The 230686-nt window shown below is 45.0% G+C and carries 197 protein-coding genes, 5 pseudogenes and 1 riboswitch (2 of these 203 cut by a window edge); of the genes and pseudogenes, 50 read left to right on the forward strand and 152 right to left on the reverse strand.

The window, feature by feature from the left end:
* From T3H97_RS18210 to T3H97_RS18220, 3 genes are all read right to left on the reverse strand, one after another.
* On the reverse strand, positions 1–972 hold the 5' portion of the coding sequence (locus T3H97_RS18210) for a sensor domain-containing diguanylate cyclase (RefSeq protein WP_328800483.1). The gene continues 12 nt to the left of window position 1, outside the view; 972 of the gene's 984 nt are visible here — the first part of the coding sequence; its start codon is at positions 970–972; its stop codon lies beyond the left edge, outside the window.
* A gap of 24 nt (positions 973–996) precedes the next feature.
* Positions 997–1803 (reverse strand): alpha/beta fold hydrolase, encoded by an 807-nt coding sequence (locus T3H97_RS18215; protein WP_328800485.1) that lies wholly within the window; start codon positions 1801–1803, stop codon positions 997–999.
* Positions 1804–1986: 183 nt separating this feature from the next.
* Entirely contained in the window at positions 1987–2541 is a 555-nt protein-coding gene (locus T3H97_RS18220; RefSeq protein WP_103049485.1) for a TetR/AcrR family transcriptional regulator C-terminal domain-containing protein, read from the reverse strand.
* Between the two features lie 195 nt (positions 2542–2736).
* Between T3H97_RS18220 and T3H97_RS18225 the strand changes: the two genes are divergently transcribed.
* Complete coding sequence (locus T3H97_RS18225) at positions 2737–3231, forward strand: nuclear transport factor 2 family protein (protein WP_328800486.1); 495 nt, start codon at positions 2737–2739, stop codon at positions 3229–3231.
* 88 nt (positions 3232–3319) lie between these two features.
* Here the strand turns inward: T3H97_RS18225 and T3H97_RS18230 are convergent, their stop codons facing one another.
* The 23 genes from T3H97_RS18230 to T3H97_RS18340 all read right to left on the reverse strand — a co-directional run bounded on the left by T3H97_RS18230 (position 3320) and on the right by T3H97_RS18340 (position 28667).
* Positions 3320–4159, reverse strand: coding sequence for a methyl-accepting chemotaxis protein (locus T3H97_RS18230; RefSeq protein ID WP_230486191.1), 840 nt, complete (start codon positions 4157–4159; stop codon positions 3320–3322).
* Between the two features lie 274 nt (positions 4160–4433).
* Positions 4434–5891 (reverse strand): glycoside hydrolase family 1 protein, encoded by a 1458-nt coding sequence (locus T3H97_RS18235; protein WP_103049483.1) that lies wholly within the window; start codon positions 5889–5891, stop codon positions 4434–4436.
* Between the two features lie 30 nt (positions 5892–5921).
* Complete coding sequence (locus T3H97_RS18240; protein WP_103049482.1) at positions 5922–7835, reverse strand: beta-glucoside-specific PTS transporter subunit IIABC; 1914 nt, start codon at positions 7833–7835, stop codon at positions 5922–5924.
* A gap of 107 nt (positions 7836–7942) precedes the next feature.
* A complete protein-coding gene (gene licT, locus T3H97_RS18245) occupies positions 7943–8776 on the reverse strand; it encodes a BglG family transcription antiterminator LicT (RefSeq protein ID WP_190297707.1) in 834 nt (277 codons plus the stop codon).
* A 585-nt stretch (positions 8777–9361) separates the two neighbouring features.
* The gene (moaA, locus tag T3H97_RS18250) at positions 9362–10378 is read right to left on the reverse strand and encodes a GTP 3',8-cyclase MoaA (protein ID WP_328800487.1); all 1017 of its coding nucleotides are present in this window, start codon (positions 10376–10378) and stop codon (positions 9362–9364) included.
* 37 nt (positions 10379–10415) lie between these two features.
* A complete protein-coding gene (locus T3H97_RS18255; protein ID WP_029515506.1) occupies positions 10416–10649 on the reverse strand; it encodes a MoaD/ThiS family protein in 234 nt (77 codons plus the stop codon).
* Complete coding sequence (locus tag T3H97_RS18260) at positions 10642–11085, reverse strand: molybdenum cofactor biosynthesis protein MoaE (RefSeq protein WP_165149745.1); 444 nt, start codon at positions 11083–11085, stop codon at positions 10642–10644. Before T3H97_RS18260 ends, T3H97_RS18255 begins: the two co-directional genes overlap by 8 nt.
* Positions 11086–11170: 85 nt before the next feature.
* Positions 11171–12190 carry a ThiF family adenylyltransferase gene (locus T3H97_RS18265; protein ID WP_328800488.1) on the reverse strand — a complete coding sequence of 340 codons (1020 nt, stop codon included), beginning with the start codon at positions 12188–12190 and terminating at the stop codon, positions 11171–11173.
* A complete protein-coding gene (locus T3H97_RS18270) occupies positions 12183–13337 on the reverse strand; it encodes a nitrate/nitrite transporter (RefSeq protein WP_328800489.1) in 1155 nt (384 codons plus the stop codon). The genes T3H97_RS18265 and T3H97_RS18270 overlap by 8 nt, the downstream gene beginning before the upstream one ends.
* Positions 13338–13503: 166 nt before the next feature.
* Positions 13504–14034, reverse strand: a complete 531-nt coding sequence (locus T3H97_RS18275) for a hemerythrin domain-containing protein (RefSeq protein ID WP_185156299.1) — start codon at positions 14032–14034, stop codon at positions 13504–13506.
* A gap of 22 nt (positions 14035–14056) precedes the next feature.
* Positions 14057–14704, reverse strand: a complete 648-nt coding sequence (locus T3H97_RS18280) for a response regulator transcription factor (RefSeq protein ID WP_023989699.1) — start codon at positions 14702–14704, stop codon at positions 14057–14059.
* Positions 14705–14711: 7 nt separating this feature from the next.
* A complete protein-coding gene (locus T3H97_RS18285; RefSeq protein ID WP_039274412.1) occupies positions 14712–15776 on the reverse strand; it encodes a PAS domain-containing sensor histidine kinase in 1065 nt (354 codons plus the stop codon).
* Positions 15777–16229, reverse strand: a complete 453-nt coding sequence (locus T3H97_RS18290; RefSeq protein ID WP_029515512.1) for a GAF domain-containing protein — start codon at positions 16227–16229, stop codon at positions 15777–15779.
* A gap of 45 nt (positions 16230–16274) precedes the next feature.
* Complete coding sequence (narI, locus tag T3H97_RS18295; protein ID WP_081330765.1) at positions 16275–16958, reverse strand: respiratory nitrate reductase subunit gamma; 684 nt, start codon at positions 16956–16958, stop codon at positions 16275–16277.
* Positions 16958–17524, reverse strand: coding sequence for a nitrate reductase molybdenum cofactor assembly chaperone (gene narJ, locus T3H97_RS18300; protein ID WP_328800490.1), 567 nt, complete (start codon positions 17522–17524; stop codon positions 16958–16960). Before narJ ends, narI begins: the two co-directional genes overlap by 1 nt.
* Positions 17517–19094: a nitrate reductase subunit beta gene (gene narH, locus T3H97_RS18305; RefSeq protein ID WP_250270652.1), complete on the reverse strand. Its 1578-nt coding sequence runs from the start codon at positions 19092–19094 to the stop codon at positions 17517–17519. The genes narJ and narH overlap by 8 nt, the downstream gene beginning before the upstream one ends.
* A complete protein-coding gene (locus tag T3H97_RS18310) occupies positions 19084–22758 on the reverse strand; it encodes a nitrate reductase subunit alpha (RefSeq protein WP_328800492.1) in 3675 nt (1224 codons plus the stop codon). The genes narH and T3H97_RS18310 overlap by 11 nt, the downstream gene beginning before the upstream one ends.
* A 198-nt stretch (positions 22759–22956) precedes the next feature.
* The gene (gene modB, locus T3H97_RS18315) at positions 22957–23634 is read right to left on the reverse strand and encodes a molybdate ABC transporter permease subunit (RefSeq protein ID WP_028542273.1); all 678 of its coding nucleotides are present in this window, start codon (positions 23632–23634) and stop codon (positions 22957–22959) included.
* The gene (modA, locus tag T3H97_RS18320; protein WP_328800493.1) at positions 23631–24485 is read right to left on the reverse strand and encodes a molybdate ABC transporter substrate-binding protein; all 855 of its coding nucleotides are present in this window, start codon (positions 24483–24485) and stop codon (positions 23631–23633) included. Before modA ends, modB begins: the two co-directional genes overlap by 4 nt.
* A 29-nt stretch (positions 24486–24514) precedes the next feature.
* The gene (ric, locus tag T3H97_RS18325) at positions 24515–25234 is read right to left on the reverse strand and encodes an iron-sulfur cluster repair di-iron protein (protein WP_328800494.1); all 720 of its coding nucleotides are present in this window, start codon (positions 25232–25234) and stop codon (positions 24515–24517) included.
* A gap of 109 nt (positions 25235–25343) precedes the next feature.
* The gene (gene hemG, locus T3H97_RS18330; protein ID WP_328800495.1) at positions 25344–26765 is read right to left on the reverse strand and encodes a protoporphyrinogen oxidase; all 1422 of its coding nucleotides are present in this window, start codon (positions 26763–26765) and stop codon (positions 25344–25346) included.
* Positions 26749–27864: a TIGR04053 family radical SAM/SPASM domain-containing protein gene (locus tag T3H97_RS18335; protein WP_328800496.1), complete on the reverse strand. Its 1116-nt coding sequence runs from the start codon at positions 27862–27864 to the stop codon at positions 26749–26751. Before T3H97_RS18335 ends, hemG begins: the two co-directional genes overlap by 17 nt.
* A gap of 14 nt (positions 27865–27878) precedes the next feature.
* Positions 27879–28667: a YwiC-like family protein gene (locus T3H97_RS18340; RefSeq protein ID WP_328800497.1), complete on the reverse strand. Its 789-nt coding sequence runs from the start codon at positions 28665–28667 to the stop codon at positions 27879–27881.
* Positions 28668–28836: 169 nt separating this feature from the next.
* On the opposite strand from T3H97_RS18340, the gene T3H97_RS18345 reads away from it, so the two are divergent.
* Entirely contained in the window at positions 28837–29259 is a 423-nt protein-coding gene (locus T3H97_RS18345; protein ID WP_029515522.1) for a hemerythrin domain-containing protein, read from the forward strand.
* A 28-nt stretch (positions 29260–29287) separates the two neighbouring features.
* Here the strand turns inward: T3H97_RS18345 and T3H97_RS18350 are convergent, their stop codons facing one another.
* From T3H97_RS18350 to T3H97_RS18375, 6 genes are all read right to left on the reverse strand, one after another.
* Complete coding sequence (locus T3H97_RS18350) at positions 29288–30085, reverse strand: hypothetical protein (RefSeq protein WP_103049469.1); 798 nt, start codon at positions 30083–30085, stop codon at positions 29288–29290.
* Between the two features lie 78 nt (positions 30086–30163).
* Complete coding sequence (locus tag T3H97_RS18355; RefSeq protein ID WP_328800498.1) at positions 30164–30631, reverse strand: hypothetical protein; 468 nt, start codon at positions 30629–30631, stop codon at positions 30164–30166.
* Between the two features lie 52 nt (positions 30632–30683).
* Entirely contained in the window at positions 30684–30854 is a 171-nt protein-coding gene (locus tag T3H97_RS18360) for a DUF6097 family protein (RefSeq protein WP_258012561.1), read from the reverse strand.
* Complete coding sequence (locus tag T3H97_RS18365) at positions 30832–30978, reverse strand: DUF6097 family protein (protein WP_223821930.1); 147 nt, start codon at positions 30976–30978, stop codon at positions 30832–30834. The genes T3H97_RS18360 and T3H97_RS18365 overlap by 23 nt, the downstream gene beginning before the upstream one ends.
* Positions 30979–31078: 100 nt before the next feature.
* A complete protein-coding gene (locus tag T3H97_RS18370) occupies positions 31079–31780 on the reverse strand; it encodes a DUF1963 domain-containing protein (protein WP_103049467.1) in 702 nt (233 codons plus the stop codon).
* Positions 31781–31800: 20 nt separating this feature from the next.
* A complete protein-coding gene (locus tag T3H97_RS18375) occupies positions 31801–32727 on the reverse strand; it encodes a cell division protein ZipA C-terminal FtsZ-binding domain-containing protein (RefSeq protein WP_328800499.1) in 927 nt (308 codons plus the stop codon).
* A 160-nt stretch (positions 32728–32887) separates the two neighbouring features.
* On the opposite strand from T3H97_RS18375, the gene T3H97_RS18380 reads away from it, so the two are divergent.
* The 4 genes from T3H97_RS18380 (at position 32888) to T3H97_RS18395 (ending at position 36338) form a co-directional block, all read left to right on the forward strand.
* Positions 32888–33634 (forward strand): MORN repeat-containing protein, encoded by a 747-nt coding sequence (locus T3H97_RS18380; protein WP_103049687.1) that lies wholly within the window; start codon positions 32888–32890, stop codon positions 33632–33634.
* A 270-nt stretch (positions 33635–33904) separates the two neighbouring features.
* A complete protein-coding gene (locus T3H97_RS18385) occupies positions 33905–34990 on the forward strand; it encodes a WXG100 family type VII secretion target (RefSeq protein ID WP_076295523.1) in 1086 nt (361 codons plus the stop codon).
* Positions 34991–35023: 33 nt separating this feature from the next.
* Positions 35024–35860: a hypothetical protein gene (locus T3H97_RS18390; protein WP_272638649.1), complete on the forward strand. Its 837-nt coding sequence runs from the start codon at positions 35024–35026 to the stop codon at positions 35858–35860.
* The gene (locus T3H97_RS18395) at positions 35853–36338 is read left to right on the forward strand and encodes a DUF5381 family protein (protein ID WP_103049464.1); all 486 of its coding nucleotides are present in this window, start codon (positions 35853–35855) and stop codon (positions 36336–36338) included. The genes T3H97_RS18390 and T3H97_RS18395 overlap by 8 nt, the downstream gene beginning before the upstream one ends.
* A gap of 18 nt (positions 36339–36356) precedes the next feature.
* Here the strand turns inward: T3H97_RS18395 and T3H97_RS18400 are convergent, their stop codons facing one another.
* The 3 genes from T3H97_RS18400 to T3H97_RS18410 all read right to left on the reverse strand — a co-directional run bounded on the left by T3H97_RS18400 (position 36357) and on the right by T3H97_RS18410 (position 39194).
* Positions 36357–37067 carry a 5'-methylthioadenosine/adenosylhomocysteine nucleosidase gene (locus T3H97_RS18400; RefSeq protein ID WP_328800500.1) on the reverse strand — a complete coding sequence of 237 codons (711 nt, stop codon included), beginning with the start codon at positions 37065–37067 and terminating at the stop codon, positions 36357–36359.
* Positions 37068–37109: 42 nt separating this feature from the next.
* Complete coding sequence (locus T3H97_RS18405) at positions 37110–38285, reverse strand: aminotransferase class I/II-fold pyridoxal phosphate-dependent enzyme (RefSeq protein WP_328800501.1); 1176 nt, start codon at positions 38283–38285, stop codon at positions 37110–37112.
* Between the two features lie 69 nt (positions 38286–38354).
* A complete protein-coding gene (locus T3H97_RS18410; RefSeq protein WP_328800502.1) occupies positions 38355–39194 on the reverse strand; it encodes a MetQ/NlpA family ABC transporter substrate-binding protein in 840 nt (279 codons plus the stop codon).
* 291 nt (positions 39195–39485) lie between these two features.
* On the opposite strand from T3H97_RS18410, the gene T3H97_RS18415 reads away from it, so the two are divergent.
* Positions 39486–40043: a YdhK family protein gene (locus tag T3H97_RS18415; protein WP_071642167.1), complete on the forward strand. Its 558-nt coding sequence runs from the start codon at positions 39486–39488 to the stop codon at positions 40041–40043.
* An 87-nt stretch (positions 40044–40130) separates the two neighbouring features.
* Here the strand turns inward: T3H97_RS18415 and T3H97_RS18420 are convergent, their stop codons facing one another.
* From T3H97_RS18420 to T3H97_RS18445, 7 genes and pseudogenes are all read right to left on the reverse strand, one after another.
* Positions 40131–40745, reverse strand: a complete 615-nt coding sequence (locus T3H97_RS18420; RefSeq protein WP_442955650.1) for a vWA domain-containing protein — start codon at positions 40743–40745, stop codon at positions 40131–40133.
* A 60-nt stretch (positions 40746–40805) separates the two neighbouring features.
* Positions 40806–41075: pseudogene (locus tag T3H97_RS26460) on the reverse strand (copper amine oxidase N-terminal domain-containing protein); the annotation flags it as partial.
* Positions 41076–41096: 21 nt separating this feature from the next.
* The gene (locus T3H97_RS18425; protein WP_328800504.1) at positions 41097–42014 is read right to left on the reverse strand and encodes a hypothetical protein; all 918 of its coding nucleotides are present in this window, start codon (positions 42012–42014) and stop codon (positions 41097–41099) included.
* A 165-nt stretch (positions 42015–42179) separates the two neighbouring features.
* Positions 42180–42467, reverse strand: coding sequence for an antitoxin Xre/MbcA/ParS toxin-binding domain-containing protein (locus T3H97_RS18430; RefSeq protein WP_025718120.1), 288 nt, complete (start codon positions 42465–42467; stop codon positions 42180–42182).
* Between the two features lie 13 nt (positions 42468–42480).
* Positions 42481–42966, reverse strand: coding sequence for a methylated-DNA--[protein]-cysteine S-methyltransferase (locus tag T3H97_RS18435; RefSeq protein WP_328800505.1), 486 nt, complete (start codon positions 42964–42966; stop codon positions 42481–42483).
* A 25-nt stretch (positions 42967–42991) separates the two neighbouring features.
* Positions 42992–43552: a bifunctional transcriptional activator/DNA repair enzyme AdaA gene (locus T3H97_RS18440; RefSeq protein ID WP_328800506.1), complete on the reverse strand. Its 561-nt coding sequence runs from the start codon at positions 43550–43552 to the stop codon at positions 42992–42994.
* Between the two features lie 42 nt (positions 43553–43594).
* Complete coding sequence (locus T3H97_RS18445) at positions 43595–44377, reverse strand: isocitrate lyase/PEP mutase family protein (protein ID WP_328800507.1); 783 nt, start codon at positions 44375–44377, stop codon at positions 43595–43597.
* Positions 44378–44643: 266 nt separating this feature from the next.
* Between T3H97_RS18445 and T3H97_RS18450 the strand changes: the two genes are divergently transcribed.
* A complete protein-coding gene (locus T3H97_RS18450) occupies positions 44644–45648 on the forward strand; it encodes a chitosanase (RefSeq protein ID WP_328800508.1) in 1005 nt (334 codons plus the stop codon).
* 226 nt (positions 45649–45874) lie between these two features.
* Here the strand turns inward: T3H97_RS18450 and T3H97_RS18455 are convergent, their stop codons facing one another.
* Positions 45875–46246 carry a hypothetical protein gene (locus T3H97_RS18455; RefSeq protein ID WP_328800509.1) on the reverse strand — a complete coding sequence of 124 codons (372 nt, stop codon included), beginning with the start codon at positions 46244–46246 and terminating at the stop codon, positions 45875–45877.
* Between the two features lie 437 nt (positions 46247–46683).
* On the opposite strand from T3H97_RS18455, the gene T3H97_RS18460 reads away from it, so the two are divergent.
* Entirely contained in the window at positions 46684–47493 is an 810-nt protein-coding gene (locus tag T3H97_RS18460; RefSeq protein ID WP_328800510.1) for a GNAT family N-acetyltransferase, read from the forward strand.
* Positions 47494–47593: 100 nt separating this feature from the next.
* Here the strand turns inward: T3H97_RS18460 and T3H97_RS18465 are convergent, their stop codons facing one another.
* The 4 genes from T3H97_RS18465 to T3H97_RS18480 all read right to left on the reverse strand — a co-directional run bounded on the left by T3H97_RS18465 (position 47594) and on the right by T3H97_RS18480 (position 50395).
* Positions 47594–48766, reverse strand: a complete 1173-nt coding sequence (locus T3H97_RS18465) for an MFS transporter (protein ID WP_028542251.1) — start codon at positions 48764–48766, stop codon at positions 47594–47596.
* Positions 48767–48837: 71 nt separating this feature from the next.
* Positions 48838–49116 carry an ArsR/SmtB family transcription factor gene (locus T3H97_RS18470; RefSeq protein ID WP_272638666.1) on the reverse strand — a complete coding sequence of 93 codons (279 nt, stop codon included), beginning with the start codon at positions 49114–49116 and terminating at the stop codon, positions 48838–48840.
* 223 nt (positions 49117–49339) lie between these two features.
* Complete coding sequence (locus T3H97_RS18475; RefSeq protein WP_328800511.1) at positions 49340–50077, reverse strand: SDR family oxidoreductase; 738 nt, start codon at positions 50075–50077, stop codon at positions 49340–49342.
* A gap of 39 nt (positions 50078–50116) precedes the next feature.
* Complete coding sequence (locus T3H97_RS18480) at positions 50117–50395, reverse strand: Atu4866 domain-containing protein (RefSeq protein ID WP_328800512.1); 279 nt, start codon at positions 50393–50395, stop codon at positions 50117–50119.
* A 199-nt stretch (positions 50396–50594) separates the two neighbouring features.
* Between T3H97_RS18480 and T3H97_RS18485 the strand changes: the two genes are divergently transcribed.
* A complete protein-coding gene (locus T3H97_RS18485; protein WP_328802846.1) occupies positions 50595–51524 on the forward strand; it encodes an AraC family transcriptional regulator in 930 nt (309 codons plus the stop codon).
* A gap of 160 nt (positions 51525–51684) precedes the next feature.
* On the opposite strand, the gene T3H97_RS18490 is transcribed toward T3H97_RS18485, so the two are convergent.
* Positions 51685–52335: a hypothetical protein gene (locus tag T3H97_RS18490; protein WP_328800513.1), complete on the reverse strand. Its 651-nt coding sequence runs from the start codon at positions 52333–52335 to the stop codon at positions 51685–51687.
* 65 nt (positions 52336–52400) lie between these two features.
* A complete protein-coding gene (locus tag T3H97_RS18495; protein ID WP_103049452.1) occupies positions 52401–53438 on the reverse strand; it encodes a LacI family DNA-binding transcriptional regulator in 1038 nt (345 codons plus the stop codon).
* A 340-nt stretch (positions 53439–53778) separates the two neighbouring features.
* On the opposite strand from T3H97_RS18495, the gene T3H97_RS18500 reads away from it, so the two are divergent.
* Positions 53779–54831, forward strand: coding sequence for a 2,3-butanediol dehydrogenase (locus tag T3H97_RS18500; RefSeq protein WP_028542246.1), 1053 nt, complete (start codon positions 53779–53781; stop codon positions 54829–54831).
* 115 nt (positions 54832–54946) lie between these two features.
* On the opposite strand, the gene T3H97_RS18505 is transcribed toward T3H97_RS18500, so the two are convergent.
* Entirely contained in the window at positions 54947–56941 is a 1995-nt protein-coding gene (locus tag T3H97_RS18505) for an AraC family transcriptional regulator (protein WP_328800514.1), read from the reverse strand.
* A gap of 184 nt (positions 56942–57125) precedes the next feature.
* Between T3H97_RS18505 and T3H97_RS18510 the strand changes: the two genes are divergently transcribed.
* The 3 genes from T3H97_RS18510 to T3H97_RS18520 all read left to right on the forward strand — a co-directional run bounded on the left by T3H97_RS18510 (position 57126) and on the right by T3H97_RS18520 (position 61230).
* Positions 57126–58430, forward strand: coding sequence for a VWA domain-containing protein (locus T3H97_RS18510; protein ID WP_328800515.1), 1305 nt, complete (start codon positions 57126–57128; stop codon positions 58428–58430).
* Positions 58431–58724: 294 nt separating this feature from the next.
* On the forward strand, positions 58725–60068 hold the full coding sequence (locus T3H97_RS18515) for an amino acid permease (RefSeq protein WP_328800516.1): 1344 nt from the start codon (positions 58725–58727) through the stop codon (positions 60066–60068).
* Positions 60069–60075: 7 nt separating this feature from the next.
* Positions 60076–61230 (forward strand): VanZ family protein, encoded by a 1155-nt coding sequence (locus tag T3H97_RS18520; protein WP_328800517.1) that lies wholly within the window; start codon positions 60076–60078, stop codon positions 61228–61230.
* A gap of 136 nt (positions 61231–61366) precedes the next feature.
* On the opposite strand, the gene T3H97_RS18525 is transcribed toward T3H97_RS18520, so the two are convergent.
* From T3H97_RS18525 to T3H97_RS18555, 7 genes are all read right to left on the reverse strand, one after another.
* Complete coding sequence (locus tag T3H97_RS18525) at positions 61367–62020, reverse strand: nitroreductase family protein (protein WP_250239844.1); 654 nt, start codon at positions 62018–62020, stop codon at positions 61367–61369.
* 51 nt (positions 62021–62071) lie between these two features.
* Positions 62072–62464 carry a MarR family winged helix-turn-helix transcriptional regulator gene (locus T3H97_RS18530; protein ID WP_328802847.1) on the reverse strand — a complete coding sequence of 131 codons (393 nt, stop codon included), beginning with the start codon at positions 62462–62464 and terminating at the stop codon, positions 62072–62074.
* Positions 62465–62745: 281 nt separating this feature from the next.
* A complete protein-coding gene (gene gdhA / locus T3H97_RS18535; protein ID WP_328800518.1) occupies positions 62746–64122 on the reverse strand; it encodes an NADP-specific glutamate dehydrogenase in 1377 nt (458 codons plus the stop codon).
* Positions 64123–64502: 380 nt separating this feature from the next.
* Positions 64503–65894 carry a threonine synthase gene (thrC, locus tag T3H97_RS18540; RefSeq protein ID WP_328800519.1) on the reverse strand — a complete coding sequence of 464 codons (1392 nt, stop codon included), beginning with the start codon at positions 65892–65894 and terminating at the stop codon, positions 64503–64505.
* 215 nt (positions 65895–66109) lie between these two features.
* A complete protein-coding gene (locus tag T3H97_RS18545; protein ID WP_328800520.1) occupies positions 66110–67453 on the reverse strand; it encodes a TldD/PmbA family protein in 1344 nt (447 codons plus the stop codon).
* A gap of 3 nt (positions 67454–67456) precedes the next feature.
* Positions 67457–68851, reverse strand: coding sequence for a TldD/PmbA family protein (locus tag T3H97_RS18550; RefSeq protein ID WP_328800521.1), 1395 nt, complete (start codon positions 68849–68851; stop codon positions 67457–67459).
* A 412-nt stretch (positions 68852–69263) separates the two neighbouring features.
* Positions 69264–69530 carry a hypothetical protein gene (locus tag T3H97_RS18555; RefSeq protein WP_328800522.1) on the reverse strand — a complete coding sequence of 89 codons (267 nt, stop codon included), beginning with the start codon at positions 69528–69530 and terminating at the stop codon, positions 69264–69266.
* A gap of 108 nt (positions 69531–69638) precedes the next feature.
* Here T3H97_RS18555 and T3H97_RS18560 point away from each other — a divergent pair, with 108 nt between their 5' ends.
* Entirely contained in the window at positions 69639–69866 is a 228-nt protein-coding gene (locus tag T3H97_RS18560; protein WP_328800523.1) for a helix-turn-helix domain-containing protein, read from the forward strand.
* Positions 69867–70122: 256 nt separating this feature from the next.
* On the opposite strand, the gene T3H97_RS18565 is transcribed toward T3H97_RS18560, so the two are convergent.
* Both T3H97_RS18565 and T3H97_RS18570 read right to left on the reverse strand, forming a co-directional pair.
* Entirely contained in the window at positions 70123–70893 is a 771-nt protein-coding gene (locus T3H97_RS18565) for an ImmA/IrrE family metallo-endopeptidase (protein WP_328800524.1), read from the reverse strand.
* Positions 70890–71762: a restriction endonuclease subunit S gene (locus tag T3H97_RS18570; RefSeq protein ID WP_328800525.1), complete on the reverse strand. Its 873-nt coding sequence runs from the start codon at positions 71760–71762 to the stop codon at positions 70890–70892. Before T3H97_RS18570 ends, T3H97_RS18565 begins: the two co-directional genes overlap by 4 nt.
* Before the next feature lie 161 nt (positions 71763–71923).
* On the opposite strand from T3H97_RS18570, the pseudogene T3H97_RS18575 reads away from it, so the two are divergent.
* Together T3H97_RS18575 and T3H97_RS18580 are read left to right on the forward strand one after the other, a co-directional pair.
* Positions 71924–72686, forward strand: a pseudogene (locus T3H97_RS18575) (IS5 family transposase).
* Between the two features lie 72 nt (positions 72687–72758).
* Entirely contained in the window at positions 72759–73004 is a 246-nt protein-coding gene (locus T3H97_RS18580) for a nucleoside triphosphate pyrophosphohydrolase (RefSeq protein ID WP_081112477.1), read from the forward strand.
* Between the two features lie 184 nt (positions 73005–73188).
* Here the strand turns inward: T3H97_RS18580 and T3H97_RS18585 are convergent, their stop codons facing one another.
* From T3H97_RS18585 to T3H97_RS18605, 5 genes are all read right to left on the reverse strand, one after another.
* Complete coding sequence (locus T3H97_RS18585; RefSeq protein ID WP_328800526.1) at positions 73189–74805, reverse strand: type I restriction-modification system subunit M; 1617 nt, start codon at positions 74803–74805, stop codon at positions 73189–73191.
* 18 nt (positions 74806–74823) lie between these two features.
* On the reverse strand, positions 74824–76065 hold the full coding sequence (locus tag T3H97_RS18590; RefSeq protein ID WP_328800527.1) for a restriction endonuclease subunit S: 1242 nt from the start codon (positions 76063–76065) through the stop codon (positions 74824–74826).
* Between the two features lie 42 nt (positions 76066–76107).
* Positions 76108–79164: a type I restriction endonuclease subunit R gene (locus T3H97_RS18595; RefSeq protein ID WP_328800528.1), complete on the reverse strand. Its 3057-nt coding sequence runs from the start codon at positions 79162–79164 to the stop codon at positions 76108–76110.
* 4 nt (positions 79165–79168) lie between these two features.
* On the reverse strand, positions 79169–79747 hold the full coding sequence (locus tag T3H97_RS18600; protein ID WP_061830820.1) for a restriction endonuclease subunit S: 579 nt from the start codon (positions 79745–79747) through the stop codon (positions 79169–79171).
* A 334-nt stretch (positions 79748–80081) separates the two neighbouring features.
* Positions 80082–80651, reverse strand: a complete 570-nt coding sequence (locus tag T3H97_RS18605; protein ID WP_328800529.1) for a GNAT family N-acetyltransferase — start codon at positions 80649–80651, stop codon at positions 80082–80084.
* A 423-nt stretch (positions 80652–81074) separates the two neighbouring features.
* Here T3H97_RS18605 and T3H97_RS18610 point away from each other — a divergent pair, with 423 nt between their 5' ends.
* From T3H97_RS18610 to T3H97_RS18625, 4 genes are all read left to right on the forward strand, one after another.
* Positions 81075–84176 (forward strand): deaminase domain-containing protein, encoded by a 3102-nt coding sequence (locus T3H97_RS18610; RefSeq protein WP_328800530.1) that lies wholly within the window; start codon positions 81075–81077, stop codon positions 84174–84176.
* Between the two features lie 20 nt (positions 84177–84196).
* Positions 84197–84895 carry an Imm3 family immunity protein gene (locus T3H97_RS18615; protein WP_328800531.1) on the forward strand — a complete coding sequence of 233 codons (699 nt, stop codon included), beginning with the start codon at positions 84197–84199 and terminating at the stop codon, positions 84893–84895.
* Between the two features lie 193 nt (positions 84896–85088).
* Complete coding sequence (locus T3H97_RS18620) at positions 85089–85370, forward strand: hypothetical protein (protein WP_328800532.1); 282 nt, start codon at positions 85089–85091, stop codon at positions 85368–85370.
* A 190-nt stretch (positions 85371–85560) separates the two neighbouring features.
* Positions 85561–85920, forward strand: coding sequence for a putative zinc-binding protein (locus T3H97_RS18625; RefSeq protein ID WP_013311396.1), 360 nt, complete (start codon positions 85561–85563; stop codon positions 85918–85920).
* Positions 85921–86115: 195 nt separating this feature from the next.
* Here the strand turns inward: T3H97_RS18625 and T3H97_RS18630 are convergent, their stop codons facing one another.
* The gene (locus tag T3H97_RS18630) at positions 86116–86280 is read right to left on the reverse strand and encodes a hypothetical protein (RefSeq protein ID WP_328800533.1); all 165 of its coding nucleotides are present in this window, start codon (positions 86278–86280) and stop codon (positions 86116–86118) included.
* 221 nt (positions 86281–86501) lie between these two features.
* Here T3H97_RS18630 and T3H97_RS18635 point away from each other — a divergent pair, with 221 nt between their 5' ends.
* Both T3H97_RS18635 and T3H97_RS18640 read left to right on the forward strand, forming a co-directional pair.
* Positions 86502–87929 carry a pyridoxal phosphate-dependent decarboxylase family protein gene (locus tag T3H97_RS18635; RefSeq protein ID WP_328800534.1) on the forward strand — a complete coding sequence of 476 codons (1428 nt, stop codon included), beginning with the start codon at positions 86502–86504 and terminating at the stop codon, positions 87927–87929.
* 520 nt (positions 87930–88449) lie between these two features.
* Entirely contained in the window at positions 88450–89319 is an 870-nt protein-coding gene (locus tag T3H97_RS18640; RefSeq protein WP_328800536.1) for a copper amine oxidase N-terminal domain-containing protein, read from the forward strand.
* A 354-nt stretch (positions 89320–89673) separates the two neighbouring features.
* Here T3H97_RS18640 and T3H97_RS18645 read toward each other — a convergent pair whose 3' ends face one another.
* From T3H97_RS18645 to T3H97_RS18660, 4 genes are all read right to left on the reverse strand, one after another.
* Complete coding sequence (locus T3H97_RS18645) at positions 89674–89799, reverse strand: stalk domain-containing protein (RefSeq protein WP_420538181.1); 126 nt, start codon at positions 89797–89799, stop codon at positions 89674–89676.
* Between the two features lie 105 nt (positions 89800–89904).
* Positions 89905–90429 carry a VOC family protein gene (locus T3H97_RS18650; RefSeq protein ID WP_328800537.1) on the reverse strand — a complete coding sequence of 175 codons (525 nt, stop codon included), beginning with the start codon at positions 90427–90429 and terminating at the stop codon, positions 89905–89907.
* 51 nt (positions 90430–90480) lie between these two features.
* A complete protein-coding gene (locus tag T3H97_RS18655) occupies positions 90481–91107 on the reverse strand; it encodes a type 1 glutamine amidotransferase family protein (RefSeq protein WP_328800538.1) in 627 nt (208 codons plus the stop codon).
* Between the two features lie 113 nt (positions 91108–91220).
* Positions 91221–92183 (reverse strand): helix-turn-helix transcriptional regulator, encoded by a 963-nt coding sequence (locus T3H97_RS18660; RefSeq protein WP_220030016.1) that lies wholly within the window; start codon positions 92181–92183, stop codon positions 91221–91223.
* Positions 92184–92584: 401 nt separating this feature from the next.
* Here T3H97_RS18660 and T3H97_RS18665 point away from each other — a divergent pair, with 401 nt between their 5' ends.
* Positions 92585–95911 (forward strand): contractile injection system protein, VgrG/Pvc8 family, encoded by a 3327-nt coding sequence (locus T3H97_RS18665; RefSeq protein WP_328800539.1) that lies wholly within the window; start codon positions 92585–92587, stop codon positions 95909–95911.
* A 23-nt stretch (positions 95912–95934) separates the two neighbouring features.
* The gene (cdiI, locus tag T3H97_RS18670; RefSeq protein WP_076157516.1) at positions 95935–96321 is read left to right on the forward strand and encodes a ribonuclease toxin immunity protein CdiI; all 387 of its coding nucleotides are present in this window, start codon (positions 95935–95937) and stop codon (positions 96319–96321) included.
* Between the two features lie 466 nt (positions 96322–96787).
* Here cdiI and T3H97_RS18675 read toward each other — a convergent pair whose 3' ends face one another.
* The 10 genes from T3H97_RS18675 to T3H97_RS18720 all read right to left on the reverse strand — a co-directional run bounded on the left by T3H97_RS18675 (position 96788) and on the right by T3H97_RS18720 (position 107802).
* Positions 96788–97669, reverse strand: a complete 882-nt coding sequence (locus T3H97_RS18675) for a carbohydrate ABC transporter permease (protein WP_013311404.1) — start codon at positions 97667–97669, stop codon at positions 96788–96790.
* 55 nt (positions 97670–97724) lie between these two features.
* Positions 97725–98606 carry a carbohydrate ABC transporter permease gene (locus tag T3H97_RS18680; RefSeq protein ID WP_039273005.1) on the reverse strand — a complete coding sequence of 294 codons (882 nt, stop codon included), beginning with the start codon at positions 98604–98606 and terminating at the stop codon, positions 97725–97727.
* 26 nt (positions 98607–98632) lie between these two features.
* Positions 98633–99976 (reverse strand): extracellular solute-binding protein, encoded by a 1344-nt coding sequence (locus T3H97_RS18685; RefSeq protein WP_328800540.1) that lies wholly within the window; start codon positions 99974–99976, stop codon positions 98633–98635.
* Positions 99977–100107: 131 nt separating this feature from the next.
* Positions 100108–100908 (reverse strand): response regulator, encoded by an 801-nt coding sequence (locus tag T3H97_RS18690; RefSeq protein WP_328800541.1) that lies wholly within the window; start codon positions 100906–100908, stop codon positions 100108–100110.
* 2 nt (positions 100909–100910) lie between these two features.
* Positions 100911–102671, reverse strand: coding sequence for a cache domain-containing sensor histidine kinase (locus T3H97_RS18695; RefSeq protein ID WP_328800542.1), 1761 nt, complete (start codon positions 102669–102671; stop codon positions 100911–100913).
* A 297-nt stretch (positions 102672–102968) separates the two neighbouring features.
* Complete coding sequence (locus tag T3H97_RS18700; protein ID WP_328800543.1) at positions 102969–103961, reverse strand: Gfo/Idh/MocA family protein; 993 nt, start codon at positions 103959–103961, stop codon at positions 102969–102971.
* A gap of 169 nt (positions 103962–104130) precedes the next feature.
* The gene (locus tag T3H97_RS18705; RefSeq protein ID WP_013311410.1) at positions 104131–104574 is read right to left on the reverse strand and encodes a HEAT repeat domain-containing protein; all 444 of its coding nucleotides are present in this window, start codon (positions 104572–104574) and stop codon (positions 104131–104133) included.
* A 217-nt stretch (positions 104575–104791) separates the two neighbouring features.
* Complete coding sequence (locus tag T3H97_RS18710; protein ID WP_328800544.1) at positions 104792–105133, reverse strand: cupin domain-containing protein; 342 nt, start codon at positions 105131–105133, stop codon at positions 104792–104794.
* Positions 105134–105207: 74 nt separating this feature from the next.
* Positions 105208–106452, reverse strand: a complete 1245-nt coding sequence (locus T3H97_RS18715) for a PTS ascorbate transporter subunit IIC (RefSeq protein WP_223821938.1) — start codon at positions 106450–106452, stop codon at positions 105208–105210.
* A gap of 327 nt (positions 106453–106779) precedes the next feature.
* The gene (locus T3H97_RS18720; RefSeq protein WP_025723255.1) at positions 106780–107802 is read right to left on the reverse strand and encodes a substrate-binding domain-containing protein; all 1023 of its coding nucleotides are present in this window, start codon (positions 107800–107802) and stop codon (positions 106780–106782) included.
* A 338-nt stretch (positions 107803–108140) separates the two neighbouring features.
* Here T3H97_RS18720 and T3H97_RS18725 point away from each other — a divergent pair, with 338 nt between their 5' ends.
* Positions 108141–109334 carry a glycoside hydrolase family 5 protein gene (locus tag T3H97_RS18725; protein ID WP_328800545.1) on the forward strand — a complete coding sequence of 398 codons (1194 nt, stop codon included), beginning with the start codon at positions 108141–108143 and terminating at the stop codon, positions 109332–109334.
* 223 nt (positions 109335–109557) lie between these two features.
* The gene (locus tag T3H97_RS18730) at positions 109558–109887 is read left to right on the forward strand and encodes a hypothetical protein (RefSeq protein WP_328800546.1); all 330 of its coding nucleotides are present in this window, start codon (positions 109558–109560) and stop codon (positions 109885–109887) included.
* A gap of 146 nt (positions 109888–110033) precedes the next feature.
* On the opposite strand, the gene T3H97_RS18735 is transcribed toward T3H97_RS18730, so the two are convergent.
* From T3H97_RS18735 to T3H97_RS18750, 4 genes are all read right to left on the reverse strand, one after another.
* A complete protein-coding gene (locus tag T3H97_RS18735) occupies positions 110034–110615 on the reverse strand; it encodes an NAD(P)H-dependent oxidoreductase (protein WP_328800547.1) in 582 nt (193 codons plus the stop codon).
* A 74-nt stretch (positions 110616–110689) separates the two neighbouring features.
* On the reverse strand, positions 110690–111274 hold the full coding sequence (locus T3H97_RS18740; RefSeq protein WP_250270588.1) for a TetR/AcrR family transcriptional regulator: 585 nt from the start codon (positions 111272–111274) through the stop codon (positions 110690–110692).
* A gap of 193 nt (positions 111275–111467) precedes the next feature.
* Positions 111468–112430, reverse strand: coding sequence for an IS4 family transposase (locus T3H97_RS18745; protein ID WP_328800548.1), 963 nt, complete (start codon positions 112428–112430; stop codon positions 111468–111470).
* A gap of 35 nt (positions 112431–112465) precedes the next feature.
* Positions 112466–112606, reverse strand: a complete 141-nt coding sequence (locus T3H97_RS18750; protein WP_328800549.1) for a hypothetical protein — start codon at positions 112604–112606, stop codon at positions 112466–112468.
* 146 nt (positions 112607–112752) lie between these two features.
* Here T3H97_RS18750 and T3H97_RS18755 point away from each other — a divergent pair.
* Positions 112753–113624 (forward strand): annotated as a pseudogene (locus tag T3H97_RS18755) (LysR family transcriptional regulator).
* Positions 113625–114061: 437 nt separating this feature from the next.
* Here T3H97_RS18755 and T3H97_RS18760 read toward each other — a convergent pair.
* A complete protein-coding gene (locus tag T3H97_RS18760; protein WP_328800550.1) occupies positions 114062–115036 on the reverse strand; it encodes an NADP-dependent oxidoreductase in 975 nt (324 codons plus the stop codon).
* 256 nt (positions 115037–115292) lie between these two features.
* Between T3H97_RS18760 and T3H97_RS18765 the strand changes: the two genes are divergently transcribed.
* Both T3H97_RS18765 and T3H97_RS18770 read left to right on the forward strand, forming a co-directional pair.
* On the forward strand, positions 115293–115862 hold the full coding sequence (locus T3H97_RS18765) for a TetR/AcrR family transcriptional regulator (RefSeq protein ID WP_328800551.1): 570 nt from the start codon (positions 115293–115295) through the stop codon (positions 115860–115862).
* Positions 115863–116438: 576 nt separating this feature from the next.
* A pseudogene (locus T3H97_RS18770) lies at positions 116439–116534 on the forward strand (phage tail protein); the annotation flags it as partial.
* A gap of 203 nt (positions 116535–116737) precedes the next feature.
* Here the strand turns inward: T3H97_RS18770 and T3H97_RS18775 are convergent.
* Positions 116738–117271, reverse strand: a complete 534-nt coding sequence (locus T3H97_RS18775) for a TetR/AcrR family transcriptional regulator (RefSeq protein WP_025716458.1) — start codon at positions 117269–117271, stop codon at positions 116738–116740.
* A gap of 117 nt (positions 117272–117388) precedes the next feature.
* Here T3H97_RS18775 and T3H97_RS18780 point away from each other — a divergent pair, with 117 nt between their 5' ends.
* Positions 117389–118435, forward strand: coding sequence for an SDR family oxidoreductase (locus T3H97_RS18780; RefSeq protein ID WP_103049404.1), 1047 nt, complete (start codon positions 117389–117391; stop codon positions 118433–118435).
* 1468 nt (positions 118436–119903) lie between these two features.
* Here the strand turns inward: T3H97_RS18780 and T3H97_RS18785 are convergent.
* Positions 119904–120947 carry a zinc-binding alcohol dehydrogenase family protein gene (locus T3H97_RS18785; protein ID WP_328800552.1) on the reverse strand — a complete coding sequence of 348 codons (1044 nt, stop codon included), beginning with the start codon at positions 120945–120947 and terminating at the stop codon, positions 119904–119906.
* A gap of 126 nt (positions 120948–121073) precedes the next feature.
* Here T3H97_RS18785 and T3H97_RS18790 point away from each other — a divergent pair, with 126 nt between their 5' ends.
* Positions 121074–121451, forward strand: a complete 378-nt coding sequence (locus tag T3H97_RS18790) for a winged helix-turn-helix transcriptional regulator (RefSeq protein WP_226002244.1) — start codon at positions 121074–121076, stop codon at positions 121449–121451.
* A 381-nt stretch (positions 121452–121832) separates the two neighbouring features.
* Positions 121833–122300: pseudogene (locus T3H97_RS18795) on the forward strand (hypothetical protein); the annotation flags it as partial.
* 337 nt (positions 122301–122637) lie between these two features.
* Here the strand turns inward: T3H97_RS18795 and T3H97_RS18800 are convergent.
* Positions 122638–123288 (reverse strand): DUF4183 domain-containing protein, encoded by a 651-nt coding sequence (locus tag T3H97_RS18800; RefSeq protein WP_328800553.1) that lies wholly within the window; start codon positions 123286–123288, stop codon positions 122638–122640.
* Between the two features lie 447 nt (positions 123289–123735).
* Here T3H97_RS18800 and T3H97_RS18805 point away from each other — a divergent pair, with 447 nt between their 5' ends.
* On the forward strand, positions 123736–124149 hold the full coding sequence (locus T3H97_RS18805; protein WP_013311418.1) for a DUF4183 domain-containing protein: 414 nt from the start codon (positions 123736–123738) through the stop codon (positions 124147–124149).
* A 160-nt stretch (positions 124150–124309) separates the two neighbouring features.
* Here the strand turns inward: T3H97_RS18805 and T3H97_RS18810 are convergent, their stop codons facing one another.
* On the reverse strand, positions 124310–125047 hold the full coding sequence (locus tag T3H97_RS18810; protein ID WP_328800554.1) for a cyclase family protein: 738 nt from the start codon (positions 125045–125047) through the stop codon (positions 124310–124312).
* A 379-nt stretch (positions 125048–125426) separates the two neighbouring features.
* Between T3H97_RS18810 and T3H97_RS18815 the strand changes: the two genes are divergently transcribed.
* Positions 125427–126710, forward strand: coding sequence for a pectate lyase family protein (locus tag T3H97_RS18815; protein WP_328800555.1), 1284 nt, complete (start codon positions 125427–125429; stop codon positions 126708–126710).
* Between the two features lie 147 nt (positions 126711–126857).
* Here the strand turns inward: T3H97_RS18815 and T3H97_RS18820 are convergent, their stop codons facing one another.
* The 5 genes from T3H97_RS18820 to T3H97_RS18840 form a co-directional block, all read right to left on the reverse strand.
* Entirely contained in the window at positions 126858–127925 is a 1068-nt protein-coding gene (locus T3H97_RS18820) for an ABC transporter ATP-binding protein (RefSeq protein WP_013311421.1), read from the reverse strand.
* Between the two features lie 214 nt (positions 127926–128139).
* A complete protein-coding gene (locus tag T3H97_RS18825) occupies positions 128140–129519 on the reverse strand; it encodes a sensor histidine kinase (RefSeq protein ID WP_328800556.1) in 1380 nt (459 codons plus the stop codon).
* A gap of 2 nt (positions 129520–129521) precedes the next feature.
* Positions 129522–130232, reverse strand: a complete 711-nt coding sequence (locus T3H97_RS18830) for a response regulator transcription factor (RefSeq protein ID WP_023989808.1) — start codon at positions 130230–130232, stop codon at positions 129522–129524.
* A 168-nt stretch (positions 130233–130400) separates the two neighbouring features.
* Complete coding sequence (locus T3H97_RS18835) at positions 130401–130919, reverse strand: hypothetical protein (RefSeq protein ID WP_328800557.1); 519 nt, start codon at positions 130917–130919, stop codon at positions 130401–130403.
* Positions 130920–131077: 158 nt separating this feature from the next.
* Entirely contained in the window at positions 131078–137308 is a 6231-nt protein-coding gene (locus T3H97_RS18840; protein WP_328800558.1) for a WIAG-tail domain, read from the reverse strand.
* A gap of 189 nt (positions 137309–137497) precedes the next feature.
* Between T3H97_RS18840 and fabV the strand changes: the two genes are divergently transcribed.
* Positions 137498–138685: an enoyl-ACP reductase FabV gene (fabV, locus tag T3H97_RS18845; RefSeq protein ID WP_328800559.1), complete on the forward strand. Its 1188-nt coding sequence runs from the start codon at positions 137498–137500 to the stop codon at positions 138683–138685.
* 295 nt (positions 138686–138980) lie between these two features.
* Complete coding sequence (locus T3H97_RS18850) at positions 138981–139133, forward strand: DUF1540 domain-containing protein (protein WP_013311427.1); 153 nt, start codon at positions 138981–138983, stop codon at positions 139131–139133.
* A 189-nt stretch (positions 139134–139322) separates the two neighbouring features.
* On the opposite strand, the gene T3H97_RS18855 is transcribed toward T3H97_RS18850, so the two are convergent.
* The 4 genes from T3H97_RS18855 to T3H97_RS18870 form a co-directional block, all read right to left on the reverse strand.
* Positions 139323–140279, reverse strand: coding sequence for a DUF5643 domain-containing protein (locus T3H97_RS18855; RefSeq protein WP_328800560.1), 957 nt, complete (start codon positions 140277–140279; stop codon positions 139323–139325).
* A 41-nt stretch (positions 140280–140320) separates the two neighbouring features.
* Positions 140321–141523, reverse strand: coding sequence for a DUF4179 domain-containing protein (locus T3H97_RS18860; protein WP_328800561.1), 1203 nt, complete (start codon positions 141521–141523; stop codon positions 140321–140323).
* Complete coding sequence (locus T3H97_RS18865) at positions 141498–142382, reverse strand: RNA polymerase sigma factor (RefSeq protein ID WP_328800562.1); 885 nt, start codon at positions 142380–142382, stop codon at positions 141498–141500. Before T3H97_RS18865 ends, T3H97_RS18860 begins: the two co-directional genes overlap by 26 nt.
* Positions 142383–142475: 93 nt before the next feature.
* Positions 142476–142847 carry a DUF4190 domain-containing protein gene (locus T3H97_RS18870; protein WP_025720792.1) on the reverse strand — a complete coding sequence of 124 codons (372 nt, stop codon included), beginning with the start codon at positions 142845–142847 and terminating at the stop codon, positions 142476–142478.
* 223 nt (positions 142848–143070) lie between these two features.
* Between T3H97_RS18870 and T3H97_RS18875 the strand changes: the two genes are divergently transcribed.
* The gene (locus tag T3H97_RS18875) at positions 143071–143658 is read left to right on the forward strand and encodes a hypothetical protein (RefSeq protein ID WP_025720794.1); all 588 of its coding nucleotides are present in this window, start codon (positions 143071–143073) and stop codon (positions 143656–143658) included.
* A gap of 8 nt (positions 143659–143666) precedes the next feature.
* Here T3H97_RS18875 and T3H97_RS18880 read toward each other — a convergent pair whose 3' ends face one another.
* From T3H97_RS18880 to T3H97_RS18900, 5 genes are all read right to left on the reverse strand, one after another.
* Positions 143667–144017: a prenylated flavin chaperone LpdD gene (locus T3H97_RS18880; RefSeq protein ID WP_025720797.1), complete on the reverse strand. Its 351-nt coding sequence runs from the start codon at positions 144015–144017 to the stop codon at positions 143667–143669.
* A gap of 179 nt (positions 144018–144196) precedes the next feature.
* Positions 144197–149710, reverse strand: a complete 5514-nt coding sequence (locus tag T3H97_RS18885) for a S8 family serine peptidase (protein ID WP_328800563.1) — start codon at positions 149708–149710, stop codon at positions 144197–144199.
* Between the two features lie 567 nt (positions 149711–150277).
* The gene (locus T3H97_RS18890) at positions 150278–151903 is read right to left on the reverse strand and encodes a S8 family serine peptidase (protein WP_328802848.1); all 1626 of its coding nucleotides are present in this window, start codon (positions 151901–151903) and stop codon (positions 150278–150280) included.
* Between the two features lie 506 nt (positions 151904–152409).
* Complete coding sequence (locus tag T3H97_RS18895) at positions 152410–154191, reverse strand: SulP family inorganic anion transporter (RefSeq protein ID WP_328800564.1); 1782 nt, start codon at positions 154189–154191, stop codon at positions 152410–152412.
* A gap of 29 nt (positions 154192–154220) precedes the next feature.
* Positions 154221–154550, reverse strand: a complete 330-nt coding sequence (locus T3H97_RS18900) for an ArsR/SmtB family transcription factor (protein WP_013311437.1) — start codon at positions 154548–154550, stop codon at positions 154221–154223.
* Between the two features lie 544 nt (positions 154551–155094).
* On the opposite strand from T3H97_RS18900, the gene T3H97_RS18905 reads away from it, so the two are divergent.
* From T3H97_RS18905 to T3H97_RS18915, 3 genes are all read left to right on the forward strand, one after another.
* On the forward strand, positions 155095–156552 hold the full coding sequence (locus tag T3H97_RS18905; RefSeq protein ID WP_250239968.1) for an RtcB family protein: 1458 nt from the start codon (positions 155095–155097) through the stop codon (positions 156550–156552).
* Position 156553: 1 nt separating this feature from the next.
* Entirely contained in the window at positions 156554–157834 is a 1281-nt protein-coding gene (locus T3H97_RS18910) for an ATP-binding protein (RefSeq protein WP_328800565.1), read from the forward strand.
* A gap of 262 nt (positions 157835–158096) precedes the next feature.
* Positions 158097–159251 carry an MFS transporter gene (locus T3H97_RS18915; protein ID WP_328800566.1) on the forward strand — a complete coding sequence of 385 codons (1155 nt, stop codon included), beginning with the start codon at positions 158097–158099 and terminating at the stop codon, positions 159249–159251.
* Between the two features lie 120 nt (positions 159252–159371).
* Here T3H97_RS18915 and T3H97_RS18920 read toward each other — a convergent pair whose 3' ends face one another.
* From T3H97_RS18920 to T3H97_RS18930, 3 genes are all read right to left on the reverse strand, one after another.
* The gene (locus tag T3H97_RS18920) at positions 159372–160124 is read right to left on the reverse strand and encodes an amino acid ABC transporter ATP-binding protein (RefSeq protein WP_311079347.1); all 753 of its coding nucleotides are present in this window, start codon (positions 160122–160124) and stop codon (positions 159372–159374) included.
* Positions 160125–160138: 14 nt separating this feature from the next.
* Positions 160139–160807: an amino acid ABC transporter permease gene (locus tag T3H97_RS18925; RefSeq protein ID WP_165178660.1), complete on the reverse strand. Its 669-nt coding sequence runs from the start codon at positions 160805–160807 to the stop codon at positions 160139–160141.
* A gap of 73 nt (positions 160808–160880) precedes the next feature.
* Positions 160881–161732 carry an amino acid ABC transporter substrate-binding protein gene (locus T3H97_RS18930; RefSeq protein ID WP_328800567.1) on the reverse strand — a complete coding sequence of 284 codons (852 nt, stop codon included), beginning with the start codon at positions 161730–161732 and terminating at the stop codon, positions 160881–160883.
* A 279-nt stretch (positions 161733–162011) separates the two neighbouring features.
* On the opposite strand from T3H97_RS18930, the gene T3H97_RS18935 reads away from it, so the two are divergent.
* Positions 162012–163313 (forward strand): MFS transporter, encoded by a 1302-nt coding sequence (locus tag T3H97_RS18935; RefSeq protein ID WP_328800568.1) that lies wholly within the window; start codon positions 162012–162014, stop codon positions 163311–163313.
* A gap of 128 nt (positions 163314–163441) precedes the next feature.
* On the opposite strand, the gene T3H97_RS18940 is transcribed toward T3H97_RS18935, so the two are convergent.
* Positions 163442–163699 carry a GlsB/YeaQ/YmgE family stress response membrane protein gene (locus tag T3H97_RS18940; RefSeq protein WP_025686368.1) on the reverse strand — a complete coding sequence of 86 codons (258 nt, stop codon included), beginning with the start codon at positions 163697–163699 and terminating at the stop codon, positions 163442–163444.
* Between the two features lie 296 nt (positions 163700–163995).
* Here T3H97_RS18940 and T3H97_RS18945 point away from each other — a divergent pair, with 296 nt between their 5' ends.
* Entirely contained in the window at positions 163996–164259 is a 264-nt protein-coding gene (locus tag T3H97_RS18945; protein WP_013311446.1) for a YkgJ family cysteine cluster protein, read from the forward strand.
* 36 nt (positions 164260–164295) lie between these two features.
* A complete protein-coding gene (locus T3H97_RS18950) occupies positions 164296–165246 on the forward strand; it encodes an acetylxylan esterase (protein ID WP_328800569.1) in 951 nt (316 codons plus the stop codon).
* A gap of 129 nt (positions 165247–165375) precedes the next feature.
* Here T3H97_RS18950 and T3H97_RS18955 read toward each other — a convergent pair whose 3' ends face one another.
* Positions 165376–165699 (reverse strand): DUF3817 domain-containing protein, encoded by a 324-nt coding sequence (locus T3H97_RS18955; protein ID WP_025723814.1) that lies wholly within the window; start codon positions 165697–165699, stop codon positions 165376–165378.
* Between the two features lie 152 nt (positions 165700–165851).
* Here T3H97_RS18955 and T3H97_RS18960 point away from each other — a divergent pair, with 152 nt between their 5' ends.
* A complete protein-coding gene (locus tag T3H97_RS18960) occupies positions 165852–166856 on the forward strand; it encodes an LLM class flavin-dependent oxidoreductase (RefSeq protein WP_328800570.1) in 1005 nt (334 codons plus the stop codon).
* Between the two features lie 321 nt (positions 166857–167177).
* Here T3H97_RS18960 and T3H97_RS18965 read toward each other — a convergent pair whose 3' ends face one another.
* The 4 genes from T3H97_RS18965 to T3H97_RS18980 form a co-directional block, all read right to left on the reverse strand.
* On the reverse strand, positions 167178–168791 hold the full coding sequence (locus T3H97_RS18965) for a cellulase family glycosylhydrolase (RefSeq protein WP_328800571.1): 1614 nt from the start codon (positions 168789–168791) through the stop codon (positions 167178–167180).
* Between the two features lie 406 nt (positions 168792–169197).
* Positions 169198–169449, reverse strand: coding sequence for a hypothetical protein (locus T3H97_RS18970; protein ID WP_025723818.1), 252 nt, complete (start codon positions 169447–169449; stop codon positions 169198–169200).
* Between the two features lie 223 nt (positions 169450–169672).
* Complete coding sequence (dhaK, locus tag T3H97_RS18975; protein WP_328800572.1) at positions 169673–171433, reverse strand: dihydroxyacetone kinase subunit DhaK; 1761 nt, start codon at positions 171431–171433, stop codon at positions 169673–169675.
* Between the two features lies 1 nt (position 171434).
* Positions 171435–172568, reverse strand: coding sequence for a glycerol dehydrogenase (locus T3H97_RS18980; protein WP_328800573.1), 1134 nt, complete (start codon positions 172566–172568; stop codon positions 171435–171437).
* 189 nt (positions 172569–172757) lie between these two features.
* Here T3H97_RS18980 and T3H97_RS18985 point away from each other — a divergent pair, with 189 nt between their 5' ends.
* The gene (locus T3H97_RS18985) at positions 172758–173789 is read left to right on the forward strand and encodes a PocR ligand-binding domain-containing protein (protein WP_328800574.1); all 1032 of its coding nucleotides are present in this window, start codon (positions 172758–172760) and stop codon (positions 173787–173789) included.
* Positions 173790–173961: 172 nt separating this feature from the next.
* Here T3H97_RS18985 and T3H97_RS18990 read toward each other — a convergent pair whose 3' ends face one another.
* From T3H97_RS18990 to T3H97_RS19095, 22 genes are all read right to left on the reverse strand, one after another.
* Positions 173962–174894, reverse strand: a complete 933-nt coding sequence (locus T3H97_RS18990; RefSeq protein ID WP_328802849.1) for a DUF2167 domain-containing protein — start codon at positions 174892–174894, stop codon at positions 173962–173964.
* A gap of 763 nt (positions 174895–175657) precedes the next feature.
* The gene (locus tag T3H97_RS18995; RefSeq protein ID WP_051718019.1) at positions 175658–176278 is read right to left on the reverse strand and encodes a suppressor of fused domain protein; all 621 of its coding nucleotides are present in this window, start codon (positions 176276–176278) and stop codon (positions 175658–175660) included.
* 56 nt (positions 176279–176334) lie between these two features.
* Positions 176335–176823 (reverse strand): hypothetical protein, encoded by a 489-nt coding sequence (locus tag T3H97_RS19000; RefSeq protein ID WP_029515665.1) that lies wholly within the window; start codon positions 176821–176823, stop codon positions 176335–176337.
* Between the two features lie 10 nt (positions 176824–176833).
* On the reverse strand, positions 176834–179560 hold the full coding sequence (locus T3H97_RS19005) for a hypothetical protein (RefSeq protein WP_328800575.1): 2727 nt from the start codon (positions 179558–179560) through the stop codon (positions 176834–176836).
* Positions 179561–179581: 21 nt separating this feature from the next.
* Positions 179582–179974, reverse strand: coding sequence for a DUF4280 domain-containing protein (locus T3H97_RS19010; protein ID WP_023989844.1), 393 nt, complete (start codon positions 179972–179974; stop codon positions 179582–179584).
* A gap of 15 nt (positions 179975–179989) precedes the next feature.
* Positions 179990–180514, reverse strand: a complete 525-nt coding sequence (locus T3H97_RS19015; protein WP_328800576.1) for a hypothetical protein — start codon at positions 180512–180514, stop codon at positions 179990–179992.
* A complete protein-coding gene (locus tag T3H97_RS19020; RefSeq protein WP_328800577.1) occupies positions 180496–181143 on the reverse strand; it encodes a hypothetical protein in 648 nt (215 codons plus the stop codon). The genes T3H97_RS19015 and T3H97_RS19020 overlap by 19 nt, the downstream gene beginning before the upstream one ends.
* Positions 181140–182552 (reverse strand): phage tail protein, encoded by a 1413-nt coding sequence (locus T3H97_RS19025; protein ID WP_328800578.1) that lies wholly within the window; start codon positions 182550–182552, stop codon positions 181140–181142. The genes T3H97_RS19020 and T3H97_RS19025 overlap by 4 nt, the downstream gene beginning before the upstream one ends.
* Positions 182549–183148, reverse strand: a complete 600-nt coding sequence (locus tag T3H97_RS19030; protein WP_328800579.1) for a hypothetical protein — start codon at positions 183146–183148, stop codon at positions 182549–182551. The genes T3H97_RS19025 and T3H97_RS19030 overlap by 4 nt, the downstream gene beginning before the upstream one ends.
* Before the next feature lie 25 nt (positions 183149–183173).
* Entirely contained in the window at positions 183174–183950 is a 777-nt protein-coding gene (locus T3H97_RS19035; RefSeq protein WP_328800580.1) for a DNA and RNA helicase, read from the reverse strand.
* Between the two features lie 18 nt (positions 183951–183968).
* Complete coding sequence (locus tag T3H97_RS19040; RefSeq protein ID WP_175405292.1) at positions 183969–184121, reverse strand: hypothetical protein; 153 nt, start codon at positions 184119–184121, stop codon at positions 183969–183971.
* A 60-nt stretch (positions 184122–184181) separates the two neighbouring features.
* Entirely contained in the window at positions 184182–184694 is a 513-nt protein-coding gene (locus T3H97_RS19045) for an RDD family protein (RefSeq protein ID WP_328802850.1), read from the reverse strand.
* Positions 184695–184756: 62 nt separating this feature from the next.
* Positions 184757–187408, reverse strand: a complete 2652-nt coding sequence (locus T3H97_RS19050) for an Hsp70 family protein (RefSeq protein ID WP_328800581.1) — start codon at positions 187406–187408, stop codon at positions 184757–184759.
* A gap of 31 nt (positions 187409–187439) precedes the next feature.
* A complete protein-coding gene (locus tag T3H97_RS19055) occupies positions 187440–188129 on the reverse strand; it encodes an iron-dependent peroxidase (RefSeq protein ID WP_134902813.1) in 690 nt (229 codons plus the stop codon).
* A complete protein-coding gene (locus T3H97_RS19060) occupies positions 188126–189445 on the reverse strand; it encodes a normocyte-binding protein (protein WP_134902812.1) in 1320 nt (439 codons plus the stop codon). The genes T3H97_RS19055 and T3H97_RS19060 overlap by 4 nt, the downstream gene beginning before the upstream one ends.
* 47 nt (positions 189446–189492) lie before the next feature.
* On the reverse strand, positions 189493–191370 hold the full coding sequence (locus tag T3H97_RS19065; protein WP_328800582.1) for a serine/threonine protein phosphatase: 1878 nt from the start codon (positions 191368–191370) through the stop codon (positions 189493–189495).
* A gap of 22 nt (positions 191371–191392) precedes the next feature.
* Positions 191393–192223, reverse strand: coding sequence for a PP2C family protein-serine/threonine phosphatase (locus tag T3H97_RS19070; protein WP_103049359.1), 831 nt, complete (start codon positions 192221–192223; stop codon positions 191393–191395).
* A 35-nt stretch (positions 192224–192258) separates the two neighbouring features.
* Positions 192259–192786, reverse strand: coding sequence for an FHA domain-containing protein (locus tag T3H97_RS19075; protein WP_025720819.1), 528 nt, complete (start codon positions 192784–192786; stop codon positions 192259–192261).
* A 67-nt stretch (positions 192787–192853) separates the two neighbouring features.
* Complete coding sequence (locus T3H97_RS19080; RefSeq protein ID WP_028542469.1) at positions 192854–193402, reverse strand: FHA domain-containing protein; 549 nt, start codon at positions 193400–193402, stop codon at positions 192854–192856.
* Between the two features lie 32 nt (positions 193403–193434).
* Positions 193435–193884, reverse strand: a complete 450-nt coding sequence (locus T3H97_RS19085; protein WP_023989859.1) for a J domain-containing protein — start codon at positions 193882–193884, stop codon at positions 193435–193437.
* Between the two features lie 130 nt (positions 193885–194014).
* On the reverse strand, positions 194015–194440 hold the full coding sequence (locus T3H97_RS19090; RefSeq protein ID WP_025685506.1) for a hypothetical protein: 426 nt from the start codon (positions 194438–194440) through the stop codon (positions 194015–194017).
* Positions 194441–194559: 119 nt separating this feature from the next.
* On the reverse strand, positions 194560–196728 hold the full coding sequence (locus tag T3H97_RS19095; protein WP_023989860.1) for a hypothetical protein: 2169 nt from the start codon (positions 196726–196728) through the stop codon (positions 194560–194562).
* Between the two features lie 638 nt (positions 196729–197366).
* Here T3H97_RS19095 and T3H97_RS19100 point away from each other — a divergent pair.
* The gene (locus T3H97_RS19100) at positions 197367–199454 is read left to right on the forward strand and encodes a vWA domain-containing protein (protein WP_328800583.1); all 2088 of its coding nucleotides are present in this window, start codon (positions 197367–197369) and stop codon (positions 199452–199454) included.
* A gap of 43 nt (positions 199455–199497) precedes the next feature.
* Here the strand turns inward: T3H97_RS19100 and T3H97_RS19105 are convergent, their stop codons facing one another.
* The 15 genes from T3H97_RS19105 to gcvH all read right to left on the reverse strand — a co-directional run bounded on the left by T3H97_RS19105 (position 199498) and on the right by gcvH (position 221128).
* Entirely contained in the window at positions 199498–200409 is a 912-nt protein-coding gene (locus T3H97_RS19105) for a serine/threonine protein kinase (protein ID WP_013311478.1), read from the reverse strand.
* A gap of 177 nt (positions 200410–200586) precedes the next feature.
* Entirely contained in the window at positions 200587–201840 is a 1254-nt protein-coding gene (locus T3H97_RS19110; protein ID WP_328800584.1) for an L-lactate MFS transporter, read from the reverse strand.
* A gap of 190 nt (positions 201841–202030) precedes the next feature.
* The gene (locus T3H97_RS19115) at positions 202031–202795 is read right to left on the reverse strand and encodes a LytR/AlgR family response regulator transcription factor (protein ID WP_013311480.1); all 765 of its coding nucleotides are present in this window, start codon (positions 202793–202795) and stop codon (positions 202031–202033) included.
* On the reverse strand, positions 202792–204453 hold the full coding sequence (locus T3H97_RS19120; RefSeq protein ID WP_176716854.1) for a sensor histidine kinase: 1662 nt from the start codon (positions 204451–204453) through the stop codon (positions 202792–202794). Before T3H97_RS19120 ends, T3H97_RS19115 begins: the two co-directional genes overlap by 4 nt.
* A 49-nt stretch (positions 204454–204502) precedes the next feature.
* Entirely contained in the window at positions 204503–205489 is a 987-nt protein-coding gene (locus T3H97_RS19125) for a S66 family peptidase (RefSeq protein WP_328800585.1), read from the reverse strand.
* A gap of 181 nt (positions 205490–205670) precedes the next feature.
* Positions 205671–207167, reverse strand: coding sequence for a methyl-accepting chemotaxis protein (locus T3H97_RS19130; RefSeq protein WP_328800586.1), 1497 nt, complete (start codon positions 207165–207167; stop codon positions 205671–205673).
* A 237-nt stretch (positions 207168–207404) separates the two neighbouring features.
* Positions 207405–208046 carry a 50S ribosomal protein L25 gene (locus tag T3H97_RS19135; protein WP_250239997.1) on the reverse strand — a complete coding sequence of 214 codons (642 nt, stop codon included), beginning with the start codon at positions 208044–208046 and terminating at the stop codon, positions 207405–207407.
* A gap of 231 nt (positions 208047–208277) precedes the next feature.
* A complete protein-coding gene (pulA, locus tag T3H97_RS19140; protein WP_328800587.1) occupies positions 208278–210812 on the reverse strand; it encodes a type I pullulanase in 2535 nt (844 codons plus the stop codon).
* A gap of 255 nt (positions 210813–211067) precedes the next feature.
* Positions 211068–212723, reverse strand: a complete 1656-nt coding sequence (locus T3H97_RS19145; RefSeq protein ID WP_328800588.1) for an amino acid ABC transporter ATP-binding/permease protein — start codon at positions 212721–212723, stop codon at positions 211068–211070.
* The gene (locus T3H97_RS19150) at positions 212716–214881 is read right to left on the reverse strand and encodes a DUF454 family protein (RefSeq protein WP_328800589.1); all 2166 of its coding nucleotides are present in this window, start codon (positions 214879–214881) and stop codon (positions 212716–212718) included. The genes T3H97_RS19145 and T3H97_RS19150 overlap by 8 nt, the downstream gene beginning before the upstream one ends.
* A 214-nt stretch (positions 214882–215095) precedes the next feature.
* Entirely contained in the window at positions 215096–216241 is a 1146-nt protein-coding gene (locus T3H97_RS19155; protein WP_103049349.1) for a mannitol-1-phosphate 5-dehydrogenase, read from the reverse strand.
* Positions 216238–216672, reverse strand: coding sequence for a PTS mannitol transporter subunit IIA (locus T3H97_RS19160; protein ID WP_103049348.1), 435 nt, complete (start codon positions 216670–216672; stop codon positions 216238–216240). The genes T3H97_RS19155 and T3H97_RS19160 overlap by 4 nt, the downstream gene beginning before the upstream one ends.
* Positions 216669–218747 carry a BglG family transcription antiterminator gene (locus T3H97_RS19165; protein WP_103049347.1) on the reverse strand — a complete coding sequence of 693 codons (2079 nt, stop codon included), beginning with the start codon at positions 218745–218747 and terminating at the stop codon, positions 216669–216671. Before T3H97_RS19165 ends, T3H97_RS19160 begins: the two co-directional genes overlap by 4 nt.
* 81 nt (positions 218748–218828) lie before the next feature.
* Positions 218829–220307, reverse strand: a complete 1479-nt coding sequence (locus T3H97_RS19170) for a PTS mannitol transporter subunit IIBC (protein WP_103049346.1) — start codon at positions 220305–220307, stop codon at positions 218829–218831.
* Between the two features lie 428 nt (positions 220308–220735).
* Complete coding sequence (gcvH, locus tag T3H97_RS19175) at positions 220736–221128, reverse strand: glycine cleavage system protein GcvH (RefSeq protein WP_328800590.1); 393 nt, start codon at positions 221126–221128, stop codon at positions 220736–220738.
* Positions 221129–221522: 394 nt separating this feature from the next.
* Positions 221523–221622: riboswitch (glycine riboswitch) on the forward strand.
* A gap of 176 nt (positions 221623–221798) precedes the next feature.
* Here gcvH and gcvT point away from each other — a divergent pair.
* From gcvT to gcvPB, 3 genes are all read left to right on the forward strand, one after another.
* On the forward strand, positions 221799–222899 hold the full coding sequence (gene gcvT, locus T3H97_RS19180; protein WP_328800591.1) for a glycine cleavage system aminomethyltransferase GcvT: 1101 nt from the start codon (positions 221799–221801) through the stop codon (positions 222897–222899).
* A 126-nt stretch (positions 222900–223025) separates the two neighbouring features.
* A complete protein-coding gene (gene gcvPA, locus T3H97_RS19185; protein WP_328800592.1) occupies positions 223026–224381 on the forward strand; it encodes an aminomethyl-transferring glycine dehydrogenase subunit GcvPA in 1356 nt (451 codons plus the stop codon).
* A complete protein-coding gene (gcvPB, locus tag T3H97_RS19190; protein WP_103049342.1) occupies positions 224378–225874 on the forward strand; it encodes an aminomethyl-transferring glycine dehydrogenase subunit GcvPB in 1497 nt (498 codons plus the stop codon). Before gcvPA ends, gcvPB begins: the two co-directional genes overlap by 4 nt.
* 121 nt (positions 225875–225995) lie before the next feature.
* Here gcvPB and ptsP read toward each other — a convergent pair whose 3' ends face one another.
* The 4 genes from ptsP to glcT all read right to left on the reverse strand — a co-directional run.
* On the reverse strand, positions 225996–227708 hold the full coding sequence (gene ptsP / locus T3H97_RS19195; protein WP_103049341.1) for a phosphoenolpyruvate--protein phosphotransferase: 1713 nt from the start codon (positions 227706–227708) through the stop codon (positions 225996–225998).
* Positions 227701–227976, reverse strand: a complete 276-nt coding sequence (locus T3H97_RS19200; protein WP_013372579.1) for an HPr family phosphocarrier protein — start codon at positions 227974–227976, stop codon at positions 227701–227703. Before T3H97_RS19200 ends, ptsP begins: the two co-directional genes overlap by 8 nt.
* Positions 227977–228086: 110 nt before the next feature.
* The gene (gene ptsG / locus T3H97_RS19205) at positions 228087–230132 is read right to left on the reverse strand and encodes a glucose-specific PTS transporter subunit IIBC (protein WP_103049340.1); all 2046 of its coding nucleotides are present in this window, start codon (positions 230130–230132) and stop codon (positions 228087–228089) included.
* 263 nt (positions 230133–230395) lie between these two features.
* Positions 230396–230686 carry the final stretch of a glucose PTS transporter transcription antiterminator GlcT gene (gene glcT / locus T3H97_RS19210; protein WP_103049339.1) on the reverse strand. 570 nt of this gene lie beyond the right edge of the window, so the window shows 291 of its 861 coding nt (coding positions 571–861); its start codon lies beyond the right edge, outside the window; its stop codon occupies positions 230396–230398.

The raw sequence follows: 230686 nt of genomic DNA on the forward strand, positions 1-230686 counted from the left end.
GAGATTTGCTGAATGAGTGACCCGATTTCTCCCGCCACTTTTGGAAGCATACAGAGCTAAATCCGCTTGATGAACAATCGTTTGTTCCGTATCCTCTTGCGTAACCGTTGCCACACCAATACTCACAGTAATAGCATATTCTCCCCAATCCATCGAGGCCGTCGTGGAGCGGTATCTTTCTGCTGTACGAATGGCTTCTTCTTGATCGTTGCCCGGAAGAATAATTACGAACTCCTCGCCGCCATAGCGTGCGACAATGTCCCTGTCCCGTGACATGGATTGCAGTAATTCTGCCAGATTCGTAAGCACTAGGTCGCCCACTGGATGACCATAAGTATCGTTAATACTTTTGAAACGATCAATATCAATGATAAGCAGCGAAAAAGATATTCCACTCTCACGAAAGGACGCGAGGCTAGCTAGTAATTGATCTTGGAAATACCTTCTATTTTTAAGACCGGTTAACGGGTCCGTTGATGCCATCGTTTCAAGCTGGAGATTAATCCTTTCTAGCTCCTGCTGTTTGATTTCATATTCTTCGTGCAACCGTTCAAGCTTCTGGTTCGCTTCATTCGTAGCCTGATATAATTCCTGAAGCTTGGTTTTGGTCTGTAGAATATCTCTCTCATGTTCAATTCGCTTACGCATCATAAGCACTACACAATCAATAATAGTTTCTCCGTTGCGTTCCTGGCGTACCCCGTTTAGAAGTACAGGCACATCCTGTCGATCACTTGTCCGAAACGAGAAGTACATCTCATCGACATGCCCGTACAACTGAATATAGGGATAAAAATAAGTATGAAAAAATAGCTTGTTGGTAACAGACATTGTGGATTCAATCGGCCGTCCGAGCAATTCATTACGATCATAAAGTAGCATATCCAATAAAGTTTGATTCACCGATTGAATGAAGCCAGAATCCGAGATTGAGAAATATCCACAGGGAGCTTTATCTAATTGAATATCCATTGCATGACTGCCTTTCTTCTGATATTACACACTCGCTAAATACTCTTTAATCAGATCGCTTGTTTCTCCTGGTTGACTTAAGTGAGGATAATGCCCCTTTGCCCTCATCTGTTGAAGCCTGCTGTTTTTAAGATGAGCATGTAAATAATTCCCTACTTCAATCGGAGCAATGCTATCGTCCGAGCACTGGAGAATCAGTGTAGGAACCGAAGCATGCTGGAGATCGACACGGCAATCCGAAAAAAAAGTCACTTCCGCAAATTGTCGTGCAATATGAGGGTCTCTTGAGCAAAAGGTTTTCTCCAACTCTTCGGTTAATTCCTGTCGATCAGGATTCTGCATAACAATGGGTGCCAGGTAACTAGCCCAGCCGATGAAGTTCATTTGCATCATATCAAGCAATTCATCGATGTCACTCTTATCGAAGCCTCCATAATAATAGGGGAGGTCATTCACATAACGAGGAGAGGGACCGAGCATGACGATGCGCTCAAAATATTGAGGGCTGCGGATCGATGCGAGCATTCCGATCATGCTGCTAACGGAGTGTCCGACGAATATGACATTTTTTAATTCTAGCGCTTCCATAATATCTAGCACATCTTGGGCATACCCTTGCAAGTCACTGTATTTTTCTGAATCATAGTACTTAATTTGAGAATCTCCAGAGCCTACGTAATCAAATAAGACGATTTGGTAGTTGTCGATAAAGCTAGGGACGATATAACGCCACATATCCTGATCGCATCCAAAGCCATGAGCAAATACGATCGTTTGGCTACCTGAGCCCAGCACTTTTACATTATTACGTACGAGAATGTCAACGGTCATTATAAATCACCTCTCTGAGGTAGTATCTGTTCTATCGACTGCTTTTCATTATTATATCGGAAAAGATTTGATTATGGATAATGAATCTCATTCAGAAATACATGTACCCCATATTCTTCTAGTTCGGAGTAACTCTGTTCATTTAACTCATTCAAATTCATATCTGTATCCTCTCCGCGGCATTTATTCATCTAAATGAAAATGTTTTTTTATAGGCAAGGGCATCGCAGAGAATATTAATTCGCCTAATTGCTCTGGAGATTCCTTCATGCCATTCTCAAGCCAGTCCTTAGTCACATTCACTCCCCCATAAGCGTTAAATCTTATAGCAAAAAGGATGTCGGGAGGCAACGAAGTCCTATTTGTTTTCTTAAGAATATAATTGGTGTGGCATTCAACCGTATAGTTAAAGATATTATTATAAAAAGACAAGTGCGTATTGTCGTCAAAAGCCTTTTTAAAATAGATGTAATCCTCTTTAATAAACTCAACAATTCTCCCGGCAACACGTCCCCAAGACTCTTTTTCTATATATTGTTCAATAATTTTATCTGCCTTATCACTATATATCCATGAGATTAGGTCGTATTTACTGGAAAAATGATAATAGAACATCTGTCTGCTGACCTGACAATTGTCAGTAATATCCGTTACGGTGATGGACTGGATTGGATGTTTTTTGGCTAAGTCTATCAAAGATTCAGCAAGGAGTTCCTTAGGAGTTGTTTTTCGAATCATGTTAGCCCTCACAAAATTTTATTTTACTTTTGTACACTATGAAGTATTTGTCTACATTTTTAACACTCTTAAAAATCAGTCTATTATTATTTAAGTGCCTATATTTTATACTAATGATGTAAATAGAAGCTGGACAGCCATCTGCCAAATGAAAAGGTGATGGTTCAAAATCTTTTTATAAAGGAGAATAACAGCATGAATCCCAAAAAGATTAAAAATGTAACTATTAATGCTTCATTCAACAGCGAGAATGAAGTTGCTAAAAAGAACATGGATGTCATTATAGACTTTTTTTCTTTATATTTAGGAGATACGGACAAATTTTATTCTTTGTGGGTTAAAGATAATCCGGCTGTAATTACCCCATTTACCACTGATGATGTGGCAGTTTTGCACAATTCTGTTCAAGAAGGCTGGGATGCTGTAAAAGGCTTCTTTAATCCCATTTTTAATGATATGAAAGGGACATTCGAATGGACCATCGATGAGTTTATAGTCGGAGAAAATTCTAACACGATTGTGACAAAAACACGCAGCCATATTGATATCACAGCGAATGGACCATGGGGAGAAAATAAAAAAATAAAATACAACGGGATCTATGTCCAGATCTTTAAATTTGAAAACAATAAAATCAAATCTTTCGAAGAGTATTATGATACTGCACTGTTAAACCAACAATACTCGTAAATATTTACTATTAGAAAAAGTCTCGGCCTGTAATCTACATTTCCATTACGGAATGTACAATTCACAGACCGAGACTTTTTTTCATTCTTTATTCTGCTTCAACATCATCCGTAATTTTTTCTACTAACCCTCTCAAGCCGTGGTTGGTTACATTTAATTGATCAATAATATTCATAAATTCCGTTACAAGCTTGGCTTGCTCTTGGGAGGAAACCGCAATCTGTGTGATTTCTTGTTCCATGTTATAAACCGATTGTCTGACGGCTTGCAAGGACTGCTCAATCCGTCCGGTTGCTTCCTTGGTGCCCGTAGACATTTTCCGGATTTCTGTAGCCACAACCCCAAAACCGGCTCCTGCCTCACCCACTCGGGCTGCTTCAATTGCTGCATTTAATCCAAGCAAGTTCGTCTGCTCTGAAATTTCCTTAATGTAGCCGGCCACCTCAGTCACGTTACCGGAGTCCTCAACCGCCTGTTTAGTATTGCTTAGAATTTCTTCAGCTGTCGCACTAAGCTCCTCCGAATGAGCCGCCACATGCTGAATCCCTTCAACTAGCTTACTTGTAACATCCTCGGCTTGAGTCATCAACTTCTTCAGTTGATCTTGATTATCCATACTATAGGTGATACACATTACGGCCTCGATCTCATTCTGTTCATTCTTAATCGGATGAAAGTAAGAATCAGCAGCAATGCCGAAAACTTCAGCAGCGTAACGCTCTCTGGTCTTTTCACCACCTACTAGCATTTTGAAGTCTCTGTGTACATCAGGAAGAGGATCGCCTGCTTTGAAGTCATAAACTAAGCTTTTACCCGACTGAAAGAACAGAAATTTTTCCCTGTCCATTACGGAAATTGAAACATCTTGTCGTGCAGCTTCTTTGATAAATGGCATGGCGGTCAAAACAGCTTCTACTTGATTCATCATATGTATCCACTTCCTTATATTTTGATATAAGTCCTATCCTCTATTTCGACATTTTCATCCCATGTGTTTAGCGAATTTAAAAATACTATGGATGATGTTGAGTCCCTACCTATAAACATTCTCCGTAGTTTCCTGAAGGGAATCCATTTTTACGGCCGGGATTCATATCCATTTAAGGTATTATTTTCGTTTCATAATGTAAATTCAAGCAGCGCGTACCGATTAAAGTTGGCACGCGCTGACGGTATGACTTTTATGAAACAGGCACTAAGATTTAATTCAACTGCTCTCCATTAGTTTCGATCACATTCTTATACCAATAGAAGCTCTTCTTTCTGGATCTGGCAAGTGTTCCTTTGCCTTCATTATCCTTATCGACATATATAAACCCATAACGCTTTTTCATTTCACCGGTTCCCGCACTTACCAGATCAATACATCCCCAAGGCGTATACCCTATTAGGTCTACTCCATCAGCAATCGCTTCTTTCATTTGCTCAATGTGTTGCTTTAGATAATCAATTCGATAATCATCGTGAATGGAGCCGTCTTCTTCCACTGTATCTACGGCGCCAAGACCATTTTCAACAACCATTAACGGGATTTCATATCGGTTGTAAATGTTATTGAGGGACCATCTCAATCCCTGTGGATCGATCTGCCAATCCCAGGCACTTGCTTTCAAATGAGGATTCTTTAGGCCCATAGATAAATTTCCTCCCACCTTCTCCTGGTTGGGATCGGCACTGACACAAGTAGAGGAATAATAGCTGAAGGTATAGAAATCTACGCAACCTTCCTTTAAGATGTCCTCATCCTCTTCTTGCATTTTGATCTGAATGTTATGATCTCTAAAATAGCGTTTGGCAAATCCCGGATAAGCTCCTCTTACTTGAACATCTGAGCATAAGAAATTACTTAAGTTATCCTTTTGTTGAGCTAGCAGAATATCATCAGGATGGCATGTAAGTGGGTAGGAACACATATAAGCAATCATACAACCGATTTTAAAGTCCTTGTTGATTTCATGACCCAGCTTTACAGCCTTTGCACTGGCAATAAATTGATGATGCAACGCCTGATACAGAACCTGCTCATCCTTCACTGTAGCATGGGCAAGCTCTCCATTCCCCTCCGGCATCATAGCTCCAGCCATGAATGCTCCAAATGACAAGGTTAAAATATTGATTTCATTAAAGGTTAACCAGTATTTCACGACATCTTTGTATCTGTTAAAAAGCACTTCACAATATCTCACATAAAAATCTACGACTCTGCGATCTGACCAACCATTATATTTTTGGGTCAAATGAAACGGTGCTTCATAATGTGAGATTGTAACCAAAGGCTCAATATTATACTTTTTCAATTCTGCGAATACACGATCATAGAACTGCAAGCCTTGCTCATTCGGCTCTGCATCATCTCCGTTAGGAAATATTCTTGACCACGCAATGGACATTCTAAAGACCTTGAATCCCATCTCTGCAAATAAGCGGATATCCTCTTGATAGTGGTGGAAAAAATCAATAGCCTCGTGACTCGGATAGTTCACTCCTTCTTCCAGTATAGGTGTAATTCTTCGGGAAGTCGTATGCGTTCCAGCCGTAATCACATCAGCAGTGCTTAAGCCTTTACCTTCTTCATTATATCCACCTTCAAATTGGTTGGCAGCCGTTGCACCTCCCCATAAAAATCCTTGTGGAAATTCCAATGTAGTTGTATTTTTCATTGTTAATTCCTCCTCAACATTTAATTAAGATTAGACTACGACGGTCAATAAATCCTCTTGATACTCAATCGCCTTCTTCTCTGTTTCAATGACATCCAGGTAATTCGTAGTATTGGCAACGATAACGGGTGTGGTCAAAACATAACCAGCCTCTTTTATAGCTTCCATATCAAACTCCATAAGCAGCTGGCCTTTTTTAACAGCATCTCCCTGTTTTACTTTAGGATAAAAATGTTTGCCTTTTAATTTGACCGTATCTTTGCCTACATGGATGAGGACCTCAACACCGTGATCACTTGTAATTCCAATCGCATGACCTGACGAAAATAATGATGTTAATACACCATCTACAGGTGAAACAACCTTACCTTCAGAAGGTTCAATGGCAATCCCTTTACCCAGAGCACCTGTCGAAAAGGCTTCATCTGTTACTTCAGATAAAGACTTCACTTCACCTTTTAATGGACTCATCACCGTCTCTTGTTTTACTAAAACTTCTCCTCTTGCCGCTCCTGGTGTACTGTCTTCCTTTTTTGTTTCTTTCACTTCGTCATCTTTAAATCCGCCAAAGAACATAAGCAAGAAGCCTAATACAAAGCTTACCAGGATACCGATAACAGCCCCATAAAATCCGTTGTCTATTCCTGCCGGACTGATATAGCTCGGGATAGCGAAAATACCCAATCCACCAATAATGTAACCTTTAGTACCCATCATTCCTATAATACCGCCGCCTACTGCGGATGCTATACAGCTTAAAATAAATGGTTTCTTACGTGGTAATGTAATCCCGTAAATTGCTGGTTCTGTCACACCAAAAATCCCGGAGATGACAGCTGGAATGGAAAGTGATCTCAGTTTTACATTTTTGGTTTTAAACAAAATCGCCAGTACGACGCCCGTCTGAGCAAAGGAAGCTCCCAGCGTAGCCGCAAGAATCGGATCGAATTTAAGCACTGCTAAATTGTTCATAGCGATAGGAACAAGTCCCCAGTGTAATCCAAAGATAACAAACACTTGCCAGAAAGCGCCCATGAGCATACCTTCAATAATCGGACTTAAGTTATACACAAAGAGAGTTCCTGCGCCAAGCAGTTGACCTGCCCAAGTCGAGAGAGGTCCAATCGCAACCAACGCTAAGGGTACAATAACTAACAATGTGAAAAACGGAACCAAAAATGTTCTCACTACGCTAGGGATTACCTTTTTAAAGAAGTTTTCTATTTTTGAGCCTACATAGGTGGATATGATAATCGGAAGAACGGTTGACGCATAACTCATCAGAATGACCGGAATACCTAAGAAGGTGATATATACCGGTGACTCAAATATAGTACCGCTAAATAGAGTGTATAGCGGTTTGCCCGAGGCTGTTATCGTGCTAAATGTTGGGTACACAAGCGATGCACCTATAGCCATACCTATAAAAATGTTGGCATTGAACTTTTTAGCTGACGTATACCCTAGGAAAATAGGAAAGAAGTAAAACAAACAATCACCTAAAGCATTGAGAATTTGATAGGTACCCGATGTAGTGGCCAGCCAGCCCAAAGCTACAAATAAGGCGGTGAAGCCCTTAATCATACCTGTGGCACTTAAGACACCCAGCGTGGGTGTAAATACACCTGAAATGGTATCAATGAATCTATTGAACAAACTCATTTTTTCACCTGATGCTTCTTCTGAATCTCCTGTCTGAAAACCGCCTACAGCAGTAACATCAGCATAAACCTCAGGTACATGGTTACCTATAACAACCTGGTATTGCCCGCCACTCTTTACCACAGTGACAACACCATCCATATTTTTCAAAACCTCTGTATTGGCTTTACTTTCATCTTTTAGTTTGAAACGCAAACGTGTTACACAATGAGTTAGACTATTCACATTTTCTTTGCCGCCGACATTTTTGATAATGTCTTTTGCTAATGTCTCATACTTCATCGTAACTTCCCCTTTAATTGTATTTATAAAAAAAGGCAAAACCAAAATAGATCAAATTCGATCTAGGTTGGTTTCGCCTGCATTACCAGTAACAATCCAAGAGTTATTCAATTTTGTCTTTGGGTCACACGCTGAATATGAATCGTTATATACAGCTTTTCCTCATCTGACAATACCATATCCAAGTATTTCTCAATCTTCAGCATGCAGCCATAGGCCTTTTTGTACTTTGCTTTCACTTGCCTCCACAAAAAATCGTCTTCCAGTTCTACTTTTTCTTTTTTATTTAATCGCTGAAAGAAGAATCTTAAATGTGTAATAAATCGCTCATAACTGATTGAGTGTTCATCTATAGTGGTATTATAAGAGTATTTAATAATATTCAAGATGTCGTGTATTTTTTGAGTTTGCTGAGCAACATCTGCTACCTTGTTGTAGGAGCTGTTTACTTGAGCATTGATTAAATGAAGAGCAATATTACCTGCTTCATCTTCTGACAATCGTTTGCCTGTTTCGTCTTCAATGAACTCCAGTGCTTTTAATCCAACCGCAAATTCTTTGGGATAAAATTTTTTAATCTCCCAAATTAATGGATTTGCATTTTTAAACCCTTCATCAAACATTTTAAATGCATTGTTCATGTGATCCGTAAGCGAAACATATATATAATCGCTCAATTGTGCTTCTAATATGCTTTTTCCATATTCAATGATGTCATAGCATAACGAAACATATTCTGATGGAACATCCTCTAACAATAACTTAAATTTCTCTGAAGCATCTTTATGTTTAAGCACAAAGACCTTTTCAATTAGATGCTCTTCTACTTGTTCGCCTGCACTCTTTTTGAATGCAATACCACGACCCATAACAACAAATTCATCTCTTTTTTGATCTTTGGCTATTATGGCGTTGTTATTAAATATCTTCGTTATGATCATCTAACTGCCCCCCTTATCCCATCAAATTTAAAAAAGGATTTAGTTGCTGGGCGAAATTTCAGATAGGTCACAAGACGGTAATAGCCGATCAAACCTTCGTCGTAAATCAAATTCAAATGTATTGATTTACAATTTCGTGTTATGAAAACGCATTCATAATAAGAGACAAAGCCTTACGTTTTCCCTGAATGATCTTGAGTGCTCACAAACCGATCTGATATTCCGTTCTGAAAATGGATATAGTCGGTTAACCACGTCCCATGACATCATTTTTCGGATGTCGATTCGTTGGTCGACGTCATCATCTTTGTTGTTCAGCACTTGTAAGGCTTTATATCACTCACCTTTCTGCGTTATGGCTGGCCAGATATTCATATCATGCAGGATATCGTAAAGCTTGTATTCTAAAAAGAAAAGGCAAAACCCAACACATGGAAATTGAATTCCATGCCTCGGGTTTTGCCTTTTCAGTAACAATCCCAAGATCATAATAACATCGAATTTAAGTTTTGCCAACAAAAATGTTTGCGCTTTCTTTTTCGGAGCAACCACATCAAATACAACACACTATCATGGTATAAAATGTCAGCCGCCAATGTAGGACATGTTAATCTTTTTTTTGTTGTTGGCTGTCTGCTCCGTACGTTCATCGGAATACCGATCTGTGCGTTGTTCCCATACTGAAGTAATCACATCGAGCAGTTTCTGGTCATTCGCCCCGTTGCGAAGCATCTGGCGTAAATCAAATCCGCCTGAAGCAAACAAACATGTATAAAACTTGCCATCGCACGATAAGCGGGCACGTGTACAAGACGAACAAAACGATTCAGAAACCGAAGTAATAAAACCAATCTGTGCGTCGCTGTCTTTATAACGATAACGCTTTGCCACTTCTCCAAAGTAATCCCGATCCATCGGCTCCAGCTCGTACGCATTCTTAAGCCGTTCAACGATTTCTTTTTTGGTTAGTACCTTTTTGAAACTCCATCCGTTGTCATTACCTACATCCATAAACTCGATAAAGCGAAGGGTTATTCCCTGCTCCTTAAAATAAGCGGCCATAGGCAAAATCTCCGAGTCATTAACGCCTTTTTGAACGACCATATTGACCTTGATTTCAAAGCCGATTTCTCTTGCATATTCGATCTGCTTCAAAATAAAATCAGGCTTAATCCCCCGCCCATTCAACCGCCCAAACAGCTCGGAGTCCAGAGCGTCCAGACTGACATTAAGCCGTCGTAGCCCCGCGTCATAGAGAGGCTTAGCCTGCTGTCCTAGCAGCACACCGTTGGTGGTCAAGCCGATATCTTCCACTCCGTCAATGGACAGGATTTGGGAGACCAGGTCGGGTAGATTCCTGCGCATTAATGGTTCGCCACCCGTGAGTCGGATCTTTTTTACACCCAGGGATACAAAGAGCTTCGTTAGCCGGTGTATCTCTTCAAACAACAGACATTCATTTTGGGGAAGAAAGGCGTAATCGTCACCGAATATTTCTTTGGGCATGCAATAGGAACAGCGGAAATTGCAGCGGTCCGTAACCGATATACGCAGGTCACGAATCGGCCGCTGCAATGTGTCCTTCAGTGGATGAAAATTCATACGCCCCCTCCTTTCTAGTTGTTTAGCATCGTTATTATTAGCCGCCGCTGACTGGGGGAATGAAGGCTGCAATGTCTCCATCCTGTAATACATCCGTAGACAACGCATACTCCTCGTTTATCGCAATTCGCACAGACTCGATCGGCATATCTGGATATTGATCTGTTATCCAATTGGATAAATCGCCTACGGTTTGGCCTGCCAAATCTGCCAATTCTTCTGTTTTTCCCGTTACCTCACGGAGTCCCGCAAAGTAGTACAGCTTAATCATGACTGATCTCCCCCGGCTTTTTCTTTTGATCTCCGACCCACTGCGTTCCGTCTTCCCAAATCTCTCGTTTCCAAATAGGAACTATTTCTTTAATTCGTTCGATCGCGTATTCATTTGCCTCATACGCATCCGAACGGTGAGGTGAAGAAACGGCAATAACAACGGCGATATCACCGATTTGAAGCTCGCCAATGCGGTGCGCGATTGCCACTCGCGTCCCTTCCCATTTCTGTTCGATTTCGCGACCAATCTCTGTGAGTTTTTTTTGGGCCATGGGGACATAGGCCTCATAAGCAAGGTATAAGGTCCGTACGCCTTGAGTCCATTCTCGTACGTGCCCTGTAAAAATAGTCACCGCTCCTGCTTCCGGCCTTAGGACATAATCCGCATAAGCCTGCGGGATAATGGGCTCCGTTACGATTTCAAATACACTCATCTTTTCCACCTTCCAGCCACCGGACAAGCGACTCTCCGGTGACAGACTCTTTTAAATATTTCTGCTTTTTGTATCTACATCTCATTTAACCGAACAGCTGATGATATAGTTTTTGACCGTTGGCAACACTCCGTATACCGTGTATGAGAAGCCTTCCGTTTTTGAATAAAATCATTCGATGCTTAAAAGCATAAAATTCAACGAAATAAGGGGTTCTTTTTACACGATCTGCTATAAGCCTGCCCATTTTCTCTGCATCATCGAGCGTAATCGGACGTTGTGGGTCTGGAAGAACCTGGACCACGTTCCGTCCGCACAGAGCCGCATACGCCGAGCGGCGTGGTGCTGTCAGTGCAGGAAACGTAGGATGTTCTCCACAGGTTGGACAATCTTGGTTACGGATGCGGGAAATCCCTATGTCCATCTGCGTATTCTCCCATAGATCAAACAGATGAACCTTGCGGCGCATCTTATCACGTTTGCCGCTCAGCCACTTCATGGCTTCTGCACATTGGAGGGCAGCTGTCACCTGGACTGCGGGCGAGATGATTCCAGCCGTATCGCAGGTCTGATTGATCGCAGGCAGCGATGGCAGAAGGCAACGTAAACACGCTGACTCGCCCGGCACGAATGGAAAAACGACGCCTATGCTTCCAACACAGGCACCGTAAATCCACGGAATTCCAGCCTTCAGTGCAGCATCGTTGATAAGCAGACGAGTTTCGAAATTGTCCGTAGCATCCATCAGCAATATGCTTTTGTTGGCAAGTTCTTGAACAAGCTCGGCATCCAAGTTATCGAGATATGTGTGCAACTGCACGTCTTCTCGTATGGCTTTCAGCCTTTTTTCGGCTGCCATGACCTTGGGCTGCATTTCCGCAGCGTCCTGCTCCGTGAACAACTGCTGACGTTGCAGATTCGACACCTCTACATAATCCCGGTCAACAAGATGCAGCTCTCCAACGCCCGCTCTTACCAGTGTTTCGGCAATGGCGGAACCCAGTGCCCCGCAACCGATAATGGTGACGACAGCAGCGGATAGATTACGCTGCCCTTCGCCACCAATGGGTCTAAATAAGATCTGTCTGGAATAACGTTCATTCATTAGATTTTGTCCCTTGATAATACAGCCATATGACGAGGATCAGGCTAGCCAGCGCCACTTGGGAGAGGAGCATGAATCCAATGGAATATTGGCCAGTAGCGGCATGAATCGTCGATAACAGGATCGGAGGGAAAAAGCCACCGAGACCGCCCATCATGGATACAATTCCGTTAACTATACCTGCTTGTTTATTAAAGTAAAATGGAACTAGCTTGAAAATGACGCCGTTCCCCACTCCAGCACTTACAGCGATCGCCAAGCAGCCTACTGTATACAGGGTAATCCCTGGTGAAAAAGCCAAAAGAATCGCAGCGACCGTATAAACTGTGAACGTGCCTACCAGCAGGAACAGGGGCTGAAACCGATCCGCCAGCCAGCCACCGATGGGACGGAAGAATGTGGCAATCGCAATAAAGCCTGCTGTACGCATCCCTGCATCCACTTTAGCCAGCTCAAAATTCGATACCAGGAAATTCGGCAAGTACACCGTGAACGCTACAAATGAGCCAAATGTAATAAAATAAAAGAGCGAGAAAAACCAAAGCTTTTCATTTTTGTAAACCCCTTTGATCTGTTCCATAATAGGCGTCTTTACTTTAGCTTCATGACGATCCCCTAAGAAGAAATTCAAAACGATAAAAACAAGCAGCAGAATGAGATACAGCTTCACTGTATGGGCCCAGCCAATTTGTGTAGCCACAATAGGGGCCGAGAAGGTAGTGACGGCTGTTCCCAAATTCCCTATACCATACATTCCATTTACAAACCCATGTTTTTCCTTAGGATAATACTTCGGTAGCGAAGTCACCCCAACCGAGAACACAGCTCCTCCAATCCCAAGGAACAAGCCACCGATAATTAAATCCGTCATCGTAGAAGCTTCACTAATGTAGTAGACGGGAAACAAAAGCAAAATAAAGCTAACGAGAAAAACGATTCTTGCTCCAACGATGTTGGCATAATAACCAAGCGGAATGCGCAGAATCGATCCAAGCACGACCGGAATCGCCGTAACCATGGCCAATTTTCCGGGTGGAATAGCAATATCCTCCGTAATGAACGGCATAAGAGAAGAAATGATAACCCATACCATGAATCCAAGAATCAAGTTCAATGTTTGTAACGGCAACTGCATTTTTCTAATCATTTAACTCACCTTTTCAACGTTTTTTCTGTCGAATTATTAATTTGAATTTTCTGTCCCCATTGTAGCCGCTAGCCCATCCATTCGAATATAGGGGACTCCCCTTTACCTGGCAGGGGACTCCCTGAAAATATAAAAAGCCGCTTCTATAGGAAGCGGCTTGGTCAATTCAAGAGATAAGCGTATTTAATTTGTCACATAACCTGGTTAGATCATTCCGATTGATCTGTTGCTCTGCCATAGGAAAAAGTACAGTTTCTTCTTTTATAAAATGTACAGTCAGCACTTCAAAGGCCTCTCCCGCGTTCTTGGCTGCCTCCTGAATGTCATCAAGCGTGAGCAAACTCAAATCGCCCTCCGTCTGATGAAGAAAATGATCGATATAGCCCTCTATTTCACGGTGCTCCTCCTGTATACCGACGAGCGGTCCCTGCTCAAAACCAATGTAGGTTCCTAGCATAGAAAAGAAGTGTTCTTCTTCCTTTTCGGTATGTTTCTTGAGGGGTACCCTAAAGTCGATAATCTGCATTCTCAGCTTTTCCAGTTGCTTGCGGCCTTCTTCCAAATCTAGTATTCTGTGCTGCTCAAACCACAATACAATGGCATGCCATTCATCCATCAGATATGTTAGATATCGATGCTCATTTTCAAGAATACGCATGGCAGGTTTGGAAAAGCGCAGTTTCTCATTTTCCAGCACGCGGATTTCCTCCATTCATCGGCTAAAAATCCAGCATTTTTTTCTTTAATGCATATTGGACCAGTTCAGGCCGGCTTCTTAAATTCAATTTTTCCATGATCTTCGCTTTGTTCGCTTCCACCGTCTTGACAGAGATGAACAGCTTTTCCGCAACTTCCTTGTTACCGTAACCTTTTGCGACCAGAGGCAGAATCTCCAGTTCCCGCTTGGACAGGATCTCATAAGGATCTTCTGATTGTGACGTTGTATCTTTTTTGATGAACTCACGAACGAGAGAAGTAGCCATTTTAGGATGGATATAAGTCCCACCCCCATGAATGGTTCGTATAGCAAGCAATAGCTCCTCATCTGGAGCATTTTTCAAAACATACCCTGAAGCACCATTCTTTAAAATATGAAAAAGATATTCTTCATCGTCATGCATGGTCAGTATTAGAATTTTAGTATCAGGGTGGTCTTCTTTAATCTTGCCTGTGGCGATCAATCCACTCTCGCCTGGGGGCATGCTGAGGTCCATGATCAGAATATCTGGACGATATTTAGCTACCATTGTATACGCTTCAATGCCGTCTGCAGCCGTTCCAACAACCTCCATATCCGATTGGAAGTTCAAAATCATGGAAAATCCGCTCCGTACAATGGCATGGTCATCCGCTAACACAATTTTGATCACGTCTTTACTCCTCCTCATGTCCAATCGGAATTTTTAAAAATACTTTGGTTCCTTGACCAACATTTGAAAGAACGCCAAAACTTCCACCTACCAGTTCTGCTCTCTCCTGCATGCCATATAAACCAAGTCCCGTTCCAATAGGATTGCTCCCCTTTTCAAAGCCAACCCCATCGTCCTCTACAGTCAAACGAAGCGTATGATCGTGCTCAGACAAAGAAACTTTAACCATATCTACCTGGGCATACTTCAAGGCATTGAGAACAGCCTCCTGGCAGACACGGTAAATGACCGTTTCCTTTTCACTTCCATATCGCTTTTGGGGAAGATCCGACACAAATTCAACGACAAGACCAAAGCTTTGTTCAACCCTCTTAAAGTGGGAACGAAATGCCGCTTCAAGCCCAAAATCATCAAGTGTGGCGGGGCGTAGTTCCACAGACAGGTTGCGGATATCATCCAGCAATCGCGTCATGGATGCTTCAGTCTGCTTCATGTTTTTGATGAGCTGTTCATCATTCGTCATGTATTTTAACACCCGCAGCTCAACAACCGCACTCATCAATTCCTGGGCGACGCTGTCGTGCAGTTCCCTGGAAAGCCGTTTACGCTCATTTTCCTGCGCTTCAATGACATGCTTCATCATTTTGTTTTGATACAATTTTTCCTGCGTCTGAAATTGCGGAGTCAAGTCCCTCAACATCAACACCCTTGTTCCATGTTCAGAATCAATGGTGTGAAAAGAAGCGGCATAGGGGATCATTCCGTTGCTCTTTGTTTCCAGATAAACCTGAAAAGAAGCGAAATCCTTGGATTCTGGCATATTGAAATAACAATCAAGGCAGGTACGGGGCTCCGTTTCGCTTGTATAGCCCCTGCATGTTCCACACAAAGCTTTTTCCTTCCCTTCATAGAGTTGAATGAGGACGTCATCGCTCACAATCTCCTCCGCTGCCGGGTTCATAGCTAGGGTGTTCCCTTGCCCATCAAAAAAGAAAATGGCTTCTGTACTGTTCTCAAACAACTTCACCATTAGCGCATTCAAAGAGCCAGTCCCTACAGATAATGTCAATTACATCACTTCCTTCCCGTTCAACTCTCCAAATCCCCTATGCGCCAAAGCTTCCAAATCACGCATCATGGCTGCGGTCATCAGCAGTTCTTCCCGAAATCCACCAAGCAGTACGCCCGCGACGCGAGCATCATTCCATAGGGGAACAGCCCCGAGACTCTTGAGCTTCTCGGATTGAACGATCGGGTAGTTAAACAGGTTGTCTGCCCCCACATATTGATGAACAGATGGAATGAAAACGGATTTCCCAGTTTTGAACACGACTCCTGCTATGCCCTTTCCGGATTGCAGTACAATTCGCTTAAAGCGATCATTTAAATTACCGGCTGCATTTTTCCATTTAATTACGTATTGATATTCGGCCGGTTCAACAAGAGCAAGCGCCATGAAATCATAACCGAAATGTTCGCGTATTCGCTCAAGCTCCCTTTGATAATCCATCCTATTATTCATCGCTCTCTCCTAATAGAATTAGGAAAGAAGGCAGAGCCCGCTTTCCTAATTCGATTTATGTCTTCTGTAAAGGATATAACTTCTGCGCACATAATTCAACGGAACACTCCACACATGTACAAGCCGGGTAAACGGCCAGAATGCAAAAATCGCAAAGGCCATAAGGATATGAAGCTTGAAGGACATCGGTACGTCTCTCATCAGTGTCGGGTCGACACGGAATATGAATAAACCGCGGAACCAGATTGAGATCGTCTCTCGATAATCGAATTCTGGCTGTACCGCATTCGTTACGAGAGTCGCAAACATCCCCATGCATACAATGGCCAAAAGCAATACGTTTACGATCAAATCAGACGCTGTACTTAAACGGCGCACATTGCGTATTGTAAAACGGCGAGAGGTGAGAATCAACATACCGAGGAACGTCATGGCTCCGAATATACCACCAATATAAACTGCCCCAATATGATACAGATGATCGTTTACACCTAGTGCATGCATCCAGGTTTTTGGTATGCCCAGACCGGATACATGACCCATAATAACCGGGATAATACCCAGGTGGAATAAGAGACTTCCAATCATCAATTGTTTTTTTTCAATAAACTCACTTGATTTCGCTGTCCAATTAAACTGGTCGTTTCTGTAGCGAAAAATATGCCCTACAATAAAGACGACCACACACATATAAGGGAAAATAACCCATAAAAACTGCTCTAGCATCATCATTGCGCAGCTGCCTCCTGTTCTACGCAAGCTTTAATCGTTTCGCGCAGTCCCTTCACCAGATGAAAATACGGGCTTTCCATTTTTTCCAGTGCTTTAAGTAAATGATATGTGCCGTCTTCCAGGATCGCGATTGGCATGCGGAAGTTTTCTGTCGTCTTCGGATCTTGCGACCATTCGGCGGCATACAGAAATTCACACATGAGCGGAAGGTAATCTGGCAGCTCTCCATCAGGCATTTCAAGACCATACATCTCGTATAGCACCTTTAACTTGACCAACATTTGTCCCCGTTCTTTTGCATCTTCGAATTTGAAGTAAGTCATATATAGTGCACAATTTTTCTGGAAATCAAAGGTTTCTGTATACATTTCCTGAATCTCTTCCATACTGAACTCTTGCATAAGGGACCAGTAGGTGTTCGCATACGTATATGCCGGATGGTTTGGATCAAACGATGCTTCCAGAAAAGCCGGATGAAAATCCAGCTTTTCCGGGTACATGAGTTGTTGGGCGAAAAACCCGAATGATGGCTTGCATTCATACAGCTTCGCTACATTAATCACGCCAAATACCCCCGTAGAAGTTTTCTTCATACATTTCTTTGCCAGTTTTCAAAGGCTCTTCCATCCCCATTGAACTTGCCATACTACAGCCGTCACATCCAGAGCCTGAACCTATATTTCCCATGGTATCGCCGTAACCTGCAGATCCTTGAGCCCGATACGGATTCGAATATCCTTCTTTATGCGACGTTGGAATGACGAAACGATCCTCATACTTGGCAATCGCCAGAAGTCGATACATCTGCTCAGTCTGCCGAGGTGTCATGCCAATGCGCTCAAGACGGCTTTCATCAAAAGATTGTCCTGTGGATTGAGCACGCATATAGGAGCGCATCATAGCCATTCTTTGCAAGGATTCCTTCACGGTTTGGGTGTCGCCCGCCGTCAGCATATTGGCAAGATACTGAATAGGGGTACGCATCTCTTCGATAGCTGGAAAGATCATATCGGGATTCTCAATCGAGTCTTTCCCTTCAAAATAATTCATGATCGGACTAAGTGGTGGTACATACCAGACCATAGGTAATGTGCGGTATTCCGGATGAAGCGGGAATGCCAACTTGTGCTCAATGGCAAGCTTGTAGACAGGTGAGTTCTGCGCTGCTTCAATCCAGTCCTCCGAGATACCGTCTTTTCTCGCTTGAGCAATCACCGCCGGATCACTTGGATCCATGAACAGGTCGCACTGCGCTTTATAAAGCTCTTTCTCGTCCTGCGTAGAAGCGGCTTCGAGCACCCGATCCGCGTCATACAGCATAACACCGAGGTAGCGAATTCGTCCTGTACATGTCTCGGAGCAGACTGTCGGCAGGCCTGCTTCCACACGTGGGAAACAGAAGGTACATTTTTCTGCTTTGTTCGTCTGCCAGTTAAAGTACACTTTTTTGTATGGACAGCCCGTCATGCAATACCGCCAGCCGCGACATGCTTCCTGATCCACGAGCACAATTCCGTCCTCGTCCCGTTTGTACATAGCACCTGAAGGACAGGACGCGACACAGCTCGGATTTAAACAATGTTCGCAAAGCCGTGGGAGATAAACCATGAATGACTTCTCAAAGTTAAATTTAATCTCTTCTTCTATTTTCTGAATATTTGGATCAAGCGGACCCGTTACATGCGCACCCGCCAGGTCATCTTCCCAGTTTGGCCCCCACTCCAAATCCATTTTTTCACCCGTTACCGCAGAGTGCGCGCGTGCCACAGGTGAATGCTTCTGTTCACCGGCGTTGGTCAGTTGCTCGTAATTGTAAGTCCAGGGCTCATAATAATCTTTCATTTCCGGCATGTCTGGATTGTAAAAAATCTTACCCAGTGCTATTTTGGACAGCTTGTTGCCTGACTTCAGTTCCAATTTCCCTTTACGGAGCTGCCAGCCGCCTTTATATAATTCCTGGTCTTCCCAGCGCTTCGGATAACCGATACCGGGTTTGGTTTCCACATTGTTAAACCACATATATTCCGCACCTTTGCGGTTCGTCCAGGTTGTTTTACATGTCACGCTGCACGTATGGCAGCCAATACATTTATCCAGGTTCATGACCATGGCAATTTGAGCTTTAATCTTCAAGCCAGTTAACCTCCTTCATTTTACGTACCGCAACGTACACATCACGCTGGTTGCCGATTGGACCATAATAGTTGAATCCATAACTAAGCTGAGCATATCCACCGACCATTTGGGTTGGTTTGAGATGAATTCTTGTTGGTGCGTTATGACTACCGCCGCGTGTATCCGTGATTTCAGAGCCTGGCACTTGAATGTGCTTATCCTGAGCATGGTACATGAACATCGTTCCTCTTGGCATCCGATGGCTGACAACGGCCCGGGCGGTTACGACGCCATTACGGTTGTATACCTCTACCCAGTCATTGTCGGCAAGATCGTGTGCCTCTGCGTCTTCGTTGTTGATCCACACCGTTGGACCTCCGCGAAACAGTGTAAGCATATGCTGGTTATCCTGGTAGGTCGAGTGAATATTCCATTTACCGTGCGGTGTCAGATAGCGAAGCACGAGTGAATCTTGTCCGCCTTTTATTTCCCGATCCCGAGGACCGAACACCATCGGTGGCAACGTCGGTTTGTAGATCGGCAATGATTCTCCAAATTGTTGGAAAATCTCATGATCAATATAGAAATGCTGTCTTCCCGTCAAAGTACGAAACGGAACGAGACGTTCAATATTCGTTGTAAATGGTGAATAGCGGCGTCCTTTCTTGTTCGATCCAGTGAATACTGGTGTCGGTATAACTTCCCGAGGCTGTGCCGTGATACTTTGGAAAGTGATTCTTTCCGCTGCCCGATCAGCCGAGATGTCTTTAAGTTCAACACCGTGAAGCTCTTCTGCCTGCTCATAAGCCTTTTGCGACACCCGTCCATTAGTCGCGGATGAAAGGTGCAGAATTGCATTGGCCACTTGGCGAGCTGTCTGGATTTTTGGCAGTCCGTCTTTAATGGACTCATCGTAATAAACTCCGTTCAACTTTTTCATTTCCTCATATTCTTCTGCTACGGAGAAGCTGACGCCATGCGCACCTGCTTTCCCGGTAGTCAAATTCGGACCGAGTGAGATAAATTTATCGTGAATTTTAGTATAGTCACGTTCGATGATGCTGAAATTCGGCATGGTTTTACCCGGGGTCGCTTCAATCTCACCCTTCGTCCAATCCTTTACAAGGCCCATCGGCTGTGAAATTTCACCCACACTGTCGTGTGCGAGCGGTGCGGTCACAAGATCTTTATATATACCTGGCAGGTACTCTTTCGCCATATCAGAAAAGACTTCGGAAAGCTGGCGGTAAATATCCCAGTCCGCACGGGATTCCCACAGTGGATTAACGGCCGGATTAAACGGGTGTACGAAAGGATGCATATCGGTGGACGACAAATCCGTTTTCTCGTACCAGGTTGCCGCCGGAAGCACGATATCCGCGTATAATGGGGTTGTCGTCATCCGGAAATCAAGTGCAACCATCAGATCAAGTTTTCCTTCCACATCTTCTCTCCAGACGATTTCCTCAGGTTTCTGTTCTTCGTTCGGCCGGGCAAGCAGGGCATCGGATGCTCCGAGTAAATGTTTCATGAAATACTCTTGCCCCTTCGCCGAACTGGAAATCAGATTGGATCGCCAAACAAAGAGTGAACGCGGGAAGTTCTCGGCTGCCCCAGGATCTTCTACAGCGAAGCGTGTCTTACGTGATTTAATCTCTTCCACAGAATGTTTAATGATTTCCTCGTTGGACTTTTTGCCTAATTGCGCTGCCTCTTCGGCGAACAACAGACTATTTTTATTAAACTGTGGATAAGAAGGCAGCCAACCCAGACGCGCTGCGAGCACGTTGTAGTCTGCTGGATGTCTGTAACTGACATCCCCACCAATCGGTGACTTCAAGGTGTCTGTTCCACTTTCTTCGTAACGCCATTGCTCTGTTGCAAAGTAGAAAAACGATGTAGCATTTTGCTGTCGAGCCGCCCCTTGCCAGTCTTTTGCAAAGGCAATCGTTGACCAGCCTTCGATGGGACGGAGCTTTTCTTGACCAACATAATGCGCCCAGCCTCCCCCGTTTACACCTTGGGAAGCCGTCAACACAACAAGATTCAAGATGGACCGATAGATCGTGTCACTATTGAACCAGTGGTTGATGCCCGCACCCATAATAATCATGGAGCGCCCTTTAGTATCGATAGCATTTTGAGCAAATTCCCGAGCAATCTGTACCACAACAGACGCCTTCACACCTGTGATCTTCTCCTGCCAGGCAGGGGTATAATGCGAAGCTTCGTCGTAATAATTCTTGGCGTTATGAGAGCTGTCATTGCGTGCGACACCGTACTGGCTCATCATCAAATCGTACACGGTTGCTACGTAACGTTCCGAGCCATCTGCCAAGCGTACTTTTTTGGCCGGAATTACACGTTTGAACGTTCCATTACCCGCGTTATCAAAGTAAGGGAATACGATTTCTTCCCATTGCTCACCATGACCTTCCACAGTGAGTGCGGGCTCAACCTTTGTTCCGTCTTCCCGCTCCAGAATCAGGTTCCATTTCTTATCCTGCTCCCAGCGCTGTCCCATCGTACCGTTCGGAACCAGCATTTCCCCCGCTGCTTCGTCATATATGACCGGCTTCCAGTCCGCATGCGGCGAGACATCTCCCAGATCACTCGCCCGTAGGAAACGTCCACCTTTCCAAGCTCCCTCGTGCGGATCAAGCAGAATCATAAACGGCATATCTGTATATTGTTTGGCATAGTTAATGAACATCGGTTCTTGGCGCTCTTTGTAGAACTCATCCAAAATAACATGCGTCATAGCCTGGGCTATGGCAGCATCTGTACCCGGATGTGGTGCAAGCCAGTTGTCAGCGAACTTCACATTCTCCGCCAAGTCGGGAGCCACGGATACGACTTTTGTCCCCTTATATCGTACTTCCGTCATAAAATGAGCGTCAGGCGTCCGGGTAAGCGGTACGTTCGATCCCCACATAATCAGGTAACCCGCATTGTACCAATCAGAAGATTCCGGTACATCCGTCTGCTCACCCCAAATTTGAGGAGATGAAGGCGGAAGGTCGGCATACCAGTCATAGAAACTCAACATTTGTCCACCAAGAAGCGAAATGAATCTGGCTCCTGAAGCGTAGCTTATCATTGACATCGCCGGTATTGGCGTAAAGCCCGCGATCCGGTCGGGACCATACTTACGAATGGTATAGATGAGTTGCGCCGAGATCAAACGCAGGACATCGTCCCAAGCGACACGGACATGACCGCCTTTTCCGCGAGCTGCTTTGTAGAGCTTGGCTTTCTCTGGATCTTCCACAATGCTTGCCCATGCTTCCACCGGATTGGCATGTTCCTGGATGGCAGCCTGCCAAAGCCGCAACAGCTTACCGCGCATATAAGGGTATTTCACACGTAATGGACTGTATTCATACCAGGAAAATGTAGCCCCACGCGGGCAACCGCGCGGTTCAAATTCTGGCATATCTACACCGCAGGAAGGATAATCGATCTGTTGATTTTCCCAGGTAATGATGCCGTTTTTTACAAAAACCTTCCAACTACAGGAACCGGTGCAGTTCACTCCGTGAGTCGTCCGAACCACTTTGTCGTGAGACCAACGCTGTCGGTACACGTTTTCCCATTCTCTATTTTTTTCCTCAAGGATTGACCAATTTCCCGAATAGCTTTCGATCGGTTTAAAAAAGTTGAGGTTGTATTTTTTTTTCATCGATGACCAACACTCCTTTTTAGAAAGAATCATCCCAGCGCAAGTTCCAAGGGAAGACTCATTCGCTTACTCTCATTATGTAATTCATTCATCTCTGTTCCCATTAGGGAATGTCCTATAGCGCTACAGGAAATCCCTCGTTCTATCGAAAGATACAAAAAAGCCTCCCTCTGCTAAAGGGAAGCTTGTATGAAGTGATTAATTGTTCTTTTGGCCCGTTAACAGGAGCATGATAAAAGAAATGAGTATGATAGAGCATGTCCACGCCCAGGCCATAGGAAGATGACCGGCATCCACTGCAATATAAATGGCCGTCGGAATCGTTTGTGTTTTACCCGGAATATTTCCGGCAATCATCAGCGTAGCACCAAATTCGCCCAGACCGCGGGCAAAACCGAGTATAAAGGCAGCTTTAAAAGAAGGGAAAATTAAAGGGAAGGTGATATATCGAAAAACCTGCCATTCACTTGCACCCATCGAACGTCCCGCGTTTTCCAAGTCCCGGTCAACAGAAGACAATCCCATTCTCAGCGTCCGATAGACTAGAGGAAAGGCTACTACCACCGCTGCTATAACCCCTGCCCACCACGAGAATATAATAGGTTCTCCAAACCATTGCTCTACAAAACGTCCGAACCCGCTTTTTCGTCCAAGTAATATGAGCAGTAAAAAACCAACAACCGTCGGTGGGAGTACCAAGGGCAGCATAAGCACGGTTTCAACAACCGTTTTCCCTTTAAATAATCCCAACCGAGACATGGACCATGCCACAAGCAAGCCTAATATGATTACCAGAACGCTGGATAATAGTGCAACCTGCAACGATAATCGGATAGGAGGCCAATATTCATTCCAATCTATATCTTGCATGCTCACTTCGGTAGGGTAAATCCATACTTAGCCATGATATTCAGAGATTCTTGCGATTGTAGGTAGGCATAAAAGTCTTCGGCTTCTTGAATGTGCTTTGTAGCTTTGACAATCCCGATTGGATACTCAACAGGTGAATAGGTTGTAGGATCTACCTCAAAGGCGATTTTTGCCTTTTGTGAAGTCAACGCATCTGTTTTATATACAAATCCGACATCAGCATTCCCAGTTTCCACATATTGCAGCACTTGTCTAACGTCTTTCGCTTGAACCAGCTTGCTCTGTAACGTGTCCCAAAGCTTCACTTTCGTCAGCGCTTCCTGTGCATAGTTGCCTGCAGGAACACTTTCAGGGATTCCGATCGCAACTTTCTTCACTTCTTTTTTTGTTAAATCGGTTACACTCGCGATGTTCATTGTCCCGTCTGCAGAGATAACCGCAACCAATTCATTCGTCAGCCACGTTTTTTGTTTTTTCGTATCTATTAACTGCTGATCAACAAGGGACTTCATGTTTTTAGTCGAAGCGGACAGGAACAAATCCGACGGCGCTCCTTGCTCAATTTGTTTTTCCAGCGCACCAGAGCCGCCGAAGTTAAAATTCAATTTGGTGCCTGTATGGGTTGATTCGTATGAATGCTGAATTTCTTTGAGCGCATCCGTTAAACTTGCAGCTGCGGATATGGTCAGCTCAACAGTTTCAGCCTTTTTCGAAGAATCCTGGCTGGAGACCTCGTTGTTCTGGACCGTGCTGCTACCATTTGAAGCTGATTGTTGCCCCGCACCGCACCCTGAAAGTAATAAAATGATGGAAATAACCAAAACGAAAATAGTGCTACTTTTAATTAATTCATGCAATTGGTTCGGCTCCTCATGTTAGTTCATCATCAATTAATCGGTTTCGCTATTAGCTGTGCCTGTTTCGTACGTTCGATCAATGTACAATTTTCAAGAAGAATATGATTAAAAATATCTGCTTCCAGGTCTTCTAACCGCTTCAATACCAGTCGGTGCGTACCACAAGCTTCCTGCATCGGCTTAAAGCCATTTGTGATCAAGCGCATTTCCTTCAGGAATTCCACCACCGTTTGATGCTCGTCTTGTAACTTGGATAAAATTGGATTCAGTTCATCTGCTCGTTCCACTGTTGATTCTTGTAAAAATGCTTCAATCATCGGAAACACTAGGTCCTCCTCATTTTGAATATGTTCCGATAATTCCTGTTTAAGCAAGGTGAACAGTTCATTAACTGGCTTTAGATGCGGATAACGTTCGCCATGAACCCGCGTTAGTTTGGTTACATACGGCGTTAAGGCCGATAGTTCTTCCCGAAGCTTCGTATGATACTCATTTTGAATATAGGCGATTAGTTCTTTTGGTTCGAGTGAAGGAGGTTGCATTTGCTTATGCTGTGCCTGCTTTTCTTCCACTTCATGTATCTGCGTCAGCAGTTCACCAGCGTGGAGGCCTCGATTGGCTGCTGCTTCACGGAGCGATATTTTTCCTCCACAGCAGAAATCAATCCTCAGTTTGCGGAACAAATCTCCCGTTTTGGGTACTGCTTTCACAATGTCCGCCACCCATGTTTCTTCCGTTAACTGGCTCATCTTCCATTCCTCCATCTTACTTCGATTTTATGCTCAACTTTCATTCTACGTCTCCCTTAAACCTGAACCAATCAGGGGGTTCCCTCTTTCACTCGTGGAAAGAGCCTAATTATAAAAAATCAGAAAGCAACTGTTCAGCCGCTTCTTTCCCTTGAGCGATGCAATCTGGAATTCCAACGCCCCCATAGCCGGCACCGCATAGAAAAACACCTGGTAAATCCTGTGCGAAGTCCTGTCTGATCTTCGCCATATGCTCTTTGTGTCCGATCGGATATTGCGGCATCGATCGATCACACCTACTGACTTCAACGAATTCCGGTTCCGCTTCCAGGCCCATTAAATCTTTCAAATCTTTGCGCGCGGCATCCACAAGTTGATCGTCTGTCATCTGAATCCACTCCTGTGCGCCTGCATGTCCGATGTAGGTCCGTAAAAGCGTATATCCTTCAGGAGCAGTATGGCTCCACTTCGTCGAAGACCAAGTACATGCCGTAATCTTTTTGCCTTCTTTGCGGGGGACTAGAAATCCCGTTCCCTCAAAAGCAAAATTAAGATCTGTGTTTTTATAAGCAAGGGCAATATTGGCTACGGAAACATAGTGAATCTTGTGTAACCAGCTAGCGCTTGCAACGCCAGAAAATAATGTAGCCGCTTCAAAAGCTGGAACAGCGCAGATCACCGCATCCGCATCTATTTTTTGTCCATGTTCTAAAATGACCTGATAACCACTTTCTTTCCTTACTTCAACTACACCTTGCCCCATAACAAAACGTACGGTATCCAGCCTTTCCTTTAGCCGCTCCACGATCGTAGATAATCCTAGCCGATAAGAAAGAAACATACTTTTCTTAGCGATATCCGGCAGTTTTTCTTGTACTGCTGGCTTTCTTCCCGCCCCTTTAGACATACCCTTAATCAGACTTCCATGCTTTTGTTCCATTAGTTTAAATTGAGGAAAAGTTGACATAAGGCTCAGAGAATGAGTATCCCCAGCGTAAATTCCAGACAGCAGAGGTTCTGTAATCTGGTCCAGAACTTCTTTGCCGAGACGCCGTTTGATAAAATCACCTAGAGATTCGTCCGCATCACCTTTCTTCGCCGGAATGATTAAATCCAGGGCTGCCCGTGCTTTTCCCAGTGGAGAAATAAGTCCTGTCCGAATGAAAGGAGTCAGCTTTGTTGGGATGCCCAGAATGAAGCCCATCGGCATCGTATGAAGTTTGCCCTTATGCAAAATGCAAGCAGATTTGGCTTTCGGGTTTGTCGATACCAGCTCTGCTTCCAGTCCCAACTCCATGGTCAGATCCAATATTGCCGTCTTTCTGGCCAAGAAAGCATCCGGTCCTTTTTCGATCATAAAATCGTTTTGGCGAACGGTTTGTAGCTTTCCTCCCAGACGTTCACTTTTCTCCACCAGTGTAATCTCCACTTCAAGCTGCCGATCCTCAGCCAGCTTTTTCACATAAAAGGCAGCACTTAAACCACTTATTCCTCCACCGAGAATAACGACTTTTTTAGAACTTTTTTTCATGAAAACACTTTTCCTCTCCAACCCCGGGTATATAAGCGCAATAAGGGTCACTCTCCAAATAGTCTCCTGTTATTGCAAAAGCCCTTGCTCTGGAGCCCCCACAGATGGCCTTGAATTCACAGACTCCACATTTACCTTTAAGTAGGGACTTATCTCTAAGATTCATCATGATCGGAGAGTTGCGATAAATATCTGCCAGGCTATCGTTTCGTACATTCCCGCACATAAGAGGCAGAAAACCGCTTGGGTATACTTCTCCGATATGACTAATAAAAACAAATCCATCTCCATCATTTACGCCTTTAGGAGCACGTCCTAAAACATCTGCCCTCTTTTGTCCGTCTGCTACACTGCTCTCACCTGCTTTGTGCTTTTGCTGCAGTACGACCCTCCGGTAGTGAGGAGCTTCTGTAGCCTTCACACCGTACGGCATCTGTTGCTGTATTTGATACAACCATTTCATTACGGCTTCATGCTCATCAGGAGTAATCATATCTTTCTCCATGCCACGTCCAGTTGGAACAAGGAAAAATAAACTCCATAACACGGCCTGCATTTCCTTTACCCTTTCTGCAATTTGTTCCAGATCATGAATATTGTACCTGGACACCGTAGTGTTCACTTGAATAGGGATGTTCAGTTCCTTTAAATAACCAATTCCTCGCATGGTCGTATCGTAAGAACCCGCCGTACCCCGAAAATGATCGTGAATGTCTGCACATGAACCGTCCAGACTAAACGCCCACCGCGATAACCCCACTTGCTTTGCTTTTTCTACCGCTGCTCTTGTCACTTTAGGAGTGGCACTGGGGGTCATCGAAACCGACAGATTTTTCTCTTCAATTGCATATCGAGCCAGTTCAAACAGATCAGGACGCATCAAAGGATCTCCGCCTGTGAATACAACCAACGGATGATTCATTTCAGCGATTTGATCTATTAGCTTCTTACCTTCTTCTAGTGTCAGCTGGCGAGGATCAGGCTTGTACTGAGCTTCCGCTCTACAGTGAAGGCACTTTAAAGCACAAGCTCGTGTAACCTCCCAGATGACTATAAACGGGTCTGTATGATAATCACGCGGCGTTTTCAAAGATATCATTGATGTCTCTCCTTTTAGAAGTATAAAAACAATACAAAAACATAGAGCATCATTGAAAATCCAATTTCCGCCATGCCAACTTGTTTTGCCTTTAATCCGAGTTTAGGAAGCCATATGGCCCGTATCAAAAAAATCAAAAAAGGAATAATCAGAGGTAACTTTAACCAAGTAGCAAACAACAAAATCACCAAATGATAGATGACGGAAGCATAATGGTAACGTATATTTTTTCTTTCACGAATGATCGTTTTGACATACAAAGCAGTTCCGATAAAGTAAAGCACCAAAAGCAAGAATAGCTCTGTTGCTACTCTCCAATCCTCTCCTCCCCCCATATAAATAACGGGGTATATAAAAGAACAAAAGAGTAGAATTGCAACAATGTCATTGAGTAAAGCACGTTCATTTTTCGTTCTCGCAAAATAAATATTAGCCATAAAAAAGAGCAATAAAAGAACTCCATACCAGATCAAGGCAGGCTCAAACCATACCAGTGAAATTAACAAAGGAAGTAATATCACTCCGTATACAACGGCGGGTTTGCGGTATCTTTCACTGCTGCCTGTTTTGATCCATTGGAGGACAGGAAAACTGAATAAGTAGATAAAAAACCAGCACACAAATAGGGGTACATGAATGAGATCCCCTCGAGAAGCAGCTAAACCGAATAAAAATGGAAGAATGAGCATAGCCCAGGCTCCATGTTGATTGGGTATGTATCTGCTCATCCCCCTCAAACCCTTGATCCTTTTTTCACAATCTTTTTTATGTCTGTTATTTCGGTTAATCGATTCATCATCCATTCCCCCAAGATTGAGTTTTATGTTCTAACTTCATTCTAAGTATTATATGATATTGAACCAATTAGGGAGTTCCCTTTTCCTTAGAGGGGAAAATCCTAACCGGAAAAATAACGCTATTTTCTTATGCTATACTGTACTAAAAAAGGGAACAAAGAAAGGATGAAATGTTATGGGAGGACCTTCTTTACGTCAACTGCATGCTCATCATGCCATTCATCAAGGTGGGCTATCTGGCGCTCTAGATAAGACGAGAGAAGTAGAGGAATTACTCGAAGCAAAAGAATTCCAGGTGGCGCGCCAGGCTGCCGACCACTTGATCGAATATTGGGAAACCCGCATTCTCAGCCATGCTGATGCAGAAGAGGAAGGATTCTATCAGGAAATGGTCGAGAAAAAACCGGAACTGCAGGAGGCTGTCGTCAAACTTACACGAGATCATGATCTGCTCCGAATCATTGTAAAAGAGCTCAAAGCCGGGATTCGTGAAGAAGGGCTTACGCCTGAAGTTCTTCAACAGTTCCACGCACTTCTGGTTGTCAATGCCATTCATAGTCGGGAAGAAGAACGTTTGCTGTTTGAGCAACCGTCATAATCAAGATGTGCATAACGATTCACATTCTCTATAAAAACGTACCAAAGAAATAGTCCAACGCCTCCTGCGAGTATCCGTCATCTCCTTGCCAAGCTGCTACGGAATAAAAATCATGATTGCCGTGCTGTCGTTTACGAGGCGTGTCCTGCGGGACCAGCAGTCCGGCATATCCCCACACCTCCATGACGACATCACGCTCGTTTTTGCTGGATGGAAACACATCCTTCCAGCGCTTTTCCAATTGACGTGCACTGCTTTGAGCATCACAGTTCTGAACAGCTTCGAGCATGTTATGGAGTATAGCTAGATCCTCATCGGAAACCTGAACATCCTCTTCTTGACTGAACAATTCAAGGTCCATCCAGCAATACAGAAGGTGGTTCAGACGAATACCGCCCCATTTGATTCGCTCAAAATTCAGTACATTCAAATCTTCATTGACATATTCCTTATCGGACATCATTTTATTAAAATTACAATCCCCACAGCTACTGTAATTGGGCAGGACGACAGGCCGCTCACCATAGGTGTGCAAAGGAAGTCCTGCGGTTAATGTCCAGCTCGATAAAGCGCTTCGTAAATGAACCTTTTTCGTGGAAAGACTATGCAAAAATGCTGCTGCCACTCGTTCTTTTGTAGCCTTTTGCTGGTGCAGCTCATGCAGCCTGTTTATAATCTCGTTATGTGTAATGGTGATCGGATCGAACATCAACCCCTTACTTTTGGCATATTCAAAATCCTCACCCGAAAAAGATCCCCGCTCCTGCTTCCAGCCGCTAGAGGACCAGAATGTGTTCATCAGTATTTTTTTTGCCTTTTTATCCACAACACATCTCCCTTACTCATCCAACACCCTCACCTCCAACAAAAAGCTCAGGGTTGTAGCGTATTTTATGTAAGATTGCTATTCATCTTTATACTTAAAAGCAATGGCCGTATTTCCTGACCGGGGGTCAAAATAAGAAGAGATTCTCCCCCAATTCAGCTCATATTTCATATAGGGGTAAGGCTTTGTTTGACGATAGCTTGGCTTCACGGACAAATGTTGCTGTAACAAACGATCATGCTCCCTTTGCCGCTTTCTCTCCCCTTCCTCAGACCAATTATCCCACGAAGTTGGAAATTCATCGCCCTGGAGCGAAATCTCCACGACAACTAGGCTTGTATCCTTAAAGCATACAGACACAAAAAAATGCCGACGCAGCAAAGAAACCTGATCGAAATGATACCAGATGTAGTCATTCCCTAGCTTTCTTACAGAATGAAAATATTTCGAATACCAAGTGGTCTCTAACAACTGATCTTCCGTTAAAGATGAGTAGATCGCACGCTCACCATCGACCCGAATGATTCCTGATTCCCAGTCATTCATTGCTGCCACTCCTTCAGCTATTATGCCAATCTCCTACTGTTTCTCTCTGTCCTCATTTGTCCACATGATTGAAAATGGCCTGCCAGGCCCGATCTAGCACGCGCGTATGTAATTGCTTGGCATAAACATTTCTAACGATGGCGAGAACGATCACACCCACGAATACAACACTGAGCAAAGTAATAGAGGGAACCCAATAGTCAAACATGGCATTCGCCAGCACTTGCATTTTCCACCTGCTCTACAGGCAGGTCATGCTTCTGAATAAATGCATGTGCTTTCTTCAATTCGGATTGAATAAATAAACTACTCTGGATAGCAGATCCTAGCTGACCTAAAACATTCATATCTTTTCACTCCATTTTCGATAGCTTCTAAACTACGAGTATATAGGATTGCCATGCTCTACAAAACGATCGGTTCCAGACCGCTCTCTAAATGAGCCTATTAGTAAAAATCAAAGTAACCCCGCCAGACTCCTTCATTCTGATGCTTGGCAAAATAAAAGCTGCCTCCATCTACAATATTCAATTGGGCTTTGGCATCTGAGGCAATCTGAAACACAAATTCATAGCCCTCGCCAAAGTCGATGCCTGGTTGAATAAAGCTGGGATAGCCACCGATTTTGTGAACCGCATATATTTCCTCTACGATGTCCTCAAAATAATCGGGTTCCTCCTCGTCCATCTGGTTGAGAGCATCGTCGTATTCCTCAGGGATATCTTCACCGTCCCAGACCGGATAATCATTCTCTTTAAGTTCGGGGAACAGCGGAAATGCTTTGATTTGCATAAATGCCGGACCAAAATCTTTTTCAACCAAATCCTCTACCGACGTATACTCACGAATACACATATATCCTTCCATGTCCTCATGATCTAGTACATCGGGAGACAGGAAGACCGTCAACAGCTTGACACTGTGCATAGCTTCAGGGACAAAAGGCAAGGCAGGCAAATACAATTGCATGATCGGAGCCATAACATTCCCCTGTACATCAATGGGTTGTTCCTCCGTTGGCAAAGCCACTGTAACTCTACCAATCCAGCTTTGTTCAAGGGAATCCGACGGCCTACGACCCCCTGTATGAAAAATCGTAGCTTTACGTTTTAGAATCGTTCTTAGCTTCTCAATAGAGTTGCTGGACAACGAAATCACTCCTTTCTAATCTAAAATAGAAACAGAACAACATCCTCGCCTGCTTTAAATCCAAACTCTCTTAATCGATCTTCCATCTCTTGAATCTGGCGCAGATAATCTTCCGGCACAGCTGGCAGACCCTGTTCATTCACTAATGTCCCGCCGAGTCTGGTGCGTGCATATTCGGCACTTTTCCACATCGCCTCAAACACAGTTTGCGGCTGCACGGTTCGTACCCCATCCATACTGAAAATCAAATCTGCAAAGCCATCCTCTGCGAGTGTACTCAACCAAAAAAAGCCAGGCTCGGTGCCCGTATGTACGCTAAATAGTTCATCATAGCCGACCGACCCGTGATGGTGTGCATGGAAAATATCCATATCTCCCCACTCCATTCCGAGGCTCAGCATGACATCCCAGATATCCGCTCCACGGTAAGCTTGGCCTTGATCCGCTACTAGCCTAAGCATGACAGCGTGTTCCCTTTCACCTTCCTGATCTGTAAATGCTTTAAGTTTTTCCGCTTTTGCACGTGCACGGGCAGCATCCTCCCGAGGAAGCACATGAATGGTGCCCTTCTCCTGAAAACGAACTGGCAGTGTGTTCATAAAGTCTGCAACTTTGACTTCATCTAAATGAACCTGCATCTCTACATTATCGAATATATCCATACAAATACAGATTTTATCAAAATGGCATTCGCCTGCCGATCTGCGCCCCACACTAGTCCACATCTGTAAATCATGGACATGTCCATACACGATATATCCTTTGAGCAATTGCAAAATATCCTCATCTGACAACGTAAAGCCACTGAATTCCACATCAATCAGCCAATAGATATTAGCATCAGGCTCCACTTGGTGGATTCCTTTTGCGGTCTTCACAGGCTCATGTTCCAACTCCACGGCAAGGATGCTAGATACATCCTCACTCCCATGTTCAGGTAAATTCATGAATCTCTCTCCTAACTAGCTGTTTTCACTTTACAGTTTCCTATAATTCTCAATATATATTAAACTATAAATCACCAAGCACAAAATAGTATAAAAACAGTGCTGGGTTGTTGAACATAACTTTTTAGAATTTCAAAGCTTCGAAAGGGGAGAACTCATGATGCAAAAACTTTGGCAAAAAGGGAAGGCTCTGTCTCTGCCTATTATGGTGTCCGCATCGCTGATATCTGGAGCGCTGTCTGTAAGTACACCTGCGGCGAATGCGGCTGCAACCAAGGAATTGCTTCAGCTATCCGGTCAGACTACTTACTATGGAGAGGTTGAGAATGGGCAGCCCAACGGACGTGGTACGATCAAATGGAGCGAATATAAGCAGTATTCGGGTGATTTTGTGAATGGCAAGCGTTCAGGTACTGGAAAATATATAAATCAGTACACGGATGCAGATGGACAAAATCATAAAATCGTATACAACGGCACATGGAACAATGACACGATGAGCGGCAAGGGTACGCAGACTGAAAAAGTGACGCAAATGGACGGAACCGTACGTTCGAACGAGATTCAAGTAGGTGCTTTTCAGAACAATGGATTACAAAACGGCTATCAAGTGATCCACGCTGTGGCCGATCCAGACTACAGCTTCACTTATAAAAATGGAAAAGAAGTGTTAAATATCTTGCACAGTAATCAAGATCTGGTCCAAAGGTGGCAAAAAGGAGATCTCTTCTCCGTAAATTATAAAAATGGCTCTGTCCAAAAGGAATACTCCATGTTCCCTGAAGAGACTGCTACCAAAGAACGTCAAAGACAAGCGTCTATCAAGTATTTCAAAGGAATTACCGCCAAGGTCACTCCTCACTTGCAGCAGTTTGAAAAGCTGTCCAAGCAGATTCCGCTAAAATAATTAATACGATGCGAAACATGTATTAGCCTCTACGCAAGAAGGCCTCTCTTTCTAATGGAAAGCTCCATTTGAAAAGAGGGCTTTTTTCGTTTCGTTATGAATGACATATAAGAACTTCGGATCATAACACCTCCTACTATTCTCCCTTATGCACCCTCATGAACTCATACAAATGACTTATTTTTCACTTAAATCCCCTCCTTTTTTTGCTAACCCCCACTAGATTCACTAAAATATAAGTAATTATTTTAATCATCCGAGGTGGACATCATGGCTAAAATTATGGTTCCTCCTGAGAAACTAGAAGCGGTTTCCAGGCAGTTCGCACAGGCACGTGAGCTGGGGGCACAAATTTGCGGACAACTGTCACAGCATATTCAGATGTTGGAAAATAGCTGGGCAGGAACAACACAGCAGCGCTTTTATCAGGATTTTCATAAAGCGCGTGGACAAATGGATGCTTTCACTCAAACTGTCGGTTCTGTCAGCACAGAGTTGCGTTCCATTGCAGTAAAATTCAAGGAAACAGATACCCAAGCAGACTCGGGTATTAATAAAGGAGATCACAGCGGACAGATCGGCAACAGTGAGGGGGCAACTTCCGGGAAAAAAGGACCCGATCCAGCAGATATAGCCATTAACAGCATTTCAGAAGCCAATAAATGGCGCGGGCAACTGGGATTTGCCGGAACAGCTATCTATAGCGGTCTGGCTTCCACACTTGTGCTCACCAAAACAGTAGAATTCAAGAAAAGTCTGAAGAATCCCACTCGAGCGGTTATACATAATGCGGCATGGGTGAATGGCAAGGGTAACAATGCGTTTATGCGTAATTTGGGCAAAAGCCTAAACCGCCAATTCGCTAAACCCGGTATTGTGATGAAGGGTTTAAAGGGCTTTGATCGTTTAGCTGGAAAGCTTCAAATGGGTAAGCTCGGCCTCGGATTCAACAAAGCCAACAGCTTTCCTCAGTGGACGCGGAACGTCATCGCTGGGGTGGAAAAAGGCCGTTACGGCATAGCCACCCGCCAAATTCCCGGCATGATTGCCAAAAAACTGTACCCTATTAACGCCACCATGAATATTGTGGGCGAGGGTATCAGTCTGGCTGGAAAATGGAAAAGCGGGAAGCTTACCGGAACGGATGTGGCTGTATCTGCTTCTAACGTAGCGATTAAAACCGCCGCAACTTATGGCGGTGCTGTCGCTTTGGGAGCCGTAGGCGGCGCTATCGGTGGTCCGGTCGGAGCAGCCGTCGGTGCTTACGTCGGCGGTACGGTGGGAAGCTGGGCAGGTGGAAAAGTCGCCAAATTCGCCGAAAAAGGGATACGTTGGGCCAGCAAACTATTTAAATGACATACACCTAACAGATGGAGAAGGAGCCTGACTATGGATAAACAAACGGTAATTTTAACGCTTGAGGAACTAGGCTTTGCCTTGACCGCACTGGGCGCAGAAGATATGGCTTCTGGTCTGCTCCAATCTTATTACGGGGAACTGACCGAAGATCGCTGGGAACTGCTTTTTCATGCCGCAACGCATAGCCTGATATCCAAGGGTTTGATGGAGCAACGGGATGACGGGCAACAACAGCTCGAATTTGATGCGTTCATTGTTGAAATGCTAGCTCATCTGGTACAAAGCCGCCAGATGCTACGTGGCTACAAGGAGCAACAGGACAAGCAAAATACATTAACGATACACCATGGAAATGAACGTTTTCTATATCATTTTTCCAGCCACAATGAACTCCATTTCTTTCGCTGGTCTTCCCGAGAAGACTGGCATCACGACATTGATCAATTGTTCGGCCTGCTTGCTTCGAACTTCAATGCGCACAGCCGATACGTCGATCTGACAGAAGAACAGTGGAATGAGTTAACCTCATCCAACTTCAGCATGCAGCAAATGCCAACGTGGAAGCTTCATGAGTCGGCTCAACAAATGATACAAGACTGGCGAGAGGATTTTGATCGTAATCAGTGTAGCCTAGATAATTTGAGCCAGATGATATACGCGGATACGGATGAAGATGGACCTTCCGTTACAAATCTACTATTTGTTCTTAAAGGAATGAATGATGTGTGGATCGTAAGAAATACAGAACTGGATATGCAGGCCACCCCATGTCTGCGTATTGAAAGTGTAACCGAATCTGACTGGAGAGAACGAATAACTTATTTCATTCAGGAGTTTGTACGCGACGAGGCGGTATTCCGTGGATAAAATTGTATATCGAAGATCTTTGGCATTTTGGAAAGCCATGGGTAGCTTGATGTTTGTGCTGATCTGTCTGTTTTTGCTGCTGCTCATTTTTATCGACGAAGATATCTCAGCTCTACAAATCTTCTTCTTTATTACCTCCGCCATTGTCGGACTTCCTTTTTTCGGCAGCTATCTCGTGGTTTGTTTGAGCAGAATGCTTCGTAAGGATACCTATCTGTTCATCTTTGACGAGCATAGCATTTCCGATGGTATTCGAACTGTCCCATGGTCTGCAATCACTAAAGTCGAATTCGAAGGGGCCTCCATCCGCAAATGGCTGCGCCCTCGCTTTCCCGCCTTTATTTTTCATCTGAATGACCGCAGCACCTGGGAAGTCAGCACCGATTATGTGTTGAACGATATGGAGCTGAACCATGCCGGGAAACAACTTCGAACTCTCATTAGCCAGCATGGCAAGTCGAAGAAAAAACGTTCCTGAATATTGCCATTGAATATATCAAAGCTTGTCTCTATCATATGCAGCTACAAGAGCCACAACCACTGCTGCCGAGTTGGCCGCAGCCAAATCAAGATTGGAGTCAAAAGAATCCGCCGCTTCTACACCGGCAAGATCAGACAAAGAACGGACAGCCAAAAATGGAACACCAAACTGGTACGCAGTCTGAACGACCGCGGCCCCTTCCATGTCCGTCACTTTCGCTTCAGGAAACTGGCTACGGATAAAATGGGCGCGCTCAGCCTGGGAGATAAAAGAGTCTGCCGTCGTAATCAAACCGTTGACGATCTGCCCCTCAATCTTGGTCTCCGCCAGCGCTTCTGTCGCAAAAGCAAGCAGCGCTGGATCGACAGGATAACTTGCCGGCATCTGTGGCACCTGCCCGTAGGTATAGCCGAACGCCGTTCCGTCCACATCACTGTAAGTCAGCTCGGTCGCCACTACGACATCGCCAACATGCAGCGCTGGGTCGAGCCCACCCGCAGACCCGGTATTAATGACAAGCTCCGGGCTAAATCGCTCAATCAACAGCGCCGTAGTCGAGGCTGCGTTCGCTTTGCCAATTCCTGATTGCAGCAGAATAACTTCCTTGCCCTCAAGCTGGCCCGTATAAAAAATCCCGTTCGCAATCTGGGTCATCTTTATCCCTTCGATCTGCGCTTTCAAATCTGCTATTTCTTCCTCCATGGCTCCGATAATCGCTATACTCAAAGTTCTTTTCCCGCTCCCTCCATGAATTTCTTGTATCCCAGCTTATACTTGAAAAATACCCGTTGCTGCGATGCGCTGCACTGCCTCCAGCAGCCTTTCTTCACTGTTCACCAGACTGACCCGCACATGAGAAGCTCCTGCACGACCAAAGCCTTCTCCAGGAGCGACCGCAACATGCGCCTCGTCCAATAAAAAGTCTGCAAAGGAAGCAGATGTATACCCCTCTGGCACCTTGAACCAGGCAAAAAAAGACCCTTGGGGAGCAGCTACATCCCAGCCAATACCACGTAACGCTGCAATGAGAACATCACGGCGCCGCTCATATAACGCCGCGAGCTCCCGTACCGGTTCCTGTGTGCCCAGTAATGCCACAGCTCCCGCATCCTGTACCGCTCCAAAAACAGTGCTGTAGGCATGCGTATGATAATGCTTGAGCGCACCAATGATGGACGAATTTCCCACTGCAAAGCCGAAGCGCCATCCAGCCATGTTATACGTTTTGGAAGCCGTATACGTCTCGACGCCATACTCCTTGCCGCCGGGGATTTGCAGTAAACTAATCGGCTTATGTCCGTCAAATCCAAGAGCCCCGTAAGCAAAATCATTCATAACCGGAAACTGATACTGAGCGGCATAATCCAGCGTCTTTGTCAGAAAATCTGAAGTAGCTACTGCTCCAGTCGGATTGTTCGGATAATTAATCATGAGCAATTTGACCTGCTCTGCAATTTCTTCCGGCACGGTTGTGTAATCAGGCAAGAAACCATGCTTCTCATCAAGCGGAATCGTATGAATATGGGCTCTTGCCAGCGTAGCAGCGGAATAATATTGGGGATATGCCGGATCGGTGGTCAATAACCAATCACCTGGATTCAATAGCGCCTGTGGAATCCCCATTACGCCTATGGCTGAGCCGTTGAATATGGCAATCTCCCGGTCTGGATCCAGCTCCACCTGATACTCCCGTTTATAGAACGCGGCGACAGCCTCCAGCGTGCTTTTTTTTCCATGAAAAGGCGGATAGCCCTGATTGATCGGTTGATCGACCGCTTCCTTCAAAGCGCTAATGATATGCGCCGGTGTCGGCTGATCCGGGTTGCCGGCTGCCAAATTGATTACATCTATTCCCTTACTTTTATACAGATTCACCTTGTCATCCATGGCACTAAAATAGTTGTCAGGCAGAGCCTTGACGAGATCAGAGGATGAAAAAATCACGTTCATCTCCACCTTCTATCCATAAGATACAGGCTGACAACGTCAGCCCGCAGAAGATAATACCCCATTTTATTTGAAATAGCTTGGCAGCTTGTAGCCTTCATAATCAGGATTGGATTGGATATACTTTTGGAATTCATCTGAATGATATCCTTCAATAATGTCTTTGACGAAGGCCTTATCCTTGTTCTTGCTGTCCACAGCGACCACGTTCGTAAACGGATCTGTCATATTTTCAAGCTTTAATGCCGAGGTCAGCTTTATTCCATTCGATACAGCAAAGTTCCCTTGTATAGCCGCAAAATCAACATCCTCCAGTGCACGTGGCCCCTGTGCCGGGTCGGTAGCAACAAATTGCAGATGATGCGGATTAGAGGTGATGTCGTTCACCGAGGTTTGCAATGGATCAATATGGTCCTTTAACGTAATCCAGCCTACTTCCTTCAAAATATTCAGCGCACGCAGCATATTGACTGGCTCGTTGGGCAGGTTGATTTGGGCTCCCTCATTGATTTCGTCAAGGCTGGTATGCTTGCTGGAGTACAATCCCATCGGAGGAGTCGGAACCTGTACAGCACCAATCAGATCAATATTCTCCCGCTTATTCATAGAATCCAGGTAAAGCGAATGCTGAAACACATTAGCATCAATATCCCCCTTAGCCACGGCTACATTGGGCTGAACACCGTCTGTAAACTCTTTATATGTAATCTTATAGCCTTTCTTCTCCAAATATGGAGCCACACCATTCTTAAACTGATCGCTATATGGACCGGGATTAAAGCTGATATGCAGTGTTTTCTTTTCTTCACCCGCAGCGTTGCCCGACGTATTCTTGCTGCCGCAGCCTGAAATAAAAAGCACGACTGCTCCCAGCAGCAATATAAATGAAATCCATGGTTTCTTCATTTTGATGTCTCCCCCTGCTCCTTGATATCATCTACTTTTGGTGAGTTAGAATGTTTACAGTCGCCCAAAATACCAAGTAATTTGATATGTTTTATAGATATTACAATGATTTTTTATTCACTGTCAACAACATTTAATTACGCATCTTCTGCATAACAAATAAGGGATCACAACAGGCGATCCCCTTGAAGGCAAAAATACTTCACAACTTTGTAATATTATTCCGTTTCAATTATACCCCCCAGGGGTATAATTGAATATGAAAATAAAACCCTAAAGGAGCTATTAAATATGAGAATGCAATGGGCTTTGCTCGCTGGTACAGTCATGATTATTTTGAGTGGGTGCGGGAACAGTAACGCGCCGAACCAAGAGCACACGGCAAACAGCAGTCAACAGCACGACACATCGGAGATGAACCATTCCACTTCCAGTGAGCTTCCTGCCGGACTAAAAGAAGCTGAAAATCCAGCCTTCAAAGTTGGTAGCCAAGCGACTATACGAGCTGACCATATGGCAGGCATGAATGGGGCTACTGCCACGATTGTGGGTGCTTATACGACTACTGCTTATACAGTCTCATATACTCCAACCACTGGAGAAGAAAAAGTGAATAATCATAAGTGGGTTATTCATGAAGAGATTAAGGATGCAAGCAGCGAGCCCTATGCACCGGGCACAGAGGTTATCCTTGCAGCAGATCATATGAAGGGGATGGATGGGGCTAAGGCTACCATTGATTCCGCCGAGCCAACGACCGTATATATGGTAGATTATACGCCTACTACAGGAGGAGAGCCTGTCAAAAATCATAAATGGGTAACGGAGAGTGAGCTTTCAGCCCATTAGAACTCTTTTATCACAGGTGGCTTGTGATAACAAAAGGGAGCCTTACATCGGCTCCCTTTATACGGCTTTATTTGAGTTTGGACAAACCTACTTTGCTAAATTCAGCTTGGCCTCCTTGATATCATACATAGTCCCTTCGTTGGTATCTACAAGCTTTTTCATTTGTTTGTTCGCTAGTCCATTTGCAGGCACGATTGCATTAAAAATAACGCCATTTTTCTGTAATTGCTCGTTGATTTCATCCACAGAAAAACGGGCTTTACCCAGAGCGGTATTTTTATCATGAACTGGTGCATCTGTAATGAATATGATTGTTTTGGAATTGGAATTTTTGGGAAATTTACTTATAGCTAACTGAATAGCCTCTAATCCCGATTCTTTTAAATCCCCGCCAGCGGAAGGGTGCAACATATTCAAATTACCTTTTAACTTGTTTTTATCGGTCGTAAACTCCAAAAATTCTAAATCTTTATCTGCCTTCAGATTGATATCCCGAAATGCAACGACAGCAAATTGGGAACCTGCTGGAACGGAATCAACAAAGCCTTTCACCTTCTGTCTCACATAATCCAGCGTCCCTGTCATACTACTCGTAACATCTATAACGAACACAATATCCGTAGATTTAGAGAAGGTAGTGGACATCTTTTTCAGAATCGTTGGATTGGATTGTGATTCGGAATCATTTTCATTTTCCTCCATTAATTGTTCACTTTCACTGGTTGTCAAAACCTGCGGTGGAGCAAGAAAAATCACAACGCTCTGAGCTGCAATATTCCACTTTACCTTCGCACCCAACGCCTCACTTACAAAGCGAATAGGAACCATTACTTTGCCATTAATGAGCCTCGGTGCCGCATTGAGACGCACTAATTTACCGTTGATATAGGCATCTCTGGAACCTACAGTTAACTTGATCGTTGTATTTCCTTTGGTTGCAGTCACGGTCTTGGTAGCTCCATCCCATTTCACTTTCGCCCCAAGCGCCTCAAAAACGGCACGAAATGGCACGAGCATACTTCCGCTAATAGAGGTCGCAGGCTGCTCATATTGTTACAGTTTACCGTCTATAAACACCTCAACCTGCTGAGCCTTGTTATTATTTATGGGAACGAATTGGGGTACAGACGCGGCCGAATTCCCCGACTGATCGATTATTTTGATATAAAAGTAGTATCCACCCGTAGATAAATTCAGGTTACTCAAAGAATAGCTAGACGTTGTTTCCGGATCGAACTGAATCCGTTTAATTAAATGAGCATCCGCATTTTTGACCATAACATATGAAGTGTACGTGGGTTGAATATTTTTCATCTTCAAACGAACTGAAAATGATGTACTTGAAGAGTTGATTGTAAATGTACCCGGAAAATTTTCTCCAGATGGGATAGACAAAGGGATTTCCGGTGACTCATCAACCGCTTGGTCCACTTTAGGCTCCACGACAGGCTGGGTTACTTGCGGTTCAATTACTTTCGGTTCATCCACAGATTGAGCAACCTCGGGTTCACTGGGAGTGGGAATCTCTTTTATATTGGTCTCCACCTCAGGCTGCGTTACTTTCGGCTCCTCCGCAAGTGGAGTTACTGTAGATTCATCGACTGACTGCACAGTCCCTTCCATAGTTGTAGCTTTAGGAAACTCTATATGATTTTCTGATCCTGGATAAGGTGCTGGTCGTGAATCCGCAATCGTAATTGTAGAGTTGGCATAATCGATCGTAAAGTCACCAGGAGGAATTTCAATATAGTTGCTATACAGACGAATTGGCGTATCAGGCTTAATCGTAAACGGGAGATCGAATTTAAACACTCTGTTTACTCCATTACCATCATCAAGGGTAAGCTTAAGCTTATCTCCATCTCTGAATACCGTCGAATTGGCAGCGTGAACACTTTCTGTACACAAAGTGAACAACCCTACGAGTATCGTTAAAAACGAAAGTAGGAACATCATACTTTTGAGCTTCATTCTTATTTCCCCTTTTGCATCTATTCTTGTCGGTAAATCATAGCATAGGGTTAGATGAAGTTCATGCCATCTGATTACAGTTATGGATATGCGAACTCACTTTTTCCATCATTCGCGCTCTGTTCTTCTGTTCGATGTTCATATGTATCTCCTTGGCCCGCTTCTTCAACGTGGCATACGTAATATGGCCGCCTTCAGTGCCTTAGTCCCTTCTTCGCTTTTCAAATAATCCGACGGTGTTTCGTTGCCGAGTGCGGGGACTTTTCGATCCATCCAAGTCAGTAAATACTCCCCCATATCGGGCAGCAGCACAATCTGAATCTCCTTTGGAATTTTACTTTCGGCCACTTTTGCTCTTATAGCCGGATCTACCTGAGCATATCGCTCTTGATAGATCTGAACCATGTTGGTCCAGCTCTCCGGCTTAAACTCTTTCAAATATATGTCTCTCATCTACGAACCCTCCTTAGGGCCTCAGACAACGCTTTTCATGCTGGAGCAACCATTCTTTTCTCCATAGCCCTCCTGCATAGCCCGTTAGTTTCTGATTGGAACCGATAATTCGGTGACATGGAATCACAATGCTCAGCTTATTTTTTCCATTAGCACTGCCTACGGCTCGGATCGCTTTTTCATTTCCAATAGCAAGAGCAATATCTTTATAAGCTGTCGTTTTACCATACCCCACGGACACCAGTGCATTCCATACTTTTTGCTGAAAATCCGTACCTTTAAAGGCATAAGGAAACGTAAACTCAAAGCGCTCACCTTTAAAATACTCGTCAAGCTGGGTAGCGCATTCCGTTAATACTTGGATTGGAACCTCTTCTACAGCCCTCGTTAAGGGCTCATTCCGATTAGAGAACATAATAGAATAGACATCCTCATTTGTGCCCTGTATCTCTATCTCTCCAATCGGCGATACATACTTCAATACGTATAGTTCGCTCATAAAAGGATACAACCTCCTTCCTTTTCTAATCCTTACTCAACTTCCTATACTCACTAGGAGAACAATAGTTCAAGCTGCGAAACGCCTTATAGAAATGGGAGGGACTTTGGAAGCCCGTCTCATAGCAAATCTCAAGATTCGTAAGATTTGTACTTTTAAGAAGATAGGCTGCCTTATCTACTCTTATTTTTTCCAAATACGTACGTGGGGTTTCGGCGGTTTCCTGTTTAAAGATCCGATCCAAGTAAAAGGAGCTTATTCCGATATGATCCGCAATATCCTGCAATACAAGTTTTTCCTTGTAATGATTGACCAAGAAGGTTACCACATTCTGCACAAGTCTGATATACGGCGAATGGTCTGTATGGGGCTGGCATCTTTTGCAAGCACGAAAACCCGCCTTTTCCACTTTGTCCAAATCAAAGTAAAACTCCACATTTATTTTTTTCGGCTTTTTGGATCGACAGGAAGGTCGGCAGTATATGCGGGTTGTTTTCACAGCGGTAAAAAACAACCCGTCATACTTACGATCACACGCTATAATTTTCTCCCACATTTCTTCAAAAGAAAGATTGATGTTAGCCATGATCGAATACTCTGTCCTTTCTATAGTTCATATTCATCTAGTTCAGGATTTTGCAAAATCCTCATATAAATGTGATGTATCTTGAAGCTCTATCAACTGTTCTGCATTCTTTTGCAAAGCAACTATTATCTTATCAGAAAATGCATTTCCAAAGCTAAACCGTTTAACTCCCAACTGCTGAAGCTGGTGGACATTCGTCAGACCCGGCAGGGATAAAACATTAAGCGGAGCATGTATATGAAACACAACTTCTCTGATCTCTTCATCACTCTTTAATCCTGGAACAAAAATTCCGTTCGCACCACTATCCACATACGCTTTGGCCCGCTCTATGGTCTCTGAAAGTGGGGCATCCATCTGCAAATATGTATCCGTTCTTGCGTTTATAAAAAACTCTTGAAACCCACGCGTATCCAATGCTGTTCTTATTTTGGACAACAGGTTGCTGTGCAGGCCCACTTCTCGAAGCCCCTTTTGCGTTTTCAAAGAATCCTCAATATTAATTCCCGCAGCTCCTACATCGGCTACCCTTAAAACATGCTCAACAATCGTTGCCGTATCCTCCCCATATCCTGCTTCAATATCTGCCGACACTGGAATCTGAACATGCTCAGCAATCGTCCGAATAATGCTTACATGCTGGTCAAAATCAATAAGCTCTCCATCTGAGAATCCAAGCGTATTGGCAATTCCCCAGCTCGTCGTACCTATCGCCTTAAAGCCTGCCTTCTCCAGAGCCACCGCAGATAGCATATCCCAGGCGTTCCCTAAAAATAAAAGTTCCTCTGATGTGTGAAGTGCATGAAACTGATGAATTTTGTTCATAAATTTAGCCTCCTGATATGTGATGTAACTCATTTTATCAAGAGGCTATATTTGTTTCGTCCTCATTCTTGCACTTATGGTCTGTAGGAATCTAGGAACAACTAGGTCCACTTATTCACATATAAATCATAATTTTTGAAAAAAACGGTTATTTAAGCTCTATTCAATCCTATGCTTCTTATCTATACTCTTGCTAAATCAATTCGAGTTAGATGCAAATCTACGCTTTTAGTCTTTCACAATTACATTATTATAGGAGGAGTTATATGTATAAAACAAAGTTCCTTATGAGCTTGCTAAGCTTTACTGTAGTCGCTTCTTTCTCTAGCTTGTCCGCCCCTTCACCTAGCAAGGCTTTTGCTGAAGAGAATGGGACTCCGGTGCAGAAAACGATCGATTTAAATGAGGGCTTCGACAATTCAAATGAAGCTAGTATAGAGCCATTATCCCTTACCAGCGAAGAAGCTACTAGCCAAGCAACGGTTACAGCTATTGATCATGATGCTAATTTCTCACCTTCAACACTTCAGTTTCTGAAGGCTAATACAGGACTCGACGGTGAGCAATGGGATAATATTATGAAGCTAGTGAACAAACCAGAGCAAGATTCTTTGAAATGGACTGAATTCTATGGCTATGCTGAAGATATCGGCGATAATCGCGGATACACAATTGGTATCTTTGGAGCAACAACAGGCGGTTCAAATGATACAGGACCCGATGGTCCGGACTTATTCAAAGCTTTTGATGCTGCTAGTGGAGCTAGTAACCCTTCCATTGCAGGTGGATTAACACGTGCTGGTCTGAAGGGGAAAATGAGTGGTTCGATTCTAAAACTCAGCGATAGCGATAGTGTAATCAAGAAGAAGATCAACGCTCTCCAAAACAATGAAGCTTGGAGAGAAGCCATGTGGCGTACGTTCTATGACACCTATATCGAGTATAGTGTACAGCAAGCACAGAAACGCGGATTTAATACTGCTCTGACGATTGGATCATTTGTCGACACAGCACTCAATCAAGGCGCTACTGGTGATTCAGGTAGTCTTGAAGGAATCCTCTCACGTTCAGGCAGTAGTACGAATGAGAAGAGGTTCATGACTAGCTTCTATGCTAAGCGTACATTGGTTGTCGATACCAACGATTATAACCAACCTCCCAATGGTAAGAATCGTGTGAAACAATGGAGTTCTCTCTTAGCTTCTGGTGAAACAGATCTTAAGAACGCAGATGCAGCTGTGATCAAAGCAACGAATTGGGAACTGCAGTAAATACAATATACGTCATGAGGAGGGCATATCGTATGCCCTCCTTTATCTATTTTTCATGAACATTGAGTTGTCGATGACTGCTAACAACGCATTCTCACATACAATTCCTCTCATCATTCGAGTATGTAGGTCGCGTGTACAAATAGAGAGACTGTCCCAGAAGCCCAAAAGTTGCAAGCTCCTGAAACAGTCTTGTAAAATGGTTTATGAAGTCGAAATAAGGCCGTTAGATGATTCGATAGCCCGATGGAAGTCTACCGCTACTGCGGATATTACGGATTTGCTGCAACGTCAGACGTTGATTGGTAGAGATAATAGATTCCACATCATTCCCGCGAATCAGATCATCCAGGTCGGCGATGTTGCGATTGCCTCTAAACACACGGAAGTTACCTCTAAACCGTTTGCCAGTAAAGAGTACAAGTGTAGCATTGCTGCTAGTAGAAAAGAAACGCAGACTTTCGATGCCGTTGAGAATGTTATCGGTATTACGAATGCCTAGGTTTCCTCTGAATACTCTCCTGGAACCCCGAAAATTTTCTTCGTTGTAGACTGTAAGACGTGGATACGTTTGAGATACATATGCTTTGTTGTCCATGTTGTAATTCCTCCTTTCAACTTCATCTTATGCTTCACCATCCGATAGGCGCGGGCCTCGCAGCATCCATCTAAAAATAGTTATGTGATTGAATAGAGCAGATGCAGACTTGAAAAAGGAACATATGTTCTGTATAATCTAGCTAAGCAATTTGGAAAATCTTGAACTAACGGAGATGCGGACATGGACGATAAATTTATTGAGGAACTACGTGAAATTAGCAGAAACGACAAGCGAAGATCCGAATTTCTTATTAAGGGTATGAAGGAAACACTTCAGGAAAGAAAAGAAAAAAACTTTATCGAAAGATGGATTTGGCGACAAAAAAATAAGAAGCGTATAGCGCGGAAGTTTAAATCCTAGTAGATATAACAACTGAATCTTCATAGATTTCTACTTTTTGTTTTGGTCATAACTCATATTTAGGAGGCAGAGTCATGATTGAGCAACTAGTCCCAAACGACGATATATTAAATCAAAATCAATTTTTAGCTGATGAAGTTCGATACAATTTGATCCATCGAATTTGTGAATCAGAAGGGTCAACATGCCTCAAAACGTCCGATAAAAATATGATCTTTGCTCAATCACCCGGACATAAGGCTTGGCTATGGATCTCACAACAAATCACAGATAATCATAAATTGACCTATATAGAAGAACTCTTATGTTATTTAAAAGGAACCACCCTATCAGGTGTATGTGGTGATGCCGAAACAGTCGAGAAGTTCGCAAATGCTTACGCACAACGTCATGCTACTCAGGTACATACCCATATGGTCATGGAATCTTATTTCTGTCCTAAATATAAAAAGCCCTCCGACGTTGAGGGAATGATCCGACAATCCATCCCAGAGGATGTACAATTAGTTGCCCAGTTTATAGCTGGTTTTTCAGAAGAGGCTTTAGGTAGTTCTATTGATCCGGTTAGTCAAATATCCGTTGCAGAGAAGGCCATCGGAACAGGAAATATGTATCTTTGGATTGTAAATAACATGCCTGTGTCTATGGCTAATATTGCTCACCGCTCGCCGAGACATGCTCGCATTAACGCTGTGTATACCCCGCCTAATTTGCGAAAGAAAGGTTTTGCCAGCGCAATGGTATCCGAGCTATGTTCCATTTTGGAAAATGAGCATTTAGTACCTATGCTATATGCAGATTTAAAAAATTCGGTTTCCAATCAAGTTTATAAAAATATCGGCTTTGAGGAAGGCGGTAAAATCACTGATATTGCGTTTGAATAAGCCTTCTTACTGCAAGAGAGCATATTATTGCTCATACAAATCAAAGAAGGCCGCAATGTCACCTTCATCACTGGGCCTCCTCTTCACTTATCTATACACTTTACTCCGTAACACCCACTTGTGTTTGAACTGAGGATCTTCGTGTAAGTAAATACGTAGCCACAATAGCGATACCGACCCCTGCTGCTCCAAACCAGGTGATGGAAGACAGCGAAACCTGACCAACAACTACACCGCCAATTCCGGCTCCGGCTGCCATAGCAAGCTGCATTGTAGACTGATTGAGACTCAGCATCACACCGGAAGATTCAGGCACAAGTGTGACCAGATTATATTGTTGAGTAGGTCCAGTTGTCCAGGCTGCGAACGACCAAAGGATCAATAAAGCAAATACTGCGATCAGGGAATGAGCGGCAAAAGGAAGTAAGAGTAAGGAAATACCGTGCAACACCATGCCTCCTAATAATGTAAAGGGTATACCCTTTTTATCCGCACTGTACCCACCAATTTTTGATCCGATCAGACTGGCAATTCCGAAGGCGAGCAATACTGAGCTTAGCATATCCTCTCCTACACCTGATACATTCAGCAAATACGGTGAGATGTACGTATACGCGAGTGAATAACCTCCTAGCCAAAAGAAGGTAATACCTAATCCCAAAGCAACTTCAGGCTTTTTCAGAAGAGCAAACTGTTGTAGTAAGGGGACTGGTCGATCTCCTTTTAAGCGGGGAATTGTCATAGATATAACAATTAGGGCAATAATCCCTGTCAACGCGATGCCGAGAAATACGGTTTTCCAGCCATATGCAGAAGATATCATTCTCCCAAGCGGCACCCCGATAATCAGCGAAGCTGTAAAACCCATAGTGACTGTAGCAATAGAACTGGCCTGCTTGCCGGCTGGGGCAATTTTTGCTGCAATGCTCAGTGCTGTAACCACGACCATCCCCGCCCCGAGGGCCATAAGAATACGCGCGGCGATAAACATTCCAAAACCCGGCAGAATAAAAGAGAGGACATTAGCTACTGCAAATAATCCGAGGGAACTCAAGAGCAGCTTGCGTCTGTCCCATTTAGCGGTTACTGCCATCAGAATCGGCGTGCCAATCGCGTAAGCAAGAGAAAAGACTGTAATCAGCTGGCCCGCTGCGGACACTGTAATCCCCATAGTTGTCGCAATCTGATCCAAAATGCCTGAGATAATGTATTCGGATGTCCCTACCAAAAAACTGACAATGGCCAAAATATACACTTTCCACGTGCTCTGCATTTTTAAATAACGCCTCTTTTCATTTAATATTTTTATATTTTTACAAATATCGAAATTAAGACTAAAAAAATTTATGTTATCAGGAACGGGGCATATTTCTGCGCTGTTTCCACATCCAAACTGTAATAAATAAACGTCCCCTCTTTACGGTATGTGAGCAGCCCCGACTCTGCCATTTGCTTCAGATGGTGTGATAGCGTTGAAATAGCTACACTGTTCAGCTTTTCGCCCAGCACAGAGCAACATTGGTCACTTTCCTCTTTTAACAAAAGTGCTATCTTGAGACGAGTGGGTTCTCCAAGTGCTTTATATATTTTTACAGCTTGCTGCATCTCTGTTGTATCTTTCACCCAGTCCGACTCCCTTCTATTCTAGTCTTAATTTCGATGTTTGTCGAAATAAAGTTATCACAAACATTTGTAAAAGTAAACCCGTTTATTACAAAGGTACAGCTTTTTTACGCTCTGAGGTGTGAATGATGGTCTTTCTCATCTTATAAATAATCCCCCATCCATAAAAGGATGGAGGAAAAAATGATCTGAGTGTAAAGGGAGAATCATGGATGCCATGGCATTAATTCGGGCTTGCCGTGGGTCTGACAATAATTTCATTAACATCTACATCCGCTGGCTGCTCCATGGCATACAGAATGGAACGGGCTATGGCATCAGGCGAAATCGAAATACGACGATACTCTTTCATTCCTTGCCGGGCCTCTTCATCTGAAATACTGTCAGCAAGCTCAGATTCAGTTACTCCCGGCGATACCAGCGTCACGCGAATATCTCCCCCCACCTCCAAGCGTAATCCTTCAGAGATCGCCCGAACCGCATACTTCGTAGCACAATACACCGCTGCAGTCGGGGTTACACTATACGCGCCAATAGAGGCGATATTAATAAACTGACCAAATCCTTGCTTTTTCATAATAGGAAGCCCTGCCGCAATCCCATGCAGAACGCCCCGTATATTTACATCAATCATGCGATCCCATTCCTCTACCTTCAGGGCTTCTAATTTTGAAAGAGGCATCACTCCCGCATTGTTCAAAATTACATCCACACGCCCAAATGTTTTTTCCGCGTACTTAATGAACGCTTCCATCTGGTCCCTCTTAGTCACATCCAGTTGCTGATAACCAGCCGATCCACCTTTAGAACGAATCTCGGATGTCAGAGCCTCCAGTCGCTCTGTGCGTCTGGCCCCTAATATTACATGAGCCCCATGGTAAGCAAGTAAACGGGCAGTAGCTTCACCGATCCCACTACTTGCCCCCGTAATAGCTACGACTTTCCCTTTAATATCCAACATTCTTATTCCTCCTCTAGTTAAAAATATCACTGAAACAGATTACTTTTTTACTTCCCTGTAAAAAAACATCCCTGCATGATACAGAACATCATCTTTAAATTCGCCATCTGCCGTAAATCCGGTGTCGTCCACATACTCGATATGGTCACCTTCCACGATATAGCTGCCTGTGTAGGCACTTTTCCTCTGACCACGTGCTTCATCATAACGGCCATTAGGCAAGAGTTCGTGACGGATATTTCCGTCTTCAGTTACCCACATCCCTATATAGGGATGCTGCGAAGCGTGTACACTTTTTTCCGCTTTGTTACTCTCCATGACTCCCACTCCTTTGCACTTCTATTTTTTTCTCAATTGCTCATTAGGTGTTGTATCTGCATCTTATTATGAGAGGAATGTCCATCAGCCCGGTAGAAGAATCAGAGCAAATTATTGCCTAATCCTCCAAAGCCCCTTAATATGTAATAAACTACTGAAAATGAAAACGGGCTACGTTGCAAAGAAGGGATGTGTCATGATGGGGGCAACCAAAATAGAAAGTTCTACCATGGAAAAACAAGCCGAGTTGGCAAGGCTTATAGAACGATTTTCAAATCAGGACGGAGTTCTCACTACAGCCATACCTTCGCTTCATTTCGTCCGAAGTTCAAATACAACCGTTCCGATACATCAAGTCCATGAACCTGCTTTATGTATTGTGGCACAAGGCAGAAAAGTCGTGATGCTCGCAGAGGAAAGTTACCATTACGGCACATTCGACTACCTTGTCGTGTCGGTGGATTTGCCGATATCCGGGCAGGTCATCCAAGCGTCAGCAGAAGCTCCTTATTTGTGCCTCCGGCTCAATTTTGATCCGCATCAGGTTTTGGACCTGATCAAGGAATCTGCTTTTCCCACAAGCCCAATGCCTGATTCCAGACGAGGCTTGTATGTAAGCCAAACCAACTCTCTACTGCTGGATGCCGTGGTAAGGCTAGTGCATCTTTTGGAAAGCCCACAGGATGTTCCGGTGCTAGCTCCATTAGTCATTCGTGAGATACTGTATAGGATTTTACAGGGGAATCAGGGGGAATCCTTAAAACAACTGGTCATGACCGGCAGCCATTCCAACCGAATCGCAGAAGTCATAAAGCGGATTAAGCAGGATTATGATAAGCCGTTGCGTATTGAGGAATTGTCCAAACTAGCGAATATGAGTCCTTCGTCACTACATCGTCATTTCAAAGAGGTTACGGCTATGAGCCCAATGCAATATCAAAAACAATTACGTCTACAAGAGTCCCGCCGCCTGTTGTTATCCGAATCAGCGGATGCGGCAGATGTCGGTTTCCAGGTAGGTTACGAGAGTCCCTCACAATTCAGCCGCGAATACGCCCGCTTGTTCGGCCTGCCTCCAATTAGTGATATCAAACGCTTGCGCTCGGATCAGGATCACCCGACCACTTGAACCCATTGTTAGATGAACATCTGAAACCAATGGTTCTACTAACATTTATCCCAATCATAAATGGCAGGATGTAAAAAACAGCACAAAACAGCCGCTCCTCCGGTAGAGACGCGGCTGTTCAATATATTCCTCTATGCATGTGGTCATCACTATTTGAGCATCAATATGGATTATCCAACTTGACGAACAAGGCTCGGATAACATCCTTCTCTGCCGTAGTAAGCTTTTGTCCTGCCTGCCATTGTTGAATCTCTTTCTTGACTTCCTTTGGTTCTCTATAGCTGAGAGCATACCCGATGCTTCCTATACCTTGTGTACGGTTGGTTTTGTCCATATTTGCCAATGCACGAGTCATCGCAGTTTTGTCTCTTGTAAACAAATCTCCCATAAGACCAGCATAACTTTCGCTTAAAGCTCCATCCAATCCGTCAGAAGCCTGGATCACATTTGCAAAACTTTCCGATGGAATAAAAGCGCGCTGCCTATACAGATATTCGATAATTTCCAGGCTTTGATGTTCATTGATTTCGTTTATCTTTCCCCATTGGATTCCTGCTAAATGGTCTGTCATGTGACGTACTTTTGCTTCATCACTGAGGGATGAATCTTTATAAAAGGACAGCACTAGCTCCTCTTTACTTTGCTGGGTATGCTGCGTAATGACTGCAGTTTGCTTGGACTCCCCATTGTTTGCCCCGGACGGCGCCGCAGTTTCAGCATCCTGTCCCACTGGCAGGGGAGTGCACCCTATGGTTACAGCCAGCAATAGTGCAGTACAAGCTACAGAAACAAACCCATTACCTTTTAACATGAATCCACTCTCCTGTCTGAACAAACAGTGGTCGTTATAATTGCCCAAAATCCACTCATACCCTACTACGCGTCGCGTCCCACCGTAGGCTTACGGATCACAGAGACGCTCGATTCCCTCACGATCAGACGAGGCTCGAATTGCACACGCTCATAATCCCCAGGTGTCTGTTCCTGAATCCGCTTGAGCAGCAGCTCCGCAGCCAGCCGTGCCACCTCTTCCCCCATGATGGAAACTGAGCTAATCTGAGGGGTCGTTACCGTAGCCCACAGATTGTTATCAATACCGACTACAGCAACCTCATCCGGCACTTTTACGCCCAAATCCTTAAATCGATTGACGATCCCTATCGCCACCATATCGTTAACCGCATAAATAGCATCAGGCATATGTTTCAAGCTGTAAAAATAATCGGCAGCACGCAGCCCTGTCTCAAAGGAGAAATCATCGCCAAAATAAACGAGTGAAGGGTCCACATGCTGGAGAGACTGCTCATAAGCGAAGTATCTCTCCTCGATTTTGTCCTTCGCAGCGCCTGCATAGGCGATTCTTGTTCTCCCGATTTTAAGTAAATGCTCCATCACGAGTCTTCCCTCTTGCCGGGCCAGACTGACGATATCCGCTTTGACATCTTCGCCCAGCTTCTTGCCATAGTTAATAATGGATACGGGAACGCTAGCTTTGTTAATCAGATCTACCAACATTTTGGGATACGCCAGCGGCATGATAATGAGCCCGTCGACATGCAGCTTCTTGACCTCACGAACGGTTTCAAGCTCCATTCTGGCATTCCCGGCGGTATTGATTTGCACGACACGGTAACCATGCTGCTTGGCGGCCTGCTCTACGGACCAAGCGATCTCCGGAATAATCGCGTTACGAATGTCCGGCACGGCCAGTGCGATTTGTCGTGTCTGACGAACTTTCAAGCTCTGAGCCGAGGTGTTGGGCGTAAACCCCATCTCTTCAATCACTTGCAAAATCAAGGCTTTCGTTCTCGGGCTGATGCCCTCACTATCGTTAATAGCTCTGGAGACAGTCGCAATACCGACTCCTGCCCGCTTGGCTACATCCTCTATGGTTACTTTCTTTTGATCTGTCACGCCCAAAATCCTTTCAAGAACGGAATCGTTTTCTGACTTTCTAAAATAAAGTCTTAATGTTGATATTATACCACAGAATGAGTGTCTAAAAATTGAAGTCGTTTTCTTCTTGTCTTTACTTCACCTGAAAAATCCACAAAATCTCTTTGTATAAAAGTAACGAGCCAAATATAGCACTGTAGTCACAAGTGATTATATTCACAAAAAAATCAAGTGCTTTTTGCATTAAATTGGTTTGACAATGTGTAAAATTTGTGACATATTATTTTTCGGAAACGTTTCCTAATTCATTCACTTTTATAGAGGCAATGATCATATATTCGTCAAGGAGATGACAGACATGCAAGCATTGAGATGGCATGGAGTAAAAGACTTACGATTGGAAAACATTGAGCAGCCCGCTGCTCTGGCAGGAAAAGTAAAAATCAAAGTAGAATGGTGTGGCATTTGCGGAAGTGATCTTCATGAATATGTAGCAGGACCGATCTTCATTCCCCAAGATGCTCAGCATCCATTGACTGGCGAAAAAGCGCCTATCGTAATGGGACATGAATTCTCTGGACAAGTCGTCGAAATCGGTGAAGGTGTAACCAAGATTCAGGTTGGCGACCGTGTAGTTGTAGAACCGGTTTTTGCATGTGGAGAATGTGATGCATGTAAACAAGGCAAATATAATCTTTGCGATAAAATGGGCTTCCTTGGTCTGGCAGGCGGCGGCGGTGGATTTTCTGAATATGTTGCAGCTGACGAGCATATGGTTCACAAAATTCCAGAAAGCGTATCCTTCGAGCAAGGCGCATTGGTAGAGCCTTCGGCCGTTGCTTTGTATGCTGTTCGTCAAAGCCAACTGAAAGTCGGCGACAAAGCTGTAGTATTTGGTGCTGGTCCTATCGGATTGCTGGTCATTGAAGCGTTGAAAGCTTCGGGCGCATCTGAGATTTATGCAGTAGAGCTTTCCGAGGAGCGTAAAGCTAAAGCTGAAGAGCTGGGTGCTATCGTGATTGATCCTAAGACTTATGATGTGGTGGAAGAACTGCACAAACGGACCAACGGCGGCGTAGATGTAGCCTATGAAGTCACTGGAGTACCTCCTGTGCTGACTCAAGCTATTGAATCCACTAAGATCAGCGGACAAATCATGATCGTCAGCATTTTTGAAAAAGAAGCTCCGATCAAGCCTAACAATATCGTTATGAAGGAACGCAATCTGACGGGTATTATCGGCTACCGTGATGTATTCCCAGCTGTTATCAGCCTGATGGAAAAAGGTTATTTCCCTGCCGACAAGCTGGTTACCAAACGTATTAAGCTCGAAGAAGTGATTGAGCAAGGTTTTGAAGGTCTCCTGAAAGAGAAAAATCAGGTTAAAATCCTGGTATCTCCGCAAGCCTAATATCGAAAACAAACCAGATGTCTGCTCTACGCAGACATCTTTTTATAAAAAAACGCTCTCCTTCCTGCGACATACTGTCGTCAAGATGAGTAGCGTTTTTTGATTACCATTTGGATTACTTAGTCACATTTTTCAGAACATCGTCAATCATTTGACTGTTTGCAATTGTACCTGTGTACAACCAGCTGGAATCCTTACCAAAATCGTATACGTGGCCTTCTTTAACGGCTGGAATTCCCGCCCATACAGGATCTTTTACAATATCTTCTTTACTCACGTTTTTGCTGTTCACGATAAAGATATAATCCGCATCCAACTCGGCCAGCTTCTCCAGCGATAAATTACTCCAGTTCGCCTTAGCCGTTTTGGAAATCTCCTGTACGACTTGTGGAATCTTGAATCCCAAATCCTTATACAATACATCACCGCTGGATAGATTCTGGTTTACGACATACACGTTTTTATCCGTTACCCACAATGCCGCCGCAGTTTTTTGTCCCACCGTCTGACTCAGCTTGGCTTTAGCCTCTGCTACTTTTTTGTCGTAGTTGCTCAATGCCTGCTTCGCTTCATTACTCTTATTCAGCACCTCACCCACGGTCAGCAGCTCTTCACGCCAATCATTGTTCATATTACTGCCTACCACGTAGGTTGGAGCAATTTTAGAGTATTGATTATATTTGTCGCCTTCCACCATGCTCGCACTGTCCATAATGATTAAATCAGGCTTGAAGTTCAGAACCGCCTCAAACGGAAGATCTGAAGCAATGGTAGGAACGTCCTTCAGTTCTTTTTGCAGGTAACCTTGAACTGAATTTTTACCTACCGACCATTGGGCTACAGGTTTGACCCCCAGCGCAACCAGATGATCCTCCAGATAAGAAGCGATCACACGCTGAGGCTGAGTCGGAATTTTCACCTCATGCCCAAGTGCATCCTTCAGCACCCTTTCCTGTGATGTTGGTTCCGCTGATGTATTATTGGTCCCTTGCGAAGCGCCATCGGTTGCCGTAGGACTGGATGTGCCTGAGCACGCGCTGAGCAGCAGGGTAAAACTAAGCAATAAAATAAATGCCATGGAATGCTTTGCGTTTCTATTCATTCGTAAAATCCCTTCATCATGATTTTGATAATGATTATTATCCTCAATAACAGTATGCAGGGCGCCACTAATCGAATCAATGGAACATTCGGACATGCTTAATGGATTATCCAGACTGGTATCTCTCACAAAAGCAGATGAATATAGGCTGTCCCGGTAATGAACCGGGGATACACCCGTATATTTTTTGAATGCCCGGCTAAAGAAATAGACATCCGGGTACCCCACACTGACAGCGATATCCTGCAAAGTCGCATCCGTCTTCCGCAAAAGCTCCTTCGCCTTGTCCATTCGCAGTTGAATCAAGTACATAATCGGGCTACAATCCGTTTGTTTTTTAAATAACCGGGTCAAATGTCTCGGACTGCATTCCAACAATCCGGCCAAACGTTCCAGCGTGATGGACTCCGCATAATGATCCTGCATAAATCGAATCGCCTGTGTCACAATATCCCGCGCAGAAGTTCGAGCCTTCGGTTCCTGCAATTGCCGTATACATTCATATGCAAAATCATAGAACCGACCCTGAGCCTGAATCTTGGATAGCCCCTCTTGATCCTGCCATGCGTCATCCAGTAGTTGCAGCTTTTGATACAGTATAACCGGATAAGGCGGTGCAAAACCATGAACTATCGAAGGATGATTATACACCGTGTGTCCCGATAGAGAAGTCGCTTTATATAGTACAAGGATATATTCTATCCCGTATTGCGAGGGTTTCATATTCAGTTCAAAGCCTTTGCTGCCATGCAGTACGTACCCTGAATGTGGCGTATCCTTCCAATCACCATCCAAACGCACGCTACCCTGCAATACAAATACAAAAGCCTGCGCAGGAAGACGATACGGTTGAAGCAACTCTTCCGGTTCCAGTCGAATATGCCGGACATCCATGACACGGATCGACGAATGAAGCCATAGGGACAGCAGTTTGTTTAACTCATCAGCTTCATGTCCCTTGCTCATCCCGGTATGGGAACCTGCCTGCTTTTGTCGATCCTGCTTCACGTATCAAAGCCTCCGCTTCATAAATATCATACTTTTTTTCCAAACCAACCTTATTATATATCATCTTTTACTGCGTCTACCATGAGACAAATATTCCTGCACGAAACAAGGTGAGTGAATATACCATTTCCATGGTACAATTTGTATAAATACAAGATTTAAAATACATAGGGGGTTTGACAGCATGAGCGGTCCCAACATTGCATTGAGTACAGGAGCTAATGCACCATTCGGTAAGGAAGATACGGTGCGGGTCACCATTACATGGAAGCATGCACCTGCCGAACTGGATGTTAGCTGTTTTATGGTAGGAGCAGACGGAAAGGTTTCCTCAGATGACTATTTCATTTTTTACAATCAACCCGCTGACCCGCACGGCCATGTACGGTTACAGCGTCCAAATGACAGAACCACTGAGTTTACTGTAGCGCTCCAGGAACTGGAACGAACCGGAGTGGAAAAATGTGTGTTTGCGGCCACACTGGACGGCCCGGGTACTTTTGCCGATGTGGTCGGCTGCTCACTTACTGCTCAAGGCAAGCAATCCCATATCACCTACAGCATCACCGAAGCTACCAAAGAAACGTCACTCGTATTCGCTGAAATATACCGCCATACGTCTGGCTTCAAGCTTCGCGCAGTTGGGCGTGGTTTCAATGGAGGACTAAAGCCGCTCGCCGAGGCTCATGGTGTGACCGTGGAGGAAACGGAATCGCCAGCGGATACCGTTCAGATGAACATCCCTACATCGGCGATCTTAAGCGCGGTAGGTGCTAAAGCTGGCGGAAAAGAGACTGCCCCCATTAACGCAAGAATTAATCTGCACAAGCAGAATGTACAATTTTCACTGAAAAAGAAAAAAATAGACCGTGAAAAAGCACGTGTAGCGGTTGTATTCGATGCTTCTATTTCTATGTTCAAATTGTACACGGGTGGGACTGTGCAAAAAGCCTGCGAACGTGTGTTGGCTGTAGCCGCCTGTATGGATGACGATGGTGAAATGGATGTATGGTTTTTTGCGGACAAAGCCAAACGTGCTCCAAGCGTCACAGAGAGGGATTTCGAGAATTACATCCATAGGAATTATGCTGAGCCTAGTGAAGATAGTGAGCTGGGGTGGGGCAATAACGAGCCAGAAGTCATGAAGGATATCATACTTAAATACACAAAAGAAGATCCCAACGACATGATCCCGACCTACATTATCTTTTTTAGTGATGGAGGTATTTATGAACAAAAAAAAATAGAACAGCTGCTGATTAAAAGCTCAAGCACTCCGATTTTCTGGCAATTTGTAGGTCTTGGTAAAGCCGATTACGGAATTCTTCGAAAGTTGGATAAGATGCGCGGCCGCGTAGTAGATAATGCAGATTTCTTTGCCTTGGATGACATTGACTCCGTGACAGACGCAGAATTGTACGACCGTCTGCTGAATGAGTTTCCTAGTTGGCTCAAGCAAGTGCGGGCTAAAGGAATATTGCGGAGCTAGTTCCCGCCGTAACGCCAATACTGCACCAGATTAACGCCCTCATGCCCCCTGCGTGATCACTTAAATATCACCAAGTAGAGCAATAAGAGGCACAATGACCGCTGATAAAGCAATCCTCAGCGCCAGCATTCTGCCTCTGTTTTCTTCAGTTTGTCCTCTAACGATTTCAATCTCCCTACCAGATCCTATTTCTTTCATTTCCTAATTGGATATTTTCATGTAGTATAAGTCTAATTGAAGTAACCCTGTTTGGGCTATGCTGAAGCTATACACTATATGAAGGAGGATTTCATATTGAAATCAAATGAACCCACTTTGCACAAAAAGCTGCTCCCACGGCATATTACCTTTATGGCTATGGGTGGAGTTATCGGAACGGGAATTTTTAAAGGAAGTACCGAAACGATTAGCTTGGCGGGACCAGGAGTTATTTTATCCTATGTCTTCGCTGGACTCCTGCTCTTGGTCGTTATGGGCGCAATTGCCGAAATGGCTACCGTCTATCCCAACATGAATATGAAGGATTTTATTCGCAAAGCTTTTGGAGAACGACTGTCCTTTATTATCGGCTGGTTGTATTGCTTCATGTGGCTGGCCGTCTGTATCATTGAGGTCATTGCTGCGGGCAGCTTCCTGCAATATTGGTTGCCAGATGTCCCTCTATGGGTACTCAGTTTAGTCAGTGCGGCTTTCATTATTGTCGTCAACATGCTGAGTGTCGGCGGATTTGGGGAACTGGAATTTTGGCTTGCAGGTATTAAGATTGCCATGATTATTATCTTCATCGCCTTGGGTGGCTGTATACTGTTCGGGATTATTCCCACTGAAACTCCACCTTATCTAAGCAACTACGCGCAGCACGGCGGATTTCTACCCAATGGCTGGTTGGCTATCTTTTCAGCGCTGCTGGTCGTTACCTTTTCATACGGAGGGTCCGAGCTGATTGGACTGACGTTGACGGAGACAGAAAATCCGGAAAAAGTACTGCCTAGAGTGGTTAAAAGCTTTATTCTTCGCGTTGTTTTGTTCTATACGTTGCCCATTCTCATCATTTGTGGCTTGATTCCCTGGAACCAACTGGATGCGAATACCAGCCCGTTTGTACAGGTATTGTCTTCTGTAGGGCTTCAAGGCTCGGCTCATGTCATGAACTTTATTCTGATCACTGCTGTACTGTCTGCCGCTAATTCGGGGATTTACGGGGCTACACGTATGCTACATTCGCTGGCTATCAATGGAGAAGGTCCCAAATCACTCGCCCGCTTATCTTCAAACGGGGTTCCGGTAAATAGTCTCAAATTGTGCGCTGTAGTCCTGATTGTCGGTTCTATGGTTGCATATATCGCTCAGGACGGGCTGTTCCGTATTTTGATGGCTGTACCTGGCTTTGTCGTGCTGCTCGTCTGGAGCTGCATTTGTCTGTCCCAATTGAAATTGCGCAAATCTTATCCAGTGGAGCCTACTTTTAAGATATGGGGATTCCCTTATGTAACGGCGGTTACAGTGGGATGTCTATGGGTCATTGCGTTCCTATTCTTGCTTGATCCACAAAATCGCATCAGCATTAGCGTGTGCGTGGCTTTCATGGCATTTCTGATCATTTGGTCTTTGGTGAAGTTCCGGAGAAAGCAGGCGTAAGTAGCATATGATTCAATCTTACCTGTTTCCTGTTTCGTATGCCTTTCTTGCGTTTCCTTTTGCTGCGTTATTGTTCACACTGCCTTTCCTAATCGTGCAATATCGCAGGCATGGCTATATTCACAAGGCTAGAGCATGGCTGCTTTACCTGATGCTTTTATACTTGATGAACGCCTTCTTTCTGGTCATATTACCGCTTCCGGCGTCGCGTCAAAATGCTGCATTAGCCGGGGGAGCGTTGCAGTTGATGCCCTTGCAGTTCGTTCACGACATTATAAGAGAAACATCCGTCTCACCCGCTCATCCCTCCAGCTATGTTCATTTGTTGAAGGAGCGCGCTTTTCTGCAAGTCGTTTTTAACGTTGTGATGACCATGCCTTTCGGTATGTTCTTACGTTATTATTTCCGTGCACGATGGGGATGGTGTCTGATTCTGTCCTTTATCCTCTCCCTCTTCTTTGAGGTGACGCAGCTGACAGGACTGTATGGATTTTTTGACCATGCGTATCGTGTGTTCGATGTAGACGATTTGATGGCTAATACATTAGGCGGTATGCTAGGCTTTCTATTAGGCGAATGGTTTTCACGCTTCCTGCCTCGCTTGGAACATCTGGACAAGCATTTGGACATTACGACCAAACGGGTGTCCTATACCCGACGGGGTGTAGCCTTTTTCGTGGATTCTATCATATGGACCGGGCTACTCGGCATCATGGAGTCCCTGCATGTGCCTGCTGCCTTCTGGGTTTCTAGTGGGGTATACTTTATGGTGGTTCCTTACCTAACGAATGGGCGAACGCCAGGGAAATGGCTGGTGCGTATTCATCTTACAGGGACAGGACAACGGATTTCCCTATGGGAGCTCATCAAGCGTTACAGTCTCTTGTACTGGGTGTATTTTGGACTTAATTACGTACTGGGAGGACCCGTGCTGTGGTCTCAAGTCTCTCCATGGGTAAGTGTTCTGATCAGCCTTTTGTTGTTGGTGATCAACGGATGGTTCTTTTTCCATCTGGTCATACGCCTATTCAAGAAAGCCCCGTTATTTTATGAGGAGCTTAGCCATACTTCACACCAAATTATATGGCCCAAGCACTATCATCATCCTCAAAATGACACCGCTGACCCGGCAGAAACGTCGGGAGCGAATACCGTGAAATGATAACTGAAAGACTGAGAACGTGATAAGCACCCGCGTTCTACGTTGCATCCAAGCAAACATAAAAACAGGCGAAGCAAAGGGATTTCCTTTGTCCGCCTGTTTTTTTATGTTGCGTATAGATGTTAGTTCGTTTCCCTTATTTCCACTGTGCGATTTGATCAATAGGCAAACGTGTGGACGGATGACCCTCGTTGATTCCTTTACCCATGGAAATAAGCATGACAGGTACATAACGATCTTTGTCCAGACCAAAGGCTTCAGCAATTTGATCCTTCTCATAACCGCCGATAGCGTTGGTATCGTAGCCATGAGCGCGCGCTACCAGCATAAGCTGCATGGATACCAAACCACCGTCGATCAGGACCGTTTCTCTGTTCACAACTGGATCAAGCGCTGCAAAATGAGCTGCCACTTTTTCCTGTTGCATTTCTTTAATGTCTTTTGGCATATAGCCCAGTTCTACAGCTTCTCCAAAAATTTGTTCGAAATTATCAAAGTTGTTCAAATCTCCAAACACAGCGATCACTGCCGAAGATGTCTCTACTTGACGTTGGTTGAAACGGGCCAATGGTGCCAGTGTGGCTTTACCTTCAGGGCTGTCAATGACGAGGAAACGCCAAGGTTGCAGATTAATGGAAGATGGTGCGCGTGTAGCTTCTGTCAAAATCTCTGTCATTTCCTCACGGCTGATCTTCACGGACGGATCGTATACTTTTACAGAACGGCGTCCCAGGGCGATTTCTTTAAAATCATTCGTTTTTACTGTACTGGATGTGTTCGTATTATTCATTCCAATCTCTCCTTGTCCCTCTGTGGGTATAGTAATGTTAAAAAAAGGTTGTCAGTCCATATCGGATATATGACTATTCATCACTTGCAGCATATCAGCTAGTTGGTGTCGCTGGGTCTCGTCGAAGCTCTGTAGCAGCTGAGCTACAAACTGCGAGCGCTCCTGCTTAGAGATGACAATGCGTGCACGCCCATAATCGGTCAGGCTTACCAAGGTAACCCTGTTGTCCTCTGGCTTCGTGCGTCGTGTGACCATTGCTGTCGCTTCCAGTTGTTTCAAATGACGCGTTACCGCTGCAGCGTCAATGCCAACCTCTTTTTGCAGCAGAGTTTGACTAATCTCCTCCACTTGATACAACTTGCACAATAGCTGCAATCTGGATGCGCTGACTCCTGCACAACGCTCAAACTTGGTGCTAATCTGCTTGTTCAGCAACAACAGCATGTCAAAAATATACTCAGGCTCGGATGGTGTCTGGGTGATATCAATCTCTCCTCCCTTAAGCATATCGTTGGGCTTCGTGATACAACCTTTGATCCATCAATTATTGATCTATCAAGTAATATACATCCTCTTTAAAAATAAATCAAGTCCCTGAGAAAAATAAAGTGCTCTTTGCAAATAAAAGCTGAGCGACTCGCACAAGAGCCGCTCAGCTTTACTTTACTTTATTAGCTTCGTTATAAAATTATCATGCAATGGGAGATGCGAGGTGTTCCGTTGTGCTAAATAATCCCGTGTGACAGCATTGCGTCGGCCACACGCACAAATCCTGCGATATTGGCTCCGACAACCAGATTGCCCGGCACACCGTATTCCTCAGCCGCCTTCACGCTGTTAGCATAGATATTTTTCATAATATCATGCAGCTTGGCATCCACTTCCTCAAAGTTCCATGACAGGCGCATGCTGTTCTGCGACATTTCAAGCGCCGAGACCGCTACTCCGCCTGCGTTGGCTGCCTTGGCTGGTCCAAACAGAACCCCATTGTCCAAAAACACTTCAATGGCCTGTAGCGAGGATGGCATATTGGCACCTTCGCCTATAGCTTTTACGCCATTACTTACCAGCAGCTGGGCTGCTTGCTCGTCAATTTCATTCTGTGTGGCGCATGGCAGTGCGATGTCGCATGGGATCGACCAGATCCCCGAACAGCCTTCTGTATAGATTGCGCCTGGACGCTCTTGAGTATACTCGCTAATCCGCAGACGATTCACTTCTTTCAGCTGCTTCACCAGCTGCAGATCGATACCGTCTGGATCATAGATGTAGCCATTCGAGTCACTACATGCCACGACTGTAGCACCGAGCTGCTGTGCTTTTTCAATCGCATAAATGGATACGTTCCCTGAGCCCGACACGACGACGCGTTTTCCTTCAAAGGACGATCCCTGCGCCTGCAGCATCTCGTTTACAAAATAAACACAGCCATAGCCAGTCGCTTCCGTACGTGTGAGACTGCCTCCGTAATGAATCCCTTTGCCCGTCAGGACCCCGCCTTCATGTCCTCCACGAATCCGCTTGTACTGCCCGAACATGTAGCCGATCTCACGTCCGCCTACACCAATATCCCCTGCCGGAACGTCGGCATCTGGGCCAATATATTTATACAACTCCGTCATGAAGCTTTGTGTAAAACGCATCACTTCGTTATCTGATTTCCCTTTGGGATCAAAATCCGAGCCGCCTTTACCACCACCGATGGGAAGACCCGTCAATGCATTTTTGAAAATCTGCTCAAAACCCAAAAACTTGACGATTCCCAGATATACAGACGGATGGAAGCGAAGTCCACCTTTATAAGGCCCTATCGCACTGTTAAACTGCACACGGAAGCCACGGTTGACCTGTACAACCCCCGCATCATCCACCCAAGGTACACGGAAGGTAATGACTCGCTCCGGCTCCACTAGCCGTTCCAGAAGCCCCTGCTGCATATACTTAGGGTGCTTAGCCAATACCGGAATTAGCGAATCCAATATTTCCTTGACGGCCTGATGGAATTCATTCTCATGAGGATTGCGCGCGATAACCTTCTCAAAAACGGACTGCACGTATTCGGCTGCTGCTTGTTGACTCTGCTCTGGACGGATCATGGTCATTATTTAATACACCCCTTTTATAATTAGCCCCTCTGTTAAATGACGGAACGACTTATTCTGCACCTTCGAGAGTGGAACTTTATGTATTCATAAAATTTAGTTAACTATACATGATTTTTTATAATAATACATCTAATTCGCCTATAAAAAAATTTTGTATCCTTCATTAAATAACTCTATGAACCTCTCATTGTCTGTTAGTTTATTAAAGCTAAATCCCTTGATTCACGGGCTTTTTTCACGATTTTTAAGGCCCTAACACCTTACTCCACATGGCATTATAATGTGAACAAATTGAAACTAAAACATACAGCACATCTGGAAAATATGGAAATAAAAAAGAGGCTAGCGCGCAGGGCGTAGCCTCCTTTCCCATTCTTTTACACATAAAAGGCTTCAAGCTGACGCACAATTTCTGCCTCGTCATGCTCTACCACCTGCTGATGCTGCGATTTGGAGAACAATTGTTCAATTTGCGCCGGGAATTCCTGCTTGATGTCCACCAGACGGATCGCTTCATCGAATTTGGCCGGATGTGCTGTCGCAAAGGTCACACATACTTCATCTGTGCCATTATAAGCCTCATACGCGGCAATACCACAAGCTGTATGCGGGTCGAGCAAATAATCGTACTCGGCTTTGTATTTTTTGATCAGTTCCAAACACTGCTCATTCGAAGCACCGAGCGCTTCAAAATCCTGCTGCACCCGTTTCAAATCCTCTGCACCGATCACAATCCGTCCCTCGGTTTTGAGATTATCCATGTATTCAGATACCTTGGCTGCATCCTCACCGAGGAAGTAATACAGGTATCTTTCGAAGTTGCTCGCCACCTGAATGTCCATCGAAGGACTGTATGTGCTTTTAAAGTCGCCTGGCTTGTATTCGCCTGTCTTCACGAAGCGCTCCAAAATATTATTTTCATTGGTTGCAATGATCAGCTTATGGATCGGCAGACCCATTTTCTTCGCAAGAAAGCCGGAAAAAATATTGCCGAAGTTGCCAGATGGCACACTGATATTGATTTTTTTCGTACCCGCAGACTCCTGCGCCCGGAAATAAGCATAGAAGTAATATACGGTTTGCGCCAAAATGCGCACAAAGTTAATCGAGTTAATCGCCCGCAAATGATGTTTAGCTTTGAAATCCAGATCGGCAAACAGGTCCTTAATGACCTTCTGACAATCGTCAAAGTTCCCTTTTACGGACAGATTCAATACATTTTCATCGTCAACCGTCGTCATTTGCAGCTCTTGTACCTTGCTCACCTTTTGGTGTGGGTGCAAAATACAGATTTTAATGCCTTCCTTGCCACGCACGCCCTGAATCGCTGCTGCCCCGGTATCGCCCGAGGTTGCACCCAAAATGTGAATGATCTCATTCTGCTTTTTGGACACATAGGAATAAAACTCACCCATAAATTGCAGCGCCACATCCTTGAACGCGAACGTAGGCCCGTGGAACAGCTCCAAAATAGACAGGGAATCGTTGATCTTCTTCATTGGCGTAACTTCCGGGTGACGGAAGCTCGCGTAACTGCGCTCCACCAGCTGCTCCAAATCTTCACGAGGAATCTCATCATTGATATACAGCGCAAAAACTTCCAGCAGTAGCTCTCTGTAGCTCAATGTAGCCCATTGCTCTAACGTAGCTGCCGACACGGTCGGAATCTGCTCCGGTACCATCAGACCTCCATCGTCAGCTAACCCCATGAGCACGGTATCAATAAATCCCTTGGCTTCTACTCGACCTCTAGTGCTTATATATCTCATATACATCCCCCAATAAAAATTCAATTCGAACCTTTTTTCGAATATATTATTGTCTATAATACCCTGTCGCGGTGCTGTAACCAAGCCTTTTTTTCATATTTCAAAGACTTTCTCCTACTTTACCATACCTCGATGCATCAGGCATCTGTCATCGCTAAGCAATTAAAACGTCAGGAACAGCCCGTGAGTCTGAAAAAAGAAGGCCGCTCCAGTCATTAGGAACCTGAAATCGAGAGTGCAGCCAGCTTGAGCGAAGGCGATGTGCAGCTTCCCGTAAAACGTAAATCGTTGCCAACTTCCTCTACCTGCTGTAGTACGTCAAAGAAGTTGCCTGATACCGTAATCTGATTGACCGCTCTGACCACTTGCCCCTGCTCAATCCAATATCCCAGACAAGCCAGCGAAAAATTACCGGACGCCGTATTCGTACCCGCATGCAGCCCTTGCAGCTCGACGATCATCAACCCGCGATCCGTCTCGCGAATCATGTCCTCCAACGTAGACGTCCCTGGTTCCACATACAGATTATGATACGACACACCGATTTTACCGTTATAGCTTCCCTTGGAAGCATTAGAGGTACTCTGCACCCCAGCCTTGCGGGCCGTCTTGCGGTTATGGAAATACGTCCGTAGTACCCCGTCCTTGATGATCTCGTTACGATGCGTCGCACTGCCTTCGGCATCAAACGTACTGCCTGCGGGAACGTTCTCCATCAGCGGATCATCAATCAGCGTAATATGCTCACTTGCCACCTTTTGCCCCAGTTTCCCAGCCAAGCGTGAAAAGCCTTTATCCACCGACTCCGCTGAAAATACCGACGTATACGCAGCCAGCAATTGCGCTGCTGCATCATGACGGAAAATGACCGGATAGTTATCCGATTGGATCGTGTGCGCACCCAGCTTGGAAACAGCCTCTTTTACGGCTTTACGCGCCACATCCGCAATATCGATTTCCTCCACGCTCCGCAGGGAATAATCATGCCAGCCCCCGGTAACAGTCTCGTCATGGTCTGCTGCAATCACATACACATAAGCGCTCGCCAGACTTTTGCGACGATGGCAGTGCAGTCCTTTTGTATTTACTATCAGAACCTCATTTTCACGAATGCTGACCGAGCAATGCCGAGCCATCACAATCCGTGGATCTGCGGCAAGCGCTGTACGCTCCATTTCTAACGCTGCTTCGATCAGAATCTCAGGAGCCGTGTCAGCCAACGCTGCGGCATAGGCAGGCTGCTCAGGGTAGCTCTCAGAGCCTGCGAACAGCTCATCCTGTTCCTCGCTCTCCAATATGTCCGCATTGCTGCGTGCCTCTTCCAATAAAAAGTCGATCACGTCCGGTTCCAGCTTCTCTGTAGAGGCATAGCCCATTTTCCCGTTAATGACGCCCCGGAAGGAAAGCCCACCGTTTTCAACGATGGTATATTGGTCAATTTCTCCCTTCAGTACCTTCACCGAGGTAGAACGTCCATTTACATAGTAGATTTCCATATCCGCGTAGCCGATTTCCCGGCCTTTTGTGAACAACGCTTCCTGAAATTTCTGAATATTCATCGCCTATTCCCCCTTCCGTCCGCCGACGGTCATCTCGGACACACGAATTGTCGGCTGTCCGCAGTTGACCGGAAGACTTCCACTGACCGAGCCGCACATCCCCTGACCATGATCCAGATTGTTGCCGACCATATCAATATTTTGCAGGGTTTCAATCCCTTTGCCGATTAGCGTTGCCCCTTTAACCGGCTCCGCAATTTTGCCGTTGCGAATCATGTATGCCTCTTCAACCGCAAAATTGAACTCGCTCGTCGAGGTATTCACCGAACCACCGCCCAGCGATTTGGCATAGATCCCGTACTCCGTATTCGCAATGATTTCTTCACGGGTCGAATCCCCGTTCGCAATAAACGTATTGTTCATACGGGACGCAGGCGCGAATTTATAGGATTGTCTTCGTCCTGACCCTGTCGCAGATACACCCATCTGGCGCGAGCCCATGCGGTCGATCAGATATCCTTTTAAAATGCCGTTCTCAATCAGTACGTTGCGCTGTGTCGGCGCTCCTTCATCATCAATATTGAGCGAGCCCCACGCGTTCGGAATCGTTCCATCATCTATAGCCGTGACGAGCGGCGAAGCCACCTGCTGCCCGATCTTATTCGCAAACACGGAAGTTCCATGCGCCACCGCCGTAGATTCCAACCCGTGTCCACATGCTTCGTGAAAAAGGACGCCGCCGAAGCCGTTCTCAATTACGACCGGCAGTCTGCCGCTAGGCGCATATCCCGCTTTGACCATCGTGGTCGCAATACGAGCCGCGTGTCTCGCATTTTCTTCGATATTCAGATTCTCCAGGAATTCAGTCCCTGCATACGCTCCCGGCCCACGGAACCCGGATTGTCTATGCTCCCCATCGGTCGCAATCGCGCTTATTCTCATACGTGTATACGTGCGGGTATCCTCCACCAGCAGCCCGTTGCTATTGGCGATCAGCACGTTCTGGATCGAGTTGCTAATCCCAATGGAGGTTTGTGTGATGGAAGGATCGTATTGGCTTGCCGCCTCATGCGCCCGTCTCATCATGTCGATCTTGGCACGTTTCTGTGAAGCGTCAGGAATGATCGCAATCGGATGTTGGTTAGGGATCGCATGGGGATGGAGTGTAATGGTGTGTGTACCTGGCGCTCCACCTCCACGAATAGCCTTGGCAGCCGATTTGGCCAGTCTGATGAGGCTCCGGTCGCTCATATCACTGGTGTAGGCATACACCGAGAAATGCTCCTTCATAATCCGAATACCAATCCCAAAATCTCGGCCTGACAGCGCCGTATCTACGACTCCCCCGGTCATGCCCAGTTGTCCATTGGTACGGTCCTCGACGAACACCTCTGCAAAATCTCCGCCCGTCTCCAGCGCGGCTTGCAGCATATCCTGAATCTGTGTTGGATGTATCATCACGTTCCTCCTCGTTTTTGCCATGTTTCTTATTGTACGGTTAAACGTTCAAGATAATATGCGGGTTCATGTTTATTTCCCATAACTTTACTATACATGATGTTGGGAGTGGGTGTAACTATTTGGGTGGCGGTGTTGGGAGGGGCGTGAAGATTTATGGGTGGGGATTGAAATGAGAAAACCCGATTAGACCGTGAAGGGCCCTGTCGGGTTAGCTTGAGTTGCTTGATTACTGGGTGGATTGAGCAAGTACGTGCATATGAGGTCGCTACGTAGACGGATCATTCTTCCGATCGCTGTTGCCCCCAGATTTTTTTGATTATATTTTAACGGTAAAAATCCGGGTTCAAAGGCGAACGCTCCGCTTCTTCAGAACGATTCCGTCCCCTTCGCTGCTATGCTTGGGTTTGCTTCATTTTGTTTCAATCTCTAACTTGTTAGTTAAAATACTTTTCTCTAAACGGATATAATACAAAACATGGTTTAGTTCAATCTCCGTTGAGTGTAAATAATAAGCCGCTTCCTTAACCGCATCCATGCTCAACGCTCCTGCTTTGGCAGCGATAATGTTAAACGCATCTCCAAGTAATTTAATACAAGTTTGAATCCTCTCTGTGTATTGCTCTTCAAGTTCTACTAACTTTTCATACTCCGCTACCATGTCACTCTGAGAAGTCAAAATATCCCCCACCTTTTGGTACGTATATGAGTACCAGTTTTACAAAAATTATATGTTACGTTTATGCGTATCGTCAAGAAAAATTTGTAAAATAAGGTGGGGAACCTAATGGCAAAGAAAGTAATTGTGAAAATAAACGAAATTACGAGAAAACACAATATCTCCTTGAGAGAACTATCACGTTTATCTGATGTACGACACGCTGCTCTAAGCGAACTTCAATCAGGTAAACGTGAAAGCATCAATTTTAATCATATTGAAAGAATTGCCGAAGCTATGGGAATAGAAGATATTCGGGAGATTATTGATTTGGTTGAGATGGAAGAACTAGAATAGTTATCCTCAGCTATTTGTCCATAACCTCTAAACTCAACATTTCGCAGTGGACACCTCACTGAACGCTTCCTTCCATCCATGGATCTGCTAAAGTAAGGGCTAGTAATCCAAGATTTCTTTCAGATCGTTAAGCTTTTCAGCGAACAAGGATTCCCACCTTCCACTGTTAACCATTGCTGTTAGTTTGTTCGGAAAGTACTTGAATGTATAGCTGTGTTGTTTTCCTCATTCTAAGGCGCCATTCGGGAATATCCAATTACAAAAAATCTACTTTGAGAAGAGTCATAGTACTACCAGAAGATCTGTCCGTTCTCGAATATTCTTTCAAACAGATATGTGAACCTGTACGATTTTGAACAATCCATGCTTTTGGATCAATATCTGTGTATGCATTCATTTGGATATTTGAAGTTAAACTTTCTTTAGCAAATGATTTGTTATGGATAGGAGCACCTAATTTCAAGAAATTAATCTTGCCAACAAGACTCTTTGACATTTTAAGATGAGTGATTATGCCATATTTAGAACCAATTACAGCATAATTTCCTAAATAAAAATCTAGTATTCGAAATACGGCTACAAGCTTGGAAACCATAAATTCGTTGCCAATTGACTTAATTGTATCAAAATCAAATGGTGCAGACATAGATATGAGCTTGACCATTTGTTCTGGAAGAAGATATTCTTTTGCGAATTGGTTGGCTTCAATTTCAAGTGGTTTTCTGGATGAATCTTGTATGTCGGTTCGCGAGCATTCAAATTGTTGCCCTTTGTGGTTTAACATAAAATGCCCGAGTTCATGGGCCTTTGTAAAATTAATTCGTCCAACATTCTTAATATCCGTATTAACAAGAATAATTATTTTTCCTTCAGCACGAATCAAGCTCCCCATATAATTTGGATCACCGTATTCCATCTCATCATAGATAATATTATAATGTTCAAAAATTTGATTAATTCTCAAAGCAGGTACAGTTGTAATATTGAATTCACGAAATACTTGTTGAGCCTTTTCAGCGGCTATCATTGCTGTGATTTGCCGAGTAACTCAGTAACTCTATTTTTAATTTTGGCTTTTGTTTCAAAATCAATCTCCCCATCTGAACGAGCTGCGATCTCCCAATCTTCTAGGCTATCAGAATTAACTATAGGAAACTTAACAATATTATCTTTAGTTCCGGTTACGCCAAATGCCCCCTGTAGTATGGATTGCATCAGTAATTCACTATCCTGTCTCGATTGCTCAACTGATTTCTCTAATTCGTCAAATAGAGTCATAAATTGGTCTACTTTTTCAACAATCCGTTTTTGTTCGTTTAGAGGAGGCAGTGGGATAAGTAAGCCTTTAATTTGCTCTTGTGAAACATTTTTCATTGAATCACTTGTTCCGGTAGCAATACCTGAGTAATATTTCCGAGCACTAGGGCTAAGGTTAACCAAATTTATATAGGCAGGAATAACTTCATCTGAAAATAACAGCCTTAAAATTTTGTCACTAAGCAATAATCTTTCTGGTGTTTCTTCCACTATAACACTTCTTGCAACTAATTCAGCAGTATTTGCCCTTGAGATTAAAAAATCCCCTGCTTTCACTTCAAGTTTCTCCTTTTCTTTTTTCATTTCTGGTAAATACTTATTTTCGTTTGGATTAAATCTCCCCCAAGTTACAGCACTTATTTTTAGTACTCCCCATTCTGGGTATGTTGCAGAATAATCATGGCACTTTGGGCTCCAACCTGCATCAATACCAAATATAAGCTCTCCCCATCGAACCCATCCCCAACCCTGCGGCAACTCATACGGAGTCTCATCCTCCGTAATCTCAGGCAATGGCTTAAATTTCTTGATTTTCTTTTCTTTAATCAATATCTCTTTCTCAGCCTTAATCTTCTCCAATAATACACTTGCAGGTTCATCGTTCGGGTCTTGTGGTACAAGTTTACCTTGAACGGCTTCTTGGAAGATAGATTGCCGAAGAATAGATAAAAGATTACTGCAATCATCTAGGGTGTGTCTTCAAACTGTTTAACAAAGCTTAAATAGGTTAAATAAAGTAGATGAGTACACGATACGAAATCCAAGATCAACAATGGCGGCTAATTCAAAAGCTGTTTCCACCCGAACGTAAACCACAAGGAGGACGTCCCGCTGTGGACAATCGATGGATGTTAAATGCCATGCTTTGGGTCGCTCGTTCGGGTGCCCCATGGCGGGATCTACCAGACACCTTTCCCCATTGGAAATCGGTATATACTCGCTTTCGGCGCTGGCAGAAAGCAGGGATTTGGGATAAGGTTCTAGAGCATGTTTCGCTTGATCTCGACGAAGAAAGCATAATGATTGATGCCACGATCGTGCGGGTCCATCAGCATGGATCAGGCGCAAAAGGGGGCAAGACAAGCAAGCAATCGGACGATCCCGAGGCGGACTAAGCACGAAAATTCATGCCGTGGTTGATGCGTTGGAAAACCACTTCGTTTCGAATTGACGGGAGGACAGGCCCATGATTCTGTCCAGGGATACGAAATACTCCAAACCATTGAACTAACCATGAAGCAAGTCTTAGCTGACCGGGCGTATGACACCAACGCTATCCGATCTCTTTTGAAAGAGCATGAAGCGATCCCGGTGATCCCAGGGAAGAAAAATCGGCGGGTGAAACCGAAATACGACCACGATCTCTACAAAGAGCGTCATTTGGTGGAATGCTTTTTTAACAAGGTGAAAAAATATCGTCGACTTGCTACTCGCTATGATAAATTAGCCTGCACTTTCCAGGCTTTTTTAACGCTGGCTTCCATTCTCGTATGGCTTGCTTAGGTTTGAAGACACGCCCTAGTCCGTGATAAGATTCCACAGATTATTGAAGCTTCAGGAAAGAAAGCAACAATAATGGTGTTGGATGACAATGACTACTCAGACATGCTCGATATGAAGTTAGAGGAGGAACTTCAGGAATATCTTACTGCTGAAACTGCTGACCAGGTTGGAGAATTGGCGGATTTGGTTGAGGTCGTTTATGCTATATTGGATAATCAGGGGATTAGCATAGAGGAGTTTGAGCAGATAAGGCTGGAGAAGAAAGAAAAGCGTGGGGGATTTAAGAATAGACTGTTATTGGTTCAGGTTGATGAATAAATGAATAATTTCAAAAGCGAGGGGACAATTTATGCCATACATTAATTCTGCTTGTCTGATCAAAGTTTCTAAAGCATACTTCACCTGTTTTGGTGAATGGTCATCAAAAATAACTTACGCTGTTCCCAAGTGTTTGTGAAAAGAGCCAAGGTTTAAAATCCTCCTTAGCTCTTTTCTAACACTATTATTTACCTAAAAGATTAATAAATTTACTCAGTTCTTCTTTGGCTTCATCGGTTGTCCCGTTCAACTCGTTCAAAAGCTCAAACAATTTTTCATATGAATTCGTAATATCTGCTTTTACTTCTGACAACTCTTGAGCCACTTGTGAAAGTGGAATAACGCCTTCTTCTTCAAACTTGTCGACATAACGTGGAATGTTCAAATTGTACTCATTTTCTTTGATTTCATCCAAAGATGCCACATGAGCATATTTCTCAACGTCTTTACGGTTACTGTAAGTCTCGATAATTTTTTCGGTGTTTTTAGGAGAGAGTTTGTTTTGGTTCTTTCCTTTTTCAAACTCATTTGAAGCATCAATAAACAAGATATCTTTACTTTTCCGAGCTTCACGACCTTTGAACACCAGCACACAAGTTGGGATGCTTGTGCCATAGAACAAGTTAGCTGGTAATCCAATAACAGCATCTAACAGATTGTTGTCGATGATATTTTTACGGATTTTACCTTCAGACGCACCACGGAAAAGTACCCCATGCGGTAACACGATAGCCATTGTTCCAGCTTTATCCAAGTGGTACAGTCCATGAAGAACAAAGGCATAATCTGCCTTAGAAGCAGGTGCTACACCATAACCCTTGAAACGTGTATCTTTTTCTCGATCAACGTCTTTTGTATCCCAATTCTGAGAATATGGTGGGTTTGATACGAGCGCGTCAAACTTCAAAGGAATTTGTGTGCCGTCTTTTTCTGCAAATGGCCAATCAGCATCAAGTGTGTCTGCCCGTTTCAACTCCATATTGCGATAATTCACCCCATGCATCATCAAGTTCATGCGGGCCAAGTTATAAGTTGTCGTATTCAACTCTTGACCGTAAAACTCAACGCTTCCTTCTTCGTTACCATTTGGCAATTCTTTTTGAACTGTCAATAGAAGTGAACCCGATCCCATAGTAGGGTCATATACACGGAATTGATTGCCAGTACCAGCTGCGTCAATCGTAACAATTTTCGCCAAAACTTGACTAACTTCATGAGGTGTATAGAATTCCCCACCTTTTTTACCAGCATTGGCAGCAAATTGCCCAATCAAATACTCGTAAACGTCGCCCAAAATGTCACGACCGGAATCGTCTTTGAAAGTAAACTCGTTAATCATCAAAACGATATCATTCAAAGCCTTTGCACGTTCGTTTGTACTTGAGCCTAGACGTGTGTCCCCGAGGTTAACATCTGAAAATACATTAGCAAAGTCCGCTTCTGCGATCGCGTTACGTTTGGCATTTGTATTGAACGAGTCAAACATGTCTTGGAAATCACTAGCTTTGATTTTGTGATTTTCAATTTTTGATACGATTTTATCCCAAGTGTAGGCTGGGTCAATCGCATATCCGATACCTTTACTGATTTCTTCAAGGTAATCTTCTTTTTCAGTCTCATCTGTCACTTCGTAGAACTCTTCCAAATCATTGACTTTTAAGTATTCATCTTGATTTTCTGATAAGTAGCGATAGAACATAAATGGCAAAATATAGTTCTTGTACTCACTTGCATCCATAGTTCCACGTAGTTTGTTAGCCATTTCCCATAGCTTTGATGTAATATCTCTTGCATTACTCATTTGTGTAATCTCCTTTTCTTATATAAACATTTGTTGAAGCAGTGATTCCTTCAAATTTTCAAGCGAATTTAACTCACGCTTCTGAAGAGCGATAGTGACGTTGAGTTGCTCAAAGAAATTACCAATTTGGAGCTGTTCCTCCTTGCCTGGCAATAAAATTTTCAAACTCAATAAATCTTCCGGGCTAACTGATTGGCGTTCGTACACAGTACCTTGTTGATACCGTAATGAATACCGAACAAAGTCTTGTCGTGTGACGAACATTTCGACATAGCTTGGAAATGCTAACTTGTCATTTACTTCGAACGTCACATAGATTGGGCTGAACACCGCTTTTCCATAACTATTTCGTGAAATCGCACCAAACTTCAGGTTAGCAGGATTATAGACGATATCATTTAGCTCAGTGGCTTTATACTTTTTAGCAGCTTTATCACCCACAACAAGCTGTTCTCGTTCGTAACGTTCTGTTTTAGGTGTAACACCTTTCTCAACAGTAAATGATACTAGTGGATAATTCTTGTTTTGTGGATGCTGAACATTACGTTCAGTTAGCACGTCACTCAACTTACGCTGTTCCCAAGCATCCGTAAATCCTGCAAAGCGAATTTCAGGAACATCGGCTCCATCTTTCGGAAACATTTTTTGAAGCAGGCCCTTTTTCGTATCCTTCAATAGTTCTAACTTACGCTGATGAAGGGTGATGAGGTTGTCGAGGTGATTAAACAAACTGCTGATTTTCATTTGTTCATCAAGACTTGGTTCTATAATAATAATACTATTTAAAATTTCTTGGCTAACATTGAACCGTGTGCTCCCACCTGCTTTACTTTCAATCTGTTTTCTATTAACGTTGTTTAAAGAAAGTTCTATAAAGTAAGCATCGTAATTATTTTTTCTCTTTCCTCGAATTGAAAAACCGCTATAAAGTGCATACTCATCTTGTAAATATGCCTTTGCCCATCCAACTTCTTCAGAAATTTCAGAAGAACGAACAAAAACTAAATCACCATTCTCGACTTTGTTTTTTTCCTCTATCTTTTTATCAACTCTAACAGAATTCCTTATTTTTTCGTACGTAAGTGGTTCCTTAGCTAAAATATCCATAACGCTAATCATTTTTCTACCTTTACCATAATTTTCTTTCGGGGCATTTATACCATTAGAGAAAATCAATAAATCACCTAACCTACGCTGTTCCCAAGCATCTGTAAATCCTGCAAATCTGATTTGAGGTGGTTTTGCTATGTTATCGCTCATTCCTAATCTCCTTTTTGTAGTCTGTATAATTTCATCACTAGACTACTCACCCTTCTTAATTACATCTGCCATTTCGTAAAATGCCTTACGGAATTCAATACGATATCGCACCCAGGATAATTCCGCAATCTTTTCATCTGCAATTTCTTTATAATCAGCTCTTGCGTCATTCATGATTGCTGTTAACTCACCTTGTTTATCCACATCCTCTTGACCTAAACGATGTTTCTTAATTAAAGTTTCAAGTTCCTTAGGCTTTGTGCTGTTATCAAGCCCCCATGTACGGATGAAGTTTGTTACAAGTTGAATATTCGTATCCTTTTGTGCTCTATCCATCGCTTGGTTCATTTTTTCAACACTTCGGGGTGCTGGATAATTATCAAATTCAAACTCTTTTGAGAAAATTTTAGATACAAAGTTGCGAATCTTAGATTTTTCTCTTTCATTATCTGACTTGGCAATTTCAATATGGATTTCATCACGTGTCTTTTCTGCTTTAGACATAAAGTTCGCATGAACTTCGTCAGCCATTCGAGCAATTAAATCAATTAAGTAGTCATAGTTGATGGTAACGTCGTGAATATGAATCATAGAGAGATTGACTTGCGAAATATCGATGTTTTCTCGCTTAGCACGTCGTTCTTTCAACTCACCGGCGATGACAGTTGTTAAAATGACTTCCTGCTCCTCAGTAATCCCTAAACGTTCATAGAACTCTTCAGGTTGATCATAAGCAGAAACAGGATTTTTGTCATCATCTTCGGTATATTGTTTCAACTGACTAAGCAAACGATTATACTCTTTCAAATTTTCAAAGACTTCATCCTGTGCTTTTTCACTTGGTGGTAATTGTACAAAATCATCTGTAAGCGACCCAAGCTTCTTGATGACTTCTTGCATCTCAGCTTGAACCTTACTGAATGGTTTCGAAATGATACCAGACTCTTCATTACCTTCTTTCAAATCTTCAAGTGAAAGCTGTTCGGCTGCAGATTCACGATTTGAATAGATAGCAAAAGCCTTATTCATTTCATATTCGTTTTGTTCTGGCCAACGATAGTTAACAACATTCCCCCAAGGCTTATCAACAAGGTTATGCATTCGGTTTGTACGTGAGTATGCCTGAATCAAGTTCCCACCCTTAAGCGTTCGGTCAATATAGAGCGTATTCATCTCAGGGGCATCAAAACCGGTTAAAAGTTGGTCAACAACGATAACCAAATCTAAATACTTACCATCATCAGCTGTCTTGTTCAACCGTCGTGCTAAGTCTTCTGTGTAGGCTTTAACTGTCGTCATATCAAAAGCTGTGCCAAACAATGTGTTATAGACTTTAATGGCTCTATGCAAGTTCTCGTTCGTTTTTAGTTGATGAATACTATTAGATGTATCTGCTGAGAAACTCACCGCAACTTTTAATCGTTGCTCTATTGGACGATTCGCATTTTCTTCAGCAAATTTATCGAAGTATTCCATCGCTCTTGGTGTACTTGCTTTGTTACCTCCAACGTGGACTGTAAACAAGGCATTATACTTGCGATCATTTGAACGTTTCTTCCAGTTTTCGAAGATGTCGTTCACTACCAATTTCACATGTTCTGGACTATAGTCGTAGACACTTCCACGAACATTATCGTCGATATCATCTTCGGTCGGATCTTTAGGAGCCTCGATCGTTTCCTTGAATTCAACGTTAAACCCTAAGACGTTTTTATCTGCAATAGCTTCCTTGATGGTGTAAGCATGTAGAATATCACCAAAAATTTCTCGTGTTCCGGGGAATTTTGGTGTCCCAGTATAGCCAACCCAAGCAGAATTAGGAATAGCTTTTCGGATCGTTTCAAGCATACCTTCATTTTCAGTACCGTCACCAGTTGAACGGTGGGCTTCATCAACGATAAAAAGAATACTTTCATTCAATGGCTTGAAGCTATCCCGTGCTACATAACGCGACATCTTTTGGATACTTGTCACAATTATGTTCTTATCGCTTTTCTTCGTTAGTTTGCGATGAAGATCTGAGATATTGGCTGTGTCACCCACCACACCCGTTTTCCCTTCAAAACCCGCAACAGGATCATAGGCTTTATAGGCATCAGCGGTTTGGTTGGTAAGTGCGATTCGGTCAACCAAGAAGACAACTTTATCCACATTAGATAGACGGCTTGCAAGCCACGCTGTCTTAAAACTTGTGATTGTTTTACCTGAGCCAGTCGTGTGCCAAATGTATCCTAATCTACCATCATCATACTTGAAGTCAAACTTTCTAACTTTATCAAGCACACGCTTTGTGGCATAGACTTGATAAGGACGCATGACTTTGATACTTTCTTTGTTTTTAGTACCATCAAGTACCATGTAGCGTGTTGCCAAATCATGAGCCATTGGAATTGACAATACTTTATCCGCAAACACCTTCCACGAACGAATAGGGCGAGCATCATCTTCATTTTGCCAGTTGAATGCAAAAGCTCGGTTAAAGCTTTTGAGCGGGGTATTTGCCATGTAACGAATATCATACTGCGTCATCGCGATTAGAATTTGCAAGGTTGAAAAGATACCACTGAATTGTTTTTCAGCAATATACTGTTCCATCTGGTTCAAGGATTCTGTAGTACTGTGAAGTGCTTTCTTTAATTCGATTTGAATAATTGGCAAACCATTAATAAGCAACGTCACATCAAATCGACGATTTGGCTTACCATCAATTACTTTTGGCCGTTTAATTTGATTTACCACTTGATAAACAGTGTTCCCACCACCGACTTGAGCTTGGTCGAATACTGTCAGAAAAACATGCTTACCATTGTCAAGGTCAACTTCAATTTCAGAAACTCCGTTAATACCATACAAAAATTGTCCAGCATGGTAAGGTGATTCGATACTAGTGATGATTTTCTTCACCTGGTTAAATTCAGTAACAGACAATGGTTCATCTAAACGAGCACGATTGTTTTGTTCTAGGATCATTTTAAAGTTATCCCAGAGTTGTTCGGTTGTTCTTATGTCTTTTTTGTATTCCCATTGTTTTACTCCACCGATTTTGGTCAAATAATCGACGACTTCATTTTCAAATGCTAATTCCGATTGGCTTTTCATTTGATTATTTCCCCTCTAAAGTTTCTTCTATGATTGAGCTCGTAAACTGTCCGATCAAGTCTGCGTATTTGTTTAGCCTACTTTGTAGCTTCAATGTTTCTACGTAAATAGCACCTACTTTGTGCTGCTCCTCAAGAGGAACGACGGGAATAATAATCTCCTCTAGAGAACGAAGTGGAATTCTTAGAACAGGGCCACTCCCCTGCAACTCCCTTTCTTTTTGTCGCCTCACATCTTTATAAGCATTAAATAAGAAAAGGAAATATCTCTTATCAAGTTTTTCGCTATCAAACTCTATTTTTGTGAAGTTGAGGGACAACACTTTACCAACATTAATTTTACCGACCATTGTTGCAAGCTGTAATGAGTTACTGATAACAACGTCACCTTCATTTAATGATATGTTATTTTGAGATAAAGACTTTGACTCATCTTCAACTACTACGTCCTCGTGATTATAATCAGCTTCAAAAGACGACTGGTCATAATAATTTATTACTTGAGTACTAAACTGTTTTTGCGCCCTTGTTGGATTTATACCTGGAACGAATGTTACGAACTCTTTTAATCCTCTTTTCTCCAAATAAATCACCCCCAAACATCAGATTGCATTTTTTGAAATAATCCTATATTACACATTAAATCACATCCATTTTGTTTTGTCAAACGATAATATGTAATACGATTATATTTCATATTATCGAACTTCGCCACTCTTTTCTGCGTAAAAGTAAGACCCCGGAGGTCAAAAAAATCCCCCGAACCATTCGTCCGGGGGAACATAAAACACACTTCTATATTTAGTTAAAAACCATTTAACCTATTGCCACCAACCTATTTCAAATATATTACTACCACACACTCCACATGTATCGAGACGATGGAAAGGATATACTTCCAATTCATTTAAATGAATATCATTCAATTGCCTCTATTTTCTTTTCAGATAAGCTAACATACTCTCTTTTTAGCAAAGAATAATGATATTGATTGCATATCGAACCATCACTAAACCAGTAATGCTCTCGATAAGTCCCTTCCAGCTTAAAATGGAATTTTTCTAATAATTTTATGGATGTTTGATTACATGCTGCAACCGTCGCGTAAATTTTATTCAACTCTAAATCCTTACGTTCAAACATTGTGTTTAAAAATAACTCAAGTACTACATTTGCATATCCTTGCTTCCTATGCCTTAAAGGCAAGTAGTATCCGATCTCGGCACTTTTATTCCGAGAATTATAGTCAAAAAGCTGTATCTTGCCTATCCGTTTATTAGTGTTAGTTCTATCAACTAAGATATATATTAATAGCCCATTTTCGAGTCTTTTCAATACATTCTCTTTATAATTGTTATATGGAGGTAGTTCGCTTATGGGTCTACAAGTATGCTGCTCTTTTTCGGTTTCAGTATGACTCCACTCATATAAGTCTGGTAAGTAATCTTCAATATTCCCACTATTTAAAAGTACAAGTCCTCTTATCATTCTATCACTCCATTATTTTTAAATTTAGATCGTTTGGATAGGGCATCATTTTGGTTTTAAGTATCTGTATTGGCAGCATGAAAAGCATCCAAATGGCAAACCATGTGGCGTATTACCATATTCCTATATTAACTCATGTTACACTTCCCGCTCATACTCCTACTTCCAAAAATAAACATAGTAAATCCCCCAACGAATGGGTCATTCTGTAAACTAAATCTCTCTTTTAACCGATAAATACATATGCTGGGTTGTTTATTAAACATCACCTCTCGCCCCTTTTTAGCGTACAAACCTTGTTATACATATTTATCTTGACTCACTGTTGTGCTCATCTGCTGCTTCTATAATCAGAAGCAAATGCAAAATGACGTGCTTTACTTGGAAATACCCATCGCATCTAGAAAGGAGTTATGAACTCACTTGAGCGTATTATCAGATGGGATCGGATATGAAAGCCTACGTTTTTATGGTCCCTTTCACCCACTACACATTGAACTACTTCAAATAACACGTACCATCAACGATCATGCCTATTTACACATCAGTGGCATGCTCTCCGAAGAACAGGGAGCGGCTTGTATTGGTCAAAATATGGAGCAAGAGCCGATTGTGATTCGTCAGTTGAATGATCAGGGACAATCGCTGAGAAGGCTGTTCCATGGGATTGTTACACGTATGTCCGTACACTGCGTACGAGGCGTGTATACGTTTGAATTGGAGGCCGCTTCCCATTCATACCAGATGGATATTAAACGTAAAAGACGCTCCTATCAAGATATTCACCGCACCTATGATGATCTGGTCACAGCACTGGTTCGAAAATATCAGTACGGAGATGCCATTGATACGGTAAGCCACTATGCCAAACTGGAGACATTTGTTTTACAATATGATGAGACCGATTGGGCGTTTTTAAAACGTCTCGCTTCTCGCTTTGGTTCCGTACTTGTGCCAGAGGTAACCGCAGCCTCGCCCAAGGTTTTCTTCGGGATGCCAGAAGGCAAGCAGCATAAGGTGGAGCGGGATGTATTTTATCGAGTTCAGAAAACGTTTCATGAGTTGGATGCGGAAAAGCCGGGGGAACGTGCTGGCTCGTATGTCACCTATAAGATTGAAAGTCTGCAATACTATGCGCTTGGCGACCTCATTACGTTACCCATTGGACAAGGTAAAGAGTTGGTCGTGGTTCGAGCAGTGACTACGCTAGCGGATGGCCTACTGCGCACCCGTTATGATCTTCAAGCTGAACAAGATATCCGCTATGCGCAGTATGAAAACGATCAGGCTACTGGAATTTCGCTGACAGGAACGGTGCTCAAGGTACAGCAGGATTTTGTACAGCTTCAACTGGACATTGACCCGAAGCAAGATCCTGCCAAAGCCTGCTGGTTTCCCATCGCCACCTGTTATGTCGCGGAAGAACATAGTGGCTGGTTCGATATGCCTGAGATCGGGGAACAGGTGGAATTGTATCTGCCCACCCACCGCGAACAGGATGCCTATGTGACGGATTCGCTGCGACAACAACGCCACACCAATGGACAGCCGAATGTGAAGGTATGGCAACATGTGCAAGGTAGCGGCGTAGAAATGTCTGAGCATGAGCTGACTCTATCCACCTCCGGTGAATTTTCCATTACACTTCATGAAGGTAACGGCATTACGATTGACAGTCCGGGGAATGTGCAAATTCAGGGTGGTCACGTAAAGCTTGTTGCTGGACAGGAACTTTCACTGGAAGCTGGAACGGCGCTATACTTAAAAGGTGGAGCCAGCAGCATGGTATTGGATGGTGAGACGGATACCAAGGCTCCAGTGATTTATCAGGAAGGTACGGTGAAGGCACCTGTTTTCGTAGCCGACCTCCCTCCTGTACCTGAGCCACCATTGATGAGCATCAAAGCATTTGAAGCAGCTCAATCAGCAGCCAAGGATTCATCTAGCAGCCATGCCTCTACCCCTAAAGCAAAAGTCACAAGTCCAGCAGAGCTTAAACAGGCGAATGCCATGATGGGGACAGTATCCAAGCTATTAGGCTCCATTCCGGTAATGGGGAAAGTGGCTGGCGTTGTTGTGGGAGCGCTAAGTGGACCTGCGGGAGGTGTAATTTTGAGAGCAACCGCAGCGATCCCTGTTCGGAGCAAAGGAACCCCTACCGTTGGAGGCAGTAGCAAGGGGAGCGAAGTTCACCCATTAAAATACTTGGCTGGTTTGGCCATGCAAGGGTTGATTAGTATACACGAGCATGAGAAAGCTAAACAAGCCTATTATAACAAGTGGATTCTAGGAAAAGTGTATACGAGCGCACGTCATATAGCTCATTCCGGCAGCACATTGGAACTGGTACAGAACCTACTTAAAGAATCGAATGCCATGGTTCATGCGTATCAGCAGGTTCCGGAAGAAGTAAGAAAACGCTGGAGAGCCAATTACGACAGCCGCATGGCACAACAGCAGCCTAAACAACAAGTTGAGAAGCCTAAGTCTTGGTGGGATCGTTACCTGGGTTATACGGGTAGTAGTGCGATGATAAAAAGTCAAATAGCCATGGAACAGGCACATGCATCTGAAAAAGCAGCAAACAGCCTAGTTGAATTATACAACGGCATAGAGCAGGCTAATAACGTAAGGTATCAAAATGCAGGAAACTCCATTGGTGAATTTTTAGATTATTCGTCATTTGGTATACCTAAAGGATTGTATCAAGCCTACATGGAGCGTGCACGTAATCAAGGTAACTCTGGTAGTGACGCTATCAATTTTGCTACATTTGGAATAACAGAGGCTATACGTGGAGCTGTGACACCTGAAGATCCTTTGTCACCAGACCATTTGTCTAATATCATTAGTGTAGCAGGGTTCCTTGAGGGAGTCGGTTCATTTCTCAAGCCGAAAACTATACTAAATTCACCAGTCAAAGAACCTGTTCATCCAGGTCCTAAAATCATAAATGAAAAAACAGAGCCACTCCACCCTTCAAATTCAAAACCTAATAAAGTTGAGAAGCCAGGCGAGGCTGCTCAGGGAACGGTAAACAGATTTCCAACCAGTCGAATCGATTCTGTAATGGATCAACATGTTATTGAAGAGGTTGCGAAGGCCAGAGGTCGATTGTCCAACAAATACAAAGAAACAGGTAATTTCGCTTATGCAGAAGTGAAGGTGTCAGGAGTTGAGAAGCAAGATTTTTATGCCCATAGTAAAATTCATAGCTCTGCTAAAAAGATACCTGGAACCGAAGAGTTCTCTTTCAAACCCAACAATCCAAAATTCAAGGCAACCGAAGCTCCAGATGCAGAAGGAAATATATATATGAGAGATGGGGATACAGAATATAAAATTTTAAATGATGTAGCAGATCAATTAGGTGATAATCACAAGGCATCAGGAAATATTAAGCTCTTCACTGAAAAAGATACATGTGGAAGTTGTAACGAAATCATCCAACAATTTGACAAAGAATATCCTAACGTTAGAATTGAGGTTATCCATAATAGTGGCGTGACTATTAACCCTAAATAATTGAATAAGGTGGTTAAAAAATGGCTTGGAGTTATGATGAGTTAATTGATAGTATCCTTGAGAATTACCAAGATTATAAAAATGAAGAAATGATGAGTAGTAAAGAAGCAATTGCAAGAACATTCTATGATTTTGAAGGATTAATGAATAGAAGTGAAACAGACAAAGCTTTAATTAATGTCGTTTACGGGGAAATATTATTAACTCTTCCAAGAGTTTTGTATACCGTTAAAAACAATTTAAGCAAAAGATTATCTGAACTAGATTTTAATTTAATTGAACAAGAACAAAAATTAAGCTCCGAGCAATACAGAGACTTATTTAATCGTAAGAATTTTGTATTACAAGAGTTGGAAAATAAGATATTAGACTATTATCCAAGAGTATGTTGGTATTACGATGAATTGACAAATGAAGTTAATGTTTTCTTTAAACAAGTTAACGAAGAAAATGCCTTGGCGGATGAAATTATTTCTAGTGTATTTCAGCGATTTGAACGTGATTGTAAAAATACATTAAGTGAAAAATTAATCGTGTACACAACACTAGCTGAAAACTTATTAAACCAAGGGCTATCAAAGATTGATGGGCTACAACTAATTAAACAAGAATTACAGCAGTTTAACATAGCAGATATTTTTGAAGAACAATTGTTAGAAAAAGAAAAATTGGAACTAGATAAGCGAATTAAAAACGTATTAAGCCAAGTTTCCTCATAGTAGTAATAGATGGTTTAAAACTTCATTGATAAGTTACTACTACAATTTCCCCATAACTAAACGAAAATTTTCCAAAGCTTATTCCAACTTGAATCTTTGAGTAGGGATGAGCTTTATTTTACACAAAAACAATGACTTGTTATCTCTCCTCTTCAGAGTTTAACATAAACACACTAAACTACGGTGGGCAAATATGTTATGTCAAATTGGCCAGATTGGTTTAATGAAGCACTACGCCAGCGAACAACAGAATTCATGTTCATCAAAAGATGAGCATCTATTCACCAAAATTGGCTTTGGGTACTTCCAAAATGTTGCCCCATGCAGAATTTTGGGCAGAGAGAATCCATCGGACACTTTTGAATTCAAAAGATTTAGTAATTTCTTACTTAAAGAAATTTTAATGGTGATTAACGATGACGATCCAGATTTATATTTAGATAGGGCTAATTCTCTATTAGAAAAATTAAGTTAAAAAGGGGGGTCTGGCTGAATTGTATACACACAGTTAGCCCTATAACAGATTTCACAAAAATATTGTCTTGATCACGATCACGTTTTAGATTGTAAATTTAAGTTAAAATACAAACAATTTTAATTTTATTTCATCTAGAATCAAAGGTACCGTGATGGATCACAAAGAAAAAACAAGGAAGTGTACAAAGATGAAAAGAACTGATTTACCTCTTGTCTATTCTTGTTCTGGATGTTCCTCCGCAGCACAAACCGCTAACATGATCGCTATACAAATGGATCGAGAAAAAGTCGCTGAAATGTCCTGCATTGCTGGTGTTGGTGGTGATGTCAAACCACTTGTCAGAACAGCAAAATCGGGACGTGACATCATTGCGATTGACGGCTGTCCCTTGTCCTGTTGCAAGAGTTGCTTAGCAAGGCATGAAGTTCAACCCAAACACCATTTCCTGCTGTCTGACTTTGACGTACCCAAGATAATAGGAGAAGATCCTAACCCCGATCATTATAGGAATGCTTACACACAAATCTTAGAACAAATTGGACAATAATTCTTAATCAAAATTAAGGTGTGTATCGAAAGATGGCTCACCTTTGTTTTAAGTGTTGGGACAGTATACAGTAAAAGTATAGCTTGCTCTCATTATGTAACAATATCATAATTTTTTTTACTGGTGGCTCCTAACACACCTTTAAGGGCCACCAGTATTTTTTTATTCCCAGTTTAATCATTGGATATAAAAATCCTAAAGAATTTGGAGCTCTAATTGGAAAACGAGTAGCTCAGTTGCAACTTCTGGCAGAGCGTTTTCAAACACTTTACATACAAGTGAGTCAACATCGGCTATATCAATATCAAGGTTTTCATTAATTTCTTTTATAAGAGTGCGATAGAACCAATCTCGTTCCACCTTCTACCCTTCCTACATATAAATTTTATTTATACAACATAAACCAACACTATACATTTATCTTCTTTTTTAATATTTTTCAGATAACAAAGGTTCCCCCAAATTACTTTGCGTAATAGCGAAGAGCCTAAAAATAAACGTAATGATGAAATCGGCGAATATCACAATATGACAACAGATGTTATATTATACTTGATTGAAGTTAAGCAAAGGAGATGCTTATGATGAATCAAGAACCAAATCAGCAATTAGGTGAGATTATTGAACAGTTCATACATTCATATATTGCAGAAAATAACAATATTCGATCCCAAAAAGTAATCAATACTGCAGATGAGGATACATTAGCCCATCTAAGGGAAATTGGTTTTCCGAAAAAAGGAAGACCGATACAAGAAGTCGTCGACGAAATGAGGAAAAACGTCTATCCTCACCAAACCTTCATGCAACACCCTCGCTTTTTCGCATTGGTTCCTAGTCCAATGTCTCTTTACTCTTGGTTAGGAGATATCATGACCAGCGCTTATAATACCCACGCCGGAAGCTGGATGCTGAGTTCGAGCGCAAGCCTTTTAGAGGGGGAAGTGATCCGGTGGATGTGTGACCAAGCAGGATATCCCGATACTGCTGGAGGCTTATTTCTGTCGGGCGGATCGTTGTCAAATTTGACCGCTTTGGCAACTGCACGCAATGCAAGGTTATCCGAGCAGGAATATGCCATTGGAACTGCTTATGTTTCCGATCAAACTCATTCATCGGTCGCCAAAGGGTTACGCATCCTCGGATTCCGTGGTGATCAAATCAGAAAGATTCCAAGTGATAGCAATTTTCGTATGGATGTTTCAGCCTTAGAAAAAAAAGTAATAGATGATCAGGCGGCTGGCATGAAGCCTTTTGCGATCATTGCCACGGCAGGCACAACCAATACGGGAAGCATTGACCCGTTAAACGAAATTGCTGACCTATGTGAAAAACATAACATTTGGTTACACGTGGATGGAGCTTACGGTGCATCGATTTTGGCTTCTTCGAAATATAAGCCCCTTTTGAGCGGGATATCGCGTTCAGATAGCATTACCTGGGATGCACATAAATGGTTAATGCAGACATATTCTTGTAGCGTAGTTTTAGCCAAAGAAAATCAACAGCTTAGAAACTGCTTCAGCACTCATCCAGAATATTTGAAAGATGCCGAGACTAATGAAGAACATATTAATTATTGGGATCTGGGCCCTGAATTAACGCGGCCTGCTCGAAGTTTGAAACTATGGGTGACACTACAAGCTTTAGGAACTAATGCTGTCGGTGAAGCCATAGAGCATGGAGTTCAGCTCGCAGAATGGGCTGAAGATGAAATCAAAAAACATAATCATTGGGAAATTGTATCCCCCGCACAGTTAGCGATTGTTAATTTTCGATATGCGCCAACTGGATTATCTGAGCAAGAATTAGATTCACTCAATAAAAGGATCTCCCAAGAAATGATGGCAAACGGATACGCCTCTGTGCTTACGACACAACTTAATGGAAAAACTGTTCTCCGAATCTGTGCAATTCACCCAGACACTACGGAACATGAGATAAGGAATACAATTCAGCTTTTATCGAATATAGCACGCTCATTGAATGAGACAAAAGCCTTTTTGTGATGAAAAATTATGAAAATGAAGTGCTACACTTTCTGTAAATAAATAAAAATGCTCAACATCACACAAATAAGAGGGGCTCGCCGCCCCTCTTTACTGTTCCCCAGACATCTTCCAAATTATTTGCCATTGTACAATGCAGTAACAATGAACAGCACTCAATCCTAAAACGCTATTTGGATGCAGAAATATATTCAAGTTGCTCTTAAATCCTCATTCATCAGTGCTTCTCATCTCGTATATGACTACCACGCACTCCACGTGTGTCGAGACTATAGAAGGGATATACCCCTTATTGCCACCTGAATTTTCATAAAGCAACCTGTTCTGAGAAAGAACCAATGTAGTATACATTCGAGATGATGGAGAGATTCTTGCAAACAAGCCCGAATTATTGGAGCAATGGTCTAATGCAGAGCAAGTAGGAGAAAATTTATTTAAAACTAAAGAAGGACAAACTATCACTGCTCCAAAGCAAACATGCGACCTAACACAACCTATCTCAATTCACGGAGGGTGAAAAATGAAACGAAAATATTTTTATAAAACTGCAGTATTATCCCTTGCAGTTATTGTGAGTGCTATATTTGGAACCTCTTCTTATAACGCTAATGCAGCACCGATTAATCACTCTATTCATGTCAATGGAACCTCTTTGCTCAAAGTGAATGATTATGACGTTTTGTACTGCACGCCGATTGGTCCCTACGTTAATGAAGAAAAACGTCTCATGGTTCCGCTTCGTTCCGTTGCCGAGCTTCTTGGCGCAAAAGTTGATTATAACGGTAAACTTCAGGAAGCAAATATCAGGTGGAGGTCAAGTGAAATTGTGTTTCAAAAGGGAGCGAAAACATATAAACTGAACGGTACTCCAGCACAGATGGACACTCAGCCCGAAGTGATTCAGAATGCCTTTGTCATTCCGCTTGGTGTATTGCTGAGAAGTATGAATATCCCGTTTGGGTACATGAACAACAAAGTGATTTTAAAAGATCCGGCTTTTGACCAAAGCAAGATTTTTCAAAAAGTAATAGAACTGGATCAAGGAAGATTCATTGTTGACAATCCTTCTGCACTGGGTATTCAAAATTTCAAACTTGTGGAAGAGAAAAACTCAAGCGAAACCAGAGGGAATATTACGGTGAGTGGGTTAAATCGGACAGGCTCTACGATTAGAGAAGGAAAAGAAGATTTGCACATCATTGGCTTCTTTAATCAAACGGTGGATATGGATGCAGATTTCGCGTCTGTAGATATCCCGGATCGAAAACGTTCAAAAGTTAATCAGGAAGGCAGCGTGTCTCAAAGTCTGTCGTATCTTAAAATAAATGACCCTTTGCAGTATATACTAGCTGCCGGAAGAACATTAAAAACGAAGAATGAACGAAAATAGTAATATTCCATTGGACTGAAGCCTTTTAGTTTTGCCTGCAACCTCATTATTTTAAACAATAGATGTATAGACATTACGGCAGCTGTTCTAACGTAGCAGAATTCTACAACTACAAGTTAGCCAAACCCAAGGCTTAAATTTTTCATATCTACATTAGGTCTACAATTAAGAGTGATTAAAAGCAAAAACCCGCTCAGTGAGCGGGTTTCAGTATAGAGACGTGGAGAGTTGCACCCCTGTTCAAAACTTTCTCTGCTATTCATTAAAACATTGCTCCTCAAGCCTTATGTACCAGACTTAAGGAGCAATTAGTTTGTTACCCATTCCCAAGCAATCAAGTATTAATTCTTAATGTCAACATGTAATGTTCCATTGAATCGTAGTTGTATTTACTGTAGCCCCCAGAACTTCTGAAACAAATCTATGAGGAACCATAACCCGATTTCGATATTGCGGCATAATGGGAGCACTCGGCATCATCTTTTCTTCATCGTTCACGTATGCAACTTTGTGCCACCAGAATTTCTATTACATCATTTTAGCAGATAGTCACTTTAATACATTTTACCAAAAAAGTAATTGCATTTATTCTCCACTAAAGCTTTTAGCCCATTCAGCAACCCTACGACTACTTTCTTCTTCTGACAAATCCTCGATCCTAGTCATAATAGACCATCTTACTCCACAAGGATCCAATATACTTCCGAATCGATCACCTGAGACAAAGTTTGCAATCGGTTCCCTTACTTTTGCTCCTCTTGCTACCGCATTTTCAATGACCTGATCAACATTCATAACGTAGATTCCGAAAGAATAACACGCATTCTCTTCATCTGGCGGCAAGACCAATTGATATGTCGGATTCGCTGCTCCCAGCTGCAAAAAACCATTTCCAAAATCTAATTCCGCATGAACAATTATTTTATTGCCATTCTCATCAGGATATTCAGTAATATCCTTAACCCTTGCATTGAAAACAGTTTTATAGAACTCTATTGCTTCCGAAGGATTCTTCACTGTAATAAAAGGGGTAATAGATGTAAAGCCGTTGGGTGTTCCCTTCTTTGTATATTTACCTGACACTCCCGTATATTCTCTGCTTTCAGTCATTTTGACTCCTCCTTTAAATGATCGTAACAGTTCAATTTTATGCGCATACCTTCATTGGATTGAATCCATCAACTCATAGTAATATCTGGATGCACGAGTCTTATTTAGACTATACCAGGCTTCTAATGTTTTAGAAGAAAATACACCCAGAGCCTTCAAAACGTGTACGGAGAATTCCAACGGAGCTGTTCCAGATGCAGTGATCAGTTTTCCATCCGTTACAGCAGACTCCACTTTGTAATAATTTTCGCCCGTGTAGGTGGGACAGGTCATTTTGAGGTATCCCAGATCATTACTTGTATGCCAACGTGAATTCAGCAATCCTGCCTGGGCAAGTCCCATGGTAGCACCACAAATCGCTGCAACCCATATCCCTTCCTCTAAACACCTCTCAGCGATTTTTAAGATGGGTTGGTGAATGGTTTCTGTCCATGTATCTCCACCGGGTAAAATCAATGTATCTGTGCTTTCAATGCTGCACTCATCCAGTGTGATGTCAGGCAGGATTTTCAATCCGCCCATTGTAGTTACAGGGGTCTTTTCCATTCCCACGGTAACTATTTTTGATGGGACCAGCCCCTTGTTATAATATCTCCCCGAGTTCAGTTCGGCAGTTAAATAACCTATCTCCCAATCTGCCATGGTGTCAAACACATAAAGATATACTGTATTATTCATTTGCAAATTCTCCTTATTTTATAATTCATCGAGTGATACCAATCATCCTCCGGTAATCAATGATTATCATCATTATAAAAAAGCTTCACTGACATCTGCTGTCAGTGAAGCTATTAACGTTGATAATATTCCATTAACTCCGACGCAACAGCAACAAGTTTTCCCTTCAAACTCTGTGGTTCGATTACTTGAATGGATTTCCCGTAGGGTAGGAGTAAATAAGGGACATATGTATGAAGTGATTTTTCCTCAAGCAAAAAGATTGCTTGATTGGATGTCCGCTCTTTCAGATGATGTCCCAAAAACCAATGCAGACATAAGTCATCCAATGCCTCGGACCTGCCTCCGATAGTTAAAGAAATTAAACCGTCCTTACCCACTAAATCAGGTAACAGATTTTGCATAAAAAATTCTCGAGCCGAAAAAGCTTCGGAACGCTTAAATATGATTGGAGTACGCTTGATTTGTAGAATCCGATCTGCCCGAAAGCTACGGATCTCATTTCTTAGGTGACAAAATGCAACAGTATACCATTTATTGTTCCAGTAGACCATTCCATAGGGGTCTATCACCCTATTCTTGGGTTGTTCTTCATGGCTTGTGCGATAATCCATTTCTACAGAGAATTCGTTGGCTACAGCCTGCTCCAATTCCGCCAATATCGGCTGAAGAGAAGGGTCTCCCATGCGGTTAATAACTTCAAATCCGGCTAAATGACGGCTAAGTATACTTTCCTGCTCTTGATTCGAATACATTTTCAATTTTGATGTCGCATTGTCTAATGCCTCACTCAAAGGGTATCCAGCCTCTTTTGCAAAAATAGCAGCATGTAGGAGTGCCTTTTTTTCTTCCATATCAAATAGTAGAGGCGCTCTAATAAAATTATTCAGCAAGCTATACCCGCCATTATGACCTGTGTCGGATATTATAGGCACTCCACTGGCACATAGTGCATCAATATACCGATAAACTGTCCTTATATTTATTTCTAACTTTTCGGATATTTGTTTTGCAGTCATTTTTACGCCCGAATTCAGCATCCATAGAATCGCCAGCATATTATCGTTTTTTGGCATAACATGAACCCTCATCTTTCATTTAAGCTCAATCTTATAAATATATCTTTTTATACTCCCTCTTACCACCTATTATATACTCCCTCTTACCACCTATTATATACTTTTTCCCACCTTATACTTCCCTCTCATATCTTCTAATTCCAGATTTACACATAGTAAATACCACTTCCAATGGTTCATTCTGTAAACTAAATCTCTCTTTTAACCGATAAATACATATGCTGGGTTGTTTATTAAATATCACCTCTCGTCCCTTTATAGCGTACAAATCTTGCATTACATATCTATCTTGACTCACAGTTGCACTCATCTGCGGCTTTTGTAATCAGAAGTGAATTCAAGATTAAGTGCTTCACTTGGAAATACCCATCGCATCTAGAAAGGAGTCATGAACTCACTTGAGCGTATTAATAGATGGGATCGGATATGAAAGCCTACGCTTTTATGGTCCCTTTCAGCCACTACACATTGAAAAACTTCAAATAGCACGTACCATTAACGATCATGCCTTTTTACATATCAGTGGGTTGCTCTCCGAAGAACTAGGAGCTGCATGCATCGGACAGGATATGGAGCAAGAGCCGATTGTGATTCGTCAGTTGAATGATCAGGGACAATCGCAGAGAAGGCTGTTCCATGGGATTGTTACGCATATGTCCGTACACTGCGTGCGAGGCGTGTATACGTTTGAACTGGAGGCCGCTTCCCATTCGTACCAGATGGATATTAAGCGTAAAAGGCGCTCCTATCAAGATATTCATCGCACTTATGATGATCTGGTCACTGCGCTGGTTCGAAAATATCAGTACGGAGATGCCATTGATACGGTAAGCAACCATGCCAAACTGGAGACATTTGTTTTACAATATGAGGAGACCGATTGGGCGTTTTTAAAACGTCTCGCTTCTCGCTTTGGCTCCGTACTTGTGCCAGAGGTAACCGCAGCCTCACCCAAGGTTTTCTTCGGGATGCCCGAAGGCAAGCAGCATAAGGTGGAGCGAGATGTATTTTATCGAGTACGTAAAACGTTTCACGAGTTGGATGCAGAAAAGCCAGGCGAACGTGCTGGCTCGTATATCACCTATATGATCGAAAGCCTACAATACTATGCACTGGGCGACCTCATCACGTTACCCATTGGACAAGGTAAAGAACTGGTCGTGGTTCGGGCAGTAACCACACTAACGGATGGCTTATTGCGTACTCGCTATGATCTTCAAACTGAACAGGATATCCGATATGCCCGTTATGAAAACGATCAGGTCACCGGGATTTCGTTGACAGGAACGGTACTGAAGGTACAGCAGGATTTTGTACAACTTCAACTAGAGATTGATCCGAAGCAAGACACTGCCAAAGCCTGCTGGTTTCCCGTAGCCACCCGTTATGTCGCGGAAGAACACAGTGGCTGGTACGATATGCCTGAGATCGGGGAACAGGTGGAGTTGTATCTGCCTACCCACCGCGAACAAGATGCCTATGTAACGGATTCACTGCGACAACAACGCCACACCAATGGACAGCCGAATGTGAAGGTATGGCAACATGTGCAAGGTAGCGGCGTAGAAATGTCTGAGCATGAACTAACTCTATCCACCTCCGGTGAATTTTCCATTACACTGCATGAAAGTAGCGGCATTACGATTGGCAGTCCGGGGAATGTGCAGATTCAGGGTGGTCACGTGAAGCTCGATGCAGGCGAGGAACTTTCGCTCGAAGCTGGAACGGCGCTGTATCTAAAAGGCGGAGCCAGCAGCATGGTACTGGATGGTGAGACGGATACCAAAGCTCCGGTGATATATCAGGAAGGTACGATGAAAGCCCCTGTTTTCGTGGCCGACCTCCCTCCTGTACCTGAGCCGCCACTCATGAGCATAAAAGCATACGAGGCGGCGCAAGCTCCATCAGTAGCTAAGACATCAAGCAGCACTCCTACCGCCAAAGTGACAAGTCCGGCTGCACTTCAACAGGCCAACTCTTTGTTGGGTACGGTATCCAAGCTATTAGGCTCCATTCCAGTGATGGGGAAAGTGGCTGGCGTTGTTGTGGGAGCGCTAAGTGGACCTGCGGCGGGTGTCATTCTGAAAGCAACCGCAGTGATCCCTGTTCGGAGCAAAGGAACCCCTACGATTGGAGGCGGTAAGGGGAACGGCATTCATCCGTTGAAACACTTGGCTGGTTTAGCAGTGCAAGGGTTGATTACTCAATACGAGCATGAGCAAGCGAGACATGCCTACTATAGCAAATGGATTCTAGGAAAAGTGTATACAAGCGCACGTCATATAGCGCATTCCGGTGGCCCATTAGAGCTGGTTCAAAACTTGCTTGCAGCATCAAAAACTATGGTTCATGCCTATCAACAGGTACCTAAAAGTGTTAAAGATAGAATGCTGAGGGAATATAAAGAACAAGAAAAAGCTAGAACTGAAGCTGCCCTTAAAGCAAAAAAAGAAGCTGCGCCACCAGAGCTGACAGAAGAAGACTACGAAAGAATCTGGCAGGATTATCTTAGGGCAGCATATACCGAAGACTTTACACCCAAACTTAAACCGGGGAGTTATCGAGGAGAAGATGGTCTTGTACGTACTCGTGACGGTAAACCGGATCGCCAATACTATAGTGAATGGAAACATAATTATCCCGGCGATTTCTTCATGCTAACTAGGAAGCAAGGAGTATCTGAAGAAGAGAAGAAATGGATGTTCTATGCTATTATCACAGAAAACCCTCTTATGTTTGGTGGTCGAGGGGGGATAGACCATACTAAAGAATTAAAGGGGATACTTTCAAAACTGGGTAGAGGAAAAGGGTTCTTTAATATTTCTTCTGGAGTAAGTGCAAAAGTAAGAGTCCAGGAATTATTAGCGAGACAACAAATAGAAGCTAGAGAAAACATAGCTAACCCAAAAAATAACCAAACTCTTGAAACCAAAGGCTACAAACCACAACCAAATGAAAGGTCAACAACGAAAAACCAATATAAACAACAGGATCAACAGGCAAGGAAAACGCTACGAGAGACTGCCTCCAAGGCAACTAGAGAAGAAAATAGTAAAATTCAAAAGAAGGTCATATATAATGTAGCTAAGAGTACAAATACAAGAAAATCCTCAAATATAAAAGAATATTTAAAAAAGGAAAAAGAAATTGTTGAATCGAAGAATACTAAGGGGACGTCACAAGCTCCTAATGCTAGAGTCAATTATAAATCAGGTTATGATGATCATTTAATTGAAGTGAAAGGGTTTAAAGCAAAACCAACTATAGGAATAAAAGGTGGCCATAACCTCGAAAACTTTGAACAGTATATTTTAGACAACTTTGGCGATCAAGTTAAGAATATTGATCAAGCTGCGATAAAAACGCCACATCCAGATATTCCGGGAATTTATGAGGTTAAATACAAACTCCCTGTTTATGACGGAATGAGCTTAGCTAATGGTGGAAAAGGAAACTTTACTGGTCAGTGGAAAGAGTATAAGAATCCAAAAACTGTATACGATCCGAAACTACTCTCTGATGAACAGATGCTTAAGTTGGGGAGAGAGGCAATGGAAGAGGGAATTCAAAATAATAAAATAAAAATAGACACACGACCAAATGCTGTTTCTGATGAAATTGTTGGATATGCTGAAGTTGACGGTAAAAAACTGGAATTTATAGGTTACAGGGATAAAGCTACTGGAGAAATAACAAACTTTTTTCCTGTGATTCCGAAAAATTAATTAATAGATAGGGAATGAATAAGATGGATGATGAAATATATTATGTAGAAGATGTTCAGGAAAAAATTAAGAATATGGAGGCATACTACGGTACTTTAGGGGACGGCTATTTTTTAGAAGCTCTAAATGAATTTACAAAGGGTAAAGGATTTGGTATTGGTTATACTAGCTGCTACTTTGCTACTGAATGCACTCCAAATGATGAAGAGTATTTTGGAGATAGTGGAGTAAATTTCACAACAACTCCGCCAGTAACTAGTGTAGAAGTGTATGCAATTGTGGATTATGAGATGTTTTTTGAGTATTTAGTTAAGGTAGCTCAGGAGTATCTTTCAAGACATTCCCAGAATGTCGCTAAAGTTGAAAGTTGTTTAGCTCAAATCAAGGAGAAGTTAAATTTATACGCTTAAAACAATAGGATGTTTACACACCCAACAACAAGATCGCACAATACAACAAACCAAACACTAAAAACTTGACACAAACTTGATAGCCTTTTTAAAAGCACAGTCCCACTTGAGATACGAGTAGGAATGTGCTTTTTTTTATGCTAAAAATAAGCAGTCAATTAGCAGAATAAGTCCCAATTCCTATATAAATAATACAACTTTACCATTCCCCTATCAGAGTTACCAACCACATCATAACCCCCGATGGATTCACGCAATTGGTCGGCATCATAAATATCAACATGTTTGCTCACCATTTATTTTCTGAAAAAGCTTAAATTTATGGATTTTCTACTTCATTTATATATTTCCTTCAACTCAAACTAGACTCGCGTAAAAAAGCACCCCCTAGCATTCATCGGACAAACCAAAAGGTTTGTTCCCATGTATACACTAGGGGGTACCCTTCTAACCTAGGGAATTTGTTTTACCCCTTAACCGACCCGGCTGCAATCCCTTCCACAATCCGGTCACTCATGATGAGAAACACGAGCAAAATGGGCAAAATGCTGATCATCAACGTAGCTCCGATAGCTCCCCAGTCGGTCGTATATTGTCCAATAAAGTTCTGGACGCCTACGGTCAGTGTTTTGTTTTCGTCCGAGCTGATGAACGTATTGACGAAAATAAACTCGTTCCAGTTGTAGATCATGTTAATAATAGATGTCGTTGCCATGACCGGGGTAGTCATGGGCAGCACGATTCGGAAGAACATCCGGTTGACGGAGCAGCCGTCCATAACGGCCGCTTCTTCCACTTCACGGGGCAAGGCGTAATAGAAGCCCAGCAAGATCATCATCGTTGTCGGCAGATTAAAAGCAACATACGACAGGATGATGGAGAGTGAAGTGTCTGTTAAATGCAGTTTGAGAAACATACTGAACAACGGAATCAGGGTGGAATGGACTGGAATCATGAGTCCGACCATAAATAGCCCGAGAACCAGCTGACTTCCTTTCCACCGCATACGCGTAATGGCAAACGTTACAAAGCTGGCTAGCAGCACCGTCAGCGCCACGGATATGACCGTAATCCACACACTATTGAAAAAATACCGCCCGATATTGCCGCTGGTCCACACATTCATATAGTTCTCCCAATGCGGTTGGGACGGGAGTGCAAACGGCGGAAGGTTAAACACTTCCTGATTATTTTTAAGTGAGAACAGCATCAGCCACACCAGCGGTAAAAGCTGCGTCACCGCCAAGATGATTAAAATGATATACAAAGCGGCATAACCGACCCGAGTTAACATTTTGCCGCGGGTAGCGACTCCAAGCGGATAGTTGGCGGCTGCCTGGGTTTTCATATCCGTTCCTCCCTCTTCCTGTCCTTTGTTACCCTCATCTATTAGCAAGACTGCATTATGAATACTGGATGGTGTCACTAGTAGCCGTAACCTTACGGATCAGCCACGTAGCGATTAGACAGATGAGCAGCAGGGCAAAGGCTGTAGCACTGCCGTATCCAAAATCAAAACTGCGGAATGCCTGGTGGTACATGTAAGAGGCCATCACTTCACTGGCTCCATTCGGTCCACCGTCCGTCATGACGTAGATGAGATCAAAATATTTGAGCGAGCCGACAATGGACAATATGATCGTAACGTTAATCACCTCGCGCAGCAGGGGCAATTTGATACGAGTCGCAATCTGCCAGGCACTGGCCCCGTCGATCCGGGCAGCCTCCATCAGCGTTTCGGGAATATTTTTCAGCCCGGCATAGTAGATCAGGATATAAAAGCCTGCATATTGCCAAATAATCGGAATGAACAAAGCAAACAGCACCAAGGACGGATTAGCTAACCATTCAGGCGGATTGTGGACTCCGACTGAAGCCAGTATGGAATTGAACACTCCGTTCGTTGGATGATACATTTTGAGCCACAGCTGTGCGATCGCTACAGATGACAACAGCATGGGAATCAGATAAATTTTCCGCAGCAGATTCGCTCCCTTGATTTTTCCTGACAAAATCATCGCAATGACCAGATAACCGATCAGACTGATGCCTGAAAACAAGGCCAGCAGCAGCGAATGCCAGGCACTTTGCCAGAATGCACTGTCTGTGAGCAAATGTTGATAATTGTCCAGCCCCACAAAAGTCATAGAACCGATTCCATTCCACTGATTCAGGCCGTAATAGCCGGTCAGTACTATGGGTACATATATTACGGCGAATAACAGCAGCAGAGAAGGCAATACATATAGAGCAATGACAAGCTTATTGGACATGACCTTTTCCACGGTTGGACCTCCTTAGGTGGTCAATTTCAATTTCCTTTCTCGATGGCAGCCTTATGCTGGTCGGCAAATTGTTGCGGTGTCACCGCTTTACCAAACAACGCCTGAATCATATTCAAATGTACCTGCGCTGCATTCGGCTTCATCTGTACATCTGCGAACAAAGTAATACTGCTGGCTTGATTCAGTCCGTTCAGCAAATCGACATATAGCTTGGGCAATTTTTCTTTGGAGGTGTCCACTTTCGTGGCCGGAATAACGCCCGCCTGTGTGACCGATTGCTCTCCCCATTTGACTACGAAGTATTCAACGAACGCTTTGGCCTCTTCTTTTACCTTGGAATTTTCCGAAACGAACAAGCCTACTCCCGGACCTCCTACCCAACTGTTCTCGTTGCCCTTGCCGCCTGCAACCATCGGGAATTTAAAGAAGCCAATTTGATCTTTAAATGCTTGCGGGATTGCAGGATTGGTCGTAAAATTCGGCAATTCCCAAGTAGCCATTAAATACATAGCCGCTTTGTCGTTCATAAACTCGGATTTTCCCTCATCATTGGACAAGCCGTTAAATCCTTTGTTAAAGGCATTCATATCCACAAGCGTCTGGACTTCAGAGGCCGCCTGAATTAAACCAGGGTCATCGAACGATCCTGAGCCGTCAATCGCTTTTTTCAGCGTTTCGTTACCTGCTATACGGTCCGCCAGATACATATACCAGAGCGAGCCGGTCCAGCGGTCTTTATTGCCCAATGCAATCGGTGCAACTCCATGATCCGTAAGTGTTTTCACAACCTGCTTAAATTCGTCAAATGTCGCAGGTACCTTCAAATTGTATTTTTGGAATATGGCTTTGTTATAATAAATAGGTGTAATATTCAATTCAATCGGAAGCGCATACGTTTTGCCATTCAGCGCATAAGCTTCGGTCGTTCCCGGTACGAATTTGTCCTTCAGCTTGGAACCATTCAACAGGTCATCCATCGGCGTAAATAATCCACCTTTAACGTAAGGCTCCATAAAGCCTGCTGCCCAGGTGATGCCGATATCCGGCAATTCATTGGAAGCTGACAGCACTTTGAGTTTGTTTTTATATTGTTCATTTTCCAGCACTTCCTGCTGAATGACGACATTCGGATGATCCTTTTGGTATTGATCTATAATCTGAGTCACAAGCTTGCTCTGCTGTGCCGAGCTTCCCTCTGGCCAGAGGTGCATCATTTTGAGTGTAACCTTTCCCCCTTCTCCACTGGAACCGCCTTGACCATCCTTACCAGCACCGCAACCGGATAGCACCAGCATGAATGACAGCAGCAGGGTCAACCCAGCAAACCATTTTTGATGTGAGCGCTTACGCAAACCATACTCGTTGGACATCGTTAGACCTCCGTTTGTTGTATTTATATTTGTAACCGTTATCATTTGTAAGTTTAGCACTCCATTCCTGCTTTCAACAGGGTACACTCATTGGGTATAATTCCACTTTTATTGGGTTCATCTGCCTACTATCAGTCGATATTCTCCGGCCCTGTACGCATCTGCTGCCTGTAGCGGCTAGGACTTACCCCCTCGGTCGCTTTGAATACTTTGATAAAATATTTATCTGTCCGGTAGCCTGATCGCTCGCCGATTTGGGCAATCGTCAACTGGGTATGCAGCAACAGCTCCTTGGCCCGTTGTATCCGCAATCGGTGCAGATATTCACTAAAGGACAAACCACTTTGCTCTTTGAATAAAACACTAAAATAGCTCGCATTCAGGTGTGAATGCGCGGCAGTCTGCGCCATCGTAATAGATTCGTGAAGATGCTCCGCCATAAAGGTGAAGGCACGTCGTACCGGGTCACTAAGAGTAGCCGCCTGGAGATCAAGCTCTAGCAGAACAGGGTCAGCCAGCTTGTCCAGCTTATCGTACCGCTGCCGCTCCTCTTCCAGCCGAAGCGCTTCATTGACCGCATTCAGCAGCTCCTGCTTATCAATCGGTTTGAGCAAATAATTGACGGCTCCCAGACGAAGCGCCTGCTGGACATAATCAAATTCCGCATATCCCGAGATGACAATGATCGCTGGTCGTCGTGAATCCCGTTCCAGAGAGCGGATTAAATCCAGCCCACTGAATTCCGGCAACCGGACATCCGTAATCAACAGGTGAACTGTCTCCGCTCGCAGTATAGTTAATGCTTCCAAACCGTTACCAGATGTCACAATCCGGTATTTCCCGGCGGCCCATTGCTCCAGTGTCTGGTGTATCCCCTGACGTGTTCGCTGTTCATCGTCTACAATGACAATGGTTTTGGATGAAACACTCATTCCTACCGCCCTCCATATTCATCAGGAATTTCAAAAGCGACCACAGTTCCTTCCTGCTCAGCACTATGTATCAGCATACCGTCCGTTGGATAAGATGTGCTGTCATAATAGAGCGCGAGCCTGCGCTGCACATTCACTAGTCCCATACCGGTTCCCTTGCTCTCGCAGGCTGCTCCCCCCATTAACGCTGTACGCACAGCTGCAAGTTCTTCCATTGTCATTCCAGGTCCGTTATCTATGACCGCGATCTTGGTCCAACCCGATCTGGTCGAAGGAGTGACACTGATTTCAACGCGGCCGTTGCCGATGCGATTTTCGACACCATGCAAAATGGCATTCTCTAGAATAGGCTGGATCAGCAGCTTAGGAAGCGGAATTCTGGCTGCCTCTGAAGGCATATGAATTTGCCAGCTCAGACGTTCACCCAGACGCATCTCCATCAGTTCCAGATAACGACGGATTTGCGCCATTTCTTCCCCGAGGGTCACCCAAGAGTCATGGTGAGCCGGTTCGATAACATAACGAAACAGCCGCGACATAGACACCATCAGCCCGGCAAGCTCCTCCTCTCCCTTCTCCTGTAGCGACCAGTTGAAAGCATCCAGCGTATTAAAAAGGAAATGCGGATTGATCTGCGCCTGCAGAGCTTTAAGCTCGGTCTGGCTTTGTAAAACCTCCTTCTCGTAAATGACATGGATCAATTCATTGATATCGACAATCATCGTATTGTACTCTGCGTTCAATTCTCGCAGCTCGACCGCTGCTGCCGGTTCTGGATTCAGAGCCAACGCCCCTTCCCGTGAACGACGCATCGCCTGAATCAAGTGACCTATCGGTCTTGTAATCAACGTAGACAACATAAAGGACATAAATAGGAATAGCACGGCACCAAGAGATGCGGAAATGATAAGTGTAGTCCGTAAAACCGTAATTCCGTCTGTGACGACGCTAACCGGAATCAGGATCAGCAGCGACCAGCCCGTCCGCTCCGACTGCTGAACCGCCTTCACATATTCCCGCTCCCCAATATGAACCGTCTGTGTCTTGCTGTGCAGTACACCTGACAAATCCGTCTGGTTCATTGGTTCACCCGACAGCAGCTGGCCTTGACGATCTACAAGCAGCATGGTTTCATCCGCTTCTTCATTGACTGCTGACGCACCATTCAGTCCAAAATAACTTCGCTCCATACGGGTAATCAGGTACCCTCCACGTGAGAACCAGCGATCCACCAGGCTCACCTGCCGAATTGCCAGCAGTGACCGGGGGTCTTCGGGATCAATACCGATCCAGACCAGTCTTCCTTTCATCTGATTCGCTTCCCGAATGTCTGCCTGTCCAATACGTTCCTCCAGACTGCCCTCTCTAATCGGAAACAACATCTTCCCTTCGGCGGTATACAGCTCCAGCGAGCCGACACTCGGCATATATGCCTGATAGCTATGCATCACTTGCAGTAGGGATTGACGCTGTCCGAAATTCACCTTGCCCCCGTTACGCTCCTCCAGCAAAATATGCTGAACAGACGGGTGATTCGCGACCTGCTCCGTCAAACTGTCCATCTGGCCGATTAATGCATCCAGCCTACCGCTTGCTTGTACCGCAGTCTGACCAATATGTCGCTCGGCACTGTCTTTTAACAGGTGAGACACATTGAGATAAATGAACGCCCCCGCTACACTCATCATAATGAGCATCACCAGTATAAATCCGATAAAAATTTGATTACGTAATGTGTTTAATGGTTGGTACCTTAAACGCATATGCCATCTCCCCCTGAGCCATCGCAGAAAAGTAGATAATGAGAACGCTTTCTATTTTCTATTCTAGCGCATCATTCTCCTTTGTTGGCATATTTTCAGCAGAGATTATATCAAAATGGACAGCAATCTCTGGAATCATTATGTTCGACAATAACACGTAATAACGATACTTATTAAAAAAGATGACTCCCGACACATGCAGGAGCCATCTACTGACCAGTTAAACCGAAGTTTCTTTCAAATCACCCAAACTAAGATACCGTCCAGGCTCCGAAGCTCGTATATTAAATGGGTATCCTATTGGAGCGCAGCCAAAATGCGGTCGCACAGCTCCATCGTTTTCACGTTGTCTCGTCCACTTGAATCAGGCGTCCGTCCTTCTTGGCAGCAGTTCATGAAATGAGCAATTTCACCAACAAAACCGCGCAAGTACAAATCACGGTATCCGCCCGACATTGCGGAGGCTGATGGTGTCAGAACCGTATCGTTTTCCACAAGGGATTTCCAAGGGAGCTCCGTGTGACTCTCCGATCTATGAATGATCAGTGTGTTCACTTCATCCGCGTTCGCAAAACCGTGATCAAAGGTTACCGTGATCCCTTCACTCTCACGCGTCCATGCTGTCATACCTGCGAAGTATAGGCTGCCCACTACACCATTTTCAAATTTCAGGGCAATCGTATGGGAAATACACTCACCGTTATCGTTCGCAAATCCGGTAACCTGTACCACTTCCCCGAACAAATAACGTACCAGGTCGACCATATGAACCGCCGCCAGCTTTATGAAATCTTCGCCGGTTTTACAAAACAGGGTACTGTCCACGAGAAATTTTGCCTGAAATGAGCGTGCGGCTCCAAGCGAGCCACCCTCAATCCATTCTTTTAATTTTATGTATACAGGTGCGTAGCGCTTCATGAAGCCGACCATCAGAACAACGCCTGCTGCTTCTGCCGCATCTGCAATTTGGGCCGCTTCCTCCGCATTCCAACCCAGTGGCTTATCTACAAAGACATGTTTTCCAGCCTTAATGCAGTCTAGTACGAGCGAAGGATGATCCGCCGCTTGTGCAATCACGACAACTCCATCACAGTCTTCCTGCTCCAGCATAGCCTTGTAATTGTCATAAGGTGTGCCACTACTTCCAAACCGCTGAAGTGCTGTCTTCGATCTGCTTAAATCTCTAGTCGCAATCGCCTGAATTTCAGCACCTGCACCAATAACAGCAGGATATATGTTCGTTGAAGCGTGAAAGCCAGCCCCGATAAAACACAGCTTCGCCTTGCTCATGTTAGTCCCTCCCATGTACACACTAAAATAATCCGATCCCATCGTACCATATTGCTGAAGTATATATATAAAAAAGCCTTAACAAAGATAATCCCTTATCCTTGTTAAGGCTCTGTCTGCATCACCAGCAACCATCCTTAAAAATGCATTCAATTACAGGGTTCAGGCGTTATCTTGTGGATAACGAAGCCCATTTTTGCTCCAGCCACTGATCAAATTCAGCACCCTTGTCGCCTTCATAGATGTCATAAATATCGACTCTCATCTTGTGCAGCTTCTCGCGAAAATCGTTATAGGTATGGTCGGCTGGCAGGCTTTTTTTAATCCGTACCAGAATCTTCGTCAGACCCTTAACAAGCTCACCCTCTTTGCGCACAGGCGGCTGTACATTCTCGCCCCATTCCTGAAGTCTGCGGTAAGCGGCTTCCTGAACGGCATATACCGTATCATTATTCAAACGGTGTGTCAGCAAGTCAATCGTCTGCTGGTTCTTCCATGCACCCAGATCGTTTACCGCAGCTAGGCGCGTTTTCCAATCGGAGGTTCGGTTTGCAGCTACTTTAAGCTGCTCATATACTTCTGCAAATTCTTGCTGAGTTTCGTTGTTTTCCAAAATAATCTCATCCTTTTCTAAAAATCACTATATTACTATTCATCACGATTGCCGTTTGTTAAATATAACATACTTGCAGGTCTTCTTCTAAAAAAGATAAAAATGAAATGTATCGGACATGCCAGAAGGCATCATCCGCCTCAGTTGGCTACCGCGGAAAGGCTTCGTAAATCCCTCCAGATCTCGGGGTAGATAAACCGTATTTTGTAAGGGAATTTTACAGAAAATCTGCACGTGCTGGTGTAAATGCATCTAGCAGAATACCGCCATCCTCCAGTGGGATACAGCCATGAAGAGTATCGGATGGAAAATGGATGCTGTCTCCTTCTTTGACGGTCTGGACTTCCTTTGTTTCGCCATTATCGATCATGAATTTAAAACTTCCCTTTATTACATAAGTGACTTGTTCATGGACATGCTTATGCAACAGGATCTCCCCTGTTTGGGCTTTAGCAAATATCACTTTGACATACATAAGCTGGTCGCTGTGGGCCAGCACTTTCCGGGTGGTATTACTGTCAACGATGTCAATTTGAATATCTTGGTCGTTAAAAAACATGGATAATTCCTCCTCTTTTTAAGCACAAATGATTTAGATAAGTTATTTTGGAAAAACTCATAAATCGATTTAGTTTAAAACCAGCGGAAAATAAGCCAAAGTACTCCTGAAAGGGTAGTAAAGTCGGGATCGGCGAATGTTACTCCTTCGGCACCCAAAAAGGAAAAGAGCGGCAAGGTGAGGGCCGGCAGCAGACAGAGCAAGAATCCATTAAGACAACTGGAAATAACAGCTCCTCTGAAACCACCGCTGGAATTGCCGAATATCGCGGCTGCACCACCAGCGAGGAAACAGGCCATGATCCCCGGCACAATGACAGGCAATCCGATAAACGGGAAAAGAAAGACGCAGGCAACGCCTGTGAAGAAGCTGACCAAGAAGCCTACCAACGCGGAATTGGGTGATTTATCGAACAGTACCAGAACATCCACACCAGGGATTGCTCCAGGTGCGAACACTTGGGAGAAGCCTTTGAAAGCGGGTACAATTTCAGTTGTAAAAAGCTTAACACCTGCTTTTGCGATATACAAGCCCGCAGCAAAAATAGCTGACTGTTCGAGGATGAAGACGATATATTCTTTGCCATCCGATAATTTGCTGACATAATCAGAACCAGCAACCAGTCCAGATACCAGTAAAAGCACAAGCATCGTCAAGGTCGTTGCAACATTGGGGTCGCGCAAAAAACTGATGCGGTCATTAATTTTCACATTTTCGGTGTCATTTTCACGGTTGCCAAAAACTTTCCCTAAATAGGTACCTAGAATGTAAGAGGTCATGGAAGCATGAGCAATCGTATATTCATCCGATTTAATAATGTTTTTGCTGGCATTCCGGAGTAGGTAAGGAAACACCGCCATATAGCTCCCAATTATCACTGAACCGACGATGATCGTAGTCAGCGAACTGAGACCCAGACCTTTCATAACGGCTGTAGCGGCAAAGCTCATAAACAAAATCAAGTGAAGAGACAAATAAATGTACTTGAACTTGGTCAGACGTGCAAGCACGATATTAAGAATCATGGAAAAGAGCAGAATGAGCGCAGCGTCCGCCCCGATCTGATCAATGGTCAGTGCCATAATGGCTTCATTGCTGGGTACGACACCTTTAAGGTTGAACGCATAAGAAAAAATTTGGCTGAAGTTAGTGAGAACGCCACCTAAAATGCCGCCGCCGACCTTGATCATGGTGAAGCCCATAAAAGAAAGGGTAGTTCCCGTAATGATTTCTGATACTTTCTTTCTCTGGAATATAAGGCCGAGTAATGTCACAATCGCGATAATGATGGATGGCTCCCTGATAATACTCATAAACATTTCCATAGTGATCTCCGACTTTCTTTTATTTATTTTCCATTCTTACTAAATCGATTTAGTAATACACGAAAAAAATTTCCCTTCCGGGAATGTAAAAAGAAGCAGAATCATTTTTGTGAATTAAATCACAACTCACTTCATACATTATTCGTTTAAGCTTCATTCCTCCCCTCTCTTTAATCGCAATCATTACTAAAATCAGGACATACATAAATGAAAGGGTATTCATGACTCGAATCATAAGATCATTATAGCTCTTTATTTTCTTTTTACAATAGAATTCATAAAAACGTTTTCAAAAAGATGCAAAGGACTTATTCAAATCATTCAGTTCAGTTTTTGGACAGATTCTCTGTGGTTAATGACCGGATTCATTCGGATGATTTCTGACAGCTCCTCATGATCCTGTTCTTTTTGATCAATTTTCTCCAGCAGTAGCCTCGCACTTCTTTTCCCCATTTCAAAACTCGGCTGGGAAACGGTTGTGATCGGCGGATTATAAAAAGATGCAAAGGATACATCATCTATGCCAATCAAGGAAAAGTCATTAGGTATGGTCAGATGATTATTTTTTGCATAAATCAGCACCTGCTCCAAAATCATGTCATTCGTAGCAATAATTGCGGTGGGCGGATGCTCCATATGGAATAGTTGTCCAATCAGATTAGGCATTTCATCCAACCTGCCGCTTTTGATATAGTTTTCATTCACTGATATGCCATGTTTGCCCAACGTATTTCGATAACCTGACAGCCGCTCACTTCGTGTAGTGATCGCTTTTTTGCCTAAGGGGAACGTGATAATTCCAATGTTGTTATGACCATGCTCAATGAGTGCTTCAACCGCAAGCTCGCTGGCCTTTTCATTATTCAACAGCACTGTGTCTACACTGATTTCATCGATTTTTCGGTCCACAAACACGAAAGGATAGCCATTTTTGACAAGGGAAACATATAATTTCTTGTTCTCTTCCGTCGGGAAAATGATAAGTCCATCCACTTGCCGAGCAATCATCGACTGGACATACTTTTTCTCTTTGAGCGAATCATCATCGGTATTGCAGACAATGACCTGGACATTTTCCAGTTGGCATTCATCTTCAATGGCACGCACGACTTCTGTTGTAAATCTCGATAAAATGGTTGAAGAAATAACCCCCACAATGAAGGTCTTCTTCTGCTTGAGACTACGTGCCACCTCATTAGGTATATAACTGAGATCCTCAATCGCTTGCTCGATCTTCTTCTTGGTGTTTTCACTCATATAGTTGTATCTCTTTTGCAGAAACTGCGAAACTGTACTCTTCGACACTCCGGCACGTTCTGCAACTTCCTTCATCGTTGTTACCATAATTACCCTCCTTTCTTTTTTGCATGTCATGCGTGTTAATTCTCAAATATATATATTCTGCAACCTGTATGTAAAGTGAATTTCACTTTATTATATACCTTCTTTTACAGCAGGAAAATATAATAAATAAAGAGTTAGAGCATGCCCTCCAGCCCCTAAACAACCGCTCCCACAAAAGCTGGACACTTAGCTTAACCATCCGTTGTTACGAATCTATTGAATTCGAACGAAATCTTAGAAATATACGAATTTTATGAACTTGTTTGATGGAAGATTTGAACATAAAATAAGAATGTAATCGGTTACAATTTCTTTTAAATAAAGGAGGAAGCAGAATTATGAAGAAAAAAGGACTGAAAAAGACATTTTTCGTCATTGCCTCCCTCGTAATGGGCTTCACACTGTATGGCTATACTCCCGCTTCAGCAGATGCAGCCAGTGTGAAAGGATATTATCACACCCAAGGAAACAAGATTGTAGACGAATCCGGGAAAGAAGCGGCATTTAACGGCCTAAACTGGTTCGGTCTGGAAACTCCTAATTACACCTTGCATGGACTGTGGAGCCGCTCAATGGACGACATGCTAGATCAGGTGAAGAAAGAAGGCTACAATCTGATTCGTCTGCCTTACAGCAATCAGTTATTCGATTCCAGTTCCCGTCCAGACAGTATTGATTACCACAAAAACCCTGATCTGGTCGGATTAACTCCGATTCAAATTATGGACAAGCTGATCGAAAAAGCTGGACAACGCGGTATTCAGATTATCCTTGACCGTCACCGTCCAAGCTCAGGTGGGCAATCCGAGCTGTGGTACACATCCGAGTACCCTGAGTCTCGCTGGATTAGTGACTGGAAAATGTTGGCTGAACGTTATAAAAACAACCCAACCGTCATTGGTGCGGATTTGCACAACGAGCCACACGGTCAAGCAAGCTGGGGTACAGGCAATGCCTCCACAGACTGGCGTCTGGCGGCACAACGTGCAGGGAATGCGATTCTGTCCGTGAATCCGAATTGGCTGATTCTCGTAGAAGGTGTAGACCACAATGTACAAGGAAACAATAGCCAATACTGGTGGGGTGGCAACCTGACAGGTGTAGCCAACTATCCTGTCGTTCTGGACGTACCGAACCGTGTCGTCTATTCTCCACATGACTACGGCCCAGGTGTGTCTTCACAGCCATGGTTCAACGACCCGGCCTTCCCGTCCAACCTGCCAGCGATCTGGGATCAAACCTGGGGCTACATCAGCAAGCAGAACATAGCTCCGGTGCTGGTCGGTGAATTCGGCGGTCGTAATGTTGATTTGTCTACTACTGAGGGGAAATGGCAAAATGCACTCGTAGACTATATTGGTGCCAACAACCTGTACTTTACGTACTGGTCCCTGAATCCGAATAGCGGCGACACAGGCGGTCTGCTACTGGATGATTGGGTTACCTGGAATCGTCCGAAGCAAGATATGCTGAGTCGAATTATGAAGCCTGTTATTTTCGTAGCGGAACAAGCGAAAGCAGCAGCCGAATAAGCACAGGAATTCAATTCAATTATTAAAAAAGCCGATTTTCCTCCTTCAGGCCAGATTATGCTGGGCTATGAAAATGTGGAGAAACGGCTTTTTTGTCGGTACCTGCAACCTCCAGGATTACACATTGTAAATTCCCCATTGAATGGGTCATTTTGTAAACTAAATCTCTCTTTTAACCGATAAATACATATGTTGGATTTAAATTTAGAAAGGAAGATTTCATGTGATTGTTTGGAAGGGTTTTGGTATTTTAAACATCGTTATTCCAGGGATCTTATTTGTTATTGCCGGGAGTTTAGTATCCGCTCTAGGGCTTGACTCCATAGATTCCCGGCTACCGATGGCTTTTGTGTTCATTGTGTCGGGGGTTATTATCTGGTACTTGGGAAAAGCGCTTAACGCCGACTCGGACAAAGTGCTAGTTGATATGGAAACGGGGCAACGTTATCGAATGGGAACCCAGCACAGTCTGTTTTTTATCCCTATGCATTATTGGGGCCCTGCCGGGCTAGCGATTGGATTTATTTTAATCGTTGCATCGATATTTATATAACGTTGATTTCAAAACATGAGCTATTCCAAAGACCACAATGCGGGCCAGTTGCTCCCATTGTGGTCTTTTTCCTTTTGGCAGGTCAATTATGATCGGTTACCGTCATGGTTTACCTGTAGGCCAATGGATTTGGGGCAGGTGAAAACCTAGCTCATGCTTCGCCCCAGCTGCTCCACCTTGCTCAGCCAATCGTTGCGCTGCTGATCCGATAATTTATTCATGAGATCAATCGCAGTAGAATGCACTGGTTTGACACCACATAGATGCAGCGTGGAATCCTTCATCATCCGATGCCCAGGCTGTCCCTGGAAAAATCGGTAATACCAGTGCGGACCATCCATCGTTGTAATGAGGCGGGCCGTTCTTCCTTTTAGAAGCTTGTCAGGCAGGGGTTTTCCTTTTTGATACTTAAACGCAAACCCCGGCATAAAGGTACGGTCAATGAATCCTTTCATTAATGCAGGCAAGCTGCCCCACCAGATCGGAAAGACAAAAACGAGATGTTCTGCCCATTTAATCGACTCCTGTGCTTGGATCAAATCAGGTTCCAGCGGCAATTTATTACGATATCCACCTAATAGATTTGGATTAAAATCAAGCTCGGATAGCTGCAACAAACGAACCTCTGCCCCTCCAGCCTTCGCTCCTTTTACATAGGATTGAGCCAACGCTTCTCCATAACTGCCAGCGACCGGATTCCCTTGAATCACCAATATTTTTTTAGACATATAAACCACTTCCTACCTTCATATTATGATTTTAGTTAGAAAACACTAACTTTATATTTAAAAAGAAAAGGTCACTACTGACCTTTACTTAATAAAGCAGTTAAACGTTGTTTGACCTCTGTTGCAAATGGAACCAACTGCTGTGGAAGTTCACCTTCCAGGCTGGACACGGACAAGCGTGTAATAGCTCCAATGATGAGCACACCGGATAGCTGAGCATCCTGCTTCGGCAGTTCACCTTGTTGAATCCCCTGTTCGATGAATTCAGTCAACGCTTCCAGCGGCTGACGCACATTCTGGCTCTGACTTGCTTCAACATACAGCTCATGGTGCTGTGATAGTAGAAGCAATCCATACTGGTCCTCATCATGCATATCCAGCACTTCATCCACCAGTTGATGGAAACGACTAACGAAGCTCCCACTCTGCTTGCGATAGAAGTCAATTAATGTGGTGTAGCTATTACAATACTGCCCGAATACTTCCAAGGCCATCGCATCTTTACTCTTAAAATGCTTATAAATCGCGGCATCCGTCACACCGGCAGCCTCTCCAATTTCTTTGACCGAAATCCCGTCAATTCCTTTGGTTGCAAATAAGCACATCGCTGCCTGCAGAATATCTTTCTTTTTGCTGTCTACATGTGTTTTCTTGTTCATAAGCTTATAGTAAGTGATAACTAACCAAAACGCAAATTATTTTTTATGGAGGCTCATTCCGTCTTTATATCTTCATTTAAAATAAATTGAATTCAACCTAATATACCATGTTTTTATAATAGATTAATTATAAACACCTTAAATTATACGTGTATCACCACATTTTATTCATATAAAATAGCACGTCTGTTGATTAACCAGAATAAATAATTTGATTTATAGAAGCAGAGACACGCTTAAGAAGAACATGCTGAATCTGGATCAGCCATTCCACTGGTAGTTTTTGCAGAAGAAAAAGACGAGAAAATCGGGCAAAGGAAAGAATGGCATGTTTGGGCCACGTTGTTTGAGCAGCATCAAATAGCCATTTGAGCAGGACATAGACAATGAGAGCGCAGAATAGTTGCCCATAGACCGCATTTTCCGTCGTGCCAAATAACGTTGGAATATTCAAATGTTGCTTGATCCAACGGAAAAAGACTTCGATCTGCCACCGAGCTTTATACATCTGTGCGATTTGTTCTGCCGTGACCTGCATTAAATCTGTTACCACCCGAATTTCCCGACCTTCAAAATCTCGAAATATAACGACACGATGACGTTGCTTGGAACGACACTGCGATGTTCCTAGCTGGCAAGTCATATCTCGAAGGATAGTTGAATCTGATGGCTTGAGACGGGATAGTGCATGAGGTTTTTCCAAATGGACATTGTCACGAAGCCGAATGACAAAGGATTGTCCTTGGATTTTGAAGTCATCCAGACGCTCCAGTTTCCCATAAGCACGGTCCATCACCAAAATGTAGTCCGGTTGAGCCAACGCTTCACTCATGGGGCCATCATGCTTGGAGCCCAGCGTTTCGACCACCTGAAGGGGTTGCCCATTTTGGGCTTGTAAAGCGACATGAAGTTTAATACCTGCACGCTCCCCGTGATAAGGAGCCCAGGGTAGTCGTGTTTTTCCCACCGTCATGGTGGTCGAATCGATGAGGAGTAATTCTTTGGGAAACGTAAGTTTTCGGCGTGTTTCTCGGCTATACTTGTGAATGACCCGATGAAAAAGCTCCTTAAATATAGCAAAGGGGACTTCGGCCGCTTTGGTGGAAAAACACGAATAATGAACCTTAGGTAAGCCACTGCGAGCGGCATGATCCACACCGGAACGATAACTGTCCCATTGTTCTAAGGCAGCTACACACAGTATCGAAGTAAGTGGGTTACCGTGAATTTACGGGCTTTGTCTTCATAGTCTGTTTCCTTGGCAACGCTTTGCACTTCTTCCGGTGTCAGAATAGACTGAAGGATGAATGGGATCGTGATAGACTTTTTCATGGAGTCGTCACCTTTCGGTTAAGTTTGTAGGGGTACAAACTTAACCGAGTTGACGGCTCTTTTTCTACCATTTAGTGGTTAATCAACAGGTGTGCTAAAATATCTTTATATTATAAAGGGGATAACCAAATGGTTATAATTAAAATATGAATATGAATCATCTTGAAGTGTCTATGAAGGTTGCGGAGAAGTTGAATATTACGGAGGCTGCCAAAACACTGTTTATTTCCCAACCGGCTGTTAGTAAGGCTTTGAAAAATTTAGAAATATCTTTACAAGTGAAGCTGTTTATTCGAGACAAACAGAATGGATTAATGCTTACAGATGTTGGGAAAGAAATGTTGATTCTGGCTAGGAATATGAAGGAAATTGAAAATAAAATGGTTCAACTCGCCTGTCAGGAGAACAAGCTTTTGCGTGGTAAGGTGAGGATTGGCTCATTTCCGGCTGCCTCCACAAACTTGCTGCCGGAAGTGATATGTTCATTCCGCTCCCAATATCCGCAAGTCACGATTGAGCTTATGGAAGGAACCTCTAATCAAATTAAACAATGGGTGGAAGACCGAACGGTTGAAATAGGCTTATCGCTTCTCCCTTCGATCATTTTAACTTTAAAATCCTGGCGCATGACTACATGGTAGCTATTGTACCGGAGAACCATCCTTTACAATCACAAAGCGAGATTAACCTGGAACATTACAGAAATGATTTTATTTTTTGCAAAGGTGGACATGAATCCGCTGTGTTGAACACATTTCACGAGAATGATATTTCTTTCCATGAGAGTCTGACTGTCCAAACGGCTGAAACCTTAATCCAAATGGTCCAAAAAAATCTGGGGATCGGCATTATATCTCATTTTACGCTTACTTCTGTTCCATATCACTTGATTGTCAAAGAGATTGTTCCTCGGATCACGCGGGATATCGGGATTGTAGCACGTTCCTTTGATGAAGTGACACCAGCAGCCAAGCAGTTTATAAGTGTTATGGGTCAGTTGTATGGTGAGAGGATTTAATGTGTCTATATGTGATGGCTGCGATTATATGATATTTACGATGCTTTCAGCGCAGTTGTTTAGAATTGATAAGGCAGGCCATCCCACAAAGTATGGCCTTTAAACTTGCCGTTACAGACAGCGCGGTGAACCGTATCATAAGTAACGGAGGTTTTTGCATACATAAGTATGTTTCATAATAATTCCATCAAAAAAGTCCCTCATTGATTATTCATGTGCAACACTGGGCAGTACATGAATATGCATCAAAATACCCTCCAAATCTGCGGGATTAGAGGGTATTTTGATTCGAGCATAAGAAATTTATTCTCGGATACCGCAAGCTCATACGGATTAAAACTGTTCAACTTACTTCTCCCGGTGCTGCTCATATGATTCATCAGCAGCGCAATATTTTGTACATAAGGATTAAAATGTTTACTAGAGCTTATAAAATCTTAACCCTGCTTTCTCTGAATTACTACCTTTCCCCTCTTAGGATTTGTTTCGCACCTGTGGTACGCTTCGGCTAATCCTTGAGATGTAAATGGGAAAATCCCGCTTAAATGAACCTTTAATTTTTCTTCATGTACGTTTCGAAGAATGGATAACAAATCATCGTGGTTTGGCTCTGCATGAACAAATTGAGCTTCGATTCCGCGAATTTTGGGATGTTCATTAATTGCCATGGCTACCAGTGAGATGAGCTTGCCTCCATCCTTCAAAACAGAGTAGCTTTTTCGCCCAGTTTCACTTATCTTCGCATCCAGAACGGTAGCTGATCTATCCATAACCATATCCAGTACAATATCTACTGGACTACTTATAGCCTTTGTGAAATCAGTTTTGGTATAATCAATTGCCTCGTCGGCACCTAACTGTCGCACAAATTCATGGTTAAATTCACGGGCTGTTGCAATCACATATGCACCTGCTTGTTTGGCGAGTTGAACAGCAATATGTCCCACACCGCCTGCGCCTGCATGAATCAGAATACGCTGTCCAGGTTGTAGTTTGCCATACTTAAATAAAGACTGCCAGGCAGTCAATCCAACCGTTGGCAATGCAGCAGCTTCATGAAAAGATATCCCTGGTTGGATTATCGCAAGTGCGTTTTCTTCCACTGCTACATAATCTGCATAGGCGCCACCATTATTAATAGGAATACCCATAACACGATCGCCAGGTTTGAAATGAGTTACCTTACTTCCAACCTCAGTGACCACACCCGCAAAATCTGCACCGAGAACATATGGCAACTGAACTGGCAAAATATCCTTAACAGCCCCAGAACGTAGTACATAATCTGCTGGATTTATCGAAGCAGCATACATTTCCACTAGCACCTGTGTTTCTGTAATTACTGGCACAGTTATCTCTTCATCTTGTAAAACTGCTGGAATTCCGTACTCTTTCAAAACAATTGCTTTCATAATAAATTCCTCCTATTTTTTAAATTTGTTTCAAACAATGAATGATTTATAAACACTTGTTTACTTATTAACAACTGTCTGATATCGTGATATTAACAAAGTTACTTCTTCACTTCAATCGTTAAAATAACTGCATTTGATCATTAATTAACAAAATTCGATTCATCGTTCAATAACTAATAAATATTTCATGAACCCAAATGCATATGGTTAAATTCATTGGAAAAATTTTACGCTATATTTTAAGGAGAGTCTTATGGATAGACGAATACTAAAAACACAAAAAGTAATTATCGGGGCTTTTATCGAACTGCTCTCAGAGAAAGAATTTGAAGATATTACAATTAGTGAAATAGCAGATCGAGCTGATGTTAGCCGCGGGACTGTCTACTTGCATTACATTGACAAGTTCGATTTGTTGGATAAATGTATCGATATTTATTTTAAAAAATTATTTGAAAGTTGCATGACTCTCGACGGCACTGCGCTTTTACTTTCCAAATCCATTATGATCCGCACATTTGAGTATTTGGAACAACATGCTTTAATATATACTACTCTGCTGGTTAACAAAGGAATCCCTGCGTTTAGAAACCTCATGATGAATGTGATTCTAGGGAACCTTAGTGAGCTGATCGATGTCAGTAGCATAAAACAAGATATGAACAAGGAGGTGATGTTACAGTTTTTGGCTTCGGCTATTGTTGGTTTACTAGAGTGGTGGATTATCCAGTCAATACCCATTCCAGCTAAGGATATAGCAGAACAATTGTGGTCACTGCTGGAACGTATTCAAGTTATGCCTCATTTACCGGAGTCTAATTAATCAGACAGTAGGGTACAAGGACACTATCCCTTATATATCTAGGAGGAAGTGCTAGCAATATAGGCCGAAGGGGTTCTAATAAAGCAAATTTCCTCAAATTAAAAACTGCAGTTAAAGTGATACGGTGAACCGTATCACAAGTAGAGCAAGTAGGGGCAAGTTTTTTGAGGAATAGCTCGCAGGAGGCTGTTAGATCAACGGGTAGAGAAAAAATCTCCTGGACGTTAAATGAAATTGATCAAATTAATTTTGAATAATTCAATAGCAATCATGCTGCCGAAAAGTGGATTCCTTTTGGACAGCATGGTTTTTTTGTAGGAGAATACTTGCGCTTTATTGGAGGTACTGCCTCTATAAGCGGTAAATATATGCTTTTACTCAGTAGTGAATGAGTTTAGCCGTTATAGCGTGTACGGTGAACCTTACCATAAGTGAGGCAAATTTTATTGGGGGAAACAACGGGGTTTATCATATCCTAAACGTGAACGTTTATATTTAAATCATTTTTGGTATAATATTTGGAAGATAAGGAAGATTAAATTTCTGTTTTTAGAAAATAGTGAGAGAAAACGAGGGATGGAAATGTCGTATATCGTTGATTTTAAAAATGTGTCTACGGTAGGCTTAGAGTCTTCACCTGTAGTAGAAGCGCTTGCTGGTTTACGTGCACATGGGCCAAACTCACCGGGTTGTCACTCTCATTACTACGCATGTCTTCAATATCCGCTTTTCGCCTCAACATTGCCGTTTCCTGCTCAGCCAGTTCACCTACTCGTTCCTTAAGCAAATGAACCTCCAGCATATCTTCCTCGGAGATGGTGAAAAGCCAGTTTGCTATGTCCTGTTTTGGACACTCATCGTATTTCCCTGTATTTTTATTTATGAAAAAGTCGGATGAGTGCGGATATTTCTTCTATAGTTTCTTGTTGACCATTCTTTATCCACATCACCCAAATTTCAAAAACACCGGCACTCATAAAATGAATCCAATAATTTCGTTTCGCACCTGTCCAGTCTGGAAAGGGAATAAGCTCATCATAAAATTGGGTAATATGATTTTTGAAGATTTGATAAAGTAGCCCTGTGTAATCACTCTCAATGGCCAATCGAAAATCATCAGAGAATGTTAGAAAAAAGTTGGTCAAATCTGTTATTTTTTGCTCGTGATTCTTTTTGTTCGCAATTTTATTGAAAATATCTGCAAATTTAGGCTCGTAGTACTCCACTAATACCTGTTCAAGACTTTCATAATTTCTATAGAAGGCCATTCGGCTGACGCCGGCTTTTCTAACGAGTTCTGAAATCGTCAGCTCTGATATTCTTTTCGTTCGCAATAGCTCCAGCAATGCAATAGTAATCCATTCTTTGGTGTCTTTTTTAATAATTTGTGCGTGATCGGTTGCTGCCATTACACTTCCTCCATTCTGTCACACATGCTTGTTTCTTGCTTGCTATTGATAATGCCTGGTCCTATTATAGTGTAAAAAGCGTTACAAGTGTAACGCCACCTGAAGGGAGTATTTAAGATGGCAGACTCTAGCAAACCTGTAGTGCTGGTGACCGGAGGTTCAGGATTTATCGCTGTTCATATCATTGTGAAATTACTGGAGAAGAAGTATCGTGTGCGGGCAACCCTGCGTACAATGAGCAGACAAGATGAAGTGAAAGCCATGATTATGTCAGGTGGAGTGACAAATATGGAGGATTTGTCGTTTGTTCAAACGGATTTGACTTCTGATAAGAACTGGAATAATGCGGTTAAAGGAGCGGATTATGTCATCCATGTGGCTTCTCCAACCCCCAATAGAATTTATAAAGATGAGAATGAAATGATTGGGCCGGCACGTGAAGGTGTTTTACGAGTGTTGAGGGCAGCACGTGATGCAGGGGTCAAGCGTGTTGTTTTAACTTCTGCTTTTGGAGCCATTGGTGTGGGACATAAGCATCACATAGGGCCATATACCGAGGATGATTGGTCCAATACAGATGCAAAAATTCATCCATATCAAAAATCCAAGACACTTGCTGAAAAAGCTGCCTGGGAATTTATTCAACAAGAAGGGAAGGGTTTAGAATTTGCAACCGTAAATCCTGTTGGTGTGATGGGACCAATTCTAGGCAATGATTATTCGCATTCAAATGATATTGTCCGCCAAATGTTAGAAGGCAAGCTAAAGTCTGTCCCCAAAATTTATTCTGATTATGTGGATGTTCGAGATGTTGCAGAGCTGCATATCCTGGCAATGGTTCATCCCGAAGCAAGTGGAGAGCGGTTTATAGCTTCTAGTGCAGAAAATCTCTCAACACTTGAGATCGCAAATATTCTGAGAAAAAATTTAGGGGAAGATGCGAAACACGTGCCTATGAAGGAAATTCCAAATCCTATCGTTCGTGTTGCGGCGGTTTTCAATCCTAAATTAAGAATGATTGCAACACTCTTGGGCCAAGACATGTCAACGAGTAATCAAAAAGCCAAACGTTTACTGGGATGGACACCACGCCCGGCAGAAGAAGCAATTATAGCCACTGGTAAAAGTATGATGAAAGTTATCAAGGGACAGATGAAGGTATAAGTTATTGTGGGGACAATTTGCGTTTAACAACTGTCCCCTTTTATGTTAGATCGCCTGCACAGCTCCGGTGTTTTGGCAATCCTGCATTGGTGATCATGTCCTTGAGCTCGTTGACAAATGAAGTCAAACTGGTCGTAGAGGCCTTCCCGAATCGGTTCTCCCCGGTCAGATTCCCGATCGGTTTGGCTGCATCCTCTCTGTATTTGCTTTTTAGTATATGATCCACCACTCTACATTAAATCTATAATCTATTTTTAATTCTCAATTCTCCAACATAACTCCTGTAAAACCTCTTTCATCCTTCTGGTTTCTCATAATATGGGCTAACTTCATGTGATACTGAGCAAGTTGAGTGAATATGAATTGTGGTCAGAATACTACCATAACGAAGGCATGAGACACTTGTTTGTCGAACTGCCCTATTTTACCGCCGAATATTTGAACCTATGCACGCTGTCGTTCGATTGTGGCCGGTTCATTTTCAGAAGATAGATTGAATAGAGAGAGTTGTAGAATTTTTAATTCTTCACGTTGAGAGTTGATTTGTCACAAAGGTCTCGAACTGAGAGCAATAGATTAATGTTATCGCAGAAGGCCCCCTCACATTTTGCTTCAAGAAAATTTTGAGCTCTAATTGCATTGAATTTAAAGTTCTTTTTTATATCGACATGTATTTATTTATGGGAAGGGTAGGAAGGATACATGATGTTAGAAAAATCGGATATGGAGCTTTTGATTGAAGCAGAACGAGCTCCTGATAAGTCTTTAGCTGTATTAATATGTGGGATAGCGGATTCGGGGAAAACTACCTTTTCTCAAAAAATGGAGGAGTATGGGTACATACGCCTTTCCATTGATGAGGAGGTATGGTCCGCTAACGGATGATATGAAATTGATTTTCCTATTGAAAAGTATAGGGATCACTCGAATGAAGCACATATAGGTTTGCGTAATATAATTGTGCACTTCATTCAAGATAAAAAACAGGTTGCGGTTGACTCTAGTTTTTGGAGCAGGTCGGAAAGAAATGAATATAAGCGGCTTATCGAAAACGCCGGAGGGAAGTGGAGACTCATTTACTTGAAAGTGAATTGCGAAAGTGCCTTAAGATTCGTAGCCAACGCTTTGATGCAAATGCTGCCTTTATGATTACAGAGGAGTTGTTAACGACTTTTCTTAATTGATTTGAAGAGCCAAAAGATGAAGGAGAAATTGTCATAGATAATTAGAAAATCACTGACTGATATTTAAGTGACAAAAGGCAATCCTATAAGAATAGCCCTAAAACTTGCCGTTACAGACAGCGCGGAGAACCGTATCATAAGTGACGGCAATTTTTTTACAAAGTTTGGCAATATTTTGTCTCGCCCACACCATACCGTTGTACACAAAAAGGCCCCATAGGGGGCCTTAGTCTTGTCTATACACATTACCGCTTTTTGGAACCAAACGCGCCTTCTTCGTAGTATCAGAAGTTTTCTAAAACAATTTTTCCAATGGACCGTCCAGTTTCCAACTTCTCATGTGCTAAACGTAGGTTTGCTGCATTAATGGGTTCTAGTCGTTCATTTAGCGTAGTTTTTAATTTTCCATCATCGATTAAGTCCGCCAGGTCATTCAACAATTCGTGTTGTTTAATCATGTCTTTGGTATGAAACAAGGACCGTGTAAACATGAACTCCCATACAAACGTTACACTTTTAGAAAACAGCAAGTCCATTTTCAGGCTTCCTGCCCAGGTAGCCTTATCTGCAGGAACGATACAGCAAATTACACCTTGAGGGGTAATGACCTCCGCCATATTCGCTAGATGTTGTACAGTATCATTCAAGCAAAAGATATAATCTACGGTGTCTAGACCAACTTCCTTGAGCTGAGGTTGAAAAGGGTTGTTGTGGTTTATTATAAAATCCGCACCTAGACTTTTAACCCATTGAGTTGACTCTGGACGCGAAGCAGTACCGATGACAGTCAAACCTGCTAATTTGGCAAGTTGAATGGCAATCGATCCTACCCCTCCAGCTGCACCGATAATAAGTATACTTTTGTTTTCATTTGCGTTTAGGCTAATTCCTAAACGATCAAATAGGCCCTCCCATGCAGTTATCGAGGTAAGCGGTAATGCGGCTGCGGCTGCGAAATCCAAACTTTTCGGCATATTTCCTACAATTCGTTCATCAACCAAGTGAAATTCACTATTACTACCTGGTCGAGACACACTGCCCGCATAATAGATCTTGTCCCCAGGTTTAAACAATTGACAGTCAGGACCAACTTGTTCTACGATTCCAGCAGCATCCCAACCAAGAATTTTCGGTGATTGGGCTTCGTAGTTATGGTTTTCGCGAACACCTACGTCTGCAGGGTTGACAGAGATTGCCTTTACATTTACAAGCAAATCACGGCCCGTAGGTTCCGGTTTATCCAAATGCAGATCAATAAGGCTTTCCGGATTGGATATTGGGAGGTATCGGTAAGCACCGACTGCTTTCATCTTTTGGTTGGTATTCATGGATATCCATCCTCTCAAATAGGAAATGTTGTACAGTTGCATTGTAAATCAATTCGATTACTTTAAGTAAGTACGCATATTTTTATGATATAGTATTAAAAATCAAACCTTTAGGGAGATGAGCTGATGGGAGACCGAAGAAACAAATATGGAGCGAGTCCGGATATGCAAGCATGTCCGGTTGAAACAACGCTGGATGTTATTGGTGGAAAGTGGAAGGGGATCATTCTCTATCAGCTCCTGGACGGAACGAAAAGATTCAATGAATTTAGGCGCCTCAATCCAGGAATTACGCAGTTTATGCTCACATTACAGTTAAGAGAGCTTGAACGGGATGGCATCATTCACCGAGAAATATATAAAGAGATTCCGCCAAAAGTGGAATACTCCCTTACTGATTTCGGAAGGACTTTGGAACCGGTCATTATGTCTATGAAAGCATGGGGGGAGTCTTATAAAATGCGGCTTGATGAAAATCGAACGATACAAGGGGAGGAAAGTTAAAGGCAAGTTGGGTAACAAGCTAGGGGTGGGTACAAGGCCACAGTTACAGGAAGTAAATAGAATATACCAGGCCTGTTGATTAACTAAAAATAGGATAAAAAGAGCCGCCTTGAGCAGTGGAAAGGCTATCGCTCCGGCGTGGATCAAGCGTCGTTAAGTGGTTTGCCGACGGTTCATTACTCTACCTTCTCCGGGAAAGCCGCCGAGGTTCCTTTTGCTGTGTTCAAAACATGGTTTCACCAACTTCTTCAAAGCCGAGGACGAGCCGAACGGCGAACTTTACAGATTCCTCAGTAACTGCTGCTCATCGACTCGACCACCGTAACGGTAGGAAAGACTCGTCTGCCCTAGGCTCCTTATCATGGCGAACGAGCTGGCGTAAAGCTTCATGTCGCTTGGGATGCGACCTCTTTACAGCCTCGGCGCGTCGAAGAAACCACTGCCGTATGTCATGACGGCCCCCTGGATGAAGTCCTCACCGATCCGTCCTACACGCTGGTTCAAGATCGAGCCTATGGTAAAATCGAGCGTTTCGATCGATACCTGGAGCAAAAGCAAGGGTTTGTGATTCGCTTAAAAGAGAATGTGTTTTTTCGCTGGATCAAGCAACATTTGAATATTCCAACACGGTTTGGAACCACCGAAAATGCGGTGTATGGACAGTTGTTCTCAGCGCTTATCGTATACGTACTGTTAAAAACGATGTATGATCGCTTAAGCCTTCGTGTTCCCAAGCATGAAGCACTGGAGTTTGTTCGTTTTGCGCGCCTGCTCTTGCTAAATAAGCTTGCTGCTCATTGGAGATACCTTCTATATACCTTGAATATGAAGGATATCTTTCATCCTTAAATTCACAATAATTGGTTAATCAACAGGCCTGATAAAATAGATATGTAACCGAATAAAAAAAGCAACCGATTGGCATACGCTGCATTATGGCGCTCGGACGCTAGGACAGGTGGGACTAATTATGCTTGAAGTGCACGCAGTCACCCAGCAGGGAAAAGAATCAGGCAGCCTTGGCCTATGAAGCGACGAGCACATTTCCCCGCTGCAAAAAAGTCGTGCAAGCCATCCATGACCAAGGCTCCAAAGCCGGTCTTCAGCTTTGGCATGTCGGACGCAAAGGCTCGTTGCCCCAAGAAACAGCTGTATCTGCCTCTGGGTTGCCTCACCGCAAACAGTATCATCCACTGGATCGCACACTAAACCGAACAATTTCCACAATAATAGGTGTGCCGGAGAGAATTGCCTCTCCTTCGTTAAGGCGAATCGTCAGCGATGAAGGTGTTAGGCTATACAATGTGCTTTCTTGTACCATTCCATTAATGTATAGATTGGCATAACTATTGCTTCCGACATTAAAACGCTGAAAGGCCTCCTGTACACCATCTACAGAAAATTGATCCGCCATAATCGTGATTGAAGATTCAATTGTAGCAGGTGCTAAATAAAAATACCGCTCAGCTATGGGTATAATTTCAATATTTGAAATGTCAGCTGCCGGGCCGGTTGGGCCTGTTATACCTTGGGCTCCAGTAGGGCCCGCTATGCCCTGTGCTCCAGTAGGGCCAGGTACTCCTGTTGCACCTGAACTACCTTGGACTCCAGCCGGACCTGGCACTCCTGGCGCTCCCCGTGTTCCTGCTGGACCCTGTATCCCTGGTATTCCTTGGGCTCCCGGTGTTCCCGCAGTTCCCGGTATGCCTTGCGCTCCTGCTAAACCTGGAATACCTTGTATTCCTGTCAACCCACCTTCGCCTTGTACCCCTGTCAAACCGGGAATACCTTGTGCTCCTGCCGAACCAGGTGCTGCTCGCTTTCCCGTCTGGCTCATGCTCCTCCTCCGCTTGGTAGGAGTATTTCTACACCGCCGGTGCATGATTAGCTTTGGATGCTTTTTGACATGGAACCCCGTTTTTGTTCTACCTTTGAATGGATAACTTGTTTTACACTTTTTACGTTTGTTGGTCTTGCAATGTACAGTTCTCTTTCCTTGCCTTCTTAGTGATGAATCGCGTCTCCTCATACCAGCCGTATACACCTCCTTCTCACATGCTGATTTATATATTGTATGCACATCCCCCTTTAGGGTTTTAGGCATTTGTAACCTCCAGATTCCAAGTGTTCGCTTCCATCTATATTTGTAGCAAAATAGGGCCTTCTCCATTAACCCTATTATTTATAGAAAGGTTAATATGCCGTTTCCGAATAGGTTGAAAAATCATTTATTGATTAAGAGCCAACGAATGGCTCATACCAGTAAAGAAAGGAGATGAAAACTATGCCCATCATAAAACCTGTGTACACAGCAGTAGCTACTGCTCCCGTAGCAACTGGTGGTGCCATAAGTACGACTGTAACCCCAGCCGTGACTCGTTTTTTTGCAACCATTACAGCCGGGATGATCGGAGCAACAACAACAACTATTCCTGCTGCAAGCTTCGTAGATGACGCCGACGCTCCAGTAGTTGCTTTACCAACATTAACGGCTACTGATTCTGCTAATTATTATATTAATGGAGTTATTCAGCAGAGCTCCTTATTCACCCTGACCACGGCAAGTCTGGTCATTGCCTCTGTAGATATTACACCAGGTGTCCCCGCTGTCATAGAAATATCTGATTTTAGCGGCACAACCTCCACCATATCAACTCAGCCCACCATCTCTGCCCCTACCGTAACGATTATCACTTAAGACGTTTCATCCTTTTGATTCAAGATGGACTGAACGGTCATTCACGCTGTACATTACCTCATATAAGCTAGAAAAGACCGATTCAGATGTCGATATCTGAATCGGTCTTTTAGTTCAAAATGATTATATAATCATTTTTAAATGACTGGGTACTGTATGATTAAGGCAAAATAGCAAAGGAGCGCACCGGAAATCCGGGAGAATCCTGAATGCTCGGAACGATATTATATATGACCGCGCCCGTCGGAGGTACCTTGTCCAAGTTCGTCAGCACCTCAACTTGATACCGATCCTGCTCCAATATGTAATATTCCCCTACCAGCTTGCCAGCTTTGCGATAAGCTACAGAGGAATCGGTATCTAGTGTTTCATGTCCAATGGCAGCCACATTCCGTTCTTCTACCAAAAAGCGTAGCGCTTCCAGCGACCAGCCCGGGCAGTGTGCATCTCCGGCGTCATCATTGTTCGAGAAGGCGTCTGAATCAGGCCAACGCTTGCTCCAATCACTGCGAAAGGCAACAAAGGACTGATCTGCAATGCGTCCATGCTCTTTCTCAAAGTCCAAAATATCCGCAACCGTTAGTTCATAGTCAGAATTGGTTGCAACGGCTGCTGAACGGTCTATAACAACTAGCGGCAAAACCAGCTCCTTCAACGAAAGCTCATGCAAGTAACGTTTGCCCTTCACAAAATGAACGGGTGCGTCAATATGAGTCCCATACTGACCTGGAAAGCAGTATTGTTTTACAAAAAAGCCATCATCGTGGGTAAAAATGGTATCCACCTGAACATTATCGAATACGGGAAAATGAGGGATTTCAGGATAAAAAGCGTGGGACAAATCTACCCACTCTTTTTGCTTCAACAACTTCAAGATATCTGCTAAATGCTCTGCCATGTGCCCATTCCTCCTCAGCTTTATTACAAGCCATTTTACCTGAGGATTCTTCAAAAATCTATAAATCGATCTGCTAAACTAATATAGATTGCAATCGTTAACATTTTGGTAAAAACACAAAAACAATTCCATATATTCATATATACATTTCCTATTTCGTGTGATTGTTAACGTTTTCATTATTACATATACGTATTGATTGGAAAAAGAAGGGGACTATTGAATTATATAAAAAATTCGACAAAAATTTTAGTATGTAACTTTTATTATATTAACAAATACTGGAATGCGAAGTATGATAGAAAATGTAGAAACCACAGGAGCACCCGGGACTCCCTTCGTTCATCTACTCCATTAATCCAATATACGGAGGTATTTTATGAAAAAGAGATTTTCACTCGGAATCGCAGCAGCTCTACTGTTCAGTACTCTGGCTCCTATAGGTGCACCTGCTCATGCAGCCAGCGATATTGGCAAGGAGACGCTCGGCAGCAAAAACGGATGGGCAGCCTTTTCTACAGGCACAACAGGTGGAGCTGCGGCGACTACCTCCAATATTTTCACCGTAACGAATCGCAAACAACTTGTCGATGCCTTAGGCAAAAGCAGCAACACAGCGCCTAAAATCATTTATGTCAAAGGCACGATCAATGCCAACGTCGATGACAATAATAAACCGTTAGGATTGAACGACTACAAGGACCCAAAATATAATTTTGACGCCTACCTCAAAGCGTATGACCCATCCACATGGGGGAAAAAAGCTCCGTCCGGCACATTGGAAAAGGCACGCGAAGCTTCACAAAAAAATCAAGCCAGTCGTGTCGTCATTGATATTCCGTCCAATACAACCATTGTCGGGCTGGGTAGCGACGCCGTCATTAACGGCGCTAACCTCCAACTAAAAAAAGGGACAGACAACGTCATTATCCGTAATATTGAATTCCAGGATGCCTACGATTATTTTCCTCAGTGGGACCCAACAGACGGCAGCACAGGCAACTGGAATTCGGAATATGACAGCATTACAATTAACGGCGCCACACATGTATGGGTAGACCACAATACCTTCAATGATGGATCTCACCCCGATAGCCAAAACGGTACGTTTTACGGTCAAGAATACCAGCATCATGATGGACTTCTTGATGTGATTAACCAAGGCGATCTGGTTACGGCTTCTTACAATCACTTTTACGATCATGATAAATCGTCGATTATTGGCAACAGCGACAGCAAAACAGCAGATGAAGGAGCTTTACGTGTAACCTTGCATCACAACTATTATGAAAACACGGTACAACGCACACCACGCGTGCGGTATGGACAAGTCCATCTGTACAACAATTACTATACAGGTGATGTAAAACGCTCCGAATATCCTTCACTGTATATATGGGGCGCAGGTAAATCCTCCAAAATCTTCGCCGAAAACAATGTCATTGACGTTGCGGGATTATCCGCAGCCAAAATTGTGACTGTCTTTGGAGGAACTGCCCTGTCAGATACGGGCACAATCCTGAATGGACAAGCTGTTAACGCAGGCTCCAGCGCGGGTCTTAGCACCTCTGTAGGCTGGAAACCATCGCTGAACGATAAAATTTCCCCATCCGCCAGTGTGAAGGCAGAAGTCACTTCCCAAGCTGGTTCCGGTAAGCTGTAAACACTACCTGCTAACACAAATAACCACAGGCGCATACAACCTGCGATTTTACACCAAAAAAGGCTGTTTCCTCCGTAGAATAATTCCACACGGAGAGAACAGCCTTTTTTTTATTTTTCATTTGTTTAATTACAAATATAACACGCCTTAACTGCCGTATTGTTCTACCAAAACCGGCTTTTCAAATGCGTTATCCAGCTTGCGAAGTTTAGCCTTTACCGCTTCTGGTGGCTCAACCGCAGGCGCATCTGGATGCAGCAACCATGATTTCACAAAGTGTGTATCAGATAATTGAAAGAGTGGAGGCTCTTTCTCAAAGTCAATTTTCATAGCATAAGAACTGCGGGCTGCAAAAGCATCCCCCACAGGTGGGTGAAGCAGATCCGGAGGTGTTCCCGGAATAGCTGCCAGCTTCTGACCATGGCTGTCCAAACTTGGCATAGAAGCGAGAAGGCCCCATGTATATGGATGTTTCGGGTTGTAGAAAATTTCATTAACCGTACCTGTTTCCACGATTTGTCCTGCGTACATAACGGCAACGCGATCAGCCATCTTTGCCACAACACCGAGGTCATGCGTAATAAAGATGATGGAAGTATCGATCTTTTTCTGAAGATCCTTCATCAGCTCCAAAATTTGAGCTTGAATCGTTACGTCCAACGCAGTCGTCGGCTCATCGGCAATCAGAAGTTTCGGATTAGCAGCCAATGCCATCGCAATGACGACACGTTGACGCATACCGCCACTAAATTCATGCGGATATTGGTTAAAACGCTGTTCAGGATGTGGAATACCTACCAGATTCAGCAGCTCAATACCCCGCTTGCGAGCAGCATCCTTGGATATTTTTTCATGCTTGAAAAGCACTTCTGTGATCTGCTTGCCGACTTTCATCGTCGGGTTAAGCGAAGTCATTGGGTCCTGAGAAATCAGGCCAATTTCCTTACCACGAATTTTTTGCATTTGCTTTTCCGTTTTATTAATCAGCTCTTGTCCGTCAAACATAATTTGACCCTTTTGATAGATGCCCGGAGGGGTCGGAATCAACTTCATAACAGCTTGTGAGGTTACGCTTTTGCCTGAGCCGGATTCGCCCACAATCGCCAGCGTCTCTCCTTTATTGACATGAAAGTTTACGCCACGAATGGCCTGCACTAGTCCCTGACGGGTCTTGAAAGATATCGTTAAGTCCTTCACTTCCAAAAGGCGGTTCATCTCATCACTCTTTCATTTATTATTCATCACTATTATTGACCACTATCTAAAAAAACGACGTCCAGGAGTCAAGGTATATACGATTAATTTTACTCAGTTTAGTACCTACCAGTCAAGCTATATCTAAAATATCATCAAAAACCTCTCATACTATGTTAGATAAATGGGATATTAGGCCGAAAAAACGATCATTTTTAACCATTTCTGTACTCATTTATAACATGTGCTGGATATAGCTGAAGCGTGCTCCACCCAATGGCGAACGTGTGCAGAGTAGTTCTCCGTTCAATCGGGTAGCAATTTGACGACAAATAGCCAATCCAAGACCTGTGACACCATTCGAGCCCGCATAGAATCTTCCGAACACCTCGGCTGCCTCTTGTTCAGTCAGCCCTTCCCCATCATCATCCACATGCATAACCCATACAACCTCCGGTGTTGTCCCTATCTCCAAATAAATGACAACCTCCGTAGAGGTGTGCCGAACTGCATTTTGCAACAAATTCAACATCATACGGAACAATTGCTCGGCCGGAACGGCCACATGCAGGCCCTCTCCCTCCACTCGAAGCGAGATAGAACGTTCAGCAGCCACCGGCATCAATAGATGAACAGCATCCTCCGCCATGCTTCTTAGATCAATTAGAGATACAGGCCATTCCTCATTCAACGCTTCCAGCCTCGATAGCTGGAGCAGCTTTTCCACCATGTCAATTAACCGCTGGGACTGCACTTTGATGATACTCAGCCCCTCGTCCTGGGATACCACTTGATCCTGAATGGCATATACATAGCCTTGAATGGACATTAACGGTGTCCTTAGCTCGTGAGATACATTTTGTAGAAATTCAATTTGACCCTGGTGGTGCTGCTGAATACGGGCGGACATGGAATGAAAAGTACCGATCAGCTCGCCGATCTCACTTTTATCCGCCTGCGGAAAATCACTATCCTGTGGCTGATTCGGTTCGTAGTTGCCTACCGCCTCTTTCAATCGTTTGAGCGGACGCACCAGACGTGAGACAACCATCAGACCAATGACGAGAATCACCAAAAAACCCGCGATGATAGACAGTAATGTGGTTCTCATTAACGGTACATACAGTGCTCGCAAAGAAGATAAGGGTGAGTATACAAAAATACGAAAAGGCTGTCCGGGCAATTCTTCATTCGTAAACAGTACCTTTTTACCTTGAAGCACAGCTACCCCTTCATGTGTAGCGGTCAGATCCTGGGGAGACGGATGAACCGATGCAAAAAATCCCTGGCGGATCAAAAGCAAACGCTCGATCTTTTTGCCTTCCATTCCAGAGACGCTTGAGTCGATGATGCGGTTATCCGTGCTTAAAATAAAGTAATCGGCAGATAAAAGCACGCCCTTGATAACATAGTTCAATTCAGCATTATCCAGTCGATCAAAGCCTCCGTCGCTCATAATATGGACGGCTTTGCGCGCCTGCTCATGAAGCTTGGATTTGGCCTGATTCACCAGAATGTCGTCGATAAGCCTGATGAATAAAACGACCGTAATACAGACGGTAATAAGCATGGCGATGGACAGGGAAAGCAGTATTTTGGCTCTCATCGTACGCATGGTTACAACTCCTGAACTGTTGCTTTATATCCGAAACCCCATACGGTGTTAATGACGAGCGTAGAGTGGTATTCAGCCAACTTTTTGCGAATCCGTTTGACCAGATCATCCACGACTCTCACATCACCTATAAAATCATAGCTCCACACCTGCTGAATCAGATGCTCCCTGCCAAAAGGTCTTTCCAGATGATTCGCAAGAAACAGCAACAGGTCGAATTCACGTGAGGTCAAATTTAGCTCTTGTCCGTCCACTGTGACTTTACGAAAGTCAGCAAAAATACACAGATTGCCCGCATGGCATATATCTGCGCTTTCTGCCGCTTGCCTATCGTCCGATGCAGACATTCCGGCCTTACTCAGCCTCAGCATCGCTTTGACCCTTCCTACCAACTCCCTTGGATTAAAGGGCTTGGTCAAAAAATCGCTGCATCCCAGTTCCAGCCCGTGAATACGATCATTTTCTTCTCCACGGGCAGAGATCATAATGATCGGCATTTCTGTAAACTCACGAAGCTGAGTCAGTAGAGAAAGCCCATCAATGCCAGGCATCATAATATCAAGAACGAGACAATCCGGACGGTTCGTACGAATATGCTCTACCAGTGTTTTACCACTGGAAAAGGAAGTGACCTCGTAGGATTCTTTTTTCAAATATTCAGATATTAATTGCAAAATGAACACATCGTCATCCACTACTACTATTTTTGTCATGACCTTAACCCCTTGCCGTTGTTCTGGATGCTCCCATCCTCTCTTTAAGCTTAACAGAAGCCCAGCAAAATAGACAAAAGACGGGTATACCGTTCCCGGTCCCGTCTTTCTTATCATGAATCGCTGCTGTATCTGCCAGGCGAGTTGAAAGCTAGCTACACATTAATCTTATTTCTTGGTTGTTACTACTTTAGCTGCTGCTTTTGGAGTTGTTTTCACTGTTTTTGGGGCTGTTCTTGCTGGGACTACTTTTTTTACTGGAGCTTTGTGGGTCACTTTTTTAGCTACGACATGATGTGCACGAGTTTTATGAGCTGTTGCTTTGTGTTTAACAGCATTATGTTTTTTCACATGATGTTTAACTGTGCGGTGCTTCACTTTCACTGCTTTTGTTTTGTGGCTTGTCACTTTTTTCGCAACGGCTTTTTGGGCAGGGGCTTTCTTCGCTTGGGTTGTTGCTTTATGAGCTGTTGCAGCTTTTTTAACGGGTGCTTTCACCACAGGTGTTTTCGTCACAGGTGCTTTTGCCGGTGTTTTAGCAGCCGAAGTCGTAAACACAGGAGCTTTGGTTGCTGGTGCAGTGCTGGCTGGAGTCGTTGTTGCTGTAGCGGCGAATGCGCTGGTTGCCCCTCCCAGTACGCTTACTACGGTCAATACGGCTGCTGCATTTTTAGTCCATTTTTTCATGATTGAATCACCTCTCCTTTAAAGTATCTTTAGCTTATCAGGAGAATTCGGGATAATTGTGGAGCAAATGTGTGAAAAGTATATGAAAAAGCGTGCAGCCCTGTATTTAGAAAATACATGAGTCTGCACGCTATGAGTTCTACAATAACCATCTTCAACTAGCCAATGGCGATCCAGGAAATAATACCATAGTTATGCGCGGTTTCGTTCCACTTGGTTACGACGATCACTGCTCCATTCGGCGTCTGAGATTTCAGCGTCGCATGAAAGAGAGGGTGGTTCGTCATCGCTACCAGCGTGTAGTCTGGGTTTACAAAAGGCTCCCCGAATACAATGGTCACTTCCGTCTCTCCTTCACTGCCTTTCAAAAGAAATGGCGCTCTGCCGAACTGCTGCAATGCGGGCTGATTCGCACAAGTACGGACCGGAGTGATGCTCAAATGCTCCGGCTTCACTGCGTTCAGCTCCAGCTCACGCGAGCCTACAGAGCCTTCCACCAGATGATGACCTTCAATGCTCTGCTCTGCCACATGATGGCTTTGTACCGCAGCAGCCTGCAGATGCTCTGGTCCCACAGCTTCCGGGCTCAGCACCTCGCTGTCGACGGCCTGAGCTTGCAGATGGCTACGAGATACACTGTTTGCCTGAAGTCTGTCGCCACTGACACCTTCCTCTGGCAAAAGTCCCGAGAGATGAATATCTGTGGACAGCTGAGCCAGTGTCACCGAGCCCGGCTTTAGGTGATGCGAATCAATAACTTCCTCTCCAATGTGGTGGCTTTCAATAGCTTCCTCAGCCACATGGCGGGACTGTACCGTTCCGTCTGCCAGCTTGCTGGACGTCACCGCTCCTTCCTGTATAGCATCCTCAGCCACCGCCTGCCAGCCTACATGCTGTGGCTGAATTGCCCCTGCTTGCAGGTGCTCCGACTGGATTGAATCCAGCGCGATATGCCTGGACTGCACCACGCCCTCTGCCAGTGCGGACCCTTGGATCGCCCCCTCGGCCAAATGCTGAGCGTGTACGGCATGCTCCGTTAAATGCACGGAGTTTATGCTGGCTTCTGCCAAATTCGAAGCACGCACCGCCCGAAGTGCAAGCTTCTCAGCGTTCACGCTGCCTGCCTGAAGCGCGTGAACCGATATACTCCCCGGCGCAATATGCCGAGTCAGCACTGCCGAAGCCTGTAAATGGTCAGAGGTGACGGATTCAGGAGCCAGATGGCTCGACTGGACGGCCTCTTCTGCCAAATGATTGGCTTGCACCGCTTCGTCCGTAATATGCCACGGCTGGACCGAATGAGGAGATATTTTGGCAGCAGTCACGCCATCATCCGCCAGTTTATCGGACGTAACGGACTCATTCTGCAAAGCATCGGTCGATATTGCTTGTGAGGCGATATGCACACCCTGAATGGTTCCAAGGTGCAGGTGGTGCGGCTGAATCGACTCCGGTGCGATATGCACGGACTTCACTGCCCCCTCTGCCAGCGCTCTGTCCTGTACTGCGCCAGGTGCCAAGTGCCGGGGGTGTACGGCATGCTCAGACAACTGTGAAGGGCCGACGCTTCCTTCCGCGAGATTCGTCGCTTGCACCGAGCGTGCCGCCAGCTTTTCCGAGGTGACGCTTTCTGCTTGAAGCGCACGACCTGACACACTGTCCTGGGCTAGATGTCTCGCAAATACCGAGGAAGCCTGTAAATGATCAGAGGTGACGGATTCAGGAGCCAGATGGCTCGACTGGATGGACTCTTCTGCCAAGTGATTGGCTTGCACCGCTTCGTCTGTAATATGCCACGGCTGGACCGAGTGGGCTGACAGCTTGGCGGCAGTCACGCTCTCATCCGCCAATTTGTCGGACGTAACGGATTCATCCTGCAAAGCATCGGTCGATATCGCCTGTGAGGCGATATGCACACCCTGAATGGTTCCCATTTGCAGATGATGCGACTGGATGGACTCCGGTGCGATATGCACGGACTTTACTACCCCTTCTGCCAGCGCTCTGTCCTGTACTGCGCCAGGTGCCAAATGTCGGGGGTGTACGGCATGCTCAGACAACTGTGAAGGGCCGACGCTTCCTTCCGCGAGATTCGTCGCTTGCACCGAGCGTGCCGCCAGCTTTTCCGAGGTGACGCTTTCTGCTTGAAGTGCACGACCCGACACACTATCCGGGGCCAGATGGCTCGCAAACACCGAGGAAGCCTGTAAATGGGCAGAGCTGACGGATTCCCGGGCCAAATGGTTGGACTGGATGGACTCTTCTGCCAAATGATTGGCTTGCACTGCTTCGTCTGTAATGTGCCATGACTGGACTGAGTGGGCTGACAGCTTGGCGGCAGTCACGCCCTCATCCGTCAATTTGTCAGACGTAACGGACTCATCCTGCAAAGCATCGGTCGATATCGCCTGTGAGGCGATATGCACACCCTGAATGGTTCCCATTTGCAGATGATGCGACTGGATGGACTCTGGTGCGATATGCACGGATTTCACTGCCCCTTCTGCCAGCGCTCTGTCCTGTACTGCGCCGGGTGCCAAATGTCGGGGGTGTATCGCCTGCGCGGACAGATGTGAAGGGCCTATGCTGCTTTCCGCGAGATTTATCGCTCGTACCGAGTGTATCGCCAGTTTTTCCGAGGTGACGCTTTCTGCTTGAATCGCACTACTGGATACGCTATCCGGGGCCAGATGGCTCGCAAGCACCGTCGAAGCCTGCAAATGGACAGAGCTAACGGATTCCCGGGCCAAATGGTTGGACTGGACAGCCTCTTCTGCCAAATGATTGGCTTGCACCGCTTCGTCTGTAATGTGCCACGGCTGGACCGATTGGGCAGACAGCTTGGCGGCAGTCACGCTCTCATCCGCCAGTTTGTCGGACGTAACGGACTCACCCTGCAAAGCATCAGTCGATATGGACTGTGATGCGATATGTTCTCCCTGAATGGTTCCCATTTGCAAATGATGCGGCTGGATGGACTCCGGTGCGATGTGCACAGATTTCACCGCTCCATCTGCCAACACTCTGTCCTGTACTGCGCCTGTTGCCAAGTGCCGGGTGTGTATCGCTTGCGTAGACAGATGTGGAGGGCCGACACTGCCTTCCGCGAGATTCGTCGCTTGCACCGAGTGTGCCGCCAGCTTTTCCGAGGTGATGCTTTCTGCTTGAATCGCACTACTGGATACGCTATCCGGGGCCAGATGGCTCGCAAGCACCGCCGAAGCCTGCAAATGAGCAGAGCTGACGGATTCCTGGGCCAGATGGTTGGACTGGACAGCTTCTTCTGACAAATGTTTGGCTTGCACCGCTTCGTCTGTAATGTGCCACGGCTGGACCGATTGGGCAGACAACTTGGCGGCAGTCACACCCTCATCCGCCAGTTTGTCGGACGTAACAGACTCATCCTGCAAAGCATCGGTCGATATGGACTGTGACACGATGTGCTCTCCCTGAATGGTTCCAATCTGCAGATGATGTGGCTGGATGGATTCCGGTGCGATGTGCACGGACTTCACTGCCCCCTCTGCCAGTGCTCTATCCTGTACTGCTCCAGCTGCCAGATGCCGAGTGTGTACCGACTGCGCAGAAAGATGTGAAGGGCCTATACTGCCTTCCGCGAGGTTCATTCCTTGTACCGAGCGCGCTGCCAGCTTTTCCGAGGTGACACTTTCCGCTTGAAGCGCACGACCTGACACACTATCCGGGGCCAAATGTCTCGTGAGCACCGAGGAAGCCTGTATATGCACCGAAGTGACCGCTCCTGCAGCCAGATGTGCCGAATCCACGGCCGCCACAGCCAAATGGTTGCTTTGTACAGCTTCGTCCATAATATGTCCGGACTGCACGGCATGGGCAGACAGTTTAGTGGGAGTTACGCTTCCCTCCGACAGTTTGGCAGAGGTGACCGATTCATCCTGTAAGGCCGGAGTCGCTATAGCTTGCAATGCAATATGCTCTCCCTGAATGACCCCGCTTTGCAAGTGCTCTGATTGGATGGATTCTGCTGCAAGATGCTCAGACTTCACAGCATTCTGGGCTAATATCGTGTCCTCTACTGCTCCTGCTGCCAAATGTCTGGTTTGTACGGCCTGTGCTACCAAATGTCCGGGTCCCACGCTGTTTTCCGCCAGGTTGGAAGACTGCACAGCCCTAGCCGCTAACTTCTCAGAAGTGACGCTTTCCGACTGAAGGGCATGGCCGGACACACTATCCGGGGCGAGATGTTTGGTTTGGATCGAAGCAGACTGCAAATGGTTAGAGGTGACGGATTCCGGAGCGAGATGATTCGCCTCCACTGCTTCAACAGCCAGATGGTTGCTCAGCACCGCTTTATCTGTAATATGCCATGGCTGCACAGAACGAGCAGACAGCTTGGAGGAAGTGACACTACCCTCAGCTAACTTAGGCGCAGTAATCGCCAAATCATTGATTTTATCCGTGGCTACACTTTCCGGCGATAGTTTCAACGAAGTAACGGCATGGTCTTGCAAATGGTGGGAGTACACCGCTCCGTTTGCCAAATGCGCGGTTTGAACAGCGCCTTCACCTAGTATGTCTGCGGTAACGGACTGTTCTTGCAACGCCGCGGTTCCGACACTGTCTTCCCCAAGATGTTTGCTCAGCACAGAACTCTGGGCCAGATGGGTCGAATCGACGGATTGAGCCTGCAATGCCTTTCCACCCACACTATTGTCGGCAAGGTGGTTTTCACGAATTCCCCCCGTTGCAATGTGTGCATGTGTAATGGCTTGAGATGCAATCTTATTTCCGGTTACCGCTCCTGTGCCAATTTTAGGTTCCGTCACTGCTTCGTCAGCGATTTTGTCAGACTTAATCGCGCTCGAAGCAATGTGATTTTCCTTGACAGCCTGATTCGCCACATGGTGTTCCAGCACTGCTCCCTTCCCTAATTTCTCGCTTGTCACAGCCCCTGAATGCAAATGTTGCTCCGTAACCGCCTCTGGTGCAATATGATCTTTCCGAATAATTTCGGTTTGAAGATGCACGGAAGAGACTGCCTCCGGAGAGATCTGAGGCCCTTGTATAGCTGCTGTTGCAATATGTCTGGTAAGTACTGCCTCATCGGCAATTTTGTGTGGGAGAATGCTCTGATCCGATATTTTGGATGAAGTGACGGATTGATCAACAATTTGCAATGAGCCTACAGACTGATCTGCCAGTTTATTGGACTGAATACTCCGATCCGCGATATGCCGGGCTGTTACTTGGCCTGTTCCAAGCTGTTCTTCCCCGATGGAGCCAGGACTCAGATGCTTTCTTTCAATCGCTCCAGCCTGAATGTGCGTACTGGTCACTGCCTCAGACTCCAGATGACGCCCACTGACAACACCTTCCTCCAATTGTTCCTTGCCCACAATTCCATTGGATAGCTGCTTGCGATTAATCGAACCGGGGGCCAGATGCCTTGCATGAACGGCATGCTCGGTCAGGTGTGCACTCTCAATGCTGCCAGCTTGGATTTTAGCTCCATCCACAGCCCCATCCCGCAGTTTGGAAGTGGTCACAGATTGATCGCCCAGCTTGGAGCTATCAACAGCTTCATTAGCCAAATTGTTCGATTGAATCGTACCACTGCGAATTTTATCAGAGGTAACCGACTGATCTTGAAGCATATCTGAAGACACGATCCATTGCTTGAAGTGACGGCTCTCAATGGAACCATTCGCAATATGATCGCCGCTGATAATCTTATCAGCCAGCTTCTCAGGAGTGATGCTGCCATCTCGAAGTTTTTCACCACCGATGGAGCGATCCTGCAATTTACTGCCTGACACCGATGCGTCCGATAGATGTTCCACCGTAATGGAGTCTGGGGCAATCTTGGAAGAAGTCACAGCACCGTCGGCTATCTTAATCGTTTGAACTGCATAATCCGCCAGAGACTCCGTGTGGATGCTCTCTTGTTTCAGTTTGCTGAAATCTATGGAAGCGGGAGCGATCTTCTCACCCGTCACAGCGAAATCGCTCAAATCGTCTGTATAGATGAAAGCATTGTTTACATGCGGGGCTTTCTTATTGCTCAAAATTTCCTCCACATCAATTGGATCAGGTTCTGGCTCCGGCTCCGGCTCTGGTTCTGGTTCTAGCTCTTGGGGTTCCTCCATCGACACTTGAGTCTCCTCTGCATCCGCACCTTCAACCTCTGTCTCATGCGAAGCCTCGACTTCAGGTTCGACAACAGTCTGTAGCACCGGCTCCTCTTTGGTTGGGGGAGGCGGAGAAGCAACTTGATGAAGTCTTGCTTCTGTCTCCCTCTCCGCAGGCTGTGGCTTCACGCGCTGTATCATACTTAATTCATTCATATCCGGGTCAATTACACTATAGAGCGGCTTTTTGTTTCTTATGGTTTTGCGGCTCTTATTCTTCAAGCAGCTCTCTCCCTTCTCGTATTTATCGTTACAGCATCATATGCAGGCCCTTAGGCACTTGCCACCCCGTGCAAGGATACACTTTTGGGTAAAAAGGTTACTTACTGAAATCCACGTTTGAAAAAAAATAGTTAAAAGTTAAAATAGTAAGGGTGAAGATCGCTACAAGAAGAGAGGAATTACAATAACATGATTATCAAACCAAGAACACGTGGCTTTATCTGCACCACTGCTCATCCGGTGGGCTGTGCCCAACATGTTCAGGAGCAAATTGACTATGTACAGGCCCGTCCTGCTATCCAGGGACCCCGTAATGTACTTGTGATCGGGGCATCTGCCGGATATGGGTTGGCTTCTCGCATTACTGCCGCCTTCGGTGCGCGTGCCAACACAATTGGTGTATATCGCCCTAGTAACGCTACGGCAACACGTACAGCATCGGCAGGCTGGTACAATTCTGCTGCATTTGAAAAAGCTGCTCAGGAAGCTGGGCTTAAATCCTTAAGCGTGACAGGCGATGCCTTCTCGGATGAGGTCAAAGCCAAAACGGTGGAAGCCATTCGCGAAGAACTGGGACAAGTCGATCTGGTGGTTTACAGTGTCGCTTCAGGTCGCCGTACAAATCCCCGCACAGGCGAAACGTTTAATTCCGTACTCAAACCTATTGGTAAGCCTTACACAAACAAGACCGTTAACTTCCACACCGGGGAAGTCAGCAGCGTGACGCTCGAACCCGCAACAGAAGAAGAAGTACAAGCAACTGTAGAGGTTATGGGTGGTGAGGACTGGAAATTGTGGATTGACGCCTTGCGTGAAGGCGGTGTATTGGCTGATACTGCAACGACCTTCTCCTTTTCGTATATTGGTTCAGATATTACGCAAGCCATCTACAGAGAAGGCAGTATCGGAAGTGCAAAGGATCATCTAGAGGAGACAGCACGTCAGCTGAATGATCAGCTGAAAGTTACAGGCGGACGCGCCTTCGTCGCAGTCACCAAAGGACTCGTTACCCAATCTAGCTCCGCTATCCCTGTCGTTCCTCTGTATATTTCTGCTTTATATAAGGTAATGAAGGAAAAAGGGCTGCATGAAGGGTGCGTAGAACAGAGCTACCGCCTGTTTGCTGAGCGTCTGTACGCACCAGAAACTCCTGTAGATGAAGAAGGACGTATTCGTATTGATGATTGGGAACTACGTGAAGACGTGCAGGCAGAAGTTGAAAAAATATGGGAGGCGCTGACGACCAACAATATCTACGAATTGTCCGATCTTGAAGGATATCGTCGCGAATTTTTCCAACTGTTTGGCTTTGAGTTCGAGGATGTAGACTATGATGCTGACATTGATCCCATCGTAAATATTCCTAACGTGCGCTAAGTCTTTTAATATCGTCATTATGTCGAAAAACAAAAAAGCTGTTCTCCAGCAGAGAAACATTTCGTTCTGCATGGAGGACAGCTTTTGTTTTTAATTAAAAGGGACACTTATGTCCGCTTTGAACTGCAAAATGAAGCAAACATTGCAATTTTAAATTTCATTTGATATTGTACCAGTAGGCATAGCAAAGTCCCTCTTCCTGACAAGAGGGTAAACACAGTTGGACAAGTCCTACCTTGACTGACCGTGATACTATTTGCTCAGCCCATCACAACCATATAAGGAGGTGTACAACATGGCAAAAGACGTTCTGTGTGAAGTCAATTCATGTACGTATTGGGCCCAAGAAAATAAATGTAGCGCTAGCTCCATTTACATCGTAAGCAACAGACCTGAAGACACTCACAAATCCGAAGAAACAGACTGCAAAACCTTCGAAGCCAAGTAAATCTTTGATTTCAAGCCTAGCTTTATAATGAAGGAGCCCATGCCCGGGTTCCTTCTTTCTTATGATATTCTAACAAGAATGATAATTATTATCAAGTTCTTTTTTGCAGTAATGGATTGAATCTTTCGAAGCACAAAAGAAGCGTTGCCTGAACGATTCGCTCCGCTTCTTTTGTTTTTCTGTATAAGGTCAATTACTCAACGGGATTACCATTTCTAAGTCTTTATGGTATGTTTTTACCTCTTTACCCTGGGCATCCTTCATAGGCGCCCATTTCTTGTTGACGGTCAGCGTATACGGCCTGATGGTGATGGAAGAGGGTCTGGTTGCAAACGGAGCATACATTTCAACTTCGTGATAATTGAGCGCCGGAGCCTTGTTATAAATTCCCATCAATTCTTGAGCAATCAGTTTGCCTTGCGGGTCCGCAATGTCATAATACATCTTGGTTGCACTCCAATTTCCAGTCTGTTTGGATGTACTCGGCACTTTACCATTGCTGTCAATAATGATCCGGGTATTGGCCGAGGAGAGCTCAATCTGCTTGACGGTATAACTGAAATCTCCGCTGCTCTGCGTTTTTTCCGGCTTAAGGACCAGTTTGTCCTTCACCGTATTCTGCACAGGCACCTTAAATGAAAACGGTTCTTTAATGCCGCTAACATTGATTTTTAATGCCATTTCAAATGAGTCTGGCAGATTTTTTTCAGATAATCCTTTGTCTATTGCGATTTCTAATGTATTATCCAACATTTTTTTATTTTCGTCGAATACCGCGTTTGAGACTCTCAATAAACTTATTTTTTCTCCATTAATAGATATTTGAGGATCTATTAGGTAACCCTTTTCTAACTTCCGGGATTTGTCCTTGCTGAAAGGAGGCATTGTGCTGATCTTGTTGATCCCCTTGCGTTCAATTTGCACGGTCAGACGAATCCCGTCATATTTCACCTTTTTGACCGTCAGTGTGACGCCATCCCGTGTCAGACTGCTTGCGCTTGCCGCCGGGGCAGTTGATTGTGCAGCTGCTGCCTGGATTTGCCATGCAGTATCGGAAATCGTCACTCCTGTACCCATAATCATAGTTACTGAAGCTAGAATAGCCGATTTGAATATTATACGCTTCACTTTAATATATTGCTTCATTCGTATTTCCTCTCCTTTATCGTCCGGGTTGGGTTGTTTTATCATTGAGATGGGACTGGGATCGTCATTTCCAAATCCTTATGATATGTTTTGGCCCAATTTCCCTCTTGATCCTCTATCACAGACCAGTCCTTCTTAACCGTCATAGTGTACGGCATGATCGTAATGGAGGTCGGTGTTTTTGTAAATGGACTGTATGCTTCATCCTCATGGTATTCGGAATCAGGACTGCGATGGAACAGACCTAACATATGTTGCTCCAGCTGATTTCCGTCCTGATCCACAATGTCGTAATACATTTTAGTCGCGCTTAAATCGCCTGATTGCTCCGCGGTGCTCGGTACTTTGCCCTTGCTGTCCACAATAAGACGGGTTGTTACCGGAGTCAGCTCGATCTGCTTCACCGTGTAACTGAACGTTCCGCTGCTCTGTGTCTTATCAGGCTTCAGCAAAATTTTGTTTTTGGATAAATTCTTCACCGGCACCTGAAATTCAAATGGCTCATGGAAGCCGCTCACATTCACTTTTACTGTAATCTCAAATTCGTCAGATAGATTTTTCTCCGACAGTCCTTTGGTGATTTCATACATAGCCATATTGTCGATGAGCTTGCCGTCTTCCTTTTTGCCAACCGCGTCCGTAAACGAACCGTACACCATCTTTTGTCCTTCAATAAAGACCTTAGGTGTGAACAAATACCCCTTTTTTTGCTTTTCCACGGGTACCTTCTCCAATGTATTCCCCTCGACACTCACGGCATCCTCGGGCAAATAAGGGGACATAATCCTCTCATCTTCTACCCCTTGGCGTTCAATCATGAACACCAGCCGTGTTCCGTCAAACATAACCTCTTTGATGTTCAAGGTCACTCCATCGCGGGATACACTCAAATGGGGTGTCGTCGTCAATCCAGATTTACTGGCTTGCTGCAAGCTTCTGTCAAAATTATATTGGAATACGCTGCCGATCAACGGGATGTTTTTTAACGTTTCGGCCATAGCTGGGGACACAAAACCGCTTCCCAACACCAGTCCTCCCAACACTGCCGCTGCAGACGCACTAACGGCCACTCTTTTGGTCCATGTGCCTTTTTTGTACGTTAACTTCCCGCTCCCCCCGTCCATTTCCCCCAACCTCTTCATAATGTCATCCGTATAGCTAACCTGAGGCATCTTCTTATTTTGGACCGTGCGGCGGATTTGCTCCATTTGCTCGTGTTCAGTTTGATCCTGCCATGCGCTCATTCGTTAGCCCTCCTTTTTTCATTTTTTGCTGAATCAGCTTTTTGCGTAACCGTTCATACTTTTTTCGCAAAGTCGCGGGCTTGCAATCCATAATTTCTCCGATCTCCTCAAAGCTGTACTGCTCAACAGCTTTCAACAGCACAAGATTTCTTTCTTCCGAATTCAGATTCATTAGAAGCTCATCGACTTCGCGTTCATCATCGGATGGATAGTAATCATCTAGATGTTGCTGTTGCTCTTTTTGGATCGATATTAATCGATGCCAGCGGCTTTTTTTCCTAATTTGATCCAGGCAGTGATAGTACGCTACTTTATAAAGCCACGCCGAAAAGGAAACCTGCTGTCTATATTTACCTATTGCCTGATATACTTTGATAAATATATCCTGTACCGCATCCTCCGCTTCCTCGCGGTTTTTCAGAATGTAATAGCAGTACATATATATCTGCTTTTCATAAGTACGTATGATGGTGGCATAAGCCTGTTGATCGCCAGCTTTGACGCGTTCCACGACGGATTCTACATGTTCTGTATGGTCGTTGGCCCCGTGGCTGAACCGTTCCATAGGATCACCTCCTTGTGTGTCCGTCATTATCTGTATAACGAATACTGTCTTCCTGATTGTGACAACTTCTATAAAATCAAAAAAATTCTCGATAAAAACAAAAAAAGAAGCGTCGCTCTGAACGATTCGCTTCTTGTGTTTGACCTTTTGTAATTGTTCTTGCTTGGTCGGCTTCATTCGTATGTGCTGTGAAATCTCGCCATAATGGTCATTTGTTTTGCGGCTCTGTGCCGCGCAATAGATTCCAGCACGTTTTGCCTTGCTTAGCGCTTTTTGTGTTTGAGTACGTGCCATACGGCTTCACTCTCCTTCATTGGACTCCTTTTATCATAGCATCCAATAGTCAAATCGTGAATGGTTTGTCTGACTCAAGCATTCTTCAATTCATTAAATGTCTGAAAAAATATCCGGATCCCCACTGGAGGCCGCTACAATAAAAACAATAACTATAAAAATGATGATTAGTGTATAAATCAGTGTACCGATAATACTACATACCAGTCCAGCAATGGCCATACCTCTGCCTTGCTCGCCATGACGGTTAATTTCCTTCAGGGAAAGACTGGACAAAATAATACCCACAATTCCGATAATCAACCCAATATAGGGAATGACAACAGATAAAATCCCGAGCACCATCGAGGCAACAGCTTTACTATTGGTAGGTGGAACTACTGGGGGCGGGTTAAATGGGGCGTTATAATCGTTCGTCTCCTGAAAAGGATCGGAAGATCGAGGCTCCTTGTACAAATCACTCATCTGTTAAATTCAACTCCAATACGAAAAATAGCAATTATATAAGTTCTAGGGTACCACAATCTTACAAATCAGGACAGTACTTATTTCGAATTTTTAAATTAGAACGTTAAAAAGAAGAAACATAGCGATATTAGCACTTTTTGAGGTAACTGGGCATACAGTATTTTACCTGTTACAGATCAATTGTGCTCCATGAGAGCATCCTGCCAAGGAGGTCGGAGCTATGCTATATCGTGCAACATCCCACAGAAAGCGCTCGCCTCACAAACGTTTAAATGCAAACACACTTAGGATAATATCCACTGCCATGCTGCCATTTTACAAAGCAATTGCAACTCGCCGTGCGTTTGCAGTTCAATGGTCACGAGCTGTCGTTCAGGCGAATTTGGATCGGATGAAATCCCTTCTCTGCTCAGTAGCTCCATTTGCCGCCAAACAAGGCTTAGGCACGAATGGCATCGGCTACTTTATTTCCTTTTTAGCTCAGCCACCGATGCTCTATTATACGAATGGAACGACGATTCCACCGGGGACTGTGCAGTTTACGTTTGAGCCGAGAGTTCATCGCGCCATCGCAAAAGCCGTTTTTCCGCTGTATCGCGAATTGGCACGCAATCCATGTTTTGCTTCTGCCTTAGCCAAAGCGATCAACAGACAAGACCAGCGTGCAGTTCATGTCATGATCCGTAGTTTGATTCCATCCTCTGCGCTGAAATCCGTACAAATTGAGGACGATGGCTTTGCCTTGCTTTTTAAGTATCCCTTTAGTAAGTATCCCTATCGCAATCTGCTCTTTCGGGAGTTCACTTAAAAAAGTCTCTACAAGCGTGCCTGCTTGAGTTCTCCAATGAGCTCTTTTCCCAGTTGTATAGCCATATCTGTCAGCACTCGGATCTCGTCCTTGGTTGCATGATCCAAATGTGCCCCGCAGCAAATGGCAAAATTGCCCGCAAACTCTTTTCGCAAGCGAACTGCAATTTCTTCGGTAATATAAAATTCCTTGTGATTTTGCAATTGCACAGTTTGAATCGGCTCGAGTCTGGCCCCTGCTGTAATCGTTCCCAAATGGGGCTGATCACCGCCAGAAATGAGTACAATGATATCTTCCCCCATAAAATAGGCATCCAGCACAAGACGGATACGTCCGCTTTCTTTTTGCAAATGAATCATATGATCCTCTCCTGCTAAAATATTATTGTGAAACGATTCACTTTATAGAGTTCTACTCATTGTATCGCTTCCTGAACGGTTCGACAATTAAAAATGGCCCACAGCAGCCTCTATAAACCGTGGCTTGCTGTGGGCCTTCATTGATATTCTAAAACATGCATTCCATTTCCTACTGGGTGTTAACGGATCGTGATTGTATGCACAGTCTTACCGATTGCGCCGTCATTATCCGTCACCGTTAGCTCCACGGTATACGTTCCAGCTGTGGTGAATTTATGCTTCACCTTGGAACCGACTGCCGTATCGCCATCGCCAAAACTCCAGCTGTAGCTGACGATTTCACCGTCTACATCACGGGAAGCTTTGGCGTTAAATTGTACATTTTTGTTCTTCTTAGCTGATTCATTAGCCTGAATAATGGCTACTGGCTTTTCATTGGATGTAGGTGGATTCGGATCAGGGTTCTGTCCTCCACCATTGGTTACATACAATCTTCCCGGCGCCTCCGTCTCCACTTCATTTCCCGCTGCATCCCTTACCCGGATCACGATGACTCCGCCTTCCAGGTTCAGAGAAGATGAAGTGAAATAAGTACCTTCATAGTGGCCTGACGAAGTCTCATTTAATGGAATATCGTTGCGGCCCAAAGTGGACAGGTTGAAAGGCAGCTCCACATGGAAGGACGCCTCCAAACCTGATGCACTGTCAAAGGATACCCGTACCGACTGCCCTGGAGTAATACGCACATCCTCAGCAGGGTTAATGTTTTCAAGCTTCGGCAGAGCTGTATCGACATACACCGAGCGCGTAACGGTTGTTTCGTTTTCGGCAAGATCCTTGGCCGTCACCGTAATTTGATTTTCACCTTCGTTGATAAGCAATCGCTTGTTAAAGGTACCGTCACTTCCAAATTCGGCTGGCTCGCCGTTAATCGTCAAATCGGTGAGGAATTCGTCATACACCGTACCGGTGACGCTCACGACACCCGCATTCGTACGGGCTCCTTCATCTGGCGAAGTCAGGATCAGACCCGGTTTAGTCTGGTCAAGTGTCACGACCACCGGTTCGGAACGATCCGTTATTTTGCCGTATACCGCTGCTTGAACACTTAGCGGATTAGCACCTGGTTGAAGATCAACCGACAAACTGAACTGGCGATCCTTCACCTTCGTTGTGCCAGCCAGCTCCTTACCGTTAAAGAGCTGAATATCGGCTCCTTCTGCCGGAGAAGTTCCTGTTACGGTAATCGTCTCTTCCTGCGTATAGGTAGCCTTCGTAGGAGTCGTAATCGTTGGAGCATTCACCGGATATCTGACGATAGCCCGGATCATGTAGTTCCCCTCCTCCTCAGGTGATTGGCTCCATGTGCCGCTTACACCTTGCCAACTTCGAAGCGCATTGGGACTGCTTTCATCTGTAGCAAGACCCGGCGACTGTGTGCCTACAGCAGACTGTGTATATACGATGTAGAAGTCACCTTGAACCGTCACCGGCTCTGGGAGCTGCACCGTCGTCCATTGTGTCTCATCCCGTACGGCAGTCCCGTCGAATGGACCAGCCAACAATCGTCCAGGTGCTCCTGCGGCACCGGAGGCGTCATAGACAGAATATTGGAATGCCGTTCCTCCCGGATTCGGGAAAGCAGAGTTCCAGAACAAAAGCGATGCTCCTGTCACTTGAGCCACTTCCGACTCAGGCGTCATTCTGACTGCCCATGAATTGCCTGCCGCGTTAAAGGCTCTAGCATTTTCTCCTGTCCCGTCATCGTAGGCAATGCCTCCTTGGAACCCGATGAAAGGTTTCAACGTGACATTCGCTTCCACACTACCGTTCGGAGGAGCAGTAACGGATACACTGTCGCTATAATAATTCTCAGCTGAAATGGACAATGTGTATGTTCCTTCCAGCACGTCCAGCGTAAATTCTCCAGCCTCATTCGTCTCTACCGGAGCAATACGTGCATCCTCGAGCACCAACACTTTCGCTTTTTGGATCGGTTCACCGGATTGCTTGTCAGTAATGACCCCGTGAATCGTACCGTGAGGTACGGCCTGAAGACTAAAGTTTGCTCTGATAACTTTGTTATTCTCAATCGTGACTGCTTTCGTTTGAGGCACATAACCATAGGCTTCAGCCTTCAGCGTATAGTCGCCCGCTACATGGGTGAAGCTGTATTTGCCCGTGGTCGGGTCCGTTTTCACCGAACGTCCGGTTTCCAATACCGTAACCGTAGCGCTGGCTGGAAGACTGTCGAGACCGACACGTCCACTATCCACCGTTGTTTCTGCCGGCTTCACTTTCTCCTGGAATTCACTCTTTTCAGTGCTTGTAATTTTGTACAGCGGGAATTGTTCTTCCGCTTTTTCCAGCTTGATATTCGACTCAGGTACGATGTCCTTGGTCACTGTCGCAGCTGGAATACCCAGCACACGGAAATCGTCAATGTACCAGCCGTTCTTGTTGACACTGTTATCCGATTTCAAACGGAAGCGAATTTGGATCTCATTGCCGGTGTAGCTATCCAGATTGTAATAAACTGGAGTCCACTTTTTCCCATTCGTGTTGTGAGAGAACTTGCCCAGCTCGCTCCACGTGTCGCCATTGTTTTTAGACACTTCCACATAACCGTAATCATAGCCGGCCTCAATTTCAAACCAGTGATTGAAGGTCAGTGTTGCGTTGCGTACAGCCTGCAAATTAATTTTTGGAGAAACCAGCGAAAATTCAGCTCCGTTCTCATAATTGCTATCCAGATCGGTTGCCCACACATTGGGTCTGGACGCTGCGCTCTCTGGTCCTACTTCCTTGGGAATGCCGCGTTCCCACTCATCCTTAGTACCGGAATGAGTCCAGCCATTATCCGAGTTGCCGTCAAAATGATCGCTATACAGCGTATCCGGCACGTCTACTCTCAGAGAAGCCTCATTCGACTTGATTCCTTCATTACCACTATAATCCTCAGCCGCCACTGCATAATGATAGGTCGCTCCACCGACCGTGATGGTATCTGTGAGTGTCAGTGCTGAGGTTGTACCGATGGAAGTATAATTTTTGCCTGATTGGGTAGAACGATACACCTTATACTGCTTCACATCTTCATCGGAGGAAGCATTCCAGGCCAGTGTGACGTTGCCTACAGTATCTGCTTCAGCAGTCAAATTGCTCGGCGCAGCAGGTGCAACGGTATCTGGCTCCTGAATCGACAGATCGTCAATATACCAGCCATCTTTCACAACCGTATTGTCACTAGTAAAGTTGAACAGGAGGTATACCTTTTGACCCGCGAATGCCCGCAAATCAAGATATTGTGTTTTCCAGCCATTGCTGGTCCCGGTAAACGATAATACCTGTTCAAACGCATTCTGATTGTTTGTGGTTGCTACGTACACTTTGCCGAAATCAGAATTATTTTCAAGATCGTACCAATGCTTGAAGCTGACCAATGCCCCTTTTGAACTCTCGGTCAGATCAATCGGAGGGGCCATAAAATAACTGTTGGAGTTAGCCTGATATTGGCCTTCGAGATTAGTCGCGATGACCTTTGTACCCGAATGTGCGCTTTTAGGGCCGCTTGTCGGAGTTCCCCATTTCCAAACACTGCCCTGTCCACCGATATTAATACCGGCAATGTCTTTTTCAAAGTCTTGTGTGTAGCCTGGTTTTACGCCTTTGGAGATTTTAACCTTGTATACTTCAGTTTCAAATCCGTTATTACCATAATCATTTACACGAATATAGTATTCCAGACCAGCGCTGTCCACCAAAAAAGTCGGGATGGATGCTTGATATGTACCATCTTTGCTGTCGCCGGAGGTCCGTTCCAACGGAATATATACATAGTTTGACGTACCTGCTGTTTTGGCAAATGCCTCAACGGCTGTCACGCCGACATCATCCGTTACATGAGCAGTCAGAGGTATATCAATACCCTCGAATGCGGCTACGGGCGGTGTATGCTCGAGAACAGGTGCTTCCAGATCGTCGCCACCCGTTACAACTTTACCAGACACGGAGCCCAGACCTTGCATGACCGAACCGACTGCATCCAGCGCATTAATGACACCATGTCCGTATCCATTGTTTGGCGAAGTAGGATATGTGCTATCTGTACGCGGTGTAGCTGTGTTCATCAAAATTTCCTCAAGCTGGTCTACGGTAAGAGAATGATTCGCCTGCAGCAACAGTGCTGCAAGACCCGCAACATGCGGACCTGCCATGGAAGTACCGTTATATCCACCTTTATAGGCGCCGCCAGCGACAGATGACCGGATATTTACACCCGGCGCGGAAACTTCGGGCTTCACCTCACCATAGGGTGAGGGTCCTAACAATGAGAAGCTTGCCAGATTATCATTGCTATCCGTGGCTCCAGTAGCAAAGGATTCTGGATAGTTCGCCGGATTGGCTACCGAGGCAGGTCCGCCTGGATTGGAAAGAGAGGTGTTACCTGCGGAGAATTCGGGGAAGATTTGAGCATCCCGCCATGCCTGAACCACAGGCCGGAACCATTCATCAAGACCCGGTCCGCCTCCCCACGAGTTGTTCACTACATCTGGAGCAAGCTCGGGATGAAGATTCCCTTGAGCATCTTTTGGCGCAAGCAGCCATTGACCGCCATCCAGTATAATCGCATCCGTCGTTTCCGGATTAAAAATCCGAACTGCAATCCACTTCGCACCAGGAGCAACGCCCACTCGGTTCGTTCCGTTCTCCTCGGAGCCGACCATCGTGCCCATCGTATGCGTACCATGGGAATCGTCTTCCTGATCGACCGGAAGCGTCGCATGACTATGCGGATCGTACCAGCTCAGCTCGGGATTCACGACATTGCCTGCCGCGTCCAGACCCCGCCATTTGCGATGAAGGGCCGGATGTGTATAATCTACACCTGTATCCAGATTGGCAACTACGATTCCGGTTCCGTCGATTCCTTTTTCCCACACTTGTGGTGCGTTAATATGGGATATGTTCCATTCCACCGTAGATGGGTCTACAGCGTTCTTACCTGCATTGCCAGGCTTAGCCGATGTTTTGCCATCGTCCTTCTCCAGTTCTACAGCTTTCTCTACCGTTGCAGACTTCGCCGTTGCTGCTGTCGCTGTTGCAGCTGTTTCAGCCGTTTTGGCATTTGCTCCCTCTGCTTGCTTGTCAACTGTCACCTTTTGTAGATAACGCGTTTCATTCGGCAAGACTTTATCGACCTCAGGCAACTGCGAAATATGATCCAGCACCTCCTTGGTGCTTGTTACAGCCAATGCATTGACAATAAAAAAGCTTTTATATTCCTTCACTCCGCCGCTCTCTGATTGCTTATCCAAATAATTTTCAAGCCCATATTGGGTTCTTGAAGCCGTTTCGCGCAGAGAACTGATCACATGGCTGCGTGCAGCCATTTTGGCAGCGGAAGGTGTTATTTTCTCAAGTGAGGCCTTTTGGAGAGCATTTTTGGAAACCTTGTTAGTGTCAACTTGTTCTTTTAATTTGACCAGATAGGTAACATAGTTATTCTCCTCAAACTGTTTGGTCAGTTTCGGAGATACCTTCGCGGTCGTGATCTTGTGCGAGGCTGATTTCAGCTCCAGCTTGGAGCCATCCGGTGTGTTTTTCGCCAAAGCAGGTTGAACAAAGGAAAAGGCCATAAGCAAAGATAGTCCGATAGATAGTGGTTTCTTGAATCGTTTAGGTTTAATCAATTACTTCTCCACTCCTTTTACTAGGTTTAATGTTTCTGGAATAACCTGTACAGAGTAAGACCTCATACCTTACACATCAAACACACGGGTTGCGCAACACGATGTGGCTGGCGACCACCTCCTTCATAGAATATAGAGGCACAAAAATATTTGGCTGTTCATAGGTGGTGGTACTTCATAGGTGAGTTTACAATCCTAATAGGAAGCGATGAAATTCAGTAGAAACCAAGGAGAAAAAGCAGGAGTACTTCGAAGAAAAACATGTTATATCATTACAGTTTATATTAAAAATTGATATATAATCATATATTATGGAATAGTATAAAGTTATCAAAACAGATATACAAGTCATTTTTTTGCATTTTTCTTGAAATTCTATGACTTTTATATTCTTTTATGTACGAAAACCCCCTTTTTGCGGCTACGCAATAGTGCATTACACGGTTAACAGGTGTATGCAATCTCTGTACGAGCCGCTCAAAGGGATTTTCGGGGGTCTTTCTTAATCCTATCTTTCGCTCTATATCTTGTTCATTGGAAGTCGCTTATGGGATTTTTGCAAAATCCTCAGTTAAGTACTGAATTGACTGCAGCAAGCGCATCGATCAGACCATATCCGTAACCATTGTTCGGAGAAGTCCGATACTGGCTGTCTGTCAGCGGAGTCGCTGTTTTTGAAATAACATCCTCCAGTTGATCCACAGTCAAAGATGGTTTGGCCTGAAGCAGTAATGCTGCTAATCCGGCAGTATGCGGGCCTGCCATGGAGGTACCGTTCCATCCCCCCTCATACACTCCGCCCGGTACAGAAGAACGGATGTTTACACCAGGAGCCGAAATTTCAGGCTTCACTTCGCCATAAGGAGAAGGACCGCGCAGCGAGAAGCTGGCCAGCTTGTTGTTTACGTCCGTGGCTCCTGTCGCATAAGCTTCCGGTAGATTCGCCGGATTGGCTACAGACCCAGCTCCACCCGGATTGGACCAAGTTGTGTTGCCTGCAGAAAACTCAGGGAAAATCTGAGCTGCTCTCCACGCCTTGGTGACTGGACGATACCATTCATCCAGGCCAGGTCCGCCGCCCCAGGAGTTATTCACCACATCCGGAGCAAGCTCAGGGTGCTTTTTACCGTTTTTATCTACAGGAGCAAGCAGCCACTGTCCACCGTCCAGCAAGATGGAGTCTGTAGTATCCGGATTGAACACTCGAACGGCAATCCATTGGGCACCGGGTGCAACACCGACTTCATTCGTACCGTTGCTGTCCGAGCCAACAATCGTCCCCATCGTGTGGGTACCATGTCCATCTGAGTCTGTCGGCAGTGATGCTCCGTTAACCGCATCATACCAGCTCAGCTCTGGATTCACGACTTGACCGGAAGCGTTCAAACCGCGCCATTTTCTTTTCAACGCAGGGTGAGTATACTCTACGCCTGTATCAAGATTGGCAACGACAACCCCTTTGCCGTCAATGCCTTTGGCCCACACCTGTGGTGCTTTGACTTTGGTGATATTCCATTCAACCCGGCTAGGAGTTACAGCATCCTTGTATACAGATTCCTCCACCGACTTCTGAGCATTCACTTCCGTTACAGCCGTGTCTACAGCGGCTTGATCTGCAACCGCTTGGTCAGCTGTCGGTTCCTCAACTACGGGCTGGGCATCCTTATCTATTTCTACCTTTTGCAGTTCCCGCTTTTCGTCCGGTAAAATTTTGTCGATCTCAGGAAGTGTGGCGAGATTATCCATGACCTCTTTCGTGCTGGTTACCGCAAATGCGTTCACAATAAAGTAACTCTTGTACTTTTTGACGTTTCCGTTATTGACTTCCTTCTTTAAGTATTCTTCCACGGATTGTTGCGTTTTTTCTGCTGTATCCATGAGGGAGTTCACAACCGTTGTACGTACAGAAAGCTTAGCAGCAGCGGGGGAAATCTGCTCTGCAGAGGCCTTTTGGAAAGCATGCTTGGCTACCGACTCCGTATCCACCTGATCTTTCAATTTAACCAGATAGGTGACATACTCGCTGGCACTGAATTGTTGGTTCAGCTTCGCTGAAACCTTGGCGGAAATCGTCGATGCTCCTGCTGAGGTGGCTGTGCTGGAATCTCCATATACCGGAGAAATCAGAGAAAAAGCAAGAAGAGCGGTAAAACTGACCGACAGCGTCTTTTTGATATTTTTCGACTTAATCAATACTTTCCATCTCTCTTTACTTGGTTTTTTAATTCTCAAGGACAACCTTCCGGGCAGCTACGTCAAAAGCTCACAAAATAGCCTCTGGTACTCACCTCCTTTAAAAAATATAGATTCCGCCGGGGTGAAATCCATAGATCATCATTCTGAGGTGAACAACCCTTGGTGCAGACCGTAAAGAACGAGCATCGGGTAGAAACAGGTGGACAAGTTTGAAAACGATAAGTGAAAAAATGAAGAAAAAGGTAGGGTAAGAAACTAGAAGTGATCGAGGAGGTTGATAGCAAGTATTAAAATACAATTTAAAACAAAATAATGAAACATATGGTATCTTTTGAATCTAGTATAGTGTCATAAAATCAGATATTCAAGCATTTTTTTGAATTTTATTCCTTTTTTTCTTTAAGAAGAGAAAAATCTCTTCCATTTTCGAAGCAAATGCAAGTCTTCATTGTGCACTTGGTTTCGGAGATTAGAAGAGATTTTTCGGCATTCACCAATAAATTTTATCTGCCGCTATTTACAGGTATGGGAACCGAAACGGCTCCATCTGCAAAGGAAGATTTGGTTTGCTGCGATCTGCGGCACAGACTCGTACATTCTCGGAAAGCCATTTGTCTGCATCCACAGCATTGATCCTGATTCACCAGTGCAAGGGCAGCCGTAAGAGCCTCTCCTGTATGTTCGAAAAAATGCTTTTGTCCAATCATGTCGTAGCATCCGGTTTTCTGTAGTAATGCCAGCGGTTGAGGCTGGAGTCCAGAAACAAGCACCGTCCCGCCAGACTTCCGGTATTTCTGAATTAATGCGGTAAAGTTACCTTCTCCCGTCATATCCATAAAAGGGACCTTTCCCATACGCAACAACAAAATCCCTTGCAGATGATCAGTCTGACCTCCCACACCTGAGTTTTCCAATACCGAAGCTGCACCGAAAAATAGAGGGCCTTCCACATTGTAAATAGCCACCTGTGGACAATCATGCTGATCTGTGACCATATGCGCGCCTACTTTTTCATGTTTTACAGAAGGATCAGGAAGTACCTTGTCTACTGAAAGTGTACTGCTCATACGTTTGACAAACAATACAACCGCTAGAATCAGGCCTACCTCCACAGCCGTTGTCAGCGTCGTAAAAACCGTTAGCAAAAAGGTGACAACCAGCACAATAGAATCCGCTGTCCGCGTTTTGAGAATGTGGGCAAAATGCTTGCGCTCACTCATATTCCAGGCCACTACCATTAGCACCGGAGCCATACTGGCCAACGGAATATTGGATGCATAAGGTGCAAAAAGCACCAGAATGAGGAGCACCACGAACCCATGTACGATACCTGACATAGGAGAAACAGCACCATTACGGATATTTGTGGCAGTGCGGGCAATTGCACCTGTCGCAGGAATACCGCCGAACAGCGGTGTCAGCAAATTAGCAATCCCTTGTCCAACCAGTTCACGATTGCTGTTATGCCGGGCTCCCGTCATACCGTCAGCTACCACCGCTGAAAGCAGAGATTCAATAGCTCCCAGCATTGCAATAACAAGTGCTGGCGGCAAGAGTTTCACAATCAAATCCCACGTCATCGCAGGAATATGTAGCTCAGGCAAAGATGCTGGAATTGCGCCATACGCAGAACCAATCGTAGCCACCTGCCCTGGAAAAAGTAAAGCTGCCACCAGCGTTGACAAGAGTAGGCCAACCAGTGAGCCGGGTATCTTGGGCCATTTTTTAGGCACCAAAATAAGCGCGGCAAGACAGATACAAGCCGTCAGGATACTATACACATTCAGTGAAGGAAGTCGATGGATGAGCTCTGCCATGGAAGGCAGAAAAGTTTCGTGCCTCTCTACCCCGCGCAAGCCGAGAAAGTTAGCAATCTGACCACTGAATATCGTTACGGCAATCCCTGCCGTAAAGCCAATCGTTACTGGCTTGGGAATAAACTTGATCAATGCCCCCAGCCTGAGTACACCCATTAAAATGAGCATAATGCCCGCCATAAAACCGGCTATGAGTAAGTTCTCATAACCGTATTGCATGACAATAGCCAGCAAAATCGGAATAAATGCACCTGTAGGTCCTCCGATCTGGAATTTGGACCCTCCCAGCAGCGAAACCAAAATTCCCGCAACAATGGTCGTATACAGCCCATACTCCGGCTTTACTCCTGATGCAATAGCAAACGCCATACCGAGTGGAATCGCCACAATCGCTACAATACTTCCGGAAATGAGATCCTTTCGCAAAGCCCCTGCGTTATAGCCTTCGAACCTTCCTATCCACTTCATTCCTATAACCCTTCTTTTCTGTAATAGCATTACTTCTCGTTACGTATACCTTCCAGCAACGAGATAGCTTCGACCAAATGATTGTCAAAAATCCGCCGCGCGACCGCGAGAAGCTCAGTCAAAAGCGGATCACGTAGTGAATACACGACCGATGTACCTTCCTTAAAGCTGTTCACCAAATTTTTGGCCCGTAAAACGGCCAATTGCTGCGATACGGCAGAGCCTTCGGAACCGAGTGCAGTCTGCAGCTCGTTCACATTTCGTTCCCCTTCACTCAGCACCTCCAAAATACGGATGCGCAGAGGGTGAGCCAATGCTTTGAAAAAGTCGGCCTTAAATTTCTGGAGATCTCCTTCCATGCCTGCTCCGTCCCCCTCACAGATTTGTTCTATAGATGATCAACAATATCTGAATATTTGAATATTTAGTACAATAACAGCTTCGGGCCAATTGAACTATGATGTTACTCACACTTCACCATGAGTAAAGTCACATTTTCCCACACTTCTACCTTTCAGGGGTTGACAGCTTCCACAGGTTTCCATTAACATAGCAATTAACTTTAAGAAAAGGGGGCCGACAGACATGACCGAGCTTTACATGATAACGACAGACTGGCAGCATGATACAACCACATATTTGAGTTTTCGTCTCATCGGCCCCGTTCGGGCGACATGATGGGTGATATCACGCTGTCTGACGGTGTGATTAACCAGGCTTTTTTATTTTTTTATGCTATTGGAAGAACAGGTTATTTTACGTATTTATGATGTGTTGATCATAAAATGTAATGACACTTTCGGTGCAGGAAGCCGTAGACGACAAGTCTGCGGCTTTTTTTGTTTTTTAATCTTTTATGCAATTATTTATGAATTTACTTGAAGAAGGGAACTCCCCATTTATATGAATATACAACATACAACCGACTCGTCCTTGCATGAAGGACCATACAGCCATCTGATGAAGCTTCCGGCAGGTGATCTATCCGTATATGCTTCTCAGCAACTTTTCTCATCACTAGATTACAAGGTGTTCGAGATGGCTAATAACAATTTACAAATTCCAGGTATCCGCTATATGGGATACACACCAGATGTACATGTAGGCGTCGGAACCTGCATCGGTACGACTGCTGTATGGGGAATGGAGGACGGCTATGTTTCTCCCTCCATCGTCGGCAGTGATATTGGCTGCGGCATGCGCGTACACTTGACCAATCTGCACAAGGATGCTTTGAAGGAAACCAAGCTGCGCCGTAAGCTGGTCAAAACCATCGACAAATACTTGCCCATGGAAGCCCATCAGCGCGGGCATTATTCGGATATCCGACTGGAGCATATTGTACGCAAGGGTCTACACGGCTTACCCAACAAATATATTCCGGACAGCTACACTCCTAAGAAATCCACCTCACTCACCCATGTAGAGCACAGTAAGTTCTCATTTGACGAGGAGGTGCTGAATCTTGTCGAAGATCGTACATGGCATCGGGCCCACCGACAACTCGGCACGCTGGGTGGAGGCAATCACTTCGTCGAAATCCAGGCGATTGAAATCGCGGAGGAAAACCGCGAAACAGCTGAAGCTTGGGGGATGTTCGACGGTCAGGTGGCTGTGATGATTCATTCGGGATCACGGGCTTGGGGTGGAGCAGTCAGCCAGGCCAGTTCATCTGCCATTGCCAAGGTAATGAGCCGTCTCGGGCTCGGTACCTCCGACCCAAGACTGGTATTCGCACCGCTGGATCATCCCGAGGCTGCACATTATGTCGATATGATGTATTCGGCGCTGAATTATGCCGTCGTGAACCGACATCTCATCGCATACTCCGTGCGTGAAGCCTTCCGCGATGTCTTTGGTACAAAGTGCGAGTTGCGTACTTTGTACGATCTAATGCACAATTATGCTTGGGAGGAATCCCATCCGGATCACGGCAGCGTGTTTGTGCATCGTAAAGGTGCTACGCGTGCTCTTCCAGCAGGACACCCCGACAATCCACGGCCTTATCAGGCGACAGGGCATCCGGCCCTGATCCCCGGCTCTATGGGGACAGCCTCTTATATTATGGTAGGTTTACCGGGCGGTCAGGATAACTTCCACTCCATTTGCCATGGAGCAGGCCGTATTCGTTCGCGTTCTGCGACCAAACGACTCGTCAGTGTGGACGATTTTGCAGGGGCCCTGGGTGTAGGGACAGACGACGAAATTGTGGTCAATCAGGCATCACTGGAAAGCATTATCGACGAATCTCCGCAAGCCTACAAAAATGTAGATGATATTATCGAAAGTGTCACCGGGGCAGGACTCGCAGCAGTTGTAGCCAAATGCAAGCCGCTAGCCGCCCTGAAAGGAGCCAAATAATTTGAGTATAGACATCCCAGCTATTTACGAATTTGATGAACGTACAGATGGACGCATTACCGGTTATGCCGCTTATGCCCGTCTGATCGACGGTATCAGTGAAGCACTCTATAACCGCTACGGCGTAAAATACGTGCTGTATGCCAGCGATGATCCCAATATTGAGTATTGGGATCTGCTGGAGGAGGACATTCGTTCAGGTAGCCCCGATCTGGAGCATGTGGCACGGGTCTTCGATCGTTTGGAGGAACGCACCATCCAGTATGACGATGACGGGCCGACTCCTGAATACGGCGTGCATCTGTCGATGCGTAATAATGTATTCGCCTATCCCAAGTGGGGCATCGCGCTGGCGCGAGTTCCCTTTTTCCGTGAGAATGGCGTGTACAATGAAGATTACGTATTTGCGATAGGCGATCAGGAGCTGCAAGGCTTCCTCGCGGGAGTACGCGGTCGTGAACGTAAGCAGAATATGAAGCGTGTCACCGTTTTTACCGACACAAGCCGTGGACTTTCTCGGCAGGCAGAGCCGATAACCCGCGCAATTACGCGAGATGACGTGATTTTGAAAGCGCAAATCAAACGGGATATTTTCCGATCACTTGATCAGTTTTTTGAAGCGGATCGTACCTTCTATCAGACTTATAACATTCCTTACAAGCGCGGCATTCTACTATACGGCCATCCAGGCAACGGTAAAACAACACTTGTAAAATCTATTGCCAGCAGTGTACCGGGTCCGGCAGCCTACTGGCAAATTACGGAGTATACAACCAGTGAATCGGTCAAAGAGGTGTTCGAGGCGGCTACTCGCCTGGCTCCGATGGTGCTGGTCATTGAGGACATTGATTCCATGCCTCAGGAGGTGCGTTCTTTTTTCCTGAATACCCTCGACGGTGCTACATCCAAGGAGGGCATCTTCCTGATCGGAACGACCAATTATCCCGAAAAAATCGACCCGGGTCTGATGAACCGGGCAGGGCGTTTCGACCGGGCTTATGAAATCAGTTTGCCTGACGAAGCGCTGCGACTGGCATATCTCAAGTTGCGTAACTTCCTTGTTTTTGCAGGAGAAACGGGTACACAGAAGGCGGCAGCCATGACTGACGGGTTTTCGCTGGCACAGCTCGGAGAACTTTATGTCAGCACGGCTCTGGAGTGGCATGAGCAGGGAAAAGCCGATATTGAACTGATTATCAAAGGTATGCGAGGCGAGCTCGATAAGAGCCGTAAGCAGGACTGGCTAAAAAATGTGGCCGAAGGACGAGTCGGGTTCTTCTGATTTATCCTTTCATTGCCTTATCAAGAAATTTATGTTACATTGATAAACAATAAAGTATCGAAAGGGTGACCTTAAGCCAATGATCTACTAATCCTATTCCACCAAAGAAAAAAATCGTAATCTTACGAATTTTCTGGATAGGATTAGTGTAGGCTTTTGGGTATTAACGATAAGAGCATTGCTTCTTTGACGGGAGCAGTGTATCTTCTTGTTCGTATGTCTGCCTCCTATCCAGAAACCAATGGATAAGGAGGTTTTTTGCATGAAAAGAATACTTGGGATTCTAATGATTAATATCTTCATTGTTATGGTGGGCGTGGGTTTAATTACCCCCATCCTGCCGGAACTGATCATTGAGTTTGGAGCCAGTGGGCGGGCAATCGGTTTATTGGTAGCAGCCTATGGCATAACGCAGTTCCTGCTCTCTCCCCTGACTGGACAGCTGTCTGATCGATATGGGAGAAAAGTTTTTATCCTCGTAGGTGTCATTGTTTTTGCTGTAGCTAAATTTATCTTTGCTATCGGAGATGAATTATGGATGCTGTATACCTCAAGACTTCTGGAAGGAATGGCAGCAGCCTTGATTGTTCCTCCTATGATGGCATATGTAGCGGATATTACAACAACCGAAGAACGCGCCAAAGGGAACAGCCTGCTCGCCGCAGCCATGTCATTCGGATTTGTTATTGGACCTGGATTGGGTGGTCTTCTTGCAGGATATGGAACGAGAGTGCCGCTTTACACAGCGACAGGTGCTGCTATAGCTGCTGTTATTTTTTCAGTGTTTTGTTTGCCAGAAAGTTTATCGAAAGAGCAAATGAAAGCAGCGCGGGCAAGAATGATTCAGAAGAAATCTATTTATAAACAATACGCGAGATCGTTGAAGTCAAAATATACGATGCTCTTTGTACTTGTCCTGGTGATGACCTTTGGACTCGCTAATTTTGAATCTGTTCTTGGTTTATATGTAACGAACCGTTTTCAATTTTCAGCGCAACATATTGCTGTCATTCTGACCGTAGGTGCTGTGATCGGAGTCAGTATGCAAGCATTAGTTGTTGCTAAGATAATCAATAAGTTTGGTGAAAGAAGGGTGATCAAAGGATCGCTACTTTTCACCTCAGTTGCTTATATTTTATTTCTCTTCGCCAAAGATTTTTGGAGTATCTTCCTTGTCACTTCCCTTATTTTCTTTGCCACCGCTATGCTCCGTCCAGCTCTTAATACACAATTATCGAAGATGGCAGGGAATGAGCAAGGATATGTAGCTGGTATGAATAATGCCTATATGAGTGTTGGGAATATTTTAGGGCCCACTCTGGCGGGATTTTTATTTGATGCAAATCTGTTCGCTCCATTTATAGCAGGCTGTTGTATTCTGTTGATTACTTTTTTGCTTACATTAAAAATGAAATAAAAGAGGACAACTGATGAGCAAAAGGCAGCTACGGGTGCAAGGCTTTATTTTTGAAATGCCCGGCTGTAGCTGCCTTTTATTCAGTCTAAACGCTTATTTTAATAAATACTGTATTTCCCTTTATTCCACTTCCCCGCTCAGACGATTCAAAAACTGAATAGCCCGTGGACTGGTGGGCTGCTCCAGAACCTCATGCGGCGTACCCTGCTCAACGATTACACCCTGATCCATCAAAATCACATGGTCCGCGACCTCGGCTGCAAACTTCATTTCATGGGTAACAATGACCATCGTCATCCCTTCGGCAGCCAGCTGTTTTATAACCTTGAGTACTTCGCCTACCAACTCGGGGTCAAGCGCGGAGGTCGGCTCGTCGAACAATAGTACCTCAGGTTCGACCGCCATTGCCCGGGCAATACCGACACGTTGCTGCTGTCCTCCCGACAACTGATGCGGATAGGATTCCGCTTTATCAGCCAACCCCACTTTTTTAAGCAATTCCAATGCACGTTTGCGCGCCTCGTCCTTGCTCTTTTTCTGAACCGTGACTTGTCCCTCCATCACATTTTGTACTGCTGTCATATGCGGGAAGAGGTTGTAGGATTGAAATACCATCCCTGTCCGCTTGCGCAGTGCCAAAATGTTTTCTTGCCGGAGCTTCGTTCCTTTCGCAAAATTCAGTGCAATATCCCCTACTTGGATCTCTCCTTGGTCAGGAACCTCCAGCAAATTCAAGCAGCGTAAAAGCGTTGTTTTACCAGAACCGGAAGGACCGATGATAACAAGCACTTTCCCCTTACCCAACGTCACGTCAACACCCTTAAGCACTTCCAGCGAGCCGAACGATTTGTGTATATTCCGAATTTGGATCACCGGTACAATCTCCTTTATCTGACGGAAAAACGGCCTAGTCGCTTCTCCAGGTAATTTTGCAGCACAGTCAATATGGTGCTAAATAACAGGTAAATAACCCCCGCCTCGGTATACACCAATAGCGGTTCGTATGTGGTAGCTACAATCTGGTTAGCCGTTCTGAACATTTCCACATAGGTGATGGTCGCAGCCAGTGAGGTATCCTTCACCAAGCTGATGAATGAATTAGCCAACGGAGGTACGGACACACGGGATGCTTGCGGGAGCACGATACGACGCAATACTTGCCAGCGCGTCATCCCCAGGGAGTACCCCGCCTCCCATTGGCCTTCCTGAATGGATATGATAGCCGCACGCATAATTTCAGAGCTATAAGCCCCTACGCTGAGGGTAAAGCCGATCACTGAAGCAATAAACGGGTCCAGTGTAATACCTACGGAAGGTAAACCATAGAAAATAATATACAATTGCACCAGCAAAGGAGTTCCTCGAATCACCCATACATAGAAGCCGAAAATCAGCTTGAGTATTCTCCATTTGGACAGCCGGGCCAACGCTGTAATCAGCGCAAGCACGAGTCCAAGAGCAAAGGAGATAAGCGTGAGCGGAATCGTAAAAGAAACCCCTGCTTTTAGCAGAGGCAATAATGAATCCATAATGATTTGTATTTGGCGATCATCCATTGTACAGACATCCTTTGAAAAGATAGGTTTGAGAAGATTCGGTTCGACTTGGCGAACGTTGGGTCTTCATTTATTATTTGGATACGTCGGCTCCAAAATATTTCTCGGAAATTTTCAGGTACGTACCGTCAGCCTTCATATCAGCCAGCGCTTTGTTTACTTCCTTGATCAAATCTTTGCTGCCTTTATTGAATACAGCTGCGCTGTGTGAAGCATCTGGAGATTCGTCCACCTTTTTGATGGGTGCATCAGGCTTTTGCTTTTTCAGATCGAGATAGGATAATCCATCATTGACGGTCGCATCCACCCGTTTGGAAGTCAGGAGGTCAATGGCTTGGTTGAATCCCTCTGTTGCCACAATTTCCGCACCGTTGCTTTTCGCGATTTGAGTCAGGTTGCTGGTCAGGGATTGCCCGGACTTTTTCCCTTTTAGATCGGCAAATTTCTGGATGTCCGTATTATCTTCGCTCACGATCAGCACGGCCTTGGAGACAATGTACGGATCGGAGAAATCATATTTTTGTTTGCGCTCATCTGTAATGGACACTTCATTGAATACCGTGTCAAACCGCTTGGAGTTCAACCCTGCGAATATGCCGTCCCATTGCGTCTCGATAAACTCCGGTTGTACCCCCAGACGTTTACTCACTTCGGTCGCAATATCGACATCGAAGCCTGTCAGTTTACCAGCAGCATCATGGTAGGTAAACGGAGCATAGGTGCCTTCCGTGCCAATTCTTAGCTTGCCGCTTGCTTTTACAGATTCAAGAGTAGCTGTAGCAGTGGTATCTGCTTTTCCATTATTAGATCCGTTTTCTCCGGTAGATGCATTATTGGTACTGGCGCCTTTATCGTTGTTACCGCATGCCGAAACCAGCAATGCCATCACGATGAGTACAATCGGCAAAAAACTAAATTTTTTCATGGTATCCACACTCTTTCCCTTTTCTTGATAACCTAGCACACGGCTGGTCATTGAATAGTACATCATTCATTTTCACGCGTCAATGCTTTTATCCAATAATCCCTATGCAAAAGGTAAGCTATTTACTTTTGCAGCCTTTAGTTATTCTAGGTTGACTCTTTCATTGGCAGGCTATTCATTATAACTCCCCTCACAGCAACTTTTTCTGTACCCTTACGTTAGAGATTTCGTATAATAGGTTTTAATATGCCGTTCTGAAATCTGTACCGGAGTGTGATCATGGATACCCAAAATTCAACCTTATCCTCTACTTCACCTGAAGAAAGTCACTCGGCCTGGGCTACCTTCACTTCACCTTTAAAACAATCCAAAGCGTTCACCTTGTTGTGGCTTGGACATTGGATCGCAATGTTGGGGAGCTCAGTCACCACAGTCATTTTGCCACTGGTTATCTATTCCCTAACAGGCTCGACTACTATCATGGGACTGGCGATGACTGTTTATATGTTGCCTAACGTACTTATTCTGCCTTTCGCAGGCATGATCGTGGACAGAATTGACCGAATTCGTCTCCTTCTGTTTACGAATATCGCCCGGTTTGGACTGATGTTCATTGCGGCGGTGCTGATGTTTACAGGCGGGATGAAATTGCCGTTTCTATTCGTTGGCCTAGCGTTGTACGGATTGATGGACGGTATCTTTAATCCTGCTTATTCTGCCTTACGTGCGCAGGTATTCACACCGGACATACGCAATGCAGCCAACGCGCTTAGTCAGATCAGTATACAAGCCGTCCGTCTACTTGGTCCTCCGTTAGGAGGCTTCATTGTATCTTTTTCCTCACCGGGTGTCGGCTTTGGACTGGATTCTATCGCTTATCTGATATCTTTTGCCTGCTTTTGGATGTTAAGCGCTCATTTGGCCTCCATCATCGGCAAAGGTCAGGTAGATCCAGAACAGCAAGATCAGGGTGGACAGCATTTTCTCAAGGATTTTATCGCAGGCTTTACCATTCTCAAAAGCCATCCTTGGCTATGGATTACGATTCTTGCCTTTTCCTTCATTAATATTTGTTATTCAGGCATTATCGCTGTACTCATTCCGTGGCTGTTTAAGGTTCATCATGGCTACAATCCAATCGTATACGGCATTGCGATGGCAAGTAGCGGCATTGGCGCTATGCTGGGAGCCTTTGTGTATGGATCACGTAAGCATTGGAAGCATCGCGGTCTGCTCGCTTACTTAGGAGCTTTTGTCAGCGGTCTTGCTTTACTACTGTTGTCTGTAGTCACCTGGATGCCAGGACTGATTATGAGCATGATGCTCGAAGGATTTGGCATTATGATATTTGCGATTATCTGGGAGACAAGCCTTCAGGAATTAGTCCCAGCCGAGTCTTTTGGACGTGTAGCTAGTCTGGATCTGATGTTTTCCTTTGCCCTGCTCCCTGTCGGCTATCTGGCAGTAGGTGCTGTGGCGGACAAGCTTGGTGGTTTGTTCACAATTGGCATGTTTGCAACCATCGGCATGTGTATCGTACTTGGCGTCCTAAGTGTTCCGCATATCAGGCGGTTTCAATAGGAAAAATTCGTCACTTTTCCTCAAAAAAAGCTGCTCCCACAGGTTCATTTTCGAACCTTGCGGAAGCAGCTTCTCTCCATTTTAGCTTTGTGCCTCATTGGGGCTATTCTATTCAACGATTCGTAAAGTTAGCCTCTGCTCCGTCCAACGGAACGGAAGATCAAGCTTACAATCACAACCAGCACAATCGCACCAATTAATGCAGGAACGATGTAGAACGATCCGATTTCAGGACCCCAGTCTCCCAGAATCAAGCTACCCAACCATGCGCCGATAAAACCAGCGATGATGTTACCTATCACGCCACCCGGAACATCACGACCTGCAATAATTCCTGCCAACCAACCAATAATACCACCAACAATCAATGCCCATAACCAACTCATTTTGCGTCACCTCGTTTAAGTTTTTATCGTTGTGTTCTATTATTAACCACTCGAACTCCTTTTGAACACACAAAAGACGATTGGTTAATATTACCACAGTACGGAACATTGATTTAGAGACTTGATACCATCTTACGTGCCTCTACGACTATTTATACCCCTTGTGTGAAAAGTGTGTCTCATATGCGTTTATCCTTGTATTCCTGCTTTTTTTGTGCCATCCTCACATTATGGCTTCATTAATGTCACTTCATGCATAAGTTACAAAAATAACAGATTTTAAGGAGTGACCCCAACTGGAGTGTCGAGTAGGATGTGCCGCGTGCTGTATTGCCATTACGATTTCTTCCCCTATTCCCGGCATGCCAGATGGAAAACCAGCTGGTGTTCCTTGCCCTCAGCTCACTTCCGATTACCGTTGCCGATTGTTTGGCAAACCTGAGCGCCCAGTTGTATGCAGTGGATTCCATGCTGATGAGGATACGTGTGGAAGCACTAATGAAAGAGCATTTGAGCTGCTGAGAGAGCTGGAGGAGTCAACTTTACCGGGTAAAGCTTAAGGAGAAGTTCATTCTATATGAAGGAGAATTTTAATTATGAATGTTATTGAAAAAAGAATTGCCGAATTGAAGCAATATCGGCCCGATCTTACCGCCCCGAAGGATATAGATTTATTCTGGGCCAATACATTGGAAGAAGTCCACACCAAACCTGTACGTGCGTTCAAAGCTCCCGTAGAAACACCATATCCTCATATCCTTGCCTACCGGGTTACTTTTGAGGGTGTCGATGATACGCCTCTGCATGCCTGGTATGTACGCCCCCGATTTGCCGGAGATCAAAAACTGCCGTGTATCGTTCTGTTTCATGGCTATACAGGCGGAAAAGGCTATCCTGAAGATTATTCCTCCTGGCTCATGCTTGGCTTTGCAGTATTGGCGGTAGATGTGCGTGGTCAGGGAGGAGAAACGGGAGACCGTCTGGGTGATCCTCATGGTACGATTAAAGGCTGGGTAACGAAAGGAATATTGGACAAGGATACCTGCTACTACAAAACGATTACAACCGATGCCCTTAGAGCCGTAGATTGGGTAGCGGTGCAGTCGGATGTCGATTCGGCTAAAATCGCAATCAGTGGCGCCAGTCAAGGCGGCGGACTTTCATTAATGGTGGCTGCGCTTAGCGATAAAGCTGCCATTACGGTAGCGGATATCCCCAATATGTGTCATATGGATTTTGGTATGATGAATTCTACCAGTTCACTGACGGAAGCAGCTGAATTCGCCAACCGATTTCCGGAGCATTTGGAGCAGGTACTACATACATTAAGTTATTTTGACGTGATGAATCTGGCTCATCGTATTCGTATCCCGATCATGGTATCGGTAGGGTTCAAGGATACGGTGTGTATGCCTGAGACGATTTTCGCCGCGTATAACCGCATTGAATCAGCGAAAACGATTGAAATTTATCCGTTTACCGGACATTGGGTTGAAGGCTTTCAAAGACGCAAAACGGCAGAATTTTTAGTTCAGCATTTTTCATAATTCCTCCGGTGCACAAAAAAAGAACACCACGCATCAAACTGCGTAATGTTCTTTTCTACTGCATCGGGGCCAGTCCCGCTTACGCCCGACAAACTCCTCGACAACTCACACGAAACAAATCTTCTAAGATTACGATGCAGCTCGCTGTTCTGCTGCCGAATCCCCTGTCCATTTTCGCACCCAAACAAAATCCATAATCATCAGACCAAACGGGATGAAGGAGGCAAACATAATAAAAAGAGGCCGCCGTATAGACCAGTGCAGTGCTGTTTTTCCATAGATTAAAGCAACGAGGAGCAACAAAAAGCTCACCCGGTATATGTTACCAATCACCATAACCGCCTGGGTCATGCCCGCAGCTTGCAGGGGCTGGTGGGTGAATAGTATCGCCAAATAAGCTATAGCTTGAATCCAGAGCATGAGTCGGACACGCCCCAAAGGTGTTCTTAACACAAATGTAATCCCCTCTCCATAAGCAAGGATGTTCTCTCATCCTTTACACATCCTTTATTATAACGAAAAGGTCCCCAAACTCCAACCTATCCATTTTTGAATTTTGACCTAATGAGTTGTGTCTGATACAGTTGTGTAAGAGGTGATTATAAATGCTTAAACTGGGTATGCTGGACCAGTCTCATATTCCTGAAGGCGGTACTGCTCAGGATGCATTATCCAATACAACAGATTTAGCGCGTGAAGCTGATCAACTGGGATATAGCCGTTATTGGGTATCCGAACATCATGCGTCCAAAACACTAGCGCACTCCAGCCCTGAGGTGCTGATTGCGCATTTGGCTGCTCACACATCGCGCATTCGTGTGGGTTCAGGCGGTATTATGCTGCCACACTACAGCGCGTATAAAGTCGCCGAAAACTTCCGCTTGCTGGAGGCGCTCCATCCAGGACGCATCGACCTGGGAATAGGACGTGCTCCCGGTGGTTTACCCCTGGCTACTCGTGCCCTGCAGGAAGGCAAGTACCAATCTGTCGAACAATATCCACAGCAGATTCTCGATTTAATCGATTACTTCCATGATTCGGTGCCTGACAATCATCGATTTGCCGGTCTTCATGCCTCCCCGATGATATCGACCGTCCCTGAATTATGGTTGCTTGGCTCCAGCGGAGAGAGCGCCCGATTGGCCGCGATGATGGGTGCCTCCTATGCCTTTGCCCAATTTTTCGGGACTCCAGGTGGTGTAGAAGCTACCGCACGTTACCACGAGCAATTCCAGCCTTCCATTCTGGGTGATAAGCCCCATTCCATGGCAGCAGTTACGGTGGCCTGCGCGGAAACCGAAGAGGAAGCTGAGCAGCTGGCGTCCAGTGCTAGTTTGTATTTCCTTTTGCTCATGCAAGGTAAAGAAATGAGTTCTCTTCCGTCGGTGAAAACAGCAATGTCCTATCCGTACACGGAGTTGGATCGTGAGCGGCTGCGTCAGTCCGCAGCATGGCGCGTTGTTGGTACCCCTGAACAGTGTAAGGAACAACTGCTAAGACTGGCTGAGCAGTATCGTACCGATGAGTTACTGGTCGTTTCATCCATTCATGACTTCGATAAACGTGTTCAGTCCTACCGTCTGCTGGCCAAAGCTTTTGGTTTGGTATAGACGCAATTGAACAGAGGCTGAGCTTCAGAAACACAAAAAACCCCCGCCTGCCTATGATGGCAACAGCGGGGGTTTGTCGTAGAGAAGGGTTCATTGGAACCAACCCCTCTGCACTATGGAAGTAATTCAAGCACCACAAAAGTCGAACATCGTATGGTACTTTGGTAGTATATGAACATAAACTAAAGTGTCAGTCGTTTCCGCCTAAAGTGCCAGTTCGTATATACCAAAGGCGCATATTCAATACTCCAAACCTTGGAAAGATTGTATCCAAAAGTCCCGTATCTTTACTCGTTTCGCTAAAGTTAGTAACGGTTAATTCTAAGGTTCTATACCCCAAACCAGCTTACCCTGTTGATATACAGTGCCATGGTCCCAGTCTGCAAATGCTTTTTGGGTAGCGCCATAGGAGTAATCGTTGGTCTCATCAAAATTGCTCCAATTTGCAGCATGAATACGGGGTTGAATTTCTCCGCTTTCCCCACCGGGCTGAATCGTTCCCGCTCCATCTGTAAAAGAAATCTCCACATATTTATCAGCCTTGGCCTTTGGCTTCGGCAATGTTACAAAAGTTGCTTTTACCTTTTCATTGCCAATCCTGGCCCAGTCTACAAAAAACTGCTGAGCTTGTTTGCTTTCATCTGTGTAATAGTAGCGAATTTTTAGATCACTCAACTTCACAGCTGTTTTCCCTGTATTTTTGATATTAAATTCAGGACGGATTGCGTTATCCTTGGCATTTGTGTCACCGGTGCGATACTGTAGCACAATTCCTTGATCGTTACTATCTGGTGTACTTCCTCCGTTACCGTTATCGCCGCCGTTGTTGCCTCCACCGTTATTACCGCCAGTGTTGCCATCTCCGCCGTTATCCCCACCGTTGTTTCCGCCTCCACCAATGTTGCTGGAGCCTTCCAGAATCGCCTGTTTTACGAATTTGCCGGAAGCGGATAATTGTGAATCAGGCCATCCGCCTTTACGGTCAGCACCAGGCAACAGCGCAGCAGAGGTCTCATTTTTATCTGCCAGCGACCAGTTAGCCCAACTGATTCCACGGCTGGCAAGAAAATCAGTCCATACTTTGGATTCATTCAGGAACGGACCACCGTTACCCGAAGCATCGCTTGTACCCCACTCGGTAGCAAATATGCCCACGCCTTTGTTCAGCGCATAATCGACCCGATCGCGCAAGTACTGTCCATGCGTACCCGCATAGAAATGTACGGTATACATTGTATTCTTGTCTGGAAGTGGATGGTCAGCTGCATCATGTACATCCTGACTCCATGTGCCTGTTCCTACAATAATAATATTGTCCGGGTCCTTAGCTCGAATAACCTGAGATACCTCAGACGCATAAGGTCGGATTTGATTGTTCCAGTTCACATTCCCATTCGGCTCATTGGCAAGCTCATAGATTACGTTAGGCAAATGGCCGTACTGAGTCGAAAATTCATTAAAGAAAGCTTTGGCTTCATTTTTATGAATGTTCGGATCGCCATCTGAAAGAATGTGCCAGTCAATTATGACGTACAAGCCCAGTTTCTGTGCTGCCTCAATCGCTTCCTTCACTTTATTTTTCAAAGAAGGATTGGCGATATAACCATCTTCTTCAGTGTACAGTGCAACTCGGAATACGGAAATGCCCCAATCGTCCCGTAGCCATTTCATAGAGTCCTGATTTACCAGATCCCCAAACCATTGGACGCCGTGAGAGCTAATACCTTTGAGTTGTACAGGTTTACCGTTTTTATCCACCAGTTTACCATTCTTTACTGAAAGTTGTCCGTAACGTTCCACAGGGGTCGTCCCGGCAGCCTCTGCTGTTTGCGTATTCCAGTTGAATCCGTTCGTTAACGTTAATAGCAATACTGCTGTTAGCATCACCGCTACTCTTTTTGCGATCCTTGGCAGGACCCATTGCCCATTCATCATTTACACATTCCTTTCTTTTTATAAAGTAGATGAGACTTATCAGTACGTTGTTCTCCGCTCTTTCGCCTCCTCCTTCATACAACAAGAGGATCAGGTCCAAACATCGATGTCACTTACCTGTATATGGATGATACTACTATTATAGTTAGTTTCATGTTACATTTCGACTTTATGATAGAAAATGAACAGGAAGTCACGGTTTTGGGATGTGTTCTGCTTTGTTGGCTACTATAGAGTACTAAAGGGACAAAAGACTCATTTACCAATTGCAAAATTTGGAGAATTTTAGTTGTTTAATAAAAAAAGACTGCTTCCCGATGCCTTAGCTCGGTATAGCAGTCTTATAAATGATCTTATATGTGATCGAATAATGTTACAAATATCGTCTTAACGTATGATCTCCCTATTACCCCTGAGCAGTTGCTTGAGGCTCTTTGGTCGTCTGATCTTCCTTCATATCGCCGCCATCCGTCGCTTGATCTGTCAGTACAGTCTCAGATGAGTTACCTATTACCTTGTCAATAAGTTGCAGCCAAGGTTCTTCACTACCTCCACAGCTCTCAATATCACCGAGCAAGGACTCTAGCGTGGTTCCTTCTTCTGGCAAATCAATAACTAAACTGTCTTCGTCAACTTGGATGGTGCAGCAGGTTTTCATTGTAAATCCCTCGCTTAATTCATATTTGAGCATACAGTAAGCTAGCTCAGATGGGATGAACTCCCATGGATTCCGGGATAAGCCCTTTGAATCCGTCTGAAATTATAAACCTAATGCACATCAATTGCAATGAACAAACCTTGAATTTTTAAGAATTAGCGAGTGTTACAGAATGGATATCTAAATGAAGTGTTCGCGACAGTAATTTTGGATATATAAAGAATCAGTTCAAACTTTCAGCAAGCTCCGTAAAAATCACTCCAAGTGCATAAGCCCCTGCGTCTGGATAACCAAGGCTTCTCTCTCCGACCGTTCCGGCACGGCCCATGCGCGCCACGATGTCTTCCGTCTTTTTGGCCCCTGATACAGCGGCTTGAGCACCTCTTACAAAGGCTGTCTTCACGTCAAAATCTAATTTCGCGCTCTCCACCCAGCTATCCGCACATGGCACTAATGCATCTATAAGCGTTTTATCGCCAACGACGGCTCCTCTGCCGAAAGAACGTTCGCCTGTCGATTGTATACCTTGCACCGCAGCCTGCATCATATCTGCGAATTCGGAAACGGTGAGTTCGCTTCGTTCGCCCGCAGATCGTGCCGCTGCGCGAAATGCTGAGCCCCAGATCGGGCCCGAAGCGCCACCGCAGTATTCCATGATGACGAGCGAGCATGAATGAAGAAAGGCTCCCATCGTCAAAGAATCTTGATTCAGGATGTCTCTCCATTCCCGTTTCAGCTGACGAAATCCCTTTGCAACGCTCATGCCAAAGTCGCCGTCGCCTGCATGAGAGTCAAGATCGCAGAAAGGTACCTCATTCTTGATGATAACCTCGCTCATCTTATCGACTAGGTAGATAAGATTGTTCAACGTAATCTTGTTGCTCTCAATAACCGCAAAGGCAGGGTCAGTTTCCACCTCAAAGGATACTTGCCGCTTTTCGTCTGCTACAGTTGAAATATCCGTGAATACGACATGATCAACAGGTCCAGCCACCTTAAACGCTGGTGCGTTGCTTTCATGGGAAAGGAGCGTTTTCAGTTCGTTGTCCAGCTTCATGATGGAAACCGAGATACCTGCCATATCGATACTCGTCATATAATTATTGACAAAAGTGCGATCAATCTTGATCCCCTTCGCTGCTAGTTCGCGAGTGACCGAATGGTTGAAGAGGTACAGTTCTTGCAGAGGCGTACCGCCGAAACCATTGATCAACAGGGCAATTTCTCCGCTAAATCCAGTTTCAATCTGCATGTCTCGAAGGAGATCGGTCACCATTCTGCCTGCCAGCGTATCCGCATCCGTCAGCTTCTCGCGGCTGGTCCCAGGCTCGCCGTGAATGCCGACGCCATACTCGATTTCATCATGCCCGAGCTCTAATGTTGGCGTGCCCTTCGCCGGCACGGTACACGAAGTCAATGCGAATCCGATACTGCGTATATTCGCAGCGGCTTTCTCGGCCACTGCTTTAACTTCCGCCAGACTCCGGCCCTCTTCCGCCGCTGCACCCGCGATCTTATGGACGAGTACCGTTCCCGCCACCCCGCGCCGTCCGACCGTATATAGGCTGTCTTCTACAGCGATGTCGTCTTCAACCTTTACATAGTCCACTTCCAGACCGTCTTCAGTGGCCAGATGGGCGCCGTTTCTAAAGTTCATAATATCGCCGCTGTAATTTTTGATAATCAGCAGCGCACCTTTTTTCCCGGTTGTCGCTCGGATGGCCTGATATACTTGAATCTGTGAGGGAGAGGCGAAGACATCACCGCAGACCGCGGCATCGAGCATCCCTTTGCCAACGAAGCCGGCGTGGGCGGGCTCATGCCCGCTGCCACCGCCGCTGATGAGCGTTACTTTCTCCGCATTCAATTCCTTTTTCTTGAGCACTTTGTATTTTGGCAGAAATTCCAACTCGGGATGCGCGAGCGCAATACCACTGCACATCTCAAGGACCAAATTTTCTGCACGGTTGATGACCTTTTTCATGCTACTTTACCTCCGCTTTGTACTGGCTCCCGATACGGTCGGCCGCAGCGATTGCCGCTGCAACCTGCTCCACTGTGACCGGAAACGGCATGGAATGAATTGATTCCTCCAGAATGCAGGCCTTTGCAGCTACTTCCATGAGTTCTTCCTGGCTGATATGATCGACGCCGATATCGGCCAAGCAGACCGGTAAACCGACGGCTAAACAGAAATCAAGTACCTGATGCAATTCTTCCGTCGACGCGTTTTCGAGCACCAGCTGTGCGATCGTGCCGAATGCAACTTTTTCTCCATGATAATAATGATGCGTGCCTTCCAATATCGTGAGTCCATCATGAATCGCATGAGCCGCCGCAAGTCCGCCGCTCTCGAAGCCGAGGCCTGAGAGTAAAATATTAGTTTCAATGATATTTTCGAGTGCTTGCGTAACTTGGTTTTCATCACATGCCGCTTTTGCTTTGGCACCGTCTTTTAACAGCATTTCATAACATAGCGTTGCAAGTGCAATCGCCGCATTCGTACCTACTGCTGACGCACACTGTCCTTCGCGTACTCCGTTAGGCAGTCCGGCATTGACCCTGGAGTAAGAACGGGAGGTCGCACGGGCTTCAAAGTAAGTCGACAGTGCATCACCCATACCTGATACAAGGAATCGGGTTGGTGCATTAGCGATTACGGTGGTGTCGACTAATACGACACTCGGACTTTGCTTAAAATAGGCGTAATCGTCGAAAGCCCCTTCCGGGGTGTAAAGAACGGCCGAGTGACTTGTCGGTGCATCCGTCGCAGCAATCGTCGGACAGATGATAAGCGCTTCCCCTTGAGCCACGCATTTCGCCGCGTCGATCGCTTTCCCACCGCCGAGACCTACGATACAATCGCATCCATTTGCAGTAGCAATTTCCTGAAGTCTAGACACTTCCTGTCTGGAACACTCACCCATAAAACCGCTTTCAATAAAGTTCACGTTATATTTACCCAAAGTGGAATCAAGCTTATCTTTTACCCGCGCCACATCGTCAGGATGCGCAATCAGTAAAGCGGATTTGCCGAAGGTGCTCACATAGTAACCCAAATTCAACAATTCGTTTTCACCTTGTACATATTTGCTTGGGCTGATAAAAGCTTTTCTCATCTATAACTCCTCCTTATGATTGTGTTGGCTTCGTTCTAATTAAAACTATAACCGAACCATGTAAACTTTACATTGGAGGAATCAAGGAATATATTATAATTTGCAATCGTATTTTTTTGCACTGAAGATCACGAATTATACTTTTTTGTTATTGATTACAGGATAATTTACCATTAAGGGATGAGAATCTTGATACGTGAACATTTGAGCATCCAGAAAATCTTTGATTTGAAAAAGTGGGAGCAGCTGCAGGATTCATTAGCATCCGTTACCCAATTAGCCATTCTCACCGTCGATTATAAAGGGAATCCTGTAACTAGCCACAGTCAATGCCAATCGTTCTGCAAGAAGGTTCGCCAGGATGAGAATCTCCTTCCCTACTGCCAAAAATGTGACTCTCGCGGTGGACTTGAAGCGGTGCGTTCCAACAAACCTTATATTTATCTCTGTCATTATGACATCGTCGACATCGCGGTACCGATCATTATCGACGATAAGTACATTGGCGCCGTCATGGCAGGTCAGGTCCGCTTAGCCGATCCTTCGAGTGCCTTACAGCTGGAGCAAATCCTCACGTCAAAAAATGAAAAACTGTACAGTTCCAAATGGGAGGAGCTTAAGAATGATTACGCCGATCTGCCATCCATGACCTATCAGGAAATCCAGACGATCTCCAACATGTTATCCTTACTCTGTAATTATATTGTTGAAGAAGCGATGAACAAAAATCTTCTCACGGAAATGTTCGAGAAGGCACCGGCCACACAGTCCACACCGCAGTTGTCCGAAATCCTTCCTGGCTACTCGCTGGAGCATATCGAAAACCTTAAGAAAGAAATGAATAATTTCTTAGCAGATGCCTATCTGAATTCCTCAGGAGATGTGGATATTCCGTGCGGAAATCCCGTACTAAAACCCGCTTTCGAATATATTTTTGAGCACAAGGGTGAAACTTTTTCTCTTAAAGTCATGGCTGACTTGTGCCACATTAGCCCAAGCTATTTTAGTCGGCTGTTTGCCAAGGAAACGGGGGAGAACTTTTCCAGCTATCTTTCCCGCCTGAAGATGAAATGGGCGAAGCAGTTGCTCGAAGCTACAGATATTCCTGTATCTCAGATCAGTAGCGAGCTCGGCTTCAATGAGCCGGGGTATTTCATAAAAATATTCAAAAAGTATGAAGGCACAACGCCCGCGGTGTACCGAAAGTATTACAAGGGATAAAGCAAACGAAAAACAGATGATTCACGGATCTAACGTCACCATGATCATCTGTTCATATTGTTCTGCTCAAGTTACGTATCCAGGTCGTGCTTCTCAGGCTGCCTGAGATTGTGTTTTGCGCTCAACCACCGTCCCTTTTTATCAGCAAATTTTATGGAATGTTTCTTTATCGTTACTGTAATGTTTCTGACTGATCCTGGACGTTCGTTTCATTGTGCATGGATTCCGATTTTTTCTTGCGAAATAATTTGGCAAAAAACTTGCCTATCACACCAAACACACCTGCACAAGCAGCACCAATAAGTATGATAACCTTAATTCCCGCGCCCTTAAAAAAAGCAATGAGTAATGCCAACAAGCCTACTTTTTTAGCTACTGCCAAGCCTGCTCCTCCCAAAATCAATCCGGTCAGGCCGTATTCGGAAGTTTTGTCTGTTGAAGCATTAAAATCCTCGTACCGCTCACCTGATTTGACTGTCAGCTTGGGTAATATGTTCTCATTCAAAAACTTCTTATCTGCGTCCAAATGCGCAGGATCGGACACTAATATTGCAGAGATATAACCCTGACGAGTGAGCAAACGAACATTATAATTGATCAGCTTTTCCTTGTTCCCATCCTCCGCCAACATAGACCAGGTTAGATTATGGGTCGCTTCATTATAAAAAGGCTCCACATCCCAGCCCGTAACATACAGACGATCACTTTCCGCTTTTTCCTTGTTACTCTCTTCCGTACCCTCTTTATAACTATCTAGAATGGCATCCGCATCGATGTCTTCTTTTTCATCATCCTTGATGTGTCCAAGTTCATAGTATTCAAAAACAACTTCCCAATTTTGATTTTCATCTTTCGGAAATATACTCCCAATCTCCTTACCAGATGGCTTATCATGATTCATCTCGCTTGCCTTTGCTGTGTTAGCTGCATCCAAGTAAAGAAGAGATGAGTCCAGTTCAACCGCAGCCATTTTTCCCAGGTCTACCTTTCGGCCACCCTCAATCCATTTTAATTGTTCATTGGATGAGGCCCACGCGTTACCCCCACTGAGTAACACCAGACTAAGCGCCAATAGTGCTCCAAAAATCGTTTGGCCCCATTTCATTTTGTTACTACATCTGTTATCTAGTCTCTTGTTCAAAACTCATTACCCCTTTATAAATTCCAATATCTCCCGTGTCCCCAACCATATTAGCCACTGCTTCATATTTTGTCAATTCACAGTAGCAAAGGGAGTTACCGAGACTTAATACTCATTTTTATGCATATGTATGCAAATATTCTAATATAATTGAACTGAATTAATAAAATGTGAATGAGCGATAAGAAAAACTCATAAAGGACAAGCACAATTGCGCAATGGAACTACTTATCTGTTCAAAGTCTCTCTCTTATGATTTTCTAAAGGACATATCCTTGATCTGACAACCTCGTTGATTTCTAGCTTAATCTCGACACATCCATCTAGCATAAAAAATGTGGATTTTTAGCAGATTAAGGAACACATAATTCACCAAACAAGTGACTATAGTCTTAGTGACTTTTTTCCTGTTTTTAAACATATGTCAACTTTTTTATTTAAAAGAATGTATAGGCTTTCATAAGGTTGATTTAATTAGAAATAAGCTAATCATTGAATAGCCTTCTAAGAGTTCACTGCTTGTTTTGGAGACTAGAGGCTATTCACCAGTATTTTATAGTGTCACCATAGCACACAACTGGTTATTCTCTACGAGAAAAAAACTTATTCCTCTCATGTTCGAGTGAAATAAGTTTTTTAAGATAAATTATAATTTTGGGGCCAATTAATTGTGTGAATTCTTTTTACAATCTGTTATTCTCGCTCTTTTAATTAGCTATTAATATCCTTATTTACATGCATTTAATCTATTAACTTCAACAATATCATTTACGTTGTATTCATCAAACTTTTCAAGAAGAGCACCAAAACCTTTTGATAGTTGAAATTCCATTTCTTCCTGATATATTGGACAAACAACTAAAAATTGTATTGTTTTATCTTTACTTAACATTAACGAGCTAAATCCTTCATCTTCACGAATGGGAGGTAATAATAGCATACAAGTGAAATTATTGTCATTTGCAATTGGTTCTGGAGGATCCCCATTAGGTATAGTGTCTCCATAACAAAACCATGTGTTTCTTTCATGCGGGAACTTGCCAAGTTTTCTTAGCCAACCAAATGGCCAATAATCTTTAAAATCTTTAATATCCTCTTTAGCCACAGGCCATGATGCCGGAAGATACATGATAAGTTCTGTATATTCCCAATCTTTATTATCTTCTGAAACTTGTGCAGGTAATAAGCTCATTCCTGACGTTATAATAGTATGAAAGTCTCTTTGGTCGTTTGCTCGAAAAATGATTAAGTTTATATTTAGACTTTCTGAAACGGTCTCTATATTTATTAAATCTGGCTCACCAATGTATTTCTTATAATGTTCTAATAATTGATTATTTATATCCAATATTATCACTTCCTCTTATAAGCAATCTCTTTGTATTGAAGTCCTCCCATAGGCTGTTAGAATACCAATAGGCTTCCTTGAGGCCACTTCCCTTTCCAACCACAAGGTATATGTCCTGAATTATATATTTCCAACAATTCTGTATGAAAGCCTGGTTTTACATACGTGCTATATGCATATTCCATCATTGCAGTAAGCAAATCCCACTCAACGCTCTCATATATACAATTGTTTAATTTATTTCTTTCTATAAATGTAGAAATATTTTTAAGGACTCCATCCTTAAGTAATAATTTAGCCTCCATAGTAATATTATTCCACTGTCTGTATTCTTCTCGCCAATTCTCATGTAGAGTCGAAGTTAGTTGATTTCTTATTTGGAGTCTAACATTATCCCAAGTAGAATTAACTTTTTTTTCAACATCAACCCAGTTACGTACTTGCGTAACATTAACATTGAGTGTAGCATTAATAGCATCCCCACAGTTACTGAAAAAGTCAATTTTAGATATTGTATTATCGTAAAAATCCTTTACTTCGTTCATTTTCTTCCCCTCAGTTTAGTTTTATTTTTTGAAATAAATATTTATATATAGAATTTATTTGTCCTGGTATTTTTGGTATTGGATCATCATCTTGTAAACCATATTTTAACCGTTGGCTTCTAGCTTTCTCCACTACATCTAAGGTTTGTTTTTCGGTTAATCCAGCCTTTCTCAACGATTTATATAATGCTACGTTATATTCAGCATTTGTAGGAATTAAACCTTTTTTATCCCCTTTTCTATATCTATTAAAAAATTCTTCCATAGTTTTATGTGCCATAAAGTGTGGTGAACCAACATCCTTAAATGCATTGCCCTCTAATTCGATAGTATATCCTTCATCTGACGGGATTACCTGTTTGCCATTCCCATCTTTTTTAAATGCAGCATCTTGATTAAGGTGATGCTTTTGCTTCCCAGATTTATCATATTTCCACTCACCATACTTCTTAACAGTTACTTTTTCTTTACTTCCTACTGTTCCCTCAACCTTTTTCGCCGCGTTCTCTTCCATTTCCTTCATGACCTTGTTGTAATTCTTCTGCACATCCGTCTGTGGAAGTGGTCCGCTGTCCATCTTATTAACGTGCGGAACTGGCGCTCCGTTGGCTATGACCAACTTCCCGGGGTTGAGACCGTCTGACATTTTACTCAGTTGCTCATTGAACTTCTGGCCCAGTTTACTGCCGGCCTGCTCCAGCTTGGTTACAGCTTTGCCAAAGCCTGCCCCGACTGCATCTACACCTTTGCTAATCCATTGCGGTGTAACTTTGCTGCCTACTTTTTCAGCGAATCCGCCAATGGCCTTGCCTACTTTGGAATCCAGTACGCCTACGGTGACAAAACCCAATCCCGCGTCCTTTGCTACTGAGCCCCAGTTGATCTTTTCACCACTCAGCATCTGACTCGCTAGATTTTCCGCGGCATTTGTGACACCGCCGATCGCTGCTTTCCTCAGTAAGGTTCCCCCTACACCGAGAGGGCCAAAGATTGCTCCAGATACCGCCCCGATTCCCGCTTCTTTCAAGCCGGTCAGGGCATAGTCGCTGAAGTCGCTCACTTCCCCTCGGGCGATATCTGATGCGGCCAAGCTTGCTACACCCAAGCCACCCGCCAGCAGCGCTCCTCCGGCTACCGCTGCAATGACCACCGTACCCGCTCCAAGCGTCGCTACCGTAATGGCTGCTACCACGGCTACGGCTGCCACAACCGCCAAACCGCCCAAAATATTCATCCCCAGCTTGCCCCAGTTAAACGGTTCAGGGGGTGGCGGCGGTGGAGGTGGCTCGCCTTCCTTCGGTTCATCATCAAACGGCGGGTATGCAGTTCGGTCGCTACCGTCCGCCCAGACGTTTCCTCCCAACACGTGGTATTCGTTTTCTACCGAAAGCCCCGTGTTTTCTCCCGTCTGATACGCCATGACCTGACTGGTTCCGTCAATAATGATTTTCTTCGGCGTATTCAGAATGATTTCCTGCTCTGCTTCTAGCGTTAGCTTTTTGGGACTAGTTATTTCAATCCCAGTAGCATCGTCCAGACTCATCTGCAATGTCCCCCCCGGATCACCCATGATATGGATGCGACCCGGTGCCATTTTCAGCTCACTTCCATGCTCCGTACCAAAATATCGATCATTGGGATTACTCGTTTTCGCGCAACCGTCTCCATTTGTACGAACCGCACCCAAAATCATTGCTCTGGAACCAGAGCCATCTGGAAAATACAGGCTTGCCTGTGTTCCCACCTTCGGCATACTGTACATCGCACTTCCCGTTGGGGGAGCGAACGGATACCAATGCGGCTCGGATACCCCATCATCCTTATCAATCGCCAGCCGCAGCTTCACTTCCTCTCCCCGTACCGCCAGAACCTCTCCTTCCAGAGAAATTCCGATTGTTTTGGGATTGGGGATGAAATCACTGCGAATGCCCTCCGCGCGGGCCAACACATAACTGAATAGCAAATGCCCCTTTTCCATGCGGCTTCGCAATTCAGTTACAACCATTGTTTTCTGGCGAAATTGAACCTCGTCTCCAAGAGCATACCGTTCTCCGCTTTCAATCTCGTATTTGAAAAAGTCGGTATCATGTAGCCCGGCTGACGTTCCGCCTGCCCGCTGATAGCCTTTTAAATCCTTACTTGCCGTATATGGCGTATCCTTCCGAATCGTTCGCTGGGTGCCAGCAGGCATGCCGAAATACAGCTTCGGCGATGCGGACTCCCATATGTCGCTGACCACCACTGTATGTAAACGGCTCGCCATCCGTTTCATAAACTCCCAGTCGGTTTCATCATATTGTAAAATGGCTTCGCCTACCGACTGCTCTCCGGTCTGGTACAAGACATCACTTTGCTCATAGCCTTGAGCAAGCTTATTCACTAACTGTTTATATGTTTGTTTTTCCTCAGGAAAAGACCGCTTTCTTTTGACAATATCCAGCTCAAATGATCCACTGATTCCTTCCAGTGTAAGTGTATACACTCCATTATGGTTCTCAACTTCTACCGTATGGACGACACCCTTAAACAAGCTGATTTCCTCTTGTCCATTCTGCGCATACACATGTAGCTGATCCTCTGAGGTCGCATCCAGCGCAGCCGTGGCATGACTCGACTCCCTACAAATGCCTGTGAGTGTAATACGCCCATGCTCACCCGGCTTCCACTCGATCTGAACATCCTTTAAGACCTGAATGGGGTAGGGGGAATCTATTCGAATCTGATCATATCCTATCATGTTTTCAAACCTCCCTTCCAGCTACTCCTCCTGCTGGCCATTCGTATGAAATTCGATAAATCCATGATATAAACAAGTCTGAAATGAAGAGGTCGTCAAGGCTGGTTGGCCTTCCACCTTTGTCTGTTCTTTTGTGTTTTTCCACTTATCCGTCAGCATCGGCAGGCATGGCTTCCCTGAGATTGTGGAGCCATCTTCGGCGATCAGATATATAGTCTCGGCACTCGGCTGTTCCGGACTGTTACAAATTCCAAAGTGAGGGACATTTTCAGGAGAATAATCTCCTTCATTCATCATGGGTTTACCATTAACAAAAGCCCCGTGGCTGTTCGGCAAATTGATCTTTCGAGGATGGGTCCCGCAAGTGCAACGCATACAGGCCCCCCGTACGACATAATACTCATTGTCTGACATGTACCCTTTCCCTCCCTATTTCACCTGGACTTGCTCCAAAGCGATCCCGGTATAATCACGCCGCAATATACTTTCCGCCACGTCCAAACGGACGATGATCATCGGGGTAGCACTCTCCTGGATTGTAAAAATCTTGTGGCTCCGAATAGCATCTGCTTGTAATACCAGCTTTCTAAGCACACTTTGATCCAAATTCCATTCGCTTTCTGGATGTACTGCTGCAAGCCGCTCCACAAAAGGAATATAGTAATTCTTCTGTATCTTCTGTTCGATCTGAGTAAGTATCGTTAATTTCATAGTCATCTCCGGCACATAGGCCTGGACAAGGCGTTTTAAAGCATCTGAAATGAGTGGAATGGGACCTTCTAGATAATCAATAAAAATACTTTCTGCATCTGCCTTCACGTGAAACATCAATGGCTTGACAATATCCTCCGGCTGCAAATTATACAGCTTCCACGGATCAATCGTTTCCATTACCTTTTGTAACGTAGGAACATGGGTATACCGCACATCCTGCTTTAAGAGGAAATAATCCATGAAGATTCCCCCTCTCGTATCTCAGCTCCCTCACTACGCGTAAAACGGCACAATATTTCGCTATCATCTCGATATTCTCCAGCAAATATCGTGCATGCATTTGCTTTTGGCATCCTTTCTAACGAAGGGGAAGCAATAAAAACTGGCATCTGGCTTTTCAAGAACTCAACAGTGAGCAGATGGTATTTGACCGCCTCAATTTGTTGAATTTGTTCAATATCCATCGTCGTGATCTTACGGACATAATCTGATTTAAGCTTTTCCAGCTTAGTCATGCGATTGAACAGAGGCTCGAAAACAAAGTCTGCCGACCATTCCACAGCGCATTCAGTCTCATCCAGAAACCAATTTTCATCATAGGCATCTATACGATAAACCGCTTTATTTTTCCTAACACGAGTTCTGAGCAAGGAGATATAAATATATCGAATATCCCCCTTACGACCTTGCTCGTGCTGAAGGGTAGCGAGCTGGCATAGCGACTCTAAAGCTGCTATAAGCTCGTCTTCAATGGCTTGCTGGCGCGTCAGAAAGTTGTTTTCAATAAGAGCCAAATCATGTATCCATTCCGTAAATACGTGCTTTTCCAGCAAATCCTGCAACGCAGCATCCCGATCCATGAGCTTCATTCAATGTTCACCTTACCCCCGGTTAATCTCACATCATCCATGATGTCGAGTTTGGCTCCGGATTGAATAAAACTTACGCCTTCTTTCCCCTCCATAATAATTTTCGCTCCCCCTGTAATTTGGATATCTTCCTGAGCAGACAGGGTTATTTTTTTGTTACTGTTAATTTCGATCCCGCCTTCATCCGTGAGACGCATGAGCATTTGCCCACTGTTGATAATTTCTACTGCACCAGGCTTGAAAACGACTTGTTTGCCGTATTTGGTGCTGATACTCTTGACCGCAGGATCACTTCTTTTAACGGGATCAGAGGAGGCAAGATCGACAGAACTGGCGGCAAAAGCATGCTGCTCCCGTTCATCCGGAAAGTACAGACGAATTTGATCACCTGCTTCCGGCATAACATACCAACCGCTGCCATCAGGAGAAGAATAAACCGTAGAATAGGGAAACCACATAGCCCCGGATGCAGTCGAGCCTTGATCAATTTCCAGCTTGATTTTCACTTTTTCTTTGGAAATATCAATTACCTTGCCAAACAGAGAGGCTCCTGAAAGATCATAGGCATAGACGGTCGGGCATTTTAACCCATGTGCATCCCGTAAAATGTAACGATTAACGATCAGATTTCCTTCTGTGGTCGTCTCCGCCCTAGCTATGTAAAGCGTTCTTTTATGAAAAATTACGGAACTGCCCAGTTCTAGCACTTTGTTGCTGGTCACTTCATAACTCAAGCTGTTAGACTCACCATATTCCGGCAGTCCGTTACGGGACATGAGCTTGTGCTCCTTCAAGTCTTTTTTTATGGAATAGTTATGTTCGTTCAGCGGTTGAGGGGCACTAGAATGGGGGACACCAATCACATATTTCAGTCCTTGTTGCATCGTAATTGGAATTAAAGCAGCATGTAGCCGAGAAGCAATTCTTTTGACAAAGGCCCAGTCCGTTTCATTATATTGCACTAATAATTCACCGATAGCTGCGCCATGAGAAGCCTCGTCAATCACTTCTGCATCAGTATATGAACTTGTAACATGCGAAAATAGATTGTTATATGATTCCGCTATTTTTTGGAATGAACGACGTTTGGGGCGAATGTCCATCATTAAGGTTTCACTGCTAGCGTCAATCGTAAGCTCTCGTACTCCGTTTACAGCTTTTACAGCAATATTCGTGACGATTCCCTGAAAAAACCGGATCTCCTTGCCTTCACTTTTTAAGAAGACTTCGATGTGCTCATCTTCATCCGCTTTTTCTACGTATTGATCCAGCTTGTCCTCCGAAACAATTCCACGTATGCAGAAGCTCACATGTTCGTTTAACTGTTTAATGAGATGGATACTTAATACACGCTGAAACTGATAAGGGGCCACCTGAACATCTGCTGTGGTGTAAATGGGGTTACTCATTCATATCCCTCCTTTTCTGCCTCGTCAACCGTTTGAATGGTACGAATCATCTGCAGGGCGACATCCCGCCATTCAGAATACTGCTTATACGGACAACAAAATGTTCCCATGACCGTCTTTCCTTCCAGCTCAAAGTAGAACATATTGTGGTAGATGGGCTGGTCTAGCGCAGGACTTTTAAAGTCAAAATAGCCAATCTGCTTACCATGTACCTCTTCTATTTTTTCTTCATAAAATACGTGGGCAGGATTCATATTTTTCATCATGGCCTTCATGCCAGAAGTGAGCTGTTCCACCCATTCATCTTGTAGCGTCTGGTCCACCCGATTCAGGGTAACATCCACACTGCCCAAATCATTCGTCAAAATCATTTCTGGACGTTGCTCATGAGGATATTTAATCTTTTGCAAATGCTTGGGCATTGGAGTAAAGATAGAGGGGACATGCATTTTCAGCCGATCCTTAAAGAAAGATCGCTCTTCAAACACATAGGATTGACCGTCAATGATTATGGGTCCTGCTAAAATATTGTTAGGCCTCTTCAGCTTCTCCATCTCACGGAGCTGATCCAAAATCTTTTCATCCTCATATTTCATAATGCACACTCCTCTACCTAATTTTCTAATCCACAATCATCCGTCCGGCTCCGCCGCCCTGCCAACGGCCTGCTGTTCGTTTTCCACGTCCGGCGCCTTCTAGAATAAGAACTAGCTGTCTATGCAACTGAGCATGAGAATAATCTCTGTATTCCGCACCATTTCGGTTTGCGATGTAATGCTGAATGGACTCCCTGTCTACGGCTTCTGAGTTCAGGCATATGAGTGCAAACATACAATCCATTGGATCGGATGCACCACTTTTAAGCAGCTCGGATGCGAAGTAGCGCATCGTCTCCGGGCGCAATGTACTCTGCTTCAAACCCGCAAAAGGAGCATGGATATCACTCCATGTATTGAATTCGGTTGCCATGTCGGCAAAATCCTGATAATCCGAGCGAAGCACGGCTCCATCTTTGAGCTTGAATCGGCCCAGCTCCATCTTATCCAGACCGATCTCTGCCTCATCCTCCAGCACGATATCTGCATGATGGGCTGTGAAATCCGGGCGATCTGTTTGTTCCAAAAAGAGTAGCTTCAACACCGATAGCCGCCCCGTGGCCGCATACGGCACTTCCTGCTCCTGCTCCAGCAGATATAGTCTGTCCTTGTGCTTCACGATGCCTCTACCAATGGTCAGCATGTTCTCCCCGACAGTTACGTTCATTCCGGTGATAATGCCATCCGAAAAATCCTGATACCGGATATCCAGAAAACTGCGAGGGTAATCTCGCAAATTTTCCAGCATCTCGGTTTTTAGAATACGGCCTTTTTCAAACTTCGGAACGATATGCGTTAACATGGTGCTCCCCTCCTTTCTCTATTCTTCTTTATTTAGGGGAACAGATAGCCGATTCACACCGGGTGCAGGAGGCGGAACAGGAACTGCATCATCGATGGGTTGAGCTTTGCTTACTCCAAGTAATCCAGTAAATAGGCGAAAATTCTTTTCTAAAAATCTGCGTATATCCATCGTGCTCCCCCTGTTTGAAGACTACGGTTCATAACAATCTTAGAATCTATTTATCCACCTTTACATTCCAGCTCCGCGTTGAGCCTGCTCACGAAGGATATAGTCCAGCTCGCGTTTGTCCACAACATAGGTACGGGCGATCAGATCGTGGAGGGCCTGTTTTCTCGCCGTAAAGGCTGCCATGATAAAGCCGGCGAACAAAATGATGACTGATAGAAGCTTACTCCAGTAGCGGGCACTAGCACGTCCAAAGCTGAGCTTATGATTAAACTCATCTACCACAACGATACCGAGAGCCAGCTTGCCCACCGTTGCTTTGCATTTGGACGATTCCATAAGCGCATAATATAGCCATATAGCTCCCCAATTCAGCAAGGTCTGTCCTATTGTTTTCATTGTAAAAATATAAGTAGATCCATCTGAGAGCAAAGAGCTTTCTGCCGGAGACGGTACCCAATCCCCTAAGGTTCGAATCACAAGCCAGATCAATCCAATTATTAAAAATACAAACCATAGAATAAGGCTATCGATGATATAAGCCAAAGTTCGTTTCCAAAAACCTGCATACAGCACGTTATCCCCTCCAAGTGTTGTGTACTTTTCTGATTTCAGCATTTTGCGAAATCCTTAATTTACTATTTCGTGCCGTCAAAGAAATCCAGCTCGGAGAGATCATTTTCGAAGGCAAAAAAGCGTTTGGGACCCAGATGCAGCAATTCATCTCGACGGGTAATCGGGACTACATAAAAGCCCCAGCGGCTATCTCCGACAAAAACAAAATATTTCGTTTCCCCATTACGGATGGAGTCCGTATCATCCTGCGGGATATCCCGCCCGTACAGCACGGCAATTTCCTCATACGGCATGGGTTCAAAAACTTCTGGCCGACTACGATACACATGGCGCTGACGCAGCTTGCCGCCGTCGGCCGTCAGGAAGAACTCCACCTCGGCTGCATGGGACGGCCGGGAAATAGAACCGCGTACCCGGTTGCTTTCCAAACTCGCAATCAGCTCCTTCTCGCGTCCCGTATGCGTCCATGCGCTGACCGTGTACGGAATAGCCGGAATATGATTGGTAATGACAGGCTCAATCGTGCCCATTTTTTTAGCGTTCAGGTAACGGATAGCCCCGCGCAGACAGGCCATTTTCAACTCAGGTACCCGGCTGAGGTCATCTGCCTTTTGACGAAACTCAATACTGCGCCCCGGTACAAATTCCTTGAGTGCTTCGCGAAATACGTCAATCCGGCAGGATTGCCCGGTTAGCTTGATAATCGAATAATCCTGCAAGCGTCCCTCCAGATAAAACTCATCCAGAAACTTGCGCACAATATTGTAGATGTCCGCCTTCAGAAGCTGCTGTATCTCCCGAATGTTAAACACCACATCAGGCAAACCATATTCATCACGAAACCGTCCGTTCTCGATGACTGAAACCAGCCAACGGTCCATCACTGCAATGTTCAGGTCGCTTTCAGCAGATAATACCTGCTCGGATTCGAAGCGGCTGCGCAAGATCCCCGTACGTAGAAAAAATTCCTTTTTCATATTTTCTGCCGCGCTCCACAATAGATGAAAATTACTCAGTACCCGCTGATATTCATCCCGTGTAGCATGCTCATACTGTTTGAACGCGGTAGGCAAGATGGCCTCTGCCTCTCGGTAGCGCTCCTCCAGTCCCGCATATACAGCATCTACACCAAACTCATCCACATGACGGTACAAATCTCCCGAAGGAATGCCGATCAGGGCATCAATATCGGTGTCAGGCAAACGAGTCTCGGCAGCATAATAACCTGCAAATACAATTTTCATAAACTGCATAATCCGATACGTCAGATTGTTTCCACCAAAATTGGTATCCCCATTTTCATACGTTGTGTGAATATCCAGCTTGTAAGCAATACGTCCGTCCTCAATTCGGAATCGGCAGGAAGACAAATCTGTCGTGCCTCCACCACAATCAATAACAAGTGCCTGATACTCCTCACCGTCCGCAAAAGTCCCCCGTTCCATCTGGTCTGCCAGCGTGTTGTACAGCACAGCGAGCCCTTCGTCCAGCGCATCCTCCGCTTCAATCTGGTAATCAGGCAAAATATCACTAAACATCTCTATAAACTGGGGCTGCAGCTTTACGGGAGCAGAAAAGTGCAGGTTGCGAAACCGACACTTAAATTGCTGCTCGGCTGTAGCAATCACATAACGGATAAAAGCAGCTAAAATATCACTGCGGGAAGCGGTTGCTGTATTCCCCTCGGAATCCATTAATTCCTCGATTCGCTTATAATCGTTGACCCACCGCTTGATTCCCCGCAATACTGTCGCACGGCTGCCTGCCACGTCAGATCCACGTAGTGCATCTTCTCCAAATACATAAAAGATATGTTCTGGATTGGAGCAATCTGCGACGCGAATAGCAGTCGGCAATACTTCGATCCAGTCGCCTTCTGCCCCTTCTGGGCCGGGGAATGACACATAATTGATGGCGTTCAGCCTTACTGTGCTGCTCATACCTGTATCAGGAGCCGTAACGTAGGAGCTATCCAAATAAGCACCTGCTGTGGTGTTCGAGGTGCCAAAATCAATCGCAAGTACCGCATCTGTAGTTTCAGTGCCCCGAATGATCAGCTCTGCCACCGGAATCCGGTGACCTTGAAGCTTCAGCGGCAGCATTGGCTTATCTCCATAGTAGAGGTTATAAAAATATTCTGATTCCTGTCTTCGCAGAAATAGCAGGCTATAACTATGATTGGACGTCTCTCGCAGTTCAGCATCACGATGACGAGAAAGATAATATACGCCTGTGCGTCCCTCATCCTTCACTAAATTCAGAACACCGCACAGTTCTCCTGTCGCATTCACCAGCAGCACATTAGATGAGCTCAGCCAAGGCAAATCGGATTCGATCCGGTAGTTGTCCATGCGACCTGTGCGTACACCCTGATACAGCGTGATTTTGGCGGGAACCCGGATACCGCTGCTCTCCTGTCGACGGTCGTTCCAGTTTCGCTGTAGTGCCGATTCCATGCGTTCAAAACCGCCAGGATTCGGCCTTGTGATGAGTAAATGCTCTTCCGCACTCCGAAATCGCAAAATCACGCGAATCAATTCTTCACGTGCCAGGCGATTGGCAAAGCCCTCGACCAGTCGTTCCTTATCGCATATTCCGCGTAACTGAAAGGTCGTCATTTGCTCCAATTCCGCCCGCGTGTATTTCGCTGTGAAGCGTATGCTTTTTCGATCGGTGAGCGGGTCTAGCAACCTGTATGTATAGGGTCCGTTCATCGTTCACATGTCCTTTCTTAGCCATTTAGCCTTAATAGAGGGCGATAGCGTCTATTTTCATCGTAGGATCTTCCTCCAAAATGCCGAAATGACTTGTCCAATACAATTCCGTCGTAAAACGTGCCGGAAGAAACAAATCCAGAATCAAATCCACTTTAATCCGTGACAATGGCGTCTCCTCTTGGCCGATATAGATGAGTAATTCGTCTTTTTCCTCACAATTGGTGTAAATGATTGAGCGATGAAAGACGCGTCGCATCGTTTCTTTTAGCAGATGTACGGCTTCTCCCGTCTCATACAGGCGCAGCAATCCTTCAGCAATCGCGTCCTGATCCTCACGGTTTAATTGTCCAAAGCCTTCCTTTACCTTCGGGCCAAAAATGCCCTCTGCAATATCACGCTGAACAAACCGGATATGGTACTCCCGCCGATTCATCCCTTGATACAAGTCCATTTCCGCCAGAAAATGCATCATAATATCAAATAGTGATTCTCTCAGCTCCAGATACTCTTCAGCATCCGGTGGAAACAGATCCCGAAAAATAGAATAAAAGCGGTAGTACGGATTGATTTCCACTACCTGCTCCAAATGGGAAGTATTCAACTCTGCCAGACTAAGCTCCATATACGGAGAGTAGCTGACAGCGGGTACGAAGCGGAATTTATCTACATCCAGCCCCTGTTCCCTCGCGCGCATGAGCAAATCCCAGACGTAATTCACACCCATTCTCCTTCACACTTGTACTCCGGAAAATACATCTGCACTTCCGATACCAGAAAGCTCATCAAATCGGATAAAATATAAGCAGGAGCGGTGGGCAAAACATCGTCAGAACTACGTCTGAACCCCAAACGCATGATCTGCTTGCCTTCCTCTGTCCGTACGTTATCGCTGACAAACGGATTTAACGGATACGTCTGGGTTTTGGTTACAAGGTTGCTTACATCATTTCTCCCTGCACCTCCCCAAATGTCCACACGTTCTAGTTCCAGCCCTTGCGCTGCTTCAAACGAGTTTACGATGCGCATGATTTCCGCCTTGGCACGGACAATCACGGCCTGTTTTCCTGCATAGCGGCCCAAAAAGCTGTCCTGTCGCCGATTGGACAATAACGGATAAGTCTGACGACTAAGTCTCGTTGTAACAGGCTTCGTAACCTTCAACACATTCCATTCGCCAGACTTATCACGTGGTGTGACAATCGTTAGTTCCTCTTCTGTACGCTTGATATACCGGATATCGCCTTCAGTCCCGTCAATCAAATAACCATGCTCAGGACCTGTTTTTCGCAAAGGCAGCACATGCTCATAATTCACACGATCCATAGCGGGTATAGGAAAACCGCTGTTCTTTAGAGATAGCCTTTCAATGTTCCAAAGCGGAAAAACGTCGCCCTTCTTAAAAACGTCGAATTCCTCCAATGAAATTGTAATTTCATGAATTTCTTCATGGGCAGCCGGCTCGCCGTCTCCACCAATCAATACACAGTCCACAAACTTATAAGCGTACGGGTGATTAATTGTTTTCCACGGCATTCCATTTTGCATAAAGGTATGATATAACTGCTCAATCTCCAAAATATAAGAACGGTTATGCTCCAGACGAAAACGAATCGGATAATTGCCAGTTTCCGTGACCAACATTCCTGAGAAAATTCGCTTGCTGCGCACCAGCGCTGAGATTCGTTCGGTCTCCATCTCAAGAAAAAGCGTAAACAGCGGCATCGCACCGCCTTCGCGTACCACCTCTGCCACACGGCTGATGTCCATCTGCTTTTCCTCGGTATCAGACGGTAACACAGGATATAAAAATTCATGAATCGGGTCATAGTCCTCACGCGATGTCAATGACACGTACACATCAATCTTTTCTTCCGTATTCTCAATTTCCTCAAATACCCGCCGTTCTAGCTGGCGGGTCATTTCTTCCTGATATTCGACGAGGTTCATAAATACCCCCGCCATCATATTTTTCAGTAAACGTCTCTGCTCTAAATCGTCCATCTTGCTCAAACGGTCCTGTACCAGCTCTTTCACGACGTCTCACTCCTTTCCGGCTCCAGCATTCATTGAACATGAAAAACTTAACTTCCGTTCACAGCAGCCCGATCTTGGTTCTCTGAATCAGGCGCCCCTGCTACTTTAGAAGCGGAATCAGCAGTTCCTTGCTCTTTGTTGGTATCCACCTTGGCCGAAGGGGCAGTTCCATCGCCTGTACCCATGCTCTTTGCAGCCGAAGAGGCTTCCTTCTTCGCGGGTGTAGTTCCCGCTGAAGCCGTTGGCGCAGCCTTCGTTTGCGATTCTGCAGCAGGGGTTGCAGTAGCGGAAGATGAAGCTCCACCCGCTGTGTCCCCTGCGTCCGCGTCGTTCAACGCTCCGTCAGACAATCCCAATCCAGCAGGAAGCTGACCATTTTTCTGCTGTTCCGCGCTCTGCTTTTCCTCCGCCTTGGCAATGCTCCGCTCCAATGCCAGAACACTTTCGAGCTTATCAATCTCCTGATAAATTTCCTGTGCCCCGCTATAGGCATCAATGGCTCCTTCATAATCGAGATCCTTCATCATCCGATCCCCTTTGGCCTGAAGTTTGCCAGCTTGAATCTCCTTGAGCTGCTGCTGGATAGCTGTCAATTTATCGTTGGCCTCGGTAATTTTCTTCTCCAGTTCTTTTTGCGCGGACGTATAACCGGATTCCATCGCAGCCTTGTTTGCTTTCTTGTACAGCTTAAGCGCATTCGTATAATCGCCGCCCTGAAATTTTAAATCTCCGTCCTTCATCCAGCTCGCTGTCTCGGCATAGCTGTCCAATTGATCGATTTTATGCTCAATATCCTTCACATTAAACGGCGGATATAGCCCGGCGCTTTTCCGTGCTTTCTCGTAGCTGGCTTCAGCTTTGGTAAAGTCCGCCTTTTCCACGTAGCCGTCTCCGTCCACCAGCAATTGAGATAGTTTCTGCTCGGCTGTATACAGTCGCTTGTGAATCTTATCGTTAATTTTAACCGCCGCATTTTTCGCTTCGCTGTAGGACTTGAGTGCCTTCGCATAATCCCCTGTCCTTGCATAATCGTCTGCCGCTTGGGCTGATTCGACCATCGTTTCCAGTGCAGCTGCCTTATTCGCAGCCATACGAGCCAGCGTAATCCATGCTCCCCCGCCCACAACAATAAAGACAAGCAACGCAATCAAAATCCGTTTGATCAACTTGCGGCGGTTTTTAGGCTTTTCCTGAAAAACTTTATTTACATAAATGGCCGCGGCCGTGTAATTATTCACCGTCCGATGCTGTTTGCTTAGCAGAACCTCTTCCAATGTGTCTGTCAGCATGACCGGGTCCTTCGCTTCCTCCAGCGCTCCCAGCATTTCCGCCAGCTCGACGTCCTCCCACATCCCTGATGTGGCAAGCAGGATTACATCTCCATCTGCAAGCTGCGTCTTTTTGGCGTAATGGGCATGAACTCCATTCGGATTTCCCAAGTATTCCAGCAGATTACCTCGTTCCTCATGTGTGCTGGTCGCTTCGTCTGGAATGCGTCCATCATCTGCCAATGACTGAGCCAGACTATGATCCTTACTGCGAAAATTAAGCCTTCCATTGCGAAAATGATATAGCCGCACATTACCGCACGAAACATACACCATTTTGTTATAGTTGGTCACTACCATCAGCAGACTGGCTTTGAGCCGAACGCGACGGCTTTCAAATTGCAGCCATTCCTGTGCTTCACGCAGATCTCTCATCAAGCGCCGTTTGGACATGGAAGGCTTCTCCATGAAGTTTTCCAGCACCGTTTTGACAACCATTTCTGCGCTGCGCAGCTCCTGATCCGAATCTAGACCGTCTGCGAGGACATAACAGGCCATGTCGTCCGTCTCCATGAATGCAAAATAGTCCCGGTTGTCTATGTAAGAGCCCGCTTCCGACACAAAGGCGGTACTAAAATCGCTGTTGTCCTTGCGCATCGCTACCCCCGTCTTTCTGGTTTCATCCTATCGCCAAAATAAGTACTGTCGCATTATCCTGACTCTTAAAGCCTTTATCATTAATGACGTCGATCATGGCATCCGCTGTTTCCTGCGGTGTTCCACCCTTGCGCATAATCTCTTCCAATTCAATCTCCGTCAGCGCCTCCTGAATGCCATCGCTACACAGCAGCACATGATCGCCTGAATACAGACGAATCGGTGCACTACCCAGTTCCATGCTCTCAAAGCCCTCATAGCCCAAGTAGTTGACCAGTTGATTGCGCACTGGACTCGTTTTGGCTTCCTCCGAGGTCATTTGTCCAGCAAGCACTCGTTCCTCCAGCAGTGTTTCTGCTGTATGCTTGGAATTGACTGTTTGGAAATGACCATTGCGGTAAATCGTAATCAGGCTGTCGCCCACCGCTCCGTAATACAGCTGATAGCCGCACACAACGACCGCAGCCAGCGTCGTTCCTCCGCCCTGTCCATTCAAATTTTGCAAAATGCCGCGATTGCTTTGAGTTGCCGCCTCTGCAAAATATCCGTTCAAATTCGTTGCATTTTCCAGCTTGGCAAACGCCTTCGTAAAAGTTGTCACAGCCAAGGTACTGGACATACGTCCATTGGCCAGTCCACTAATACCGTCTGCGACAACAGCCAGCGTACCGACAGGTGTCGTCATACTGGAGAAATAATCATCCTGCTCGCTCCGGCTCCCGATCGTTTGACCATTTCCGATCTCAATTCCACTCACGGTACGGCTGCCGGAACTTCGCGTCAGTCGTATACGGATCATGAGCAGAACAGCGAATAATACCGCAGCTCCACTTACAACAAAATAAGGCTGCATATCGTTACCTCCCTGCACCATTGCCCAATTCCGTCCTAGTTTTCGTTATCCCACTCAAAATGGGCGCCACACAGCGGGATAAAGATAAATTTGCTGTGTCCCAGCTGAATCACGTCATAGGCAGCCAGCTCTGCTGGTGAATATACCGCCTCGTTATTGTGGTACGCCAAACCCGATGAATCGCCTGGCAGCAAGTAAAAGTTACGTTTCTTCGGATCATACACAATGACCGCATGATTTCTACGGGAAATCGTGTTGTCCCCGATAATGCGGACATGCATTTCCTCTGCGCGCCCGATAAAGTTTTTCTCCGCCATAATGCGATAGTCCTGACCCACCTGTGCTCCTTCGATACATACCAGCCATCCGGTTACCGGATGAATGCCCACCGTCTCGCCCAAATACGGCATTGTTTTGTCATTATCTCCCGCGACGTTTGTTTTCGCTGCTGGCTCCGCGCTCTTGGGTGCAGCTACATTTACTACCGTGTTGCAATATGGACACGTATTTCCGTGTTTTCGTGTACTGAACATGTGTCCGTTCGGGCATCTTGTCAAACTCATAGTCGGTTCCTTCCCCCATTGTCATGATTGTCTTTTCAGCGATCTGAGGATTTTGCAGCATCCTCATCTATTTAACGAGCAGTCTCGTATTGGCAATATATAATAAGTCACCTGAGTAAATCCGGTATGGCTCACCGCTTTCCAACTTCTTGGTTACACTTTCGTTGGCAGACCGCAAGCCTGTACCATTACCGGAATCCACATCCTCCACAAACCAGTCGCTGTTCACCCGGTTGAGCACCGCATGCTCCACACTTACCAGGGAGGCATAATCTGTACCTACCAAATCAATATCCGCCTCCGAACGTGACGTTGTTTTACCGATTAAGAGTGACGTTTCGCCTTCGATATACCATTCTTTAATGGACTCACCCTCTTCATCAATCAACACCAGCTTGGCAATACGATGACGTTGCGCCTTTGGCTTGGCCACGGGTACAACGGACACCAGATTGCGCAATATGTATACAAGCACGCCGATTCCAATACCTATCGCGACCACGGTTTTCAAACCGCTGTAGCCTGTACGATTAAACACATAAAAGGCGATCGCCAGCATCAGCCCGAACATGGCAACATCTATGATGAAAACCCATCTGTTCTGCGCCGTTTTCACTGCTTGCTTCCCCCATTTCTATCCTGAAATCATCACTTTTTACGAATACCGAAAAATTGGTTAAACATCGCTGAGGTATCCGTCGGATCACCGGTTTTTTTCGTTTTCTTCCCTGGTGAGCCCTCCTTCGTTTTCGGATGAAAACCAAAAAATTGCTCAAAATCAGTTCCTATATCAGCCGGATTGAATCCTTTGGCTGCCGTACGCGCACCGCCGGAGGATGCAGCCCCTCTGCCTCTCTCTCGCTGTTCCCCGCCAGCTCCCTCAGTTTTTCGGATGAGCTCGGCATCGTATGCCTGCCGCAATGCTTCGTCACGCAAGGTATTGTAAGCCTCGTGAATTAGCTTGAACTTGCGCGTTGCTTCCTCGCTTCCCTGGTTGGTATCAGGATGATACTTTTTGGCCAGTTTACGGTAAGCCTGCTTAATCTCTGCCTCCGAAGCATCCCGGCTGACACCGAGCAGCTCATAGTAGTTGGTCATTGTGTGATGTTCCCCTCTCCGAAAAAAATAAATATTAAGAGACCCGTAGGCCTCTTAATATTTATCCACCCTGCACTTGTGTGCCGGGTGAGTGTGTGTTTAAGCTGCACTTAACGTGAAGACGTTAAGCTTAAACCGGATATCCGCCGTCGATTGTAGCCAGCTCGGTTTTGTCTTTCTTTTGTTTGATGTAGAGTGTAAATGCACCTACACCTTCTGTGTCGCCAAAGTGCTCGGTGTAGTCTACAACGAAAGCATTCGGGAAGTGGATTTTACGCACAACTTGATCAGCTGCGATAACTTCCAGTGTTACTTTACGGTAGCTGTCTGCTTTTTCAGCAGGAACCAGAGACCACAGAGCCAGTTTCAGCGTGTCATCCGCGCTGTCACCGTCTACTGCTGTGATGATTTTGCCGCTGATGCGCAGCGTGGAGCCTACGTCAGTGGAGCGTGCATTGGAATCGTCCGGTGTATCGGTGTCATAAATAACCGTTTGGATGTTATCCAAGCCCAGCTCAATTGTTTCTTGTCCTTCTACTTTCAATCTGAATCCCATGTGTGTTGCCTCCTTGAAATTAGGTAATATGATGGCGGGAGATGCAGAGCTTCTCCGCGATTTATGTATAAAGGCGGTTCTGGATAGAAACGCCTCTAACATCTTTCGTAGTGCTCGGATCATGATTTGACCGAGCTGGTTCCCTTAGTGATCATGACTTCCAGGTTCTTCACATTACCGTTGAAGACCAGATCGATATGGCACATATTGCTTTTCTCATCAATAATGAAGCTCATATCGTCTCCGTCCTGAATGATCGAGTTAACAGATCCTCTGCTGCTCAGCCACTTGCTCTTCTGACTGCTCGGATTGTTACTGAAGAAGCGGACGATATTTTCGTGTTTGAAGTCCCCTGTCTGGTAGCGCAAAATACGTTCAATGTACGTGCTGACCAGCGTCTTGTAGATGGAGTCAAAACCGTCCTCGGACATCGCCATGCTTCTCGCCTTGTAGACGGTAATCCGGCGGATATCCTTATCCTGAATCTGAGCATTCTCGGACGAGAATACAAAGCCGAAGTTTTTACGGTTGATGGCATCCTTGATCGTGTTGGTGAAACCGGTGATTTCCTTGGCCATCGTCGTCACCGTACGCAGACTGTTGTCTCCCGCTTCGATGTCGAAGCGTACGCCAGGGAAGTTTTTATTGACCGTTTTAAACGTCTCACGCAGGTACTCAGGACACTGATAGGAAGCGACCAAGCCGGCGGCAACGTAGGCTGCACCTACATAAACGCCCTCGATCCACAGTTTGAGAATATCCTCTTTCTCCTTAGAGAGCTGTACACCGTCTTCGGTCTGTAGCATTTTGCTGTCAATAATGACACCCGATTTGTCCTTCGGAATAATCGTAAAGTTCGGTACACAAGGAATGGCAAATTCGCTATATTCTCTGCGAACGAGACTGGCGCATTTATCGACATATTTATCGATGCCTGCTGTTGCCATACTGTTGAAGGTCGTTTCTTCACCGGATTCAAAATTAAAGAACATTTGAATTTTGTAATCCTTCACGACTTGCAGCAGCATCGAGAGCGATTCCATAGAATTTCCGCCCTGCTTAACGACCTTTTCGTTGCCCTTGAAGCGTTCACGTGAAACTTTTACCTTACCGGCTGCTTCCAGCTCGACGGATGGAACGATACCGAACCAGATCGTGTCGCTGAATTCATTCTTAGCATTCACAGTGTTCAGGTACGTTTCCAGACGCGGGATATTGCTGCTTTTCACCAGCATATCCAGCTTGTTGTTCGCCACCAGCATTGTCGGCAGCATACCTTTGCTCTTCGTTGCATATTGATCGAAGAACATTTTGACACCAAGAATTTTTTCCACAAGCGGCTTAACCGCCTTTACGAAATCGTCCTTGGCATTTTTATAGAACTCCAGATACGTGTTGTAGTTTTGAACTTCAACTGCTGTATCCACCTTGGTCTGAACAGCTGGCAGTGGCACAAACGTGCGAACTACCAAATCCTTCACATAGTCAGAAGGCGTATCTGTAATGGAGTTATAATCCTCTTCGAATACTTGGGAGAGATCGCCAGTGCTGTTCTCATCCAGCAGCATCAGCTCGGTGCTGTCGCTCTTCGGCGCTTCAATAATTTTCAGTTCGCCGCTTTCTCCAATGGAGAGCATACCCACCTGAATTAGCTCACCGGAGTTTTCCTCTTGGGCGCCACCGAGCAGAAGGCGGGTTTTGATGTCCTCAATTGCCAGTGGGAGCATAGCCATAACGTTGTTATAATTCTGACTCGCTTCCTCGAACATTCCATTCAGCTTGTCACCCATGTCGAGTTTCTTCGGATCGCCATCATCCAGCTTGTCGTATTCACCGTACATATAGTGAATCTCTTTGCGGACTTGACGAATATCATCCATAACCTTTTTCGGTGAAATCATATCCAGAAGATTTTCAAATTTGAAATCTACATTGGTGATTCCTTGACTGCGCTTGGTATCAATGAGCGTAAACAACATTTTCAGAAAATCATTACTTTGATTTACACGAATTTCAGAAATGCTATCCTCATCAATTCCCTCTGGCTTTTTAAGGGTGTAGACGACTTTTTGATTGGCCGCGTTAAAAAACGAATACACGGTCGGTGAAAACTTATCCAAAAATTCGTCAAAGCTGCGCACCAGAAGGTGCTGATTAATTTCCTTGATCTTCTCATCGCTCAAGCTGTCAATACCCTTCACATCACCTACAATGGTGATCAGGTCCAGCTTTTCCGGGTTAATCTCTTCAAAAAGCATTGTCCGGTTGGTTTGATAAATGATTTCCATCGCTGTCGGCAAATGAACAAAGTATGAGTTATAGGTCCATTGCTCCATATACGGACACGGGATGTCCAATTTGAAACGGACGAAACTCATTTTTAGTTCTTTTGCCTCCTCCCCCCTACTTAACATTTAAATTCGTCAAAGGATTGAGCTTATACCACATTTACGGTACAGGCATGTAACCTCGAAAATCGGTCCGAAGCGTTATTCGGCTTTTAACGGCAAAGCTTGCAAATGAGATGTATATTCAAAATCAAAAGTCAGATAACACAGAAATTTTAAATTTATGATTTCGTATTCCTAACTTCAATCCCAATTTTTGCCGTTGATACGAGAGCTATCATACAAAGCATTCTTCAGTTTTGTCAATTTCTGTAGTCTCAGATTGAAACAGGGCATTTTGACTCATTTTATGCGTGAATACGTAATTTTTATGATATGTTAGACCTGTTTCTTCAGGGAAATATTCACAAATGGAACTCAATTACCGATAGAAGTCCATTGGATATTTCTGATAAGCGTAAAAGAATCAAATTCATGGCTAATGTGAGGTTTATCAGCTGTTTTGATCCTTTATCCCTTATATCCCAAGGATTAGGAGAGTCGACACACCCACATTGGCCTCGCCGATGGAGGAGCTTATGTTCAGAATAAGGAAACTAGGATTTATCATTTTCATGACTTTTGCACTATTTTTACAAATGGGCTTAAATGGGGTCATTTGCACTGTAAATCAGGCTAATGCAGCATCTTTGGGTGCTGTCCCGATCGAGGGTTATGATGCCGTTTTTGTACTGGATACCAGTTATTCCATGAGGGATACCGATCCTGAAGGCATTGCCGCCGAAGTCATCAATATGTTTATGGATTTGAGTGATGCAGACCGTACGCGCGTCGGATTCGTCGCCTACAATCACCATGTGGTCGCCTCAAAACCACTGACTTCGATTGCCGTGGCAGCGCAAAAATCCCAGATCCAGCAGGAAATCAGAACGCTAAATCGTTCTGGTTATACGGATTTGGGACTTGGGTTGCGCAAAGGCTCGGAGCTGCTAGCGGCAGGAGCATCCCAAGGGCGTCAGCCTTTTATGATTCTGTTGTCAGATGGAGAGACTGATTTTGGTGCCTCCTCTGGTTCCCGATCCAAAGGTGACTCCAATAACGATGTGTCCTCTGTCATCAAATCTGCACAGACCAAGGGATATCCGGTGTATACGATTGGTCTGAACCATGATGGCACAGTGAACCGACAAGAACTCGAACGGATCGCTTCTCAAACGGGGGGAGCTTCTTTTATTACGAGTAGTGCCGAGGATCTGCCGGAAATTCTGAACCGTATTTTCGCCAGTCAAATTCGCTCCAAGCTCGTGCCAATTGCTGCAATTACGACCACTGGCGAGATGCAGGAATTAACTGTAACTCTACCTGATTCTAGTATGGAGGAAGCCAATCTGGTGCTTTTGTCGGAGCATCCCCTTCTGGAAACACAGCTATATTCCAATTCAGAGAATGTCCGCCGGTACAAGTCGAGCCGATATGCGATTTTAAAAATCGAGCATCCACAGGCAGGTAAAGTGAAGTTGAAGCTACGGGGCATACGCGGGGATTTGGTGAAAATCAATTTACTTGGCAGCTATCGACTGGAAGCGGAAGCTACCATGGGAGGAAAGCAAGCAACGGCAACTCATGGCGACAAGCCTGTGCAGTTGCTGAAAGGTCAAGCGACACCGTTTCAAGCTCAGCTTCTGTTGCCGGACAATCAAAAGCTTACAGATGAAGCCGTATATACGTCTCTCCAAGCCCATATTATAGTTACTCCCAAGGGGGGCACAGCCAAAAAGGTGCCTATGACCTATAAGTCAGGAGCCTTTCATACCGAATATGCGTTCCCTCAAACCGGGGATTATACATGGCAGCTATCTCTGGATAGTCCGCAATGGTACCGTAAGGGGACTGTACATAAGGTTCACGCGGCCAATGCAGCGCCACAGGTCTTAAAAGACCTGACGATTCACCTGGTAAAAGAAGACGGCGATTCCCGTCGAAGTTTATCAGATTTTATGGTTGACCCCAATCATGACCAGCTGAACTATAAGCTGGATTCAGAAGCCTCTGGGGATACGGTCCATGCTGAGATTAACGGTAATGATCTGCTGCTATCCGAGCTCCACACAGGTGACTCTCAGCTGAAGATTACTGCTACCGATCCGGAAGGAGCATCCAGCAGCGCTACACTAACCGTTTCTGTCCAATCCCGGTATACAGCCATTAAATGGACGGTAGCCATCAGTGTCGTGGTAGCCGCTCTTCTGTATTGGTTCTTGCGGCCGAAGCCGCAGTTTGCCGGAAGAATCGAAGGATATTTTCTCGCTACAGCAAGTGGACAGGAGATTCCGGTAAAATCTTGGCCGCTCACCTCCTTTCCGGGCCGTAAGGTCAGCTTGCAGGAATTGTTCCGTACGCTTGACGTTCACGAACCGTTACCAGAAGCGGAACGGATCCTATTTTCCGCAGGTAAAAAAGGGAGTCTAATCGTGAAACATGATACACGCTGTGCCTTACAGCATGGAAAGGTCAGATTAGCCCGCAACAAAAAAGCGGTCATGGAGTACAGTGACAAACTGTACATTACATTCGAGGATGGTGTCACTGAAATCGAGCTGCGATACAAAGCAATTAAACCGAATACTTCAGTGTACACCGACCATATCCAAGCTCCGACAGGATAATGTCCGTCACAACGTAAAAAAAGAGAAGCACCGCCTCTTACGATTAACGAACCGTAAGAGTAGGGCGCTTCCCTTTTTTTATCCAATATTCCGCACGTAGTGCGGCTTTAAACCATCGAAGTGAGCGACAACGCTTGTTAGCTTGTACCTCCAGACCACGCCGAATGACATACGGCAGCAGAGAAAGTCCTGCATTTTCAATCTGAATCCGCTCGGAATGATCTGCAAACAATCGGCCGGGCACATCTGGCGGAGGTGTTCCTTTTCGGCAATAATACAGCGTGGCGGCCAAACTATAGATATCCGACACAGGCCCCTGCTGCGAACGATTAGAGTAAAATTCCAACGGAGAATAGCCCGCCGTGGTGAAGATCGGATGCTCTTTGCCTTCAAAATGCACAGCCGAACCAAAATCAATCAGCTTGATGTTGCCATTTTCCCCAATCATAATGTTGCCCGGCTTAATATCCCGATGAATAATTCCTTTGTCGTGAATGTACTCCATGGCATCAATTAAAGGTAGCAGCGTATGGTACAAAAAAGTGGGATCATACGTTGGCACAGCCTCTTCTTTCATCATTCGATCCAGTGTCTTGCCTGCACAGTATTCCATGACCAGATAGGCAGTTCCATTTTCCTCAAAGTGATCTATATAACCGACAATTCCCGGATGACTTAACTCCTTCAACATTTGCCCTTCACGCAAAAAATAATGCATAAACTCCACGTATTTGGATTGCATAGAAGCACCGCAAGTGACCGTTTTTCGATCCATCCCCCGCAAAGCCAGTGCATTCGGAAAAAATTCCTTCACAATGACCTTTTCTCGGTTATCCAACAGCCTTGCCGTATACACGATGGCCAGCTCACTGCGGGACAAGGCGCTTCGAATTTGATATGTATTTCGCAGCTTCGTATTGCGGGCAAGCAGATTCCCGCTTGTATCCACGATCATGACTCGTCCTCCTGTCAGGTTCTTAGCTTATGTCTTTTGTATATATCGGCTTATTACACATCTTTTTATTATACCGTAAAATAGATTATTGGAAAAACAAATAACCTGCCATAATCTCCCTTAGAGAAATGATGACAGGTCTTTTGGCATTCATCTGGTCCTTTTTTCTCAAATCCTTTAACCCAGTTTCGTTCCTGGCTTCATGCTACGCACACTGTTCGTATTTTTCTTCCGTTCACTGCGCAGTTTGCCTTTACCTTGTTCTGGAGTGCGAATGGTAAGGGCAATTAGGAACGATACGACACACAGCACAGCAATCGTAGTAAAGGTAGGGATGAATCCGCCGAGCAAGGCTGCGATAAATGATCCCGCCAGCGCACCGAGGCCAAAGCCTTGATACACAATACCATAGTTTTTGCTTTGATTTTTCAGACCGAAGAAATCAGCTACGATGGCAGGAAAGACTGTAATGTTGCCTCCGAAGCAAAAAGCAATTCCTGCTACACAGGCAAAGAACAAACCATAATTCAGTGGTACCAAACTCAGCACTGTAACTGCGACCGCCGTTGTTAATAGAGCACCCGCTACTACTTTCAGACGACCTACTTTATCCGATAGCGCACCTAAAATGATCCGACCCGCCGTGTTGAAAATAGCGACCATAGCGACCGCATTAGCGGCTGTTGCTACATCTAGACCGGCCATCCGTACGCCGATATCCTTGACTACTCCAATCAGGTAGAGACCACTCATACAAGCGGTAAAGAACATGACGAACAGCAGGTATGCCTGCTTGGTGCGCAGCATTTCTTTAACGGTGTAGTCCCGCTGTACAACCCCATTCTGTACCGAAGGCTTGTTTACGACTACAGCTTCTCTTACCAGGAAAGAACCACCTACAATCATAACCAGCACGATCATTCCCCAATATAAAAACGCTTGTGATACGCCAACGGACTGAATCAACGAACCATTAATATACTTGAATATAAGACTGCCTGTTCCATATGCCCCAACTGAAATACCGGAAATAAGTCCTTTTTTCTCAGGAAACCATTTAATCAGATTAGACAGTGATGTAATATATGCCGTTCCATCCGCAAAACCTACGACAATACCGGCCAAAATGTAAAGCAGGGACAGCGATGTTACTTGCGAACTGAGCATGAGACCTGCTCCTAACACGACACCTGCACACAAAATCAGACGACGTAGTCCCCATTTATCCTGTAGTTTGCCTGCGAATAACGTAGCAAACGCCAGTGCAAAACTGGTAATTGAAAATGTAATGGCAACCGAACTGAGGTTCCAGCCAAAGCGGTCCACCAACGGTTGATTAAATAAACTCCATGTGTAAATGGTTCCTAATCCCATCTGGACAATGATTGTTCCAAGTACGACAAGCCAACGATTTCCGCTGTTTGTTTTCATTTCAATCTCCTCTTTTCATTCCGGCTCTACAGCGTCAATTTGTGATCATCATAACCGGGAATCCAGTACGCTTTGCGCCTGTGAAGGAGCAAGTCTGTAAGGATTCTCTCTACATGGATTATTATAACCCTGCATGTTAGCCAGAAATCGTTTGAGGAATGAAATGCACATATAGCGGAATGAAATGCCTTTAAAGTCGCATAATTTGCCGAAATTCCTTGGCCTTACTACGGCTTACCGGAATTTCAGCTTCTAGTCCACGCAAACGCAAGAGATACGTATGATTAAACCAAGGTACAATTTCACGGATCTGCGACAAATTCACCGTGTACGATCGGTGACAGCGGAAAAAGTCCTGCTGCGGCAGCCGGGCATGAAATTCCGAAATGCTCATCGGCATCGTATATTCTTCGTGCCTTGTAAAGACACGGGTCACCTTTTCCTGCGCACACGCATAGTAAATATCGTTCGCATCCGTTACGATGATTTTGTCGTTTTTCAGCAGATTAATACGACCTGGCGCAGCAACGGTGCTGGCTTCAGCGGCTCGGGGTTGCGCCGTCTGGACAGGCTCCTGTATTGGAACGTTCTGCTGCTCATAAGCATTTTCCAGCTTACGTAGCATAGATGCGATCCGTTTTTCATCATATGGTTTGAGGATGTAGTCGAACGCCTCCAGTTCAAAAGCCTGCGCTGCATGTTCTTTATAGGCGGTTGTAAAAATAATATAGGGCTTTTTGGCAAATTTGCTAATGTTCTGTGCCAGCAGCATCCCGTCCAATGAAGGAATGTTAATGTCCAGAAAGATCGCGTCCGTCTCCTGATCTTGCAGAAACCGAAACACATCTAGCCCATCCTCGAAACTATCGGTCACCTCAATGTTGCTATGAGTCTGAATAAGATACTCCAGCTCTTCACGCGCCGGAAGCTCGTCTTCTACAATTATGGCCTTCATGACTTCTCCTTTGGTATGTCAAAATAAACTTCGGTGCCCGGTTCATGCTTCAGAATAATAACTCCTTCGCCGTACATAAGCTTGAGTCGTCTGTGCACATTGTACAAGCCGATCTGTTTAGCCGGAACCCGATCATGATAGAGGTTATCTACAACATCATCGCGTATACCCACCCCGGTATCTGCCACAGAAATACGCACCTTTTCTCCACGATCCTTTACAGAAATAGTAACTGTACCTGACCCCTTTTTCTTGAGGATTCCGTGATTAATCGCATTCTCAACCAGGGGCTGGATAATAAGACTTGGAATACGCACAGACACCTCATCCATTACATACTCTACCTGAAGCCGGTTGCCGAAGCGTGCTTTTTCGATTTCCACGTAATCAGACACCTGCTGAAGCTCTTTATGAATTTCGATCAAATCATCATTCAGCTCCAAATTATAGCGCAGATAGCCCGATAAATTAATGATCAGCTCCCGTGCCTTATCCGGCTTGGTGCGTGTCGTAGAGGCAATGGCGTTCAGCGCGTTAAACAGAAAATGGGGATTAATTTTTGTTTGGAGCGCCTTTAGCTCGGCTTTATTCGCCGCTTCCTTAATTTGCTCCACACGCGACACTTCCATTAACGTGGAAATGATTTGAGACAGGCCAATCGCCATCGTCTGCAACGGATACGTGATTTTATAAGCTTTGCGATAGTAAATCTTCAAGGTTCCGGTTACTTCTCCCCGCTCCTCTAACGGGATAATGAGCAGAGACTGGATTTGGGGTGTTTTATCATCTGCAATATGGTTGCGAATCGTGATTTTACCGCTGCGAATCGTCGATTTAGTCACATCGCTAATGATCTCATCTCCGATGTGATAACGCTCTTCGCCAAAACCGACATAGGCCAGCACATCTCTGGTATCGGTAATTGCTACCGCGTCTGCCTTGATATCTTCTTTTATGATCGAGCAAATGGTATGCAAGGATTCCGCATTAATGGAGCGAAAATAAGGCAACGTCTTATTGGCAATATCCAGTGCCAGCTTGGCCTGTCTGGCCGCGATATTCTCCTTTTCCCCCTCCACACTCTGGATCAACAGAACGATTAAACCGATACTGACTTCTCCGATAATCATCGGTAAACCAATCTTGGAAACGATGTCCACTCCAAGGTTATGGGGTTGTGCCATCACCAGAATGAGCAGCATCGTCAATGCTTCGCAGACCATACCTGCGGCGATACCGACTAGCCATCTCTTGGAACGGTTGACCCTGCGGCCGATGTATCCTGACACCACACCTGCCAAAATACTCGTAATCAGACACGGAATCGAGGTCACTCCCCCGATATCAATTAGATAACGATGGATACCTGATACAATACCTGTAACAATCCCAACCCATGGTCCAAACAAAATACCGCCCGCCATAATTGCAATGATTCGAACGTTAACAAGCGAACCTTCGACTTCAATTCCGGTGTATGTACCGAACAGTGCAAACATGCAAAAAATCAACGTTAGTATGGCCAGTTCTGCTGGAGAATGGCTGTTCTTTTGCAAGGTTTCCTTAAATCGTGGGATACGTGTAATAAAAAATAAACAAATTAGTAACAACGCTGCTCGCTCAAATAGCTGCATCAGCATTTCCAACAAGGCGTTCACCTGCGTTCCTCCCAAATAATAACGGATATGCCTACATAGGTTATGTTAATTATTCACATATTTCAATACTCACCCTGCCATCACGGGCACGGATGCTAGCCTTCCCGCCAATTGGATATGTAAACTGCGGCGTGGTATGACCAAAATCAGCATCTGCAATCACTGGGATGGAGGTCAATTCCCTTTTCGAGCTAATGATTTGCCGCAGCAATGCTTCTGTCATATGCGACGCCTGCTGAAATCGTCCTATGATGATCCCCTTAACTTGATCAAATCCAGGCTGGTGCAACAGTGATTGCAAATCCCGATCAAATGTTGCAGGAGAGCTTTCATAATCATCCTCAACAAATAGAATGCTTCCTTCCAGACTCGGCATATACGGAGTTCCCTGCAACAAATTTAGGGTACACAAGTTTCCGCCCACAATCGTACCCGCTGCTTCCCCTTCATGAATCGCATACGGACCCGCATTGCGGTGAAAGCTTCTTTGATCCTGATCTAGATACCAGGTATCGTCACTCCACTCCGACGAAGACTCGATTTGAATGCTGCCTTCTTCCAACATCAACCTTTGAAAATACGCCGTCGTATAATCATTTCCTCGCAACATGGCAAACGTCAAAAAATGAGGTCCTGCATACGTAATAAGTCCCGTTTTGGCATAAATCGCGTGGCTTAACGCTATTATATCCGAATAACCACATAATCGTTTAGGATGAGCTCCAATCAGTTCATAGTCAAGATGGGCAAGGAGCTGATTGGCATTATAGCCCCCAATTGAAGTCAGAATGCCCTTTACCTTTGGATCGACAAAAGCTTCGTGCAAGTCTGCGACTCTGGACTCTATCGAGGAAGATGTAAAATCATCACTTTCCAGCACATGTTGCGAAAAGCTCACTTTAAACCCAATATCTTCCAGTCTTTGTTTGGCAATCAAACGATTTTCCTCAGAAACGATAGACAAGCTTCTGGACGGCGAAAGAATGCGTATCTCGTCTCCAGCTTTTAATTTGGGTGCTTGCTTTCCTATGATCATGGTCATCCCCCTTAGTCACAAAGCATTTAAACTGCCACAAATTATACCATCAACTTCCATCTAATTATAGCTTCTAGAAATCCCCTCTTCATCTCCCTTCTTCAAACGCAGTAAAAAACCGGAGAGTACCGCTTGATAGCGATAATCCCCGGATCTCTAGTCCGATAATGAAGCATTTCGGTTATTTGCTTTTACTGATTTCGGTAGGAATGTTGTCCTCCTTCTGATCATGTACCAGTTCTTTTAACTGGATAATCAACGTCTCCAGCTCATTAAACCCGGTCACCATATTGGAGGTTATATTTCGTTGCTCCTCTACTCCAGCCAAAATTTGCTCTGACGCTGCACTCGCTTGTTCTGTAACGCTTGAAAACTCCTCCATCTCCTGAACGACCTGAGATGAGAATTGCTGCATACTATTCGTACTGGCTTCCACCTCCACGGCTTGCAGCAGCACTTTATTGGCATTTTCCAGGATATCCTCCAGTACAATTTCGGTCGAATGGGCCGATTCCATACTCTGCTGTAATCTTTGCTGTCCCATATCAAATTGGCTTACGACAGAATCCATCTGAGTTCTCAGTTGGGTCAAAATACCTTCCATTGCCACTGAGGTATTCCCTACCATTTCAGCCAAATTACGCACTTCGCCAGCCACGATTGCAAATCCTTTTCCATGCTCTCCCGCTCTGGCGGCCTCAATGGATGCATTCAAGGACAGCAAATTGGTTTGTTTCGAGATTTGAGTAATATCTTTGAGCATGGCAGACATATTATCACTTTGTGTTTTAAACTCGTCCAATTCTTCTTTGGTACGACTCATAACCAGACCCAAATCCTTAATTTGAGACGTTAATGCTAGCAGTTGACTGCTCCCTCTACTCCCGGCACTTTTCGTATCTTCGGAGAGCTGCTTCAATTCTCGGGAATGATCGGCAACCTCGCGCACGTGCTGGTCAGACTGAGCCAAGTTATCCGTTACCTCAGTGATATTCGAAGCTTGCATTTCTACCCCTTTGGCAACCTCCTGAAACCCAATAGCGACTTCATTCGTCACGCTGCCCGTAGCGTCCACTTGATTCCTGAATCGTTCTGTAAAGCTATGCAATCCAGCCACTGCTTGTCTAACTTGCTCAAACAGAAATTCAATTCGTTGCCTTGTAGCATCCATATCTTTATTTTGCTCTTCACTTTTCTTAAACTGCTTTTGATTTAACACCGATACCACTAACAGTAGCAAACCAATAAGTAAAACAATAATAAACTCATGCACATAGCGCAAAGAACCGGTAGCTGGGGGAATTGGGGGCGTACCGATTGTTATTTGCACAAATATATTACAGAGATTTAAGGTCATAGCTACCAGAAAATATCGGTAAGATGGATACAGCAAAAATAAAGAGCAAATTAATATGGTGGTTACTACCTCGATGCTAGATAAGTTCAAAAATACACATATTAATACGCTAAAAAACGTAATAATCCACGGAATAAGGCGAATTCCCTTCTTTTTCATATTCAAGACCGTCAAAACTGCCGCGACTACAAATCCTACACCATTAGATACCCACATTGAGGGATTAGATAATGCCGGGACGATGCCACTCAAGGTCATAATCCAAAAAATAATGATCACCAATTTGTTCCTTTGCCACAACAATTCACTCGTTCTGTCCATGATTGTGTACGCGCTCCTTAGATACATATTAGGTATTTATAAAATAAAAATGTAAATGCCATACTTTATATATCGTCATATCAGAACACGTATTGAATGATGATCGTACTTTAAAGGGAAAGAGTAGGAATCGTAAATAAATGAATGCAAAAAATCGCCCCCTAACAGGGAGCGATTTTGAATACCTTTTTGGTGATCTTCTGCAATTGAAAAAGATTCATAAACCAACTGATAACATTAGGATTCCTTGTTCTCGGAAGCCTCTTCAGCGCCTTCAGTTGCCGCTGCATCACCTTCCACAGCAGCATTTTCTACTTCAACTGCACGCGGAACGATAATAGAAGCAAGCAGTTCTTCTTCAGGGACGTGCAGTATTACTCCTTTAGGGAGCTTCAAGTCGCTAGCGCTCAGCTTGTCGCCAACATCCAGTGCGGATACATCCACCTCAATGGTAGATGGCAAATCAGCCGGAAGACCTTCGACTTCAACTTCTGTTTCCTGAACTTGCAGAATACCCCCTGTTTTTGTACCTACAGGTGTACCCTGATAATCAATAGAAACACGCACGCGAAGCGGTTTGTTTTTGGAAATTTTCAAAAAATCGGCATGCAGCCATTGGTTGTCACGCTGTTGATAATCTTTAATAATAACTGGAATGGTTTCTCCACCCTCTACAGTGAGGTTGAACACCTCTGAACGTCCAGTTTTGACTACTTTATTAAATTCCTTGGCATCGACATGTACAGGGGTTCCTTCAAGCTCAGAGCCGTAAACCACAGCTGGAATCCGTCCTTTTAACCTCAAACCACGAATGGCCGAACCCTTCTTCTCTGTTCTCGGCTGGGCGGTCAGTTGAATACTTCCTCCATTAGAACTCATGATATACAACCTCCTTCAGGTTACCTTACAAATGATTTTCCTCCAAGAATCTTGCCTGTTTACCAGTTGTACTACAGGATATAAGCCAGCAAGCTGGCAAAACTAAACAAGTCCATAATTCTATTTTACCCCTTTTTTCTGAAACTGACACACGTTTGCATAAAAAAATAGCATTTCTCGAAATGATCGAAAAATGCTACTTTCGTTATATATAGCCACCAAGCATACAAGTCATCCGGCCCGATTATCATTTACCAGTAACAAAAATTCTTCTCTGCCACTATGAATCAATACCTGCATCACAGACTGGTTCCGGTCTATATCAATATATCGATCTGCCTCAACATCCTTCGCATCCCAGTGATTAAGCCGGACAATGTAGCCAATTCGCTGTATATCAGGAGCAACCTGAATACGCGCTATTGCACGACCGTCATCCAAATCACGAAATTCGACATGTCCGTCGCGGTGCCCAGTTCCCCATACCCATACGTTCCAGCCAGTGTATTGCCGATCTGTACGCTCGTAGATCAGTTCAATCGTACGAAATGGAGCGACTTCATTATCGTTTCCAAGCTGCACATCTGTCAATGCCATGGCTGTACCTGCAATTTCTTGATCTGTTCCCTCATCCGAGTCTTCCAATTTGTTCTCCGCCTGACGATTAGCCTGATCTTGTTCAGTCAAAAAGGAGACTCGTGCAGGTTCTTCCTGATCATATAACACCATCATCGACCAGCGCGATACAGTTACACGATGGCCTACGACTTCATACCGTGTCTCATTACCAGCCCCGTGTGCGTCCACGACCACATGCCAACGATCCGATTCCACAGGCAATACTATCGTTTGCTCTGCATCCGAGCCGTTATAAATCACCACAATATGATTCCAGGCATCGCCGTTAGCGTGATGCCTCAAAGCAAAAGCCACCACATGCCCACTGCTTTGCAGCACTTCCATATGCTGCTCCACTAGCTCACGATGGTCCATTCGGAATGCCGGGTGGTTGCGCCGCAAAGCAATTAAGCCTTGGTAGTAATCAAACACTGGGCGAAACCTCGCCTTGTTATCCCAATGGATGGCATTCACCACATCTGAGCTTCGGTAGCTATTATGGTCTCCATATTTGGAGCGCAGCAGTTCATCCCCTGCATGAATAAAAGGGATACCTTGCGATGTGAGTACCATACCGTTAGCCAACAGGGACTTGCGTACGTTTTCATCCTCTAGCAAGTTATTTTCATCCAGTTCACGATACGGGTCTGCTTCGGCAACAGCTTGTTCAGGTGTCCTCCCATCCTGTGGCTTCCCCTGCTCCCATTGTGGAAAACGACAGTGCTCCCGCAAATGTCTTACCGTCAAAATTTTATCCCACAGATTGAGATTATCGTGGGCAGTTACATAATTGACGGTCTCCGATGGCTGAGCTGTGAAATCATGAATAGCCCCAAAAGCACCTTTGAGCACCTGTTCCTCCTGATGTTCTGCCCCCGTGGCAAACCCGCTCCCAGTACCGTCGCTATCTCCCTTAATAGCAGAGCGGTAGTTGTCGTTAAAAACGGCAAAGCCTTTGTCCCGTTGCGTTCCTTTTAGCGTAAGCAAGGGTTGGGGAGATTCTCCTCCCGTCCAAGGCTCACCATAGATCAGCAGATCGGAACGCACTTCAGAGCGAAGTTCTTGCGTAAGCTGCACCACGGTTGGTGTATCAATCAGACCCATCAGATCAAATCGAAAGCCGTCTATATGATATTCCTCTGCCCAATAGCGTAGTGAATCCTTGATATACTTGCGCACCATCGGACGTTCGGTTGCCACCTCATTACCTACACCTGATCCATTGGTGAGCTGCCCTTGCTCATCCGTGCGGTAATAATATCCAGGTACAACAGGCTCAAATGGCCCCTTTTCCACCGAATACGTATGGTTGTATACAACGTCCATAATGACACCGATACCGGCAGTGTGCAAAGACTGTACCAGCAGCTTCAGCTCGCGTATACGTGTCTCCGGATCAGCCGGATTGGAGGAATAAGACCCCTCTGGCACATTATAGTGCTGCGGATCATAGCCCCAGTTATATTCAGTTTCTAATTCTCCCAAGTCATTCACCGTATGAAAATCAGCCACTGGAAGCAAATGAACATGTGTAATGCCCAGCTCCAGCAGATGATCCAGCCCGATGCTGTTCCCCTCAGTATCCTTCAATCCCGTATACGTAAAGGCCTCAAACCGTCCCTGAGCAGCAGATAAGTCTTTTTCCCCCGTATTAAAATGGGTATCCATCGAAAAATCACGTACATGAAGCTCATAGAGAATGGCATCCGTCGGCCGCTTAAGTGTAGGCCCCGCATCTAATTCCCATCCGTCCGGGTTGGTTTGAGCCAAATCAATGATCGCTGTACGCTGCCCGTTGGCTGACACCCCTGTGGCATATGGATCGACAGCATAATGAATGGTGTTGTCCTCCCACTCCAGCCTGTACATGTAATAATATTTGTTCCAGTCGCCTTCCAGCTCTATAGACCATACACCTTGATCATCACGACTCATAGGAAATTCCTGACCACCGCTGTGCTCCTGAACGTTCCCTTCCTGATCGTACACCCCCGCATCGTTATACAACGCTATATGGACCTGCTGCGCAGTCGGTGCCCATACCTTGAACTTGCTGCCCGCAGGCGTATAAGTAAGACCCAAATCATAGCCTTCATATATAGGATATGTTGTGTGCTCAAGCTCATTGAGCTGATTGAAATCTGACATTCCTGTTCACCACCCATTTCTATACATCGGCTTACAGCCTCTGTTCATCCATCATTTATGATGTTTATGACTTGTCAATATACCTCAGGATTTTGTAAAATCTTCACCTAATAGGCTATCAAAATAAGACAAGCTTGAAAAGCTGGATGATTTAAATAAGGATGACGCTTCCATTTCAACGCACACTCCATTTTATGACAAAACTATGAACAGGCTACAGCTTTTGCCCTCAAGGTATAACAATAATTAGAAATGTCAGGACAATCTGCGGTTATCCATTTCAAAAATATCGTCTGCAATCCGCATGGTAGAACTCCGGTGAGAAACAAGGACAATCGTTTTATCTTGCTGTTGTTCCTTTAACGATTTTAAAATAATCGCCTCGTTCAGGCTGTCCAAATTGCTGGTAGGCTCGTCGAGCAGTAAGAGAGGAGCATTATGGACAAAGGCTCTGGCCAGCCCCAAGCGTTGGCGTTCTCCACCGGACAGCCTGTCCCCCAATTCTCCAACTCGGCTGTCATACCCTTGAGGCAAGGTCATAATAAAATCGTGCACGGATGCCTTACGTGCTGCTTCCACCACCTGCTCATGTGTAGCATCAGGCTTTCCGATTTTGATATTAGCTGCAATTGAATCATCAAACAGGAACGTATGCTGGTCTACATAGCTCTGTAAGCCTCTCAAATGTCGGGTCCCAATTTCCTTCAAATCGTGTCCGGATAGCAAAATTTCACCTTGCTGCGGGTCCCTAAATCGCATCAGCAACTTTAGCAGTGTAGACTTGCCAGAGCCGCTTTTACCCTGAATACCTAAAATCCGCTTATGCGGTATCGTGAGACTTACATCATTCAGTACCGTTTGACCATCGTATGCAAAAGTCACCTTGTCTACTCGTGCCCCAGTAAAGGCGACACTCATCCCTTCGATATTTTCCTCTACCTCCGGGGTTTCCTCCAATAGACTCAACACTCGTTCCCCGCTCGCCAGCGTTTGAAGCAAATTGTTGGACAAGTTGCTCAGTGCAACGACCGGACCAAATGAACTAAACAGGGCAATGACAGAAATTAGCATACCTGTAAAGTCAACCTGACCCTTAGACATACCGTACAATCCAGCCAGTAGCATCAAGAATGAGAATCCAACTACAGCCGCATCTGTGATGGCTCTTGTGATGCCTTCATGATGCTTCAAGTCCTTTTGCTTGGCATCCAATTGATCCGTACGACGATTAATCTCATTCAAACGTTGTTCTCCTTGCCCATATTGCACAATTTCCTTCATACCCCGTAAGCTGTCCAAAAAATAACTGCTCAGCTTGCCAAAGCTGCTTCGGTATTCCATCCCCTGACGTTTGCCCATACGTGACGTGAGTAAGGGAATAAATAAACCGACAGTTAGGTAAGCAAGCGCAGCGAGCCAGCCTAATAGAGGCTCATAAGAACCGATAAAAAATACCATGAGCAGTGAAGTGATGATGCCGATCATAACAGGCGCTATCGTATGCGCATAAAATACTTCCAGCAGCTCAATATCACTCGTAATGAGTGATATCAGATTCCCCTTGTCCTTGCCTTCCAATTTGGCTGGAGCGAGTCTTCGCAGGGCTTGAAGCACCTTATCACGCAGTACAGCCAGCAGCTTGAAAGCGAGATAATGACCACTCATTTGCTCGCCATAACGGAATACGCCGCGCAGTACGGCACAAACCACGATCGACGTCAGCAAAAACAACATGGTGTAGCCTGTCGTAATGCCCGTTGCTATAAGCAGAGCAAGGGCTCCATACACTATAATGCCAATAGCACAAACAAAACCAAGCACTCCTGTAACAATCGTGATGAGCAGTACAGGTAAAAGAGGACCCGCCAATACCAATAATTGGCCCATGATCTGTAATCCGTGTCTACGCATATACAGCCCCTCCTTTTACAAACTGCTCTACCCGGTATTGACTGAGATACATCTCCGCATAGTGTCCTTGCTGGCTCAACAGTTCATAATGCGTTCCGGATTCTGCCACCAATCCGTTTTGCAGCACATAGATACAGTCGGATTGAACTACATTTTCCAGTCTGTGAGAGATAAGAATCACTGTTTTTTGACCTGCAAGCGCATGTATTACCTCCATAATGCCTTCCTCACTTTCACTGTCAATGTTAGAGGTGGCCTCGTCAAAAATGTACACACGACTATCATGCAGCAATGCTCTGGCTAGTGCTAGCCGTTGGCGCTGTCCTCCTGACAGATTTGCCCCCTGCTCCTCCAGTTCTGCTTTCAGTCCTCCTTCTGAGAGAATAAAATCATACAGCTTCACTTGTCGCAAAGCTTCCAGCATTTGCTGCTCATCCGCGTGCTCATTGCCCATTTTTAAATTTGCTTCCACTGTGCCTTTAAAAATATAGCTGTTAAAACCGATCCAGGTCATGTGACGCATGCGGCTTTCTTCCGAAATATCGGTGAGCTCGGTTCCTCCAATCGTCAGACTTCCTCGATACCCCTCGTGATGCCCAACGATCAATCCGGCTACCGTACTTTTACCAGAACCTGATTCCCCAACAATTGAAACCAATCTGCCCTGGGGAATATCCATGGATATATTTCGTAAGGTATCTCTCTCGTCGTAGGCGAAACTCACTTGCTCCAGTCGAATATCTGTGTTTTCTATGCTTTCTTGTCCTTGTATAAGATCCTCAGTACTCAACATTTGAAATATTTTGTCGCTTGCTGCCATTCCGTTCATGGCGATATGGAAGTAAGAACCCAATAAACGCAGAGGAATGAAAAATTCTGCCGACAGCAAAACAATGATGATTGCTCCTGCCAAGCCAATATGGCCTGAAGAATATTCGCTTACCGCGACCAGTACACCCGCAGCGGCACCACCAAATGCGATAAGATCCATAATGGCCACGGAGTTAAGCTGCATAGTCAGCACTTTCATTGTCATTTTGCGAAAATCCTCAGCTGCTGTGTTCATTTCCTGATGTTTATCCTGGTCTGTTCCGTACATTTTGAGCGTAGTCAGACCTTGTACATTCTCCAAAAAGCTGTGGCCCAGATTGACGTAACTGCCCCAATATTTCCGAAACAGCTTTTTAGCCATCCTCATAATGACAATGATCGACACTGGAATTAAGGGAACGCAGATCAATAGTATAATGGCTGCTTTGAAGCTGACAAAAGAGAGGGTGATGAACAACGTTACGGGGGCAAGCAGACTGTAAAATAGTTGAGGCATATATCTACCGAAATAGGTTTCAAGCTGCTCTACTCCTTCTACAGCAACCTGAATAACCCCCGAGGTGGAGGTATGATCTGTATATGCGGGTCCCATCTTCAGCAACTTGCCGTAAATTTGTGAGCGCAGCGTTTTTTTAGCATTCACCGAAGCACGATAGGATAACATACTGGCTGCATAATTGCTCAGGCAGCGAATTGCAATAGCAGCAATAACAATGACCGTCATAGATAGAATCAGCTTGCGAGTCACTTGTCCTTCCCATGCTTGCTGCATAACAAAAGCCATAGACAACACAGCGGCTATACTCCCCAAAAGACCGATCCACTGCACAAGCACACCCAAGACGATATATTTCCGAGAATGTTCCACTAGACCGAGCAGACGGCTGTCGACCATTTTAGACCTTTTTTTGGGAGTAGGTGTAGGTAAAGGTTCAGGTGAAGATGAAGGCGTTATTTCTACTGCAGCGTTTCTCACTGTTCCGATGCGGAATATAAAGTAATAATATTTAAAAAGGATGACCAAGACGATGAGCGTTTTGCCCCACACATTAGGGGTGAAAATAAAGCCTGTAATCAGCATCGTTGACGCTAAGCCCAATGACGTGATTTTCGTAGACAGCTTCAATGACCTTGTTTGGACAAAACTCTCTAGATGCTTTTGGTACAGAGAGGTGTTCGAAAACCACTGGTGAATCCTTTCGGACCCCCGCATAAAGAAAAAGGTCGCTAGCAGCAGAAACGGTGTAGTCGGTAGCAACGGTAGCACTACACCAATAACTCCAAGCGCCAAAAATAAAAACCCTAAGGTAATATAGATCGGTTTCACTATAATCCTCCCTAATAGTTATAATAGTAATGATTTCATTTTATAGATAATGATAATCATTATCAATATAAACAATTTAAGCAGGTTGTTATGTGATGTAAATCACGCATATAAAAATCCTCTTGATGCACATCCCTACAGAACACGTTAGTGTTGATGTGGATGCTTTGCCTTCAAGAGGATTATCGAAAGATAATATTGATAATTCGTTGTTTTATGAATTTATAATATCATATTGCTCCAATATCTGCCGATGTAACGGGTGGTCTGCGGTTATGGAAGTATAACGCGTCAGCGCCGCACCCAGTCCTTCGCTACGAATCGCCTGCTGAAGCTCGACTGCCTCGGGGTCTTCCGTAATATCAAATTTACAGGCAGCAGCCATTCCTAACGCCAGATGATCCGTAGGGATGCCATACTCCTGTGCTTGGAGCGCGGGACGTACAAGACGATCATTGGGGGACAGCTTGCGCAACGGTGAACGTCCGACCCGAGTAACATCGTCTGTTAGATTAGGATTGCGGAAGCGATCCAAAATTTTAGAGATGTATTTCTTATGCTCCCCTTGATCCAAACCGAAGCGCTTCACAAGCACCGCTCCTGTTTCCTCCAGTGACCCTTGTATCGAATCCACCACCTTGCTATCCTTCATAGCCTCCTGAATGGTAGCATAACCTGCGGTATAACCAAGATAGGCTGCCACGCAATGCCCCGTATTCACCGTGAACAGCTTTCGTTCAATGTAAGGCTCTAGATCCTGCACGTACAGGATGCCTTCGATTTCTTCATGCTCAGGTGCCATTTGCGAACGATCCACCACCCACTCGTAAAAAGGCTCTACCTGCACATGTAACGGGTCCTCGTGGTGTTGGATCGGCACAATCCGGTCTACAGCAGCATTTGGAAAATACACCGAAGCCTCTGCCTTAGCACGGGTCGCCTCATCCAATAGCGCAAAAACATGCTCTTTCAGTTGGGCGCTGCCTCCGATTGCATTTTCACAGGCAATCACATGCAGCGGCCTTGCTCCTCGCTCTACCCGCCGCTTGATTCCCTCCGCAATACCTGCTGCTATGTGCTTGAGGATGCTGACACCTACCGCGGTCGTTACCAGATCTGCGTGGTCTACCGCATCGGCTACAGCCGCTGCATCCTTGCCGTCAATTGCCGTCACATTCGTGACCAGCTCCGTATCCTTTGTATCATTGGCTAATTCTACGGTGTATTGTTTACGACGGCGTAACTCGGATACAAGGGTGTCGTTGACATCTGAAAAAACAACCTCATAGCCTGCACGCGACAGAATCAATCCGATAAAGCCGCGACCGATATTTCCTGCTCCAAAGTGGACGGCTCTCATAGCTCCAGCTCACTTTCGAACAGATCTATAATTTCCTGTGGGGTCACCGCATTGCGAAGTTTATCCATATTTTCTTCCTCCGCACACACCACAGCGATACTCGTCAAAATCTCCATATGATCGCCGCCTTGTGCTGCAATGCCGATCACCATGTATGCTTTCTCTTCCCCAAAATCTACGCCTTGCGGAAACTGAACGATGGAAATGCCTGTCGATTGAATAAGCGTCTTGGATTCCTTGGTGCCATGTGGAATAGCCAGCCCGTTCCCGATGTAGGTAGACACGATCTCCTCGCGTTCCAGCATCTTGTCAATATACTCACTTGAAATATGTCCTGCATCCAGCAGGATTTGTCCAGCCATGCGAATCGCCTCATATTTGTCTTTGGCGATTGCGTTCATTTTTACTTTGTCTATCGTCATAATACTCACGGTAGGTTCCTCCCTGTCCCTAATTTACTGTGGAAAAATTCAGCCAGCTCACTCGATATATAATTGACAATATGATCCCTGCTACCGTGTTCCAGTAGCGTAACCATGTCTTCCTGCAAGAGTAATGCGCTAATCTCGCTCAATACCTCCAAGCTCTCTCTCGGCAGCTCACGAGGTCCCAACATGAGCAGCACGCATTCTACCTGTTCACCTGTATCCGCCAACAGCGGCTCTGCCAGCTTATACAAGGTAAGCGAAGGCTTGCGAATATAGTGGCTACGCGTATGAACTAAAGCAATGGAGGTATCAGAAATTACCTGACTACCTTGGCGCTCTCTTTCCATGAGTTGTGCAGCAACCGCAGAAGGCTCTGTAACATTCCCCCGCCCCGCCTCCAACATGCATATAGCCTCTACGATCGCCGCCATATCCATCCCCTGATTTTCCAGCGGATACACTTGAAATTGCTGTACAATGTGTACAATTTCATCGAGAATTTTCCGCAGGCCGGTAAGCCACTCCATGTCCTGACCGGGCTGAACGACCTGTTCCTGCTGATGGTCATCGGGATGATGGAGTGTAATATGCTGGATGAATTGACGCAGGCGATCACTCTCCTCCTGCGTCAGCAGCGGGCTTATCTTAAGATAGCGATCTGGTTCAAGCGGTAGCTCTACTGTCGAAATGATCAGATCATAATCCTCCTTGGGGATCCGCGCCGCCTCGTACCATGAGGCCCTATCCACAATTTTGATCTGTGGTAGCTCTTTGGCGAGCCTTGTTGCCAGAAGTCTGGATGAACCAATGCCGCTCGTGCAGACTACGATGGCCCGCACCTCCCGCCGCAATTGTCGCAGCCGCTCCAGCGAAGCGCCGAAATGCATGACCAGAAATCCGATCTCTTCATCAGGGACTTTCATTTCTGTCATGTCCGCCGCAGCCTTTTTCACTGAGTCGAATAAGCTGCTGTAATCCTTGCGGATTTGCTGAAGGAGGGGATTACGAATCGACTTGCCTTCCTTCAAACGTTTGAATACCGGAGCCATATGGGCAATCAGTCCTTCACGCAGAACACGGTCCTCTTCCAATGGCGTGCCTGTTTCTTCCTCCACACGACGAATCAACTCATGAACCGACTCCAGCAGTACAAGATCATCCAGCGGCAGCAGCCGGGTAGAATGATCCTCGGCATCACGGAACAGCAGCCTGAAATAAGATCGTTCCGGGTCCGGAAAGTCAATATCCAGCGCCGCTGACAATTCTGCGCATATGCGTTCTACCATAGCTGTGCGCAGCATGATATTCTCATCCGAATCTGTTTTCGAATATGAGAGACGATGAGCCACAACGTACCCGAGTCGTAGACGTGCCAGCGAAACGCAAATTTGAATCAGCAACTCCATATACTTGCTTTCCACCATGTTTTCCAACCATTTTTCATGGGGCCGCCAGAGGGCATTTTCCACGATCAGCAGGTTCTCTCTGCCGATCATCTCCAGCAGCTTGTCAGCGACACGGGTTACAGGACGATGCTCTTCTCCGGCTGAAAACAGATCGGATTCATCCAAATATTCAAGTGCTAGTTCGGAAATCGCCCGTCTTTTGTCTGTCTCGCGCCCCGTCATCTCGACGCCGTACCCTCGTCTGCGCACAAGCACGAGTCCCCGTTCCCCAATCCAGCCTTGCAAATCGTCCAGATCATGACTGACCGTAGTTACCGTGACTTTCAGATCTGAAGCCAGCGCCAGCAGCTTGATCGGCTCCCGTGTATCCAGCAGCATGCAGAGAATCACGATCTTTCTCTCCTCAGCCGAATATTCATCTGACTTCGTATCCAGCAATTGCTTCCGCAGGCATACAAGCTGAGCTGGGTCAGCATCTATACAGATACCGATTCCTGACTTTTTCTCCAGCTTCACCTCATGAACTGCCAGCCAATGCTCGACTGCGCCCAGTTCCCGATGAACCGTCCTTGTGCTGACATTGATCTTCGTGGCAATTTCCCCGGCTGTAACCTCTTTGGACTGCTCCAGAAGATATTCCACGATGTCACGTTGTCGTTTCGTAATATTCATAAGCGCATACCGTTCCTTCCCAAGCTCATTCCTCCAGCAGGAGACGTACATTGCATACAGTCCGCCTGACTTCGATGAGGATTAAGAATCGGATTTCAGACGTTCAACCAGCGCTTCGTATTCAGGACTCTTCAAAAAATTGTCAATGGAAATGTGCTCAGCTTTCGGAGCTACTGTTTTAGCCCGGTCTGTCAACGTTTTTTGCGTAATGACAATATCCGCATCCTGTGGAATTTCACTGATTGCTGTATTCGTAACTGTTACGCCCACACCCGCCTGCTTCATTTTTTTGCGTAAAATCGAGGCACCCATAGCGCTTGAACCCATACCTGCATCACAGGAAAAGACGATCTTGTTCACTTCGGATTTATCCTTGAGCGTTCGATCTGCGGCAATCTCGGCAGTACGATCAGCTTCGTGGTTATCTTCCATTACAGTGGCATTAGCACTTGCACTCTTGCTTTGATTTTTCATATCTTTCAGGCGGGATGCAGCTTCCTCCAGCCCCTCTTCTTGTTGCTTACCAGTCTTGAGTAACACTGCAGCAACAGCAAAGGATACGACCGCAGCAGCGATCACCCCGCTTAGCATTGGCAAATATCCGCCTTTTGGCGTCATTAGAAAATAGGCGATAATGCTGCCCGGTGAAGGAGCAGCAACCAGTCCGGCACCTGTCAACATGAAACAGAAGGTTCCCACAACGCCCCCAGCTATAGCTGCAAGAATCAGAATCGGCTTCATCAAAATGTAAGGGAAATAAATTTCATGAATCCCGCCGAAAAAATGAATGATGACCGCTCCAGGAGCCGACGACTTCGCAGAGCCTTTACCGAACAGGCAGTAGGCCAGCAAAATACCGAGCCCCGGCCCAGGGTTGGATTCCAGCATGAACAGTACGGATTTCCCTGTTCTTGCAGCTTCCTCCAACGCAATCGGACTTAATACTCCGTGATTCAGCGCGTTGTTTAAAAATAATACTTTTCCGGGCTCAATAATGAGGTTGACAAGCGGCAATAGCCCTGCGTTCACGAGGAACTGTACCCCTGCCGACAATACTTGACTGATCATTTGTACAACCGGGCCGATCGCCACATGGGCAAGCAGTGCTAGAATGGCACCGATAATCCCGGCCGAGAAATTATTGACCAGCATTTCAAAGCCTGATCTGACTTTGCCTTCAATGGCCTTGTCGAACTTCTTCAATATCCATGCAGCCAGCGGACCAGCTACCATCGCGCCCAGGAACATCGGGATATCGGCCCCCACAATGACACCCATCGTCATAATGGCACCGATCACACCTCCACGCTGTCCGTGAATCATCGTGCCCCCTGTGTAACCGATCAGCAGCGGCAGTAAATAATTTTTCATCGGATCAACCAGTTGTGCAAAACCCTCGTTCGGGAACCATCCGGTCGGAATAAAGAGTGCTGTAATCAATCCCCATGCAATAAAGGCTCCCATATTGGGCATAACCATTCCGCTAAGAAAACGGCCAAAACGCTGTACGGCGACACGAGTGCCTCCTTTTGAACTTGGCTTTGTGTCCAATGTGCTCATATTCAAATCCTCCTTGTAGGTAAGCATCACTACCTTTTCTTAAAATTCATACTAAATGACAGCGCTATCTTCATCAACGAAATGAAAACGTACTTTCGTCATGAACGTTGATGACAACATTTAAATTTAAATTATCCGGGAAGGTATTATACCTGCATAATTCTTCTTAATATGACCTGTAGCTATAGAAATTAGTCGAAAAAACAGGGATTTAAATCTGCACAAACTTATAGGGAACCACCTTCTGTGCCAGAGTAAAACACGTAATTACGCTTCCAAAATGACAACAAAAAAATAGCCGCTATGGCAGATCATAGCGACTATTTTATACAAAAAACGAGCGAACTAACGATGCTCTTATTCAATTGAAAATCAATATAAAAAATTCAGAATAACACGCTCTTTTTTCATGCTGTATTGCCCCATTATTACTCCGAAATCAACTTCTCATACTGATCCGCAGACAGTAGCTTGCCCAATGTTTCCTCCACATCTTTGCCCATCTCTACTTCGATCATCCAACCTTTTTCATAGGGAGATTCATTTACTAGTTCAGGCGTACTTTCCAGCGCTTCATTCACCTTTAATACGTTTCCCGTCACCGGAGCAAAAAGGTCGGATACCGTCTTCACCGATTCAATCGTACCGATCTCCGCTCCCTGCTCAATCGTTACTCCCACCTCAGGTAATTCTACAAAAACAATATCACCCAGTTGATGCTGTGCAAAGTCCGTAATACCAACCCGCACCGTCCCATTCTCTGTACGCTGAACCCACTCATGTTCGTCTGTATACCAAAGTTGCTGCTTCACTTCACCCATCCTGTTCCCCTCACTTCCATATGAATAAAATCGCTTTTGCTCACCTGTATTAGACAGGTTAAGATTATGACAACAAGAACACTCATGTCAATAATACTAACAAAAATACTTCATATCACCTCATATAGCGTACTATATAAAAATATGATAGCTTATAACAAACGCTTACATATCCTTATTTATATATTAAATGTTTTTTCTATTGTTTTCGATGACATTTTTATTGACATTTTGAATGAATTTGCGTATTAATGGGTTATAGCAAATACTTTGGGAAACACCCCGACAACTGCAAACGCGGATGAACGCAGAGGGAGAGACTGCCAAAAAGATTCGCATAGCTGTTGCCGCTTGTGAGACAGTTGTGCACGCGAATCGGATCAAGTTGTTATCTGCACAGCCAGGTAATATACCGCAGATCCCGAAGGTAGCGCCGAAGGAGTAAGCCTGCATTTGCAGGTGAATCTCTCAGGCAAAAGGACCTCTGCCGGACGCATCTCTGGAGAGCATTCGCTATTGGAGCGGATCACCCAAGAGGAAACCCGGTACATACCGGGGTAACTTTCTGGTATCAAGGACAGAGCTGAAAAAAGAGTATAGACTGCTGTCTATACGTTTTTTTCGGCCTGTCTTTTTTGTTTAGCCGATCACACCGGATAGGAGTGGAAAAATGACTAATTTGCGAAGAACACCGCTATATTCGTCCTACGGGACGCAGTCTGGGGTTCGTTGTATTGACTTTGGCGGCTGGGAGCTCCCCGTTCAGTTTAGCGGCATTCAAAAGGAGCATGAGGCCGTCCGCCAACGTGCGGGTTTATTCGATGTATCGCATATGGGCGAGTTTTTGGTTGAAGGCAAAGAGGCCGAAGCTTTTCTGCAAAGGGTGACCACGAATGATGTCAGCCAGTTGGAAGCAGGTCAGGCACAATATTCACTCCTGTGTTACCCCGATGGAGGTGTAGTAGACGACCTACTTGTTTACTGCAAAGGACCAGAACGCTACATGCTCGTAGTGAACGCCTCTAACATCGATAAGGATTGGGATTGGCTCATTCGCCATATGCCTGCATCCGTTCACATGGAGAATGTGTCTGATGCGATAGCATTGCTGGCGTTGCAAGGACCAGAAGCAGTACGAATTGCCGCAGCCGTGGCAGATACGGACATTACGAATCTGGCATCTTTCCGCTTCCATGAGGACGTGCCATTGTTCGGAGCAAAAGCTCTCGTCTCACGAACCGGATATACGGGCGAAGACGGTTTTGAATTTTACGTACCTGCCGCGGAAGCACCAGCCGTATGGGAGAGTTTGCTTCGTTTCGGTGAGTCGTATGGGCTGATTCCCGCTGGACTTGGTGCTCGGGATACCCTACGCTTTGAGGCACGGTTGCCGCTGTACGGACAGGAGTTATCTGCCACGATTTCACCACTTGAAGCCGGTCTAGGGTACTTCGTCAAGCTGAATAAAGGAGATTTTATCGGTAGAGAAGCACTGCAACGTCAGAAAGATCAAGGGATTCCTCGCAAATTGATCGGGCTGGAAATGATTGATCGCGGTATCCCACGCGCCCATTATCCGGTATTCGCAGAAGGACAACGCATCGGTGAGGTCACAACGGGAACTCAGTCGCCCACCTTGAAGCGTAATCTGGGCCTCGCCTTGGTGGACAGTCGTTTTAGCGTCCTCTCCACACCGCTGGAGGTTGAGATTCGTGGCAAACGCCTGCGTGCCGAGGTGGTGGCAGCACCCTTTTATAAACGCCCGCGCTGATCTTAAACTCTCTTCATTTCAATAAAGCAAACATGTCAGATATGAACTTCCGGGTTTCTCATCTCACACTTTTTTATTAGCTAATTTACGATTTAAAATTTTGCTTTTCGAAAGGAGCCAGAACCTATGAAGCAGCATCGTTATCTCCCTATGACTGAGCAGGATCAAACCGAAATGCTACGTGTGGTCGGTGTATCATCCATTGATGATTTGTTCAGTGACATTCCAGAGGCCATTCGATATCAAGGGGAACTCCCTCTTTCTTCTCGACTCGATGAGAAAGCCTTGACCCGCCACTTGGCCGAGCTGGCCAGACACAACGCCAATACAGACACACATGCCAGCTTCCTTGGCGCAGGAATTTATGATCATCATATTCCGTCCGTCATCCAGCACATCACTTCACGCTCGGAATTCTATACAGCCTACACCCCCTATCAGCCGGAAGTAAGCCAAGGCGAGCTACAAGCCATTTTCGAATTTCAGTCGTATATTTGCGAATTGACGGGCATGGCTGTAGCTAATGCCAGCATGTACGACGGAGCGACTGCACTGGCGGAAGCGGGCTCACTGTCCGCCGCAGCTACCCGCCGTAAACAGCTTATCGTATCGAGGTCCGTCCATCCAGAGGCACGTCAGGTATTGGCAGCCTATGCACGCGGATTGGATTTGGACATCGTGGAGATCGGCTGTTCGGACGGCGTAACGGATGCTGATGCGTTAGCGGCGGCCGTATCGGAACAGACCGCGGCTGTTTTGGTCCAAAGCCCCAACTTTTTTGGAGCCGTGGAAAACCTGAAGCCGATGGCTGATCTCATCCATGCGCACAAAGGTCTTTTGGTCGTCAGTGCCAACCCACTGGCACTTGGCTTGCTGGAAACCCCCGGCAAACAGGGCGCGGATATTGTGGTAGGAGACGCGCAGCCACTTGGCATCTCCTCTTCTCTCGGCGGTCCGACCTGTGGATACTTTGCCGTTTCTCAGACACATATGCGCCGTATCCCTGGCCGCATTGTGGGTCAGACCACAGACCGCAATGGTAAACGCGGCTTCGTGCTGACCTTGCAAGCGCGGGAACAGCATATCCGACGCGAAAAGGCCACCTCTAATATTTGCTCCAATCAAGCGTTGCTAGCTTTATCCGCATCTGTATACTTGTCTGTTATGGGTAGGAAGGGGATCAAGGAAGTAGCCGAGCTAAATTTGCATAAAAGCCGATATGCCTTAGAGCAATTGCTGAACTTGAAGGGCGTAACTTCCTCGTTTAACGCACCAACCTTTAACGAGTTTGCCCTTAGACTGCCTGAGGGTACAGATATGAGCAGACTCCAGACCGAGTTGCTAGCTGCTGGATTTATCGCTGGCTACGATTTGGGCCGGGACTATGAGGAACTTGCTGGTCACATGTTGATTGCCGTGACGGAGCAAAGAACCAAAGAAGAGATTGACCAATTTGTACACACCTTGGGGGGATTGCTATGACACACACCGGACAGGATCAGAAACAAGGGCTGTTGAAGGAACACGATCAAGCGCTCATTTTTGAATTGAGCCGTCCGGGTCGCATCGCCTATTCCCTTCCCGAGTGCGACGTTCCCCGTCGCCCGGTGGGAGAGCTTTTGCCAGATTATGCGCTGCGCAGCGAACCTGCGGCATTACCCGAGGTATACGAAGTAGACGTTATTCGGCATTATACCGCCTTGTCCCGGCGAAATTTCGGCGTGGACAATGGATTTTATCCGCTCGGCTCCTGTACGATGAAATACAATCCGAAAGTGAATGAGGATGTCGCCCGATATACAGGCTTCGCCAAAATCCATCCATATCAGCCCGAGGAGAGCATCCAGGGTGCCATGGAGCTGCTGCATACGCTCCAAAATGATTTGGCTGCGTTAACTGGCATGGATGCCGTCACGCTTCAGCCCGCCGCGGGCGCCCATGGCGAATGGACCGGGCTGATGATGATTCGCTCATACCACGAAGCACGCGGTGAGCGACGTACCAAGGTGCTCGTGCCGGATTCCTCGCACGGAACGAACCCCGCCAGCGCAACCGTCGCGGGCTTCGAAACCGTCACCCTCCCCTCCACTCCTGAGGGGCTAGTGGATCTGGATGCGCTGCGTCAAGCCGTAGGCAACGACACCGCTGCGCTCATGCTGACCAACCCGAACACGCTTGGACTGTTCGAGAAGCAAATCACTGACATTGCTGCCATCGTGCATGACGCGGGTGGTCTGCTCTACTATGATGGGGCGAACTCCAACGCCATCATGGGGATTACCCGCCCCGGGGATATGGGCTTCGATGTAGTGCATCTCAATTTGCACAAAACGATGAGTACCCCGCACGGCGGCGGCGGCCCCGGCGCTGGGCCTGTCGGCGTAAAGCAACGGCTCATCCCTTATTTGCCCAAGCCGCTTGTCGTACGGGATCCGCAGGGGGTGTACCACTGGGACCGGGAACAGGGAGATTCTATTGGACGGGTTAAGGCCTTTTACGGCAACTTCGGTATTCTCGTTCGTGCCTACGCCTATATCCGTAGCTACGGTCCTGATGGCTTAAAGCGTGTATCGGAATGCGCTGTGCTCAATGCCAATTACATGATGCATCGGCTCGCTCCACATTTTGACCTGCCCTACCCTGGACATTGCAAACACGAATTCGTAATGTCGGGGCGAGGCTTGAAAAAATTTGGAGTGCGCACGCTTGATGTAGCCAAAAGGCTGCTTGATTTCGGCTACCATCCGCCTACAATTTACTTCCCGCTGAATGTAGAGGAGTGCATCATGATCGAGCCCACGGAGACGGAAAGTAAGGAAACACTTGATGCTTTTGTCGACACTATGATTCATATTGCGCGGGAAGCAGAAGAGAACCCTGAGCTGGTACTCAATGCACCATATACTACTCCAGTCACACGATTGGACGAAACTACCGCAGCCCGCAAACCTGTACTGAATTGCTCATGCAGTTAAAAACAAATTCTACTTAAAGGATGCAAAAAAGCCGGTATCTAAATAGATACCGGCTGCTGTATGTACACAGCAATTTTTTTTGTTGGAAAAAGATATAACCTTTGAAATGTAATACCCTTCCTTAGCCTTCGATGCTTTGAACCAATTCAACAACCTGTTCTGCTGTTTGCATGTCCAGAGCTTTTGTAGCCAGTTTTTCCATGTCCGCACGGGACAACTTGGAGATTTGACTACGTGCTGGCAGAATGGAAGTTGCGCTCATACTGAACTCATCAAGTCCCAGACCCAGCAGCAACGGAATTGCTGTTGTATCTCCTGCCATTTCACCACACATACCAACCCAACGTCCTTCACGGTGAGCGGCATCAATAACCATTTTCACCAGACGCAGAATGGATGGATTGTATGGTTGATACAGGTAAGAAACCCGCTCGTTCATGCGATCCGCTGCCATTGTGTATTGAATCAGATCGTTTGTACCGATACTGAAGAAATCTACTTCTTTTGCGAATTGGTCAGCCAATACCGCTGTAGAAGGAATTTCTACCATGATGCCCAGCTGAATTTCTTCAGATACGGATACACCCTCGGCTACCAACTTTTCCTTTTCTTCCAACAAAACAGCTTTAGCTTCACGGAATTCGTTCAGCGTAGCAATCATCGGGAACATGATGCGCAGGTTACCATGCACACTTGCACGCAACAAAGCACGCAATTGAGTGCGGAAAATATCCTGGCGATCCAGACACAGACGAATAGCACGGAATCCGAGGAACGGATTCATTTCTTTCGGCAGATCCAGATAAGGAAGTTCTTTGTCGCCACCGATATCCAAAGTACGAACTACAACCGGCTTACCTTCCATTCTTTCCAGAACGGTTTTGTACGCCGTATACTGTACTTCTTCGGATGGAAGCTTATCGCGTCCCATGTACAAGAACTCCGTACGGTACAAGCCAACGCCTTCACCACCGTTGTCCAGAACACCAGCTACATCATTAGGCGTACCAATATTGGCTGCCAGTTCGACATGGACACCATCGACAGAAACCGTAGCTTCGCCGCGCAGCTTGCGCCACTCTTCGCGTTGCTTGTCGTATGCCACCTGTTTAGCACGGTATTCCGCAACAATCTCTTCGGTAGGGTTCACGAATACGTGACCATCCAAACCATCAACGATAATCAGATCGCCGCTTTTAGCTTGAGACAATATATTTTTCGTTCCCACTACTGCAGGAATTTCAAGTGAGCGAGCCATAATAGCCGAATGCGAAGTACGTCCGCCGATGTTTGTTGCAAAACCTTTAACAAATTCACGGTTCAGCTGAGCTGTGTCGGAAGGTGTCAAATCTTCTGCAAGCACAATCGTTTCTTCGGCAATTTCTGCAGGACTAACAAAATGAACACCAAGCAGGTGATTCAGGATCCGCTTGGTTACATCACGCATGTCCGATGCGCGTTCTTGCAAATAGGCACTTTTCATGTTTTCAAACATGGAAATAAACTGTGTAGCTACTTCATTCAAAGCATAGTCAGCATTAAGCTGCTCGTCTCTGATTTTAGCTTTAACCGGATCGATCAATTCAGGATCATTCAGGATGAGCAGGTGAGATGCAAAAATTTCTGCTTTCTTCTCTCCCAGCTCCTGAAGCGTTTTCTCCTTAATCGATTCCAATTCGGTTTGAGATTGTACCAAAGCCGCATCCAATCTCGCGATTTCAGCTTCAACATCACCAACCGCGCGTCTCTCTACAGCGTAATTCGGATGCTCCAAGATAAACGCCCGGGCAATGGCTATGCCTGCCGAAGCGGCAATCCCGGAAATTTTAAGCATGAACTTCGCCCAGCCCTTCGTTAACGATTACATTTTCAAGAGCTTTCAGTGCTTCGGCAGCTTCAGCGCCTTCGCAGATAATGTTAATAGTATCGCCTTGTTCCAGACCCAGAGACAATACACCCAGAATGGATTTCAAAGTTACTTTTTTACCGTTAGCTTCGGCAAAAGATTCAGCACCGCTGAATTTGTTAGCTGTATTTACCAGTGCAGTTGCTGGACGTGCATGGATACCGTCTTCATCCGTAATTCTAAAAGTTGTTTGCATAATTTGTTCCTCCCACTTTCCTAAAGATAATATTTGTTTACACGCAGTATACCAGATAATTGATCAGACGGCCTAAGCCGCCTAATCAACTAATCCGAAACACATAGAGTTTATTTTATCGTAATTATACCATCTTCGCCAGCCTTCAATACTCCAGTTTTGTTTAAAGTTACCGAAGAACCTTCTGGAAGGTTAGTAAAAATGACAGGTGAAATGATGGATTTAGCGTTTGCCTTCACGTATTCCAGGTCTACTTTCATAATAGGCTGGCCGGCTGACACAAGATCGCCTTCGTTCACCAAAACGTCAAATCCTTGACCTTTAAGCTTCACAGTATTCACCCCAATATGAACAAGCACTTCTTTACCACCATCGGATTGAATACCAATCGCATGCTTGCTTGGGAATACATTGAATACTTTACCATAAACAGGGGACACAATCGTTCCATCATTTGGCACGACCGCAAAGCCGTCACCTGTCATACGTTCTGCAAATACCGGATCGGGAACCGTCGAGATATCAACCAATTCTCCGTTAACAGGCATTACAATATCTTCTACAATAATGGTTTGTTGTTCTTCTCCAGCTTCCTTCTCCTCTTGTGGAGCAGGTTGCGCCGGAGCTGGTGCTGGTGTACGTCCAGCCATGATATCAGCCATTTGAGATTTAATGGTGTCGGAACGTGTACCGAAAATTGCCTGTACGTTGTTACCGACTTCAAGAACACCCGATGCTCCAAGTTGTTTCAGACGAGCTTTGTCAACGTTCGATTTCTCATTAACCTCGATCCGAAGACGTGTGATACAAGCATCCAGATGCTTGATATTCGATGAACCGCCGAAAGCTGCCAAAATGTTGTGCGGGAGCTCGTCACTACTACCGACTGCTGCGCCATCCACATTTTCTGTAGCTTCTTCACGTCCTGGTGTTTTCAAGTTGAACTTCCGTATGATGAACCGGAATCCGAAGTAGTAAATAACTGCCAAAATCAGACCGACGATGATTACATACCACCAAGGCGTACGGGTTGGAATAATCCCGAAAATCAGGAAGTCAATAAATCCGCCTGAGAAGGTCATACCGATTTTGACATGTAAAATTTGCATGGTCATAAATGACAGACCTGCGAATATACAGTGTACTGCAAACAGCAGTGGAGCTACGAACAGGAAGGAAAATTCCAGTGGCTCCGTAATACCTGTCAAGAACGAAGTCAATGCTGCTGAACCCATGATACCTGCTACATATTTTTTGTGTTCTGGTCTTGCTTCATGGTACATCGCAAGCGCTGCTGCCGGCAAACCGAACATCATGAATGGGAATTTACCCACTTGGAACGTACTTGCTGTCAACGCCACTCCGTCGCGAAGCTGGCTGAAGAAGATCTGCTGGTCACCGTGAACGGTTTGACCTGCTTTGTTAACATATTCACCAAACTCAAACCAGAACGGTGAATACCAGATGTGATGCAAACCAAATGGAATAAGCGCGCGTTCGATAACCCCAAACAGGAACGCCGACAAAGTCGGGTTGGAATACACCATAAAGTGAGATACTGCGTTAAGTCCTTGTTGAACTGGAGGCCAGATCAGAACCAGCGCAAGTCCAACAATCAGTGAGGACACCGCCGTTGCAATTGGAACGAAACGCTTACCCGCGAAAAATCCCAGATACGAAGGAAGCTCAATTTTGAAAAAGCGGTTGTACATGGCCGCGGCCAGTATACCGATGATTATCCCGCCGAACACCCCGGTTTGAAGCGTTGGAATCCCCAACACGTTCGCATAACCCGGTATTTTTTGAGCAATCAGACCAGGTGTGACACCCACGGCTGTACCCAAAGTAATGTTCATAACGAGGTAACCGATGATGGCAGCCAAACCTGCTACACCTTCACCGCCCGCCAGACCGACGGCTACGCCGACTGCGAACAACAGTGCCAGATTATCAAAAACGATTTGTCCGGCATTCATCATGATCGTCGCTACCGATTGAACCCAGCCCGCATTTAATGCCGGAATGTACTGGAGAAAATCAGGATTGACCAGCATGTTACCGATACCCAATAAAAGCCCCGCAGCTGGCAAAATCGCTACAGGAAGCATTAATGCTTTACCGACACGCTGTAAAACGCCGAAAAGCTTTTTAAACATACCTTCCACATCCTTCTCTGAAATTTAGAACAGAGGCAAAACAACAAAAAAGGCATGAGCCGATTTAAGTATGTTTGAAAACAACCTTGGGATATAGAATGCCCCAGTAGGCTGTAAACAATCATAACTTAAAACAACTCATGCCTGATCGAATCAGTAACACGTTAAATGTTCAGTTAATGTTCAGTTGTTGTCTTCCTCATTGCAAAATTGATTATAGCACCCCACTAAATGCGAGGCAATACTTTTTTATTCCGGTTTTATCACTTTTGTTGCTCCCCCTGCTCTTTGCGTTGGGACAACCGCTGCAGATGCATTGTCAAATAACTAACCTCAGCCGGGTACACAGATTTACGGAGTCTTTTCTCCATAATTTTCGTGAGCTTCCAGGCCAGCATATACATTTCCGGATACTCCTCATTCAAAAGCTTGTCCAATCGATAAATCTCCTGCACAATTTCTCCTCGGCGCACACGTTCAATTGCAAACCTCAGATGAGTCAGCAGACGAGAATAATCAAGAGATTGGAGAGGAATACGATAATCCAGTGTCGT

Source organism: Paenibacillus sp. LX16, from assembly GCF_036252815.1.
Lineage (GTDB): Bacteria > Bacillota > Bacilli > Paenibacillales > Paenibacillaceae > Paenibacillus > Paenibacillus polymyxa_B.

What these genes read in the sequence shown, in the direction of transcription:
- T3H97_RS18215 (WP_328800485.1), bottom strand. Translation starts at nt 1,803, where the DNA reads ATGACCGTTGACATTCTCGTACGTAATAATGTAAAAGTGCTGGGCTCA.
- T3H97_RS18220 (WP_103049485.1), bottom strand. Translation starts at nt 2,541, where the DNA reads ATGATTCGAAAAACAACTCCTAAGGAACTCCTTGCTGAATCTTTGATA.
- T3H97_RS18225 (WP_328800486.1), top strand. Translation starts at nt 2,737, where the DNA reads ATGAATCCCAAAAAGATTAAAAATGTAACTATTAATGCTTCATTCAAC.
- T3H97_RS18230 (WP_230486191.1), bottom strand. Translation starts at nt 4,159, where the DNA reads ATGATGAATCAAGTAGAAGCTGTTTTGACCGCCATGCCATTTATCAAA.
- T3H97_RS18235 (WP_103049483.1), bottom strand. Translation starts at nt 5,891, where the DNA reads ATGAAAAATACAACTACATTGGAATTTCCACAAGGATTTTTATGGGGA.
- T3H97_RS18240 (WP_103049482.1), bottom strand. Translation starts at nt 7,835, where the DNA reads ATGAAGTATGAGACATTAGCAAAAGACATTATCAAAAATGTCGGCGGC.
- licT (WP_190297707.1), bottom strand. Translation starts at nt 8,776, where the DNA reads ATGATCATAACGAAGATATTTAATAACAACGCCATAATAGCCAAAGAT.
- moaA (WP_328800487.1), bottom strand. Translation starts at nt 10,378, where the DNA reads ATGAATTTTCATCCACTGAAGGACACATTGCAGCGGCCGATTCGTGAC.
- T3H97_RS18255 (WP_029515506.1), bottom strand. Translation starts at nt 10,649, where the DNA reads ATGATTAAGCTGTACTACTTTGCGGGACTCCGTGAGGTAACGGGAAAA.
- T3H97_RS18260 (WP_165149745.1), bottom strand. Translation starts at nt 11,085, where the DNA reads ATGAGTGTATTTGAAATCGTAACGGAGCCCATTATCCCGCAGGCTTAT.
- T3H97_RS18265 (WP_328800488.1), bottom strand. Translation starts at nt 12,190, where the DNA reads ATGAATGAACGTTATTCCAGACAGATCTTATTTAGACCCATTGGTGGC.
- T3H97_RS18270 (WP_328800489.1), bottom strand. Translation starts at nt 13,337, where the DNA reads ATGATTAGAAAAATGCAGTTGCCGTTACAAACATTGAACTTGATTCTT.
- T3H97_RS18290 (WP_029515512.1), bottom strand. Translation starts at nt 16,229, where the DNA reads ATGAATAATAGGATGGATTATCAAAGGGAGCTTGAGCGAATACGCGAA.
- narI (WP_081330765.1), bottom strand. Translation starts at nt 16,958, where the DNA reads ATGATGCTAGAGCAGTTTTTATGGGTTATTTTCCCTTATATGTGTGTG.
- T3H97_RS18310 (WP_328800492.1), bottom strand. Translation starts at nt 22,758, where the DNA reads ATGAAAAAAAAATACAACCTCAACTTTTTTAAACCGATCGAAAGCTAT.
- ric (WP_328800494.1), bottom strand. Translation starts at nt 25,234, where the DNA reads ATGAGCCAGTTAACGGAAGAAACATGGGTGGCGGACATTGTGAAAGCA.
- hemG (WP_328800495.1), bottom strand. Translation starts at nt 26,765, where the DNA reads ATGAAAAAAAGTTCTAAAAAAGTCGTTATTCTCGGTGGAGGAATAAGT.
- T3H97_RS18335 (WP_328800496.1), bottom strand. Translation starts at nt 27,864, where the DNA reads ATGATATCTTTGAAAACGCCGCGTGATTATCATACAGACCCGTTTATA.
- T3H97_RS18340 (WP_328800497.1), bottom strand. Translation starts at nt 28,667, where the DNA reads ATGGATGATGAATCGATTAACCGAAATAACAGACATAAAAAAGATTGT.
- T3H97_RS18345 (WP_029515522.1), top strand. Translation starts at nt 28,837, where the DNA reads ATGGGAGGACCTTCTTTACGTCAACTGCATGCTCATCATGCCATTCAT.
- T3H97_RS18355 (WP_328800498.1), bottom strand. Translation starts at nt 30,631, where the DNA reads ATGAATGACTGGGAATCAGGAATCATTCGGGTCGATGGTGAGCGTGCG.
- T3H97_RS18365 (WP_223821930.1), bottom strand. Translation starts at nt 30,978, where the DNA reads ATGAATGTTTTAGGTCAGCTAGGATCTGCTATCCAGAGTAGTTTATTT.
- T3H97_RS18375 (WP_328800499.1), bottom strand. Translation starts at nt 32,727, where the DNA reads ATGAATTTACCTGAACATGGGAGTGAGGATGTATCTAGCATCCTTGCC.
- T3H97_RS18380 (WP_103049687.1), top strand. Translation starts at nt 32,888, where the DNA reads ATGCAAAAACTTTGGCAAAAAGGGAAGGCTCTGTCTCTGCCTATTATG.
- T3H97_RS18385 (WP_076295523.1), top strand. Translation starts at nt 33,905, where the DNA reads ATGGCTAAAATTATGGTTCCTCCTGAGAAACTAGAAGCGGTTTCCAGG.
- T3H97_RS18390 (WP_272638649.1), top strand. Translation starts at nt 35,024, where the DNA reads ATGGATAAACAAACGGTAATTTTAACGCTTGAGGAACTAGGCTTTGCC.
- T3H97_RS18410 (WP_328800502.1), bottom strand. Translation starts at nt 39,194, where the DNA reads ATGAAGAAACCATGGATTTCATTTATATTGCTGCTGGGAGCAGTCGTG.
- T3H97_RS18415 (WP_071642167.1), top strand. Translation starts at nt 39,486, where the DNA reads ATGAGAATGCAATGGGCTTTGCTCGCTGGTACAGTCATGATTATTTTG.
- T3H97_RS18420 (WP_442955650.1), bottom strand. Translation starts at nt 40,745, where the DNA reads ATGGAGGAAAATGAAAATGATTCCGAATCACAATCCAATCCAACGATT.
- T3H97_RS18425 (WP_328800504.1), bottom strand. Translation starts at nt 42,014, where the DNA reads ATGAAGCTCAAAAGTATGATGTTCCTACTTTCGTTTTTAACGATACTC.
- T3H97_RS18430 (WP_025718120.1), bottom strand. Translation starts at nt 42,467, where the DNA reads ATGAGAGACATATATTTGAAAGAGTTTAAGCCGGAGAGCTGGACCAAC.
- T3H97_RS18435 (WP_328800505.1), bottom strand. Translation starts at nt 42,966, where the DNA reads ATGAGCGAACTATACGTATTGAAGTATGTATCGCCGATTGGAGAGATA.
- T3H97_RS18440 (WP_328800506.1), bottom strand. Translation starts at nt 43,552, where the DNA reads ATGGCTAACATCAATCTTTCTTTTGAAGAAATGTGGGAGAAAATTATA.
- T3H97_RS18445 (WP_328800507.1), bottom strand. Translation starts at nt 44,377, where the DNA reads ATGAACAAAATTCATCAGTTTCATGCACTTCACACATCAGAGGAACTT.
- T3H97_RS18450 (WP_328800508.1), top strand. Translation starts at nt 44,644, where the DNA reads ATGTATAAAACAAAGTTCCTTATGAGCTTGCTAAGCTTTACTGTAGTC.
- T3H97_RS18455 (WP_328800509.1), bottom strand. Translation starts at nt 46,246, where the DNA reads ATGGACAACAAAGCATATGTATCTCAAACGTATCCACGTCTTACAGTC.
- T3H97_RS18460 (WP_328800510.1), top strand. Translation starts at nt 46,684, where the DNA reads ATGATTGAGCAACTAGTCCCAAACGACGATATATTAAATCAAAATCAA.
- T3H97_RS18465 (WP_028542251.1), bottom strand. Translation starts at nt 48,766, where the DNA reads ATGCAGAGCACGTGGAAAGTGTATATTTTGGCCATTGTCAGTTTTTTG.
- T3H97_RS18475 (WP_328800511.1), bottom strand. Translation starts at nt 50,077, where the DNA reads ATGTTGGATATTAAAGGGAAAGTCGTAGCTATTACGGGGGCAAGTAGT.
- T3H97_RS18480 (WP_328800512.1), bottom strand. Translation starts at nt 50,395, where the DNA reads ATGGAGAGTAACAAAGCGGAAAAAAGTGTACACGCTTCGCAGCATCCC.
- T3H97_RS18485 (WP_328802846.1), top strand. Translation starts at nt 50,595, where the DNA reads ATGGGGGCAACCAAAATAGAAAGTTCTACCATGGAAAAACAAGCCGAG.
- T3H97_RS18490 (WP_328800513.1), bottom strand. Translation starts at nt 52,335, where the DNA reads ATGTTAAAAGGTAATGGGTTTGTTTCTGTAGCTTGTACTGCACTATTG.
- T3H97_RS18500 (WP_028542246.1), top strand. Translation starts at nt 53,779, where the DNA reads ATGCAAGCATTGAGATGGCATGGAGTAAAAGACTTACGATTGGAAAAC.
- T3H97_RS18510 (WP_328800515.1), top strand. Translation starts at nt 57,126, where the DNA reads ATGAGCGGTCCCAACATTGCATTGAGTACAGGAGCTAATGCACCATTC.
- T3H97_RS18520 (WP_328800517.1), top strand. Translation starts at nt 60,076, where the DNA reads ATGATTCAATCTTACCTGTTTCCTGTTTCGTATGCCTTTCTTGCGTTT.
- T3H97_RS18525 (WP_250239844.1), bottom strand. Translation starts at nt 62,020, where the DNA reads ATGAATAATACGAACACATCCAGTACAGTAAAAACGAATGATTTTAAA.
- T3H97_RS18530 (WP_328802847.1), bottom strand. Translation starts at nt 62,464, where the DNA reads ATGCTGTTGTTGCTGAACAAGCAGATTAGCACCAAGTTTGAGCGTTGT.
- gdhA (WP_328800518.1), bottom strand. Translation starts at nt 64,122, where the DNA reads ATGACCATGATCCGTCCAGAGCAGAGTCAACAAGCAGCAGCCGAATAC.
- thrC (WP_328800519.1), bottom strand. Translation starts at nt 65,894, where the DNA reads ATGAGATATATAAGCACTAGAGGTCGAGTAGAAGCCAAGGGATTTATT.
- T3H97_RS18545 (WP_328800520.1), bottom strand. Translation starts at nt 67,453, where the DNA reads ATGAATATTCAGAAATTTCAGGAAGCGTTGTTCACAAAAGGCCGGGAA.
- T3H97_RS18550 (WP_328800521.1), bottom strand. Translation starts at nt 68,851, where the DNA reads ATGATACATCCAACACAGATTCAGGATATGCTGCAAGCCGCGCTGGAG.
- T3H97_RS18560 (WP_328800523.1), top strand. Translation starts at nt 69,639, where the DNA reads ATGGCAAAGAAAGTAATTGTGAAAATAAACGAAATTACGAGAAAACAC.
- T3H97_RS18565 (WP_328800524.1), bottom strand. Translation starts at nt 70,893, where the DNA reads ATGATAGCCGCTGAAAAGGCTCAACAAGTATTTCGTGAATTCAATATT.
- T3H97_RS18580 (WP_081112477.1), top strand. Translation starts at nt 72,759, where the DNA reads ATGGTGTTGGATGACAATGACTACTCAGACATGCTCGATATGAAGTTA.
- T3H97_RS18585 (WP_328800526.1), bottom strand. Translation starts at nt 74,805, where the DNA reads ATGAGTAATGCAAGAGATATTACATCAAAGCTATGGGAAATGGCTAAC.
- T3H97_RS18590 (WP_328800527.1), bottom strand. Translation starts at nt 76,065, where the DNA reads ATGAGCGATAACATAGCAAAACCACCTCAAATCAGATTTGCAGGATTT.
- T3H97_RS18595 (WP_328800528.1), bottom strand. Translation starts at nt 79,164, where the DNA reads ATGAAAAGCCAATCGGAATTAGCATTTGAAAATGAAGTCGTCGATTAT.
- T3H97_RS18605 (WP_328800529.1), bottom strand. Translation starts at nt 80,651, where the DNA reads ATGATAAGAGGACTTGTACTTTTAAATAGTGGGAATATTGAAGATTAC.
- T3H97_RS18615 (WP_328800531.1), top strand. Translation starts at nt 84,197, where the DNA reads ATGGCTTGGAGTTATGATGAGTTAATTGATAGTATCCTTGAGAATTAC.
- T3H97_RS18620 (WP_328800532.1), top strand. Translation starts at nt 85,089, where the DNA reads ATGTTATGTCAAATTGGCCAGATTGGTTTAATGAAGCACTACGCCAGC.
- T3H97_RS18625 (WP_013311396.1), top strand. Translation starts at nt 85,561, where the DNA reads ATGAAAAGAACTGATTTACCTCTTGTCTATTCTTGTTCTGGATGTTCC.
- T3H97_RS18635 (WP_328800534.1), top strand. Translation starts at nt 86,502, where the DNA reads ATGATGAATCAAGAACCAAATCAGCAATTAGGTGAGATTATTGAACAG.
- T3H97_RS18640 (WP_328800536.1), top strand. Translation starts at nt 88,450, where the DNA reads ATGAAACGAAAATATTTTTATAAAACTGCAGTATTATCCCTTGCAGTT.
- T3H97_RS18645 (WP_420538181.1), bottom strand. Translation starts at nt 89,799, where the DNA reads ATGATGCCGAGTGCTCCCATTATGCCGCAATATCGAAATCGGGTTATG.
- T3H97_RS18650 (WP_328800537.1), bottom strand. Translation starts at nt 90,429, where the DNA reads ATGACTGAAAGCAGAGAATATACGGGAGTGTCAGGTAAATATACAAAG.
- T3H97_RS18655 (WP_328800538.1), bottom strand. Translation starts at nt 91,107, where the DNA reads ATGAATAATACAGTATATCTTTATGTGTTTGACACCATGGCAGATTGG.
- T3H97_RS18660 (WP_220030016.1), bottom strand. Translation starts at nt 92,183, where the DNA reads ATGCCAAAAAACGATAATATGCTGGCGATTCTATGGATGCTGAATTCG.
- cdiI (WP_076157516.1), top strand. Translation starts at nt 95,935, where the DNA reads ATGGATGATGAAATATATTATGTAGAAGATGTTCAGGAAAAAATTAAG.
- T3H97_RS18675 (WP_013311404.1), bottom strand. Translation starts at nt 97,669, where the DNA reads ATGAAAACCCAGGCAGCCGCCAACTATCCGCTTGGAGTCGCTACCCGC.
- T3H97_RS18685 (WP_328800540.1), bottom strand. Translation starts at nt 99,976, where the DNA reads ATGTCCAACGAGTATGGTTTGCGTAAGCGCTCACATCAAAAATGGTTT.
- T3H97_RS18690 (WP_328800541.1), bottom strand. Translation starts at nt 100,908, where the DNA reads ATGAGTGTTTCATCCAAAACCATTGTCATTGTAGACGATGAACAGCGA.
- T3H97_RS18695 (WP_328800542.1), bottom strand. Translation starts at nt 102,671, where the DNA reads ATGCGTTTAAGGTACCAACCATTAAACACATTACGTAATCAAATTTTT.
- T3H97_RS18700 (WP_328800543.1), bottom strand. Translation starts at nt 103,961, where the DNA reads ATGAGCAAGGCGAAGCTGTGTTTTATCGGGGCTGGCTTTCACGCTTCA.
- T3H97_RS18710 (WP_328800544.1), bottom strand. Translation starts at nt 105,133, where the DNA reads ATGTTTTTTAACGACCAAGATATTCAAATTGACATCGTTGACAGTAAT.
- T3H97_RS18715 (WP_223821938.1), bottom strand. Translation starts at nt 106,452, where the DNA reads ATGTTTATGAGTATTATCAGGGAGCCATCCATCATTATCGCGATTGTG.
- T3H97_RS18720 (WP_025723255.1), bottom strand. Translation starts at nt 107,802, where the DNA reads ATGGTAACAACGATGAAGGAAGTTGCAGAACGTGCCGGAGTGTCGAAG.
- T3H97_RS18725 (WP_328800545.1), top strand. Translation starts at nt 108,141, where the DNA reads ATGAAGAAAAAAGGACTGAAAAAGACATTTTTCGTCATTGCCTCCCTC.
- T3H97_RS18735 (WP_328800547.1), bottom strand. Translation starts at nt 110,615, where the DNA reads ATGTCTAAAAAAATATTGGTGATTCAAGGGAATCCGGTCGCTGGCAGT.
- T3H97_RS18740 (WP_250270588.1), bottom strand. Translation starts at nt 111,274, where the DNA reads ATGAACAAGAAAACACATGTAGACAGCAAAAAGAAAGATATTCTGCAG.
- T3H97_RS18750 (WP_328800549.1), bottom strand. Translation starts at nt 112,606, where the DNA reads ATGAAAAAGTCTATCACGATCCCATTCATCCTTCAGTCTATTCTGACA.
- T3H97_RS18760 (WP_328800550.1), bottom strand. Translation starts at nt 115,036, where the DNA reads ATGAAAGCAATTGTTTTGAAAGAGTACGGAATTCCAGCAGTTTTACAA.
- T3H97_RS18765 (WP_328800551.1), top strand. Translation starts at nt 115,293, where the DNA reads ATGGATAGACGAATACTAAAAACACAAAAAGTAATTATCGGGGCTTTT.
- T3H97_RS18775 (WP_025716458.1), bottom strand. Translation starts at nt 117,271, where the DNA reads ATGGCAGCAACCGATCACGCACAAATTATTAAAAAAGACACCAAAGAA.
- T3H97_RS18780 (WP_103049404.1), top strand. Translation starts at nt 117,389, where the DNA reads ATGGCAGACTCTAGCAAACCTGTAGTGCTGGTGACCGGAGGTTCAGGA.
- T3H97_RS18785 (WP_328800552.1), bottom strand. Translation starts at nt 120,947, where the DNA reads ATGAATACCAACCAAAAGATGAAAGCAGTCGGTGCTTACCGATACCTC.
- T3H97_RS18790 (WP_226002244.1), top strand. Translation starts at nt 121,074, where the DNA reads ATGGGAGACCGAAGAAACAAATATGGAGCGAGTCCGGATATGCAAGCA.
- T3H97_RS18800 (WP_328800553.1), bottom strand. Translation starts at nt 123,288, where the DNA reads ATGAGCCAGACGGGAAAGCGAGCAGCACCTGGTTCGGCAGGAGCACAA.
- T3H97_RS18805 (WP_013311418.1), top strand. Translation starts at nt 123,736, where the DNA reads ATGCCCATCATAAAACCTGTGTACACAGCAGTAGCTACTGCTCCCGTA.
- T3H97_RS18810 (WP_328800554.1), bottom strand. Translation starts at nt 125,047, where the DNA reads ATGGCAGAGCATTTAGCAGATATCTTGAAGTTGTTGAAGCAAAAAGAG.
- T3H97_RS18815 (WP_328800555.1), top strand. Translation starts at nt 125,427, where the DNA reads ATGAAAAAGAGATTTTCACTCGGAATCGCAGCAGCTCTACTGTTCAGT.
- T3H97_RS18820 (WP_013311421.1), bottom strand. Translation starts at nt 127,925, where the DNA reads ATGAACCGCCTTTTGGAAGTGAAGGACTTAACGATATCTTTCAAGACC.
- T3H97_RS18825 (WP_328800556.1), bottom strand. Translation starts at nt 129,519, where the DNA reads ATGCGTACGATGAGAGCCAAAATACTGCTTTCCCTGTCCATCGCCATG.
- T3H97_RS18830 (WP_023989808.1), bottom strand. Translation starts at nt 130,232, where the DNA reads ATGACAAAAATAGTAGTAGTGGATGACGATGTGTTCATTTTGCAATTA.
- T3H97_RS18835 (WP_328800557.1), bottom strand. Translation starts at nt 130,919, where the DNA reads ATGAAAAAATGGACTAAAAATGCAGCAGCCGTATTGACCGTAGTAAGC.
- fabV (WP_328800559.1), top strand. Translation starts at nt 137,498, where the DNA reads ATGATTATCAAACCAAGAACACGTGGCTTTATCTGCACCACTGCTCAT.
- T3H97_RS18850 (WP_013311427.1), top strand. Translation starts at nt 138,981, where the DNA reads ATGGCAAAAGACGTTCTGTGTGAAGTCAATTCATGTACGTATTGGGCC.
- T3H97_RS18855 (WP_328800560.1), bottom strand. Translation starts at nt 140,279, where the DNA reads ATGAAGCAATATATTAAAGTGAAGCGTATAATATTCAAATCGGCTATT.
- T3H97_RS18860 (WP_328800561.1), bottom strand. Translation starts at nt 141,523, where the DNA reads ATGAGCGCATGGCAGGATCAAACTGAACACGAGCAAATGGAGCAAATC.
- T3H97_RS18865 (WP_328800562.1), bottom strand. Translation starts at nt 142,382, where the DNA reads ATGGCACGTACTCAAACACAAAAAGCGCTAAGCAAGGCAAAACGTGCT.
- T3H97_RS18870 (WP_025720792.1), bottom strand. Translation starts at nt 142,847, where the DNA reads ATGAGTGATTTGTACAAGGAGCCTCGATCTTCCGATCCTTTTCAGGAG.
- T3H97_RS18875 (WP_025720794.1), top strand. Translation starts at nt 143,071, where the DNA reads ATGCTATATCGTGCAACATCCCACAGAAAGCGCTCGCCTCACAAACGT.
- T3H97_RS18880 (WP_025720797.1), bottom strand. Translation starts at nt 144,017, where the DNA reads ATGATTCATTTGCAAAAAGAAAGCGGACGTATCCGTCTTGTGCTGGAT.
- T3H97_RS18895 (WP_328800564.1), bottom strand. Translation starts at nt 154,191, where the DNA reads ATGAAGTGGATAGGAAGGTTCGAAGGCTATAACGCAGGGGCTTTGCGA.
- T3H97_RS18900 (WP_013311437.1), bottom strand. Translation starts at nt 154,550, where the DNA reads ATGGAAGGAGATCTCCAGAAATTTAAGGCCGACTTTTTCAAAGCATTG.
- T3H97_RS18905 (WP_250239968.1), top strand. Translation starts at nt 155,095, where the DNA reads ATGAATATACAACATACAACCGACTCGTCCTTGCATGAAGGACCATAC.
- T3H97_RS18915 (WP_328800566.1), top strand. Translation starts at nt 158,097, where the DNA reads ATGAAAAGAATACTTGGGATTCTAATGATTAATATCTTCATTGTTATG.
- T3H97_RS18925 (WP_165178660.1), bottom strand. Translation starts at nt 160,807, where the DNA reads ATGGATGATCGCCAAATACAAATCATTATGGATTCATTATTGCCTCTG.
- T3H97_RS18930 (WP_328800567.1), bottom strand. Translation starts at nt 161,732, where the DNA reads ATGAAAAAATTTAGTTTTTTGCCGATTGTACTCATCGTGATGGCATTG.
- T3H97_RS18935 (WP_328800568.1), top strand. Translation starts at nt 162,012, where the DNA reads ATGGATACCCAAAATTCAACCTTATCCTCTACTTCACCTGAAGAAAGT.
- T3H97_RS18940 (WP_025686368.1), bottom strand. Translation starts at nt 163,699, where the DNA reads ATGAGTTGGTTATGGGCATTGATTGTTGGTGGTATTATTGGTTGGTTG.
- T3H97_RS18950 (WP_328800569.1), top strand. Translation starts at nt 164,296, where the DNA reads ATGAATGTTATTGAAAAAAGAATTGCCGAATTGAAGCAATATCGGCCC.
- T3H97_RS18960 (WP_328800570.1), top strand. Translation starts at nt 165,852, where the DNA reads ATGCTTAAACTGGGTATGCTGGACCAGTCTCATATTCCTGAAGGCGGT.
- T3H97_RS18965 (WP_328800571.1), bottom strand. Translation starts at nt 168,791, where the DNA reads ATGATGAATGGGCAATGGGTCCTGCCAAGGATCGCAAAAAGAGTAGCG.
- T3H97_RS18970 (WP_025723818.1), bottom strand. Translation starts at nt 169,449, where the DNA reads ATGAAAACCTGCTGCACCATCCAAGTTGACGAAGACAGTTTAGTTATT.
- dhaK (WP_328800572.1), bottom strand. Translation starts at nt 171,433, where the DNA reads ATGAAAAAGGTCATCAACCGTGCAGAAAATTTGGTCCTTGAGATGTGC.
- T3H97_RS18980 (WP_328800573.1), bottom strand. Translation starts at nt 172,568, where the DNA reads ATGAGAAAAGCTTTTATCAGCCCAAGCAAATATGTACAAGGTGAAAAC.
- T3H97_RS18990 (WP_328802849.1), bottom strand. Translation starts at nt 174,894, where the DNA reads ATGAAATGGGGCCAAACGATTTTTGGAGCACTATTGGCGCTTAGTCTG.
- T3H97_RS19000 (WP_029515665.1), bottom strand. Translation starts at nt 176,823, where the DNA reads ATGAACGAAGTAAAGGATTTTTACGATAATACAATATCTAAAATTGAC.
- T3H97_RS19005 (WP_328800575.1), bottom strand. Translation starts at nt 179,560, where the DNA reads ATGATAGGATATGATCAGATTCGAATAGATTCCCCCTACCCCATTCAG.
- T3H97_RS19010 (WP_023989844.1), bottom strand. Translation starts at nt 179,974, where the DNA reads ATGTCAGACAATGAGTATTATGTCGTACGGGGGGCCTGTATGCGTTGC.
- T3H97_RS19015 (WP_328800576.1), bottom strand. Translation starts at nt 180,514, where the DNA reads ATGGATTATTTCCTCTTAAAGCAGGATGTGCGGTATACCCATGTTCCT.
- T3H97_RS19020 (WP_328800577.1), bottom strand. Translation starts at nt 181,143, where the DNA reads ATGAAGCTCATGGATCGGGATGCTGCGTTGCAGGATTTGCTGGAAAAG.
- T3H97_RS19025 (WP_328800578.1), bottom strand. Translation starts at nt 182,552, where the DNA reads ATGAGTAACCCCATTTACACCACAGCAGATGTTCAGGTGGCCCCTTAT.
- T3H97_RS19030 (WP_328800579.1), bottom strand. Translation starts at nt 183,148, where the DNA reads ATGAAATATGAGGATGAAAAGATTTTGGATCAGCTCCGTGAGATGGAG.
- T3H97_RS19035 (WP_328800580.1), bottom strand. Translation starts at nt 183,950, where the DNA reads ATGTTAACGCATATCGTTCCGAAGTTTGAAAAAGGCCGTATTCTAAAA.
- T3H97_RS19040 (WP_175405292.1), bottom strand. Translation starts at nt 184,121, where the DNA reads ATGGATATACGCAGATTTTTAGAAAAGAATTTTCGCCTATTTACTGGA.
- T3H97_RS19050 (WP_328800581.1), bottom strand. Translation starts at nt 187,408, where the DNA reads ATGAACGGACCCTATACATACAGGTTGCTAGACCCGCTCACCGATCGA.
- T3H97_RS19065 (WP_328800582.1), bottom strand. Translation starts at nt 191,370, where the DNA reads ATGCGCAAGGACAACAGCGATTTTAGTACCGCCTTTGTGTCGGAAGCG.
- T3H97_RS19070 (WP_103049359.1), bottom strand. Translation starts at nt 192,223, where the DNA reads ATGCAGCCTTATTTTGTTGTAAGTGGAGCTGCGGTATTATTCGCTGTT.
- T3H97_RS19075 (WP_025720819.1), bottom strand. Translation starts at nt 192,786, where the DNA reads ATGAGTTTGACAAGATGCCCGAACGGACACATGTTCAGTACACGAAAA.
- T3H97_RS19085 (WP_023989859.1), bottom strand. Translation starts at nt 193,884, where the DNA reads ATGACCAACTACTATGAGCTGCTCGGTGTCAGCCGGGATGCTTCGGAG.
- T3H97_RS19090 (WP_025685506.1), bottom strand. Translation starts at nt 194,440, where the DNA reads ATGGGATTCAGATTGAAAGTAGAAGGACAAGAAACAATTGAGCTGGGC.
- T3H97_RS19095 (WP_023989860.1), bottom strand. Translation starts at nt 196,728, where the DNA reads ATGGAAATCATTTATCAAACCAACCGGACAATGCTTTTTGAAGAGATT.
- T3H97_RS19100 (WP_328800583.1), top strand. Translation starts at nt 197,367, where the DNA reads ATGTTCAGAATAAGGAAACTAGGATTTATCATTTTCATGACTTTTGCA.
- T3H97_RS19105 (WP_013311478.1), bottom strand. Translation starts at nt 200,409, where the DNA reads ATGATCGTGGATACAAGCGGGAATCTGCTTGCCCGCAATACGAAGCTG.
- T3H97_RS19110 (WP_328800584.1), bottom strand. Translation starts at nt 201,840, where the DNA reads ATGAAAACAAACAGCGGAAATCGTTGGCTTGTCGTACTTGGAACAATC.
- T3H97_RS19115 (WP_013311480.1), bottom strand. Translation starts at nt 202,795, where the DNA reads ATGAAGGCCATAATTGTAGAAGACGAGCTTCCGGCGCGTGAAGAGCTG.
- T3H97_RS19125 (WP_328800585.1), bottom strand. Translation starts at nt 205,489, where the DNA reads ATGATCATAGGAAAGCAAGCACCCAAATTAAAAGCTGGAGACGAGATA.
- T3H97_RS19130 (WP_328800586.1), bottom strand. Translation starts at nt 207,167, where the DNA reads ATGGACAGAACGAGTGAATTGTTGTGGCAAAGGAACAAATTGGTGATC.
- T3H97_RS19135 (WP_250239997.1), bottom strand. Translation starts at nt 208,046, where the DNA reads ATGAGTTCTAATGGAGGAAGTATTCAACTGACCGCCCAGCCGAGAACA.
- pulA (WP_328800587.1), bottom strand. Translation starts at nt 210,812, where the DNA reads ATGTCAGATTTCAATCAGCTCAATGAGCTTGAGCACACAACATATCCT.
- T3H97_RS19145 (WP_328800588.1), bottom strand. Translation starts at nt 212,723, where the DNA reads ATGCGTAGACACGGATTACAGATCATGGGCCAATTATTGGTATTGGCG.
- T3H97_RS19155 (WP_103049349.1), bottom strand. Translation starts at nt 216,241, where the DNA reads ATGAGAGCCGTCCACTTTGGAGCAGGAAATATCGGTCGCGGCTTTATC.
- T3H97_RS19165 (WP_103049347.1), bottom strand. Translation starts at nt 218,747, where the DNA reads ATGAATATTACGAAACGACAACGTGACATCGTGGAATATCTTCTGGAG.
- T3H97_RS19170 (WP_103049346.1), bottom strand. Translation starts at nt 220,307, where the DNA reads ATGAGCACATTGGACACAAAGCCAAGTTCAAAAGGAGGCACTCGTGTC.
- gcvH (WP_328800590.1), bottom strand. Translation starts at nt 221,128, where the DNA reads ATGGGTGAAGTGAAGCAGCAACTTTGGTATACAGACGAACATGAGTGG.
- gcvT (WP_328800591.1), top strand. Translation starts at nt 221,799, where the DNA reads ATGACTAATTTGCGAAGAACACCGCTATATTCGTCCTACGGGACGCAG.
- gcvPA (WP_328800592.1), top strand. Translation starts at nt 223,026, where the DNA reads ATGAAGCAGCATCGTTATCTCCCTATGACTGAGCAGGATCAAACCGAA.
- gcvPB (WP_103049342.1), top strand. Translation starts at nt 224,378, where the DNA reads ATGACACACACCGGACAGGATCAGAAACAAGGGCTGTTGAAGGAACAC.
- ptsP (WP_103049341.1), bottom strand. Translation starts at nt 227,708, where the DNA reads ATGCTTAAAATTTCCGGGATTGCCGCTTCGGCAGGCATAGCCATTGCC.
- T3H97_RS19200 (WP_013372579.1), bottom strand. Translation starts at nt 227,976, where the DNA reads ATGCAAACAACTTTTAGAATTACGGATGAAGACGGTATCCATGCACGT.
- ptsG (WP_103049340.1), bottom strand. Translation starts at nt 230,132, where the DNA reads ATGTTTAAAAAGCTTTTCGGCGTTTTACAGCGTGTCGGTAAAGCATTA.